229 protein-coding genes, 1 tRNA gene, 2 pseudogenes and 1 riboswitch (1 of these 233 only partly in view) are annotated in these 226140 nt (G+C 55.2%); of the genes and pseudogenes, 107 read left to right on the plus strand and 125 right to left on the minus strand.

Annotated features, from left to right (window positions below; all coding sequences use genetic code 11):
- Positions 1-915 precede the first annotated feature (915 nt).
- A complete protein-coding gene (gene xylB / locus ACR0NM_RS15725; RefSeq protein WP_480615583.1) occupies positions 916-2274 on the minus strand; it encodes a xylulokinase in 1359 nt (452 codons plus the stop codon).
- 121 nt (positions 2275-2395) lie between these two features.
- On the opposite strand from xylB, the gene ACR0NM_RS15730 reads away from it, so the two are divergent.
- The 8 genes from ACR0NM_RS15730 to ACR0NM_RS15765 all read left to right on the plus strand — a co-directional run bounded on the left by ACR0NM_RS15730 (position 2396) and on the right by ACR0NM_RS15765 (position 10951).
- The gene (locus ACR0NM_RS15730; protein WP_480615585.1) at positions 2396-3421 is read left to right on the plus strand and encodes a LacI family DNA-binding transcriptional regulator; all 1026 of its coding nucleotides are present in this window, start codon (positions 2396-2398) and stop codon (positions 3419-3421) included.
- Positions 3422-3516: 95 nt separating this feature from the next.
- Positions 3517-4821, plus strand: a complete 1305-nt coding sequence (locus ACR0NM_RS15735; protein ID WP_170392705.1) for an ABC transporter substrate-binding protein — start codon at positions 3517-3519, stop codon at positions 4819-4821.
- 109 nt (positions 4822-4930) lie between these two features.
- Positions 4931-5797, plus strand: a complete 867-nt coding sequence (locus ACR0NM_RS15740) for a carbohydrate ABC transporter permease (RefSeq protein ID WP_170392706.1) — start codon at positions 4931-4933, stop codon at positions 5795-5797.
- A 12-nt stretch (positions 5798-5809) separates the two neighbouring features.
- Positions 5810-6640: a carbohydrate ABC transporter permease gene (locus ACR0NM_RS15745; RefSeq protein WP_010443328.1), complete on the plus strand. Its 831-nt coding sequence runs from the start codon at positions 5810-5812 to the stop codon at positions 6638-6640.
- Positions 6641-6651: 11 nt separating this feature from the next.
- Entirely contained in the window at positions 6652-7656 is a 1005-nt protein-coding gene (locus ACR0NM_RS15750) for an ABC transporter ATP-binding protein (protein ID WP_170425039.1), read from the plus strand.
- The gene (locus ACR0NM_RS15755) at positions 7653-8426 is read left to right on the plus strand and encodes an L-iditol 2-dehydrogenase (RefSeq protein WP_170392708.1); all 774 of its coding nucleotides are present in this window, start codon (positions 7653-7655) and stop codon (positions 8424-8426) included. Before ACR0NM_RS15750 ends, ACR0NM_RS15755 begins: the two co-directional genes overlap by 4 nt.
- Positions 8426-9925: a mannitol dehydrogenase family protein gene (locus tag ACR0NM_RS15760; RefSeq protein WP_480615587.1), complete on the plus strand. Its 1500-nt coding sequence runs from the start codon at positions 8426-8428 to the stop codon at positions 9923-9925. Before ACR0NM_RS15755 ends, ACR0NM_RS15760 begins: the two co-directional genes overlap by 1 nt.
- A gap of 417 nt (positions 9926-10342) precedes the next feature.
- Positions 10343-10951, plus strand: a complete 609-nt coding sequence (locus tag ACR0NM_RS15765; protein WP_480615589.1) for a histidine phosphatase family protein — start codon at positions 10343-10345, stop codon at positions 10949-10951.
- Positions 10952-11382: 431 nt separating this feature from the next.
- Here ACR0NM_RS15765 and ACR0NM_RS15770 read toward each other — a convergent pair whose 3' ends face one another.
- The 5 genes from ACR0NM_RS15770 to ugpB all read right to left on the minus strand — a co-directional run bounded on the left by ACR0NM_RS15770 (position 11383) and on the right by ugpB (position 16499).
- Complete coding sequence (locus ACR0NM_RS15770) at positions 11383-12330, minus strand: glycerophosphodiester phosphodiesterase family protein (protein ID WP_480615591.1); 948 nt, start codon at positions 12328-12330, stop codon at positions 11383-11385.
- Positions 12330-13385, minus strand: coding sequence for a sn-glycerol-3-phosphate ABC transporter ATP-binding protein UgpC (gene ugpC / locus ACR0NM_RS15775; RefSeq protein ID WP_170392711.1), 1056 nt, complete (start codon positions 13383-13385; stop codon positions 12330-12332). Before ugpC ends, ACR0NM_RS15770 begins: the two co-directional genes overlap by 1 nt.
- Before the next feature lie 3 nt (positions 13386-13388).
- A complete protein-coding gene (gene ugpE, locus ACR0NM_RS15780) occupies positions 13389-14225 on the minus strand; it encodes a sn-glycerol-3-phosphate ABC transporter permease UgpE (protein WP_170392936.1) in 837 nt (278 codons plus the stop codon).
- Positions 14226-14245: 20 nt separating this feature from the next.
- Entirely contained in the window at positions 14246-15127 is an 882-nt protein-coding gene (gene ugpA / locus ACR0NM_RS15785; RefSeq protein ID WP_155150415.1) for a sn-glycerol-3-phosphate ABC transporter permease UgpA, read from the minus strand.
- 61 nt (positions 15128-15188) lie between these two features.
- On the minus strand, positions 15189-16499 hold the full coding sequence (gene ugpB / locus ACR0NM_RS15790) for a sn-glycerol-3-phosphate ABC transporter substrate-binding protein UgpB (RefSeq protein ID WP_170392713.1): 1311 nt from the start codon (positions 16497-16499) through the stop codon (positions 15189-15191).
- Positions 16500-16680: 181 nt separating this feature from the next.
- Between ugpB and ACR0NM_RS15795 the strand changes: the two genes are divergently transcribed.
- A complete protein-coding gene (locus tag ACR0NM_RS15795; RefSeq protein WP_480615593.1) occupies positions 16681-17583 on the plus strand; it encodes a LysR substrate-binding domain-containing protein in 903 nt (300 codons plus the stop codon).
- A 506-nt stretch (positions 17584-18089) separates the two neighbouring features.
- Entirely contained in the window at positions 18090-18926 is an 837-nt protein-coding gene (locus ACR0NM_RS15800; protein ID WP_170597514.1) for a TauD/TfdA family dioxygenase, read from the plus strand.
- 328 nt (positions 18927-19254) lie between these two features.
- Here the strand turns inward: ACR0NM_RS15800 and ACR0NM_RS15805 are convergent, their stop codons facing one another.
- A complete protein-coding gene (locus ACR0NM_RS15805) occupies positions 19255-20010 on the minus strand; it encodes an isochorismatase family protein (protein WP_480615595.1) in 756 nt (251 codons plus the stop codon).
- Positions 20011-20037: 27 nt separating this feature from the next.
- The gene (locus ACR0NM_RS15810; protein WP_170565241.1) at positions 20038-20469 is read right to left on the minus strand and encodes a VOC family protein; all 432 of its coding nucleotides are present in this window, start codon (positions 20467-20469) and stop codon (positions 20038-20040) included.
- A gap of 85 nt (positions 20470-20554) precedes the next feature.
- On the opposite strand from ACR0NM_RS15810, the gene ACR0NM_RS15815 reads away from it, so the two are divergent.
- Complete coding sequence (locus ACR0NM_RS15815) at positions 20555-21451, plus strand: LysR family transcriptional regulator (RefSeq protein WP_480615597.1); 897 nt, start codon at positions 20555-20557, stop codon at positions 21449-21451.
- A 231-nt stretch (positions 21452-21682) separates the two neighbouring features.
- On the opposite strand, the gene ACR0NM_RS15820 is transcribed toward ACR0NM_RS15815, so the two are convergent.
- Positions 21683-22600, minus strand: coding sequence for a LysR family transcriptional regulator (locus tag ACR0NM_RS15820; protein ID WP_480615599.1), 918 nt, complete (start codon positions 22598-22600; stop codon positions 21683-21685).
- Between the two features lie 103 nt (positions 22601-22703).
- Here ACR0NM_RS15820 and ACR0NM_RS15825 point away from each other — a divergent pair, with 103 nt between their 5' ends.
- The 5 genes from ACR0NM_RS15825 to ACR0NM_RS15845 all read left to right on the plus strand — a co-directional run bounded on the left by ACR0NM_RS15825 (position 22704) and on the right by ACR0NM_RS15845 (position 27764).
- Positions 22704-23663 (plus strand): tripartite tricarboxylate transporter substrate binding protein, encoded by a 960-nt coding sequence (locus ACR0NM_RS15825; protein WP_480615601.1) that lies wholly within the window; start codon positions 22704-22706, stop codon positions 23661-23663.
- A gap of 69 nt (positions 23664-23732) precedes the next feature.
- Positions 23733-24200: a tripartite tricarboxylate transporter TctB family protein gene (locus tag ACR0NM_RS15830; protein WP_480615603.1), complete on the plus strand. Its 468-nt coding sequence runs from the start codon at positions 23733-23735 to the stop codon at positions 24198-24200.
- A 6-nt stretch (positions 24201-24206) separates the two neighbouring features.
- A complete protein-coding gene (locus tag ACR0NM_RS15835; RefSeq protein ID WP_480615605.1) occupies positions 24207-25721 on the plus strand; it encodes a tripartite tricarboxylate transporter permease in 1515 nt (504 codons plus the stop codon).
- Positions 25714-26829 carry a lyase family protein gene (locus ACR0NM_RS15840; RefSeq protein ID WP_480615607.1) on the plus strand — a complete coding sequence of 372 codons (1116 nt, stop codon included), beginning with the start codon at positions 25714-25716 and terminating at the stop codon, positions 26827-26829. Before ACR0NM_RS15835 ends, ACR0NM_RS15840 begins: the two co-directional genes overlap by 8 nt.
- Positions 26830-26882: 53 nt before the next feature.
- Entirely contained in the window at positions 26883-27764 is an 882-nt protein-coding gene (locus tag ACR0NM_RS15845) for an SDR family oxidoreductase (protein WP_480615609.1), read from the plus strand.
- Here the strand turns inward: ACR0NM_RS15845 and ACR0NM_RS15850 are convergent.
- Positions 27761-28567 (minus strand): LysR family transcriptional regulator, encoded by an 807-nt coding sequence (locus tag ACR0NM_RS15850; RefSeq protein ID WP_170392725.1) that lies wholly within the window; start codon positions 28565-28567, stop codon positions 27761-27763. The two genes, ACR0NM_RS15845 and ACR0NM_RS15850, sit on opposite strands and share 4 nt — an antisense overlap.
- 312 nt (positions 28568-28879) lie before the next feature.
- On the opposite strand from ACR0NM_RS15850, the gene ACR0NM_RS15855 reads away from it, so the two are divergent.
- Positions 28880-29005: a hypothetical protein gene (locus ACR0NM_RS15855; RefSeq protein WP_480503640.1), complete on the plus strand. Its 126-nt coding sequence runs from the start codon at positions 28880-28882 to the stop codon at positions 29003-29005.
- Between the two features lie 58 nt (positions 29006-29063).
- On the opposite strand, the gene ACR0NM_RS15860 is transcribed toward ACR0NM_RS15855, so the two are convergent.
- A complete protein-coding gene (locus ACR0NM_RS15860) occupies positions 29064-30098 on the minus strand; it encodes a hypothetical protein (protein WP_480615611.1) in 1035 nt (344 codons plus the stop codon).
- Positions 30099-30768: 670 nt separating this feature from the next.
- Between ACR0NM_RS15860 and ACR0NM_RS15865 the strand changes: the two genes are divergently transcribed.
- Entirely contained in the window at positions 30769-33861 is a 3093-nt protein-coding gene (locus ACR0NM_RS15865) for a hypothetical protein (protein ID WP_480615613.1), read from the plus strand.
- Between the two features lie 226 nt (positions 33862-34087).
- Here the strand turns inward: ACR0NM_RS15865 and tcuB are convergent, their stop codons facing one another.
- The 3 genes from tcuB to ACR0NM_RS15880 are packed head-to-tail and all read right to left on the minus strand — an operon-like array spanning position 34088 to position 37234.
- The gene (tcuB, locus tag ACR0NM_RS15870) at positions 34088-35158 is read right to left on the minus strand and encodes a tricarballylate utilization 4Fe-4S protein TcuB (protein ID WP_480615615.1); all 1071 of its coding nucleotides are present in this window, start codon (positions 35156-35158) and stop codon (positions 34088-34090) included.
- On the minus strand, positions 35148-36542 hold the full coding sequence (gene tcuA / locus ACR0NM_RS15875) for an FAD-dependent tricarballylate dehydrogenase TcuA (protein ID WP_480615617.1): 1395 nt from the start codon (positions 36540-36542) through the stop codon (positions 35148-35150). Before tcuA ends, tcuB begins: the two co-directional genes overlap by 11 nt.
- Positions 36543-36553: 11 nt before the next feature.
- Positions 36554-37234, minus strand: coding sequence for a GntR family transcriptional regulator (locus tag ACR0NM_RS15880; protein ID WP_170392730.1), 681 nt, complete (start codon positions 37232-37234; stop codon positions 36554-36556).
- Positions 37235-37312: 78 nt separating this feature from the next.
- Here ACR0NM_RS15880 and ACR0NM_RS15885 point away from each other — a divergent pair, with 78 nt between their 5' ends.
- Complete coding sequence (locus tag ACR0NM_RS15885; RefSeq protein WP_170818921.1) at positions 37313-38377, plus strand: AbrB family transcriptional regulator; 1065 nt, start codon at positions 37313-37315, stop codon at positions 38375-38377.
- Here ACR0NM_RS15885 and ACR0NM_RS15890 read toward each other — a convergent pair.
- From ACR0NM_RS15890 to ACR0NM_RS15910, 5 genes are all read right to left on the minus strand, one after another.
- Positions 38346-39326, minus strand: a complete 981-nt coding sequence (locus ACR0NM_RS15890) for a D-2-hydroxyacid dehydrogenase family protein (protein ID WP_170392732.1) — start codon at positions 39324-39326, stop codon at positions 38346-38348. The two genes, ACR0NM_RS15885 and ACR0NM_RS15890, sit on opposite strands and share 32 nt — an antisense overlap.
- The gene (locus ACR0NM_RS15895) at positions 39323-39559 is read right to left on the minus strand and encodes a hypothetical protein (RefSeq protein ID WP_170391780.1); all 237 of its coding nucleotides are present in this window, start codon (positions 39557-39559) and stop codon (positions 39323-39325) included. The genes ACR0NM_RS15890 and ACR0NM_RS15895 overlap by 4 nt, the downstream gene beginning before the upstream one ends.
- Before the next feature lie 51 nt (positions 39560-39610).
- Positions 39611-40699, minus strand: coding sequence for a 4-oxalomesaconate tautomerase (locus ACR0NM_RS15900; protein WP_170597544.1), 1089 nt, complete (start codon positions 40697-40699; stop codon positions 39611-39613).
- A 92-nt stretch (positions 40700-40791) separates the two neighbouring features.
- Positions 40792-42822, minus strand: a complete 2031-nt coding sequence (locus tag ACR0NM_RS15905) for a tripartite tricarboxylate transporter permease (protein WP_170565303.1) — start codon at positions 42820-42822, stop codon at positions 40792-40794.
- Between the two features lie 79 nt (positions 42823-42901).
- The gene (locus ACR0NM_RS15910) at positions 42902-43990 is read right to left on the minus strand and encodes a type 2 periplasmic-binding domain-containing protein (protein ID WP_170818923.1); all 1089 of its coding nucleotides are present in this window, start codon (positions 43988-43990) and stop codon (positions 42902-42904) included.
- 139 nt (positions 43991-44129) lie between these two features.
- On the opposite strand from ACR0NM_RS15910, the gene ACR0NM_RS15915 reads away from it, so the two are divergent.
- The 10 genes from ACR0NM_RS15915 to ACR0NM_RS15960 all read left to right on the plus strand — a co-directional run bounded on the left by ACR0NM_RS15915 (position 44130) and on the right by ACR0NM_RS15960 (position 56937).
- Positions 44130-44798, plus strand: a complete 669-nt coding sequence (locus ACR0NM_RS15915; protein ID WP_170424968.1) for a response regulator transcription factor — start codon at positions 44130-44132, stop codon at positions 44796-44798.
- A 53-nt stretch (positions 44799-44851) separates the two neighbouring features.
- Complete coding sequence (locus ACR0NM_RS15920; protein ID WP_480615619.1) at positions 44852-46162, plus strand: sensor histidine kinase; 1311 nt, start codon at positions 44852-44854, stop codon at positions 46160-46162.
- A 370-nt stretch (positions 46163-46532) separates the two neighbouring features.
- Positions 46533-47771: a hydroxymethylglutaryl-CoA reductase gene (locus ACR0NM_RS15925; protein ID WP_480562557.1), complete on the plus strand. Its 1239-nt coding sequence runs from the start codon at positions 46533-46535 to the stop codon at positions 47769-47771.
- On the plus strand, positions 47768-48679 hold the full coding sequence (locus tag ACR0NM_RS15930; protein ID WP_480615621.1) for a UbiA family prenyltransferase: 912 nt from the start codon (positions 47768-47770) through the stop codon (positions 48677-48679). Before ACR0NM_RS15925 ends, ACR0NM_RS15930 begins: the two co-directional genes overlap by 4 nt.
- Positions 48676-51132 (plus strand): PEP/pyruvate-binding domain-containing protein, encoded by a 2457-nt coding sequence (locus tag ACR0NM_RS15935; RefSeq protein ID WP_480615623.1) that lies wholly within the window; start codon positions 48676-48678, stop codon positions 51130-51132. Before ACR0NM_RS15930 ends, ACR0NM_RS15935 begins: the two co-directional genes overlap by 4 nt.
- Entirely contained in the window at positions 51125-52225 is a 1101-nt protein-coding gene (locus ACR0NM_RS15940; RefSeq protein WP_480615625.1) for a BtaA family protein, read from the plus strand. Before ACR0NM_RS15935 ends, ACR0NM_RS15940 begins: the two co-directional genes overlap by 8 nt.
- Positions 52222-53553: a hypothetical protein gene (locus tag ACR0NM_RS15945; RefSeq protein WP_480615627.1), complete on the plus strand. Its 1332-nt coding sequence runs from the start codon at positions 52222-52224 to the stop codon at positions 53551-53553. Before ACR0NM_RS15940 ends, ACR0NM_RS15945 begins: the two co-directional genes overlap by 4 nt.
- A complete protein-coding gene (locus ACR0NM_RS15950; RefSeq protein WP_480615629.1) occupies positions 53550-54395 on the plus strand; it encodes a hypothetical protein in 846 nt (281 codons plus the stop codon). Before ACR0NM_RS15945 ends, ACR0NM_RS15950 begins: the two co-directional genes overlap by 4 nt.
- The gene (locus tag ACR0NM_RS15955) at positions 54388-55809 is read left to right on the plus strand and encodes an AMP-binding protein (RefSeq protein ID WP_480615631.1); all 1422 of its coding nucleotides are present in this window, start codon (positions 54388-54390) and stop codon (positions 55807-55809) included. The genes ACR0NM_RS15950 and ACR0NM_RS15955 overlap by 8 nt, the downstream gene beginning before the upstream one ends.
- Before the next feature lie 504 nt (positions 55810-56313).
- Entirely contained in the window at positions 56314-56937 is a 624-nt protein-coding gene (locus tag ACR0NM_RS15960; RefSeq protein ID WP_480615633.1) for a transglutaminase-like cysteine peptidase, read from the plus strand.
- Positions 56938-57042: 105 nt separating this feature from the next.
- On the opposite strand, the gene ACR0NM_RS15965 is transcribed toward ACR0NM_RS15960, so the two are convergent.
- Entirely contained in the window at positions 57043-57726 is a 684-nt protein-coding gene (locus ACR0NM_RS15965; protein WP_480615635.1) for an energy-coupling factor ABC transporter permease, read from the minus strand.
- Positions 57727-57802: 76 nt separating this feature from the next.
- Positions 57803-58015: riboswitch (cobalamin riboswitch) on the minus strand.
- A 215-nt stretch (positions 58016-58230) separates the two neighbouring features.
- Here ACR0NM_RS15965 and ACR0NM_RS15970 point away from each other — a divergent pair.
- Positions 58231-58893 carry a L,D-transpeptidase gene (locus ACR0NM_RS15970; protein ID WP_170402530.1) on the plus strand — a complete coding sequence of 221 codons (663 nt, stop codon included), beginning with the start codon at positions 58231-58233 and terminating at the stop codon, positions 58891-58893.
- Positions 58894-58934: 41 nt separating this feature from the next.
- Here the strand turns inward: ACR0NM_RS15970 and ACR0NM_RS15975 are convergent, their stop codons facing one another.
- A complete protein-coding gene (locus ACR0NM_RS15975; protein ID WP_480615637.1) occupies positions 58935-59207 on the minus strand; it encodes a hypothetical protein in 273 nt (90 codons plus the stop codon).
- A 186-nt stretch (positions 59208-59393) separates the two neighbouring features.
- Between ACR0NM_RS15975 and ACR0NM_RS15980 the strand changes: the two genes are divergently transcribed.
- The gene (locus ACR0NM_RS15980) at positions 59394-61736 is read left to right on the plus strand and encodes a heavy metal translocating P-type ATPase (protein ID WP_480615639.1); all 2343 of its coding nucleotides are present in this window, start codon (positions 59394-59396) and stop codon (positions 61734-61736) included.
- A 192-nt stretch (positions 61737-61928) separates the two neighbouring features.
- Here the strand turns inward: ACR0NM_RS15980 and ACR0NM_RS15985 are convergent, their stop codons facing one another.
- The 8 genes from ACR0NM_RS15985 to ACR0NM_RS16020 all read right to left on the minus strand — a co-directional run bounded on the left by ACR0NM_RS15985 (position 61929) and on the right by ACR0NM_RS16020 (position 68287).
- Complete coding sequence (locus ACR0NM_RS15985; protein WP_480615641.1) at positions 61929-63824, minus strand: penicillin acylase family protein; 1896 nt, start codon at positions 63822-63824, stop codon at positions 61929-61931.
- A gap of 23 nt (positions 63825-63847) precedes the next feature.
- The gene (locus ACR0NM_RS15990) at positions 63848-64015 is read right to left on the minus strand and encodes a hypothetical protein (RefSeq protein WP_170565334.1); all 168 of its coding nucleotides are present in this window, start codon (positions 64013-64015) and stop codon (positions 63848-63850) included.
- Between the two features lie 100 nt (positions 64016-64115).
- Positions 64116-65483, minus strand: a complete 1368-nt coding sequence (locus ACR0NM_RS15995; RefSeq protein ID WP_480615643.1) for a peptidoglycan DD-metalloendopeptidase family protein — start codon at positions 65481-65483, stop codon at positions 64116-64118.
- Positions 65480-66106 (minus strand): SCO family protein, encoded by a 627-nt coding sequence (locus tag ACR0NM_RS16000; RefSeq protein ID WP_480615645.1) that lies wholly within the window; start codon positions 66104-66106, stop codon positions 65480-65482. Before ACR0NM_RS16000 ends, ACR0NM_RS15995 begins: the two co-directional genes overlap by 4 nt.
- On the minus strand, positions 66106-66585 hold the full coding sequence (locus tag ACR0NM_RS16005; protein ID WP_170516108.1) for a copper chaperone PCu(A)C: 480 nt from the start codon (positions 66583-66585) through the stop codon (positions 66106-66108). The genes ACR0NM_RS16000 and ACR0NM_RS16005 overlap by 1 nt, the downstream gene beginning before the upstream one ends.
- A gap of 18 nt (positions 66586-66603) precedes the next feature.
- Positions 66604-67263 carry a DsbA family protein gene (locus ACR0NM_RS16010; protein WP_480615647.1) on the minus strand — a complete coding sequence of 220 codons (660 nt, stop codon included), beginning with the start codon at positions 67261-67263 and terminating at the stop codon, positions 66604-66606.
- Positions 67260-67682, minus strand: a complete 423-nt coding sequence (locus tag ACR0NM_RS16015; protein ID WP_170392751.1) for a disulfide bond formation protein B — start codon at positions 67680-67682, stop codon at positions 67260-67262. The genes ACR0NM_RS16010 and ACR0NM_RS16015 overlap by 4 nt, the downstream gene beginning before the upstream one ends.
- 5 nt (positions 67683-67687) lie before the next feature.
- A complete protein-coding gene (locus ACR0NM_RS16020; protein WP_480459756.1) occupies positions 67688-68287 on the minus strand; it encodes an SCO family protein in 600 nt (199 codons plus the stop codon).
- Positions 68288-68464: 177 nt separating this feature from the next.
- Here ACR0NM_RS16020 and ACR0NM_RS16025 point away from each other — a divergent pair, with 177 nt between their 5' ends.
- Both ACR0NM_RS16025 and ACR0NM_RS16030 read left to right on the plus strand, forming a co-directional pair.
- Complete coding sequence (locus tag ACR0NM_RS16025) at positions 68465-68893, plus strand: MerR family transcriptional regulator (RefSeq protein ID WP_170392752.1); 429 nt, start codon at positions 68465-68467, stop codon at positions 68891-68893.
- Positions 68894-68990: 97 nt separating this feature from the next.
- Positions 68991-69740, plus strand: a complete 750-nt coding sequence (locus ACR0NM_RS16030) for a transglutaminase-like domain-containing protein (RefSeq protein WP_223116997.1) — start codon at positions 68991-68993, stop codon at positions 69738-69740.
- 7 nt (positions 69741-69747) lie between these two features.
- Here the strand turns inward: ACR0NM_RS16030 and phnE are convergent, their stop codons facing one another.
- The 4 genes from phnE to ACR0NM_RS16050 are packed head-to-tail and all read right to left on the minus strand — an operon-like array spanning position 69748 to position 73971.
- Entirely contained in the window at positions 69748-70491 is a 744-nt protein-coding gene (phnE, locus tag ACR0NM_RS16035; RefSeq protein ID WP_480615649.1) for a phosphonate ABC transporter, permease protein PhnE, read from the minus strand.
- Positions 70491-71261, minus strand: a complete 771-nt coding sequence (locus ACR0NM_RS16040; RefSeq protein ID WP_480615651.1) for a phosphonate ABC transporter ATP-binding protein — start codon at positions 71259-71261, stop codon at positions 70491-70493. Before ACR0NM_RS16040 ends, phnE begins: the two co-directional genes overlap by 1 nt.
- Complete coding sequence (locus ACR0NM_RS16045; RefSeq protein ID WP_480615653.1) at positions 71258-72118, minus strand: phosphate/phosphite/phosphonate ABC transporter substrate-binding protein; 861 nt, start codon at positions 72116-72118, stop codon at positions 71258-71260. Before ACR0NM_RS16045 ends, ACR0NM_RS16040 begins: the two co-directional genes overlap by 4 nt.
- The gene (locus ACR0NM_RS16050; RefSeq protein WP_480615655.1) at positions 72118-73971 is read right to left on the minus strand and encodes a cytochrome c peroxidase; all 1854 of its coding nucleotides are present in this window, start codon (positions 73969-73971) and stop codon (positions 72118-72120) included. The genes ACR0NM_RS16045 and ACR0NM_RS16050 overlap by 1 nt, the downstream gene beginning before the upstream one ends.
- Positions 73972-74087: 116 nt before the next feature.
- On the opposite strand from ACR0NM_RS16050, the gene mntR reads away from it, so the two are divergent.
- Entirely contained in the window at positions 74088-74540 is a 453-nt protein-coding gene (gene mntR, locus ACR0NM_RS16055; protein ID WP_170801773.1) for a manganese-binding transcriptional regulator MntR, read from the plus strand.
- 199 nt (positions 74541-74739) lie between these two features.
- On the opposite strand, the gene ACR0NM_RS16060 is transcribed toward mntR, so the two are convergent.
- Positions 74740-74991: a GDCCVxC domain-containing (seleno)protein gene (locus ACR0NM_RS16060; RefSeq protein WP_255611837.1), complete on the minus strand. Its 252-nt coding sequence runs from the start codon at positions 74989-74991 to the stop codon at positions 74740-74742.
- A gap of 4 nt (positions 74992-74995) precedes the next feature.
- Positions 74996-75319, minus strand: coding sequence for a hypothetical protein (locus ACR0NM_RS16065; RefSeq protein ID WP_480615657.1), 324 nt, complete (start codon positions 75317-75319; stop codon positions 74996-74998).
- 99 nt (positions 75320-75418) lie between these two features.
- Here ACR0NM_RS16065 and ACR0NM_RS16070 point away from each other — a divergent pair, with 99 nt between their 5' ends.
- The 3 genes from ACR0NM_RS16070 (at position 75419) to ACR0NM_RS16080 (ending at position 77968) form a co-directional block, all read left to right on the plus strand.
- Positions 75419-75817: a MerR family transcriptional regulator gene (locus ACR0NM_RS16070; protein WP_170597574.1), complete on the plus strand. Its 399-nt coding sequence runs from the start codon at positions 75419-75421 to the stop codon at positions 75815-75817.
- 103 nt (positions 75818-75920) lie between these two features.
- The gene (locus ACR0NM_RS16075; RefSeq protein ID WP_480615659.1) at positions 75921-77324 is read left to right on the plus strand and encodes a sensor histidine kinase; all 1404 of its coding nucleotides are present in this window, start codon (positions 75921-75923) and stop codon (positions 77322-77324) included.
- Positions 77321-77968 carry a response regulator gene (locus ACR0NM_RS16080; protein WP_170392761.1) on the plus strand — a complete coding sequence of 216 codons (648 nt, stop codon included), beginning with the start codon at positions 77321-77323 and terminating at the stop codon, positions 77966-77968. Before ACR0NM_RS16075 ends, ACR0NM_RS16080 begins: the two co-directional genes overlap by 4 nt.
- Positions 77969-78044: 76 nt before the next feature.
- On the opposite strand, the gene ACR0NM_RS16085 is transcribed toward ACR0NM_RS16080, so the two are convergent.
- From ACR0NM_RS16085 to ACR0NM_RS16100, 4 genes are all read right to left on the minus strand, one after another.
- A complete protein-coding gene (locus ACR0NM_RS16085) occupies positions 78045-78908 on the minus strand; it encodes a hypothetical protein (protein WP_480615661.1) in 864 nt (287 codons plus the stop codon).
- A 159-nt stretch (positions 78909-79067) separates the two neighbouring features.
- Positions 79068-79949, minus strand: coding sequence for a cation diffusion facilitator family transporter (locus tag ACR0NM_RS16090; RefSeq protein WP_480615663.1), 882 nt, complete (start codon positions 79947-79949; stop codon positions 79068-79070).
- A 158-nt stretch (positions 79950-80107) separates the two neighbouring features.
- A complete protein-coding gene (locus tag ACR0NM_RS16095) occupies positions 80108-81016 on the minus strand; it encodes a cytochrome c (protein WP_480615665.1) in 909 nt (302 codons plus the stop codon).
- A gap of 13 nt (positions 81017-81029) precedes the next feature.
- Entirely contained in the window at positions 81030-81497 is a 468-nt protein-coding gene (locus ACR0NM_RS16100) for a c-type cytochrome (protein WP_480615667.1), read from the minus strand.
- Positions 81498-81583: 86 nt separating this feature from the next.
- Between ACR0NM_RS16100 and ACR0NM_RS16105 the strand changes: the two genes are divergently transcribed.
- The gene (locus ACR0NM_RS16105) at positions 81584-82432 is read left to right on the plus strand and encodes a LysR family transcriptional regulator (RefSeq protein WP_480615669.1); all 849 of its coding nucleotides are present in this window, start codon (positions 81584-81586) and stop codon (positions 82430-82432) included.
- A 737-nt stretch (positions 82433-83169) separates the two neighbouring features.
- Here the strand turns inward: ACR0NM_RS16105 and ACR0NM_RS16110 are convergent.
- Positions 83170-84180, minus strand: coding sequence for a LacI family DNA-binding transcriptional regulator (locus tag ACR0NM_RS16110; RefSeq protein WP_480615671.1), 1011 nt, complete (start codon positions 84178-84180; stop codon positions 83170-83172).
- Positions 84181-84383: 203 nt separating this feature from the next.
- Here ACR0NM_RS16110 and ACR0NM_RS16115 point away from each other — a divergent pair, with 203 nt between their 5' ends.
- Genes ACR0NM_RS16115 through ACR0NM_RS16130 form a run of 4 tightly spaced genes read left to right on the plus strand, consistent with a single transcriptional unit; the run spans position 84384 to position 90249 of the window.
- On the plus strand, positions 84384-86609 hold the full coding sequence (locus ACR0NM_RS16115; protein ID WP_480615673.1) for a DUF1989 domain-containing protein: 2226 nt from the start codon (positions 84384-84386) through the stop codon (positions 86607-86609).
- A 35-nt stretch (positions 86610-86644) separates the two neighbouring features.
- Positions 86645-87613: an ABC transporter substrate-binding protein gene (locus tag ACR0NM_RS16120; RefSeq protein ID WP_170392767.1), complete on the plus strand. Its 969-nt coding sequence runs from the start codon at positions 86645-86647 to the stop codon at positions 87611-87613.
- Positions 87614-87671: 58 nt separating this feature from the next.
- Positions 87672-88721: a quaternary amine ABC transporter ATP-binding protein gene (locus ACR0NM_RS16125; RefSeq protein WP_170392768.1), complete on the plus strand. Its 1050-nt coding sequence runs from the start codon at positions 87672-87674 to the stop codon at positions 88719-88721.
- Positions 88722-88731: 10 nt separating this feature from the next.
- A complete protein-coding gene (locus tag ACR0NM_RS16130; protein WP_480615675.1) occupies positions 88732-90249 on the plus strand; it encodes an ABC transporter permease in 1518 nt (505 codons plus the stop codon).
- A 171-nt stretch (positions 90250-90420) separates the two neighbouring features.
- Here ACR0NM_RS16130 and ACR0NM_RS16135 read toward each other — a convergent pair whose 3' ends face one another.
- The 3 genes from ACR0NM_RS16135 to ACR0NM_RS16145 all read right to left on the minus strand — a co-directional run bounded on the left by ACR0NM_RS16135 (position 90421) and on the right by ACR0NM_RS16145 (position 93335).
- Positions 90421-91122, minus strand: a complete 702-nt coding sequence (locus ACR0NM_RS16135; RefSeq protein WP_480615677.1) for a hypothetical protein — start codon at positions 91120-91122, stop codon at positions 90421-90423.
- A gap of 438 nt (positions 91123-91560) precedes the next feature.
- Entirely contained in the window at positions 91561-92334 is a 774-nt protein-coding gene (locus tag ACR0NM_RS16140; protein WP_480615796.1) for an amidohydrolase family protein, read from the minus strand.
- Positions 92331-93335, minus strand: a complete 1005-nt coding sequence (locus ACR0NM_RS16145; RefSeq protein WP_480615679.1) for an amidohydrolase family protein — start codon at positions 93333-93335, stop codon at positions 92331-92333. The genes ACR0NM_RS16140 and ACR0NM_RS16145 overlap by 4 nt, the downstream gene beginning before the upstream one ends.
- Before the next feature lie 711 nt (positions 93336-94046).
- Here ACR0NM_RS16145 and ACR0NM_RS16150 point away from each other — a divergent pair.
- The 3 genes from ACR0NM_RS16150 to ACR0NM_RS16160 all read left to right on the plus strand — a co-directional run bounded on the left by ACR0NM_RS16150 (position 94047) and on the right by ACR0NM_RS16160 (position 97944).
- Positions 94047-95969: a DUF3604 domain-containing protein gene (locus ACR0NM_RS16150; RefSeq protein WP_170392772.1), complete on the plus strand. Its 1923-nt coding sequence runs from the start codon at positions 94047-94049 to the stop codon at positions 95967-95969.
- 158 nt (positions 95970-96127) lie between these two features.
- The gene (locus tag ACR0NM_RS16155) at positions 96128-96958 is read left to right on the plus strand and encodes a peptidyl-prolyl cis-trans isomerase (protein ID WP_170597593.1); all 831 of its coding nucleotides are present in this window, start codon (positions 96128-96130) and stop codon (positions 96956-96958) included.
- Between the two features lie 329 nt (positions 96959-97287).
- Positions 97288-97944, plus strand: coding sequence for a HupE/UreJ family protein (locus tag ACR0NM_RS16160; RefSeq protein ID WP_480615798.1), 657 nt, complete (start codon positions 97288-97290; stop codon positions 97942-97944).
- A gap of 483 nt (positions 97945-98427) precedes the next feature.
- Here the strand turns inward: ACR0NM_RS16160 and ACR0NM_RS16165 are convergent, their stop codons facing one another.
- Positions 98428-99822 (minus strand): alpha/beta fold hydrolase, encoded by a 1395-nt coding sequence (locus ACR0NM_RS16165; RefSeq protein ID WP_480615681.1) that lies wholly within the window; start codon positions 99820-99822, stop codon positions 98428-98430.
- A gap of 450 nt (positions 99823-100272) precedes the next feature.
- Between ACR0NM_RS16165 and ACR0NM_RS16170 the strand changes: the two genes are divergently transcribed.
- Positions 100273-101919 carry a hypothetical protein gene (locus ACR0NM_RS16170; protein ID WP_170597602.1) on the plus strand — a complete coding sequence of 549 codons (1647 nt, stop codon included), beginning with the start codon at positions 100273-100275 and terminating at the stop codon, positions 101917-101919.
- 147 nt (positions 101920-102066) lie between these two features.
- The gene (locus ACR0NM_RS16175; protein ID WP_480615683.1) at positions 102067-102966 is read left to right on the plus strand and encodes a prephenate dehydrogenase/arogenate dehydrogenase family protein; all 900 of its coding nucleotides are present in this window, start codon (positions 102067-102069) and stop codon (positions 102964-102966) included.
- Between the two features lie 907 nt (positions 102967-103873).
- Here ACR0NM_RS16175 and urtE read toward each other — a convergent pair.
- The 5 genes from urtE to urtA form a co-directional block, all read right to left on the minus strand.
- Positions 103874-104569 (minus strand): urea ABC transporter ATP-binding subunit UrtE, encoded by a 696-nt coding sequence (urtE, locus tag ACR0NM_RS16180; RefSeq protein ID WP_480615685.1) that lies wholly within the window; start codon positions 104567-104569, stop codon positions 103874-103876.
- A gap of 3 nt (positions 104570-104572) precedes the next feature.
- Complete coding sequence (urtD, locus tag ACR0NM_RS16185; RefSeq protein ID WP_170597606.1) at positions 104573-105313, minus strand: urea ABC transporter ATP-binding protein UrtD; 741 nt, start codon at positions 105311-105313, stop codon at positions 104573-104575.
- Positions 105310-106539: an urea ABC transporter permease subunit UrtC gene (gene urtC / locus ACR0NM_RS16190; protein WP_480615687.1), complete on the minus strand. Its 1230-nt coding sequence runs from the start codon at positions 106537-106539 to the stop codon at positions 105310-105312. The genes urtD and urtC overlap by 4 nt, the downstream gene beginning before the upstream one ends.
- Before the next feature lie 3 nt (positions 106540-106542).
- Complete coding sequence (urtB, locus tag ACR0NM_RS16195) at positions 106543-108495, minus strand: urea ABC transporter permease subunit UrtB (protein WP_480615689.1); 1953 nt, start codon at positions 108493-108495, stop codon at positions 106543-106545.
- 62 nt (positions 108496-108557) lie between these two features.
- Positions 108558-109838 (minus strand): urea ABC transporter substrate-binding protein, encoded by a 1281-nt coding sequence (gene urtA / locus ACR0NM_RS16200; RefSeq protein WP_170392782.1) that lies wholly within the window; start codon positions 109836-109838, stop codon positions 108558-108560.
- Positions 109839-110281: 443 nt separating this feature from the next.
- Between urtA and ACR0NM_RS16205 the strand changes: the two genes are divergently transcribed.
- The 9 genes from ACR0NM_RS16205 (at position 110282) to ureG (ending at position 115630) form a co-directional block, all read left to right on the plus strand.
- Positions 110282-111049 (plus strand): urease accessory protein UreD, encoded by a 768-nt coding sequence (locus ACR0NM_RS16205; RefSeq protein WP_480615691.1) that lies wholly within the window; start codon positions 110282-110284, stop codon positions 111047-111049.
- 1 nt (position 111050) lies between these two features.
- On the plus strand, positions 111051-111353 hold the full coding sequence (locus tag ACR0NM_RS16210; protein WP_170392784.1) for an urease subunit gamma: 303 nt from the start codon (positions 111051-111053) through the stop codon (positions 111351-111353).
- Between the two features lie 14 nt (positions 111354-111367).
- Entirely contained in the window at positions 111368-111529 is a 162-nt protein-coding gene (locus ACR0NM_RS16215; RefSeq protein ID WP_170392785.1) for a peptidase M23, read from the plus strand.
- A complete protein-coding gene (locus tag ACR0NM_RS16220; protein ID WP_170402578.1) occupies positions 111526-111831 on the plus strand; it encodes an urease subunit beta in 306 nt (101 codons plus the stop codon). Before ACR0NM_RS16215 ends, ACR0NM_RS16220 begins: the two co-directional genes overlap by 4 nt.
- Positions 111831-113540, plus strand: a complete 1710-nt coding sequence (ureC, locus tag ACR0NM_RS16225; RefSeq protein ID WP_480615693.1) for an urease subunit alpha — start codon at positions 111831-111833, stop codon at positions 113538-113540. Before ACR0NM_RS16220 ends, ureC begins: the two co-directional genes overlap by 1 nt.
- 121 nt (positions 113541-113661) lie before the next feature.
- Complete coding sequence (locus ACR0NM_RS16230) at positions 113662-113886, plus strand: DUF1127 domain-containing protein (protein ID WP_170392788.1); 225 nt, start codon at positions 113662-113664, stop codon at positions 113884-113886.
- A gap of 28 nt (positions 113887-113914) precedes the next feature.
- On the plus strand, positions 113915-114367 hold the full coding sequence (ureE, locus tag ACR0NM_RS16235; protein ID WP_170402584.1) for an urease accessory protein UreE: 453 nt from the start codon (positions 113915-113917) through the stop codon (positions 114365-114367).
- Positions 114351-115004, plus strand: a complete 654-nt coding sequence (locus ACR0NM_RS16240) for an urease accessory UreF family protein (RefSeq protein WP_170402587.1) — start codon at positions 114351-114353, stop codon at positions 115002-115004. Before ureE ends, ACR0NM_RS16240 begins: the two co-directional genes overlap by 17 nt.
- On the plus strand, positions 115001-115630 hold the full coding sequence (ureG, locus tag ACR0NM_RS16245; protein WP_170392791.1) for an urease accessory protein UreG: 630 nt from the start codon (positions 115001-115003) through the stop codon (positions 115628-115630). Before ACR0NM_RS16240 ends, ureG begins: the two co-directional genes overlap by 4 nt.
- 70 nt (positions 115631-115700) lie before the next feature.
- Here the strand turns inward: ureG and ACR0NM_RS16250 are convergent, their stop codons facing one another.
- The 10 genes from ACR0NM_RS16250 to ACR0NM_RS16295 form a co-directional block, all read right to left on the minus strand.
- Positions 115701-116813: a cytochrome-c peroxidase gene (locus ACR0NM_RS16250; RefSeq protein ID WP_480615695.1), complete on the minus strand. Its 1113-nt coding sequence runs from the start codon at positions 116811-116813 to the stop codon at positions 115701-115703.
- 8 nt (positions 116814-116821) lie between these two features.
- Positions 116822-117127, minus strand: a complete 306-nt coding sequence (locus tag ACR0NM_RS16255; RefSeq protein ID WP_170733678.1) for a hypothetical protein — start codon at positions 117125-117127, stop codon at positions 116822-116824.
- A 68-nt stretch (positions 117128-117195) separates the two neighbouring features.
- Entirely contained in the window at positions 117196-118002 is an 807-nt protein-coding gene (locus tag ACR0NM_RS16260) for an amidohydrolase family protein (protein WP_480615697.1), read from the minus strand.
- A 21-nt stretch (positions 118003-118023) separates the two neighbouring features.
- On the minus strand, positions 118024-118890 hold the full coding sequence (locus ACR0NM_RS16265) for a dioxygenase family protein (RefSeq protein WP_170392795.1): 867 nt from the start codon (positions 118888-118890) through the stop codon (positions 118024-118026).
- Between the two features lie 10 nt (positions 118891-118900).
- Complete coding sequence (locus ACR0NM_RS16270) at positions 118901-120205, minus strand: TRAP transporter large permease (protein ID WP_480615699.1); 1305 nt, start codon at positions 120203-120205, stop codon at positions 118901-118903.
- The gene (locus ACR0NM_RS16275; protein ID WP_480615701.1) at positions 120202-120753 is read right to left on the minus strand and encodes a TRAP transporter small permease subunit; all 552 of its coding nucleotides are present in this window, start codon (positions 120751-120753) and stop codon (positions 120202-120204) included. The genes ACR0NM_RS16270 and ACR0NM_RS16275 overlap by 4 nt, the downstream gene beginning before the upstream one ends.
- 30 nt (positions 120754-120783) lie before the next feature.
- The gene (locus tag ACR0NM_RS16280) at positions 120784-121857 is read right to left on the minus strand and encodes a C4-dicarboxylate TRAP transporter substrate-binding protein (RefSeq protein ID WP_170392798.1); all 1074 of its coding nucleotides are present in this window, start codon (positions 121855-121857) and stop codon (positions 120784-120786) included.
- A 35-nt stretch (positions 121858-121892) separates the two neighbouring features.
- Positions 121893-122348 (minus strand): OsmC family protein, encoded by a 456-nt coding sequence (locus ACR0NM_RS16285; RefSeq protein WP_170597805.1) that lies wholly within the window; start codon positions 122346-122348, stop codon positions 121893-121895.
- Between the two features lie 18 nt (positions 122349-122366).
- The gene (locus tag ACR0NM_RS16290; protein WP_170565465.1) at positions 122367-123032 is read right to left on the minus strand and encodes a malonic semialdehyde reductase; all 666 of its coding nucleotides are present in this window, start codon (positions 123030-123032) and stop codon (positions 122367-122369) included.
- Positions 123029-123913, minus strand: coding sequence for a fumarylacetoacetate hydrolase family protein (locus ACR0NM_RS16295; RefSeq protein ID WP_170392801.1), 885 nt, complete (start codon positions 123911-123913; stop codon positions 123029-123031). Before ACR0NM_RS16295 ends, ACR0NM_RS16290 begins: the two co-directional genes overlap by 4 nt.
- Positions 123914-123997: 84 nt before the next feature.
- Here ACR0NM_RS16295 and ACR0NM_RS16300 point away from each other — a divergent pair, with 84 nt between their 5' ends.
- From ACR0NM_RS16300 to ACR0NM_RS16310, 3 genes are all read left to right on the plus strand, one after another.
- Complete coding sequence (locus ACR0NM_RS16300) at positions 123998-124384, plus strand: YciI family protein (RefSeq protein ID WP_480615703.1); 387 nt, start codon at positions 123998-124000, stop codon at positions 124382-124384.
- Positions 124385-124435: 51 nt separating this feature from the next.
- A complete protein-coding gene (locus tag ACR0NM_RS16305; protein ID WP_480615705.1) occupies positions 124436-125092 on the plus strand; it encodes a GntR family transcriptional regulator in 657 nt (218 codons plus the stop codon).
- Positions 125093-125430: 338 nt separating this feature from the next.
- The gene (locus tag ACR0NM_RS16310; RefSeq protein WP_370644314.1) at positions 125431-125772 is read left to right on the plus strand and encodes a dienelactone hydrolase family protein; all 342 of its coding nucleotides are present in this window, start codon (positions 125431-125433) and stop codon (positions 125770-125772) included.
- Between the two features lie 531 nt (positions 125773-126303).
- Here the strand turns inward: ACR0NM_RS16310 and ACR0NM_RS16315 are convergent.
- The gene (locus ACR0NM_RS16315; protein WP_480615707.1) at positions 126304-128952 is read right to left on the minus strand and encodes an AsmA family protein; all 2649 of its coding nucleotides are present in this window, start codon (positions 128950-128952) and stop codon (positions 126304-126306) included.
- 423 nt (positions 128953-129375) lie between these two features.
- Between ACR0NM_RS16315 and ACR0NM_RS16320 the strand changes: the two genes are divergently transcribed.
- The 4 genes from ACR0NM_RS16320 to ACR0NM_RS16335 all read left to right on the plus strand — a co-directional run bounded on the left by ACR0NM_RS16320 (position 129376) and on the right by ACR0NM_RS16335 (position 132966).
- A complete protein-coding gene (locus ACR0NM_RS16320) occupies positions 129376-129645 on the plus strand; it encodes a potassium channel family protein (RefSeq protein ID WP_480439390.1) in 270 nt (89 codons plus the stop codon).
- 180 nt (positions 129646-129825) lie between these two features.
- Complete coding sequence (locus ACR0NM_RS16325) at positions 129826-130905, plus strand: AI-2E family transporter (protein ID WP_170511664.1); 1080 nt, start codon at positions 129826-129828, stop codon at positions 130903-130905.
- Positions 130906-131009: 104 nt separating this feature from the next.
- A complete protein-coding gene (locus tag ACR0NM_RS16330) occupies positions 131010-131966 on the plus strand; it encodes an HlyD family secretion protein (protein ID WP_170392807.1) in 957 nt (318 codons plus the stop codon).
- Positions 131956-132966: a DUF2955 domain-containing protein gene (locus ACR0NM_RS16335; RefSeq protein ID WP_170424669.1), complete on the plus strand. Its 1011-nt coding sequence runs from the start codon at positions 131956-131958 to the stop codon at positions 132964-132966. The genes ACR0NM_RS16330 and ACR0NM_RS16335 overlap by 11 nt, the downstream gene beginning before the upstream one ends.
- A 242-nt stretch (positions 132967-133208) precedes the next feature.
- Here the strand turns inward: ACR0NM_RS16335 and ACR0NM_RS16340 are convergent, their stop codons facing one another.
- Positions 133209-134108 carry an AraC family transcriptional regulator gene (locus ACR0NM_RS16340; protein ID WP_480615709.1) on the minus strand — a complete coding sequence of 300 codons (900 nt, stop codon included), beginning with the start codon at positions 134106-134108 and terminating at the stop codon, positions 133209-133211.
- A 168-nt stretch (positions 134109-134276) separates the two neighbouring features.
- On the opposite strand from ACR0NM_RS16340, the gene ACR0NM_RS16345 reads away from it, so the two are divergent.
- Positions 134277-135230 carry an SDR family oxidoreductase gene (locus ACR0NM_RS16345; protein ID WP_170625003.1) on the plus strand — a complete coding sequence of 318 codons (954 nt, stop codon included), beginning with the start codon at positions 134277-134279 and terminating at the stop codon, positions 135228-135230.
- 103 nt (positions 135231-135333) lie between these two features.
- Here the strand turns inward: ACR0NM_RS16345 and ACR0NM_RS16350 are convergent, their stop codons facing one another.
- The 4 genes from ACR0NM_RS16350 to ACR0NM_RS16365 all read right to left on the minus strand — a co-directional run bounded on the left by ACR0NM_RS16350 (position 135334) and on the right by ACR0NM_RS16365 (position 137622).
- A complete protein-coding gene (locus ACR0NM_RS16350) occupies positions 135334-135723 on the minus strand; it encodes a VOC family protein (RefSeq protein ID WP_480615711.1) in 390 nt (129 codons plus the stop codon).
- Positions 135720-136034 carry a winged helix-turn-helix domain-containing protein gene (locus ACR0NM_RS16355; RefSeq protein WP_170567335.1) on the minus strand — a complete coding sequence of 105 codons (315 nt, stop codon included), beginning with the start codon at positions 136032-136034 and terminating at the stop codon, positions 135720-135722. Before ACR0NM_RS16355 ends, ACR0NM_RS16350 begins: the two co-directional genes overlap by 4 nt.
- A 272-nt stretch (positions 136035-136306) precedes the next feature.
- The gene (locus ACR0NM_RS16360) at positions 136307-136681 is read right to left on the minus strand and encodes a DUF4345 family protein (protein WP_170392813.1); all 375 of its coding nucleotides are present in this window, start codon (positions 136679-136681) and stop codon (positions 136307-136309) included.
- A 17-nt stretch (positions 136682-136698) separates the two neighbouring features.
- A complete protein-coding gene (locus tag ACR0NM_RS16365) occupies positions 136699-137622 on the minus strand; it encodes an SDR family NAD(P)-dependent oxidoreductase (RefSeq protein WP_480615713.1) in 924 nt (307 codons plus the stop codon).
- Positions 137623-137733: 111 nt separating this feature from the next.
- Between ACR0NM_RS16365 and ACR0NM_RS16370 the strand changes: the two genes are divergently transcribed.
- The 12 genes from ACR0NM_RS16370 to ACR0NM_RS16425 all read left to right on the plus strand — a co-directional run bounded on the left by ACR0NM_RS16370 (position 137734) and on the right by ACR0NM_RS16425 (position 155486).
- Positions 137734-138654, plus strand: coding sequence for a LysR family transcriptional regulator (locus ACR0NM_RS16370; RefSeq protein ID WP_480615715.1), 921 nt, complete (start codon positions 137734-137736; stop codon positions 138652-138654).
- A gap of 910 nt (positions 138655-139564) precedes the next feature.
- Entirely contained in the window at positions 139565-140149 is a 585-nt protein-coding gene (locus ACR0NM_RS16375) for an ANTAR domain-containing protein (protein WP_170513598.1), read from the plus strand.
- A complete protein-coding gene (locus ACR0NM_RS16380) occupies positions 140146-141315 on the plus strand; it encodes an ABC transporter substrate-binding protein (protein WP_480615717.1) in 1170 nt (389 codons plus the stop codon). The genes ACR0NM_RS16375 and ACR0NM_RS16380 overlap by 4 nt, the downstream gene beginning before the upstream one ends.
- Before the next feature lie 270 nt (positions 141316-141585).
- Positions 141586-142950 carry a CmpA/NrtA family ABC transporter substrate-binding protein gene (locus tag ACR0NM_RS16385; RefSeq protein WP_480615719.1) on the plus strand — a complete coding sequence of 455 codons (1365 nt, stop codon included), beginning with the start codon at positions 141586-141588 and terminating at the stop codon, positions 142948-142950.
- 73 nt (positions 142951-143023) lie between these two features.
- The gene (locus ACR0NM_RS16390) at positions 143024-144106 is read left to right on the plus strand and encodes an ABC transporter permease (RefSeq protein WP_480615721.1); all 1083 of its coding nucleotides are present in this window, start codon (positions 143024-143026) and stop codon (positions 144104-144106) included.
- 5 nt (positions 144107-144111) lie between these two features.
- Positions 144112-145791 carry an ABC transporter ATP-binding protein gene (locus ACR0NM_RS16395; protein WP_480615723.1) on the plus strand — a complete coding sequence of 560 codons (1680 nt, stop codon included), beginning with the start codon at positions 144112-144114 and terminating at the stop codon, positions 145789-145791.
- A gap of 4 nt (positions 145792-145795) precedes the next feature.
- Complete coding sequence (gene nirB, locus ACR0NM_RS16400; protein ID WP_480615725.1) at positions 145796-148231, plus strand: nitrite reductase large subunit NirB; 2436 nt, start codon at positions 145796-145798, stop codon at positions 148229-148231.
- A complete protein-coding gene (gene nirD, locus ACR0NM_RS16405; protein WP_170392822.1) occupies positions 148228-148560 on the plus strand; it encodes a nitrite reductase small subunit NirD in 333 nt (110 codons plus the stop codon). The genes nirB and nirD overlap by 4 nt, the downstream gene beginning before the upstream one ends.
- On the plus strand, positions 148560-151220 hold the full coding sequence (locus tag ACR0NM_RS16410) for a molybdopterin-dependent oxidoreductase (protein WP_480615727.1): 2661 nt from the start codon (positions 148560-148562) through the stop codon (positions 151218-151220). The genes nirD and ACR0NM_RS16410 overlap by 1 nt, the downstream gene beginning before the upstream one ends.
- A gap of 913 nt (positions 151221-152133) precedes the next feature.
- Positions 152134-152700, plus strand: coding sequence for a hemerythrin domain-containing protein (locus ACR0NM_RS16415; RefSeq protein WP_480615729.1), 567 nt, complete (start codon positions 152134-152136; stop codon positions 152698-152700).
- A gap of 10 nt (positions 152701-152710) precedes the next feature.
- Positions 152711-153748: a glutathione S-transferase C-terminal domain-containing protein gene (locus tag ACR0NM_RS16420; protein ID WP_170392825.1), complete on the plus strand. Its 1038-nt coding sequence runs from the start codon at positions 152711-152713 to the stop codon at positions 153746-153748.
- Positions 153749-154118: 370 nt separating this feature from the next.
- Positions 154119-155486 carry a dipeptidase gene (locus ACR0NM_RS16425; RefSeq protein WP_480615731.1) on the plus strand — a complete coding sequence of 456 codons (1368 nt, stop codon included), beginning with the start codon at positions 154119-154121 and terminating at the stop codon, positions 155484-155486.
- A gap of 20 nt (positions 155487-155506) precedes the next feature.
- Here ACR0NM_RS16425 and ACR0NM_RS16430 read toward each other — a convergent pair whose 3' ends face one another.
- Entirely contained in the window at positions 155507-156334 is an 828-nt protein-coding gene (locus ACR0NM_RS16430; RefSeq protein WP_170465191.1) for a LysR family transcriptional regulator, read from the minus strand.
- 81 nt (positions 156335-156415) lie between these two features.
- Between ACR0NM_RS16430 and ACR0NM_RS16435 the strand changes: the two genes are divergently transcribed.
- Positions 156416-157402, plus strand: coding sequence for an aldo/keto reductase (locus ACR0NM_RS16435; protein WP_170392828.1), 987 nt, complete (start codon positions 156416-156418; stop codon positions 157400-157402).
- A gap of 99 nt (positions 157403-157501) precedes the next feature.
- Here the strand turns inward: ACR0NM_RS16435 and ACR0NM_RS16440 are convergent, their stop codons facing one another.
- Positions 157502-158074, minus strand: a complete 573-nt coding sequence (locus ACR0NM_RS16440) for a TetR/AcrR family transcriptional regulator (protein WP_170392829.1) — start codon at positions 158072-158074, stop codon at positions 157502-157504.
- A gap of 78 nt (positions 158075-158152) precedes the next feature.
- On the opposite strand from ACR0NM_RS16440, the gene ACR0NM_RS16445 reads away from it, so the two are divergent.
- From ACR0NM_RS16445 to ACR0NM_RS16465, 5 genes are read left to right on the plus strand one after another with little or no spacing between them, the layout of a single operon-like run.
- Positions 158153-158359 carry an SDR family NAD(P)-dependent oxidoreductase gene (locus ACR0NM_RS16445; RefSeq protein ID WP_480615733.1) on the plus strand — a complete coding sequence of 69 codons (207 nt, stop codon included), beginning with the start codon at positions 158153-158155 and terminating at the stop codon, positions 158357-158359.
- Position 158360: 1 nt separating this feature from the next.
- Positions 158361-159038: an SDR family NAD(P)-dependent oxidoreductase gene (locus ACR0NM_RS16450; RefSeq protein WP_480615735.1), complete on the plus strand. Its 678-nt coding sequence runs from the start codon at positions 158361-158363 to the stop codon at positions 159036-159038.
- Between the two features lie 21 nt (positions 159039-159059).
- Complete coding sequence (locus tag ACR0NM_RS16455; RefSeq protein ID WP_480615737.1) at positions 159060-159503, plus strand: hypothetical protein; 444 nt, start codon at positions 159060-159062, stop codon at positions 159501-159503.
- 21 nt (positions 159504-159524) lie between these two features.
- Complete coding sequence (locus tag ACR0NM_RS16460; protein WP_480615739.1) at positions 159525-160004, plus strand: SRPBCC domain-containing protein; 480 nt, start codon at positions 159525-159527, stop codon at positions 160002-160004.
- A 28-nt stretch (positions 160005-160032) separates the two neighbouring features.
- A complete protein-coding gene (locus ACR0NM_RS16465) occupies positions 160033-160668 on the plus strand; it encodes an NAD-dependent epimerase/dehydratase family protein (protein ID WP_480615741.1) in 636 nt (211 codons plus the stop codon).
- A 115-nt stretch (positions 160669-160783) separates the two neighbouring features.
- Here ACR0NM_RS16465 and ACR0NM_RS16470 read toward each other — a convergent pair whose 3' ends face one another.
- From ACR0NM_RS16470 to ACR0NM_RS16495, 6 genes are all read right to left on the minus strand, one after another.
- Positions 160784-161929 (minus strand): ABC transporter permease, encoded by a 1146-nt coding sequence (locus ACR0NM_RS16470; protein WP_170567367.1) that lies wholly within the window; start codon positions 161927-161929, stop codon positions 160784-160786.
- Positions 161926-162852, minus strand: coding sequence for an ABC transporter ATP-binding protein (locus tag ACR0NM_RS16475; RefSeq protein WP_480615743.1), 927 nt, complete (start codon positions 162850-162852; stop codon positions 161926-161928). The genes ACR0NM_RS16470 and ACR0NM_RS16475 overlap by 4 nt, the downstream gene beginning before the upstream one ends.
- Entirely contained in the window at positions 162849-163808 is a 960-nt protein-coding gene (locus ACR0NM_RS16480) for an HlyD family secretion protein (RefSeq protein WP_480503697.1), read from the minus strand. The genes ACR0NM_RS16475 and ACR0NM_RS16480 overlap by 4 nt, the downstream gene beginning before the upstream one ends.
- Positions 163809-163921: 113 nt before the next feature.
- Entirely contained in the window at positions 163922-164812 is an 891-nt protein-coding gene (locus ACR0NM_RS16485) for a haloalkane dehalogenase (protein WP_170818983.1), read from the minus strand.
- The gene (locus ACR0NM_RS16490) at positions 164809-165234 is read right to left on the minus strand and encodes a GFA family protein (RefSeq protein WP_170392837.1); all 426 of its coding nucleotides are present in this window, start codon (positions 165232-165234) and stop codon (positions 164809-164811) included. The genes ACR0NM_RS16485 and ACR0NM_RS16490 overlap by 4 nt, the downstream gene beginning before the upstream one ends.
- Before the next feature lie 9 nt (positions 165235-165243).
- Positions 165244-165621 carry a hypothetical protein gene (locus tag ACR0NM_RS16495; protein ID WP_480615745.1) on the minus strand — a complete coding sequence of 126 codons (378 nt, stop codon included), beginning with the start codon at positions 165619-165621 and terminating at the stop codon, positions 165244-165246.
- Between the two features lie 118 nt (positions 165622-165739).
- On the opposite strand from ACR0NM_RS16495, the gene ACR0NM_RS16500 reads away from it, so the two are divergent.
- Entirely contained in the window at positions 165740-166333 is a 594-nt protein-coding gene (locus ACR0NM_RS16500; RefSeq protein WP_480615747.1) for a TetR/AcrR family transcriptional regulator, read from the plus strand.
- A 259-nt stretch (positions 166334-166592) separates the two neighbouring features.
- On the opposite strand, the gene ACR0NM_RS16505 is transcribed toward ACR0NM_RS16500, so the two are convergent.
- Positions 166593-167471, minus strand: coding sequence for a hypothetical protein (locus ACR0NM_RS16505; protein WP_170392840.1), 879 nt, complete (start codon positions 167469-167471; stop codon positions 166593-166595).
- Positions 167472-167578: 107 nt separating this feature from the next.
- Positions 167579-168427, minus strand: coding sequence for an alpha/beta hydrolase (locus ACR0NM_RS16510; protein ID WP_480562596.1), 849 nt, complete (start codon positions 168425-168427; stop codon positions 167579-167581).
- Between the two features lie 337 nt (positions 168428-168764).
- Here ACR0NM_RS16510 and ACR0NM_RS16515 point away from each other — a divergent pair, with 337 nt between their 5' ends.
- From ACR0NM_RS16515 to ACR0NM_RS16565, 11 genes and pseudogenes are all read left to right on the plus strand, one after another.
- Positions 168765-169682, plus strand: a complete 918-nt coding sequence (locus ACR0NM_RS16515; RefSeq protein ID WP_480615749.1) for a LysR family transcriptional regulator — start codon at positions 168765-168767, stop codon at positions 169680-169682.
- Positions 169683-170164: 482 nt separating this feature from the next.
- Complete coding sequence (locus ACR0NM_RS16520; RefSeq protein ID WP_170424638.1) at positions 170165-171904, plus strand: ABC transporter substrate-binding protein; 1740 nt, start codon at positions 170165-170167, stop codon at positions 171902-171904.
- An 81-nt stretch (positions 171905-171985) separates the two neighbouring features.
- Positions 171986-173035 carry an ABC transporter ATP-binding protein gene (locus ACR0NM_RS16525; protein ID WP_480562598.1) on the plus strand — a complete coding sequence of 350 codons (1050 nt, stop codon included), beginning with the start codon at positions 171986-171988 and terminating at the stop codon, positions 173033-173035.
- 1 nt (position 173036) lies between these two features.
- A complete protein-coding gene (locus ACR0NM_RS16530; RefSeq protein WP_170401961.1) occupies positions 173037-174113 on the plus strand; it encodes an ABC transporter ATP-binding protein in 1077 nt (358 codons plus the stop codon).
- Positions 174110-174973 carry a carbohydrate ABC transporter permease gene (locus tag ACR0NM_RS16535; RefSeq protein WP_170392846.1) on the plus strand — a complete coding sequence of 288 codons (864 nt, stop codon included), beginning with the start codon at positions 174110-174112 and terminating at the stop codon, positions 174971-174973. The genes ACR0NM_RS16530 and ACR0NM_RS16535 overlap by 4 nt, the downstream gene beginning before the upstream one ends.
- Positions 174970-175767: a carbohydrate ABC transporter permease gene (locus tag ACR0NM_RS16540; protein ID WP_058280831.1), complete on the plus strand. Its 798-nt coding sequence runs from the start codon at positions 174970-174972 to the stop codon at positions 175765-175767. The genes ACR0NM_RS16535 and ACR0NM_RS16540 overlap by 4 nt, the downstream gene beginning before the upstream one ends.
- 8 nt (positions 175768-175775) lie before the next feature.
- Positions 175776-176177, plus strand: a complete 402-nt coding sequence (locus tag ACR0NM_RS16545; RefSeq protein ID WP_170401966.1) for a DUF2160 domain-containing protein — start codon at positions 175776-175778, stop codon at positions 176175-176177.
- Between the two features lie 66 nt (positions 176178-176243).
- Complete coding sequence (locus tag ACR0NM_RS16550) at positions 176244-176639, plus strand: BlaI/MecI/CopY family transcriptional regulator (protein ID WP_170567382.1); 396 nt, start codon at positions 176244-176246, stop codon at positions 176637-176639.
- Positions 176626-177723: a M56 family metallopeptidase gene (locus ACR0NM_RS16555; RefSeq protein ID WP_480615751.1), complete on the plus strand. Its 1098-nt coding sequence runs from the start codon at positions 176626-176628 to the stop codon at positions 177721-177723. The genes ACR0NM_RS16550 and ACR0NM_RS16555 overlap by 14 nt, the downstream gene beginning before the upstream one ends.
- Positions 177724-177871: 148 nt before the next feature.
- Positions 177872-178252: a transposase gene (locus ACR0NM_RS16560; RefSeq protein WP_480615753.1), complete on the plus strand. Its 381-nt coding sequence runs from the start codon at positions 177872-177874 to the stop codon at positions 178250-178252.
- A 478-nt stretch (positions 178253-178730) separates the two neighbouring features.
- Positions 178731-178865, plus strand: a pseudogene (locus tag ACR0NM_RS16565) (IS3 family transposase); the annotation flags it as partial.
- Positions 178866-179404: 539 nt separating this feature from the next.
- Here ACR0NM_RS16565 and ACR0NM_RS16570 read toward each other — a convergent pair.
- The 4 genes from ACR0NM_RS16570 to ACR0NM_RS16585 form a co-directional block, all read right to left on the minus strand.
- Positions 179405-179481: transfer RNA gene (locus ACR0NM_RS16570), tRNA-Arg, on the minus strand.
- Between the two features lie 64 nt (positions 179482-179545).
- Entirely contained in the window at positions 179546-180928 is a 1383-nt protein-coding gene (locus ACR0NM_RS16575) for a sensor histidine kinase (RefSeq protein ID WP_480615755.1), read from the minus strand.
- 18 nt (positions 180929-180946) lie between these two features.
- Positions 180947-182365 (minus strand): dihydrolipoyl dehydrogenase family protein, encoded by a 1419-nt coding sequence (locus tag ACR0NM_RS16580; RefSeq protein ID WP_480615757.1) that lies wholly within the window; start codon positions 182363-182365, stop codon positions 180947-180949.
- Positions 182366-182368: 3 nt separating this feature from the next.
- Positions 182369-183127, minus strand: coding sequence for a TVP38/TMEM64 family protein (locus tag ACR0NM_RS16585; RefSeq protein ID WP_480503723.1), 759 nt, complete (start codon positions 183125-183127; stop codon positions 182369-182371).
- Between the two features lie 268 nt (positions 183128-183395).
- Between ACR0NM_RS16585 and rpmH the strand changes: the two genes are divergently transcribed.
- The 12 genes from rpmH (at position 183396) to ACR0NM_RS16645 (ending at position 193088) form a co-directional block, all read left to right on the plus strand.
- Positions 183396-183530, plus strand: a complete 135-nt coding sequence (gene rpmH / locus ACR0NM_RS16590; protein ID WP_005980833.1) for a 50S ribosomal protein L34 — start codon at positions 183396-183398, stop codon at positions 183528-183530.
- A gap of 26 nt (positions 183531-183556) precedes the next feature.
- Entirely contained in the window at positions 183557-183982 is a 426-nt protein-coding gene (gene rnpA, locus ACR0NM_RS16595; RefSeq protein WP_170392869.1) for a ribonuclease P protein component, read from the plus strand.
- Positions 183979-184212 carry a membrane protein insertion efficiency factor YidD gene (gene yidD, locus ACR0NM_RS16600; protein ID WP_170508727.1) on the plus strand — a complete coding sequence of 78 codons (234 nt, stop codon included), beginning with the start codon at positions 183979-183981 and terminating at the stop codon, positions 184210-184212. The genes rnpA and yidD overlap by 4 nt, the downstream gene beginning before the upstream one ends.
- Positions 184213-184250: 38 nt before the next feature.
- Positions 184251-185135 carry a tRNA 2-thiocytidine(32) synthetase TtcA gene (gene ttcA, locus ACR0NM_RS16605; protein ID WP_480615759.1) on the plus strand — a complete coding sequence of 295 codons (885 nt, stop codon included), beginning with the start codon at positions 184251-184253 and terminating at the stop codon, positions 185133-185135.
- Positions 185136-185205: 70 nt separating this feature from the next.
- On the plus strand, positions 185206-186747 hold the full coding sequence (locus ACR0NM_RS16610) for a putative bifunctional diguanylate cyclase/phosphodiesterase (RefSeq protein ID WP_480615761.1): 1542 nt from the start codon (positions 185206-185208) through the stop codon (positions 186745-186747).
- A gap of 126 nt (positions 186748-186873) precedes the next feature.
- Complete coding sequence (yidC, locus tag ACR0NM_RS16615; RefSeq protein ID WP_480615763.1) at positions 186874-188697, plus strand: membrane protein insertase YidC; 1824 nt, start codon at positions 186874-186876, stop codon at positions 188695-188697.
- Positions 188694-189431, plus strand: coding sequence for an MOSC domain-containing protein (locus ACR0NM_RS16620; RefSeq protein ID WP_170649112.1), 738 nt, complete (start codon positions 188694-188696; stop codon positions 189429-189431). The genes yidC and ACR0NM_RS16620 overlap by 4 nt, the downstream gene beginning before the upstream one ends.
- A complete protein-coding gene (yihA, locus tag ACR0NM_RS16625) occupies positions 189428-190081 on the plus strand; it encodes a ribosome biogenesis GTP-binding protein YihA/YsxC (protein ID WP_170392875.1) in 654 nt (217 codons plus the stop codon). The genes ACR0NM_RS16620 and yihA overlap by 4 nt, the downstream gene beginning before the upstream one ends.
- A gap of 147 nt (positions 190082-190228) precedes the next feature.
- The gene (argB, locus tag ACR0NM_RS16630) at positions 190229-191092 is read left to right on the plus strand and encodes an acetylglutamate kinase (RefSeq protein ID WP_170392876.1); all 864 of its coding nucleotides are present in this window, start codon (positions 190229-190231) and stop codon (positions 191090-191092) included.
- A gap of 57 nt (positions 191093-191149) precedes the next feature.
- Complete coding sequence (locus ACR0NM_RS16635; protein WP_170508739.1) at positions 191150-191941, plus strand: sterol desaturase family protein; 792 nt, start codon at positions 191150-191152, stop codon at positions 191939-191941.
- Positions 191941-192594 (plus strand): ferredoxin, encoded by a 654-nt coding sequence (locus ACR0NM_RS16640; protein WP_480615800.1) that lies wholly within the window; start codon positions 191941-191943, stop codon positions 192592-192594. Before ACR0NM_RS16635 ends, ACR0NM_RS16640 begins: the two co-directional genes overlap by 1 nt.
- The gene (locus ACR0NM_RS16645) at positions 192591-193088 is read left to right on the plus strand and encodes a SixA phosphatase family protein (protein WP_480615765.1); all 498 of its coding nucleotides are present in this window, start codon (positions 192591-192593) and stop codon (positions 193086-193088) included. The genes ACR0NM_RS16640 and ACR0NM_RS16645 overlap by 4 nt, the downstream gene beginning before the upstream one ends.
- Before the next feature lie 47 nt (positions 193089-193135).
- On the opposite strand, the gene ACR0NM_RS16650 is transcribed toward ACR0NM_RS16645, so the two are convergent.
- The 9 genes from ACR0NM_RS16650 to ACR0NM_RS16690 form a co-directional block, all read right to left on the minus strand.
- A complete protein-coding gene (locus ACR0NM_RS16650; protein ID WP_304621965.1) occupies positions 193136-193927 on the minus strand; it encodes an amino acid ABC transporter ATP-binding protein in 792 nt (263 codons plus the stop codon).
- A gap of 12 nt (positions 193928-193939) precedes the next feature.
- Positions 193940-195295: an amino acid ABC transporter permease gene (locus ACR0NM_RS16655; RefSeq protein ID WP_480615767.1), complete on the minus strand. Its 1356-nt coding sequence runs from the start codon at positions 195293-195295 to the stop codon at positions 193940-193942.
- 1 nt (position 195296) lies between these two features.
- Positions 195297-196565 carry an ABC transporter permease subunit gene (locus ACR0NM_RS16660; RefSeq protein ID WP_170392881.1) on the minus strand — a complete coding sequence of 423 codons (1269 nt, stop codon included), beginning with the start codon at positions 196563-196565 and terminating at the stop codon, positions 195297-195299.
- A gap of 124 nt (positions 196566-196689) precedes the next feature.
- Positions 196690-197709 (minus strand): amino acid ABC transporter substrate-binding protein, encoded by a 1020-nt coding sequence (locus ACR0NM_RS16665; RefSeq protein ID WP_170392882.1) that lies wholly within the window; start codon positions 197707-197709, stop codon positions 196690-196692.
- Positions 197710-197915: 206 nt separating this feature from the next.
- On the minus strand, positions 197916-198623 hold the full coding sequence (locus ACR0NM_RS16670) for an ATP12 family chaperone protein (RefSeq protein WP_480615769.1): 708 nt from the start codon (positions 198621-198623) through the stop codon (positions 197916-197918).
- Between the two features lie 4 nt (positions 198624-198627).
- A complete protein-coding gene (locus ACR0NM_RS16675; protein ID WP_480615771.1) occupies positions 198628-199299 on the minus strand; it encodes an HAD-IA family hydrolase in 672 nt (223 codons plus the stop codon).
- Positions 199296-200339, minus strand: coding sequence for an RluA family pseudouridine synthase (locus ACR0NM_RS16680; protein WP_480615773.1), 1044 nt, complete (start codon positions 200337-200339; stop codon positions 199296-199298). The genes ACR0NM_RS16675 and ACR0NM_RS16680 overlap by 4 nt, the downstream gene beginning before the upstream one ends.
- Positions 200340-200443: 104 nt before the next feature.
- Positions 200444-201757, minus strand: a complete 1314-nt coding sequence (locus tag ACR0NM_RS16685) for a replication-associated recombination protein A (RefSeq protein WP_480615775.1) — start codon at positions 201755-201757, stop codon at positions 200444-200446.
- A gap of 3 nt (positions 201758-201760) precedes the next feature.
- A complete protein-coding gene (locus ACR0NM_RS16690; RefSeq protein ID WP_480615777.1) occupies positions 201761-203146 on the minus strand; it encodes a trypsin-like peptidase domain-containing protein in 1386 nt (461 codons plus the stop codon).
- Positions 203147-203373: 227 nt separating this feature from the next.
- Between ACR0NM_RS16690 and budA the strand changes: the two genes are divergently transcribed.
- Positions 203374-204162, plus strand: a complete 789-nt coding sequence (gene budA / locus ACR0NM_RS16695; RefSeq protein ID WP_170424553.1) for an acetolactate decarboxylase — start codon at positions 203374-203376, stop codon at positions 204160-204162.
- An 87-nt stretch (positions 204163-204249) separates the two neighbouring features.
- Here the strand turns inward: budA and rplQ are convergent, their stop codons facing one another.
- The 37 genes and pseudogenes from rplQ to ACR0NM_RS16880 all read right to left on the minus strand — a co-directional run.
- The gene (rplQ, locus tag ACR0NM_RS16700) at positions 204250-204672 is read right to left on the minus strand and encodes a 50S ribosomal protein L17 (protein WP_170392888.1); all 423 of its coding nucleotides are present in this window, start codon (positions 204670-204672) and stop codon (positions 204250-204252) included.
- 118 nt (positions 204673-204790) lie between these two features.
- Positions 204791-205807 carry a DNA-directed RNA polymerase subunit alpha gene (locus ACR0NM_RS16705; RefSeq protein ID WP_010437127.1) on the minus strand — a complete coding sequence of 339 codons (1017 nt, stop codon included), beginning with the start codon at positions 205805-205807 and terminating at the stop codon, positions 204791-204793.
- Positions 205808-205921: 114 nt separating this feature from the next.
- Positions 205922-206311, minus strand: a complete 390-nt coding sequence (gene rpsK, locus ACR0NM_RS16710) for a 30S ribosomal protein S11 (protein WP_008757289.1) — start codon at positions 206309-206311, stop codon at positions 205922-205924.
- 15 nt (positions 206312-206326) lie between these two features.
- Positions 206327-206695, minus strand: coding sequence for a 30S ribosomal protein S13 (rpsM, locus tag ACR0NM_RS16715; protein ID WP_008757392.1), 369 nt, complete (start codon positions 206693-206695; stop codon positions 206327-206329).
- 200 nt (positions 206696-206895) lie between these two features.
- Positions 206896-207540 carry an adenylate kinase gene (locus ACR0NM_RS16720; RefSeq protein ID WP_170424551.1) on the minus strand — a complete coding sequence of 215 codons (645 nt, stop codon included), beginning with the start codon at positions 207538-207540 and terminating at the stop codon, positions 206896-206898.
- The gene (gene secY / locus ACR0NM_RS16725) at positions 207537-208901 is read right to left on the minus strand and encodes a preprotein translocase subunit SecY (protein ID WP_170392890.1); all 1365 of its coding nucleotides are present in this window, start codon (positions 208899-208901) and stop codon (positions 207537-207539) included. The genes ACR0NM_RS16720 and secY overlap by 4 nt, the downstream gene beginning before the upstream one ends.
- Positions 208902-209010: 109 nt before the next feature.
- The gene (gene rplO, locus ACR0NM_RS16730; RefSeq protein ID WP_170567425.1) at positions 209011-209484 is read right to left on the minus strand and encodes a 50S ribosomal protein L15; all 474 of its coding nucleotides are present in this window, start codon (positions 209482-209484) and stop codon (positions 209011-209013) included.
- A 201-nt stretch (positions 209485-209685) separates the two neighbouring features.
- Complete coding sequence (locus tag ACR0NM_RS16735; RefSeq protein WP_480615779.1) at positions 209686-209901, minus strand: DUF1127 domain-containing protein; 216 nt, start codon at positions 209899-209901, stop codon at positions 209686-209688.
- A 216-nt stretch (positions 209902-210117) separates the two neighbouring features.
- Entirely contained in the window at positions 210118-210987 is an 870-nt protein-coding gene (locus ACR0NM_RS16740) for a hypothetical protein (RefSeq protein ID WP_480615781.1), read from the minus strand.
- A 192-nt stretch (positions 210988-211179) separates the two neighbouring features.
- On the minus strand, positions 211180-211368 hold the full coding sequence (gene rpmD, locus ACR0NM_RS16745) for a 50S ribosomal protein L30 (RefSeq protein ID WP_039538297.1): 189 nt from the start codon (positions 211366-211368) through the stop codon (positions 211180-211182).
- A 12-nt stretch (positions 211369-211380) separates the two neighbouring features.
- Positions 211381-211950: a 30S ribosomal protein S5 gene (rpsE, locus tag ACR0NM_RS16750; protein ID WP_039538294.1), complete on the minus strand. Its 570-nt coding sequence runs from the start codon at positions 211948-211950 to the stop codon at positions 211381-211383.
- A gap of 116 nt (positions 211951-212066) precedes the next feature.
- Positions 212067-212426 (minus strand): 50S ribosomal protein L18, encoded by a 360-nt coding sequence (rplR, locus tag ACR0NM_RS16755; RefSeq protein WP_170392895.1) that lies wholly within the window; start codon positions 212424-212426, stop codon positions 212067-212069.
- Positions 212427-212437: 11 nt separating this feature from the next.
- The gene (gene rplF / locus ACR0NM_RS16760) at positions 212438-212971 is read right to left on the minus strand and encodes a 50S ribosomal protein L6 (RefSeq protein ID WP_480615783.1); all 534 of its coding nucleotides are present in this window, start codon (positions 212969-212971) and stop codon (positions 212438-212440) included.
- Between the two features lie 12 nt (positions 212972-212983).
- Positions 212984-213376 (minus strand): 30S ribosomal protein S8, encoded by a 393-nt coding sequence (gene rpsH, locus ACR0NM_RS16765; protein ID WP_010437099.1) that lies wholly within the window; start codon positions 213374-213376, stop codon positions 212984-212986.
- A gap of 13 nt (positions 213377-213389) precedes the next feature.
- Positions 213390-213695 (minus strand): 30S ribosomal protein S14, encoded by a 306-nt coding sequence (rpsN, locus tag ACR0NM_RS16770; protein WP_010437098.1) that lies wholly within the window; start codon positions 213693-213695, stop codon positions 213390-213392.
- Positions 213696-213714: 19 nt separating this feature from the next.
- Entirely contained in the window at positions 213715-214275 is a 561-nt protein-coding gene (rplE, locus tag ACR0NM_RS16775) for a 50S ribosomal protein L5 (protein ID WP_010437097.1), read from the minus strand.
- Entirely contained in the window at positions 214268-214579 is a 312-nt protein-coding gene (gene rplX / locus ACR0NM_RS16780; protein WP_480615786.1) for a 50S ribosomal protein L24, read from the minus strand. The genes rplE and rplX overlap by 8 nt, the downstream gene beginning before the upstream one ends.
- A 2-nt stretch (positions 214580-214581) precedes the next feature.
- Entirely contained in the window at positions 214582-214950 is a 369-nt protein-coding gene (gene rplN, locus ACR0NM_RS16785) for a 50S ribosomal protein L14 (protein ID WP_008757934.1), read from the minus strand.
- Between the two features lie 75 nt (positions 214951-215025).
- Positions 215026-215256 (minus strand): 30S ribosomal protein S17, encoded by a 231-nt coding sequence (gene rpsQ / locus ACR0NM_RS16790; protein ID WP_068340771.1) that lies wholly within the window; start codon positions 215254-215256, stop codon positions 215026-215028.
- 4 nt (positions 215257-215260) lie between these two features.
- Complete coding sequence (gene rpmC, locus ACR0NM_RS16795) at positions 215261-215467, minus strand: 50S ribosomal protein L29 (RefSeq protein ID WP_010437082.1); 207 nt, start codon at positions 215465-215467, stop codon at positions 215261-215263.
- A gap of 272 nt (positions 215468-215739) precedes the next feature.
- Entirely contained in the window at positions 215740-216522 is a 783-nt protein-coding gene (locus ACR0NM_RS16800; RefSeq protein WP_480615788.1) for an SDR family NAD(P)-dependent oxidoreductase, read from the minus strand.
- Between the two features lie 54 nt (positions 216523-216576).
- Complete coding sequence (locus ACR0NM_RS16805) at positions 216577-217197, minus strand: 2OG-Fe(II) oxygenase family protein (protein ID WP_480615790.1); 621 nt, start codon at positions 217195-217197, stop codon at positions 216577-216579.
- 40 nt (positions 217198-217237) lie between these two features.
- A complete protein-coding gene (locus tag ACR0NM_RS16810; protein ID WP_480615791.1) occupies positions 217238-217786 on the minus strand; it encodes an amino acid synthesis family protein in 549 nt (182 codons plus the stop codon).
- 160 nt (positions 217787-217946) lie between these two features.
- The gene (gene rplP, locus ACR0NM_RS16815) at positions 217947-218360 is read right to left on the minus strand and encodes a 50S ribosomal protein L16 (protein ID WP_039538270.1); all 414 of its coding nucleotides are present in this window, start codon (positions 218358-218360) and stop codon (positions 217947-217949) included.
- 12 nt (positions 218361-218372) lie between these two features.
- Positions 218373-219083, minus strand: a complete 711-nt coding sequence (gene rpsC / locus ACR0NM_RS16820; RefSeq protein WP_008758042.1) for a 30S ribosomal protein S3 — start codon at positions 219081-219083, stop codon at positions 218373-218375.
- Positions 219083-219463, minus strand: coding sequence for a 50S ribosomal protein L22 (rplV, locus tag ACR0NM_RS16825; RefSeq protein ID WP_039538267.1), 381 nt, complete (start codon positions 219461-219463; stop codon positions 219083-219085). Before rplV ends, rpsC begins: the two co-directional genes overlap by 1 nt.
- A gap of 3 nt (positions 219464-219466) precedes the next feature.
- Positions 219467-219745 carry a 30S ribosomal protein S19 gene (gene rpsS, locus ACR0NM_RS16830; RefSeq protein WP_010437056.1) on the minus strand — a complete coding sequence of 93 codons (279 nt, stop codon included), beginning with the start codon at positions 219743-219745 and terminating at the stop codon, positions 219467-219469.
- Positions 219746-219748: 3 nt separating this feature from the next.
- Entirely contained in the window at positions 219749-220591 is an 843-nt protein-coding gene (gene rplB, locus ACR0NM_RS16835) for a 50S ribosomal protein L2 (RefSeq protein WP_008757664.1), read from the minus strand.
- 307 nt (positions 220592-220898) lie between these two features.
- Positions 220899-221933 carry a fatty acid desaturase gene (locus tag ACR0NM_RS16840; protein WP_480615792.1) on the minus strand — a complete coding sequence of 345 codons (1035 nt, stop codon included), beginning with the start codon at positions 221931-221933 and terminating at the stop codon, positions 220899-220901.
- 251 nt (positions 221934-222184) lie between these two features.
- Positions 222185-222817 (minus strand): hypothetical protein, encoded by a 633-nt coding sequence (locus ACR0NM_RS16845; protein WP_170515965.1) that lies wholly within the window; start codon positions 222815-222817, stop codon positions 222185-222187.
- On the minus strand, positions 222814-223110 hold the full coding sequence (locus tag ACR0NM_RS16850; RefSeq protein ID WP_010437040.1) for a 50S ribosomal protein L23: 297 nt from the start codon (positions 223108-223110) through the stop codon (positions 222814-222816). Before ACR0NM_RS16850 ends, ACR0NM_RS16845 begins: the two co-directional genes overlap by 4 nt.
- A complete protein-coding gene (rplD, locus tag ACR0NM_RS16855; protein ID WP_170508772.1) occupies positions 223107-223724 on the minus strand; it encodes a 50S ribosomal protein L4 in 618 nt (205 codons plus the stop codon). Before rplD ends, ACR0NM_RS16850 begins: the two co-directional genes overlap by 4 nt.
- Positions 223721-224446, minus strand: coding sequence for a 50S ribosomal protein L3 (rplC, locus tag ACR0NM_RS16860; protein WP_170515968.1), 726 nt, complete (start codon positions 224444-224446; stop codon positions 223721-223723). Before rplC ends, rplD begins: the two co-directional genes overlap by 4 nt.
- Before the next feature lie 18 nt (positions 224447-224464).
- Positions 224465-224779, minus strand: coding sequence for a 30S ribosomal protein S10 (gene rpsJ, locus ACR0NM_RS16865; protein ID WP_008756422.1), 315 nt, complete (start codon positions 224777-224779; stop codon positions 224465-224467).
- Between the two features lie 150 nt (positions 224780-224929).
- Positions 224930-225409, minus strand: coding sequence for a hypothetical protein (locus ACR0NM_RS16870; protein WP_170515971.1), 480 nt, complete (start codon positions 225407-225409; stop codon positions 224930-224932).
- 147 nt (positions 225410-225556) lie between these two features.
- Positions 225557-225664, minus strand: a pseudogene (locus ACR0NM_RS16875) (EF-Tu C-terminal domain-related protein); the annotation flags it as partial.
- 55 nt (positions 225665-225719) lie between these two features.
- Positions 225720-226140, minus strand: partial view of an amidohydrolase gene (locus tag ACR0NM_RS16880; protein WP_480615794.1) — the end only. Its footprint extends 1292 nt past the window's final position; 421 of the gene's 1713 nt are visible here — the last part of the coding sequence; the start codon falls outside the window, past its right edge; it ends in the stop codon at positions 225720-225722.

Consider the following 226140-nt stretch of genomic DNA (forward strand, 5'->3'; position numbering starts at 1 on the left):
CCGGGCACCATTCCCAACAGGTAAGCTACTGTTTCCCTTCAGCTTTAACTGGAGCTGACCAAGGGCGTAGTACATGCTGGAGAACAAAACCGTTCCCTTCTCATTTGTGAATGCAGAGGTCTTCTACTTCACACGACGGGTCCCGAAAGACCTCGATCACCACTAGCTGCAGAGAAGTGTTGCTTTCCGGCGGTCTCCGAGCGACTCAATGCGATGGCTGAACTCGTGAGGCTGGGGATTCCCGTCTCGGCGAGGCTGCAGCCGCTTGTACCGGACAACGAAGAAGACGCGGCAAGACTAATTCGCGGATTCGCTGATTGTGGTGCGAAACACGTTTCGGTCGAGTAATTGAAACTGCCTATCGAAAAAATGCTTCGCAGTCAAAAGTGTTGGAAAGAGTTCTTCCGAGCGCCCGAAAAGACTACCAATCACGGCAAGCGGTTCGCGCAGCTAGGGAGTATGTGCTACCGCCTTAGCACAAGATTGAGGGCCACGAGTATCTATCAACAACCGCCAAGAAACATGGATTAATCCATGGCTATGCTGATAACGAGTTTTTGCTTCGCAACCCCTTTCGCTCTTGCTGTAATGGTGCAGATTTGTTCCTGAGGGGCTCTGGGTCGCTAACATCACGCATTTCATTGTGGTCAAGATAGCCATAGCTCAGCCCAAAACTCAGATCCTCAGCACCTATTCCTACCGAAAATTGAAGGCATGATCTGCACCTCTCAGACCTAGTTATCACCCATACGTCGATCCATGTCATGCCTATTGCTTCACCAACGCAGGTCCATCTAGCGCGGGGGACGATCTAAATACTGAAGATTATTAGTGCGATCAATTTACACCTTTAACCGCAGAATAAAGTCGGCGAAATTTCATCAACCGTTCGGAAAGTGCAGTCATTTCAGTGGGTTAAAACCTTTCGGTTGTGGGCGGCTGATATGCCAAATCAGCTTTCGTCAACGCGCCGAGACCACACGCCGCCAGCCGGGCTGCGCCATATGCCGGACCGGAATCCGCCCCATCAGATCGTACAATGGGTTTTCCAATCACCGTTGCGATCAAACCAAGCAACAATTCTGATCGGCTGCCGCCTCCTATGGCGGCCAATTCGGGCAGGTCGTCAATTGTGTCACCAAAACTGAGCGCTGCATCGGCAAAGCTAAACGCAATTGCCTCAACTACAGAGCGGCAGATGTCAGCACGTGTTGTTGAATCCTCCAGTCCAAAGAAACTGGCCCGAATACGTGGGTCTCCGTGCGGGCTGCGTTCACCCGTCAGATAGGGCAGAAAAATCGGAACGCGATCACCGTTGACCGTTTCAGCAAGCGCGACAACTTCGGTAGAAGTCAGCCCCAACTGATCCCCAATCCATGAAATGGGCCTTGCCCCGTTCAGCATCGCAGCCATTTGATACCAACGATCGGGCAGCGTGTGTGCAAAAGCATGAACATAGCTTTCAGGGTTAGGCTTATAACTTCGATTAGCCGCAAATAGCTGACCGGATGTCCCAAGTGAGATGAACCCACGCCCTGGCTCGGTAGCACCCAATGACACCGCCCCTGTTGCCGCGTCCCCTCCTCCGGTCACGACGGGAATACCGGGTTTCAGCCTTGTCTCTGCCGCAGCACGTGCGGTCACTTTCCCAACAACCGTTTGACCGTCGAATACTGGCGGTAACCAGTCGGGCTTTACAAATGTGGCTTCGGTGACAGCGGCATTCCATTTGCGCGACGCCTGATCAAGCCACATTGTTCCGGCCGCATCGGACGTATCGGTTGCCAATTCTCCATGCAGACATAAGCCGATATAGTCTTTGGGCAGCAGGATATGGGCAAGTCGACCGTAATGTTCGGGCTCATGTTGTCTAAGCCATGCAATCTTAGGTGCGGTAAAGCCTGGCAAGGGCAGGACACCCGCAATCTGTCCAATCTGTGGTTCGACCGCACGCAGTTCATCACACTCGCGTGCTGATCTGCTGTCATTCCAAAGGATCGCCGGGCGGATCGGACGCAGATCGCGGTCCAGCAAAACGGCACCATGCATTTGACCGGACAATCCGACGGCCTTGATTTCGGACAACTCAATTCGGCCCACAAGTTGGTTCAAAGCGTCTACTGTCGCCTTCCACCAAAGGTCCGGGTGCTGCTCAGACCAGCCGGGTTGGGGTGAAGATGTCTGTATCCCCACCGAAGATGTCGCGAGAATCCGGTCCCTATCCGCGTACGCAAGCTTGACAGTCGAAGTTCCGATATCGATCCCGAGATACATTCAAACCCCTCGCCCCGTTCAACTACTCGGAGACCGTCTGGCTATTGATTTTTTAGCGCGCGCAAAGAATATGTAAAGATACGATAAAATCAAGGCGGCTATGATCCGCAGGCAGACTAGCATGAACAAGATTAAGAATATGGAAGAGTTCGCGGCCCTCAGCGGCATTTCGCGGCCCACGGTATCCAAATATTTCCATGATCCCGAAAGTGTTCGCCCGACGACAAGGGCGCGCATCGAAGAAGCGCTCGAACGGTTTGATTACCGCCCTAACATTTATGCGGTGAACCAGAACCGAAAGCTGACCAAGAATATCGGCATCGTCGTACCCTATTTGTCTGACCCTTTCTTTGCAGAAATCGCACGGTATCTGGAACAATCCTGCATCGCGGCGGGCTATCGACCGTCTCTCTTCAGCTCACATGGCGAGCAAAAGCTCGAGAACGAAATTCTGGACGGCCTGCAATCCCTGAAACCCGCCGGGGTTTTGCTAGCCCCTTTGGGGCGTATCTCGGACCGATCCGCGATCGAGAAATTCTGTGCCAACGTGCCAACGGTCTTATTTGACAGCAACCTGGATGGTTTGGGGGCTGCCTTTGTTGGATCGGACAATTTCAGTTTTGTGTCACAAACCGTCGAATACATGACCCGCACGGGCGAACCGCCATCTTTCTTTGAAATGCGTACGCCTGCGAATCCGAACGCCAACAAACGTCGAAAAGCCTATGTTGAGGTGATGGAGCGTCTCGGGTTCGAGCCTCATATCATCAAAGTCGACGGCATAGGCTGGGCATTTGAAGAAATCGGTCACCGGGGCGCGTTGAAAGTTCTGGACGAGCGTCAATTGAGGACGAATTCAGTTCTATGCAGCAATGACCGACTGGCAATTGGCTTTCTTGCGGCCTGTTACGAACAGGGGATTCGGGTCGGACGCAAGAACGATTGCACGCTGCGCGTGGCCTCAAATGACGATCATCCGTTCGCAAAATTCACCTGCCCTTCTCTGACCACAGCTGCGCATGACTACGACAACGTGGCCGGAAGAAGTGTCGAAACGCTGTTCGAACTCATTGAAAACGGGGGAGAATTTGAGACACGAACAGAAACTCTTTTCCCTGCGCGGCTCGTATTAAGGAATTCGGCATAACTCAATAATTTTAACGCGCGTAAAGTTTTTATTGACGGCGCGACAATTTACACTTTACGCTCTCTGCACGACATCCAAGCTCAGGGAGGACAGGGATGTATCTGAAGCACGCACTTCGCGCGGCGACTGCATTGACATTCGTCGCTACGGCCGCAGCCCACGCGCAATCCATCACGATCGCCACCGTGAATAATGGCGACATGATCCGGATGCAGGGCTATACTGACAAATTCACCGAAGCGACCGGTATCGACGTCGAATGGGTAACGCTGGAAGAGAACGTGCTGCGTCAGCGCGTCACCACCGACATCACGACCAAGGGCGGTCAGTTCGACATCATGACCATCGGCATGTACGAGACGCCCATCTGGGGCGCGAATGGCTGGTTGGTTCCGCTGGATGGTTTGTCCGAAGACTACGATGTCGGGGACATTCTGCCCGCAATGGCGGGGGGCCTAAGCCATGAAGGGACGCTGTACGCAGCGCCATTCTATGGTGAAAGCTCGATGATCATGTACCGCACTGACCTGATGGAACAGGCCGGCCTTGAAATGCCCGACGCGCCGACCTGGCAATTCATCCGCGAAGCTGCCGCTGCGATGACGGATCGGGACAATGACATCAACGGCATCTGCCTACGTGGCAAGGCTGGTTGGGGTGAAGGCGGCGCCTTTATCACGGTGACAGGCAATTCCTTCGGCGCACGCTGGTTTGACGAGGATTGGAAGCCCCAGTTCGATCAGCCGGAATGGAAAGAAGCGCTCACTTTCTTCGTCGACATGATGAATGAATCTGGCCCGGCGGGCTTCGCCACCAATGGGTTCAATGAAAACCTGTCGCTGTTCCAGCAGGGCAAGTGTGGCATGTGGATCGACGCAACCGTCGCGGCGTCCTTCGTGACCAACCCTGACGACTCGACAGTGGCAGACAAGGTTGGTTTTGCACTGGCACCGAACTCGGAAGGCGTAGATAAACGCGCCAATTGGTTGTGGGCCTGGGCGCTAGCGATCCCAGCGGGCACGCAGCAAGAGGACGCGGCAAAGCAATTCATCGAATGGGCGACCTCGAAAGACTACATTGAGTTGGTGGCCGAAAATGAAGGCTGGGCCAATGTGCCGCCGGGCGCGCGAACCTCGCTCTATGAGAACCCGAACTACAAGGAAGTTCCCTTTGCGAACATGACCTTAGAGTCGATCCTGATGGCCGATCCACAGAATTGCTGCGCACAGCCGACGCCATACACGGGTATCCAGTTCGTCGCGATCCCCGAGTTTGCCGGCATCGCTACGCAAGTAAGTCAGGAGTTCTCGGCAGTTTATGCCGGACAGCAGTCAGTGGACGAAGCACTCGCCAAAGCGCAGGCCTTCACCACCGAAGAAATGGAAGCCGCAGGCTACTGAGGCATCCCTCCCCGGCGGGCGGGCAGAGGTCTGCCCCCCGCTCTACCCTTCCACAACTCGCGTTTTTCTCGCAGGCTTTGGTTATGCCTGAACAGAGAGGGTTTGCGTCATGGCAACTCAACATTCCCGATCCGTCGCGCGCCTGATGATGGCACCCGCAGTGGTCCTGCTACTTGGCTGGATGCTCGTGCCCCTGACGATGACGCTGTATTTTTCCTTCAAGAAATATCTGCCCCTTCGCGGTGGCGACTTGGGCTGGGTCGGGTTCGACAACTATGTCCGGTTCGTCTCGTCCAGCTCCTTCTGGCCCGCCGTGCAAGCGACGTTGATGATCGTAGGCGGCGTCTTGGTGATCACCGTAATTCTAGGCATTCTACTAGCGATGCTGCTGGATCAACCCATGTGGGGTCAGGGCGTTGTCCGTATCCTCGTGATCGCTCCCTTCTTTGTCATGCCCACGGTGTCTGCGTTGGTGTGGAAGAACATGTTCATGGATCCTGTGAATGGGTTGCTGGCCCATCTATGGCGCTTTTTCGGGGCCGAGCCGATCTCATGGCTATCCGAGGCCTCGATGACTTCGATCATCATGATCGTCTCATGGCAGTGGCTACCCTTCGCGACACTGATCCTGCTGACCGCAATTCAGTCACTGGACAGTGAACAGCTGGAAGCAGCCGAAATGGATGGTGCGCCAGTCCTGAAACGCTTTTATCACATCGTCCTGCCACATCTGAGCCGCGCGATAACCATCGTGATCCTGATCCAGACGATCTTTCTTCTGTCGATCTTCGCCGAAATCTTCGTGACCACCGGCGGCGCCTTCGGCACCCGCACCCTCACCTACCTGATCTTCCAGCGTGTGCTGGAAAGCCAGAATGTCGGCCTCGGATCAGCCGGAGGTGTCTACGCCATCATCCTTGCCAATATCGTTGCGATCTTCCTGATGCGCATCGTCGGCAAAAACCTGGACGCGTGAGGAGGAACGACCATGGCCCGCGCCGTCACATCCCGTCGTAAATCGCTGAACACCGCCCTTGCCTGGGCCGTTGGTCTGCTGATCTTTTTCCCGATCCTCTGGACGATCCTGACCAGCTTCAAAACCGAAGCTCAGGCGATCGCCAGCCCACCGCTGTTCCTGAACTTCGATTGGACGCTCGAGAACTATGCAATCGTACAGGAACGCTCGGATTACATGCGGTTCCTGTGGAATTCGGTGATCATCGCAGGTGGATCAACCATTCTGGGCGTGATCATCGCAGTGCCCGCTGCATGGGCCATGGCCTTCGTGCCGTCCAAGCGTACCAAGGACATCCTGCTGTGGATGCTGTCCACCAAGATGCTGCCCGCGGTGGGTGTTCTCTACCCGATCTATCTGCTGTTCATCCGGTTGGGTCTACTGGACACGCGCGGAGGGCTGGTCGTGGTGCTGATGCTGATCAACCTGCCGATCATCGTCTGGATGCTTTACACCTATTTCCGTGAAATCCCCGGTGAGATTCTGGAAGCCGCCCGGATGGATGGTGCCACGCTGAAAGAGGAAATCCTCTATGTGTTGACACCCATGGCCGTGCCCGGCATCGCCTCGACCGTGTTACTGAACTTCATTCTTGCCTGGAACGAGGCATTCTGGACGCTCAACCTGACCGCCGTTGACGCAGCGCCGCTTACCGCATTCATCGCCAGCTATTCCAGCCCCGAAGGCCTGTTCTTCGCCAAGCTCAGCGCGGCATCGACCATGGCGATCGCACCAATCCTCATCCTTGGCTGGTTCAGCCAGAAACAACTTGTCCGCGGCCTGACTTTCGGCGCTGTGAAATAAGGAAGACGACTATGGGACGTATCCAACTCAAGTCAGTGACCAAAAGCTTCGGTGATGTAGAGGTCATTCCACCACTAGATTTGACTATCGAGGACGGTGAATTCACCGTCTTCGTCGGGCCCTCTGGTTGTGGCAAGTCCACGCTGTTGCGGCTCATTGCGGGGCTAGAGGACATCACTTCGGGCTCCATCGACATTGATGGCGCGGATGCAACCGACGTACCGCCCGCCAAACGTGGTCTGGCAATGGTGTTCCAGTCTTATGCTCTGTACCCGCATATGAGTGTGCGCAAGAACATCGCCTTTCCCTTGCGTATGGCCAAGCTGGATCAGGCCGAAATCGACAAGCGGGTCGAAGGCGCGGCAAGCGTCCTGAACCTGAGCGATTATCTCGACCGCCGCCCAGGGCAGCTTTCAGGTGGGCAACGCCAGCGCGTTGCCATTGGTCGCGCCATTGTTCGTGAGCCCGCGGCATTCCTGTTCGACGAGCCCCTTTCAAACCTAGACGCGGCGCTGCGCGTTGGCATGCGGCTGGAGATCAGCGAACTGCACGAACGTCTGGCGACAACGATGATTTACGTGACGCACGATCAGGTTGAAGCCATGACAATGGCCGACAAGATCGTCGTGCTTCAGGCCGGTGTGATCGAACAGGTCGGCAGCCCGCTTGAATTATATCGGACGCCGCGCAACTTATTTGTTGCAGGGTTCATCGGCTCGCCCAAAATGAACTTCATCGAAGGACCAGAGGCGACGAAACACGGTGCACAAACAATCGGTATTCGCCCGGAACACATCGCGGTTTCGGAGACTGAAGGTGAATGGTCCGGGATCGTCAGCGTTTCAGAACACTTGGGATCGGACACCTTTTTTCACGTCCACGAGACCGGCCTGGCCGAAACCATTACCGTCCGCGCAGATGGTGAGGTCGGCTTCCGCCATGGGGATCGAATTCACCTGACCCCGCGTGCAGATGTCATCCATCGGTTTGACGCGAAAGGCTTGCGGATCGAATGACACGCTTGGCAGGCAAAACCGCCCTGATCACCGGGGCTGCGCGAGGCATCGGATTGGCCTTTGCCAAAGCTTATGTTGCAGAAGGCGCGCGTGTTGCCATCGCCGATATCGACATCCAGCGTGCGAAAGACGCCGCCGCAGAATTGGGTCAGGTTGCATTCGCCATCGAGATGGACGTGACAAACCAACAAAGCATAGATGAGGCCGTCGCAAGAGCCGCTACACATTTCGGCCCTATCGACATTCTGATCAACAATGCGGCAATCTTCACCGCCGCCCCAATCGTTGAGATCGAGCGGGAAGACTACAACCGCGTGTTTGACATCAACGTCTCGGGTGCTTTGTTCACGATGCAGGCGGTCGCCCGGCACATGATCGAGCACGGGACCAAAGGTCGGATCATCAACATGGCATCTCAGGCTGGGCGAAGGGGGGAACCTTTGGTCGCGGTTTACTGCGCCAGCAAGGCGGCGATCATATCGCTGACCCAATCGGCAGGGCTGAACCTGATCGCTCATGGAATCAACGTGAACGCAATTGCTCCGGGTGTTGTTGATGGCGAGCATTGGGACGGCGTTGATGCGTTCTTTGCAAAACATGAAGATAAACCGCTCGGCCAAAAGAAACGCGAAGTGGCGGCAGCTGTTCCCTATGGGCGGATGGGTCGCGCAGAGGATCTGACCGGGATGGCTGTGTTTCTGGCCTCTGACGAAGCCAGGTACATTGTCGCCCAGACATATAACGTCGATGGCGGAAACTGGATGAGCTGATGAATCCTGTGGCAAACGCAAATCCTGCAGTACATCTAAGGCGAGATAACCTTTCAAACCTGCCGACAACTGTCAGGACCCCATCTTACAGGTGCTCGGACCTGACGCCCGGCATTGTCCATATCGGTCTTGGGAATTTTCACCGCGCGCATCAGGCTTGGTATATCCATCAGTTGATGCAGCAAGGTCAGGCCCACGACTGGGCAATCATCGGAGCCGGTGTGCGAAGCTACGATTCCGAGATGCGAGGGCGTCTGCTGGCGCAGGACTGCTTGACGACATTGATCGAACTGGACCCGAAAGGGATGTCCGCCCAGGTAATTGGTCCGATGATCGACTATCTTCCGGTCGAGGCAGGCAATGCAGCGTTGATCCGCAAGATGTCCGAGCCTTCCATCAAGATTGTGTCTTTGACAGTGACCGAAGGTGGATATTACCGAGATGCCAACACGGGTGCCCTCGACACAGATCACCAAGAAATTCTTCATGATGCAGCAAATCCAAACCAGCCGCGCACGGCCTTCGGTGCGATCATTGCGGCGCTCAAGCAGCGCAGGGCGCAGGGCATCAAACCCTTCACCGCGCTGAGCTGCGATAACCTTAAGGATAATGGCGTGATCCTGAGGAACTGCGTTGTCGGTCTAGCACGCCTGTCTGACCCTGCTCTGGCCGACTGGATAGACCAGAACGGCGCATTCCCCAATTCAATGGTGGATTGCATCGTGCCCGCTACAACAGACCAAGTGATATCACAATGCCACGCACTTGGCGTCGATGACCAAGCACCCGTCTCGCACGAGAACTATCGCCAATGGGTGATCGAGGACGATTTCTGCGCCGGGCGCCCACCCCTGGAACAGGTTGGCGTCACGCTGACCCGTGATGTCCAAAGCTATGAGACGATGAAACTGCGCATCTTGAACGGCGGTCACCAGTTGCTTGCTAATGTCGGCGAAATACTGAATGTCCCGACAATTTCGGATTGCATGCAGGACCGGGATATCCTGGCGTTTTTCAGAAAGGTCCAAGAAGAAGAAATTCTGCCTCATGTCGCAGCCGTCCCCGGAGCGACTGCAAATGAATACCTTGAGCAGGTTGAGACGCGATTTGCAAATACGGCCATTCACGACACGACGCGCCGGGTTGCTTTCGATGGATCGGCGCGACACCCCGGGTTCCTGCTGCCGTCACTTCGTGATGCACTTGCGGCAGGCTCTTCCATAAGCGGGCTCGCGCTGGCCGAAGCTTTCTGGTGCCGGATGTGTGCAGGATACCGTGAAGATGGCTCCGAAATCGCCCCCAATGACCCCCAATGGGAGAGTCTACAGAAAGCTTCGCTGGCTTCCAAAGACGATCCAGAACTCTGGGTCGGCCAGCAACACTATAGCGATGCTTGCGCCCTCGGCGCAGACTTTCCCAGAGCTTTTACCTTCTGGCTAACTACGATCTGGAAACACGGCAGTCGGGCAGCCATCGCGGAATATATCAATCGCAGTTGAGCCCTTTTCTGAACGCGCTTTTCAGAGCAGGGTCAGTCGCCGATACGAATATCGAGCGACACAGTATTCAGCCATCCGGCCTTAGCGAAGCCGTTGATTTTGATACGACCCCAATACCCACTACGCGCAAGTTTTGCGATTTTCGCCTATAAGTTCTCCCATCATGTCCACGCATCCGAGAAGATGTCATCGAAGTTAAGCGCAAACCAAGTCGGCGGAGAGCCCTTAAAGGATCAAAATGAGCGACGCCTCATTTAACGCACAGGTCGTGTAGCGGCCCTTCATTCGTGTTATCAATTGTGTCAACCAGAGGATTGGTTGCTTTTTTCGACAATAGTTGCCCGCTTAGACGAGATACTGCTTAAACTAAAAATCAGAATTACTTCGCTTTGCGTCGATGAATAAAGTAGTCAACAAGTGCGAGACCAGAACATCAGCCCAACCTTCTATTTGCTTCGTCACGGCGAGACCGAATGGAACTCCCAAAAACGGAGGCAAGGACGTCGAGACTCGCCCCTGACCGAACGAGGCATTCGTCAAGCATTGGCAAACGCAAGTAAACTACGAAGCCGCCTTTCTTTCGATCATTCGCTGACAATATTTTCGAGCCCGCTTGGCCGAGCTGCACAGACAGCATCAATCGTGATCAAGGAACTAGGTCTGCCGCCAGAAATCATCGAGTACGAGACCAGTTTGGTGGAATGCAGTTTCGGGCAATGGGAAGGATTGACTGAAAAAGAGATCACTCGACAGTTTCCCAAGGAATGGGAAGCGCGATGCTCTGATCGCTGGAATTATCCACCCCCGGGTGGAGAGTCCTATGCTGACGTGCACAATCGTGTTTCCTCATGGTATTCGAGCAGCTCGTTCGAAGGAACAGTAATAATTGTTGGCCACGGACTAACATCCCGCGTGTTTCGAGGAATATTCCTGGGCCTATCCGCACAAGAGGTATTTGAATTGAACGAACCTCAAGACGGCTTCATCAGGTTGCAAGACGGACATTCAGCCTACATTGAACACTAAAGCTTCGTTGATTGGGCATTTGTCCCGAGTATCCGGTTTTCCGTTGGTTGCAGGTCCAAATTATTATCTCGATGAAGCGGGGGATATCGGCTCATTCACCGCAAATTCACTACGACACTGAGTTTTCACAAACTGCGCCCCTCTAATTGAATGCGCCACTTCACGGATAGCTTTGTTTTTTCTCGGTATGTTTTTTGTTAGTGTAACACACTGTTCACGCCGACCTCTCCAAGCGAAGTAATTTCTGCTGCACACGGATCTTAATCGCATCCATTGGCCAGCCTTTCGGCATGATCCAATGCGGCTACCTGACAATTGCACAGTACTTTAGACGATGGTTCTTTTGCAAATTTAGGCTAGTTGATGTGTCTGATCCTTCCCAACTGCAACTGAAAAGAACATGAACGGCGTCAGCTTTTGTGGCGCGGTGCTCACCGGCAATCGACACTCCACCTCATGCCCAAATCCGACAGATGCCTTTGAACCCGCCCAGGATAATCAGATACAATTGCATCCACGCGCAGGTCGATCATTCTGCCTATTTCTTCGTGCGAATTGACCGTCCACACGGCAACACATAGGCCCAGTTCTTTTGCGCGCGCCACATTTTCAGCCGTTACATCCGTGTAGTATGGGCACCAAAGCGAACCGCCAGCTTGCTTGACCAAATTTGGAATTTCATCACGACGACCACGAAAGTCAGGGCAAACCGCTTTCGAGGAATCCTCACCAACATCCGCCGCGTTTTCCGGAAGCTGCGTCAGGTAGGAAGACGGCATGTCAGGAGCCTGCCGCTGACACTCCTCCAACAGGTTCCAATCAAAACTGTGGAGCACCGCGCGCGAAGACAATCCTTTGTCGCGTACTTCTTGAAGAACCCGCTCGACAAATTTCCTCCTATAAAGCGCATCGTGAGCCAAATCCGGATCCGACTTCAGTTCGAGCATCAAATAGGCGTCGCCATATTTTGGATCATCAACCAAATCCAGCAAATCCTGCAACTTTGGAACACGGATGCCATCCAGTTGAGCTTGGTCCGGAAACCGTTGGCCATAAGCCGAGTGACCATCCAACCGCCCGATGTCAAATTGCTGGATTTGCTCGAACGTCAATGACGAGACCTTCGGCTCTTCTCCTGTTAGAAACAGGCCATTTGCGTCACGAAAGCTAGGAGCGTGCAGCCGATGGTTGTGGGTTATGACCGGTACGTCATCGGCCGTCAGGACAACATCAAACTCAAGCAGCGGGACGCCGATAGAGAGCGAAAAGTCAAAGCCAATCATACTGTTTTCGGGCAGCACACCCCGCGCACCTCGATGCCCCACAACCCGGATCAGGTTTTTGCCACCACGAAAGGCTTCAACCTGTGGAAAGACCATCAGCCTTCCAACCTCTTGCCGGATGAATGGTCAAACAGATGCATGTGCTCTGAGGCAACTGAGAACCGCATGCTCGGATGCCGGCCTTCGATTGGGTGGACACCCGGAAGACTTATCGTAATCGCGTCGCCTGCATCCGTGAGCTGGCCATGCAATAAGGTGTTTGCGCCTAGCGGTTCCGCCATCTGAATAGCGGCTTCCAACGGACCATTGTCGTCCAGAAACAGATGCTCTGGTCGGATTCCAAGCTTTAGTGGGGTATCAGGCCCCGTGGATGGGCCAATCTCTAAGCCCCCTATCTTAACCGTTCCGTTTTCACGCTGAGCATCAAAGATATTCATTGCAGGGCTACCAATAAACTGAGCCGCGAAAAGTGTTCCTGGTGTTTCATATACCTCCAATGGCGTCCCAATCTGCTCAGCGATGCCTCCGTTCATCACGATCATCCTGTCTGCCATCGTCATCGCTTCGACCTGATCGTGAGTCACGTAAAGCGATGTAATTCCTAACTTTTCCTGAAGCTCGCGGATTTCTAAACGCATCTGAACACGCAGCTTGGCATCAAGATTTGAGAGTGGTTCATCAAACAGGAAAACCGCCGGCTCGCGAACAATTGCCCGCCCCATTGCCACCCTTTGGCGTTGACCGCCTGAAAGCTGCCGGGGTTTGCGGTCCAACAAAGCTTCCAGCTGCAACAGTTTGGCGGCCTCGGTCACCTTCTGGTCAATCTGGTTCTTTGGAAGCCCCGCGATTTTCAGCCCATACCCCATGTTCTGGCGCACCGACATATGCGGGTAGAGCGCGTAATTCTGGAACACCATCGCGATATCGCGATCCATCGGCTCTTTGTCGTTGGCTCGTTCTTCTCCAATCCGGATTTCACCGGACGTTACGGTTTCAAGGCCCGCAACCATTCGCAAAAGCGTGGATTTTCCGCAGCCCGAAGGGCCAACAATCACGATGAATTCACCGTCCGCAATATCTATGTCGATGCCATGGATAACATCCGTCGGGCCAAAGCTCTTTTTGACATTCTCTAAGTTTACTGTTGCCATTTTTTATTTCTCGCTATCGACAAGGCCGCGGACAAAGAGCTTTTGCATAGACACCACTACGATGACCGGCGGGATCATTGCCAAAATCGAAGTGGCCATGATGACCGGCCATTCCGCTACGTCGTCGCCGGATGGGAACATCTGTTTGATACCCATCACGATGGTGTTCATTTCAGGATCGGTAGTGATGAGCAGCGGCCAGAGATATTGATTCCACCCGTAGATAAAAAGGATCACGAACAGCGCCGCGATATTCGTTCGGCTCATGGGGACCACGATATCAATGAAGAACCGCATCGGGCGGGCACCATCGACGCGTGCAGCTTCGGCCAGTTCATCCGGGATCGTCAGAAAGAACTGCCGGAACAGGAACGTTGCCGTGGCCGAGGCGATTAAGGGGAAGATCAGCCCATAGTAGCTGTTGAGCATGCCGAACCCGGCGACAACTTCGAACGTCGGCACAATACGAACCTCGACCGGAAGCATCAGCGTTAGGAAGATCAGCCAAAAGAACGTCGTTCGCCCGGGAAAACGGAAATAGACGATCGCAAAAGCTGACAGCAGCGAAATTATGATCTTGCCCACTGCGATTCCGATGGCCATCACAAGACTGTTGAACAACATTGTGGCGACCGGGACGTTCACGCCGGAGAACAGCGCGGCCTTATAGTTTTCCCAGAATTGATCGCCGGGAAGAATGGGCATGGGCGGCGACACGATTTCCGGCTGGGTCACAGTCGATGCCACGAACGCCAGCCAGATCGGGAAAAAGATGATTAAGACGCCAAGGATCATCATGGCATGGGTCAACCAGATCCCCATGCCACGTTTTTCGACCATTCCGTGTTGTTGGGCTGCCATCAGTAGTGCACCCTTTTTTCCACGTATTTGAATTGGATGACGGTCAGCAGACCAACGACAATAAGCAGGATGACGGACTGAGCGGAGGACGAACCGAGATCTTGTCCAACGAACCCATCCGAGAAGACTTTGTAGACTAGAATGGTCGTCGCCTGCTGTGGGCCACCGCCAGTGATCGTGTGGATGACGCCAAAGGTCTCAAAGAATGCATAGACAACATTCACCACCAACAGGAAGAACGCGGTTGGTGACAAAAGCGGCAGCACGATTGTGAAGAACCGGCGCCAGAAGCGCGCGCCGTCAATTGCCGCAGCCTCGATCACCGATCTTGGGACCGACTGCAGCGCTGCAAAGAAGAACAAGAAGTTATAGCTGATACGCCCCCAGGCTGAGGCTACAACCACCAGGCCCATGGCCTCGGTGCCGTTCAGAACGTGGTTCCAGTCATAACCAAGCTGGCCGAGGTACCACGACACGACACCAACACGTGTGTTGAACATGAACAGCCACAGCACGCCTGCAACCGCGGGAGCAACGGCATAGGGCCAGATCAGCAGCGTCCGGTAAACACCCGATCCTTTGATCAGGCGGTCCGCTATGACCGCCAGAAACAACGCCGGGATCATTGAACACAGTGTTACGAGCGTTGAAAACACCGCCGTCGTCACGAAAGAAGCACGGTAGAATTTATCGCTCAGCAGGAATTCAAAGTTACCCAATCCAACAAATTGGGACGACAGCCCAAATGGGTCAGGAATGAACAGGGACTGCCACACCGCCTGCCCGGCCGGATAGAAGAAGAAGACAGCGGAGATGATGACCTGCGGGGCGATCAGCGCCAATGGCAGAAGCCAGCCGCGAAAGGTGACGCGTTTTTCCATCCCGATAAACCACCGAATAAAGAAGATGCGGGCCCGAAACAGGCCCGCATCAAATTAGGACTTATTGATTGGCAGACTCGAACCGGCGCAGCAGGGCATCGCCGCGTTCTTTCGCACTGTCCATTGCTTCCTGAGCGGTCTTTTCACCGGACCAGACAGCCTCGAGCTCTTCGTCGATGATGCCGCGAATCTGGTCAAACGACCCCAGACGCAGACCCTTCGAATTCGCAGTCGGCTCTTTGGCGGTCATCTGTATGACAGCAATGTCAGTACCTGGGTTTTCTTCATAGAAACCAGCATTTCGGGTCGCGACGCCAGCTTCGGCGGTGATTGGAAGATACCCTGTGTTCTGATGCCAGTTCGCCTGAACGTCCGAAGACGAAAGGAAGCTCAGGAATTCACCGACACCTTTGTATTCTTCAGGATCGTGACCCTCCATCACCCAAAGCGAAGCGCCACCAATAATGGTGTTTTGCGGCTCGCTTACGACCGCCTCCCAATAGGGCAATGGGCGCACGTCGAATTCGAACTCAGCCTCAGAGCTAATGCCGGCATAACCTGCCGAACTTTCGGTGAATAGTGCGCATTCACCTGCCCGGAAGTTCGCGCCACCTTCGTTTCTGCGGCCGGTATAGATGAATTTACCATCTTTGGCCCAGTCACCCATCGCGGTCAGGTGTGCCACCTGCGTCGGTCCGTTCAACATCAGCTCGGTATCAAGACCGGCAAATCCATTGTCCTTCGATGCGAATGGGACGTCGTGATAGGCCGAAAGGTTCTCAAGGTGGATCCAGCTTTGCCAAGCAGTGACCAGCGGACAGTCTTCACCCCCAGCCTTAAGCTGGTCAAGAACGTCACCAACCTTTTCCCAGGTCGACAAATCCGTGTCAGGGTCAACACCCGCCGCTTCCATAGCATCGCGATTGACCCAGAGAACGGGTGTGGACGAGTTGAAGGGCAGCGACAGCATGTCCCCGTCAGTGGTCGTATAGTAGCCTTTGACGGCACCAATGTAGGCATCAGGATCGAATGATGCACCGCTTTCAGCCATCACTTCATACACGGGTTTGATAGCCCCTTCGGCCGACATCATCGTTGCCGTGCCTACTTCGAAAACCATCAGGATATGTGGTTGTTCACCTGCTCGGAAAGCAGCAATACCCGCATTCAAGGTTTCCGAATAGTTGCCTTTATGGCTTTCTACTACAGTGAACTCATCTTGGCTGGCATTGAACTCTTCAACCTGAGCCTTCACAAGATCGCCTAGTCGACCGGTGAAGGCATGCCAGAACTGAATTTCGGTTTGCGCCATAGCCGCCACCGGCGACAGAGCAGTTGTTAAGGCGAGAGCGCCTAGAAAATTCTTTTTCATGATTCCTCCCATGCATCAGGGGTTGATGCTTCGTTGAATACCGACCGCAACGCGTAATCAGCACACATGACGATTTCACGACGTTAACGTTACAATTTTATAATTCAAGCATTTAATTTTTGAGAAAAACATAACATTACATTATAAACCAACCAGGGAAACAACGAACCAGGTTCAAAATATGAGTCAAACTTTGCGGATCCGGCAATTGGAAGCGCTCATGGCCGTTTCCACCAATGGGTCGGTCACTGCTGCGGCAACGGATCTTGGGATAAGTCAGCCCGCAGTCAGTAGACTGCTTTCTGATTTGGAAAAATCACTTGGCTTTCAGCTTTTTGATCGCCGCGAAGGTCGCTTGGTGCCCTCGCAGGAGGTACGATATCTGCAACCCAGCGTAGAGCGCGTTCTGGAATTGATGAAGCAAATCTCGGATGTCAGTCAGGACATCACACAGCGCAAAGCGGGTCACATCCGCGTCGCTTGCTTACCGGGGTTCGCCACAAGTCATCTTCCCGATGTCGTCGCCAAGTTTTTGCAGGATCGGCCCGGCGTCACCCTGACGATTGAACCAGACCGACCGGAACGGATTCTCGAGTGGATGATAGGTGAGCAGTATGATTTCGGGATCACGGACAGTTTTAACGGTCACCCGGCCGTTGAAAGCAGAAACATCAATGTCCGCACAGTTTGCGTGTTTCCCACCGGGCATGAATTGGAAAGCCTCTCCGAGGTGACACCAGCGGATATTACAACGGCTAAAATTATCCATACACGACGCGACAGCGACTTTTTTGGGCGGCTTTCCAAAGCGTTTCAGAGCGCCAACGTAGAGTTGAATTCCCACATCGAAGTCAGGCAGTTCACCGCAGCTTGTGAGTTGGCACTAAAAGGTGTCGGAGTTTCCGTGGTAAGCGAGTTGGACGCCATCCAGTATTCAACGCGTGGATTGAGCTATAGGCCGTTCAAGCCATTGCTTCCACATACACTATCGCTTGTGCGCCCAATATTGAAACAACCGTCACTGGTGACACTCGAATTCATCGAACAGTTTCAAGAAAGCTTAAAACCGTTCAAAGCCCAATGAGCCCGTCAAAAAACCACGGCACATGAAAGAGCCTTTGCGCTGCCGACAAATCACCTACCCCTTTCTGCATAAGAAACATCAGAGTTTTGAGACCTCTGGGCATCATCCGGATCCAGCACCAAAGCGATCCACACCCATTCAGCCATGATCAGTGAAACAGCCATAAATTTCGCAAAGGAGCATCAATTGCAAGCTTCCTAATCCTTGCTCGCCAAAGTCCATTTGACCGCGCAAATAGCATTCGTCTGACCAACGTGCTAGCGCTGCAGTAAGAGGCAGGCTTATCCGTAGTGCAGGTTGATCGAAATGCGGGGACCGATGTTATCGAAGGTTAAGTTTGAACAACGTAAACGCACTTATGCTGAACCAGCGCACTGTACACGAAATGATCGAGCCAGTTCAGATGCAGGTTTTACGCAGCACCAACAAAACTGTGTCCAGATAGTTCAGTTTCTCCGATCATTGGCCACCCTTAAACTTCCGCCACTAGAGCAAGGAGCAGAATAATGGACATAAGACCACTGACAGGCGGTTTGGGAGCTGAGATCATGGATGCTGACATCCGCGACAGTACCCAGTTTGAAGATATTCACGCCGCGTTTGCAAAGTACTCTGTGATCGTCGTCAGAGATCAGCAGGTCAGCCCAGACGATCACCTGGAATTTGCCCGTCGCTTCGGTCCGATCAATGTCAATCGATTCTTCAGACCTGTCGATGGCCATCCTGAGATCGCCATGGTGCTTAAGGAAAAGGATCAAAGAGAAGCGGTCGGCGAAGGATGGCATACCGACCATTCGTACGATCAAGAACCCGCCATGGGTTCTATTCTCCATGCCATCGAAATGCCGCCATACGGCGGGGACACGCTTTTTGTTTCAATGGGCGCAGCCTATGACGCACTGTCCGTGCCGGTGCGCCAGTTTCTGCATGGGCTTACAGCCATTCATTCATCGCGGCATGTCTTTGGTGCAGCTGCGCAAGAAAGCGAGGCTGCAACGAGCGGGCGTCTGAGCAACGCAGAAAACGCCGTTCAAGACGCACGCCATCCAGTAGTCATCACGCATCCCTTGAGTGGGCGTCGCGGATTATTCGTGAACCCGGTGTTTACCACGCATATCGAGGGCCTCTCCCGTGAGGAGTCCGATGCAATCCTTGCCATGCTCTATGAACATTGCAAACAACCTGAATTCCAATGCCGCGTCCGATGGCGGACTGGAGACATCACCATGTGGGACAACCGAGCGACATGGCACAAGGCCATCAACGACTATCACGGATTTCGACGCCTGATGCATCGAGTAACTGTGGAAGGCTCAGCTGTTTCCGCCATTCAGCCAACATAGAATACAGCCCCGAGGGTGCGCAAAATTGCCTATGGTGTGAGTTCGGACCATTAAATTGCCAATGTCGCGAATGCCTGATTTGACGGACCCAACCGTTACAATGGCAACCTCAAGCAAATGGTGGGTTCGGGCTGTTCTCGATTTTGGTGTTTGTGCCCGGAAGGACAAGTTGTTGCTGAACCGCAATCAGCAGCGGGGAGCCGTCCCAATCAGGCTCCCCATAGTAACAGACGCCGGCTTTCTGTAAACTGCTCAAGTGCAAACAGGTAAAGCCTGATTTCAAGCAGAATTCGCCGCCAGGGACCGAAGCCCCTGACAGATGTTGAATTTACCAGGTTGAGTCCGGGTCAACTTTGAAAAGATGCTCCATAAACACGCGAGTGACGGCCTGCAGTTTATCGGTGCGCGCGTGGTCGCGTTGCAGTTCGGCTGGAACCACATTCCATGTTATAGGTTCAACACCAGCCTCGATCATGCGGCGCATGCCGTTTGCGTGGCTGGTCTGAGTGATCGATCCAACGGCGTCTTCCGGAACGTAGACGTCATATCCGGCCAACTCGGCCTCAATCGCGGGATAAGCCAGACACACATCCGTCCAAAGACCGCCCATTATCAGCTTCTTTCGGCCCGTTGCTTCAACTGCAGCTACAAATTCAGGCTCTTCCCAAGCGTTCACATTGGTCCGGTCAACAAATACCGCGTTCGGGGCCAGTTCGCGCAATTCTTCGATCATAGGATCATAGCCGTTCAATCCTACGGCTACATGGCTGAATATGATCGGGATGTCGTAGATCACGGCGGTCTTTATCAGACCAGTGGTGTTGTTGATCAGCTCTTCGTGGTTGATATTCTTAACCCCAGCCAAAATCGGCGGCTGGTAGTCGATAAGGATCAGCGCCGAGTTAGTCGGTGTCAGAAACGGGTCATTATCTGCGGCTCGGACAGGCGTGCCTTGATAGCCGTCTGGGTATGTTGCGACACCATCCACTGTTTTGATCATAGGTATTTCTGCGGTTGCAGGGAGTGCTACGGCGCTGATCGTCAAGCTCAGGGCAGTGGCGAACGGTTTGATGAAAGTGGTCATGGGAGCATCTCCATTAATGATGGGGGTTCAACCGTGCACATGCTCGGCGATCAGTTGCGCGACAGATGGTCCGGGACCAACAAGTTCCAGGACATTACGATCCGGATCGCGGATGAAAATTGTCTTGGTACCGCGAAATTCTCGACGGCCTGTTATGGCTATGCTGCGTTCGGTAACAAAGGCCTCGGTTGCTTCGGCGTCCCTTACCTTGACGGCTAGGTGCGTGATGCCGGGAAACTTCTCGACCTCATCCATCAAGACGTTTTCACCAGCTTTAGCTGTAGCGGGGCCTAACAGGTTGATGTTGATCCCGGACGGATGCAGCATCACCAACGGATGGCCATGGTCATAGCCGCCATCCGCGATCAACTCGAATCCCAGCAACTCATAGAAGGCGACTGATGTATCGCGGTCGCTGATGCGGATGCCAATGTGATCGAAGTTTCTTATATCCAACATGGTTTGGCCTTTCATTACACTGCAACCAATGTAACTATACTTGCTTTGATGCTTAATAGCTCATCTGGAAGGTAATTTATTCCAAATGGATCATAATAAGGATTTGTTCGACGGCATGGTTCTGTTCTGCACAGTAGTGGAACAGGAAGGCATGAGTGCCGCCGCAAAACTGCTGGGCCATACGCCTAGCCATGTCAGTAAAGAAATCGGACGGCTTGAGGCCCGGCTTGGCGCCCGGTTATTGAATCGGACCACGCGTCGGATCAGCCTGACGGAATCCGGGCGCATATACTATGAAAACGCCCGCCGGATTGTGGATGACGCCCGCGCCGTACAAAACAGGATGCATTCCATCGGCGACAGACCCTTTGGAGAGCTTCGGATGAGCGTTCCTGTGGTTTTTGCACATGGATGGCTGAACGATCGGTTGCCCGAATTTCTGCAGCGATACCCCGAAGTTGATCTGAACATTGACATATCCGAGCGCCGGGCCGACATGATCGGTGAAGGCATCGATCTGCTGGTGCGCATCGGTGATTTGCCTCCGTCCGATTTGATTGCACGCGAACTTTTTCGCACACAAGGTCTTACAGTGGCTTCCCCCGCCTATCTGAAACGAAACGGCACGCCCCGCCACCCCGATGACCTAAAGGGGCATCAACTAATTGATTTTTCGTTTCACGGGGCCACCCAAAACTGGACCTACCCAGGACCAGATGGTGAGGCAATCGCAGTTCCAATCGCTCCTCGTATTCGATGCAACGATGGTCATACCGAAAAGGTGCTGGCCCTTGCTGGTCGTGGGATTACACGTCTGCCTCAGCTTTCTTGTCAGGCAGAACTGGATGCCGGGGCATTGGTGGCGATCTTACCCGATTTCAGCCCGCCTTCTATCGGTGTCCATGTGATCTATGCCAGCCGCGACAACCTGCCCGCAAAGACCCGCGCTATGATCGATTTTCTGGTCGAAATGAGCGGCTGAAGTCAGGTGCTGCCGAAGTTTCAAAGTCCTTCGTTTGATGTGAGCAGTCTTCTTGCAGACAGTATAGCACCTTGCAGCAATGTCTGATTTGTTCAACCACGTCATAGTTTTAGTTACGCCACGATAGGCAGCAATGAGCTGATTGATGGGAAGTAATGGGTAGAAAACTGCAATCATTACATCTTTCCCGTAAGTCCCAATCTGTCGAAACATGGAATCCGGCAGACAGGGTCATTGAACACGTTCAAGCGTCGGGCTTAGTTGAGCCAACGCGTTGACCACGCCAAACAACTCCTTTTCGAATGAAAGCAAGGCATCGGACTTCGCATCCACGATCGGGTAAAGCAGGCCAAACGTCATCCAGCGTTCAGGCGTCACCGGTACAAGTGCTAGTTTGTCCGAATTGGTTTGGGCGACGACCAACTCGTCCGCAACAGTTACACCAGCACCCTCTGCAACAAGCGAGCACGCGAGTTGAGATGCTGCCACTTCGCAAGTTTGCTTTGGTGTGACACCAGCAGAGTGAAAAATATCGTCCAATTGGTCGCGCAACAACAGACCGTGCATCAAGCGTATGATAGTTTCTTCCGCGAGATCACTCGCCGTAATTTCTTCTCGGATGGAAAGAGGATGATCCAATGGTAAGACCGCTTGTGCTCTCACTCTCAACAAAGGTTTAGTGACAATGCCTGGATGATCGACGGGCAAAGCACCAATACCGATATCGTATTCTCGTCCGGCCAACCATTTCCCCGCTTCACGTCTTGCCCGGACATCAAGGTTGATATTGGTGCCGGGGCTGGTCTTCATGAATCGCGCTACGGCCGGGGCTGACAGCGACTGCGCAATTCGGGGCATGGTTACAATCCTCAGAGTTTCCGTGCGACCTGCCCGGATTTCGGCAGCGATCCGAGGAACTTCATCAAGGTTGTCCAGGATGCGGCCTGCCTCGCGGTAGAACGCCAACCCTTCGGGTGTCGGGGTCAGATTGCGGCCGCTGCGGTCAAACAGCGTCAGCTTGAGTTCGGCCTCGAGCCCCGAAATCAAGCGGCTGATCGCAGGCTGGCTAAGGTGCAGAATCTCGGATGCGGCAACTAGCGAGCCTTCGGACAATGTTGCGCGAAAGGCGCGTAGGGCCTTGATGTTCATCAATCCATACTTTCAATTTTTGCAAGAGTAGATAACATATTTGCATTTTTTACAATTGATGTTTTCGCGTAATTTGATCCCAAGCGAATTTGGGAGGTTACTCATGAAACGCAGAACGCTTCTTGGTGCTGTTATTGCCGCCATAGCCGTCACCACGACTGCCGCCGCAACCTTTGCAGCGGATTGGCCAAAACGACCAATCAACCTGGTTGTTCCCTACAAGGCCGGGGGCGGTACTGACGCCTATGCCCGCGCCATCTCGGCCGCGGCGGAAGGCACGCTGGATGTGCCCGTTGTTGTGGTCAACAAGCCGGGGTCGGGCGGCCTGAATGGGGCCAATGCGGTGGTTGGCGCCCGGTCCGACGGGTATACTCTGATGATGACATCCGGAGGATCGTTCCTTTTGTCGACGATGACCCGAGATACTGACATTGATGCATTGGAGAGCTTCGATTTTGTCGCTCAGGTAGGACAATTGCAGACGTCGCTTATGGTGCCAGTCAACAGTCCGTATCAGACCGTTCAGGATTTAATTGACGCGGCCAAGGCCAATCCCGGCGAGCTGCGTTGGGCACACTCGGGGCGCGGTGGATTCCACCACGTCGGTGGGTTGGGCTTTCTGGCCAGTAACGGGATTGACGCCCAGGATGTGCCGTTCAAAGGCGGCGGGCCGACCCGGGCTGCCCTGATCGGCGAGCAGGCTGATTTCGGGTTCCTTGGCGTTCAGCAACTTGCTGGTTTTCAAGAGCAGTTGAGGGCACTGGCGGTCAACAGTCAGGAGCGGGATGGGATCATGACTGATGTCCCCTCGTTTGGTGAGCTGGGCATTCCATTCGCTGCAGTATCATCCCCAGTGATCGTTTTTGCACCTAAGGGCACACCGGTAGAGGTGATTGCTGCGTTGGAGACCGCGCTGGAAGAAATTGCCGCCAAGCCAGAATTTGCGGAACTCCTTGCCTCACGCGGAACCGGCCCGGTCTATCAGAATGGAGCGGACGCAAAAACAACCCTATCCGCAATGAAAGAGGACGCCACACCCTTGGTCCAAAGCCTGACCAACTAATGTCCTCATGGTCGGGTGAACAATGGTCACCCGACCCCCTTGTACATGTTGATATCTCGGAGGAAAGACATGCGTGCCTATGCAGAAGGTCTGGTGCTTGCCCTCATCTCAATCTTTGCAATCTGGGGGGCCTGGCAAGTACCGGCCGCATCTCAGGGCGATACATGGGCCGGGATTGTGCCATTCTCCGCCGCTCTCGCTCTACTTGCTCTGTCCGGTGTTATGGTGTTGAGCGCAACGCGCCAGACGGCGGGTGACACAAGTGACGATCAAGACAGCAGCGCGACTTTACAGATCATAGGTCTGTTTATCGTCGCTATGCTGTACCAGCAGTCGTTCCGCTGGTTCGGCTACCTGCTGCCGACTGCGATCGTGACGCCGATCGTCCTCTACATTTTCGGCGTACGCAGTCGGATCGGACTGGTTTTGTCGATCGTTCTATGCCCGCTGGTCTTCCATCTCATCTTTTTTGTCCTGCTGGGTGTGTACCCGCCATATGGCGAAGTTTTCAACCTTCTCAGCTGGATTCAGGGGTAAAACATCATGGAGATCTTTCCTGCACTTCTGTCGGTGGTGACTGACCCTACATTGCTCTTTGCCATCGTACTTGCAGCGGCGGTTGGGATGGTGGTTGGTGCGACACCTGGTCTTACTGCCTCTGCGGCCATCGCGATGTTGCTTCCAATCACCTTTTATATGTCGCCGATCTTTGCGTTGGCATTTCTGTATGTGATCGGCAAGTCCGGTCGGTACGGCGGCTCGATCGCAGCAATCCTGTTCAACACACCCGGAACAGCGGCCAGTGCAGCGACCCAGATCGATGGCTATCCGTTGGCACGAGCGGGCAAAGCAGGAAAAGCTATGAAAGTTGCGACAATCTCGTCCGTCATCGGCGACCTGATGGGGGATGTCCTGCTGGTCATCGGTGTAGGTTTCATTGCGGCCGTCGCACTGAAACTCGGCCCGCCTGAGACTTTCGCCATCTACTTTGCCGCTTTTGTCGTAATCGGTTCTGTCATTGGCAATTCCATCTTCAAGGGTCTGGCATCGGCCTTGATGGGCATTCTGATCGCCATGGTCGGGCTGGACCCGATTTCAAGCGAAGAGCGCTATACATTCGGATCGTTCGATCTATCCAATGGCATCGGCTTGGTACCCCTGATGATAGGTGTTTTTGTATTGGGCGAAGTATTCGCGCAGCTAGAATCCCGCCGCAAGGCTACCGGAGAGACCAAAGAGAATGAAACCACAGCGGATGGCAACAGTCTGACCTGGGCGGAATACAAACCCTGTCTTCCGCACGCATTGCGTGGTGGGTTCATCGGCGCAGGCATCGGAGTATTGCCCGGCCTGGGATCGGCGATCGCGGCGTTCATCTCTTATGGAGAAGGCAAACGCCGCGCAAACAACTCCGAGATGTGGGGCAAGGGGGCACTAGAAGGCGTTGCCGCACCTGAGGCTGCCAATAATGCTGTGTCCGGTCCATCAATGGCTCCATTGCTGACGCTGGGCATTCCAGGTTCGACCATCGGGGCAATATTGCTGGGCGTTTTCCTGATCCACGGCATTCAGGTTGGTCCGACCTTATTCCTGACGGATAAGGAGCTGGTGTACAAACTTTTTGCATGCGGCATGCTGGGTATTCTGGCTTATGGCTTGATCGGTTACTTCGGCGCCACACGAGTTGCCCGCCTGATCCTGAAGATTCCGACCAATGTGCTGTATCCACTGATCTTCCTGACCGCGTTTGTGGCGGCCTATTCAGCCCGTGGATCGATGTTTGACGTAACCGTCATGACCGTAGCGGGGTTCGCCGGCTGGCTGATGCGGAAATACGACTTCAACGTTGCAGCGTTCGTAATTTCCTTCGTGCTGGCTAAGGGTGCCGAGGAAACCTTTCGCCAATCCCTACTGATGTCCGAAGGCGGCGCACTGATATTTGTCGAACGCCCCATAGCTCTTGCGTTCATCATCGTCGGCTTTGCTGCCATGGCGTTCCGAATCCGAGTTATCGTCAAGGAACGCCGCATCTCTCGTGGAGGGCTCGAAGATGCTTGAATACAGTATCTACCGAGATTGCTTTTCCAGCGCCGATATGCGGTCGATCTGGTCTGAACACGCCACGATATCCGCCTGGCTTAAGGTCGAACAGGTTCTTGCGGCGCATCAAGCTGCGGCTGGTCTAATCCCGATTGAGGCTGCTGAGGCAATTGAGGAGATTTTGATCTGCGATCTGAACCATGAGGAATTGCGGAAAGAGATGATGTTTGTTGGCCGCCCCATCGTAGGACTGGCCAAACAGTTGCGCCAACTATTGCCAGAACACTCGGCCCATGTGCACTATCGTACGACCACGCAGGATGTGATGGACACGGCGTTGGCGATGCAGATGAAACTGGGGCTTGAGCAAATACAAAGCACCCTCGGCGATGTCATGGCTGCGATCGCTCATCATGTTTCCGCCCATCCAGACACAATGATGATGGGAAGAACCAATGGTCAGCATGCTGTGCCCATTCGTCTTGCGACGAAGCTTGAAGTCTGGAGATCTGAACTGGGTCGGCGGTCTGAGGCACTTCAAGAGGCAGCAAAACGTGGATTGAATGTTCAGATTGGTGGCCCCGTCGGAGACTTGCGCGGATATGAAAATGGCATTGGTCGCCAGATTAAACAGCATGTTGCTCATTCACTCGGTCTGAACGTCGTCGAACCGCACTGGCAGAACGCTCGTGACGGTATCGCTGACATCGTCACCGCCCTTGGCTCGCTTTGCGGGACGCTGTGCAAAATCGCCCACAACGTCAATCAACTGTCATCATCCGACATCGGTGAATTCGCCGAAGTTCATGAACCTGGCAAAGGATCGTCTTCAGCGATGACCCACAAACGAAATCAACGCGCATCGGAATTTGGGGAGGCCGTCGCTCGGCTGGGACGCCAACGGGCCGGACAAATAGGTGAACTGACCCATCATGAGCATGAACGATCCGGTGGCGTCTGGATTGGGGAATGGATCGTTGTTCCCGAGGTCTTTCTTTTGACTTCCGGCGCGCTGCATTGGTCGGAACGGATGTTCAAGAGTTTAGTGACCGATACTAACGCGATGGCGCTGCTGGTTTCGTGTTATCGCCCTGTGAATAGTATCTATGATCTAGATAGATCATAACTAAACACATCGCATCCTGACTTGTAGAAGCGTGGCAGAACAGGGATGCCACTATGACCAAGAAGATCACAATCATCGGTGCCACAGGCCATTTGGGGCATCGCGTGACCGCGAAACTTGTTGAGAAAGGTGCAGAAGTAACCGCCATCGTGCGTGATCCTGAGGCGGCAAAATCAATGCTGCCCACGCGGGTTCGGCTTATCCAAGGTGACGTGTCGGACTTGGCCAGCCTGAGATCAGCCCTTCACGGCACTGAGACGCTGTACATTACGCTGAATACCGAATCTCTGGACACCACCGCACCATTCCACACAGAGCGGGAAGGCGTAATTAACATTATCGCGGCAGCAAAAGAGGTCGATGTTCAGCACATCATGCAAATTGCAGGGGTCGACTACGCTTATCCGCAGTTTTCGACCGAGGGCATGGCCTATGGCACCAACGCGATACGCACGGGCGGGATCAATGCCATCAAAGCATCTGGCATTCCTTATACTCTTTTCTTTTGCTCCTTCTTTTTGGATTCATTGCCCAAGCTATTGATGGACAATCAATTGGCCGTAATCGGAAATCACATTCATCCAATCTGGTTCACCAATTCCAGCGATCTTGCAGAACTCGTCCACAATGCCATCGGTAACGATGCTGCCAAAAACATGGAATTTGCCGTGCAGGGTCAACAGGCCGTCACGTATACCGAAGCGGCCAAAGAATTTCTCGCTTCTTTCGCCCCCGAGGCGGAGGTGTATGAGTTACCCATGGATGCTCTTGATGAAATGGGGCTGCCGGAAGAGCAGGCCGTTTTCATCGAACACGTTTTGACGTTTGTGCAACAGTTGCGGGAAGAGCAAGTGGACAGAGAAACCCGTGGGATTCTTGGAGCGCCAAAACACACCATTATCTCATTCGCCGAGGAGCTTCGAAATGAGGCTTAAGCCACGTTGGAATTTTGAATAACGGCTTTTTCAGCGAGCAACTCCTTAAGCCTTACCGTCGCTCGACCTATAGGCCTTTCGAAAGACCAGATCATATCCACCGAGCGTTCGGCGTAGTTCTTGGTCTCGAATTGCAGTGGCAGGATTTTTAACGCTCCGGTCTGAACAAAGACGTCCACCGCGTGCAATGGCAGCGCCGACCACCCTAGGCCGGCCTGCACAAGATCAATGGCTTCCGATGCAGTGCTGACCTGCCAAATAGACGACGATGCCTTAAGGATAGCGCTGTTGGGATTATCGGCTTCCTTCAATAATATCTGAAGATGTAGTCGCAATTCTTCCCAAGAGACTGACGACATTTGAGCAAGCGGACCTTCGGGATGGCTGACACACACCAGCCTGAGCGTGCCCAATGAGCAAAAGTCTAGTGCCTGGGGGATGCTCTCAGGTTCCAGAATAACCCCCAAATCCACCACACCATCGACGATCAATCGCTGAATCTCAGCGGCAGCAAAGGCACGTATCTCCACATCGACAGAAGGAAATTCTTCACTGAAGCTGCGAATGATCTCTCCCAGATTGGCCAGTTTGATGTGCGGCGCCATGGCGAGGGTAACGCGGTTTTCCAATGTCATGGATAAGGCATCTGCGACCGCTAGAAAACGGCTGCGCCGTTCCAACAGAATTTCGGCCGGCGAGATCAACGCCTCTCCTGCTTTGGTAAGCGAGGGATATCTTAAGCTGCGATCGAAAAGCTCGACATCCAGATCGACCTCCAGATTGGCGACCAAAGTGCTGATCACCGATTGTGCTTTGTTGCATTTTTCTGGCTGCGGCGGAAAAGGATCCTTCGTTGTGGGTGGTAACGAACGCCTCCGACTGCTCGAATGACGCGCGCATCAGAACCCTCTTTCCATCTATCTATTATCAGTATGGTAGGCATCTTTATGGATCGCAACAACAGTCCGTTACTTGCCCAACGATATGAATTGAGGAGAACTTTCATGAGCTTTGCCGGTCGGTTTGTGCACGCGGTGTTGTTCGAGATCGTTGCGCTTATAAGTATTGCCCTACTACTTCCGCTAATCACACATATCGACGCGTAGAAATCATTGATGCTTAGGGTGTTCTTTTCCTTGGCTGCGTTGCTTTGGAACGTTGTCTTTAATATCACTTTTGATTGGTCGCATTTCAAACTGGTCAATCAGGCCAAGTCTTCTGTTTCGAGCTATCGCAACTGACCAGTGATTATGCCCAATGCGTATGCCTCTATACTGATGATGGGATTCTCATCATCCGCTAAAGGAACAGATATGGCGACCCATTGGGCCAGTGATCTTCGATCCTGGTCCGTTGAGCGTCGTCAAAGTTCAGGTGTGCGACCTGAGCATTTGTGAACTCTTCTCGCATGGCATGGATTAATCCTGCGGGTTTTATGGCATCGGGAATCTCTGCCGCCTTTTCAACATGGGGCTCGACTGCTGTTTCGCCCAATTTGATCGCCGGTCCGAGCAGTGCGAAGGCAGGATTGATGGACAGAGCTGCGATCGCACCAATGAATTCAGCGATGCCCGCGCCCCATTTCAATCTGACTGGTATTTTGGTGGCTGCAACAGCCTTTGCGTAGGCCTTAACCAGCGTCTCCATGCGCTCGCTCGCCTCTTGTTTGCTCGTTCCTCTCAAAGCTTCGACCGATGTCCAGGCACGCAAGGCGTTGCGGTGTTCCTGCACCTCAGGCATTGCGCAAAGATCAAGCGCGGCCTTGATCTGATCTTGATGAGAGCGTGTCTTGCCCTCAGCAGTTTCGTGATGTGGAACCAGAAATTCCCAACCAAACGCGCGCAGCAAAGGTTCCTGCTCTGGAGTGTCATCAAGGAAAGCCTGAGGGCCATCATAGGCCGGGATAACTGCGACCTCGGTGAGAGGTATTCCCTTGATTAGCGCCCGGTTCCGTTTGGCATCCACGAAATCCTGAAGAACCCGACGGGTTAGGTGAAACGCAGGCGCATCGAAATCCTCTTCCTTTTGCGCTGCTTCGAATCCGGGCTGTTGCTGAAGATCGGCCACATCCATTTCGGCGTCCGTAGCGATCTTTCGTTTTTTCCACTCCATGTGGTGCGCGTTGTCCCAGGAAACCTCCATCAAACGATCTCTGGGAATCCAGCTTAGTATCTTGTCCTGGCGCACCGGGTTCCATTTTGCAGGCCAGGTCGCTCCTTGCGGTGGCCGGGGGATCACCAGTGTCTCGAAAAGCACCAACTCGGCGACGAAAGCGCTCGGTCGAAGGTGATCGCGCACTGACATGGTGCCCCAAAGCTGCGACGAATTGTTCATGGCATTTCTCCTGCAATCGTCTTGCAGATCAGGTTACCATCTTTGTGCACCAACCCAAGTTGGTTGCTTGGGTATGCCCAAACAAAGCTGATGTAGCTTATGCAACAGGAATGCGGAAAACTCATCTCGCCGCGCTCGCAATTCCGCGCCACCATTTCTAATAGCGCCCAAAATGCCAAGCGTTGTCGCGAACGACTGGTCAAGCAATGCAGCGGTGCGATAGGACGGTATTTCCCGAATATCCGGTCGCACCATTCTAGGCCATCAATGTGAATGTCCGCGTAGAGGATATTCATGGCTTCCTAGTCTGATGACCCTCTTCTTCAGCAACACAGTGATTACATCCGCGATGGCGTTGCAAATTCGATGCCAGTTGTACGGCGCTAACCGTTACATACCTACAGCTACAGCTCCGCCTTGACCGAGAGCCTCGGGTGAGCGGCGATAGCAAAACAAAGGTGATCGTGCCTTCAGGCTTAGCTGGCAGATTTTTGCGGGAATCGGCAATAAATGCTACGATAGCTTTGTTGGCAGGATCGCCGCTGGGTCTCTCCGGCCATCGCGCTTCGTTATTCTTTTTTATTACAACAAGTTCTTTTTTCTGCCGTTCGGCCGGGCGATCCAGGGCTTCTGGCCCAGCGTTTTAGAATGATTTTGAACGGAGGCAGACATGCCCGAAACAGTATTTGAACGCGCGCCAGACGGCGCGATCATTGGACTTCAGCATCATGGCGACCCTCTTCGAGGGCGTTCTAAAGGAACCAGTGCGCTGGATGTGGCGCAGGCTTATGCCGCCGAAGTGGCGGGGCTTTACCGGATAAAGCCTGATTTTCTTGACAGGCTCGGCGAGAGTGTTTCAGGCAAGTACAATCGCGAGGAGGGCAGCAAGCTACGGCTGGAAGAAGCCAAGGCAGTACAGTCCTTTCTGGTCTACACCTTTCGTCAGACCCATCACGGTGTTCCGGTCTGGGAGCGCGGTCTGACACTACGCATGGCCGGCCCAGACAATGTGGTCACCGGTTCGTCCTCAAGTGTTGCTGCCGATATCGAACTCAGCAACGCCCCTACTCCGCCTGCTGGCCGCGACAAACAAGCTGGCACGGTTCTGCGCGAAGCTGTGAAAGGGGCCAAGTTCACAAAATTTAAGGTTAATGACACCCGGGACTTTGTCTATCGCTACGACGCAGAGCATCGCCTGCCACACAAAGAACCGGGCGAGATCGAAGGGGCCGAGTTGACACCGCTGCCAGAGATTGGTCGTGTACCAAAGGGCATCAAGGACGGCGAATGGCGTTTCGTAAGCCTTGTGCATTTTGGCTGCAAAATTCCCGACTACGGAGAGCTGAACTGGCGAGCGCTGGTCGATTGGGAGACCGGCGCGGTGCTTTACATCCGGCCATTGGTGGGGTGTGTTTCGGGCTACGTCTTCACAGACGACCCGATATCACTTTCAGGAGATTCAGAGCTTGATCCGACGGCCCCGGTTGCGCTTTTGGATGCGCAACGCGAACTGGTGGCGCTGGAACGGTTGATATTACCGGGCGGAGGCGCACCGGTGGAACTAAGCGGCGAATTGGTGGCGGTACGTGATCTCGACACACCGAACATCGCCCCACCGACTGAAAACGCCGGTGCCGCATCGATCTTTGATTATCCCGCCGACAGCGACGATTTCGCGGCGGTCTGTGCGTACTACAACCATGATTTCCTGTATCGCTTCGTCCAGTCTTTGGGCTTCGATCTGCCCAGCTATTTCGACGGGGTGACCTTCCCAGTGGATGTTGATCACCGCTGGTTCAATCCCATTGCAGGACCGGTGAATGCTCAGGCGCCAGGCAATGCCATAGGCAATGGTGTGCTACGCTTTCGTTATGCGCTTGCGGCAAATGGCTCCACAGTCGGCATGGCCACAGACTCGCGCGTATCGGCGCATGAATTCGGGCACGCGGTGCTATGGGATCATCTCAATTGGCCCAATTTCGGCTTTTGTCATGGCTTTGGTGACGCGCTGGCGGCAATACTTTACGATCCGCAGGGTATCGCACCGGATCGTTTCCGCACCTTCCCCTTCAGTAACCTGATCACCCGGCGATGGGATCGGTCGGTCGCCTCGGGTTGGGGCTGGGGTGGCACGATGGACGTGGGCGGATATCGGTCGACCGAGATCAATGCCACTACTTTGGGCCGAATCTATCGATCTCTCGGAGGTGATTCCACAGAACTAGACGACAGGCTGCATGCCAGCCGCTACACGATCTATCTGATCCTGCAGGCGGTGCCGCTTTTGGCCGGGATCGTGCCCAACACGGTCGAAGGTTTTTCCCGCGCCTTGCAGGAATCAGACGAGAACACCGCTCAATTCGACGGTGCAGCCGGAGGCTGGGCACACAAAGTGGTACGCTGGGGCTTTGAGAAACAGGCGCTCTACAACGGATCCCCGCCTGATGTTGACGTCTTCATTGATGACGGACGACAGGGTGAATACCCTTGGCACCAACCGGGCAACAATGCTCCCGGCATCTGGAATCGGCACCGTCCTGACGGCGGCACCGACCACGAGACTCCGCGCCGCTGCGTCGAGAATTATCTGTATTTCCGGATCGGCAATCGCGGCAACTACCCAGCCCAATCAGTGACTTTGTCATTAGCCCGCGCAACCGAAGGCAAGGGCACCACATGGCCGGATGACTGGGATCCGCTGATCGTAGGCGAGCCCATCGGCCAGTCAGTGCATTGTGGCGACGAAGTGATCGTCGGCCCGATCCCATGGTGCCCCGAGGACCTGTGTGAGGAATACATTCTTGCCAGCGTGGATACGCCAGAAGACCGCAGCAATGTCGAAACGATCGCAGGCAGTCTGCCTGTCGATCGACTGGCGCTTGGTGACAACAACGTCGCCCTTCGCCGAATGGAGGTGAACCGCGCCGAAGATGACACCCCTTGCTGCGAGGAGGAAGAACCGAAGATGACGTATCGTTACGCTGTCAAGTTCGTCTGCGGCTGTTCCAAGGGCCGCATTTTGTCCCAGGGCCGCTATCACACAGCAATCAACATCGGAAACGGCAGCGGCGATGCTGTGCGTTTTCGTAAACGGGTGTCGTCGGCCTTGCCAAACGAAAAACCGGGCAATGTCTCGGCCAGAACGAAAAACAAACTCGGTCCCTGGGAATCGATGGAGATCGATTGCGAGGATGTGGCACGACACCTGCGGGTGGCCGAATGCTGTTTCCTGAAAGGGTTTGTCTTTATCGACAGCGAAACACCGCTGGACGTGGTCGCGGTATACACCGCTGCCCATGGTGAAGGCGAAGTGGAAACCATCGATGTCGAACCAGTCGTGCCTCGGCTGATCAAAAAGGTACCGCCCCCGCCACCGCCACCTCCGCCGCCGCCTCCACCCGAGGACAAGCCGGACCTGATCCCGGTGCAGCCCTTCCCTCCCGGCCCGCCACCCTTCCCGGCTTGGTATTGTGAGGAGCCGCGCAAGTTGAGGATCATCGTGCGTAACATTGGTGCAGGGGCTGCCGGGCCTTCGACCACGCGGGTCGATTTCTTCCAGAGCGGCGTGGTGGTCGATCTGCCGACACCGGCACTGGGGCCAAACGGGGATGAGACCACGCTATCGCTCGAATTCCCGGACGAGGTCAAAGGTGGCGAGCAGATCCCCTTCAAGATCACCGTCAATGCCAATCCGGCCGATGGTGTGACGGAGACAGACACTACCAACAACAGCGACTCTTCCTCCTGCGGCCTGGCCAGCTAAAGCAAACTGGGGGTGGCCCGGGCCATTATCGGCCCGGGCTGCGCGATCTAGAGGTGCCGGTCGCTAGGCTGAATCATGATCGTGATTGCGCTCTACATACAGGAGGACAATTTGCTTCAACGACACCAAGATGGGACCGCCCTGTCTGATCCCAAAGTCAGACCTCAAGCTGCGATTTAACTTTACTTTTCCACCGCTTCCCAAGGGGCGACAGGGTCGCCGCAGCCTAGTAACTATCCCTTCTCCGTTGCGCATCCTTGATAAGAGCAGCAAGCCGATAGAAACCGTGGGCCATCTTGGTGTAGGGCGTCAGCAGGAAGAATGTCAGGACCGATCCAAGATGAATAGCAAGCAACGCGGGCATCAAAGCCGATGATCCGAAAGCGTAAAGAGCAAGTCCGCTAAAACCGACGAATCCCAGCAACAGGATGAAACCGATATCGCCGCCCCATGCCGAAGCATCACCTAGATTACGATCAGACCTTTGCTTGAGAATTACCATGGCGCAGCAACCCACTGTCAACATCACACCGCCGGAAATTCCGAATAGTTTGGGCAAAGACCAGAACCCGTACGGCGCATGAATTCCAAAGCCATAATGCATAACCGTTGCAATCGAGGTCGACGCGAAGCAAAGCAGGAAGCCATACATGATCGCGTGGTGAATATGACGTCGCGCCTGACTGAACCGGTCTTCGTCTTCAAAATTACAGCCTTCACCATGACCTGCGGCAAGATCCTGCATTTTACCCGCTCGTTTGAAGGCGGCCAGCAGGTCCGCCATTTTGATGGGTTTTCCCCCCACCTCGGCCCAATAGCGCCTTAGGCTGATGGCAATGCTAAAGAGTGGCAGCAAGAATGCCGGAGCAAAAATCGCAACCATCGCATTATGCGACAGAACGGCATAAAACCCGTCCCCTCCGCTGGAACCTATCGCGCGAATTGCCCAGAACAACAGGGCAAATCCGACCACAAGTGCCAGCGCAATCGCCCCGCCATGGGTGTGAAATCGGCGCGCCAGCGGCTGCGGCCATGCGAAGCTTTCCCAGCTGTCCCTCCGTACCTCGGCCAGAGCCTTCGGCAAATTCAGGTCGAACTCGTGCGGGGCTGTGTACTGGCAGGCGTAGTAGCAGCCGCGGCAGTTGTGGCACAGGTTGGCCAGTTGCGTGATGTCCCCATCCGAGAACGCGCGTTCCGCATGAAGCGACGGAAAGACCGAGCAATAGCCCTCGCAATAGCGGCAGGCGTTGCAAATTTCAGCCTGACGGCGGGCTTCCTGTATCAATTCAATTTGCATAAGCGGCGGCCTCACGTCCTGCGATGCGTCCAAAGACGGTTCCGATGGTCATGCCGAAACCGGCTAGATAACCTTGCCCAAGGATCGAGCCCGCCATGGTTTCGCCAGCCGCCCACATGTTTTTGATCTTGCCGTCGGCGCTCGAACATTGCGCGGCATCGTCGACTTTGAGGCCCAAATAGGTGAAGGTTACGCCCGTACGCAGCGAATAACCGTAAAATGGCGGCTTGGTGATCGGACGCGCCCAGTTGGTCTTGGGCGGGTTCAATCCAGATGTTGAAACGCCGTCCAGCTCTGTCGGATGAAAGGCGCTTGTATCTCCGCAGGCGGCGTTGAATTCAGCGATTGTTGCGGTCAACTTTCCGGCAGGCAGGCCCATCATCCCGGCCAGTTCTTCCAACGTATCTGCCTTCAGCGGTGGAAACACCGACGGCATGAACAGATTCAACGAATTGGCGTCGATGATCACATAGCCAACTTGATCCGGTTGGGCTGCCACCAAGCGTCCCCAGATTGCATAGCGCTTGGGCCAGACATCCTCGCCCTCATCGTAGAAGCGCTCGGCATCCTTGTTCACGACGATCGAAAACGGCACGCAATCCAGACGGGTGACAATACCACCGTCAAATTTCGGTGCACGCCCATCGATAGCAACGGCGTGGCATTGGGTCGGGTCGCCAACACTCTCGACGCCTTGATCCAGAAGATCAGCCAGGACCACGCCTCGGTTATAAGGGGTGCCTCGGATCAGAAAGTTTTTTGCAGGCTCACCCCATGCACGGGTCAGCCAATCCGTATCGGCCTGAAACCCGCCCGAGGCGACGATGACTGCTTTTGGCATTATCCGGTGGTTTTGACCTTCATAGGTGTAGTCGACCCATTCGATCCGATCCCCGTTCAGCTCCAAATGCGTGACGGCGGCTTCATACAAAACATCGATACCCAAGCCCGCCGCAGTTCGGTAATAAGCATTCACCAGAGACTTCCCGCCTCCCATAAAAAAGGCATTTGTCCGTGCCAAAGAAAGTGTTCCGGAAAGAGAGGGTTGAAACCTGACACCGTGCTCTTCCATCCATGGCAGGCATTCCTCGGAAGTGCGGATCGCAAGGCGGGCCAGATGCTCGTCAGTTTTGCCGCCGGTGACCTTCATCAAGTCCGCGAGATATTCGTCTTCGCTATACTCTTCGATCAACGGGCCCAAAGGGCCACCATGCATGCAGCGAAAATTGCGCGTATGGCGCGAGTTTCCTCCGCGATAGGGTTTTGGCGCGGTTTCCAGTATCAGAACGCGGGCACCGGCTTCGGCGGCGGTCATCGCGGCGCATAGAGCAGCGTTCCCGCCACCGATCACAGCGATATCGTAAGCTTCCTTTTGGGTGGCCATATCCTGTCTACCTAGTGATTTTCGTCGGTTGTCCGATCGCGTTCCTGCAACGCCCGGATACGCATTCGTTGTGCGGCCTGAATATGCCCGCGCATTTCTGTCTCGGCCGCCGCGCCATCACGTGCCTTCAGCGCGGCCATGATACGCCGATGTTCAGCGACTGCCGCTTCGGCCCGATCCCCGTCCAACAATTGCGACGGCCCAAGGATCAGCAGCGCCTTCTGCAAGGACAACATGGATTTCGCGAGAAATCGGTTCTTGGCTGCATCCAAAAGTGTGGCATGAAATATCCGGTTGATCCGAGCCGCGTCTGGACCTGTGCCAGCCTCGGCCAAACGATCATTCAAAACGTCCAACTCGTCCAATTCGACATCCGACGCCGCACGCGCTGCTAGACGGGCCGCAGTGCCCTCGAGCACTGCGCGCATCTCATAGAGTTCCATCACCTCGGCGTAATCCAGACTGCGGACGGTCGCGCCCTGCCGCGGTACATGCGTGACCAGGCCGTCGGTCTCCAGCTGCCGGATCGCCTCGCGCACCGGTGTTCGGCTGACACCCAACCGTTCAGACAGCTCAATCTCGCGCAGGCGCTCGCCGGGCAGAAGGGTGCCCTCGCGAATCTCATCCAACAGGCGTTGATACGCCGAATTGCCTTGCGGGCCAGGCTGTAAGGGGTCGTCCTGAATGGTCATCGCGTGCTCACTTGTCTTCTTGCGTCCATTTGTATACATTTGGATACATTGTGAGTCAATATTGTCGGAAGCTGCACTTTGCCCACCCAGAACAAAACACCTTCTCTCCTCGCAAAGCGGGCCCTAACACTGGGCTTGGCACTTCTTGGCACAGGGCTATTCTGGGCGTTGGATCTGCCATTGCCTTTTCTGTTCGGCCCGATGAGCGCGTGTCTGGTCGCGGCTCTGGCTCATGCTCCAATGGAAGGCTTTGGTCAGGTCTCGATTGCGGCGCGCACCATACTCGGCGTGGCCGTAGGGGCTTCGATTACCCCAGCCCTATTTGCAGAACTGCCGAAGATGGCAGCGTCGATTGCACTGATCCCGTTCTTTATCCTGCTGATCGCGCTGGTCGGAGTGCCATTCTTCCGCAAGGTCTGGGGCTTTGATACCACGACCGCGTTTTACGCGGCCATGCCCGGCGGATTGCAGGATATGATCATCTTCGGGGCCGAGGCGGGCGCTAACCCGCGAACGCTGTCCCTGATCCACGGAACCCGCGTTCTGATTATTGTAACGCTGGCCCCTCTGTTTCTTACGGTGTTTTACGACGCCCAACTCACCAACCCAATCGGAGAGCCCGCGCGCAACCTGCCGATACATGAATTGGCGCTGATGGTTCTTGCTGCCTTTGTCGGCTGGAAAGGCGGTGAGCGGATCGGCTTGTTCGGGGCGTCGATTCTAGGGCCAATGATCCTGACGGCTGCGTTGTCACTGGGCGACTTCATTCACACCCGACCGCCTCGCGAGGCCATCCTTGCAGCTCAGTTCTTTATCGGCTGCGGTATCGGCGTGAAATTCGTAGGTGTCACATGGGTCGAACTACGCCGTGTGGTAGCGGCGGGATTCGCCTATGTCATTGTCCTCGCCGTTCTGGCAGCCGCTTTCACCGCCGTTGTCACCACCTTGGGGCTGGGGCAACCGGTCGAGGCATTTTTGGCCTTTGCCCCCGGCGGGCAGGCAGAAATGACAGTTCTGGCCATCGTCTCAGGCGCGGATCTGGGCTTTGTGATCACGCATCATCTGACAAGGATCGTGTTGGTAATCATCGGTGCGCCGATAGCGGCCAACCTTATCCTGCGCTGGTCCAAACCTCGGGGTTGATCATGTGAACCGGGGCGCCTGCAGCGTAGGCGTTCACTTGATCGAAAATGTCCGAAAATTGCAGATCGAACTCATCCTCGGTCACAAAGCCGATATGCGGCGTCGCAATCAGATTTGGATGCGAAAGCAAGGGGTCTTTCGGATCATTGAGGGGTTCGGAATCGAAGACATCGATTGCGGCCTTCCCGGGATGGCCGGCATTCAGCGCCCCAAGCAATGCCCCTTTTGCAATAAGGCCGGCACGGGATGTATTCACAAACAGTGATCCCGGCTTCATGTGCGCGAAGTCCGACGCAGTAATGATGCCGTTTGTGCCTGGCTTCAGGCGAACATGGATCGAGACAACATCGCTGTTGGCAAAGAAAGCTTCGCGGTTCGCGGCGACCTGAACACCATCTGCCTGCGCCCGAACCCGACCTTCATCTGAGGACCACCAGACTACATTCATTCCAAATGCCTCGGCGTAGCCCGCGACAGCGCGTGCGATACGGCCATAGCCGTACAGTCCCAGCTGCCGCCCTCTCAGCGTCTTGCCAACTCCTGCCTGCCACCGCCCCGCTTTGACCGAGGCCATCTGCGCCGGTAAATCGCGCATCCCAGCCATGATCAGCGCCCAAGTGAGTTCGGCTGCAGCATACGAAGGCGTTCCACCATGCATGTTTGAACACAGCAGAACACCATTGTCCGAACATGCCTGCACATCAACGTGCGGATACACGCTGCGCTGACTTATCAATCTCAGGTTCGGCAGCTTTTCGATTAAGTCGCGGGTTACCTTGGTGCGTTCGCGAAACAGAACCAACGCCTCTGCCTCCTGCAACCGTGCCGCCAATTCATCGGTATCCTCGACATGATCTGTCCAGATCTTCACTTCGTGGTCGGATAGCTTTCCAAAACAAGGCAAGCCCTGCAGGGTATCAAACCAATCATCCAGAATGTGAACCTTCATCGACTTTCCACACCCTGCCCGGTGTTCAGTTTTCTTGGCGTCGGCACAAAATGCAGCGTATCGAGTGCTGCAAGCGCATTGCGGACCCGCTCGCTTTGATCCAGCAAATGGTTGAACTGCTCATCGCACCCGGCGATCGGTGTCGGGTATTCCGCAATGTCCCGCCGCAGGACCGACTGCGCCAGCCTTAATTCCTGACGCGCAATATCGAGGCATTCAGAATAATTGTTCATCGTGGCACCTTCATATTGTATACCTTAGTATACATAACAGAGATCCCAGTTTCAACTGCCACTCCACACAGATCCGGGTATATAGACATGCCCATCTGCAAGCTTTCGCGCAGTCCGCACCAGACCAGCAGAGTTTACGTTGAAGTCCCCGTCATTCGAGAAGTCCACCAGCACATCAATCTTTCCAGAAGCGTGTTCCAGCACAACTTCAGCTGGGCTTGCCTTAGGTCGGTCCAACAACCCATCAGCGACGGTTCCGGGCGTCAAAGCACAAGACGCCATGCACTGCGCACCCGTAACGGCCATTGTCGGGTGAGTTTTCCATGGCATGAAATACCGAACTGCAAGGGTTCCGCCCTCTTTGGCTGGTGCCAACAGCCCGAATTTGGGGGTTACCGATTTCGATACATCCCCCATACCCATCAGTTCCCCGGCTTCGATCCGAACTGCCTCCATCCGGGCAAAGAAAGAGCGGTTGGCGTCCAGTTCTTCCGCGCTTTCATACCCAGTTAGTCCAAAATCGGTGGCGCGGGCCATAGCCATAGGCATGGCAACATCCATACAGGTTAGCTCGACCCCTTGCACCGTATCGCGCAGATTTCCGGTGGGCAGAAATGCACCCGTTGCCGAACCCACAACTCCCATAAAACTCAGTTGTACCGGTGCAGATTGCCCAGGAACTCCGGCAATCTCGGCATCGCCCTCATAGGCCAGTTCACCACCCGGGGTCTGCACTTTGGCAACCACTCGCGCACCCGTATTAACTGCGCGTATCCGAACCACGGTCTCATCGCCTTGAGGCTGAAACAAACCCATTTCAATTGCGGCCGGAGCGACGCCGGAAAGAATGTTTCCACAAGTTGGCTTGAAGTCGACCAGCTTTTCCTCAACCGAAACCTGCGCGAAGAAATAATCGATATCGGCCCATTCATCATCGCTGACAGATAACATGGCTACCTTGGTCGTCACAGCAGTACCGCCACCGATTCCGTCAATGTTAAACGCCTGCCCAGCCCCTAGGGCAGCGACCAGCACATCAGCCAATGTGTCCATATCCACGGGCAGGTCAGAGCGACGAAAATAGGGCCCCCGCGAAGTGCCGCCACGCATAAAAATATACGGGATTGCTGTCTGGGTCATCTCGAACCCCTCCTCTACAAACCGTCAAAAACTGTTGTGTTTTCAGCTTTGTCCGACCTGTCTGCTTCGCAGGCCGGACCTCTGTGGAGCATTCATTTCAGTGGCCATGGCAGGCTCACCATGTCTTGCAACAGTCCCGGTGGGAAATCCCGGTTCAGAGCGCCTGCCATGACGCACATGAAACCGATGCCGCAGGCTGTCAGGATCAGCGTCATCTGCCAGCTTGAACCGGCTCGAATGCGGAAGAAGGCAATCAGAAACCCGATCAGGGCTAGGATGAAACCAACAACCCACGTTGCCGCGATAAGACCTGCAAACCACGCCAACGTCGACCAAAGCCCATGCGGAGCGCTCGCATCTTCACCGGCAATTTCCTTATCGGCAAAGATTGCATCACCCTCGGGTCTCCGCATCATCTGGATCAGCAGGATCACGCAGCAGAACAAGGACACACTGCCGATCACCAACGGGATGATCTTGTCGGTCATGTTGTAGTCTGGGATCATGTTGGCGTTGATCAATGCCGCGATTAGGTAGGCCATGATCACCAGCAGGAAGATCAACGGCGCGCGCTTGCTGCCAGACTGGACTTCACCTTCGGCCATGATCATCTTAGCCTGCCGAATTCCTAAAATGACCGAAGCCACGGTGACCAAGATCAGAACAATCACGATCGGGCTGAAGACATACTCCATGCCCTCACCAAAGCTTTTGCGGAACCGGAATGAGGCAATCTGGAATGCCTGATTGGTAAACTTCTCAACCGGGTTCGACAGCACGAACCCAATAAGAAAGGCCGGGCGCGACCAATCGAACCGGCGCAGGAAGATCCCGATCAGGCCGATCACGAACAGCGCCAGAAGGTCTTCGAAGTTCTGACCGGACTGGAAGGCTGCAAAGCTGATCAGCATGAACAGGAAAGGTGCCAGATAGGTGAAGCGGATCGTTGTCAGCTTGGCGATGCCTCCGGAAGCCGCGATGCACAGGATGGTGCCCACGACGTTGGCAAGCGCCAAAAGCCAAACGATCGAATAGGTGATGTCGAGATTGTCCTTGAGCATGCTCGGACCGACCTCGATGTCACCAGATCCCAACAGAGCCACTGCACCGATGAAGATCGCCATCGAGCCCGAGCCGGGAATGCCGAACAGTAGCGTAGGCACCAGCCCGCCGCCTTCCTTGGCGTTGTTTGAGCTTTCCGGCCCGATGACGCCACGCACTTCGCCCTTGCCGAAGTTGCTTTTATCTTTGGTCGATTGAACCGAATGGCCGTAAGCGATCCAGTCGACGACCGAACCGCCTAGGCCGGGAATGACGCCAACGACCACCCCGATGATCGAGCAGCGAACAGACAGCCAGATATTCGCGGCCCAGTCTTTGACGCCGTCCAGCCAACCCGCCCCCAGCGAAGCCCCTTTGGCAATCGATCGATCCTGCCGCAGCAGCGAGACGATTTCGGGAACGGCAAAGATGCCCAATCCAACGATGACCAGCTTCAAACCATCTGTCAGATACGGAATGTCATAGGTTGCCATACGGAGCGAACCGCCAGCGTCCGCCTCACCAATTGTGCCAACCATCAACCCAAGCCCAGCAGCTGCGACGCCCTTTAAGGGGATGCGCCCAGCCAGAATGGCAACCATGGAAAGGCCGAGGATGGTGATCATCAACATCTCTGGTAGACCAAACGCCAGAACGATGGGCCGCGCGACCAGAATGAACATTGTTAGGAAGGTTGCGCCGACCAAACCGCCAAACAGCGATGAAGCGAACGCGGCAGATAGTGCCCGCGCGGCCTCACCCTTCTTCGCCATTGGGAAGCCGTCTAGGACAGTTGCCTGAGAGGCGGAGCTGCCGGGGATCCCCATAAGAACAGAAGCAAAGGTGTCAGAGGTCGGAACAACGGCGACCATCCCGATCATCAGCGCCAAACCAAGGATTGGGTCCATCCCGAACATGAAAGGAAGCAACAAGGACAAACCGGCAATACCGCCAAGTCCCGGGAAAACACCTACGGCCAGTCCCATAACGACACCGAGAACAAGATACCCCAGTACGATAGGTTGCAGGATCAAACCCCACGCATCATTGAGCGCAGGAAGAGCGGTGGCGAAAACCTCCATAGCGGCCGCCTTTCATATACTGTCTTGTGTTTGAAAAAGCGCGCACCCGACATTGGGGTGCGCGCTGTGGTGTGTGGGCTTAGTTCAGCTCGACACCATAGGCTTCTTTGAGCCAGTTCAGAACGTAGCCTTTGGCATTGTCGTCGACGTTTGTCGCGGTTTGCAGCGCCGCCTTGGAACCGTCGCCCACAAATACCGGGTACTTACCGACGCGTTTGGACGAAATATCAGCAAAGTCGCCGCGCTCGGTCACAGCCTGAAAAGCTGCGGTGTAGGCATCGACCACTTCCTGTGGTGTATCGCCAGGCAGAAAAGCCAACTTCTGAACCGGGAAACCTGCGACAAAGAACGCTTTCCAAGCGTCCCACGCCTCGCCACTGGTTTCACAGCCATCCGTTGCCTCGCAAACCTCTTTGAAGGTTGGAATATCAGGGAAGGTCGGGTCGCGGACGATGTTTCCATCGGCATCCAGCGCCCCCCAGGTCATCATCGGCACAGCCTGACCGGCCTCAACCAGCGGGGCCGATCCACCCAAATAGCCGGATGAGGTCTGATAGTCGATGTTAGCTTCGCCACGTTCGAACATCAGACGACCATCGCCACGGCCTTTGATGCCAAAGACTGGCTCAACGTTCATACCCAGCATTTGCCAGGCCAACAGCGGCACGAGATCCAGTCGGGTCGCGCCCTGCGAGCCGTAGATGAAGTTCGTGTCTTTCAACGCATTTGCGGAGCCATCAAACTTGGCACCATCTTCTGCGTTCAGATAGGCGACACCTCCCGTCCCGGACGCCATAACCGGGATCCAGTCGTTGTATTCATAACGCACGCGCGGATCGCTCAGCAGATAAGGGAATTGAGTTGAACCGGAAGTGCCGAACAACAAGGTTCCATCATCGTGGCTTTGGTCCTGGAACCAGTTTGCGCCTTTGGTCGAACCGGCACCCGGCATGAATTTCACGACCACGGTCGGCTGCCCTGGAAGAGCTTCGGACAGAAGCGGCGCAAAGAAGTTGGCCCATTTCGCCGAACCACCCGTTTCCGAGAACGGGATGACCCATTCGATGGTCTTACCAGAGAAATCAACCTCGGCAGCGGCAGGTGCAGCGATACCGGCGGCGGCGATCAGCCCCACGACGGCGCGACGGGTGAAGTTGGAAATGGTCATTGGTTCCTCCCTGTTGACCAGACAATCACGTCATCGCCCCCGGCGCTACCGTGATCGCAAATAGAACTGTGGGGTTGATTCCCCCTCCCATCTGGCAATCATGGAGCGCCAACCTTGCGCGAAACTTGCGGGAGACCTAATGCGGATCGTCATAGTCGAGGACAATGAGCCACTCGCCAATGCCATTGCTTATCGCCTTCGTGACCGAGGTCATGCGGCAGATATACTGACTGACGGAGATGCGGCTGACCTGTATCTTCAACAAGAAGGCGCGGATTTGATCGTTCTGGATATCAACCTACCCGGCCGGTCAGGGTTGGACATCCTGAGATCGCTTCGCGAACGTGGTGACAGTGCGCCCGTGATCCTGCTAACAGCGCGCACCGAAACAAGCGACCGGGTGACCGGTTTGGATATGGGCGCAGATGACTATCTGGTCAAACCCTTCGAAATGGACGAGTTAGAAGCACGCGTCCGAGCGCTTTCTCGGCGCAAAGAGCTTGACTACGGAGCGCGGGAGAGCATTGGTAGCCTGGAATTCGACCGTGCATCGCGTCAGGTTAGTGTTCAGGGCGAAGTCATGGATATACCACGGCGGGAAATAGCGGTGCTTGAATGCCTGTTGGAGCGTCGGGGCAGAATTGTTCCTAAAAGCCAACTCACAGATTATGTCTATGGCGTTGGGGCCGATGTCGATGACTCAGCTGTTGAACCTCATGTGTCGCGGTTACGAAAACGCCTTCAGAATCTCGGCATTAAGATCAAGACAGCGCGCGGTCTGGGGTACCTTCTTGAGGTGCAGAAGTGATCAGGCACGGCTCCCTCAGGCTACGACTCTTCATTCTTATCCTGACGCCCTTGGTGTTGCTTGCGATCCTTCTTGGGCTTTGGCGCTTCATGATTGCCCAGGAAACGGCTCAGGAGCTGTTTGACGACAGCCTGCTATCTGCCGGTCTTGCAATTTCACGAGATGTCGCGATTTCAGGAGGTGACGCACTTTCGCCCACCACGCGCAGCTTGATCCGCGACGCGTCGGGCGGAGAGATCTTTTATCATGTTACGGGCCCGGGTGGCATCTACGTGACTGGCTATGCATACCCTCCGGCACCCGCGAACCCGTCTGCACAAGAGGCGAACAGGCCGCAGTTTTTCGAAGCACTCTATCGCGACGAGCCGGTGCGAGTTCTTAAGCTGACAGAACGTGTGACCATAGAAAATCTCATAGGAGATGCGACGGTCACAGTTTGGCAACGTATGGCGGATCGCAACGCGTTTGCAAATGAGCTGTCAATCCGCGCAGGAATTCTCATGGGAATCCTACTTGCCACTCTGGCATTTGTGGTATGGTTCGGAGTTGCTCGCGGGCTGCGGCCCCTCCTGGATTTACAGGACGCAATCGACCTGCGCTCACCAGATGACCTGAGTGAGATCAAACGCCCGGTACCGATCGAGGTTCAAGGTGTCGTCAAAACCTTGAATCGACTCTTTGGACAGGTGGAAAAAAGTATCAATGCCCATCAGGTGTTCATATCCGAAGCGGCACATCAGCTACGTAACCCTGCGGCCGCCGTTCAGTCGATGGCCGAAGCGCTTCGAGATGCGAAAACCGATGAAGACCGCGATAAACGCATCATCGAGCTTGTCGCAGCGGCAAAGAACTCAGCAACAGTCGCTGAACAACTGCTATCACTTGAACGGCTCAGGCAACCGACGCACCAAGATCAAATGGTTGAAATTGATTTCCGCTCGGTTGTCGAAGAAGCCTGCGCAGAAATGGGAGTTCACATTCTTGCAAAAGGCATCGAGTTTGATGTCACGATGCCCGAGACGGCGGTCATAGTATCAGGTGATCAGGTGTTTCTAACTGAAGCTCTAAAGAACCTGTTAGACAATGCTGTTAAGCACGGTGGCGCTAAACTAAGCCGCATTTCAGTCGTCCTGCGTTCTGACGGCGGAAACGTTAGGCTTACTGTCGCTGATGACGGCGCTGGCCTTTCGCCCGACCAAAGCGAAGCTGCATTTAGTCGGTTCTCCCAGTTGGAATATTCCGAAGGCAGTGGCCTGGGTTTGTCAATCGTCTCTGCGGTGGCGCAGCGCCACGACGGATCAGTCTTAATCAACCAGGTCGAAAGAGGAGCGAGCGTTACGCTTGAGCTTCCGATAATCCTTTGAATTGTTTCGTTTTTGACAAATCCGGCCCCTATCAGGATTGAAATACATTATTTAAAATTGCTGCGAATGTAGGTTTTCCGCATCCTTTTTGCTGCGACTGAGATGTTCACTAAACGTGCCGGCCCCGCGTGAGTTGGGGGCCCGCATTGGCGATGCGTGTCGTGCCAAGATCATCGTCCTCAGGCCTACCGGTAAATTCAACTGCGACAAATGCGAGACCCTTTAGGATCAAACACTTGATCGATGAACATTTGACTGGATTTCGATCAAACGACTGATAACTTGCCTCGCAGCGGTTTTTGGTTGCAACAGCGTTGCACAGAAAATCTATTGGAGCGCGCTATTGGTAATTCCGTTTCATGTCCGGGAAATGCTTCAACGCATAAAAGCACGATTTGATGCTGACCAGATACCTCAGCAGATGGCGCCAAGCGATGCAGAGTTTTCAACCTTACGCCCATCTCGCAAGCCGACCAAGGAGATGGTCGCACGATTCTGGGAAAAGTTGAAACCAACGGCCAGCGACAAGGATCAGGCACAAATTGCAGATTTGGCGGCTATCGAAGATGCCGAAACCTATGGCGCCAATATCGAGAATTTCATCGGGACGGTTAAGCTTCCAGTCGGGGTTATTGGCCCCTTACGCCTGAACGGAATGAACGCCAACGGCGACTTTCATGTCCCCCTCGCAACAACCGAGGCAGCGCTGGTCGCATCTTATGCCCGGGGCGCCTACGCCGCCACTCGGTCGGGCGGTATCAGTACCGCTGTTTTATACGAAGGCGTGCTGCGGACCCCGGCCTTTGTGTTCGATAGCCTGCTAAGAGCGGGGCAATTTGTGGATTGGGTGGTGACCAATGTTGACAGGCTCAAATCTGCGGCCGAAGCGACGACCCGTCATGGCAAGCTTGTATCGCTGGAGCCATTCATTGACACCAACGTCGTTTTCCTGATTTGCCGCTATACCACTGGTGATGCTGCAGGTCAGAACATGGTGACCATCGCCACCGACGCCCTTTGCCATGCAATCGCGGATAGCTGTCCTGTTGCGATTGAGAACTGGTATGTCGAAGGTAATTTCTCGGGCGACAAAAAGGCCTCGGCGCTGGGGTTGGTGACGGGGCGCGGGCGTAAGGTCAGCGCCTCGGTTACGCTGCCGGCTGAGATTGTCGAAAAGACGCTGGGCACGACGGTCGAGGCGATGCTGGACTATGGCCGTGTCGCCAATCTGGGCGCACATTTGTCTGGCCAGTTTGGCGCACAGGCGCATTATGCCAACGGGCTGGCTGCGTTCTATATCGCAACCGGACAGGACGCGGCCTGCGTTGCCGAAAGTGCAATGGGCGTCACGCGTATGGAACCTAGGGGCGGCGATCTATTCTGCTCGGTTACGCTTCCGAATATCCTTGTCGGCTCGGTTGGCGGCGGAACCGGTTTGCCAAGCCAGGCAGCAGCGCTGAACATACTCGGTCTACGGGGCAGCGGGTGTGGCACGGCTTTGGCCGAAGTTGCTGCGGCCACGTGCTTATGCGGCGAAATCTCCATTGTCGCCGCGATTGCTGCCGGTCATTTCACCCGCGCCCATGAAAGTCTGGCCCGCCACAGATGAGCTTTCAGAACCGATTTTGGATTTACCAATCCGAGCGCTTTCCGCTTAAGAAAACCGTCCCCCTGTTGCTGGTGTTTTCCATGGCCAGCATTTGTGTGTCTGCCCGTCTGGCAGACCGCCCGTTGCCCGAGTGGCCTGCCTTTGCCGCCGGTTTTGTGCTGGCCATGGCGCTGTTCTTCCAGATGCGGGTCTGTGACGAGTTCAAGGACGCCGAGGATGACCGACGTTACCGACCCAACAGGCCAATCCCACGCGGATTGGTCTCACCAGGCGAAGTTTTGAGCTTGGGCTTACTGACCATTCCACTTGCACTTGCGGCTTCCTGGTTCTGGCACCCGTCGGTTTTGTGGCTGTTGGGCGCGGTTTGGATCTGGCTCGCTGCGATGACAGTTGAATTCGGTGTCCCGGCCTGGCTGAAGGCCCGGCCGGTTCTGTACCTGCTAAGCCACATGGCAATCATGCCCTTGATCGATCTATTGCTGACTGGCCTCGAATGGCTGCCGGCAGGCGGCGCAGCACCCTCACTATGGCTGTTCCTGGCGTTGTCCTTTGTGAATGGCTGCGTCCTTGAGATCGGGCGGAAATTGTGGGCGCCCGAAAACGAGATTGAAGGGGTCGACACCTATTCCTCCAAATGGGGTCCGCGTATGGCGGGACGTATCTGGTTCGGCTGCGTTCTGTTATCCTACGCGCTTCTCGCCGGCACAGGAAGCGCCACCGGAGTTGGCTGGCCAAGCGCCCTGATCGGCGCACTAGCGCTGGTTCCCTGCGGGGTTGCTGTATTCCACTACGGTCAGACACCCACTGTGAAAGCACAAAACAGGATGGACACTGTTTCCGGTCTGTGGGTATTTTTCTGCTATGCCACGGCTGGTTTCCTACCCTACCTGATCGGAGCCGTAGCATGACTTTCATCGTCGACCAAATGGATGCCAACGACATCTCTGTGGTTGGAGGCAAAGCGGCAGCCCTGTCGCATCTGTCACAGCACGGGTTTTCCCCGCCCGCATTCTTTGTCATCACAAATGACGCGTTTCGTATGGGGCAATCGGGCCCGATCGCGCAAAAAGGCCTGCGACTGGCTGTGTCCACCGCGCTTGAAACACTCGGGTCCGGGCCGTACGCGGTACGCAGTTCTGGCCAGTCCGAAGATGGCGTGGACCACAGCCATGCAGGACAGTTCGCAACGGTCCTGAATGTTCCCGGCAGGAGTGTAATCGCGGCGGCCAAGCAGGTTTGGCAATCCGGTTTCTCATCAACGGTCGAAACCTACCGCGCGGTCAAATCCGGTGGCGAGGCCGAGGCCCCCGCAATCATCGTGCAACGCATGATCGATGCCAAAGCGGCCGGGGTAGCCTTTTCCGCCGATCCGGTCAGTGGCCGGCGCAATGTGGTCGTGATCTCAGCGATTGACGGGCTTGCAGAGCAGCTTGTGTCGGGGGAAGCGGACGGAGAAGACTGGGTCATCGATGCAGATGGCGTACCGGAAAGCGCTCCCGACGCCCCTGCACATTTGACCGTCACGGAGGCGCGATCCATCGCAGCCCTAGCCCGAAAGGCCGAGGTGCTATTCGTTTCTCCTCAGGACATCGAATGGGCCATTGATGCGCAAGGGCTGCATATTCTGCAGGCCCGCCCGATCACCACGACCCTGCGCCCTGCCCCGCTCGAAGATCAGACGCTTACCATTTTCGACAATTCCAATATCGTCGAAAGCTATCCGGGCATCGTCAGCCCGCTGACTTATTCCTTTGCCCTGCACGTGTATTCTCAGGTATATCGCGCTTTCGTTAGGCTGCTGGGCGTGTCCCGGCACACGGTCGCGCTGAACCCCACTGTGTTTGACAATTTACTGGGGCGGGTGGACGGGCGCGCCTATTACAATCTGATCAACTGGTATCGCGCGCTGGCGCTTTTGCCCGGGTTTTCGCTGAACCGCGACTATATGGAAACGATGATGGGCGTTTCTGTACCGATGCCGCCTGAGGTCACGGATGCTCTTGCCCCGCCCCCCACTACCGGTTGGCGCAAGGTCGTGGAGTACGCGAAACTGGCCAAGGTTGCGGGCGGTCTGATCTGGCAGGCCATCCGACTACCGCAGACCCGGCGTGATTTTTACCGTAGGCTGAACGACATATTACAGACGGGGCTGAACGTGAACGCCTCTAACGCGACCCAACTGGCCGCGGAATACCGGCGCATTGAAAGCACTCTGCTGGATCGGTGGGATGCCCCGCTGATCAACGATTTCCTGTGCATGATTGCCTTTGGCGGCTCGCGCAACCTGCTGCAAAAGTGGCTGGGCGAGGCCGGGTTGACCCTGCACAACGACCTCATGATCGGGCAAGGTGATATCGTTTCGGCGGAACCCGCGCAACGCATCGCCCGGATGGGAGAGTTGGTTCGGCAGGCAGGGCTTGCCGCTCCTTTGAAGGCCAATGCACATCTGTCGGTTTTGTCAGAACACCGGCAAATCGAAGCTGAGGTTGATGCGTATCTTGAGAAGTTCGGCGACCGGTGTACGGAAGAGCTCAAGCTGGAAAGCGTTCCGTTACGCGATGACCCGACCAGTCTGTTGCTGGCCATTGCAGCCAGCGCTGAACGTCCACCTTCCGGGCGTCAGGACGGCGATGAACCGGACTGGAAGGCTCTGTTTCCGTCAAACCCACTCAAACGGCACTTCGCCAAATGGATTTTGGGCTGGACCAAGGCGCGGGTGCGCGACCGAGAAAACCTGCGCTTTGAACGCACGCGCATATTTGGTTATGCGCGGCGCGTGTTTCTGGGCATCGGCCGCGAATTCGCTGCGCGTGACCTGCTTTCATCGCCAAAGGATGTATTCTTCCTGACAACACATGAAGTTCTCGGAGCAGTCGAAGGTCATAGCTTGTCACCTGATCTGAAAGGCATCGTTGCGCGGCGCAAACTGGAAGACGAAGCCTCGTCCCGACGCCCCGACCCGCCGGAACGCATCGAAATCCGTGGCCCCGCCATCGCGCCGGTCTGGTCCGAGAGCGCAGTCGCCGAGGTGGACCCTGCACGGATGAAGCAGGGCACGGGCTGTTCCGCAGGTCAGATCAAGGCGCGCGCGCGCGTGATCCGCGACCCGCGCACCGAGGCCTTGAACCCCGGAGATATACTTGTGGCGCGCCACACCGATCCGGGCTGGATCGCAGTATTCTCGAACGCATCCGCCATCGTCGTCGAACGGGGGTCTCTGTTGTCACATTCTGCGATTGTCGCGCGCGAACTGGGTATCCCCTGCGTGGTTGGCCTGAAAGGCGCCACAAACTGGATCGAAGATGGCGAGATGATCCGGGTCGACGGGGCAAGCGGTGCGGTGGAACGCTGCGATGGGTAGCAGTGAGATTGAGAAAAAAGCGGATTTCGACCATATCCGCTATGCCCAACTGTGGGAAGACGCGGATGTTCTTACCTCCGCCTTGGGCGATTGTGCGGGCAAGACATTGGTCTCCATCTGCTCTGCCGGGGATAATGCGCTGGCAATGCTGACACTCGATCCCGCGCGCATTGTCGTTCTGGATCTTTCACCGGCCCAGCTGGCCTGCCTTAAGCTCAGGATCGCGGCCTATAAGGTGCTGACCCATCCCGAATTCATTGAACTCACCGGCTCGCGGCGAAGTAGCCGACGGGGCGCATTGCTGAACCAGGTTTTGGAAGCCACAGATGCCGAAACGCGCGCTTTCTGGCGGACTCTGATCACGGAAGTCGAAAAACACGGCATCGGTGGCGTCGGCAAGTTCGAGCGCTATTTTCGCATCTTTCGAACTTGGCTACTGCCTCTTGTGCATTCACGCCGAACGATTGACGCAGTGTTTGTACCCCGCTCGCCCGCAGAGCGACAGTCGTTCTTCGACACACGGTTCAACACGGTGCGATGGCGTCTTATGCTGAACATCTTCTTCTCTCGCCTCGTCATGGGTCGCATGGGCCGGGACAGTGCGTTTTTCGACCATGTCGAGGGTAGCCCGGCCCAACATGTCGCCCGCCGCATACGTCATGCGGGGGTCACCACCGATCCCTCGCAAAATCCCTATCTGCACTGGATTCTCAAAGGCGATCATGGCGACGCGCTGCCAATGGCGTGGCGTTCCGAGCATTATGAGACAATCCGATCTCGGTTGGATCGTCTCGACATCCGCCTTGGATCGCTTGAGGCTTTTGTGTCGACCGACGAAAAAGCCAGAGGATTCAACCTGTCCGACATCTTCGAGTACATGTCGCCCGAGACCTTCCATCAGGTTTACGGGTCTATCCTGACCGCTGCAGAGCCAAATGCCCGACTAGTCTATTGGAACATGATGGCACCCCGGAGGGTTCCGCCAGAATTCAGAAACAAGGTTGAAACCCTGACCGACATCGAAACACAGCAGAAGGCCCGCGACATGGCATTCTTCTATTCGGATTTCGTCGTCGAAGAGTTTCAACCGTGACTGTTATTGGGCAGATTCTGCTGGCGGCGGGGTCGGTGCTGGCTCTGGTCGGCGTAATGATGATTATACGCAATCTGGCCAATACAGCGGGCCTGAAACCCGAAGTGCAGCGCAAGCTTATGCATGTCAGCACCGGCCTCTTTGCGTTGCTACTGCCCTGGTTGTTTCCCGATCGCTGGCCGGTTTACATGCTGATTGCGGCCACAATCCTGGTGATGCTGGTGCTGCGCCTGCCTCGTTTTTCGTCGGGTCTGGGTGCAACTTTGCATGGTGTGGATCGTACGTCCTACGGCGACTTTCTGCTCGCCCTGTCAGTTGGGCTTTGCTTTCTGCTAGCCGGGGAAAACACGCTGTTCTACATACTGCCAATCGCCGTTCTGACACTCGCGGATGCAGCCGCTGCGCTTGCCGGGACCACGTATGGAACCAAACGCTACGTGGTAGAAGATGGCGACAAGAGCTTAGAAGGGTCCGTGGTGTTTTTTGTCGTAACGCTATTGGTTGCGATCATCTGCTTCTTGTTCTTATCGAAACTCCCGCCATCTAACATCATGATGTTGTGCCTTATGGTTGCGGCTTTTGGTACATTAGTCGAGGCACAAAGCTGGCGCGGGTTTGACAACCTGTTCCTGCCGCTTGGCTTGTTGATTTTCCTAAACGGCCACTATTTCAGCTCTTTGGCAGAGCTCGCGCTGTTGGCCGCCATGTTCTTTGCCGCCCTTGCCAGTTTCGGCGTAGTGGGAACCAAACTGGGCCTGACCAAACATGCGACCCGTGTCTATGTTGTCGCGGTTTTTTTGCTGCTGGCCGCCGCAAAGCTGCAGAACACAGTACTGCCGATCATGGTTCTTGCCACACATGGCTGGGCGCGTACCGCTTCTCCTTGTGACAGTAAGTACCCCGATCTGGATATCATAGCCGCCTTGGGGCTTTTGGGATTTGGTTGGCTTGCGGTGGGAAATGCAACGGGATGGGATGCAGTTTCCTTTTTTGGGCTCAGTGCGATGGGGCTGGCTATGGGCCTCGCTGCTGTGGCGCTGCGTCCCATTCCTATTGTGATACCACTTGCTGCGGCTGTCCTGTTTCTTATTCGGACATGGGCTGTTTCCCAGAATTCTGAACAGTCGAACTGGGCCGAGCCGCTGACTGTACTGGCCCTGTTCTCATTAGCTTGTTCAGCCGCAGCGCCGTTGCTCCGACCACATTGGTTCGAAAAAGATCGGGTGCTCAAGCTGACGCTGTTGGCCCTCGCGCCGCCGTTGCTTTACTACGTTTGGATCGTTGCTGGATCGCTAAGTACTGGGTTCTTTGCCGGAGTTTTTTCATGACCAATGAGATCATCAGAACGGCGGATGCAAAGCTGACCGTTTATCTGAACGGTCCGATCTGGGAGGGCGCGCGCGCCGCGACCTTCGGAGATTTTTCCTGCAAAACGCCCGAAGCCGGTGCCGAAATCCTGTGCAAAGGGATCGAGAGGGTGAAAGACGCCGGCCTCAACCGCATTATTGGGCCAATGTCGGGCGACACCTGGCACAGTTACCGGTTCGTCTCGGATAGCGACGGGTCCGCTCCGTTCCTGATGGAGCCTACCAACAAACTTCATGAGCCCAGGGTTTTCCAGTCGGCGGGATTTACAGAGATCAGCCGGTATTTTTCGGCCCGGGTGTCGTTGCGGACCGCCGCTGGATCAGCACCGCCAGTAACCGATGGTTTTGTCGTGGAAGAATGGGATGGAACAGACCCCGAGGCCCTGTTTCGTCAGGTCTTCAAACTTTCAACCCGTGCGTTCTCAAACAACGCGTTCTACAAGCCGATTGCCGAGGCAGATTTTCTGGCCATGTATATGCCAGTTGTGCCGATGATGAAGCGCGAGCTGATCCTTTTTGCGCGCCGCCATGACGGGACATTGGCCGGGTTTCTGTTTGGCATTCCCAATTATGCCGAAGGCCCCAATCCGGCATCCGCAATCCTCAAGACCTATGCAAGTCTCGAACCGGGCGCCGGACGGCATCTGGCTCACCGGTTTCACAAGGCGGCGTTCAGGATGGGGTACGAAACCGCCATTCATGCGCTGATCCATGATGACAACACCTCCGCCGAGCGCAGTGCAGCGGAAGGCGCGACAATATTCCGGCGCTATACTTTGCTTGGACGGAAGCTGAATGGCTGACCTGCTGTCCCAATTCGCCGCGGCGGTTAAACGGGTTCCTGACCGGACAGCCATAGTGGACGGCAAGGGCCGCGAGATCACCTTTCAAACCCTGCACACGCGCGTTCAGCACTTGGCAGGTCGGTGGCAGGACAAGGGTATCCAGTCAGGTGATCGCGTGTTGTTGGCCATGCCTGTCAACGCGGACCTATATGCGAGTCTGGCTGCGCTTTGGACCCTTGGCGCAACCGTTGTCTTACCAGAGCCAGCCTTAGGGCTGGCCGGTCTGCGCCACGCCGCCCGAACAACGAAGCCAAAAGCGTTCTGTGCAGCGGGTGCGTATTCTTTGCTGAAGTTTCTGGTTCCGGATCTCTGGGCCCTGCCCCTGCTGACGCCTGGTAAAAGCCGTAGCAACCCGGTGGCGCAAAAGGTACAACCGGACGATATCGCCCTTATTTCCTTTACCTCTGGTACAACTGGCCAGCCCAAAGCCATTCCGCGCTCGCACGCGTTTTTGATGGCGCAGTACGATGCCATCGCACCCCTCCTCGACAGCCGCAAGGCCGAGCGCGATCTGGTGGCCTTTCCGGTGTTCACCCTGATCAATCTGGCGGCCGGGCGCACAAGTGTTCTACCCAACTGGAGGTTAAGCAAGCCGGACCGCCTGTCGACTGTACAGTTGGAAAGCTGGCTCCAAACGCAACAGATCACCCGGGCCCTCATCCCACCATCGCTATGTGAAAAACTGGTTCAATCCGACGATACCGGTCCGTTGCACACGGTGTTTACCGGCGGCGGTCCGGTGTTTCCGAGTCTTGTCGAGGCGTTGAGAACCCGGCACAGCCTGTCAGTTGTGTGCGTCTATGGGTCGACCGAGGCTGAACCGATTGCCCATCTTGACGCCGCGGATATCACGGTGAAGGATCACCGCGACATGGCTGTTGGAAGGGGTCTCCTTGTGGGATACCCGGTGCCCGAAATCACGCTCCGCATCCGCGACAATGAAATTCAGGTCGCCGGCGCACATGTGAATGACGGGTATTTGGACCCGACCCACTCGAAGAACAATAAAATCGAAGAAGGTGGTGTCATATGGCACCGGACCGGTGACGCTGGCGCGCTGGATGATGACGGGCGTTTATGGTTATGGGGGCACGTCGGGTCCGAAATTGAAGTCTTTTCAGGTACGCTCTTCCCCTTTGCTATCGAAGTCGCGGCACAGCGATGGCCAGGCGTAGATCGATGCGCGCTCGTCAATACCAAAGCAGGCCCCACACTTTGCGTCCAAGGTTCCGCGGATCACATCGACGATTGGACTAAATCTGCGCTTGGTTTTGACGTTCCAAATGTGATTTCGATTAAGAACATCCCTATGGACAAGCGGCATGCCTCCAAAGTCGATCGTACGAAACTTACACGCATAATAGAAACCTGACGCAATATGGCTCGTAGGCCACTGAGCCTGCCCACCTCATCGCTCACTTCGCTATGCGCGTTAACAGAGGACTGAGTGTAGCGACGAAGTCCTCCGTTTAGAATTTCCCATCAAATCCTGCACACCTTGGTCAGGGGAAATCTGCATTTGCCAGTTACAACTGGTCGCATGAAACATTTGACCACAGATACATTGGTATGGTGCGCCCCGGCGAACGGTAGATACCCATTTCATTGCACAAAGATGTTCAGCTTGACGCGTCATCCAAATCCGTCCCAAACCTCAAGCGTTTCTAACCCAGAACTACTAGCCGGCTTTCTTCTATGCCGCTGCAAGAATCTCAATTAAGCTCACGCACACAATCACGACTAAAAACTGCGCGCTCGCGAACTTTGCTGCTCTGCATTTTAAATTGAATAAGCTGTTGTAATGCGTCGATGAACATAAAAGATTGAAATAGAGTTCTCTTGGCTTGGTAGCTTCAGATACCCAGGAGAAACGAGTATGGGGAAAGCAGATATGACAAAACCTACTTCCGCTCAGAAAAAACTTTCGGAACGGTTACCAGTTTATCTATCGTTGGCCTGTATCATATGCAGCTACCTTGTCTCCGCCGCTTCATTGCAAGCTTCTGAGCTTCCCTGGATCAAACTAGATAGAGAGGTTCAGGCGCCATCTGGCGCCAAATCACTCTGCAAAGATTATTCGTGGGCGTGCGCGAATACTCGTACTTCTGGTCTGCCAGAAGCGCAGGAGAAACAGATCGTTAAAGCGATTAACTTGCGCGTCAATCGGAGGATCCGCGCCGTTTCGGATCAAAACCAATACGGGACAAAGGAATACTGGACGCTACCAATGCAGGGGTCAGGGGATTGCGAAGATTTCGCTTTGCAAAAGAAGTTTGAACTAATTCAGAACGGCTTGGATCCTACGAAGCTACTTATTGCAACTGTCTTAGACACCAATCGCAGTGGCCATGCAGTTTTAGTTTATCGCTCGAGTGAAGGCGATTTGATTCTGGACAATGTCACCAACAGGATCAAATCGTGGAAGGAAACGAGGTATCTTTTCCTACGAATACAGGACCCAAATCACCCTGATCGTTGGGTACAGGTTTCTAGCGGCTAAAAACAATGTGGCGCGCCCTCGAGACGCGCCACAATAAAATTTTGGTCCTGCGACTATTGGTTGTTTCGCGGCAACCCAAGTTTAGGACACCGCTTCAAACTTTGGTCAAGCTTTCGCAGCGTTGTACAAACGCGGAGTCACCAGACCTGTACTGTTCAAACCGCGCATCGCCTTGGCTGCCGCAAGCACTGCCAGATCAGCAATCGGCTCAATGACGATTACCAGCATATAAGCGCCGCCAAAGGACAGAACCGACGCCATGGTTTCTGCGCCGAAACCCTGGCCGTAGAAGGCCCAGAACCCAACCCATGCGACTACTCCTCCCTGATACGTCGCACTCAGCGCAAGAGCTTGGCCATATTTGAGATCAACATATGCTGTGCCGGGTGCGATGATGCGGCTGGCCAGTGCTTTTAGCGCAAATAGCGGCACCAGCAGAGTGGTCAGGTTGATGAAGTACTGCGGAAGATCGAACGGGGCAAAAAACACACCCTGAATCAGGAGACCAGCTGCCAATCCAAAAGCCGCGGGTGCAGCACCGAGAAGCAGAAACAGCGTCGACCCCAGGATGAAGTGGACTTCAGAGACACCAACCGGGAAATGCGGCAGGACTTCGAAGAAAAGGAAAACACCAACGGTGGCGAGCACCGAGCGCATAACAAAAGATGCAGGTCCATTCGCTCGCAATGTGGAAAACGTTTCTTTCGCTGCGTAAGTAGCCGCACCTGCGGCGGTAACATAGGAAAGCGCGATTTTGGCACCATTCACGATGCCCGGTTCGATATGCATGTTCTTTCTCCCTACCGCCTCACCCGGCGGCTTGTCAGGTTGAATCGACCGCAAGGCCGACAGGTTCAGTCTGGGCATAGCCCGGCGCTTTACGGCAGGTCTCCTGACTCGCGGGTGCTCGCTCCGCCAACCTTCCCGGTTCCATTACAAACCAGTGGTGTCTTGGCATCGCTCTCCGCTCACAGTTGCGGGGGCAGTTACGGAATTGGCGCCATTGAAAACACCGAACCGTATTCCCTTTTAATCCTTTTGGCTTCCGCCATCAGGAACCGAAAGCAATTCACCGCTACAATGGCGGCTTCGCCTGTGTCAATTGTCTTTGCGACCTATTCCAATGTAAACTCGACCGAAGCAGGATTCACGCAACCGGTCACTTGATCGACAGGGTAAACCAAGCGTTACCTGAAACCTCTTGAAGCTCTAGCTGCTAGAGGCTTTAAGATTCGGATTAATTCGCGATAGTGCGATCCAAATACGTTAAACTTGTGAACCAGGACGAGACCTATGCTTACAAGGCGCCATTTCATTCAATCCACCACAGCGCTGTTCTCGGCGTCTGCGGCCAGTCCATTGATCGCCAAAACCTGGCCAACCGCATCGCAGAAGACCTATTGGGACAGTCAAGTCACGCCAATTGGTTACGATCCAATGACCTCAAATCCGTGGGGTGTTCATGACCGTTTTTTACCAAGACGCGTCGCGGCAAATGATGGTTTGGTTCCAGGTGACATCCATGTGGATGCCGTCGCGCGCTATCTCTATCATATCGAAGAAGGCGGGACCGCAATGCGCTATGGCGTAGCGATCGCGCGTGGGAATCTTTACGAGCCCGGCACCTATGTTATCCGCCGAAAGGTCGAATGGCCACACTGGACACCAACCGCTTCAATGATCGAGCGCAACCCCGAATACGCGGAATTCCGGAATGGCATGGAGCCCGGGCCGAATAATGCTCTCGGCTCTCGTGCCCTTTATCTATACGTTGGAGACCGAGACACATATCTCAGAATTCACGGCACGCCTGAGCCAAGAAGCATCGGCGGTCGCGCAAGTTCTGGATGTGTGCGAATGATCATGGCTCATATCAATGACCTCTACCCAAACGTGAAAACCGGCTCGACCGCTTTCCTATACTCGGCCGAAGATAGCGTCACAGCCCGCTCATAAATTTTGGGCAGCGTAGGTGGACGTCGCTGCCCTCATTTCGATCAGGCGTCGCGCGCAATGCAGATCGGAGCGCCATTCGTCGCGCGCAATGGTACCAATGTCGTCTCGACAGGTCCGCTGTGCTCATACCAAAAGCAATTATCTTCTGGCAAAAGGCGTGCCGTGGTCAAATCCTGCGCCGGCCCTGCCAGCGCTACCACCGAATCTGGCACGTTGCCTGGTTCAAGTGCTTTGCTTTTGGCCCCAGTGAACTGGGCTGAGCAACCAGCCGTAATCGAGACTAACGTGATGGTCATGGCGATCCGTTTCTGCATTGATCTGTTCCAAATTTTTTGCGTCATCTGCAATTAGATTGCATCCACACGGCCGGCCCGCAAGACGAAATGAACTAACAATATCGCAGGCAAAGAACCCGGATGAAAAAAATATAAAAGGTATTGAAGCTCTAGTTACTGTAGGAACTATTTACAAAGGACCATAGAGATTCTTGAGGTCCAATCATGTCATCCGATACCCATAGCCACGACCATGGCCACGAAAACAAACATGGTCACCACGCATGCGGTAGTGGCGGGTGTGGCGACATCGCCCCCGCCGGTCCAATTCCTGAAGGTGGTAGAAGCTTTCAGGTCTCTGGCCTTGATTGCGCCGAAGAGGTGGCGATCCTGAACCGTGTCGTCGGCCCGAAAGCAGGTGGTGAAGAGTATCTTGCATTTGATGTGATCAACGGTCGGATGACACTTCTTGATAGTGCTTCCAAGTTATCTGACGAAGATGTCATGCTGCTGGTTGCGAGTACTGGTATGACCGCCAAACCATGGGATGACGGAAATGCCGCCCAGGACCAGGCGGCGCATATTGCACGTCAGCGGCGGTTCACCACTCTTAGCGGAGGGTTTTGGGCAGCAGGTTTTGGCTGGCACATTTTCGAAACCGGCATGGGCGGTGCGCTCGGGCTGTTCTCGGGACATGGTGAGGTTCCGATGCCTTTAGCCGAGGCAGCTTTGTTCGCGGTCGCGATCTTGTTTGGCGTCTGGCTGGTGGCCCCTAAGGCCTGGTCTTCGGCGCGTCGACTTTCGCCGGATATGAACCTTTTGATGGTTGTTGCCGTCGCTGGTGCCATCGCTCTGGGTGAGTTTTTTGAAGCGGCAACTGTAGCATTTTTCTTTTCGCTCTCTCTTTATCTGGAAAGCTGGAGTGTCGGACGTGCTCGGAACGCGGTATCCGCACTGCTTGATCTGGCCCCCCCGACGGTTCGGCTGGTTCGTGCTGACGGTTCTGAGGCAACGGTCCCGGCGGCGGATGTCTTTGTCGGTGACAGCTTCATCGTTCGGGGTGGGGATCGCATTCCACTTGACGGGGAAGTCATCGAAGGGGCTGGTGCCGTTGACCAGGCTCCAATCACAGGTGAAAGCGCGCTGATTCCTAAAGAGCTGGGTGATGAGGTCTATGCCGGCACAATCAATGGTGAAGGCACCCTCAAAATACGTGCGACGAAAACAGCGTCCGATACCGTGCTTGCCAAGATCATCCGGATGGTCGGTGATGCTCATGCTCGCCGTGCGCCGGTTGAGCAGTGGGTTACAAAATTTGCGCGGATCTATACGCCCATCGTTATGGTCGTCGCAGTGGCTATCGCCCTGATCCCACCGCTTGCATTTGGCGCATCGTGGGGCTTCTGGTTTTACAATGCACTTGTTCTGCTGGTTATCGCCTGCCCCTGTGCGCTCGTCATTTCCACACCGGTTTCAATCGTTGCGGCTTTGACCGCTTCGGCCCGGGCTGGGGTTCTGATTAAGGGCGGCGCATATATCGAAGCCCCCGGGCGTACCACCGCACTGGCCATGGACAAGACAGGCACGATCACCATGGGCGAGCCTGAAGTGGCCAATGTCTATCCGCTGGGCGCCGCATCCGAGCAGGAGCTGTTGGCGAACGCTGCCAGCCTTGAGGTTCGGTCTTCACACCCGCTGGCCCGCGCCATTTTGACCCGGGCAGAACAGACCGACATTTCGATATCGGCGGCTGAAGACATCCGAACCGTTCCCGGTCGTGGTCTGGAAGGCCGTACCGAGCGTGGAGATATCTGGCTTGGCTCTGACCGCTTCGCTGTCGAGAAAGGCTTTGGCGCGTCCATCCCTGCCGAGTTGCGCAACCAAATCGAGAGCGCGGGAAGCACAATTGTTGTTGTCGGGGATGAGAACGGGTTAACCGGTTTGCTTGAGCTGCGGGACCGCATTCGACCCGAAGCCCGAAGCATCGTAGCCCGGCTTCATGCGCAGGGCGTGAAGTCAATCATCATGCTGACTGGTGACAACGAACAAACAGCGAGAGCGGTAGCAGCCGAAGTCGGCATCGACGAAGTCCGGGCCCAACTTCTGCCGGAGGACAAAGTCGCTGCGATTGAGGAACTGGCAGAACAGCACGAGATGGTTGCGATGATCGGCGATGGCGTCAACGACGCGCCTGCGATGGCTCGGGCACATTATGCAGTTGCGATGGGTGCAGTTGGATCTGATGCTGCTATTGAGACTGCAGACATTGCTCTGATGACTGATGACATCGGCAAAGTACCCTGGCTGATCGATCATTCACGTCGAACCATGTCGATCATCCGTCAGAACATCGGCTTCTCACTTACGACCAAAGCACTGTTTGTGACCCTTACCGGTTTTGGATTGGCATCAATGTGGGGTGCAATCGCCGCAGATGTCGGAGTGTCCTTGCTGGTCGTGGCTAACGCCTTGCGGCTTCTGAAAGCCTCGGAGGGTAACATACACTCAACAGGAACAGAAACCGTTGGAACGCCAGGTGAAAATGCTGAATTGGCGCATGCGCAGTAATCAGGCGCGCGGAACCTAAGATCGCGTGTGCTGTGGGATGCCCATTGAAATCAGCATCCCACAGCCGATTTTCGCAATTTATCACTGTGGCGTGGTGCCCGATATATCAATCAGTCCTGGGCTTTGAGTGGCATTTCATCCTGAAGATGAGGGACATTGACACTGATCAGGTTTCCCGGCGCCGCACTTTAATCAGTCAGCTTCATCCTGAATGTGGGGGGTTAGTTTGGATCGCCCCACTGCCCCACCCTCTGCTACTGCCAGATCCATTGCCATCATCCTGTAATCACCGCGCATCCATGAAGAAAACAAGTTCTTGTAGAACCGCGAAAGCGGGTGTCCCGACTGCCCGGATGGTGTCAGAAAAAAGAAGCCTTTGTCTTCTGAAACAGACATGACGGCCTGAAAATTCGTGCCGATATTTGTTGCAAACGGTTTTTCGTCAGACATCCCGAATTGAAACGAGAGCAATGAATAAGGTCCTCCGGACTTCGGTTCCCGCACAGATAACAACCCATTGAGGAATCCGGCTGGGCTAACCGCAGACCAATCCAGATTCACAATGTGTTCAGCTCCCCAGCTCCACGAAGAAAGGTCGGGACCGTAGCGCTCGGTTATCCAGACGAGCGCATCGTCGAGTGCGAGAACGATCCACTCGTCGCAGGTTTCGACACGAGTTGAGGTGCGATTGTCACACCACATCGCGGCCTCGTCTCTATTTGAAAGAACCGCGGCAAGAAAATATGGATTCGGATTGGTCCACAAATCACGCGCCGCAGGAAATTCATCCTGTAGAAATCGGCGTTGCAAAGCACGCGTCCATGCCCAGAATATCAATGGCTCCGGCGAAAAACGATCCATTTCACCGTTCCATTCAGCCAAGCGGTTCAAGGCATCCTGTCGGATTCCATCGAGCGGGTCGTCGGTTGCGGGGATCATGGGTGCAGAACGCCACAAGTCCGCTGCCATCAGAGGCAACAAGCTACGCGCTGCTGAACTAACGGTATCTTGTTGTACCGCCATAACACCATCAACTGAAAAAACGCGTTGGCGCGCATCAAGTTCTTTGAGCCTTTGCTGCCGAAGCAGGATTGCATCTTCATCGGAGATGCCCGGCCAGGTCATGACGTCTTCTTTGTCAATAACGACGGTCTCCAACCCGAACAGAGGCATTTCAGAGATCAACTTCACGGCGTCTTTTGCGGTGACTACCTGTGTCAGTCGGTAAAGAGTTCTCAAAAAGATATCGCTATCTACCCGTTCGGATGTGCCGTTTTGCAATTCAGGTTGCCCGGCATTTGAGTCCAAGGCCCAAGCAACGTCATTTGAACGACCCAGAACAACGAACGGAACGCCGGGCAAAGTCGCCCCTGCTACTGCCCCCGAGGGAAATTGAAGATCAGCCATGTACAAGGTTGATGGGAGCGAAAGCGGCCCGCTAGTCTCGATCGCGAGAATTGGGGAATTGGAAACCGTTCGTTCACTGGTCAATGCCCAGGCACCCAGCCGAGCTTTTGGCGTGCTCTTGAGCAATCCGGGTGTTTTCGGTCTGTCGCCTGGAATTGACGCGCCGCCACTCTCGGCCTGCCGCAGATTACCTAAGAACTGTTGAGTTATTCTGAGACTATCCTCTGGCCGCCAGGCCATGATTGTCTTTTCATCGTACAACAACAGTTCTGGTGCCCCCCGGCCACGCCGGTCTTTTGACACCTCCCCGATCCAGGCATTGACACCGGCTGCATAGGCGATCAGCATTTCAGACAAAACTGGATCTATATCGCGATATCGCGGAACTGGTACTTTACCCGAAGCGGACCGTCGTTCCCTTAACATCTGACCCAATCTATCCTGCGCATGAACGAAACCAAGTGCGAAATAGGCATCGGACGGGGATGAAGCCGAGATATGTGGGATCGCCATAGAGTCCCTCAGGACGTCCACAGAATCTTTCAAACCCTCTAACCTAAAATCTTCCTCATAGTCCGGAAGAGAAGCCAGCATGAGATATGTAGCCGTGCCGAAACAGACGATAGCGATGAACAGGGCTGCAAGAACCAACCCAAGCATAATCCTGAGCAGCGCTTTCAATTTCAACCACCATTCGGATCAGCCTAGGAAATCAGACGCACAACTGCGATCGACAGAAAGAACGCAATCAGGCCACAAACGATGGCGTATCCTGCAGCATACTGAAGAATATCAAGGCTGTTGCCATTCCGGCGCTTTGCCAGGACCCCACCCCAAACGGCGCCTACCAAGGCACCCGCGATTGCCATCATTTTATATCCTCTGATTTTGTTCATTTGCGGTACAGTTCACTTCAGGCGTTCAAACCGTCATACTGATAGCCGCGCGCCTGAAGGCGTTCCGAATAAACTCTCACGAGTTAGCTTCGCGTTTCTTGGCAGTGAGATCGCCCAGCTGCTTCTCAAGCTGTGCCCGTGCACTACTTAATCGCTTTTGCGCTGCTTCGTTTTCTACCTTGTCATTCGCAGCGGCAGCAAGTCGATCGTCAGAAAGCGGGTCTGTCGGGCGCCCGTCGACCAATACTTCATAATGAAGATTTGGGCCGGTCGCGGTGCCGGTCGACCCGACACGACCAACCACCTGGCCCGCCTCCACGCGCTGACCTTTGGTCAGACCATCGGCGGTTGCGCTAAGATGCGTGTATCGCGTGACCGTGTCCGATCCATGAGCGATTTCGACCACACGCCCATACCCCCCGCGCCAACCAATATAAGACACGCGGCCCGGGGCCGTCGCATGCACCGGAGTACCACGTGCGGCAGCAAAATCGACACCTGTATGCATCCGAACATTTCCGTAGACCGGGTGCTTCCGCCGACCAAAGACAGAACTCAGGCGCGCGCCCTCGACTGGCTGCGAGAAGACGCGAAGAAGCTCACCATCTACATAGATTGTGGCGCGGCCATTTTCGGCATCTGGCCATGCTATTTCATAAAGTTGGTCATCAACCTCCAGCGCCGCAAAAATGAGTTCTGGCTGGCCTGTTCTCTCGCCATCGATGCTCTTTTCGCGCCAGAGAAGACGGAGAGCTTCACCACCTGTCAGATCCCTCCGAAAATCCACTGTCCCGCTCAGCATCTGCGCCAGATCCACCGCAAAACGAACCGGGATCTTTGCGCTACTCAGCGCATTTGAAATCGAAGTTTCGATCTCTGTTTTGCGGGCAAGAATGACGGTGTCGGGTTCTGGCGAGACCACGCGCGTGGACAACGTTTCGCTGAGTAGCACCTCGATTCTTACACCATCTTCCACCGCAAGCTCCACGCTCTGCGGTTGATCCGCTGCGGTGGTAACGACTGTTATCGAGTGACCCGGGCGCAAACGCTGCAAATCATATTCAGCGCCAAGCGCAAGTGCGATTTCGGCCCGATCGGTTGCGTTGATCCCGGCTTTAGACAGCAAACTGTCGAGCGTGTCGCCCAACGCAAGTTCGCGCGTCCATGTCCGTGAAGGCGGTTCAACAGGTGGCAAAGGTTCCTCTGCCTGAATGGGTTCCGGTTGAGCAGGTCGAAACGAAACGGGGCTTGGAGCGAGTTCTGCTGATGGTACGTTCAGCAACGGAGCCGATGTGATCTGCGGTTCCACAGGAAGCTTGGGCACCGGAAAGACCGTGGGCGCAGGCGCCGTCACTTCAGACCTGTTCGAGGCAATGAACACGATCGAAGCAATTGAGACGCTGCTGATCGCGATTGCCGAGGTTGCTAGAAACCGTGCGTTCATGATGTTTTATCCGCTCCACTTTTCAAAGCACGACGGATCTTGGGCACAGCGAATTCTCTCTGCTCATGATAGTCGATGGTGCTGACAAATTCGCCTGTGGGGCTAAACAGAAATACACTTGCAGTGTGGTTCATTGTGTAGTCGCCATCTTCCATTGGAACTTTTTCATAAGTGGCGCGAAAATCGTCTGCGGCCTGAGCGATTTGGTCCGAAACGCCGACCCACCCACGGACAGCCGGATGAAAGTAGCTGACATAGTCGGCCATAGATTCGACTGTGTCTCTTTCAGGGTCTACGGTTATGAACACGACGTTCAATTCATCCGCGTCATTGCCCAGATCATCCAGCCAGAGGGAAATATCCGAAAGAGTCGTCGGGCAAACATCCGTACAGTAGGTAAAGCCGAAGAACACCATTGTTGCACATCCGACGAGCGATTGCGGGGTGACGGTGGTCCCTTCGTGATCAACCATGCGAAAGTTCATGTCTGACAACGCAAGGGGACGAAGGCGATCAGATTGAGCCGCTCCCGGCCCATCCACTTGCCACCATCCGGCAAAGAGTGTCAGGCCGATTACACCAAGTCCAGCAGCCCCGAATGTGAGAATGCGTCGCCGCTGCATCAGTTCCCAGGGCCTCGCGCAGCAATACCAAATATCGGCACGTTGACGGTCTTTTCTGTGTCATCGGCAAAGATCAGAGTCAGCGTAAAGCTCTCGCCTTCGGTCATAGGGCGTTGCAGCCGCATGAGCATTGCGTGGAGCCCGCCCGGCTCAAGCGCTACGGAACCACCCGGCGCAATTTCCAGCTCGCCAGCTGGTGCCATGGAACTGACGCCCTCTGCATTGGTCGATGTCTGATGGATCTCGGGCATCATCGCAAGATCGGTGCGGATAGACGTCAGCGTGACGGCCTCATTGCCGGTGTTGCTGATCGTCATGTAAGCGACGCCAGGTCGGTTGGTGCCAATTGAAGCGCGCGACCAGGCATCTTCAACGACAACATCGTCGCCCCCTGCCAGAACCGGTGCCGAGAGAATGGCAGTGGTGCCGAATGCGGCAAGCACACCTGCCAGAAGTGTATTTTTTGCAGTGAGTCTCATAGTACCTCTCGCTACTACTCAGCTTTGCAGTGCTGCAACTTCTGCAGCGACCAGGCGTCTCAATTCAGCCTCACCAAACGGATCCAGAGATTTGCCATTGACGAAGAATGTCGGAGTTTGCCTTATACCGACCGCTTCGACATCAGCGCGATCCTGATTGAGAACACCGACTGTCTGGGGCGCAAGCATTTGTGCCTGCGCTGCCTCGGCATCCAGTCCCGCCGCTGCTGCAATTCGAATAATAAGACCAGGCTCAGGCGCACCATGCGCGGCCCATTTGGGCTGCTCTCGCAACACGGCTTCCAGTACCGGTTCAAAGACCCCCTGCATGCGTGCTGCTTCAAGCACGCGGATCGCCTCCTCTGAGCCCTCGCCATGGAAAGGGGTGTACCGGATCACAACGCGCACCGCGTCTCCATGCTGTGCCATGATGTCCTTCACGACCGGATGAAAGGCGCGGCAGGCTTCACAAGCCGGATCGAAAAATTCGACGATTGTAACCGGTGCGTCCTTTGGGCCGAGAACAGGCGAGTAGGAACGGATAAGTGTTTCAGCGATTTCGGGTGCGACAGGCTCGGTGTTGCCTGAAGCAGCCGGACGGTTCACGTACCAGGAAGCGGCTCCGAATCCGGCAACACCGAATGCGAGAACGGACAAAATCAGGCCACGTCTGTTCATACTTGTTTCTCCTTGAGTGAAAGGGCGCACAGAACGCCGATTAGCGCGAATGAAACGAGCGCCATCAGTGGAATCGGGATGCCCAAAACAGTTTGATTTGCATCCGTGCAGGACGGACCGCTGGCCGAGCATGGTTGGATTTTTTCGGGGATTAGACCAGCATACAGGCCCATGTGCCACAAGGCGACAGCAGCGCCCCCCAATGCCAGTGCTATTCCGTAGCGGCCCACGTTCTGGTCCTGCCACCACAGGCCAAGCCCCAGTACGATCGCCAATGGGAACATGAACGCACGCTGGAACCAGCAAAGCACACAGGGCTTCTGCCCCAAGATCTCTCCAATGAACAGAACAGAAAGAGACGCAACCAGGGCAATCGTCCAGGCCAGGGCAAGAAGTGTATCTTTGGAAAACCGGGACATGGTGCTCAGAGTCTTTGTTTCAGATCCGCAAGAATTTCTTCGGCTGGCGTGCCATATGACCAGGACTGAACGAATCCAGCGTTCTTGTTGAACAGAAACAGATGAGAGGTATGCCCCATCGTATACCCGTCCGGTGCGGTAGCTTGTTCGATCCGTTCGTAGAAAATCGGAAAGGTCTTGGACGTCTCCGCAATCTGTTCCGGCGTGCCTGTAAGCCCAATGATCCCCGCATCGAAAAGTGGCACATACTCGGCCAGCACGGCCGGAGTGTCGCGCTCGGGGTCGATGGATATGAAGATAGGTTGCACTTGGGTTGATTGATTTCCCAGACCTTCCTGCACTGCTGCCACCTCGGACAGTGTTGTAGGGCAAACGTCGGGGCAGTTGGTGAAACCGAAAAACACCAACATCCACTTGCCTGCAAAGTCGTTCTGGGTGCGGACAACACCAGAGTGATCTGTCAGTTCGAACCTGGCTTCGAACGGAACAGACCCCTCCTCAATCCGCGCAGGTCTATATTCTGACCACAGCATCAGATAGGCAAATGCCGCCGTTGCGACACCAGCCAGTACCCATAAGATTTTTTGAAATACGGTCAGTTTCAAAGTTAGCCGTCCGCCTGTGATTCTTGGTTCAGAACGGCATGTACACCCTCTACCTGCTAGAGGTTCAAAGGGGATTTTGAGCCTGCGGCTGGGTGTCACAGGTCCACCGTCTAGAAGGTGCTATTGTGCGGCGTCAACCCGAGCCTACATAAGCTGTAGCTTTGTAAGGAGACCCAGATGCTGACGATCGGAACGCTTGGAAAAAAGACCGGAACCAAGGTTCAGACGATCCGCTACTACGAGCAGATCGGACTTATGCCGGAACCGGGGCGCACCGAAGGTGGCCAGCGGCGTTATGGCCATACCGAACTGGATCGCCTGGCTTTTATCCGTCACGCCCGCCAATTGGGGTTTTCGCTTGAGGCGATACGCGAACTGCTTGATTTGTCCGACGATCCGGATCGCCCATGTCATGAAGCCGACAGTATCGCGCGCCGGCAACTCAAACAGATTGAGCAAAGAATGGCGCGGCTGGAAGCGTTACGGACCGAGCTGGAGCGCATGGTGCATGAATGCAGTGGCGGCAACACCTCGGATTGTCGTGTACTCGAAGTTCTACGCGATCATTCCGAATGTCTTACTGATCACGAAGACATCGGCGCGTAACCCTGGGCAGCGTTGTTGCGAACTGGAAATAGCCTCTTGAAGCTACAGTCACTGTAGCAATTACAAGTCTTTCTGAGTTGATTCGACGAGAGACCAAATGCTGAACCGAGACCCGTTGTTAACCGCCACACCTCTGCTTGATTTTGAAACACCCGCAATTTCTGGGCTCATAACGGAACGGCGCTGGCCCGATCTGCCTATCGGGGATCGAATTGGCGCTATTTATGATTTCGTTCGTAACGAGATTGCCTTTGGTTACAACCGTGCAGACGATATCCTGGCTTCAGAGGTGCTCGCTAACGGCTTTGGGCAATGCAATACCAAGGGCACTCTTTTGATGGCACTGTTTCGCGGCAGCGGTATTCGATGCCGTTTGCATGGCTTTACGATCCACAAAGAGTTGCAGAGGGGTGTGGTCCCCGAATTGATTTATCCGCTGGCGCCAGAAGAAATCTTGCATTCGTGGGTCGAAGTCGAAGTAGACGGTCGTTGGGTCAACCTCGAAGGATTTATTCTGGATCAGCCATACTTGGAGGCCTTGCAGCATAACTTTGCAGAAACAGAAAGCCTGTGCGGTTATGGGGCGGGTACCCGTTGTTTGAGCACCCCTCAGGTCGAATGGGAAGGTCGTGACACGTACATTCAGAAAACCGGAATCGTGAAGGATTTTGGCGTTTTTGATAGTCCGGATGCGTTCTATGCTGACCATGCGCAAAGTTTCGGGAGCATTCGTGGTTGGCTCTATCGCTTCATATTCCGTCACTGGATGAACGCGCGCGTACGTTCCCTGCGCAATGGGAAGCTGAAGGCTCGAATGGCCGCCACGCATACACACGGAAATGCATAGCGGGGCTTCAACTGAAGCGCTTTTGCAAGGCCGTATTCAGTGCCTCTGACAATAAAACCAAAACGATGATTGCCAACGTCACGGTCGCAGCCTTTTCATACTGAAACGACCGTACGTAGGTTTGTACATACAACCCGATGCCACCGGCACCGACAATGCCCAGTATCAGGCTTTCGCGCAGATTTAGCTCAAACCGAAATACGGTATCGCGCACGATCACAGGCGCCATCTGCGGCCAGATTGCCCAACGCAACTGTTGAATTCTGTTGGCCCCTGCGCTTTCAAGCGCCGCCACAGGAGCGGTGGCAACATTGTCGATGGCTTCCGCATAGAACTTTGCCAACATGCCGGTCGCGTGAAATGTGATTGCCAGAATACCGGGAAGTGGACCCAACCCAACAGCGCCCACCATTAGCATAGCGACCAGGATCAGCGGGATCGACCGGATAACCGCCAGCAAGGCGCGGACGGGGCGCCAGATCGCTGGTGGTACCATAGTTTCAGAGGCCAAAACGGCCAGTCCCGAGGACAGGATCACGGCGAACAATGTTCCCAGAATGGCGATCCTCAGTGTCTCCGCCAGCCCGGTCAGAACCTCGCGCCAAACGGACAGGTCAGGTGGGATCATACGCCCCAAAAACTCTGCCAGACGGGGCCCCGCGCCTGGCAGCTTGCCTAATCCCATATCGCCGCTGGTCAGCGACCACAGGATCGCCAGTGCCAGCATGATCCAAATGACAGACCGCCCCATCAACTGACCACACGCAGCCCCGATTTGACACTGGCGCCGTGATACAGTTCATCGATGTCCGCGTTGGTCAATTGAGCCGACGGTTTGTCGAACAATATCACGCCATTTCGCAAGCCTATGATACGCTCAGAAAAGCGGCGCGACAGGTCTGGCTGATGCGAACTGAAAATGACGCCGATTCCACGGCTACGTGCAGAGCTTGTGATCAGGCTCAGAATGCGTTCGGCGTGAGCAGGGTCCAAATTGCTGACGGGCTCATCCGCAAGGATCAACTCGGGTTCTTGTGCCAGACATCTGGCAATCGCAACGCGTTGCCGTTGCCCACCCGACAACTGATCGGCACGGCGGCTTGCCAGGTCGGACAGCCCCGTATCCTGAAGAGCCCGTGTCACGCACATGTGGTCCTCTTCTCGGAACCGCCCCCAAAGCGAAGACCAGATACTCATCCGGCCCATCCGACCGTTCATTACATTCTGATAAACACTCTGCCGATCAACCAGTGCGAATTCCTGGAAGACAAAGCCAGTATTGGCACGGTCCTCGCGGGATGGAATCCCAGTTGCCAAAAGTGGCTTGCCCAGTACCTGAGCCTCGCCCTGCCAACCGCTCAGACGACCGTCCAACAAAGCCAGCATCGTTGATTTGCCCGCACCCGAAGGACCGAGTAGCGCGACGCTTTCACCCGGCTGCACCGACAGTGAAACATCTGTAAGAGCTGCCGCACTGGCAAAGTGCTGCGATACCGCGTTGAGTGATATCACAGGGTTCATTTCAGAAACCCATAGCGCCGCGCAGTCTCGCGCACGCCTTCGTAAACCGACGGATCAGCAGGAAGATACCCGTCCGGGCCATAGAGGTAAGCCAGCAGATGACGGTTCTCACTCTCGTTGAGGCGCAGCATGGTTTTAATGAACTTCGCCTGCAGCCCGGCGTCCAGATCAGGGCGGGCAATGATTGCGTGGCTGGGAATTTGTTCTGATTCCGCCAGCACCTTGACCTCAGCCTGCTGATCCGGAGTCAGATAGAGATCGGCATACTGGCTCGCACCCGCCGCATCGACCAGCCCATTGGCCATGGCCTGCATCGCTTGCTGATATCCGCCAGCAAAGAATTTTTGCCCGAAAAAGCTGTCGGCATCGCCCGTGCCCGAGAACAGCCCGGCGCGCACAAACAGATCAAGGGGATAGATGTAACCGGATTCCGAGACCGGATCGGAAAAGGCGATGTCACGTCCCCGGAGATCTGCCAGCGTTTCGATTCCGCTGTCACGCCGCACGAAGACCCGGCCCGAATAGCTGGGTTGCCCGCGATAAACCTCGGACAATAGCGGTACGGCGCCGATCTGGTCTTCGGCCAACACAAAGGGCAACGCTCCCATGAACGAGATATCGGCATCACCGTTGCGCAACGCCTCGACGGCAGCAGCGTGGTCGAAGGTAACAAACCCCGTGACCGGGACGCCCATCTGCTCTGAAAGCCAGCCGGTGATGACGTTGATGTCACCCAATAGCTTTTCGGGGTTCTCCTGCGGGATGAAGGCCAGCTTCAGCCCCCGGTCAGTTGCAGCCATTACGGGCAGGGCTGCAGATGCGGCTGCAGCGACCAGAAAATTGCGGCGCGACAACATCAGAACATCCTCTCGTCAATTTCGGCCTGCATGGCCTTGAACAGTTCCCACTGGCGGGTGGCTTCGGTCCAGTTTCCTTCGGCGCTGGCATCGCCAACCGCTCGCAGGATCGCGGCGAATTCGTAGATTTCGGGCTTGGCGTTCTGATTGACCATGACACTGGCATCCGCCGCCAGATCAGGAGCTACCGTGTCGATCAGAACCGCTATGTTTTCGGCATCCTGCATCGGCAGCAGGGTATCGAGCGTGCTGGCGAATGTCGTCAGCTCTTCCCAGGACAAGCGGAATACGCTGTTGCGACCCTCGAATACTTGATAGGGTTCTTCACCGTCTCCAACAGCTTCGACGTAGGCCGTCAGATCTGCGCGCTGTGCTTCGTCCAAACCCAAATTTTTGGTATCATTGAACCAGTCAACAACGCTGGCCAGCGTCGGCAGCGATCCGTCATGCATGTAAGGTGCAGTGAAATTGACGTTGCGCAGCGTCGGGGTTTCGAACGCAGAAGCCGTGCCGCCTGGGAATGGTGGTTCAGCGCTGCCGATGTCGTAGGTCAGACCATCGCGGAACTGACGGTCAGGCGTGTGACACGAAGCGCAGGACTTGTCACCAAGTCCTGCAAATTTGGTGTTGAATAGCACCTCCCCGCGCTTGGCGTCATCTGACGCCAGATCGGTCAGCTTACCGGACCGATCGATCTTTGGGTTGGGAAGAAAGTCGAACTGTTTGACATAGGCTTCCAGCGCGTCCAGTTGGAACGGCGTTGGTTCCTTTCCCGCGAATTCGGTCACAATCACATTTCGGATGAACCGGCGCAGGCTGGGTTCGCGCCCGTCGCGGCCATAAGGTGCGGTAAAGCGGATGCCGCGCATGGAAGGCGTATCCAAGTGATCATCGGTCCGATCATTGAACATTGGATTGAAGAACGAACCGTCCACATCCATCCCACCGGGATGGGATGACAGGCCGGGAATGAAGAAATCCCGGTTCACGTCGGAGCGGTTGTGGCAGGTCGAGCAGGCGATGCCTAACTCGCGTGCCGGGCCGCCGAAGATTTCAGGGCTGTCGAACAGCATGTCGCCATAGGCCACCAGCGGTAGATTGGCTTCATCCTCACCCGCCTCCTCAAACTGAAGAACCAGCCGTGGCAGCTGCGCCTGATCTCCGATGTTTGATCCTGGCGGCAGCGTGGCGGGCATTGTGATTTGTTCGCCGGAAAGCACAACTGTTTCAGGCAGCGGTGTTAACTTGTCGCGTTGGGCATACTCGGATGGCAGATAGTTGGCACGAATATAGGCAGCGACAATGGCCTGAGCCTCCGCAAATTGGTCGGCATCCACCGTTTGTGCACCATTGCCCAGTACTCCTGCGCTGCCAAGGGTGGAGTTCAGAACCAGCCATGCCCGGCCCAGATCGCGAGCCGCCGACGCATCCGCAGCCTTGATACCATCTTCGAATGCGCGGAACAGAGCTGCCGCTTGTGCAACCTCGCGTGCCGCTTCAGGCTGACCCAACGCGGTCTTTGCGACATCCAGATGGCGCAGGATTCCCTCAGCAATGGCAATTGTGCTTGCTTCGAACAGCGCCTGGAGATCTTCGGCTTGCATAGCTTGGTTGATCGCAAGCGCCTCTTTGTCGGAAACGCGTGACAATGGAGCGACCTGAATGTCACTGCCAGGTGCGGGCGAGGTCCAACTCCTCTCAATTTCATCCCAGGGAACCGGGGTTAGATTTCCCATGAACAAGGTCAGTCGATACGCGGCAGCGCGCGGAGCCCAAGGAGATTCTTCAATCGCCGTGGCATCGGCGATCACTGGCAATGCGCAAAGAAGTGTGGACGCTACTAGATATTTCATAGCTCTGTCTATTAAAGTTAGCCTTGTCTAATTTATTGATGAAGGCATGCTCATTGTCAAGTTCGGCTTTCAGGTGCATACACTAGTGACTGGATTAACGACCTAATCGTGAGCCGATGACTGAAACGACACCGCAAGATTCAGATCGTAGTATTGACACTCAGGCGAGTGGATTTGAGGCTGTGCGACAGGCCCACCAAAGCGAAATGGTTGAAGACTACGTTGAACTTATTGCGGAGTTGATCCATCAGAATGGCTCGGCGCGCCCGGTCGAAATAGCCGAGCGGTTGGGCGTAACCCAACCTACGGTTTCGAAGAATTTGGCCCGTTTGAAACGAGAAGGTTTCATAGAACAAATTCCCTACCGCTCACTTCAACTGACCGATGCCGGGCGTCAATTGGCGGAAGCTTGTAGAAGGCGTCACCGAATTGTCGTGGATTTCCTGATCGCCTTGGGTGTTTCAAAGGAAGTCGCAGAGCATGATGCTGAAGGTATTGAGCATCATGTAAGCGAAGAGACTCTTGCAGTTTTCAAAGGGTTCGTTGGGCGGACTGAGGAAACAAAGTAGAAACTAAAAACCTAAGTTGTGCTGGCGAATTCTGGCACTCTTAGTTTTAGAAAGACTAAGACCACTTAAACCTTTGTTGGGCCGTTGCACTAGCCCCGCACGAACCCTTGTCGCATCTGAAAAGCGAAAATTGAGCGGATTTAATGATTGAATCTTTTCCCAAGCGGCCAAGGTAAAAATCGGTCTAGCTCATTTATTTTCATTGGGGATCGAAACCTTTAGCCGCAGTGGCCTTACTACAGCAGCTATCCCCCAACTGAATTGGCGGACACGGTACAGTTGCGTAGGAACAAAAGACACAGCAATCGCCTTCTAACGGTTTCAAAACTGCCTCGCATGATTTGCATTCATAAAACCACTGACACGAGTCAGTTGGCATTTTCTCGGTTTCAACGTGCCCACACCGAGGGCAGGTCAAAATGCTATCGAGCACCACAGTTTGATTTGTCATTGTCTCACATCTGCATGATTAGATAGTCGTTGATTTGAGCCTCATTGAACACGATGACCCATGCCAACGCTGTAGTCGCCGTGCTTCCGACAAGCCACCATTTCAGATTTGCCAACGTCCCGTTTAGATGCGCTAAGAACCACGAAACCGCGGCCAGCGCTGTTGAGACGGCGAGAACATAGTAGCTTGCCGCCGCTATTTTTCCGAATACTGCCAACCAACTGCCGCCCAAGCCTAACAACATCATGGCTATTGGAAGAACACAGCATGTTGCGACGCCCAGAGCTGAAACCGTTCCCAAGTAGCTGAGGTTCACGTATTTCTTCATCTTTTGCTCCCGAGGTGCTCGATTTGATTGTGTTGAAGCACCGGTATTCAAAGCGTATAACTCCTGTAGTAACTACAGGATCAAGTGGAGGCACTTCACATGATTGCGATAGGTGAGGCTTCCCGGCAATCCGGGGTTGGCATAGAAACCATCCGCTACTACGAACGCGAAGGTATCGTACCAAGACCTGTGCGAGCTCTGAACAATCGTCGCCTCTATGCAGCAAGCGATGTGGGAAGACTTCGATTTTTGAAGAGGTGCCGCGACCTGGGATTTCCTCTCCCAGACGCAAAGGCGCTTTTAGAGCTGTCAGAAGGAAGTGCCGAAGACTGCCGGTCGGTGAAAGAGCTGGCCGAGGCGCATATTTCTAGCGTTCGAAGCAAGATTGATGAGCTCAGACGTCTGGAGCACGCCTTGAGTGAGCTTACTGCCAATTGTGATAGTGGTAACGTTCACTGCCCGATGCTGCAAAGTCTGCGAACGATGGATGATATCTGACTCTGGACACTGGGCGGAAACTCAGGGTCTGAGATTTAGCCAGATCACCTCAGACCAAGGTCTGTGGTGCGGTAACAGATTGTAGTTCATAGTCGATTTCACGATGAGAGCGAAAGTAACTGACCTGACGATTGGCAATTGGTCGTTGTCGCGAGTCTTTCTTGCGGCAAGTATCTTCGTGATGGGTACTGCTACCGCAATCGTTGGGGTCTGGGTGTCTAATCGAATTCAGAACGCAGTCGTGCAAAACTCCGCCAACTCCGCAGCGCTGTATATGGAAAGCGTAGTTTCCCCGCTCAGCCAGGAATTGGCACATGGCGACCGCCTTTCTGAGCAGGCGAGCCTGGCGCTGGATGAGATTTTCATGACCCAGCCAATGCGTGACCGTATCGTTTCCTACAAATTCTGGAAGCAAGGCGGTGTGATTGCGCATGCCTCGGATACAGACATCATAGGAAACCGTTTCAATCCAACGGATGATTTAAGGCGAGCGTGGAGCGGAGATATCTCCGGCTCTTTCGAAGAGCTTGATCATGCCGAGAGCGCCGCCGAGGCGGCATTGGGGATACCACTGCTTGAAGTTTACAGCCCCATCCGCGAACTCTGGTCCGGCGAAATCATCGCAGTTGCGGAGTTCTACGAAAGAGCTGACCAGCTTGAGTTAGACTTAGCCAAGGCTAGGCGAACAAGTTGGTTGGTCGTCGGCTCCGCATTTCTGGCAAGTACTATTGTTCTGTATTCCATTGTCGCAATTGGCGACAAAACAATTCGACGACAGGGGTCTCTTCTTAAACAGCGGTTGAAAGAAAGTGAGAAGATGGCTGAGCAGAATGCGCTGCTGCGGTCGCGTGTGGTCGAGGCGTCGGAAAGATATACCACGCAAACAGATCGGTTCCTCAAGAATCTTGGAGCTGAGCTACATGATGGCCCTGCGCAATACCTGTCGCTCGCCGCCCTTAGGCTGGAGGCGGCGTTTTCCAAAGAGTCGGAAAGGCCTAAAGAGGCAGTGGAAATTCAGCAGTCTTTGCAAAAATCGCTGGCTGAAATTCGTGCAATTTCGCGAGGGCTGTCCGCGCCAGATATCGATAGCCTGTCACTCGTCGATGTTGTGAAGAGAGCCGTAGAGGATCACGCCGAACACAGCCCGTTGCGACCGGATATTTCATTCCTGGGCAGCCAGGCCCCGGAGTTGTCATTGTCCGACAAACTGTGCGTTTTTCGGTTCCTCCAGGAAACGCTTTCCAATGCCGCTAGATATGCTCCAGCTTCCAAGTGCACTGTTATCGCTGAGGCGCAGAACGACCGCATAGTTGTAAAGATCACAGACGACGGACCAGGATTTGACAGGTCAGAAGAAACCGCGTTGCGAGACGATGGTGGCCAGGGGCTTATGGGCTTGCGAGATCGGGTCGAGAGTATTGGTGGCAGGTTCGACGTCGCATCGAGACCGGGCGAAGGCACCACCATAGCTATGACACTATTTCCCAGAAAGTTAGGCACATCATGACTACATCTGTCGTAATAGCCGATGATCACCCGATATTCAGGGATGGTTTGCAACGCACGTTGGATGAAGCAGATGGCTTCGAAGTTTTAGCCGCTGGGTCCAGTGCTGAAGAGGCAGTATCGCTGGTCGGCACGCATCAGCCGGACATAGCTATTCTTGACCTCTCGATGCCCGGTGGCGGGATAAGCGCGACACGTAAAATCGCGGCAATGGCAAATCCACCCGTCATTGCAATCTTGACGGTCTCAGAGAACAGCGGTGATGTCGCGGACGCCTTGGAGGCGGGTGCGATTGGGTACATTGTGAAGGGAGTAACCGCAAGCGAACTAACCGCTTCTTTACGCAGCATCGCCGCGGGTGAAGGGTTCGTTTCTCCTGGCTTGGCCTCGCGGGTACTTCTTCAAATCAACGCTGACACCGGCATGTCTGTTAACAGCAGCATTCTAGATGACCTTACACATCGTGAGGAAGAAATACTGAGACGTGTGGCCAAAGGACTGAGTAATCGTGAAATCGCTGACGAGTTAGACCTCCAGGAAAAGACCGTGAAGCACTACATGACCGCAGTTCTGTCCAAGCTTCATGCGCGAAATCGGGTAGAGGCCGCGCTCATTGCACATGATGTTTGGAACAAGGGAGAATAGCTGCGGTCTCTTTGACGACGGTGGCGGCCCCTCACCAGAAAGAAGCCGCCAACGGATTATCGACTGGAATTGCAGCTCAGTTGGCGACCGACTGTAACCTCCGGCGATCAGAGGCCGTTGCGTTTCTTTCAACAACAGTCCGGTTGTAAGGGTCTTTCAACTCGTAACGCCCAAACTCGATCTCCTCTTTCCAACCATTGGCATAATTTACTTCGATATTGTTGCCTTGGCGTTCGATTTTCGTGGGTCGACTTCCAGCAGTGCCGCCTTGCCCAGATGAGCGTACATTGTCGATTGAGATACCATTCGCCAAGGACCGAAGCCTTGAAACGTCAGCGCCGGTCGCGGCGCGCTCCTCAACAGTTCGGTTCTGAGCATTCTTTCTCTCATACCGCCCGTTTTCGATCTCTTCCTTGGTTCCGTCGGCGTAACGCACTTCAATGCCGTTGGCGTTTGTTTCGACCTTTGTTATCCCAGCCGAACCCGACGATTTACCCCCTGATTGAGACCGATCCTTCTTTCCGCTGCCCTTATTGGAGCGTTTGGAGTCATCGTCGTCATTATCGTCATCGTCGTCGCGACCACTTTTTCCTGATCCCGAATTGTCGTCCCGGCCATCATCTCTGTCGTCGTCTCGATCATCGTCTCTATCGTCATCACGATCATCATCTCGGTCGCCACCACGGCCGCTATTACCCGACCCCGAGTTATCATCCCGATCGTCGTCGCGATCATCATCCCGGTCATCGTCACGATCATCATCCCGGTCATCGTCACGATCATCCCCGTCTTTCCCTTTGCCGCTTTTGGCAAAGGCATATGACGGTTCAAAATGTAGGCGGCCATCGTCATCAAAGGTTGGCACATAAGGCGTCGCGGCAATCAACGAAGCCAACGCCGCGGTACTTAGAAGTTGACCCAGCTTTCTTTGAATTTTCATTTTCGCCTCCAATTTTGATCGTCACGCTTCATGACATTGGAGACAGGCTACTACCGGTCCGACTTTCCCACATCGGGCTTAAGTCTGACGAATTTCAAGCCGAACGTCTTAATCAGATCAGTCAAACCAATAGATTTTTTGCAGAACCAAATGAGCAGTTTAGTGGGGATTAACCCCGTCGCCTTTCAACTCGTCATCAGGTTCGAGGTGAATGACAAAGACGGAACCCGGGTACAGACACTCTAGTTCTTCCTCTATGTCGTTACATATATCGTGCGCTGCGCTGACTGGCATTGTGCCGTCCACAACAAGGTGAAACTCTACAAAGATAACATTCGCGGATCTGCGCCCTTTTAGGTCATGATACTCTAAGGCTGTGCCGAGGTTTGCTTCGATTGCATTAGAAACAGTCTGCAAGTCATGTTTCGACAGGCTCACATCCATCAGGCCATCGACGGATGCCCGAATAACTTTCCAGCCCTCCCACAAGATGTTCAGCGCAACAAGAATTGCCAGGATCGGGTCAAGGATCAACCAGCCGGTGACAAGCGCTAGTATCAGTCCAGCGACGACACCAACAGAAGTCATAACATCCGTAAAAATGTGGCGGGAGCTCGCTTTCAAGGCGGGCGATCCCTCGCGCCTACCTGTCCTAAGCAAGAGGTAGGCCCATGCACCGTTCACACCCGTTGCAACGATATTGACGGCAATTCCAAGCAGCGGCGCATCCTCAAGATGCGGGTTCGGGAGCACCAGTACAGCTTCTCTGATGATCAAGAACGCCGCCAACACAATCAGCGCGCCCTCAACCACGGCTGAAAGATACTCCGCTTTTTTATGACCAAAGGGGTGGTTTTGGTCAGGGGGCTTATTGGCAACCCGAACTGCGAAATACGCCAACAAAGCCGCGACAACATTCACGGTTGATTCCATTGCGTCTGACAACAAAGCCACCGAACCTGTCAGCCACCAAGCCAACAGTTTCAGGGCCAGTACCGCAATGGATATCGGGATAGACCAAAGAGCGATTTTTTGTGTCATTTGGTCGCGACCCTCAGTCAATTATGAACAGAAACTCGGGTGATTGGTGAGCTCCGATGTTCAAAACGTAAAACAGGTGTTTGGCGAAAAGGGAATAGGTCTTACGGCATCCTATTGGCGACAGCATCTGGTCGCCGCTGCGTGGCGCTAAACGACTGTTATTCGGATGAAAGCCCGGTCGACGAAACAGGAACAGCCTTGAGATAGGCTGCAATCGCCAAACGGTCCTCATCCGTCAGCCGTGAGGTGTTCTCGATGACGTCCACCATCTCACCACCCGCACTGTCATAGTCTGGTGTAAAGCCAGATTTTAGGTATTCGGCAATGTCTGCCTCTGACCAATCAAGCTGGTCTGAGGTTAAGCCGGGGATACGACCTTTCCCGTTTGGATTTGGTGCACCCGTCAGCCAAAGGTCTCGTTTCAGGCCCCCTAAACCATTTCGCGGGGTATGGCATTCAGCGCAATGACCCAGCGCCTCGACCAAATACCTGCCATGTTTTTGTTGGTCGGTCAGATCACCTTCAACCACCCAGCCTGATGACATGAACAAGAGCTTCCATCCCCCCAATCCGCGCCGAACGTTGAAGGGAAAACCTACTTCATGCGCAACACTTTCGGTTGCGGCCGCTGGCAGCGTGCCGAGGAATGCGTGTAGCGAAACCACGTCTTCGGCCGACATGTTGGCGTAAGAGGTATAGGGAAACGCTGGGAAATAGTGCTGCCCTTCGGGTCCGGTTCCATGGATCAAGGCATTGGCCAGATCCAGGGCAGACCAGGATCCGACACCAGTTTCCGGGTCACTGGAAATGTTGGGGGCAATGAACGTGCCGAATTCCGTCTCAAACCGGCGACCACCAGCGAGCACGAGCTTGTCTTCACCGACCGCATCCGGCGCTGAATGACAGGATGCGCATCCTGCCGCGTGGAACACGATTTCACCTCTGGCAAGATCTGGGTTCAAACCGTCGAGTCGTGATTGTTCCATTCGTTGAGGTCGGTTCAGCACCAAACCGGCCAACCCGACCAACACAATGACGATTGCGACAAAGAAAAGAAAGCGCCGCACCGTCAGTGCCCAATCAGTTCTTTGGAGCTCTGTATGCTTTGTGACATGCCGAACAGCTTCCGCCCAGATCGCCCATCGCTGCTTTCAGGGCATCAACATCTTGACCTACCGCAGCCTGCATCGCAACAGCGGCGTCTGCCATGGCCTGCCCTTTTGCACCCACGTCAGGGAAGTTCTCCCAGATCGCAGGCAATGCACGGGAGGTCTGATCGGACACATTGTCAGATCCCTGGGGCCACATCGCGGATTGGTCGATTTGTGTCAGAACAACAAGATTATTCGCGGCCCGAGTTGCGGCCTCGGCATCATAATCGACCTCTCCCTTAGCCATTCCGCCAAGTGTACCAAGATTGAAGGCATAGAGTTGCATGATTGAGGTACGAGCTTTCACAGCCGGGTTTTCACTTTCTTGGGCGATGGCTGTGCCAATGGCGGCCAATGACAAAAGACCTGCCGCGAATACTGAGAACTTCTTCTTCATGATGTGTCTCCCTGTTTAATGCTCCGAATGTTAACTTGAACGATTTTTCTTGTAATTGTTTGTTATTGGTCGTCACTTGTTAATTTATGAACAACGAAAACTGGGATGATATTCGGTACGCGCTCGCCGTAAGCAAATACGGCTCACTCAATGCAGCGGCAGCGGCACTGGGCGTCACGCATGCGACCGTGTTGCGAAGGGTGGCCGCATTCGAAGAGCGCAATAGCTGTGTGATTTTCCAGAAAAACCCTTCGGGATACTCCGCCCTGCCCGAGGCCAGAGCAGTTCTGTCGGCTATGGAAAGCGTCGAAGATGCGGTGCTATCGGTCGAACGTGCGCTTGTAGGAGCAAACCGGTCTCCGGTAGGTCACGTACGTATCGCGTCAACTGACAGCCTTTGCCAGCTTGTTTTGCCCCAAATACTTAAAGAGATATCCCAGTTGTACCCTGGCTTGGAGCTTACTTTATTGAGCGGCAACAGCCATCATGATTTATCGAGATTAACTGCGGACATCGCCGTAAGACCCTCCATAAAACTTGAAGAAGGGCTTGTTGGGGAACGCGCAGGTACGCTGTCATTTGGAGTTTTCGACGACGGCGGCACCAATCGAAAATGGTTGCGGCTTGATGGGGCATTGAGTCGTTCTCTTCCAGCAAAATGGCTTGCCGATCATGTCAGTGCGGATGAAATGACCAACGGAGCAGATAGCTTCTTAGTGCTTCAGCAGATGGCTGCATCTGGGGTGGGCAGAGCGTTTCTGCCTTTGTTCATCGGGAACGCGGACCCTCGGCTTCAGCTATCGAGCGAGATGGATCCTGGAATTGATGTTCCACTTTGGGTCGCGACACTTGATGAAATAGCACACACTCCGAGATTTGCCATTGTACAACGAGCTTTGGTTGATCGCATAGCCAACAAAACACTCTGCCGCTGAGAACAACGGGAAGTCGCGCCCTCGCTCAGGCGGACTGTACGCTTTCAGGCCTTCAAGGGTTTCGTCCGGTGGCAGGAAGCGCGCGATCATTACGGTTACGAACGTCGCAAAAGGCGCGGCTGACCTCTAAGGCAACTCCATTGGATAAAACCGTGTCCTCAGCTTGCGTCTGCGGGCTGCAGCACTATTGCCGAATAGCATTACCTCGTCCCCAAGACAGCTTCGCTGCCTGACCTACAAATCAGCCCTGATTTTCCGAAAGGGAAGTCAGATCAAACCAAACAGTCCGTCGGAGCATGAACTGGGGGCGGTGGGTTAGTTTATGAAGCAAATGTCAAATTCAACTAATTTCTAACATTGGGGGCGTCTTCTGATGACGAACGTCCACCGCTTTTCTGGTCCAACCATGACGGTTAGATCGGGTTCGTTTGACTTTAAACAACAGGAGTGTGGTGAGACACACAGCTTCGCCATTTGATAGATATTAGCTTACTGATTTTATATGTTATTTTTCCTCAGAGGAGCGCAGACATAAACATTCGCAAGTCAAGGCATTTCCGGTTAGTCAGCGCCCTTCTTAGAATTTCTCAGGTATTCGCTGCGCCTCGACTAATGAGCAAACGCGCTTCTCGCTGACATCCACCGTGGTTTGCGCCGACTGGCGATCAGAGCCCGCACTAGGCCTTCGGCATCATCCATAGCGTTGTTCGTTTCGCAAATCGTGATGTCCAGGTCGTCTAAATTCGTTTTGTAGAGCTCCGAACAACGAGTCGTGTGGCGAGCTCTTCGGATTTAGGTGCCTGATCAGAAGCGATCCAATCGGCTAGCGCGTCTGCTGCTCGTTCACCCATCTTAGAAACAGGTAGATGCACGCTTGTCAGAGGCGGAACGGTCACGGACGAAATTGGAAGGTCGTCAACGCCCATCATAGAAATCTGGTCCGGGACCCTGATGTTTTGCGCTTGAAGACCAAGCAAAACCCCAAGCGCAACGACGTCAGATAGGCATAAAATTGCATCTGGCTTGGTGTTTAGACCGCCGAGGTGTTTTGCAACGTTTACTCCGCCCTGATGGCTGATCTCGGTTTCGAAGGTTGAAAGATTTCCAGCGAAGGGAAAGGTTGTAATGCCTGCAAGGCGAGCTCGTGTGCGATCATTGTCGTGAACCGGGCCATGTACGACAGCAATGTCCCGATGTCCGAGATCTGCAAGGTGCTGCAATGCAAGTTGCGCCGCGGCTGCGTTATCATACCCGATGGTCGGCAACGGGTTTTCGGGGTCAAAGAAAGACGTAATGATTGTTGGCAACATAGTGCGCTCGATCAGATCGAGCAGCGCGGCATTGTGTGTGGCTCCGGTGATAATCAGCCCCTCAGCTCCGATATCCAGCAGGCTTTTGGCTTTCTTGGCTTCGATATCCAGATTTGCCTCGGTGGTTGCTACGATCAGTGACAATTGGTGGTCCGACAGCTTGCGCTCTAGCGCCGCAAGAAAGCGGGCAAAGATCGCGTTGTCCAGAGTTGGGACCAATGCGCCGACAAATCTAGTGCGCCCGGAGTTGATCGCGCGTGCGGCCGCACTTGGGACAAATTTGAGGTCAGCGATGGTGGCTTGAACTTTTTCCAGAGTATCTTTCTTAACCACACTCGGTTCATTCAACACGCGCGACACCGTCGCGACAGACACCCCCGCAGCCTTTGCTACATCTCTGAGATTTGCGCGTTTTTTAGGCTCTGGGGCTTTTTGCATCGTAGGATTTGGTGTCCATTTCGCGGATTTCTGAGTAAAGAGTTGACATATGTAACTAGTTTCATCAACCTCTGTAACTAGTTACATTTTGGGAATTCAGCAGCGATATGCAGTGGTCATCCGTCTTACACGCGTTTACCAACTCGGGGTTTGACAGCCCTGGCCGCCTGTTTCCTGGGTTTCAGAACGCTTCTGACACCCGCATGCACATCCTTACCCCACGTGAGGCTGTTCGACTGGTCGTAAAGCACGGTGATTTGCTTTCGATAGAAGGGGTTGGTCCAAAGCAAGCACTGGATGTTGTGGCGTTCACCAATGATGGAAAGTCGGGACTGGCGGCGCTGAGTTTGACAGCAACCGGGCACGTCAAATGGGACGATTTTGATAGTACACAGCTCCTGACTTGGGTTACGGCGCATGGCGGCAGTCGGCAGGTTCCCTGTCACAGGCTGGACCATATACCCGAGCCGCTGATTCTCCGCGCAGACCACACGGTTACTGTCTGGGTGATCCGTACAACCGCGGTCACAGGGTTGATTGAAGGCAGTGCGACCGGGAACATCACAGTCTTGCACAAACCAGCAATGGTCAAAGGGCCGCCTTTGCCACCTTTGCTGGGTGATACACGGGACGAATTTACCGTGCAACGCGGCAGCGCTCTGGCCTATGAACTGAAGGCTGGAGAATTTGTCCAAATCATCGACATTGAAGGCCAGCAGTGTTCTGATTTCATGGCGCTGCGAACTGATGGGCTGGATCGTGGCCAGGAATGGATGATCGATTCAACTGCCACTCGGTCGATGGTGCGCCGTGCCTATCCCGGCCCCGGCTTGCTGGACAAATTCTTTGATCGTGAGATGCGCCCGCTGTTGAATGTGGTTCAGGATACCTGCGGTCGGCATGACACATTCGGGCTAGCCTGTACCGCTCGCGGGTATGAAGAGCGAGGGTTCCCCGGCCATCTGAACTGTTCGGATAATATGTCAAACGCCTTGGCCCCTTACGGCGTTTCACAGCGGGCTGCGTGGCCTGCAATCAACTTCTTCTGGAATACATGGATCGACCCGACGAACCATCACATTCTAACCGAGGAATCCCACTCGCGTCCCGGTGACTATGTCGCCATGCGCGCGCTTGAGGATCTGGTTTGCGTCTCGACCGCCTGCCCGGACGACATTGATCCCATCAATGGCTGGAACCCGACCGATGTGCATGTACGCATCTACCGCCCCGAAACGCCCATCCGCCGTGCGGTTGCCTATCGTGAAAAGGAAGACGCGCCCATGTCGATCAGTCAGGAGTCGGCCTTTCACGACCGTCTGGCCCCGTTAACCCAGCATTTCGCACCTGCGCGCGACCTATGGGCGCCCGTCAGTTACCCTGCCCACGGCACGTTGGGTGAATACTGGGCGTGTCGCGAGGCGGTGACTGTTCAGGACATGAGCGGACTTCGCAAATTTGATATTGTCGGCCCGGATGCCGAGGCTCTGATGCAATTGGCCACCACGCGCAATGTGGCGAAGCTACCGGTCTGGCGCGGGTCTTATACATTGATGTGTGACGAGAGCGGCTCGGTGATCGACGATGGCACCCTGTTCCGACTTGCGCCCGAAATCTTCCGTTGGTGTTGCGGCACCGAGGAAAGCGGGCGCGCGTTGCAAGAACTGGCCGATGCGCGTGGCCTGCAAGTGCGGATCCATGCGTTGCGTGGAGCAATGCCCAACCTGGCCATTCAAGGGCCAAAGTCGCGCGAACTGCTACGCAAGATCGCCTTTACGCAACCGCATGTGCCAGGCTTGGATCATCTGAAATGGTTCGGCGTCACCGTCGCGCGGCTACGTGACCGCGAGGGTGCGCCGTTTATGCTGTCACGCTCGGGGTATACCGGTGAGTTGGGGTATGAGGTCTTCTGTTCCAAATCCGACGCCGTTGCGATCTGGGATGCGGTGATGGCGGCTGGGGAAGAGTTTGGGATCACGCCAATGGGCTCGGCCGCCCTGGACATCATCCGGATAGAGGCAGGGCTGGCCGCGGCCAATGCCGAGTTTGCGCCGGGTGTCGATGCCTTTGAGGCTGGTCTTGGCTTCGCCGTCGATCTGACAAAAACCGAATTCACTGGAAAAGCCGCACTGGAACGCAACCTGCGCGAGCCACGTCGGGTGCTCAAAGGGCTTTTAATCGGATGCGATGATGTGCCAGCGCACGGTGCACCCGTCTATACAGGTGAACGGCAAGTAGGAGTGGTAACGTCTGCCACCCGATCACCGACGCTGGAACACGCAATCGCAATGGCACGGTTATCCATCGAACACGCGGAAAACGGCGCTCAACTTGAGATCGGTCAACTCGACGGGCGGATGAAACGCCTGCGTGCCACCGTCTCGGATATTCCATTCATAGACCCGCAACGTAAGCGGGCGCGCGCCTGAAGGCGCATGCAACTCAACGCAACGGGAGAAAGTACATGAAAAAACTGAAACTTATTGCAACCTTGACCTTTGCTTTCGGCGCAACAACGGCGATGGCACAAGAAAAGGTTATGGTGGGCGAGCCCAGCTGGCCCGGTGCCAAAATTATGAGCCGTGTGATCGGCCAGATCATTGAGACGCGCTTGGGTGGAGAAGCTGGCTATGCCCCCGGAGCAAACGCGGTGATCTTTGCCGCCATGGATGGCGGTCGTGGTGACATCGACGTACACCCGGATGTTTGGCTGCCGAACCAGTCGTCCTTTACGGATGAATATGTCGATCAGAAAGGCACCGTAGGTTTGTCCTCAGGCAGTTACGAAGGCCGCGCTGGGATTTGCGTGCCAAACTACATGGTCGAAGATCACAACATCCGTTCGATCTACGACCTGGCGACACCCGTCGCGCAAGAGCTGTTTGACTCCGATGGCGACGGCATGGGTGAGGTCTGGGTTGGTGCCTCGGGCTGGGCCTCGACTAACACGTTCAAGGTGCGGGTGCGGGATTATGGGATCGAGACATTTCTGACGCCGACCACCGAAGACGAAACCGTGTTCTATTCCCGTCTGAAAGATCAGATCGACCAGAAGAAAGGCGCGGCCTTCTACTGCTACGCACCACACTACGTGCACGCCTTATATGATGTGACCATTCTGGAAGAGCCCGAGCACGACGCGGCCACCTACAAGATGGTTCAGCCCGATCAGGATGCCGATTGGTATAACAAATCCCATGTCAGCACGGGTGAACCGGTCAAAACCGTGACAGTAGCGCATTCGAAATCGCTGGAACAGCGCAACCCGGCAGCGGCCTCTTTCCTTGCCAATATCGACATGGATGCGGGAGAGCTAAGCGGTCTGACTTATGAAGTCGTAGTCAAGGGCCGTGACACGGATGAAGTCGTAGCCGAATGGATCGCCGCCAACGGCGATATCGTCGACGGTTGGCTGGGACTGACGACCAACTAAAGCCCATGCGCCCCTGACTATCGGGGGCGCGAACCAACACAATTCCAATGGGGCCAATATGACAGCGGAAATAGCAATCGACGCAAAAGGCGTGTGGAAAGTTTTCGGTACACGCTCGCAGGAGGCTTTGAACGCTATCCACAGCGAGGGCCTGAGCAAGGCTGAGGTGCTGGAACGCTTCAACTGCGTTGTCGGCGTGGCTGATGCCAGCTTTGAGATCGAACGAGGTGAACTGTTCTGCGTCATGGGCCTGTCGGGTTCGGGTAAATCGACCCTTGTGCGTCATGTGAACCGTCTGCTGGAGCCCACTGACGGCCATATCTATCTGGATGGCGAGGATGTGATGGGCCTGAACGATGAAGGTCTGCGCGATCTGCGTAACCGGCGCGTTGCGATGGTGTTCCAGAACTTTGGCCTGATGCCTCACCGCACAGTCCGCGACAATGTAGCAATGCCGCTGGAAATTCGCGGAACCGGAAAAGCACGCCGCTGGGAAGAAGCAGACCGTGTGCTGGAACTGGTTGAACTGAACGGTTGGGAAGACAAATACGCACATGAACTGTCAGGCGGTATGCAACAACGCGTGGGACTGGCCCGTGCGATCGCTGCAGACCCTGAAATCCTTTTGATGGATGAGCCGTTCTCGGCCCTAGACCCGCTAATCCGCAAGCAGTTGCAGGATCAGTTCATGGACCTCAGTCACAAGCTGAACAAAACCACGATGTTTATCACCCACGACCTGGATGAAGCAATCCGCATCGGCCACCGCATCGCGATCATGAAGGACGGGCGCATCGTGCAGATCGGCACGCCGGAAGAGATCATACTCAACCCCGCTGACGACTATGTGGCCGACTTTGTGGCGGGAATTTCGAAACTCAATATGATCTTCGCCCATGCGGTCATGAAACCGGTCGATGAGTTCGAGGCGCATCACGGCGAACTCCCGGAGGATGCCAAAGAGGCTCACCCAGATATGGATCTGTCCGACCTGATGAACCTCTGCGTGGACGGACATGGAGTCGTAGCTGTGACGCAGGATGGCAAGACGGTAGGTGTTATTAACCGTGCGGGTTTGATCCGCGCTATTCAGGACAGTCAGGCGTAAGGGCAACGATATGAAACATGTTGATACGCAACAGATCCAACCGGAAACCGCCGACCGCCTGAATGGGCTAATAGGAGACTTTGTCGGTCAGGGGAACGCCTATTACCAGAAGACCTTCGCCTATATGATGCAGGCCCCAGGCTATCGCTTTACATTAAACACAGCTGCAGCAATCCTCGGGCCGATCTGGTTTGGTGCACGCGGGCTGTGGTCGTGGTTTCTCGGGTTTTTGGTTTTGGAAACGCTGGCCTACATCCAGATCGGTCTGGGTTTGTTTGGTGATCTTGGGCGCGAGTTCCGCGAGCGGGCGATACAGATCGAGCAGACACTGGAGCTGCGCCGACAGCAGATTGCAGCGGCGGAGCAATCCGGGTCGACCACGTTGGAGTCGTTGAAACGCGCGGCGGAATCACTTGAAGGAGCTCTGGCTGGCGCGCAGGAGGCCGCACGCACAGCGGACTCTACCGGTGTCACGTATCTGATCATTGGGATCGCCCTTCTGCTGGCAGTCAAGTTTTTAGCTGCTTCGCTGGCCAACTGGACGCTTGAAGGTCAATTCGCGCGCTGGCGTTCAGACCCAAGTGTAGCCCACGGCTGGTCTATCTCTCGGCTGATTGTGGCGACGGCGTTGACCGCTGTGGTCGTGATCCTGTCTATGATCAAATTTGCACAACCGGACGCGGTGGCTGTGCTCAAGACCTTCCCAACCAACCGGGACTGGCGTCTGAACGTAGGCGATGGTGTGCAAGCGGTGTTCGAGTGGACCAAGACTGCCGGGCGCGGCTTCTTTGATGGGCTGACCTATGGGATGCGCACCCTGCTGGACTGGATCGAGGTTGTGCTGGTCGATACCCCCTGGCCGGTCGTAGCTTTGGTGATCATGATGCTGGCTTACCTGTCGGCTGGTCCCCGTGTGGCGATCTTCACCGGAGCCGCGCTGGCCTATCTAGGCCTGCTGGATTTTTGGGAAAAGGCGATGACTACAATCGCCCTGTTGGGCGCCGCGGCGCTGATTTCGATCACGCTGGGCATTCCATTGGGTATCTACTGCGCCCGTCGCCCACGTGCTTTTGCCATCGTGCGGCCCATTCTAGATTTCATGCAGTCAATGCCCTCCTTCGTCTACTTGATCCCGGTGGTGGCTTTTATTGGATCTGGAAAGCCTGCAGGCGTAGTTGCAACCATGATTTTCGGTAGCCCTCCGGTAATCCGCTTTACCGTACTTGGCCTGCAACAAGTCCCTGAAACTGTGCGGGAAGCCGCGTTGGCCTTTGGAGCAACGCCTCGTTACCTGCTATGGCGGGTAGACCTGCCCTTGGCGCACAAAACCATCATGGCAGGTGTGAACCAGACTATCCTGATGTCTCTGGCAATGGTTGTTGTCGCCTCGCTGATCGGTGCCAAGGGTTTGGGCGAGGACGTGCTAGAGGCACTGCAATACGCAGCGGCGGGACAAGGAATTCTGGCCGGTTTGGCAATCTTGTTCTGCGCGTTAATCTTGGATCGGATTGTGGCCGGAAGAAAATAGCAATTGTGGCAAACGCACGATCATCCGACTGAAGTTCTAAGTGTGTTTTCAAAGCCAATTGGTAGAGGGCGCTGCCTGAAGAGCAATCCGATGCTTTGCCCATACCTCTCAAAAAAGGCTGAGAAACATCCGGTGCATTAATAAAAAGAAAAGTCCAATAGTGTCCTCGGATCAGTACCGGGTTACAACGACTGCGACCGCAGCGAACACCACACCAATCAAAAGAGCCTTTGTATTCATTGAAGAACGATCGGGCAGTTTAACCCGAAGAGATAGAGCTATAATCACGCCCCCCGTTAACCCGGTCGCGATTGAATAGAGCATGCTACTTTTGTCCGCGTTGAGACCGATCAATATGCCGACCGTAAGTGAAGCGACAAAGTATGCACGTAGCCATCCAGACATATGCCCGGGGTGGGTTTTATAGAGATAAATATTCACTCCAAATAAATGCAGCGAATAGGCCAACGTTCCTATGACGTACAGTTCAGGCGAAGTTGCGGTTGCTTGCATGACTGTAATGGCAAGCAAGCAGTTATAGGTTCCGAGTGCCACAGTATCCAAGCCAAGAGACAACCTGTTGTCGACCCCTATCTCGCGACCGGCTTCCAATAAGTAGTAAGCGAGAAATCCTAGCAGAGAGTAACCATACAGCGAGTGTTCCCATTTCCCGGTTGCAGCTAAACCGGCTGACAATTCACCGATTTTTGGCAGCAAGAAAAGGAAAGCATAGCCAAGTCCGATCCCTGATGAAAAATCAGATAGCCAGCTTGCCTGGGCCGGGAATCTGCGGAAAAAAGACACGCAGAAGACGTGAACAGTACCGATGACTGCAATCGATGTTATCGCGAGGTATGTCGGCGCTTCGAACACGGCTAAGATCCAACGAACACATTACAAGCTGATGAGACACTCGTTGAGATCAAAAGCACAACCCAGAAAGTGAAGAAGGTGCGATAGCGGCTTTCTCAGAATGCCCACCGAATAGTTTTTTGAGTACCGATCGTACTGAACGATCAACGGCAGCTTTTGTCTGCTTAACAGCCAATTATTCAAGTTTGCCAAACACGTGCCTCGAGCCCATCGCGCCCAATGACGCAAGGTTTGCCAATGAAAAAGAAGCACGGAAAGCGAGAATTACATGGTTGAAGGCGTGCCTTGAAACAAACACTTGTACAGGCGTTCGGCCTTGCCGAATTGAACCCGGTGCGTTCACAAGCGCATAGCCTTGTAACCCCCAAGAGAGCCTGGACCATGCGTCTCTTTCGGAAGCCTTGGTGCCAGTGAGTTAAATAAACTCGGATCAAAACGTTATTTGGCCTCAAAAACCATCTCGCCCTCGACGAACGTCTTTAATATCTGCGCCTCACTGACCTCCGAGATCGGAATTTCAAATAGGTTGCGGTCAAGCACGATGAAATCGGCAAGCTTGCCTGTTTCGATTGAGCCAAGCTCTTCTTCCGCAAAATCCAAGTATGCAGAGTTGATTGTGCGGGCATCAATTGCCTGCTTCAGCGTGATCGCTTGGCTCACCGCAGGATCGGGTGGACTCGTGTCAGCCACAGGATCGATACGGGTCACGGCCGCCTCGATCGATGCCAATGGGGTCTGCATGAACAACGGACCATCAGAAGCGATAACGACCCGTCCTCCGGCGTCAGCCACAGAGCGCATTGGGAAAACCCTCTGCGCGCGTTCCGGGCCAACCACGCGGTTGACGACATCGTTGTGGGGGTTCGAAAACCATAGTACTGGCGAAAATTCCGGTGTCAGATCGAGTTCTACCAGTCTTGGCATGTCATCTTCCGATATGAAAAACGAATGGGCAAGCTGGTAGCGGCCTTTCAGCTCGCCCAGTTGGTTTCGTGCGATTTCCATTGCGTCCAGAACAAGCCTAGCACCGCGATCACCCACAGTGTGGAAAACCATGCCTTTCATACCTTGTTCTTCAAACCGGATAATGTCGGCCACAAGTTCCTCTTCGGTGAAAAAGATTAGCCCATAGTCGCCCTGACCAGAAGCAAGAGGATCATACTTTGAAACCGCGTCAGATTGGGACTGTTCCGCTTTTGAGGCGTTCGTCAGGAAGGTTCCAGCATCGCTCCGGTTTCAGTCGGAATGCCATCGATATTGACCTTAATAAAGGTTGGGTCCAGCCGTGGCGCGATCAAGTCTTGAAACGTGTCGATTGCAGCACGTTGGTCTTCCACGGATTGATATGCCCGCGTCGGAGAATCGTAGGTCCACGCCACACTAACCCTGATCGGAAGCCCCTCGGTCGTTGCAAGCCGATGTAGCGCCTGCACATTTATCAATTCGCTATGCATGTTTCTGGCAGATGTCACACCCATTGAGGCAAGCAAGTGTAGCACGTCCCTTGCGCCATCAACGTGGGTTTCGATATCCAGCCCGCGTAGAAATGGCATCGCGTAAAGACCCATCGCGGCCTCTTTCATGTAGCCTGTTGCTTCTCCTGTTTCTGGATCCCGCACAATGATCCCGTTCCGTGGGTCCGGTGTATCGACATCAATACCGCTATCGATCATCGCCGGTGTATTCAGCACTGCCTCGTGCCCGGTTGCAGTGATAATATAGGCCGGAATATCAGAGACTGCCTCATCAAGCCAAGTAGTGTTCGGTTCTCCATCAAACAGCTCGTTGGCCAATCCAGATCCAAAAAGGTATTCGAGATCTGGGCGCGCAGCTACAAATTCGCGAATCAACTCCGTTGCCGCTTCCGGGTCGGCATCGCCCGGGAGTAGGATCACCTCGTCAGACAATGCCGCAGCAACGTACCAATTGCGGAAATGAACATGGATGTCATAAAGGCCCGGCAATACCATCGCACCCGCAAGGTCGATCGTTTCAGTCTCGCTCCCAGCCAGCGCAACGACTTCTTCTGCTGAACCGACAGCAATGAAACGTCCATCCTCAATCGCAAACGCCTGGGCCCATTCTTGTTCAGGGTCGACCGTATAGACCTGCGCATTGGTGTATATGGTGTCGGCGGTTTGAGCGTGTACTGCCGTCGTCGCAAGGGCGATTAATGCAACGGGCGCTAACAGGAAGCGAAATGAGAAGGCCATGGGGCTATCCAATCATTGTGCAAACATTGATCCTCGCCAACGCAGGGATTGGCTGAACGGGACCCTCAAGCAAGCTTCCGAGCAATGCGCGCGCGCCCATCTGATGCACAGCGTTGAATATCTTGATACTATTAGCAACTTAAATTACCGCGATTCAGTTCTGAAATTTACCCTTGCTTTGTCCGCAAGCGGGGCCTTCAGCTCCGGGTCGTCGAAGGTCAGCTTTCCTTAGCCTGACCGCTTTTTTTGCTTTCTTCTTTGATCTGAGAGCGGACATTAAAACAGTTAATCGCTAATAGCGGCAAAGTCTGCAAAGCTAGAATTGCAAGGCGCAGGTTTGAAGGCCTGGTTTGGGCTGCGGCGAGTTGCTGATCTTAAATCATCCCAAGATCCATCTCAGGCCTTCATCTTAAAGTTAGATGGCTGCTGCAATGGAGGGCGGCCGAGCATTTGCCAATCCTAACGGTGCTGAGTCGCAATTTCTCTAAAGCTTCCGTTATCGATGTTGAGCACAACAATCTAGGAGATGGCTTATGGAGTTATTGTTAGACCAACTTCTTCAGACAAACTCCTAAGTGTACCACCGTGACAATGCCAAAAGCGGAATATCCCCACAAACGGAAAATTGATGTTATATAGAGAAATAGGAATATTAATTCTTGAGTTGCAGATCATCGGCACCACCGCGCTATCTTGATTTAGGAGTTCCACATGCTTCGAGCTTTTGTTTGTTCTATCTCACTAGGGCTGGCATCATCGACTGTCCTTGCAGATGCTGTTCCAAGTGAAGAAGCCGCGGCAGGCTTGTTCTCAGATCAACCGTATTCCCCGTATGCCGAACGCACTTTCCCCGAGCGACCGCTGTGGGGAGACACGCATCTTCACACCGGGCTTTCGCTGGACGCAGGTGCTTTTGGGAACACTCTGTTGCCTGATGAAGCATGGCGTTTTGCAAAAGGTGAACAGGTTACTTCTTCAACGGGTCAACCAGTAAGACTGGCCCGGCCTTTGGACTGGATGGTTCTCACGGATCACACTGACCTAATGGGATTCGCCCCTGACCTTCAGGCTGGCAAGCCAGGCGTTCTTGCCGATCCGAAAGGTTTGGAATGGTACGAAGGTTACAAGGCAGGCGGCGAAGAGGCCGGCAAAGCGGCGTTCGATATCATTACCAATTTCTCGCAAATGACCCTGCCAGAAGTCCTTCTGGACTCCTACAGCCCGGGTGCTGACGCTTTTGCTTTTACATGGGAGCAAATCGTTCTGGCTGCGGAAGAACATAACGACCCCGGCAATTTCACGGCGTTCATAGGGTTCGAGTGGACTTCCGTACCCAAGGGCTTCAACCTGCACCGGAATGTTATGCTGCGCGATGGGCCCATCAGGGCGCTTCAGATGGTGCCGCCAGTCACGCAACCGCCCTTTGGTGATACCGACCCAAGAACGCTGTATTCATGGCTAGATGACTATCAAGAAAAAACGGGTGGTCGCGCGGTAGCTTTCGCCCATAATGGCAACCTGTCGAACGGATGGATGTTCCCGACCGAAGACACCTATCACGGTGGCAAGGTCGACGAGGAATATGTGGCTGCCCGCGCAAAATGGGAACCCCATTACGAAGTCACTCAGATCAAGGGCGATGGCGAAGCGCACCCCTATCTGAGCCCCGACGACGAATTCGCGGATTACGAAAACTGGGACGTTGGCAACCTCGACATAACCGAGCTGAAAACTGATGACATGCTGGCCGGCGAGTACGCCCGAGAAGCCTTGAAGCGCGGTTTGTTGTTGGAAGATAAGTTCGGCGTGAACCCATATAAGTTTGGCATGGGTGGCGCGACGGACAGCCATACGTCTCTGGCAACTGCTGAGGAAGACAACTTCTTCGGAAAATCCGTCAGCGTTGAACCTTCGGCCACGAGAATAAAGCATCCTTTCATCGCCAACGATCTTGGCGAAATTCCTGGCGACCTCCTTGTAGCTTCCGGGTACACGGCCGTTTGGGCGACCGACAATACTCGCGCTGCGATCTTCGATGCGTTCAAGCGGCGCGAAACCTACGCGAGCACTGGACCGCGGATTGGTCTACGGTTCTTTGGCGGATGGGATTTCCTCGACGCTGATGTTGAAACTCGCTTCCTTGCGGATGTGGGCTACACAAAAGGTGTTCCAATGGGTTCGGATCTGCGACCTCGCGAGGGTGAAGGTCCGCCCACATTCCTGATCGCTGCTCTGCGCGACCCGGTCGGGGCCAACCTGGATCGCGTGCAGGTGATAAAGGGATGGCTCGATTCCGAAGGTGCTTTGCAGGAAAACGTCTATGACGTGGCATGGTCGGACAACCGTGTTGCCGATCAAAACGGCAAGATCCCTGCGGTTGGGAATACCGTGGATCTGGAAACCGCCAGCTGGACCAATACAATTGGAACCGCCGAACTGGTAACTGTTTGGTCTGATCCTGATTTCGATCCAAATGCGCGGGCATTCTATTACGTACGTGCGCTCGAAATCCCAACCCCACGCTGGGTGTTGTACGACAAACTGAGGTTTGGTGCGGAGCTGCCAGAAGATGCGGTACTTACGCATCAGGAGCGCGCGTATTCCTCGCCGATTTGGTACACGCCGGCAGAGTGACCTTACTTCGTGCAGATTTGGGGACCCAGGTCGCAATCACTAACTCGGGACGCTCTTATGATAAGCGGCGCACCTTGAGTTGCAATTCCTTGTGTTATTCAACTGCCTGATGCCAGCATAAAACATAATGCCGTATCGCGTTTCACGCAGGAGCCTTCATGCGAATAGTGAAAGAACCTCTGTTCCATTTCTTCTTGATCGGAGCTGCCATATTCATTTGGTTCCACATAATATCACCAGATAACGACGCCGCTGCAGATCCGGAGACGATAACTATAAGCGAAAGTGATGCCGCGCTGTTAGCTTCACAGTTCGAAGCAAGGTGGAAACGCCAGCCAAGCGGTTCTGAGCTACAAGCGTTGGTCGACGCTTCAATTCGCGAAGAAGTATTAGTTAGGGAAGCAAGAAAACTTGGTTTAGAACGCGGAGATAGCGTGATCAGGTCGCGGCTGAGCCAAAAGATGGATTTTCTGACCGAAGCCATCGCCGCTTCAGTTATTCCAGAAGACGAAGATCTAGAGGCTTTCCTCCAACAAAACACGGACCGCTACGCGACACCCAACAAGGTCGCGTTCACTCAAGTTTTTCTTGGTGAAGGACCAAGTGAGACCGAGATTGAAAGGGCACTGGCCGCCTTGCGTGCGGAACAAGAGACTTCCGGCTTGGAAAGCGCGACACTACTGCCTGCATCAATGCCCCTAACCGCGACACGGGTAATCGACTCGGTCTTTGGAACCGGATTTTCCAATGGTCTCGCCAATCTCGAAAAAGGCCAGTGGATGGGGCCGGTCCAATCGGGTTACGGCATCCATCTGGTGAAAGTGCTTGCCATTGAACCAAGCCGGATACCTCGCTTGCAAGAGATCCACAGTGTGGTGCTTCGTGATTGGCGTCGCGCCATGAGCGAAGATTTGGCGCAGGCGCAATACGAGGCTCTTGCCGACAATTATGAGATCACAGCACCCGATCTCACAGGTCAGGTCAAATGAACTTCATCTTCAGCTTGATGTTTGCTCTGCTGTTCACGTGGCCCACGGGGTACGCCAACGCGCATGCGCTTGATCCGGGATACTTGGAAATTCGACAAATCACTACGGACACTTGGAGTGTTCATTGGCGAAAACCAGATGTGTATGGTCAACCAATGGCGATTGATGCGGTGTTACCGGATGGCTGTACACCCTCACACGGCCCTGACCCAATCTCCGATGGGCGAGCGTGGGTTTCTTCCTGGATTGTCGAATGCCGTGCTGAGATCGCGGGCCAATCCATCGAGATCGACGGACTGGCGGCACAAAAGAACGACGTTTTGGTCCGTGTGCATCCTCTGCACTCCGAGCCTGCCACGCTTCGTTTCACCCCGGATGCTGCCATCCAAAATATACCTTTTGAACAGACAACATGGTCTGTTTTCATAGCCTATTTTCAGTTGGGTTATGAACACATACTAGAAGGCTGGGATCATCTGCTCTTCGTCTTCGCCCTATTTATTTTGGTCCCTGATCCGTGGAGACTGGCGGGAGCAATCACGGCATTCACCTTGGCACATTCAATAACACTGGCACTGGCAACGCTGGGATTTCTGAATGTCCCCGGCCCGCCGGTCGAGGCCGTCATTGCGCTTTCTATCGTTTTTTTGGCAATGGAAATTGTTAAGGGCGGTGACGGGCGTTTTCGACTTTCAAAACAAAAGCCCTGGATCGTTTGTTTCGGATTTGGGCTTTTGCACGGCCTTGGTTTTGCAGGCGCTTTGGCCGAGATAGGACTTCCCTCCAACGATATTCCTGCAGCCTTGTTTGCCTTCAACCTAGGCGTCGAAGCTGGGCAGTTGAGCTTTGTCGGAGCTTTGGCACTTCTTGTCGCGATCTGGCGATTGATGGCACGTCCAGTTAGCCAAAGGGCGACTGTGATTGCCGCTTATGGCATCGGGTCAGTATCGATGTACTGGCTCATAGAACGCATAAGTGGGTTCTAAAGCGCTAAACCTCGATGTCGTTGAGGTGGTAGATCGGCTCAAGGCACTAGTCGATTGCGAAGCGCGCAAATTGACCGGATGCAGGTGCAACCGCGCAGAATAGGCTGCGAACAAAAGCCCACTTCATCGCATGCCCAACGTTTGTTTACCTAAGCGGCCATAGTTGCTCCCTGTACAAACTGCGGATCGGGTACGCATACTTCAGCCAGCACCTTCAAACCCGCTCGCCATAAATGGGATAAAACAAACGACAAGCGATGTTTAACGGGTTTAATATGAAGCGATCTTTGGTTGAGTGATCAGTTCCCCTGCGGACCAAGCAAACCACTACTTCAATCGCCGGATAGCGGTCGATGCCTACCAGGATCACGATTGGGCGAATGACCTCGGGAATGCTTTTGAAGTACTTGACGGAGTTTGGTCTGGTCATTCCCAAACGCCATCCCGTGCCACGGTGAAGCCTAGTTAATCTGAGATAACCTTTCACTTGTGTTCTGTTAAGAAAGCCAATGCGTCTCTCTCGAAACGCGGCCACTCTGGGTCGTTGTCCGGCATGGCATGATTAGAGCTTTCGTAGGCGATGAACTTCGCGTTGGGTAATCCCTTAGCGAACAGTCGCCCCTGATCGACCGGTTGCATCCTGTCTCCCGTCGCATGACAAACCAGGCACGGCACCTCAACCTTTGACAATGTTTGCCGGATATCAATTTGGTCGATCACATCGCGATACCGTCCCATGTTTTCGGGCGAGATCATTTGGCTCATGTCTTTTGCATATTGCCGCCGGGCTTCTTGGCTCGCGCCTGGCACAATGATCTGCGCCATCAAATCGCGTAGAGACGGATACTCGTCGTCCCACCCTGCAGTCATCATGTGTTTCATAGCCAGAGCCCGCGCCACATCCTTCGGAGACTTCCGTTTTGCTCGTCCTACTGGGAAACCACCGATCATAACAATTGCCGAGACCCGGTCTGGTCGACGGGCTGCAAAGGCGGCGGCTACAGCAGACCCCTGTGAAATCGCAAGGATTGGCGCGCGCTTTAAACCAGCCGCGTCGTAAACGGTTTCCAAGTCATCAACGAACCTATCGAACGTGCAAGTTTCTGCATCCCAGTCGGAAAGACCGTTGAGCCGTGCATCAAATCGAATTAGTCGGTGATGTTGCGCAACCGAAGTGCAAATTGGAGCCACCGCAGGATTGCGCCAGTCCAGTTCTAGATGTCCAATCCAACTTGGTGCTTTAACAACCGGGGATCCGTCACCCACTACGCTCCAAGCCAGATTAATGCCGTCATCAGTTTGACAGTAGCAGATTTCTTGTGTTTTGGCGAAATCAACTCGTGACTTTGATACACCTTCATCAGTGAAATTAATCGACAATACCTCAATCGGCTGTGCAATACCTTTGAGTGTCCGCAGTCCCTCTCTGTGCAATCGGTTGGCATAATCCGATCCGGCAAGATCGCAGAGTACTTTTGAGACCAGAATGCCACCGGGTTCAGCTGCCGCTTGGAGACGTGCCGCAATGTTTACGCCGTCTCCGAAGATATCTTCACCGTCCACAGCGACATCGCCTACATGCAAGCCTGCTCTAAGCTGAATGCGTTCTGGAACCAAATATGGATGGTCTGGCTCTCTAAGGTGGGATTGAATCGCGATTGCCCCTTCGAGTGCGTGACTCGCTGACGGAAATTCTATTAGTGCCCCATCGCCAAGAAGTTTGACCACCCGGCCATGGTGCTGGCCGACGATTGGTGTCACCAAATCGCGGTACAGCGTGTTCAGTGTTTTGAGCAGTGCCTTTGAGCCACCCTGCATCATCCGACTGAAGCCGACGACGTCGAGAGACAGGATTGCAGCAAGGCGACGTTGGCTCATGGTTATTTCCCGCAAGATTGCTCGAAAACTCTACCACGCCCATAAGATGTTAGAATCGATAACTTGTCAGAAGGCGTGTTTTTTGCTTCGAGATTACCGTTCGCAAGGTCTCTAAAAGTCGGAAAATCGGAGATACAGTCACGTAAAGTGCCTGCAGATACGTCTTTTTGCGAAAGGCCGTTTTGTCCGAGTCTCTGTCCTTGCCTCGATCTTGATGAGCTTACGCAGACGGAAGAACCGGACCTGAAAGACTGAAACCTCGAACCGGAGACAGCCAAGAACCGCATAGCGAAGACAGGCGTCCTCAGACAGAAGCGCCCACATGACAACAGTGAGCGCAAATCAGCTAAAAGAATGAGCAGGTACTCCATTTCTCGCCAAATTGCGGCGTCGCTATCGACTCAAGGCGTTCCATGATAAACTTAGCGAATTTAGTGGGGGAAAATCCCGATGGAGTACTACGACCTCGGCGACTACACTCGTAAGATTTCAACGTCGTCAGATAACGCTCAGAGATGGTTTGATCGGGGCTTGGCGTGGACATATGCCTATAATCACGAAGAGGCGATAGTTTGCTTTCAAAAGGCTCTTGCCGCCGACCCCGATTGTGCGATGGCGCATTGGGGCATCGCGTATTGCATCGGACCTAACTACAACAAGCCTTGGGAAACTTTTGAGGACGACGAGAAGCCCGACTGCATCGCATTGGCAAGTGCATCAATCGAAGCCGCTACCGCGCTTTTAGATCGATTGACACCAATTGAACGTGCCTTGATCGAGGCGATCCCATCCCGCTATCCGAGTTCGCCAGACGTAGAGGATTTCAGACCCTGGAATGATGCCTTTGCTACCGCAATGCGCAAAGTCCATGCCGAATTCAGCAATGATCTGGACGTGTGCGCCGTCCTTGCCGAGGCTATCATGAACCGGACGCCTTGGCAGCTTTGGGATTTACGGACCGGGAAGCCAGCCGAAGGCGCAGACACGCTTGAGGCAATTGGCGTGCTCGACACAGCGTTCTCCTCTCTTCCTGGCGCATGGGAACATGCTGGGCTTCTACACATGTATATCCATCTGATGGAAATGTCCCCACACCCCGAAAGGGCGCTGCGCCATGGCGATGCGCTCAGCACACTGATTCCGGACGCCGGGCACCTACTGCATATGCCTACTCATGTCGACGTTTTGTGCGGTGACTACATGAACGTGGTGCTTCGCAATCAAGCGGCCATCGTTGCCGACAGGAAGTTTCTGAAGCACGAAGGCCCCGACAACTTCTACTCCGTTTATCGCTGCCACAATTACCACTTCAAGATCTACGGGGCGATGTTCCTCGGACAACCGAGTGCAGCGATAGAAGCGGCGGAAGAATTGATTGCGACATTACCTGCGGAGACCCTTCGCCCCATGGCCGACTGGTTCGAAGGTTTCATCCCTATGAAGCAACATGTTCTGATCCGGTTCGGACGCTGGCAAGAGATACTCGATCAGGACCTGCCAGTGGATGAAGAGCTTTTCTGCGTCACTACCGCCATGATGCGGTACGCGCGAACCGTTGCCTTGGCGAACCAGCACAAGATCACTGAAGCCGATGGTGAAAAGGTAAAGTTTTATGAAGCTTTGGATCGGGTGCCTGAAACCAGAATGCTGTTCAACAACACGTGCCTCGACATCTTGAAGGTTGCTGAGCAAATGATGCTAGGTGAGCTAGCCTATCACAAGGGAGAGCACGAGAGCGCTTTCGAGCATCTTCGCAGATCGGTCGAGATTGATGATGCGCTGCCCTATGACGAACCCTGGGGTTGGATGCAGCCCACTCGGCATGCGCTCGGCGCTTTATTATTGGAGCAAGGCCATATGGTGGAAGCGGAAAGCGTCTATCGCGCCGACCTTGGTCTGGATGCAACGCTTAGCCGGGCCTGCCAGCACCCAGGCAATGTCTGGAGCTTGCACGGCTTGTACGAATGCCTGACTCGGCGCGGTGAAACGGTTGAAGCGCCCCAAATAAAACTACAACTGGACAAGGCCGCTGCCCGAGCCGAAGTGCCAATCAAAGCATCATGTTATTGCCGGCACAAGGCTTTGGCAGCCGAGTAATCGGCTGCCAGAAGGACAGTCTGAGTCAAAAGCAACATCTACTTTACCCGCAATGCGGGCTTCAAATCGAGTTGGCCGAACGGCCGCATAGAATCCAAAACTCTAAAACGCAGCGCCCTAGCCGATTGCCGCTATGCAGCAATATCGTTGACTCTGCTCTCTCGGGTGTCTTATCGCTGTTGTCATGATGAAATCGTTCTTTGCACTCCAGGACTATTATCCTCAGCTTCGATAGCTGCGGGTGCTTCATCATTAGTTTCCGCTGCCCCTGACAGCGGTCAACAAACAATCGACCTTGTGCCGGGCGGCAAATTTAAAGGTCGAAAAATGAACAACAACAGAAGAAATCAAAACACTTCACTAGGTATCGTGGGGTTTGGTGCGTTCGGACAGCTTGCAGCCCTTCATCTTAGCCAGCACTTCGAAATATCTGCTTACGATCCGTCCCCAGGCGTTGCCAAGGCCGCAAAGCAACTCGGAGTACGTCTGTCATCATTATACTCAGTATCGCAGGCTGACGTGGTCCTCATTGCTGCACCAGTGTCCTCATTTGAGCAAGTTGTCAGCGAGATCGCGGCTGCTTGTAAGCCCAGCGCGCTGATTGTTGATGTAGGCTCAGTAAAGGTAGTTCCCTCGGAAATCATGCGGCGGCGGCTACCGAACGATGTAGACATAATCGCGACCCACCCGTTGTTTGGTCCTCAGAGTGCTGCGACAGGTATTAAGGGTTTGAAAATTGCCGTCTGCCCCATTCAGGGAAGGCAACATGCCAGACTTGCTGCGTTTTTGCGCAAGACACTGGGTCTGACTGTCATCATGACAACTCCAGAAGATCACGACCAAGAAGCGGCAGTAGTCCAAGGGCTCACGCACCTCATCGCCAAAGTGCTTCTGCGAATGGGACCGCTGCCAACGCGCATGACCACGAAGAGTTTTGACTTGCTGTCTGAGGCGATTTCCATGGTTCAGCACGATGCGCCAGAGGTATTCGAAGCGATTGAGAAGGCCAATCCCTACGCCGAGACCGTCCGACGACGGTTTTTTTGATTTGGCCGCAAGTCTGAGTGTAGAGCTGGAGGCAGCATTTGATTACACCGCCAACAACAAAAACGGACGTTGAATACCTGTCGGATCTCGAACAACGCGTAGTGAAAGCGTCGGGCGAACTGGCCTTTTTCTTTAAGGCCTTTCCAAAATGCATCCCGAAGGGTGACGGGTCCGCAATGCAAAACGGTTTTTCTACCATGTCTCTCGCGAAACCGAAAAAGGCCGATGCGTCGAGGCGGTCCACTTTGGATGTTTCGCGCAGGACAAAGGTTAGATTGTTGTAACGCGATGCGGCTTCTTACAGTTCATCAAGATGCACTGCTTTGCTCCTGCCTCGGACGGAGTAGATTCGCGTAACCGGGCCGCCCTCCGGCTGCAGCGCCCCCGCTATTGCGGAAAGCTTAGGACGCAAAGGTCAAATTCAACTGATGCCCAACGTTGGCAGCGCCTTCCGATGTCGAAAGTACCCTGCTTTTCTGGTCTGACTGTGACGGTTGGATCAGGTTTGTGTGACATTCAACAGGAAAGTTGTGCGATACATAGTTTTATCCTCCAATGACACTTAAGTCATTGACTATTAGTCATTCGGTAATTCTTCGGCGTACAGGTTTTGCCGTTTGCGGCTCAAAAGCCTTCCACAACAAAGGTGCGTCTAGAAAGCCGTCACTACGTTAATTGCGGTGCAAGTTCGAGGAGCGTCCACGTCGAGCCATAGGACGAAATGAAGTCCGTCATCTGATCAAAAAATATTTACTCTTCAAGCCAGAAGACACCACGCGATGGGGTTTCAGAAGAAAATACAGTTTCAATTGAACCTGTTCAGATCATCAAACCATGTCCCGAGCTTAGATTGCGCCAAATTTTGGATTTCATCCTTCAATTCCGAAACCAATTTCAAGTATCAGCACTAGACTGTTACAGCCTGCAGCAACTCATCGCGTGTCACGTCTTCCCTGGTGCCGTTGCTTATGACTTCTCCTCGTCGCAACGCGATAAATCTGTCGGCAAGTTCATAGGCAAAGTCAAAGTATTGCTCCACTAGAATGATTGCCATTCCACTCGTGGTTCTGAGGTGTCGGATGACTTCGCCTATCTGTTGGATGATGTTGGGCTGAATACCTTCGGTCGGCTCGTCCAACAGAAGCAGGCGTGGTCGTGTTATCAATGCCCGTGCAATCGCCAGCTGTTGCTGCTGACCGCCAGAAAGGTCACCTCCGCGACGGTTTTGCATCTGTTTGAGGACCGGGAACATATCAAATATATCACCTGGAATGAAATGTTCGCTGGCAGGCAGACAGGCATACCCCGTTTCAAGATTTTCGCGAACTGTGAGCAAAGGAAATATCTCACGACCTTGTGGGACATAGGCCACACCTTTCCACGCCATTTGATGAGCAGGCAGGACGCCCAGAATTTCCCCGTCCAGTTCCAGACTGCCGCCCGATCGCGGATGCGTACCTGATATTGCTTTCATAAGGCTGGTTTTCCCGACACCATTGGTCCCCATGACGCAAGTCACTTCACCTTGTCTGGCTTCCATGGAAATCCCGTTGAGGATTTGCGAATGCCCATAATGCAAAGTCAGTTCTGTTAGCTTCAGCATTGTTTAGCGCCCTAGATATACGTCGATGACGTCCTGGTTAGATGTCACGTGATCAAGACTGCCTTCAGCCAAGGCGGACCCTTCGTGTAGAACCGTGACTTTGCAATTCAGGCGTCGTACAAATTCCATATCGTGTTCCACCACTACAACGGCACGGGTTCTGGCGGCTTGTACTAGCAAGTCGGTCGTGTGTTCGCGCTCCTGCGGTGTCATGCCAGCGGCAGGCTCGTCCACCAGCAAAAGTCGTGGCTCCTGAGCCAGCAGCATGCCAATTTCCAGCCACTGCTTTTGACCGTGGCTCAGTTCACCAGCTTTGCGGCTTAAACTCTGATTCAGACCGATTTCGACAGCCAGACCTTCAACTTTTTGCAAATCGTCAGTGGAGGTTCGATAGAAAAGCACGTGAAGCCAGCCACGTTTGTTCTGAAGCGCCATCAACAGGTTTTCCTGCACGGTCTGGTCTTCGAAAACCGTAGGTTTCTGGAACTTCCTTCCGATCCCAGCCTGCGCGATCTTTGCCTCGGACAGCCCCAACAAAGATACCGATTTCTCCCCCCAGATGACACGTCCTTCATCGGGCCGGGTTTTACCTGTAATGATGTCCATGAACGTGGTCTTGCCTGCCCCGTTTGGGCCGATCACGGCGCGAAGCTCGGCCTCGCCGATCTGAAACGACAAGTTGTTGATAGCACGGAAACCATCGAAAGTGACCGAAACGCCGCTAACCTCAAGCAAAGTGCTCATTCGATGGCCTCCTTCTCGCGCAGAGCGCCGTCATCCGGTCCCAGATTTGCCCCATGCCTGTCTGGGTGGCGGCTGTCGGTCCACAAGTCGAACAATCCTCCGATGCCCTGCGGGGCGAACAACGTAACCAACACAAAAGTTATGCCCAATAGCACCTGCCACCAGTCGACCCATTTGATCGTGTAAAATCCAAGCGGAATATCCGGGGCCTGTCCGCCCGTGAACCACGTGCTCAGAAGACTGACAAAAGCTGCACCAATTACCGCGCCGTACAATCGGCCTCGTCCACCGATGGCGACCCAGACGGCCAAATAGATCGAGGCGATAGGGGCCATTTCCTCGGGATTGATGATGCCTGCTTGCGGGTAATAAAGCGCGCCGGCAATGGCTGCGATACAAGCAGTCAGGGTGAAGACAGCCAGCTTGAATACCTCGACTGAATAGCCAAGGAAGCGCACCCGTGCCTCGTTATCGCGAATGCCACGGATGACCGATCCGAACTTGCCTGACACGATCCACGCCGCCAGCATATAGCCCAGACCCAAGGCCAGCGCCGAGGCCCAGAGGAACCAGATCGACACCAAGTCCTGCGAGGCGGTAACACCTGGCAGGTTCTGCAGGCCGGACAAGCCGTTGTTCCCACGCAGCCCGCTGTCGTTCTGAAACAGATACAGGGCCAGTGCCAACGTCATCGCCTGTGTCAGGATCGATAGGTACACACCGGTGACACGGCTCCGGAAAGCCAACCATCCGAAGACCAGCGCCAACAGACCCGGGACCAGCACAACCAGGATCAGTTGCAGGGTCAGGCTGTGGGAGAACGCCCAGATCAACGGAAACTCCGACGATCCGACAACGCCAAAGACTTGTGTTCCAATCGCGTCCACCACTTCGGACGACGTCGGTGGAATTTCGGCCTGTGCCAGCGAGTCGACCACGATCAGGCGCGTGCGTTCGTACATCAGCCACATGCCGATCATGTAGCCCCCCAGCCCGAAGAAGGCGAAGTGGCCCAGTGACAGGATGCCGGTGAAGCCCCAGACCAGATCCATCGCCACTGCGATCAGGCAAAGGCACAGGGTTTTGCCCAGCGTTTTGACGAAACTAGTCGAGATTACACCGATCCCGAAACCCTCGGACAGGATGGTTACGCTCAGGGTGAACAGGGACAGGATGGCAAGAAAGACCAACACGGATGGGTTCTTGGCGATAAAGCTGCGTTCCATGGCTCAATCCCCCGCCGCGCGACCCTTGAGGGCGATAATGCCCCGCGGCCGAAACTGGATGAAAATGATGATGAAGATGATCATGTAGGTTTGGGCCGCGAGGGTGTTCGACGGGTTCATCCACTCGATCCCCTTCTGCAGGAAGCCGATCATGCCCGCACCTGCAAGCGCGCCCCAGATGTTACCAACACCACCCACAACCACTGTCATGAAACTTTGCACGATATAGTCGCTGCCCAGATCGGACGTGACCTTGGCGAATAGGCCAATCGCGACCCCGGCGATGCCGGCAATGCCGGAGCCAAGCCCAAAGGTCAGCATATTCACTCGCCCGGGATTAATCCCCATTGACGCCGCCATGCGCGAGTTCTGCGTTACTGCACGCATCTCAAGCCCTAGCCTCGTCCGTTTGATGATGTAGAGGAAAAGTCCCAGAAAAATAAGCGCCAGAACGAAGATCGCAATGCGGATGTAGCTGATTGAAACCACGTCATTCAGCATCCACGAACCATCCAACCAATCGGGAGCAGTCAGCGGGCGCGCCTGCGTGCCAAAGATATTCTTGGCCAGCTGCTGTAGGGCAATTGAGATGCCGAACGTCGCCAGCAACGTCTCCAACGGGCGAGCGTAAAGCCAGCGGATCACCAACCGCTCCATAGCGACGCCCATCGCGAAGGTGACAGCAAAAGCCATTGGAATAGCGACCATGATCGAAAGCGTATGATCAGGGATAATCTGCTGCACCACGTAGCCGGTATAAGCACCCATCATGATGAACTCGCCATGGGCCATGTTGATCACGCCCATCACGCCGAAGGTGATGGCCAGACCGATGGCGGCGAGGAAATAGATCGACGCCAGTGAGATCGCGTCCAGCGTCAGGTCGAGTGTTTGGTTCAGGCCGACCTTCAGTTCGATCTGTTGCAGGGCTTTCTCTGCTGCTTCAGTGACCTCGGCAGATGGCTCACTGTAGGTTTCGAAGAATACATGCGTGTTAACTGCAGCGTTGACATCCGCGTTCGTGACTAAGGCTGGCACAGCCCCCGCCTCTGCCAGAGAGGTATACGCACGCGCGCGCATTGTATCTGAATTCAACTGTGCGACGGGAGTACCTCCTACACGACCACCTTCTATATTGGCCGCCAGTGCCGATCTGATATCTTCCGCCGAAACACGCGGTGCGGCCAGGTTTCCTGCAACGAGCAAGTCATATGCTTCGTCAAACGTTAAGGCGTCTGACCCCGCTTCAAGAATAACGGCGACGTTCAGGTCCTGGGGCAATTGGGTAGCGGCTTGGCGGGCAGTGACGACCAACGGGTTCAGAGCCGCACGAACGTCTACGCCCAGATCGCCGGACATTTCTTTGATCGCCGCCACGCGGGCTGCGGTATCTTCGTCAAAACCAATCGTCAGCAACCGTTCCAGCCGCTGCTTTTGCGCCTTCAATTCTGCTTCGGGTTCATCCCCTATCGAAGCGCGAAGTGGCTCCAAGAGTGCACTTTCGGGATCACGTTGGATGGATTGCAATGCGGCCAGACGTTTTGCGCGATCCGGATCGGTCAGTTGGAACCGGACCAGAGCGGTCCCGATCATCGCGCGGATACCGCTGTTGGGCTTCAGCTGCCTAAGCTCGGATCTCTCAAACGTACCGACGACTTCTCCGGTATCGAAGTCGGTCAATTCATACGACCGCCCCTCTCCTTTCTGGCCAGAAAAGAACAGACCGTCCGACTTGCGCATCCACATGTTCTTGGCTGCCCATGTCTCAAGCATCACTTGTGCCTGAGGCAAGCCGCTTGACGCAATCGCATCAATCGCCGGTTTGATCGTCTTGCGCGAGCTTTTGGCGATGATCTCCTGATGCTCTTGCAGGATCGGTTGTAGACCGACCTCTTGAGCGTTGGCAGTCAGGCAGGCGCACAGGATTGCGAGGCCCGCAAGGAAAAGTCGTACCATGTGGTGAAACCCGAATGTCTTTTTTGGCAAGGCGGGCAAACAAACCCGCCTTGCGTGGTCTGTTAGTAGTTCGACAGGGTCTGAACGCAGGTCTTGGTCTCGGTGTTGTACATACCGCAACCCAGCTCTTTCCAATCCGAGACGAGCACAGCCGACTCCGGCAGGAAGTCGGTCCAGGCGTCACCCGGCACGACATCAGTCTCACTGATGATATCGAACTGGCCGTCTTCCTGAATCTCGCCGATCAGAACCGGTTTCGCGAGGTGATGGTTCGGCAGCATCACAGCGGTGCCTCCGGTCAGGTTCGGGAATTCCTGCCCATACATCGCGGCGCGCACGGCATCGACCTCGGTCGAACCGGCCTCGGTCGCGGCGTTTACCCACATGTTGAAGCCGATGTAATGCGCCTCCATCGGGTCATTGGTCACACGTTCATCACCCATGGTGGCTTTCCAGGTGTCCACAAATTCCGCGTTGGCCTCAGTATCCGCCGACTGGAAGTAGTTCCAAGCGGCGAGGTGACCGACGAGGTTGGTGGTGTCCAAACCGGACAGTTCTTCCTCACCGACCGAGAAGGCCACGACCGGAATGTCATCTGCCGAAACACCAGCCGCTGCCAATTCCTTGTAAAAACCAATATTGGCGTCACCATTGATGGTCGAGATCACACCGACTTTTTTACCATCCGCGCCCAGCGCGACCACGTCCGCCACGATCTTGGACCAGTCGGAATGGCCGAAAGGCGTGTAATTGACGAAGATATCTGCTTCCGCGATACCTTTTTGCTTCAAATAGCTTTCCAAGATATTGTTGGTGGTCCTGGGGTAGACATAGTCTGTGCCGAGCAGAGCGAATTTCTCGACCCCCAGTTCCTCCAGGAAATAGTCCGTGGCGGGGATGGCCTGTTGGTTCGGAGCGGCACCGGTATAAAAGACGTTTTTAGAGCTTTCTTCGCCCTCATACTGGACCGGATAGAACAGAAGACCGTTTAGTTCCTCGATCACTGGCAGAACCGACTTGCGGCTCACCGAAGTCCAATTGCCAAAGATTACATCCACCTCGTGGACGGTTAGCAGCTCACGCGCTTTTTCGGCAAACAGAGGCCAGTCAGAGGCCGGGTCGACCACGACAGCTTCAAGCTGTTTACCCAACAGACCGCCCTTGGCGTTTTGCTGGTCAATCAGCATCAGCATGGTGTCTTTCAACGTCGTTTCCGAGATCGCCATCGTACCGGAAAGCGAATGCAGCACTCCAACCTTGATCGTGTCTTCGGTCGACAAGGCGGCGGTGGCCATGACAGCAAATACTGCCGATCCGGCGAGTGTGGATTTGAGCGATTTCATGTGATCCTCCTGGCGGGGCCGGGAGAGAGGGCTTGCACAAAGGCACACTCTTCTTCTACCTGATCCCCGCAACTGTTGTTGCGTTCCGTGTGGCGGTTGTGTTCGAGGTCCAATTCGCGCAGCCGTCACACACCCCCGGGTCATCTCCGCGGTGGCACCCATACGGTTTCTGCATCGCAGCAAGCTTGGCAACTTACCTTTAACCCAATTCGGAAAATCGGCGCGATCCGCCTATTTTTTCATCCAAGACCGAGGTCGCTGTCTAAAATTTAGCCGCGCGATGTCGAATTAAGCAGATTTCGACTCTGTAGATTAGTGTTCCGCCCCTTCAACAGAGAAACAAGTGGCACCAATCAAAGCTCCAAAGGTGCCCTATTACCCACGTTGCAGCCATATTGCCTATGCACAGTGCTATTCCACCGCGCGCTGCAGGCGCCGTCAGTTTGAGTACCAAGCAATTGGGTGACAGGACGGTGCTGAACAAGTTTCGCCAGTCCGGGTCTTATAAATGTCTGTTCCCCAGAACCAACACACCTGATCTTGACGCGGTTCTTCTTAACACGGCAGGCGGCGTAACCGGAGGCGACTCATTTCGACTTTCCGGTAAGGCAGCAAAAGGAACGGCGCTGACTTTGACAACACAAGCCTGCGAGCGCGCCTACAAGGCCAAGCCGCAAGAACGTGGCCAGATTACCAATCATCTGACTGTTGAGACTGAAGCCCGGCTGAACTGGTTGCCGCAAGAGACTATTCTGTTCAATGGCAGCGCTCTGGAGCGACGCCTGAAAATAGAGATGGCGCCAGATGCCGAGATGCTGATGGTAGAGCCGCTGGTCTTCGGCCGTATTGCGATGGGCGAGACGCTGACCGATATCCGTCTAAACGATCGGATCGAGATACGGTACCAAGGAAAAAAGGTGTTCCTTGACGCGATCCAGTTCTCGGGTGATTGGCACAAACATCTGTCCAAACCGCATATTGCAAACGGCGCGGGTGCGATGGCGTTGATCGTCTTTGTATCGGAGTCAGCCGAAGGTCATCTGAATGCCATTCGTCAGATGCTGCCCGACACCGCAGGTGCAACTATGATCCGCAATGACCTGTTGGTTGCTCGTGTTCTTGCCGAAAACAGCTTTGCCCTCCGTCGCACATTGATGCCGATCTTGCGACGGTTGAACAAAGACACGCTGCCTCGATGCTGGATGCTTTGACATGAACCTGACCCCTCGCGAAAAAGACAAACTGTTAGTCGCCATGGCCGCCGAAGTCGCCCGCAAACGCCTGGACCGCGGCGTCAAACTGAACCACCCCGAGGCGATCGCCCTGATCACCGATGCCGTGGTCGAAGGTGCACGCGATGGGCGTTCAGTTGCTGACATGATGCAAGCCGGGGCCGAGGTGATCACTCGAGAGCAATGCATGGAAGGTGTGCCCGAAATGATCCACGAAGTTCAGGTCGAAGCCACCTTTCCAGATGGCACCAAGCTGGTGACCGTCCACAACCCCATTCGCTGAAAAAGGAAACCAATATGACACGCATGCTTTTCCCCGCCCTGATCTTCGCTGGCCCGGCAGCCGCCCATAACGGAACGCATATCCACGCGCACGGCACCGATTATGCGGCGATGGGCGTTGGGCTGGCGGTTGTTGCGCTGGCCGCTGTCGCGCTGATCACAAAGCTGAACAAATGATCCCCGGGGAGCTGTTCCCGGCTGATGGTGAAATTACCCTGAACCCCGACACTGATGCGATCACTTTGATGGTCGCCAATACCGGCGACCGCCCGGTTCAGGTCGGCTCACACTACCATTTCGCCGAAACCAACCCGGCGCTCGACTTTGACCGAACTGCCGCGCGTGGCCTGCGCCTGGACATTGCGCCAGGCACCGCTGTGCGGTTCGAACCGGGGCAGGCCCGCGAAGTTTCGCTGATCCCGATCAGTGGTGCGCGCAGGGTCTACGGCTTCAATCAAAAGGTCATGGGGGCACTCTGATGCCAGCAAAAATCAAGCGCTCAGACTACGCCGCGATGTTCGGCCCGACCGCAGGGGACAAGCTGCGGTTGGCCGACACCGATCTTGTGATCGAGGTCGAACATGATCTGACCAGCTATGGCGAAGAGGTCAAGTTTGGTGGCGGAAAGGTAATCCGCGACGGGATGGGGCAATCTCAGACCACGCGCGCCGAAGGCGCTGTGGATACGGTCATCACCAATGCTCTGATCGTTGATCACTCGGGCATCTACAAGGCCGACGTTGGCCTGAAAGACGGGCGGATCGCCAAGATCGGCAAGGCGGGAAACCCCGATACACAACCCGGTGTCGACATCATCATAGGACCCGGAACCGAGGCCATTGCTGGCGAGGGTCGTATCCTGACGGCAGGTGGGTTCGACAGTCATATCCACTTCATCTGCCCGCAACAGATCGAAGACGCGCTGCATTCCGGCCTGACCACCATGCTGGGCGGTGGCACCGGTCCTGCGCATGGGACATTGGCCACCACTTGCACCCCCGGTCCATGGCATATCGGGCGGATGTTGCAAGCGGCGGATGCTTTCCCGATGAATCTGGCCTTTGCGGGTAAGGGCAACGCTTCGCTGCCTGCCGCGCTCGAAGAACAGGTCAAAGCCGGAGCCTGCGCCCTGAAACTGCACGAGGACTGGGGAACCACCCCGGCCGCCATTGATTGCTGCCTGTCGGTGGGCGACGCGATGGACGTGCAGGTGATGATTCACACCGACACGCTCAATGAATCAGGCTTTGTTGAAAATACCGTGGCGGCCATGAAGGGTCGCACTATTCACGCTTTCCACACCGAAGGCGCAGGCGGAGGCCATGCTCCGGATATCATCAAGATCTGCGGCGAGAACCACGTTCTGCCGTCCTCGACCAATCCCACGCGGCCCTTCACCGTGAACACGGTTGAGGAACATTTGGATATGCTGATGGTCTGTCACCACCTCGACAAATCCATCCCCGAGGACGTGGCCTTTGCCGAAAGCCGCATCCGGCGTGAGACAATCGCAGCCGAGGATATACTGCACGACATGGGCGCATTCAGCATCATTGCGTCTGACAGTCAGGCCATGGGTCGGGTCGGAGAGGTTTTGATCCGCACCTGGCAAACCGCTGACAAAATGAAAAAACAGCGCGGACGTCTACCCGAAGAAACCGGTGAGAACGACAACTTTCGCGTCCGCCGCTATATTGCCAAATACACGATCAACCCTGCTATTGCCCATGGGCTCAGCCACGAGATCGGGAGCATCGAGGAAGGCAAACGCGCCGACCTCGTCCTTTGGAACCCGGCCTTTTTCGGGGTGAAGCCCGAGATGGTTCTGCTGGGCGGCACCATAGCCTGCGCGCAAATGGGCGATCCCAACGCGTCGATCCCTACACCGCAGCCGGTTTATAGTCGGCCGATGTTTGGCGCTTACGGACGGTCAGTGGAAAACTCGGCGATCACATTTGTCTCGCAGGCGGCCCATGCGGATGGGATCGGTGATACACTGGGATTGGCAAAGCAAACCGTCGCCGTCCAAAACACACGAGAAATTGGCAAGCAGGATCTTCTGCTGAACAACGCGACACCGCATGTCGAGGTCGACCCGGAAACCTACGAGGTGCGTGCGGATGGCGAATTGCTGACTTGCCAACCCGCCGAAACGCTGCCGATGGCGCAACGATATTTTTTATTCTGATCAAAAAATGTGCTGCGTTGCGGCGCGTGCAAGGCAGCAATGACCAAATACGCACTTCTAAGTGAGGCCAATATGACAGATATAAAAACCCATGGGAGGACCAACGTTTACGAGGGTCCAAATGGCACACTCAGCAACACATACAAACACGCGCTTTTCGCTGGCCGGTTTAATCGTATCCATCGGGTCGTCAATTTACTCGGCCCTGATCAGCGTAGCCGAAGCTCAATCTCGCGTCCGGCAAGTCGAATTCCTGCAATCGCTCAGCGACGAAGAGTTGAAAAACCGCGGTCTGACGCGCGAACGGATCGTGCACCGAGTGTTCTCGGACTCAATCTGGCTCTGAATATTCCCGCTGCAGAGGAGGTGATGGTATGACCGCCCTGCTCTGCACTGCGCGCCAGTATTCGGATCACACGCATGGCGATCCGGCAGACTGTCTCTCGTTGACCTACGACAACCGTTTTTTGCGGCGTAAGGTTCTTACCTGCGAAAGCGGCGAACAGATTCTCATCGATCTCGCGCAAACGACCTCACTGAACCACGGTGGCGCGTTGGTTTTGGACGACGGTCGCGAAGTGGAAATACAGGCAGCACCGGAAGTGTTGCTGGAGGTAAAAGCACCGGACCTGACACGTATCGCCTGGCATATCGGCAATCGGCACACGCCTTGTCAGATTGAAAAGACTCGCCTGTTGATCCAAGTCGATCACGTCATCCGTGATATGCTTCTTAAAATCGGAGCAAAAGTGCGAGAGGTGAATGAACCATTCACCCCCGAAGGCGGGGCCTATGGCCACGGCAGGACCCATGGCCACACCCACTGACGCCGACATCCTGACGCTGACACAATGGTTGTCCCCTGCCTATCCTGTTGGGGGGTTTGCCTACTCTCACGGGCTTGAAGCTGCGATTGACGGGGGAACTGTCGCGAATTCTCGGGATACTGAAGCCTGGATTTCAGATGTGCTGGAACATGGCTCTGGGTGGAATGATGCCGTGTTCGTTGTGGCGGCCTTCAACGCGCATGACAAAGAAGAACTGATCAACGTCGATATCGCGGCGCGCGCCTTTTGTGCGACATCCGAAAGGCTCATGGAAACCGAATTGCTGGGACAGGCCTTCGGAAATGTCACCAAAGGTGTCTGGGAATTGGACCTTGGGCAATTCACCTACCCCGTCTCAATTGGACGGGCTGCAAGACTTCAAAACCTTCCCTTGCTGCTGACGACCAAGATGTTTCTGCAAGCATTCGCAAGCAACCTTGTCGCCTGTGCGACGCGCCTTGTACCACTGGGACAGACCGATGCGCAGCGGTTGATCCGCCAGCTGACACCGTTGTGCGCCCAGATTGCTGAAAGGGCAAAAAAGGCGAGCCTGGATGAGTTAAGCTCTACCGCGTTCTTGGGGGACATTGCGGCCATGAAGCACGAAACACAATATTCGAGGATTTTCCGCACATGACCAGTATGAACGGCCCGCTTCGCGTAGGTATTGGAGGCCCAGTAGGAGCCGGAAAAACCACTTTGACCGCCGCCTTGTCTGAAGCGCTGCGCGATGTCTGTTCGGTGGGAGTTATTACTAACGACATATATACGCAGGAAGATGCCGAAGCGCTGATGCGCATGCAGGTCCTGCCGCGGGACAGGATCATCGGCGTCGAAACTGGCGGTTGCCCGCATACAGCAATTCGCGAAGACGCCTCGATCAATTTGGCCGCCGTCGCCGAGATGCAGACACGTCATCCGGATCTCGATATTGTTTTGATTGAAAGCGGAGGCGACAATCTATCAGCCACATTCAGCCCGGAACTGGCGGATCTGACCATCTACGTGATCGATGTCGCTGCAGGCGAAGAAATACCCAGGAAAGGCGGGCCGGCGATTACGAAATCAGACATCCTCGTAATCAACAAGACCGACCTTGCACCGCATGTTGGCGCTTCGCTGCAGGTTATGGAACGTGATGCGAAAATGATGCGTAAAGGAAGGCCATTCTTGTTTTCGTCACTTCGTCACAGAAGCGGGGTCGACGCAATTGTGGATCTGCTTGTGAAAGGCGGAGGTTTAAGAATTTCGGAAGCGAATTAGTCCCAGAGACGAAGAGGCTAAGATAGCTCGCCAATTAGCCCATTCCCAAGCCCTTTACACCAGTGCTTTATTAAGAATCCTTGGAGAGCGTGACCAAAAACGCAACTAAGTCTGCAATCTCCTGCTCAGACAAATTCAATTCCGAAAGAATGGCTTCACCGTCGGCGTGCAGCCTTTCAGTATGCATTTTGCTGTAATGCCGTATCACAGATTTCAGATCATCTAAGCTGCCGTCATGCATGTAAGGAGCGGTTTCAACCACTCCCCGCAGGCTGGGCGTCCGAAAGGTCCCAAAATCAGAATGGCTCCTGCGTACATTTCGAACGGCCCAGGCACCTTTCTTTTCTGGATCGTCGTTCCAGTCGCCGTCCAATGTGTAGGGGCTTGAGAGTAAAATGTTCAATCCTCCGAACCGACCTTGGTCAACCTCGGTTTCATTCAGAAAATATGGCACACCAGCGTCATGGAACTCGTTGTTGGAAAACCTCGGACCGTTGTGGCAAAATACGCATTTCCCGCGCCCTAAAAAGAGCTGAAGACCTCGCTGAGCTGCTTCGGGGTATTCCTTAGCCGCTGCAATATCTCGGCGCTCCAAAGCATCGCGAAAATCGTCAAATATCGTCCGGTCGGTGGCTAAGGTCTCTAAGTAAGCAGAAAGAGCTTTTGCAGTATTCACCAGAAAAAGTTCAGGGCTTTGATCCTGGAGGTGACCAAATATGGCTTCAAAATCATCAATGTAGGTACTTTCAGAGATAGCTATCTTTAGGCTTTCGGCACTATGCGCCATCTCTTGTTCTTCGATGATCGGATGCAGGCTGGCTGCCCAAAGATTATCGCTTTTGCCGCCCCAACCATACCAGCGCAGCCCGGCAAGGTTTCGCAGTGATGGTGTGTTTCGATTTAACAAATCACGACCGAGTGCCCGCGCCTCCGGCGTCGTAAATGCCTGTTCAGGATCATGACAACTTGCACAGGAAAATGCACCATCGACCGACAACACCGGATCGTTGAATAAAGCCTGTCCGAGCTTGATTGCCGTGGCGTCTTTGGAAAATCTATTGCTTGGATCCGGCTGGAAGGATGGTGGCCACGGCCCAAAGGACAACGTTTGTTCAATTTCGTCTTCGGTCAACAAGACATCTGCACGTACCGCCCCGGTCAGAAAAATTAGCGCAGCTGTCATCCGCAGCTTCATTTCAGCGCAATTTCTGACGTGTAGAACACCGATTGGCCACTGACGTCGACATCGATTTGCAGCTCCCACAAACCCGGCATGTGAAACAACATATCATCAATTCGGAACACTCCGCCGTCCAATGCAGTAACCTTGGGAGTATAGTTCATACCATGTTGATGAGCAGGCATGATTGCATCCACACGCATTTGGCCCACAGCAGTTTCACTACAAACTGAAACCAACACCGAAAACGGTTGGGCCAACGGAATTTCGTCGACCGCCAGATAAACCTTGGGTGCGTTTTGAACTTCCGAATTCATGCGTTGCCCCGTCGCTTCACAAGCAACCGCCGCGCTGGACCATATAAGAAACCAAGCAGCGCAGTGGGTCATTCTGATGCCAGCAAACGTTCTGCGTTAGCATAGGCAATGTTGTCTGCGATCTGGTCCGACAGCAAATCCAACCATTCACGCGAAAAATCGGCATGAGGGCCTACGTAGTACCAACGTTCAGGTGCGAACGTATCCGTACCGACCATGAACCTATCGGGATGGGCTTGGAACGCAGCCCTCCAATCCGGGTCGACACGGCCTCGCGAAACCATGTCCGAACGAAATGCCAGATCGGCCCATAGCCCGGGATAGATGTCTAGCGCATCGACCACACTGGCTGGATCGTCAAACCCAGAATGGGCCCACAATACCCGAGCTTCCGGCCATGTTTCGAAGATTAAGTCAACGGCCTCGCGATCACCATGGTGGTGCAGGATTAGGTTCCGCTCTTTCGCCAGTGCAATCATACGCTGGATGACCGGCGTCTTGATGTCATCTCCGTAAGCGTGAAACTCGCCGATGGCCTCGTAGTTGTTTTTTGCCAGGTTTGTTTCCAGATACTCGATTACAGTTTCATCGTGCATCCAGGTGTTGATCTCACCGCGACGACGATAAGGGCGAAGCGCCGGAACAACGATGTCCGGTGCCACGGCCAACAATAGCTGAGTGCCATTATCATCCGAGCTGGAAATCAGCGCTTTACGCACGCCTGCATCTCGAAGGATTTCGGCCACCTGTTCAGGCGGAACCAGTTTGACGGCATCGTGGCTGTAGTGAATATGTGCGTCAAAGATCGGTCGCTGTTCTGCGACGGCGGTACTGCAAAATAACGCTGCACTTAAAATGGAGATATGTTTCAGCACCTCAAGCCTCCTCAATATCATTCAGACCCTGGCAAGCGTCACGTCGAAATTCACGTGCAAGAAAGGTTCGGCAATCTTACCAGAAAGCTCCATTCCATCGGGAAATTCTGATGCAGGTCGTTCAACATATGTCATTACCAGATCGTCCCGAACGCCAAAGACAGTATCCTGATCTAAATAGGGATCATTGTCCGGAAAAATCTCCGTCACGAGTGAGCGATACCCGGGGGCTTTGACGATAAAGTGCAAGTGTGAGGGCCTCCATGGATGGCGACCACAAGCGCGCAGAATATCACCGACTGGCCCGTCAGACGGCACGGTGTATTCAACTGGTTTAACTGTGGTGAACGCATATCTGCCATCATCGCCAACTGACATCAGCCCGTGGAAAGAATAGGTGTCCTGTTCTTCATCCTGACTGGCGTAGAGGCCGTTGGGTGCCGTTTGCCAGATATCCAGTTCTGCCCCGGCAATAGGGTTACCTTCGGTATCGCGGATCACGCCCTCTGCAAGTAGAACCGGCCCGCCGTAGTGACGCTTCATATCGCCACCGATTGGCAGCGGGGGGGCGCCCGAGACGTGAAATGGACCTAAAACGGACGAACTGGTCGCATCGGCACTGGAATGCAGCATATCAACCAATGACGACAGGCCCAACACGTCCGAGGCTAGCACGAATTCATGCCTATCCTCGGTTTCCACCGCAGCGCAGCCTTCCAGAAACGCAATCCCGGCCCGCCATTCGTCATGCGTCAGGTTGGTTTCCCGCGCAAAGTCGTGGAGGTGTTTGACCAGGGAGCCCATGATTTCACGCATCCGTGGATCAGTATCTTTGGACAGGTACCCCATGAAGACGTCGGTGATATTGTCTTTGGTGACAGAGCGCATCTTGTCCTCCTTAAATCAGGGCAAGGCTGAGGATCGGGAACTCGATCAGAATGAACAGAACGATCAGCATCACGAACGCAAAGGGAAGCGCGCCCATGAACACGTCCTTAAGTGATATGCGGTCATCGTTAATCGTGGATTTGATAACGAAGCAGGATATACCCAAAGGTGGTGTCAAAAGACCGATTTCAGCCCCGACCACGGTGATAATGCCAAACCAGATCAGCGACATATCAAGCGCTTCGGCCATGGGTAAGAACAGCGGTACTACAATCAGAATGATCGACGCGGTGTCGAGCAATGTTCCCAGAAATAGCATCAACAGAACATAGAGCAGCATGATCGACCAGAAAGATGCGGAATTCCCCGCAAGCAGATCCTGCAGTTGATTGGGTAGCCCGGCCAGTCCCAGCATGCGGCTGTAGATTGAAGCGGCCGTGATCAGGAACAGGATCGCCGCTGTGATGTGACCGGTTTCCAGCAACGCGTCCCAGAATGCGCGTGGAGACATCGACTTGCGGGCAACCGCGATGATTAGCGCAACGAGAGCTCCGGCGGCCCCTGCTTCTACGGCAGTCAACCAACCTGTGTAGATACCACCAAGGACGATGGTAATGATGAAAAGTGTCGGCAGTGTTTTGGAAGCTATCTCGCGCCCTGACATCCACTCGGTGTCTTCGACAACGCGGCCACCGACGAATGCAGGGGTGAAACGACCCATAACCCAAATCGCGCCTACATAAGCGATCGCCAGCATGATCCCCGGAATAACCCCCGCAAGGAACATGTCCCCTACAGATTGCTCGGCGACAAAGGAATAGATGATCAGCATCGCCGAGGGCGGGATGATCATCCCCAAAACCGAAGACCCGGCGACCACGCCAACAGCAAAGCGTGGGTTATAAGCCTGCGCCATCATCTGCGGGACCGAGACCTTGGTGAACACGGATGCGGAGGCTATTGACGACCCAGTCACTGCGGCAAAGACGGCGTTGGCTCCAACGGTTGCCATACCGATACCGCCTTTGACCTTGCGAAATCGCATGGTCATGACTTCGTAGATTTCCCTGCCCAACCCGGCTTTTGAGACAATGAGCCCCATGAAAGTAAACAATGGGATTGTTGCAAAGCTGTATTCCATCGCGCTGTCGCCGACCGCCACTTTCAGCAGGTTGAGCGCAAGCGTGAAATTGTCCCGCATCAGCCAGATCGACACGAACGAGACCACGCCCAATGCGATGGGAATGTAAACGCCTGCGTAAATCAGAAAGACGATGGCTATGACCGAGATCAGGCCAATCTCAATCGGCGTCATTCTGCGGCCTCGTCATGTTCAGGTGCACGAATTAGATGCGGGCGGTCCTGCGCCGTGACAACCTTGAGAAGGAAGATCACGCAGGCAAGCGCAGTACCGCACGCGATGACCAGTTTGACCGGCCACCATGGCAGAGTGAAAAGACCCGGAACTCCGAAGTAGTCCTGTGTCTCCCACATATGCATGAACTCGGGAAAGGTTACATAAGCAATCAGACCCATGAAGATTGCGGAGATGGCATTGATAATGCGCCTCAGGTTGGCCGTTAGCCCAGGACGGCGGTGGTGTAGCAGGTTCAGAAACCCGTCCGAGCGCGTCAGCCGATCCACTCTGACTACGTCGGCCAGCTGCAAAAAAACGATCATCACGACCGAAAACTGCACCATTTCATAGGTGCCACGCAGAGGTGCCGAAAACAGACCGCGCGCAATGACGTCGACATTTAGAATGACCACCAACGCAAGGACGACAAGCGTACCCAATGCGTTGGCGGCGATAGCAAGCGAATTGGCGACCCGCGACAAGCCAGCAACTGCGGTCTTCAGCATGAAAGGCCCCTTTCGTGGATCGCCAGACTGTTACTCGGCCGTCCAGTCACGCACTCCGGTAAAACCGGCGTCCTGCAGCTTGCCGAGATAAGCGGCCAGTATCGCGTCGCCTTGTTCACCGTTCTCATTCAGTGTGGCTGCCCATTCCTGTGCTACATTTGGCATTGCGTTGGCCCAGGCCGCTCGGTCTTCGTCCGAAACTTCGACAATCGTCCCGCCGGCTTCGGTGTATGCGTCCCTTGAGGCCGCAGCCCGGTCCATAGCGATGCCAGCCACATGATCACGGTAGTCAATTGCGACGGCCTGCAGAACGCCTTTGACTTCATCCGGCAACTTTGCCCAATAGTCAGAATTCACTGTGATCGTCTTGGAGTTCACGGCACCCAAGTCAGCTTTGAGCATGTAAGGAGCTACTTCGGCGATCTTGAAGGTCTTGGCTGCTTCAGGCCACAGCATCGCACAATCAACAAGGCCGGTTTGCAGCATATTGTAGAAATCGGTCAGGCCACCACGAACCCCCGCTGCATCTTTGATACCTTCGAGATATCGGAGGTTCAGTCCCGCCCCTGCCACTTTTCGGCCTTCCAGATCAGAAACAGCCGAGACCGGCTCTGTACAAAAAACCTGATACGTATCGAGTACTACACCGGTCGCCAGATAGACTTGGTTCTGCGCAGCGAACTCATTTTGCATCGCTGGGTATTCGCGCGCGATCTCATCCACGGCTTTCGCTACAGCGCGAGAGTCCGATGACACGAAGGGGGTCGACCCCGATATCCCCTGACTGGGCAACTTGGACGAATGGAAGATAGTTGTGACAATGCCGATGTCGCCAAGGCCAAGCTGGATCCCTTCCAGCACGCCCTTCGGCTTTACGATCGAACCGCCATAGTTCTCTTGCCAGTTCATCTTGTAGTTGCCGGAGTCGGCCAGCCGCTTATCCACTTCTGGAATGAAGAAATTGGTGAATTCTTTCACCCACAAGGCCCGATCGGGATAGCCATCAATCACGACGGCGGAAATGGTCTCTTCTGCTGCAAGAGGCAACGCCATGGTGCCTGCCAGAGCAAATCCCATTAGGCTGCGTTTAGTCCAGTTTTTCATTTCTCTCCTCCCAGAAAGTCGGGTCCTGTCGATTTTTATTGGTTGGTTTTGACCCAGTTGACGGTCAGGTCCGTGCCTGCCGCTTGAAACAGTTTTGCGATGGCGCAATACTTGGCTGTCTCCTCGCCCACGCGTGTCAGATCCTCCTGACTGGCGGGCGTATCGCACTTCACAGTGAGTTCGATTTCGGGAAACGGAACATCGATCTCCTCTTCCATCAGGACACCGCGCCGGTCCAGCCTGCATTTCGCGTCGATTGTCACAGTGCCCAGGTCAACTCCCAACCGATGTGCGTTCTTGTGCCCGATGACATTCGTACAGGCGATCAGGGCTGCCATTGCGGTTTCGGTCGGAGACGGACCAAGATTTGTCCCGCCGCGTTCGACGGGTTCATCGACAACAACATCAAGATCGCGAATTGGTATCTCAGTCCGCGCATGAGTCGGGCATTGAGCTGTCGTACGGTAGGTTACGACAGGTTTGACTTTCATCGCCACAGCGTCACCTCCTCATGCATAAGAGCAAACCTTTTCGAATGAGAAGCGAGGCAACTTGTGAAACAATCCTGTTTCGTCTGCGTAGCCCAGATTGCAAAGAAAGTTCGACTTGAGCGTTGTGCCCGCGAAGAATTCCTCGTCGACGATCTTGTTTGAAAAGCCAGACATGGCGCCGACGTCCAACCCAACCGCACGCGCGGCGATCATGAAGTAAGCGCCCTGAAGCGTTCCATTGCGAAACGCTGTATCGGCTACATATTCGGGATTGTTTTCGAAAAGTGGCCGTCGATCTTCGTGCGGGAAAAGAAAAGGTAATTCCTTCCAGAAGTCCATGTCATAGGCAATGATCGCGGTGACCGGCGCATCCATCATCTTTGGCACGTTCTTCGGCTTTAACGACTTGGCTAGGCGCTGTTTACCTTCCGCACTTTTAACGAAGACGAAGCGGGCGGGCAGCGTGTTCATGCTGGTCGCGCCGTTGATCGTGATGTCGTAGATTTCTTCAAGCAATTCGTTAGAAACAGCCTTGTCGGTCCAGGCGTAATGAGATCTGGATTCGCGGAGGATCAGAGCAATTGCGTCGTCTGAAAGACGTGGAATGCGCTCGCGCAGATCGCGATGATCTTGCTGCGCCTTTGCGCGAAGTGCCTCCAGCTCTGCCCCTGTTGGTGCGCTCATGCTGCGGCCACCTTAGTCTCGGCGTCCTTTTCGTCAATGACGGGGCTGGCGCATATGCCGATGCCCTCAATTTCGACCTCGACGGTTTCACCCGGCTTCAACCAACGTGGATTGGGCTTTTTGGCGTGACCAACACCCGGCGGCGTACCCAACGCAATCAGATCACCGGGTTCGAGCGTGGTATATTCCGAGATCGTGGCGATGACCTGAGGGACCCCCCAGATCATGTTGGCGGTGTTCGAGCTTTGCAGGATTTCGTCCCCCACGCGGCTTTCGATTTTCAGGCCGGATGCTCCTTCCGGCAAGTCTTCCGGCGTTACAGTGAAAGGGCCGATCGCGCCTGTGTCATCGAAGTTTTTGCCGGGCGTCCATTGAACGGTTTTACGCTGATAATCCCGCAGCGACCCGTCGTTAAACACGGTGTAGCCGAAGACATAATCCAATGCGTCCTCTTCCGAGATATGACGGCCGCGTTTTCCAACGATCAGCATAAGCTCGGCTTCGTAGTCGAGTTTCTCGGAACAGGTAGGCCGCACCATAGGTTGCCCTGCCGCCATGATCGAATTCTTCCCACGCATAAACAGCGTCGGATACTCCGGGATATCATACCCGCCTTCCTTGATGTGGTCCGTGTAGTTCAACCCCATGCAAATGATCGTTCCGGGAGCGGCAACGGGCAATGCCGGGGTGATGGAAGACACGGGCACACTGTCTGCCGCGTCAATTTTGGGGGCAAGTGAGTCGGCCAGTTCAGGCTTGGCTATCAAACCCATCAAATCCGAACCGACGACAGGGTTCAAAGCCGTTAGATTCACTGCGTTTTCACCGTTTACAGCAAAAACCGCTGTGCCATCCAAAGTCTCTCCCACCAGGTATTTCATTTTCACCATCCATGTCAGTTCACTTGATTTTTGCCGACTATTTTGCAATATGTCAAATAATATCGATATTTTTGGAGGACGCAAATGGTTGCCTGGGCGAACTACAAATCAGAAGCAAAAAGCCGTGGTGCACTTGCTTTGGAACTCTACGTAGTACTCAGCACTCCTGCCAAAAAACCCGAAGATGTAAAGGCGTCGCTACCTGACCACCTGGCCTATCAGGCACAGCTTGAACGCGCGGGACAGCTGGCTTTTGCAGGGCCAATGTCGGATGAGACTGGTGAGCACATGCAAGGAATGGGCCTGATTATCTATCGTGCTGACAGTCTTGAGGCTGCCCGAAAACTGGCCGAGGACGATCCGATGCACCAAAGCGGTGCGCGCGAATTTGAACTTCGGCGCTGGATGATCAACGAAGGCTCGCTGAGCCTTTCAGTTGGCCTATCGACTGGAACGAGTGCCCTCAGTTAAGAGCAATCAAAAGTTTTGCCTCGAACAAAGGAACGGTCGGATATGGACGCCATGCTTGATACTGAGGGTAAAGAGACATCAGCCACGCATGGCGCGTATCGAAGGCTCCGCGACATGATCTTGACCGGAGAATTACCTCCGGGACAAAAACTCAAGATCGAGCAGCTTCGGGGGCTTTTGGACACCGGCGCTAGTCCGGTTCGCGAAGCGCTTAGCCTTTTGACTTCGGACATGTTGGTCGAGCGGATTGATCAGCGCGGATTTCGGGCAGCACCAGTCAGCAAGTGTAACTTCGAAGAAATACTCCTGTTGCGATGCAACCTCGAGGAAACAGCGCTGCGCGCTTCCATCGTCAATGCAGACGGAGCTTGGGAGGACAGGCTAGTCTTGCGTCACCATCATATGAAAAAGGCCAGTCAAAAAGGCGCGCCTGACTTCGAAGACGCCCACAAAGCGTTTCATATGGCCTTGTTGGAAAATGCAAAACTGCCATTGCTGCTACGGTATTGCTCGCAGCTATACGACCTGAACATTCGCTATCGCTATCTGGCGGCTGGCGGTTCGAGCTACAAGAAGCGGGACATTGCCGCTGAGCATCAGCAAATCTTGGACGCCGCACTAAATCACGACGCGGACAGCGCAACTCGGCACCTAGTTGATCACTATCGTCGAACAGGCGAATACCTGAGTAGTCAGATGGAGCCCTGAAATGCAGCGGAATTGGTTTCTGGGTGATCTATTGAACCAATTTCTGGAGCGTACTGAAATAGGCGTGGCAAAGATGACAAACGGTCCATTGCCGAACTATGTGAAGCGCTATTGTCTGCCGAAGGTGAAGTATCAGGTTTCACGCTCGCGTCTACGATCCTTGAGCGCTACCACACCCTGAATGATGCGGAAAAACTAGACTTTTTTGTCTATTTGAATGACCAACTTGAGTTGGATGCGGCTCAACTTTCTGCGACAGCCCGCATCTACGCCAGTGATCAAAGTGTCATTTTTTATCAAAGGCTTAGTGAAGTTTCAGAGCCAGGGCGGGATGAGTTGTGGGTTTCTTCTATGGCAGTGGTGTGGTCAGCGCAATTGCCGTGGCCTCCCCAAAATTGGCGGCGGGCGTGCCATTCTATGGTCGCCAGCCAGCAGTTGAGGATGTGGCCAAAATTCAGGCACCGTTGCAGATTCAGATGGGAGAGCTTGATGAGCGCAGCAACGCAGGTTGGCCGGATTTTGAAGCCGCCCTGCAATCCAACGAAAAGGTTTACCAAGCCTACATCTACGATAATGCCAACCATGGTTTTCATAACGACAGCACGCCTCGTTATGACGAGGAAATGGCAAACCTAGCCTGGTACCGCACCATTGATTGGCTCAACACTTATCTGAAGTAACTACAGTGTACGGCGAAGCGCGCATTGTGTTTTAATCGCTTCGTCGTAACCCTCAGTCTACCGGTGCCGATTCATTTTAAGCTCCAGTAATCTATCTTCCATGATCAGATAGGTCGAAAGGAACGCTTGGCTACAAGGCTTGGGAAAAAAAAGACATCATCGCTAAAAGAAGCCTTCATTGGCGGGGTACAAAACCATTGGTTGTTTACTAAAAACGTCGAAACACGAGCGTCCTGTGGGAGTTATGTGAGGCGTTCTCTGGTTGAGTGGTCGACTCGTCAGAGTATAGCCTGCACAGTCACCTAAGCCTGAATGCTTGCTACTTAAGTTCGCCGGATATCCCTCTCACCTGCTGCGAATTTCCGCATTCCGCCCGAAGTAATCCCAAAAGATGAAGTTGAATTGGATACCAGATGAAAGAAGTGAGGCGAAAATGGCAAAGTTTTGTCACTGGTGGCAGAACTATGTGTCGGTCACGCTTAACTAAGCTTTTGAACTTTATTTGTGTTCTTTTGTCGACTGCCTTCGCCACTACTGCAGTTGTAAAATATCCGGAACGCAAAGTTTTCTTTTTGCCGGCATTTTGTCCGCACCATCCGATCGTTTCAGTCGCTTGGGACCGTCTTTTACCTTGATCTTCGGCTTTGCTAGTGGGCCCTTCAAGGTCACGGGCCAGGGACTCTTCGAAAGCGGTTCGCCAATCTTGCGGGGCTGCAGGTTTAGGTCCAAAACCTTGCCCGCTACATTAACACCGCCAAAGACGACGACTTGGACATGATCTGTCTCCAATGTGGTTTGTTTCGTCGAAATATTTCCATTCGAAATACTAATCGGTGCACGCAAACATATGATCGGAGCAACCTTTTGTTTCTCTTTGGTAAACACCCAAGGTAGTATCCCTAGCCCTGCCAGATCCAAAAGCTGGGTCTCGATCGAGCCGTCACGCATTGAGACCGTGGCATTGCCGTTCATGCTGTTGGCAAAATGCTTAGGTGAATCGGTTCCGCCGGTCACCGAAAAATCTGCATAGATGGTACCGCTTGCGCCCTTTTTGAAGTTCAGGTTGTGAAGAATTTCATCCAGCTGCCAGCCGCCTGCTGTGCCGGTCAGCGTGAGCAGATGCGCGTCGTTCGATAGATCCATTTGTCCGCTGACATCGAAATGAGCACCTCCGTATTCAAAATTCAAAGGTCCGGCCTTGAGTTCATTTTCGTTGAGCGTCAGTTCACTCTGCAAACTGCTGATGCCTTTGGCGCCCTCTATGTGCCGAAGATCAACGTCGACATCCATATCCATACCGGACAAGAGAATTGAACGCCCAATAGGTTTAAGTGTTACGTCTCTTAGAGGACTAGTGTCGCCGGATTCCTCAATGACGTCTTCCTCGTCGGGCTCTGGACCGCCAATTTTCCTCAATTGTGCAGCGGCCTGAACGATGGTTCGGATCTGATCTATCTTTATCAAGTCACTCTCTATGGAACCCTGCAGTACAGGATCACTCGTTGCATCATCAAGATCGGCCATAATTTGCAGGACAGAGTCGGCAACCTTGACTTTGGCATTCGCATCCCAATCGGTTCCTTCGCTGGCAAGGCCAATTTCAAAGATAGCCTGTCCAGTTTCCACCCGTTCAAGCGATAGGGCTTCTAACAGGTCCGCTCCGGAGGGGACTTCTACTTGAATTGCCAAGTCCAGGTTCTCGAATTTGAGCACATTTTTGACAGAGCCATGCACCTCAAGGTTCCAAAGTTCCGTTTCGCTTGTCTGGCCATCCAAATTTGTCAGCGAAAGCTGATTGATGTCGCCGTTCAAATGAAAGTTACCAGAAAATCGACCAAGTTGATCATCCGGTCCCAGAAGCTCTGATGAGATCAAGCTGCTTGCGGGTATATCCATTAACCCGTCGGCCGATATGCCTTGTAATTGCAACGCGTCTTCGACCGAACCGTCCAAAATGATAAATGGATCAGCAGGGTTCCCAATTCTCAAATTGATGTTTCCAACACTCAAGGCGCCTTCGGGTGTTCTGGAAAGCTCGGAAAACTTAATCGGGGGCGGCCCTTCACCAGAGGTATCCAATGTGAACCCGTTGGTTTCAATGACCATTTGCCGCTGCGGGACCTGCCCGGGTACGCTATCGATAACCATGTCAACTGCTATTAGTTTTAGATCATACCGCGACGCGGCTGGGGCGGGTTCAGCATCTTCAGGGTACAACCGAATGCGGGTTGTCAGGGATACGTCTTCTGGGTTTCCCAACTCTCCGATTTGTCCCGTCAGCGAAAGGCTTTGCCCACCATCCAATTCAGTCAATACAGCCAGGTCATCAATCCGGGCTACGCCGTCGACTGATTTGAATGTTGCACCAATGCTTCCTGAACCCTCCAGAACGCGATTGAGTTTCAGGATATCAAGAAGCTGACCAAGTTCGGCAACCTCTATGGTCGTATTCACTTGTAGCCCGTTCTCTTCAGGGACTTCTTCGGCGGCAATCGCAATCTGTTCGAAGTTCACTGCGACCTGAAACGGGTCGTCCGCGGGAATGCTCGCGTTCAGATCAAACTTCTCTCCATTTAGTGAACCAGCCCCAACCGCGGTCGCAACGTCGGTTTCCGTATCACGCTTTAAAAACAGCTCAGGAAGCTGCAGATCCAGCACAAGCCCGTTTAGATCGTTCTGGTAAAGAACGGCAACATCGGTCAGGTCAATTTTTTGGTCCGTTAGAATTCCAGCCACAGACAGGTTTGCAGGTTTGGCCGGATCCCCGGCTTTAGCGCCCGTTTGGGAAGCGGACTGCCAGTTTCCGACACCGTCTTTGTCCGTGATCAAGTTGAGGTGAACACCCGAGATAGAAAGCTCACTCAGCGACAATTTGCTGTTCCAAAGGTCGCGGGCAGAAATATTGAACTCAAGTTTGTCGATTGCCGCCAGATTCGCTTTGGTCTTGATCGCGCCGGGTAGTACCAATCCCGCTGCGGATACCTGCAGTTTCCGACCAAGGCCTAGACGCACTTCATCTTCTATTAACACGTCCTGACCAAGTTTCTTCGAGATCAGGTTTTCAACAAAAGTGGTTCTGACAGAAGAAAACAACGCAGAGGACAGGAAAAGCCATGCCACAACAACCGCGACGAACGCGACAGCGCAACAAACCATTACACCTCTTGTGATGAACCGCACGCTTTTCTCCTAAGGTTCTGATTCCTTTCTTGGGCAGACTAGACCATTAAAGCATCATGTTAATGGAATATGTGGCTTCTTATTTTGCTGAACCCTAAATGACCTTGACCATTTAGCCGACTTCTCTGGCGGAATTGGTCGGGCGGCCAAGAAACGGTTAAAGGACCAAATTTAGGATGTGCTGCCGACCCAGTTTCAAAAAAGCTGGCTTGAAACGCGTTTAACGATTCATAAACGGGCACATTGCAATAGCTTTGACTACTGCGCCTGGACGCCCCAATTAAACTAGACGCGGATAAAATACTTCAATTTCCCACATCCATCTAATTACTGCTATATGTGAATTCTTCAAACGACGGGGACACAATGAATTCGCTAACTAGAATAACACGTGGGATAGGCGTCGCTTTCAAGGACGGTAGAGTGAAAGGCCTTCTTGCCTTCACAGTCGGAATGATTTTATGGGCCTCGGTCTTCTACCACTTTGTCGAAGGTTGGAGTTGGCTAGACTCGATCTACTTTTCCGTAGTGACAATTTCGACCGTAGGGTTCGGTGACTTCTCACCTGAAACTGCGGCGGGGAAAATCTTCACAATGGTATATATCATTGTAGGCTTGGGTGTTTTCGTGACTGCGGCGACCACAGTGGCAGATACAATCTTGTCCCAAGACGACGAAAAAACGGACAAATAGATTATCCCCAATTGAGGCAGTTTGAGTTCATGCGCAGGTATCAGTGCGACCGCGCATCTGAAACCGTGCCTCGGATTCACTCGTACCTTCAAACTGATAGATGATCGCCGAAAACTCAAAAAATATACATATTACGTTTTTTGAGTGTATTGTTTGGAAAACAGATAGTGGAGGGATGGAATGGAAAAGACCCAGGACGCGAAGATTGTCGACCTCGCGATACGATTGCTCTTTCTCGGATTATTCCTCTACAGCGCCCTGGTCATGGTGGCTCCGCTTGCAAGTGTGGTTATCTGGGCAACGATACTCTGCGTCGCGCTCTACCCGGCATTTGATTGGCTGCAATCCAAGCTGGGAGGACGTAAGAAGCTTGCCACAACAATTATCGTTCTGTTGGGCCTTGTTCTGACCCTGGGGCCAGTCGCAACTGCGGTGTCTGGTGCTGCAGAACTAGGGTCTGAATTCGCGGAACAAGCAGACAAGGGTGAATTGAAAATCCCCCCTGCGCCCGAGGGCCTCAAGGAATTGCCGTTGGTTGGAAATAAAATCTCCGATGTCTGGGGAATGTTTGAGCGCAATCTTGACGGCGCGCTTGCAAAATACGGCGCGCAAATCCTTGAGATAACCAAATCGCTCTTCGGAAAGGTGCTGGGCATTGGTATCGGGCTTCTTGGCTTAGCTCTGTCCGTGTTGATTATGGGGGCATTGTTCAGCCCGGGGCCAAATTTGGTCCAGGGTCTTCAGCGCTTTGCCAATCGTGTCTTTGCACCACGCGGCGGTGAATTCGTGACACTGGCAGGTGCAACGATCCGGAACGTTACAAAAGGCGTGATTGGCGTAGCAGCCATTCAGGCTGTTTTCGTTTGGATACTGCTGGCTTTGTTCGGGATTTCTTCGGCCGCCACACTGGCATTTGTCTGCCTCATACTCTCAATTATCCAAATCGGGCCCGGATTGGTTCTTATACCGGTAATTATCTACGCATGGAGCTCCATGTCTGGCGGAACTGCTTTGATCTTCACCATACTGGCCGTTCCAGTCATGATAATGGACAGTTTCCTAAGACCTGTGTTCATCTCAAAAGGCCTTGAGACTCCCATGTTGGTCATCCTCATCGGTGTTCTCGGAGGTATGATGGCGTACGGGTTGATCGGCGTTTTTATGGGGCCGGTTCTCTTTGCTGTCTTCTATGAGCTGTTCAAGGTTTGGATTGATGCATCGCCCGAAGCCGATGACGCTGCTGAAGGTGCGTTGAAATGAGAAAGACAATATGGACAACCCTCGCTGTCATTCTGTTTTTTCTTGTTTGGTACTTGGTCGCTGATCGAAAAACGCCATTTACCGGGAACGCCAGAGTAAAAGCTGTGGCCACCCAAATCGTGCCTCAGGTAACCGGAACGGTAACGGAAGTTTTGGTAGAAAACGGCCAAGTCGTTTCGGCAGGTGATGTTCTGGTTCGAATAGATTCCAGACCCTACGAAATCGAGCGTTCAAAGGCGGAAGCTGATCTTGAAGCGGCGACCCAAGAAGTGGGTGCGTCTTCGGCAGAGGTAAGTGCGGCACAAGCCAAACTCGCAAGGGCGCAGAGCGATCTGGATACGATGCGCATTCAGACGGAACGTGTATTTGCGCTCGAAAAGAAAGGTTTGATTGCCGTCTCAAAGGCCGATGATGCACGAGGACAACTGGCAGAATCTGAGGCAAACTTTGAGAACGCAAAAGCTGATCTGGAAAAAGCGAAGCAAAGGCTTGGTGACGATGGGATTGAAAACCCGAAAATCCAGCGCGCACTGGCGGCCTTGGCGGATGCGGAACTGAACCTTGAATGGACCGAACTGCGTGCTCCGGCGACAGGTGTCATTTCTAATCTGCTGATTGCCCCCGGAACGTATGCGCGATCCGGCCAGGATCTTTTGACGTTTCTGGATGCAACCGACGTCTGGATCGAGGCGTATTTTACCGAAAACAATCTGGGAAGAGCTTCAATAGGGTCTCCGGTTGATGTGGTGTTGGATATGCATCCAGGTAAGATTGTTCCGGGCGTCATTGAGAGCTTTAGTGCTGCTGTTTCTTTGAGTGGCGGTGATGAGCCGGGGCAATTGGCGAGCCCGCCAAGCACCAAGGGATTTTTGCGGGAGCCTGAAAGGTTTCCGGTCAGGATTGTTTTACCCGGCTATGAAGCTGGAAGTGCCGAAGACGATCTTCGCTTTCAACTGAACGGGCAGGCCGATGTGATCATGTATCTAAGCGACAACTCGTTGCTGAACCTCGTGGGCCGCGCCTACATCCGCGTAGTTTCAATCTTCTCCTATGCGTACTGAGGATCAAAGCTCTGTCACCCGGCTTGCGCTGGGTGTTACGGGTGTCTTTGCATTGGGCCTATTTCTTGGATGGCCCCTTGCCGTTGTTGGGGCGGTGTTTACTGCCCTTTTCCTTCAAGCACCTGCAGCACTACCTTTGGCAGCATTTGGTAAGCTGTTTGTCTTCTCGATTGGATTGATGTTCATTTCATTCCTTTTGTCGTCAATCTTCTCACCTTATCCTCTTGTGTTTCTCATTCTGGTGGCCATTGGAATAATCCTGTCTTTCATTTGGTCAGTTTCCGGTGCCGGAGTATTGCCGGGTGTCATCGCTCTCATGGGGGCGTTGATGATTCCGAATTTGGTGCTGCAATCACAGGATCTGGCTTTGGTGCTTGTGTATTGGATCCCGTTGAACCTGCTGTTTGCTGGCTTCGTATCGACGCTGATGTTCGTGTTGATACCCGCTGCACCTCAAACGGCACCTCAAAAGAAAGCTGCAGCATCGCCGGACTTCGACTCACATCGCCGAATAGTCAGGATGTCTCTTGTCACAGTGCCCTTTGCTATGGCGTTCTTTATTTCCGGCGCTTCTGCTTTGTTGGTTCTGTTTTTTGTCGCCCTGCTGAGCCAGCAACTTGCGGCAATGCCTGCTGCAGGCAAAGCAGTTGCAAAAGCAATGCTGACGGCAAATCTACTTGGGGCGGCAGTCTCCATCATATGCTATGAAATAAACGTAATAGCTCCGGTTATTCTAACCCCCATTCTGCTGTGTTTTTTCTTTTGCCTAACACTCGGAGCACTTGGAAAGTCAAAAGTCCCGCTCGCCGCCGCCGCCGGTTCCGCTATTACAACAGCTCTGATTGTATATGGCGGTTCGGTTGCGCCGTTTTCAGACGAAGCTGACGTCAAGAGCATCACTCGTGTATTGCAAGTCGCCAGCGCCGCTTTCTTTGTAATTATCGCATATGTCGTGGTGGATGAATTCTGGCCAGAAAAAGAGCGCCAGGCGACTCCATGAAGTTAGTTGCGATAAAGCTTGGCGCTGAAACCAGCAGAGTTGCCAGTTTGACCGATTTTTTGCAACCAGCGCATTAATTGCAGCGCCATGGCAAACCGCGAACATCGCTGAAGCGGTTTTATGTCGAGCGATCTCTGGTTGAGTGATGGCCGTTCGGTGGAACAAGTACGAAAGGCTGCCTCCTCGCGGGACGAATGAAGCTTTCGCCGAAGCTGCGCCAACGTCTGCCTTCCCTTCGAAAGTCAGCGTTGAGCAACACTGACCGGAAGTTTCTGTGCGTTACCCCATTGCCTCGGCGATTGCCCATACATGCGCCTGAACTCGCGACTGAACTGGGACGGGCTGACGTAACCAACGTCCATTGCGGCTTCGTTCACAGGCATCCCGCCCGCGATCTTCATGGCGGCGTTGTTGAGGCGCATCGACTTAACGAATTGGATTGGTGCCATCGTCGTGACTTGCTTGAATTTACGATGGAAGACGGCCCGGCTCATGCCCGCTCGGCTTGCCATATCGTCAATCGAGACCGGCGCATCCAAGTGTGACGACACATGCGCAATTGAACGTGCGATGGCGTTGCCAGCACCGAATGCCTGCCGGGCGAAGGTGCCAGCTTCTCCCCTCAGGATCGCATAGAGCACCTCACGTAATCGCGCCTCGCCAAGAACTGCTGTATCCGTCTCGCTGTTTCCGAGCTGCAGTAGCCGCAGCAGAGCTTCAGTGAATCCATCGTCCCATCGTGCAAACCTAATTCCTGGCTCCCGCAGATCTCCTTTGACCGAAGGCAGAACGCCCCCGGCATTTTCCATCTCCATTGCCAACTCGGCCATGGCGCGTTGCTCAAGAGAGATCATAACCCCGTAGAGAGGGTTGTCATGCGAGGCCAAAGGCGTCCCCGCCTTGACCGGCATCGACATTGGGCAGCAGAGGTATTGACTGTTGTCATATTCGTATCTTCGGCCACCCAGAACGGCTTCCTTCACACCACTCACAATGGCCACGATGCAGGGCTCGTAAACGGCTGGAACACAGGGGATTGATTGCGTGGCGCGAAATAGCCGCACGCCCTTGATGCCTGTCTCGGTCAGGCCGTCTGTTTCGGTTCGGTTAGCGATGATTTGTTTAATCTGATCCTTGCTCATAACAGAGATGTAATGGCTCCAGATCGATGCTGGCAACTACCTTGATGTAATCGGGCAAGTATTCGCGATGATCTCGCCTGTTTCTGTGCTTTGGTGAGAGTTATATGCATTTCCAAGTTAACACACTCTTCACTCGATCCCTGCGCTGACGCAGTTAGGAGACAAAAGATGCCCGATACCACCTTTGGACCCAAAGGCTGGATGCCTGAGCGCCTCGGCGACCTCTCCGGCAAGACCTACCTCATCACGGGTGCCAACGCCGGTGCCGGGTTCCAGGCCGCGCGGACGCTCCTAAAAAAGAACGCCAAGGTCGTAATGTTGAACCGCTCGGTTGAGAAGTCTCAGGCAGCTGTTGAGGACCTGAAAACTGAGTTCGGCAGCGAGGCGGAAGTGAGCTTCATTCGCATGGATCTGGCCTCGCTGACAAGCGTACGCGAAGCTGCGGAAGAAGTTCTGAATTCTGTTCCCCGGATTGATGCGCTCATCTGCAATGCTGCCATCGCGCAGGTGCCAACCCGCAAGCTGACAGAGGATGGGTTCGAGAGTCAGCTCGGTACCAACCATTACGGTCACTTCCTGCTCTGTGGTCTACTGTTTGAGCGGATCGAAGCCTCGAAAGGTCGGATCGTTGTTGTCGCCAGTCTTGGCTACAACATGGGCCTGAAGACGATCAAGTTCGACGACATGAACTGGGAAGAGGGTTACGGGCCGAATACCGCCTACTCGCAAAGCAAGCTGGCGCAAATGATGTTCGCTTATGAATTACAGGACAGGCTTGCCGCCGCAGGGCGCACCGAGGTCGAAGTCTATGTTTGCCATCCCGGCTCTTCGGCAACGTCACTGATCAGCACAAGTGGCAGCCGGACGATGCGGTTCATCTGGTGGCTGATGACCAAGACTCCTATGGTTCAAACAGCCGAGCAAGGGTCCTATCCCGAAGTCATGTGCGCCATCGAAGAGACTTTGACCGAACAACGCGCACTCTACGGACCAACAGGCCGCTTAGAAGCTGTTGGCCCGGTCGGCAAGGGTACATTGAACCCGCATGCATATGAGAAGGATGTGATGGTTCAGCTATGGAACGTATCCGAAAAGGCGACTGGTTTCAGCTGGGAGGTCTGAGTTGATGGGTTGTGTGACGTGCCCCAGTGTTCCATCACTAAAGCTGACATCGATGTCTTGCATACCCACGTCGTCTAACTGACGGGATTGCTATTCTTGACGGTCAGACATGCAACTCAACTAGCTGAATAAGGTTTCCAGAGGTGTCGTAGAACACTGCCATTGTCGCGCCACCTGCCTTCACTGGGGGTTGAATAAATTCCACCCCTGCCGCCTCGAGCTTGGCAACCTCTGCGTCAATGTCGTCAACACTGAATGCCGAAACGGGAATGCCATCAGCCACAAGTGCTTCCTGATAGGCACGGCTCGCCGGATGCACATTCGGCTCTAAGCCTAACTCCACTCCTTCGGCTTCCTCCGCTGATACCAGTGTTAACCAGCGGTGCTGGCCGGGTGGAATATCGTGCTTCACAACAAACCCAAGTTTGTTGGTGTAAAAATCCAGAGCCTTAGATTGATCGTCCACAGAAATACTCTTCATGTACATTTTCATAGTGCGTCTCCTTGGGAATATAGGTCCACCCAGGGATTGATCGCACCCGCGATCGGCGCGGCCACCAGGGTGTGAATTTTTGTGCGCCCCCGCCAAGTCGTTGTGATCAGACCTGCCTGCTCAAGCGTATTCAGATGTCGAGTTATGCCTTGTCTGGAAATTGTGACTGAATGCTCTTCCAACAAACGAGCACAAAGTTCGAAAAGCGTCTGGTCGTGACGCTTTCTCAGCTCTTCAAGGATCAACAACCGCGTGGTGTCGCCAAGGGCGTTGAAAAGAATGCTTAGTTGCGGATCAAAATGAACGCTCATGCTTCATCATGCAACAATAATGTTGCATATCAAATCGAACTATCAGTTCGAGCAGTTCACGGCATTCATTTCTTAGGGCTCGTCGCTGACATTCTTTGTGCCCCTCACGAATGACAGATTTGGATATCCGGAATATTCGGTCCCGTGATCTGATCCGGTCGCTATACGGGACAAAGCGGAAACTGTTCGAATGCTAGCTGGTGCGAATAATGATGGGCTGATTGGACGGCGGCCACTTCACTCTCGCCACCATCCATCTATTTCGAAGGCGATTAGTAGGAGAGCTGGTAGTAGGCTGACAGCAAAACCGCGATGATCACAAGTTCAACGACCAACGGTGGCAGAACTGCCTTGTCAAACCCATCCGCAAGAATTCCCACAATACGTCCGACAGCAACAACCGCCATCAGGATTGCAACAGCCACATATCCCAGTGTCTGCCCAGTGGTCAGACCGATCACCAGCAAAGCCACTGAGGCCAGAAACAGCCCGCCGATCACCGAACGGATCGTGCTGAGTCCAGTGGTGCCGACCGGCTCGATAGCAAAGTTGGCTATCATGCGCCGGGGTGCAAACATTGACATGAGGCCGAGACTAGACAGCATAAGAGTTGCAAGGATGACCAAGATGTTCAGTATGGTTTCCATTTCATTTCTCCTTTGCTTCAGGCGAACTGACGTAGTGCCTGGTTCGCGTTATCCTGAGTGGTGACGTCTGACAGAGCCCCGTCGATGCTAGCTTGATCCACGACTGCTCCGGTGGGATAGCCGGTTTGACTGGCGTAGAAGTGGCCGGTCTTGAATTCCGGGTTCAGCAAACCGTCCAGATACCGTTTTGCCCCAGCCTCAACGCCGTGCATCATCCCGAATATGGGCATCAGAACGCCGCCAATATGTTTGAAGACAATACGTTTTATAAACGGCAGGTCGTCAAAGCCAGCGGTACCTGCGGTACCACCCGGGCTCATTGTGACAAAGCGAATATGGGGGTGCTGACGTGCCATCGCTCCCATCCACAGGGTCGCGGTGAGCTTGGCGTAGCCGTAGGTCTGCATCGGATCGCCCTTGGGGCCGAACTTGCTGCCATCAGCGATTGATTTGAATTCGTCGACTGTTCCATCGGACAAGTCCGGGCGGCGCATACCCATTTTGGGAATGCCGCGTGCGGCTTCGGATCCGGCATACAGAATTGTGGACGTTACCAACTGACGCTCCAATAATGCGTCTACCAACACCACGTGGCCGAGAACATTGGTGGCGAAGATGTTGGTCACGCCATCGCTGGTGAGGCTGTTCGGATGCCGTCCACCCGTACCGCCTGCATTCAGGATTACGGCGTCGATTGGGGTGGAAAGTTCGGCTACAGCGGCGCGAACCGAAGCCGGATCGGTCACGTCCATCAGGACGATTTCAAAGATTTTGCGCCTGGTCTCACGTTCCAACGCTGCAATTGCGGCTTCCGCCTTCGTTGGGTTGCGGCAAGCCAGATAAACTTTGGATATGCCCTTTTGCAGTGCAAGCTGTCGGGCCGCCTCGCGGCCCAGTCCGGCATTTGCGCCTGTGATCAATACAGATTGTATTTGGTTCATGGGGTATGGTCCTTGGGTTTGCGATTGATGCGCCCAAGGTAGGATGGCCAATAAATGATCTGTAGATAGGTATTTCTGGACACAGTGCTTCAAAAATGAAACACAAGATGTATGTCGATCAAGGAAAGCCATTCCCTGAACTGGGACGATCTGAAGTACTTTCTGGCGGTTGCCCGAACCGGAACTCTTCGGGGGGCAGCTGACAGTATTCAGGTGAACCACACCACGCTGACGCGCAGGATTTCAGTCATGGAAGAACGCGTCGGCAGCCGGTTGTTTGATCGCTCAAAAACCGGCCTCGCCCTGACTCAGCTCGGCGAAGATCTGATGCCTCACGCCGAACGGGTAGAAGCTGAAATGACCGCTGCGTCTCGCGTCATTGTTGGCAGAGATGCGCAACCCTCGGGCACGGTCTACGTTACTCTTCCCCATGGATTGGCAATGACATCGTTGATGGATGATTTTGCCGCCTTCGCAGATTTTTACCCAGACATCATCCTGAGCTTGAACTTCACCAACGACATCCGAGACCTGATGCGACGAGAGGCTGACATCTCCCTGCGTATCGCGGATGAGGTGACGGACGATGTGGTCGGGCGAAAGTTGGTCCAGATGTCTCAAGCAGCCTATTGCACGCGAGACTACGCCGAACGGGTCTGCGACAATGGCGGCGAGGGGTTGCATTTCATCGGTTGGCATGAGCCAGAAGAGGCCATTACAGCCAAATGGATCAAAGACAGTTACTATCCGAAAGCCCGGCTCAAGCATCGTGTTTCAGAACTTGTGCCTTTGATCACATTGGCGGCGTCCGGTCTCGGCATGGCCTATCTTGCGTGCAATCTTGGCGACCGCCATCCCGATCTGATCCGTGCGCCCTTCCAAAAGCCAATACCGTACCGAAACATTTGGCTATTGCTGCATCGTGATCTTAGAAACACCACGCGTGTCCGGCTCTTCGTCGATTTTATGTCCGAGCGGGTCAGGTCTAGGCGAAACGAGTTCTGGGTTTCGGGAACCTCAAAGCGGGAGTAGCGGTTATTCTATTCGGAAAGATGGACGGTAAACTGTACTCTTTTGAGACACTAACAGCAGCGTCGATGAATGGCGGTTACTCGTAGTGGGTCAGAAATGCTTGACGTTTGGGTCAGAATTGAATGACGTGATCGACCGCTTTGTTGAGGTTTTGGTTGTCGATTGAGTCCACGATCAGTGAAGTTCCACATTTCCTTGTTGTAAGGCGACACATAGTTCTGCCAGCAGCGACAGAGCCTTGCCATTTTTTCGCGTCGCTTCCTTCATCCAGAACCCAGACCGATTTAGTTGATCCTGACTTCCTTTCGAGAAAACCAGGGCTGATTTGCAGATCAGACGCCGGAGGCGCCTGTTCCTGCTGCTCTGCCATGTGGCGAACACGCTTGGGGGCGACGCAATGCTATTCGACAACAGTGGTGCGGCCCGCAAGCGCAGCCGAAGACCCGGTTTTGTCTAATAGGGTTGCCCGAGGGGGAAGGCAGCGTCTTACCCCTGATCGCCAGAGGCGTTTGGTTTGTCCAAATCCCACTAGCCCCAAAAACAAGTGCGGCTGAGTTGGCTGTGCCGTTACTTCTGCTCCAGAACACGTTGCTTTTCTAAAGAATCGGCGGAAAGCGGTCATTTGCTGCAGGCGCGGGAACACATTGTTTTAGTTGTCAAAGCGGACCTTCGGTTTTGATCTGCAAATGGAAGTGGAATCTGGTGCCTCAAGCAAACTAGTAGCGTAACTGAAAAACCAAAAAATGATGCGATGTGCTATCACGGATTTCTTTGATGGCATGTAGAAAAACTGTGCAGGTATTCCGCTAAGTGTGAAATCAAGCTGAAAAATTGGGCGAACGGCAGCCTGATGAAGCATTAAATGGCGCTGGAATTGCTACCAATGCGCCTTGGCCTCACTTGTGACCCTATGAACCAACATCTAACTGTCGTTGTAGTCGAGCAGAACCAAGAACGAGCCTTTGCGATTGTAGATGCTCTTAAAGAGGCCGGAGACGTAGACGTTTCTGTAATCGGCAATGTCTCCGGGCTGGCAAGGAAAATTGCTACTCATAGCCCAGATATTGTCCTGATTGATATCGACAACCCCTCTCGAGATATGTTGGAAGAACTTACCGTTGCTTCGGGCCCATTGGAACGACCCGTGGCTATGTTCGTCTCAGGCGCCGCAGGCGGATTGGCAAAAGCTGCTGTTGAGGCCGGTGTATCGGCCTATGTTGTCGATGGATTGCAAGCTGAGCGAATTAAACCTGTTATCGATACCGCCATCGCTCGGTTTCAGGTGCTGCGCCAGATGCGGACTGAACTTGCAGAAACCCGCCGTGCGCTTGAAGAGCGTAAAGTGATCGACCGCGCAAAAGGTTTGCTGATGAAAGCCAAGGGCATTTCGGAAGATGAAGCCTATGCGCTACTCCGAAAAACCGCGATGAACCAAAACCGCCGCGTCGCCGAGGTGGCCGAAGCCTTGGTCACTGCTTCGGGGTTGTTGTCATGAGAACCGTAACACTGCCCGTCGCGTATATGCCGCTTGTCGACGCGGCCCCGTTGATCGTTGCGCGCGAAATGGGGTTCGACCATGCTGAAGGCATCTCGCTGGACCTGCGTCCGGCGCCATCGTGGTCCTCTTTGCGCGATATGCTGGCCTTTGGGCATGTGGACGCGGCGCATCTACTATCGCCTGTCCCCGTTGCGATGGCTTTGGGTCTTGGTGGAATCGCGACACCGCTATCTGCGGTATCTGTCCTGTCTTTGAACGGCAATGTTATAGGTGTTGGAACGCAATTGGCCGAGCGACTGATCGACCAGGGCTATGGTTTTGATTTCACCGATGCCGCTGCGGCTGGGGCTGCACTGGCAAAAGCTGCCGATGAAGTCTTGGTGTTTGGCGTGCCTTTCCCATTTTCAATGCATGTCGAGCTGCTGCGCTATTGGATTGCGGGAACCAAACTGGCCTCAAAACAGGTCGAAATCCGCACCGTCCCGCCGCCACTCATGGCGCAGGCGCTTGCGGGAGGCGAGATCGATGCCTTTTGCGTGGGCGAGCCTTGGGGCTCCTTCGCAGTGGACGACAGTGTTGGCGCACTGCTGTTGCCCGGAAAGGCGATCTGGACTTGTGCACCTGAAAAGGTGTTGGCAGTCAGAAACGACTGGGCCGAGACGGAACCGCATTTGCTGGGAAGTCTCATGCGGACCGTATGGCGTGCGGGACGCTGGCTGTCAAACACGGACAGCCGAACAACCGCGTCCGAGATGCTGTCACGCAAAAGCTACCTCAATGTCTCACCCGAGCTGATCGACCGAGCGTTAATGGGTGAGTTCGCCATATCTGCACGCGGCGAGCAACGCAGTGTGGAAGGGTTTGTCGAGTTTTTTGACGGTGCTGCCACCTTCCCGTGGCGTAGTCAGGCAAAATGGGTCGCGCATCAATTGGCGCTAAGAAACGGGCTGGACGTCGGGACAGCGGAACGACAAGCAGCCAAGGTCTTTCGAAGTGATCTCTATCGTCGCGAGTTGCAAGGGCTTGGTGTGGAAACACCCGGCGCATCCGAGAAACTTGAAGGAGCTTTGTCTGAGTCGACGGCAGTTGCCTCAGCCAATGGCAGCCTGATTCTGTCTCGGAACGTCTTCTTCGACCGGCGCATTTTCGAGCCCGCAGGGTAAGATTGCACAATTTTTTTGCAGCGCAGCATCTCTTCTTGCTGCGCTGCAGTATTCTCGAAGAGAAGATGTCAAAAAATGATGACGTCGCACTGCGCGTCTGACTTAATCGGGACATCGGAAGGCAACGACGCCCACCGACGGAATTCGCCCACAATCCAGGGCACCTTAGAAGAGCAAAGCCGCTCGACCATCCGCCACCTCCTCCCGGCGGACTGTGTCGGCGGCTTTTTTGTTTGCCCATGGGGTTGGGCTGAACCGAAAGGGATCGAGATGAAAAAGCTTCTTTTAGGCCTCGCCGCGACGACGGCGCTTGTGTCTCCAGCACTGGCCGAATTGGAACTGGAAAAAGACGAACTGACCTTTGGCTTTATCAAACTGACCGACATGGCGCCGCTGGCTGTCGCCTATGAGAATGGGTACTTTCTGGACGAAGGCCTGTTCGTGACGCTGGAAGCACAAGCAAACTGGAAGGTGCTGTTGGATGGCGTGATTGACGGACAGCTTGACGGCGCACATATGCTGGCCGGACAACCATTGGCCGCAACCATCGGGTATGGGACCGAAGCCCATATCATCACGCCATTTTCGATGGACCTGAACGGCAACGGCATCACCGTGTCCAATGAGATTTGGGAAGAGATGAAGCCGAACATCCCGGTGATGGACGACGGCCGTCCCCAGCATCCGATCAGCGCCGAGGCTCTGGCCCCGGTCGTCGAGAAGTACAAATCAGAAGGCAAGCCATTTAACATGGGCATGGTCTTCCCGGTTTCGACCCATAACTACGAGCTGCGCTATTGGCTGGCCGCCGGTGGTCTGCATCCGGGTTACTACAGCCCTGAAAACGTGACCGGTCAGATTGGTGCGGATGTGTTCCTGTCGGTGACCCCTCCACCGCAGATGCCTGCCACGTTAGAGGCCGGTACGATCTATGGCTATTGCGTGGGTGAGCCGTGGAATCAGCAGGCTGTGTTCAAGGGTATCGGCGTTCCGGTTATTACCGACTACGAGCTGTGGAAGAACAACCCCGAAAAGGTCTTTGGTCTCAATGCCGAGTTCGCAGAACAGTACCCCAACACCACTCTTGCCGTGACCAAGGCCCTGATCCGCGCGGCGATGTGGCTGGACGAGAACGAAAATGCCAACCGCCCTGAAGCCGTCGAGATTCTGAGCCGGGCTGAATATGTGGGTGCGGACTATGAGGTGATCGCCAACTCGATGACCGGCACGTTTGAGTATGAGAAGGGCGACAAGCGTGAGGTCCCCGATTTCAACGTGTTTTTCCGCTACAACGCGACCTATCCGTTCTACTCGGACGCCGTTTGGTACCTGACGCAGATGCGCCGCTGGGGGCAGATTGCCGAGTCCAAGCCCGACAGCTGGTATGACGAGGTCGCCAAGTCCGTCTACAAACCCGAGATCTATTTGCAAGCCGCCCGCTTGCTGGTCGACGAAGGTCTGGCGAATGAAGCCGACTTCCCCTGGGACAGCGATGGTTACAAAGCGCCGACCCCGGCCGAGGATATCATTGACGGCATCGCTTACGACGGACGCACACCCAACGCCTATCTCGAAAGCCTGTCCATAGGCCTGAAGGGCGAGCAGAAGATCATCGGCTCGGACGTGCAAGGCTAATTCCCCAAACCCCGCGCCCGGCCCGCGCCGGGCGCAGCCCCCAAAGTGCCCCGCCATCGCAAGGACACATTAGATGACAACGGTCGATCCCGAATTCAACGAAGACGCTGCCCGAGAGGAACGTCGCGCTCGCCTTTTCACCCGCATCAATGCAGCCGACAAATGGTTCCAGGTTCTGGGTCTCAGCTGGGCGACCCCGGTCCTGAAAGCCGCCGCCGGGGACAACCCGCGCGCACAGATGACCGAGATCTGGCGGTTGCTGATCGTGCCTCTGTTGTCGATCTGCGCCTTCTTGTTGCTGTGGGGAACGCTGGCCCCCAAGGTGCAGACCTCTCTCGGCGCGGTTCCGGGGCCGGCGCAGGTTTGGGAAGAGATGGTCAGCCTGAACCAGGATGCCAAGGCCAAAGCGGCCAAACGCGCGAAGTTCGAGGCCATGGTCGAGAAGCGCAATCAGAAATTCATTGACGCTGGCCAGCCGGAGAAAGTGAAAGAGGTCGCTTTCACGGGTGCTCCGACCTATTACCAGCAAATCTGGACTTCGATCAAAACAGTGTTTTTTGGGTTTCTGATCGCCACCGTTATCGCGGTCCCACTTGGTATCGCGGCCGGCCTGTCTCCGACTGCAAATGCAGCCCTAAACCCGCTAATCCAGATCTTCAAACCGGTCTCGCCTCTGGCCTGGTTGCCGATCGTCACGATGATCGTTTCGGCCGTTTACGTCACCAATGACGGCTGGTTCGCGAAATCCTTCCTGATCTCGGCCATTACCGTGACCCTGTGTTCGCTATGGCCCACATTGATCAATACATCTTTGGGTGTAGCCTCCATCGATAAGGACCTGGTGAATGTCTCCAAAGTCCTGAAAATGAACACCTATACCAAGATCACCAAACTGGTGCTGCCCTCTGCTCTGCCTCTGATCTTCACCGGCCTGCGCCTGTCACTGGGCGTCGGCTGGATGGTTCTGATTGCGGCGGAAATGCTAGCGCAGAACCCCGGTCTGGGCAAATTCGTCTGGGATGAGTTCCAGAACGGTTCCTCCAGTTCGCTCGCCAAGATCATGGTTGCGGTCTTCACCATCGGTATCATCGGCTTCCTGCTGGACCGGGTGATGTACGCGCTGCAATCCCTGTTTACCTTCACAAACAACCGGTGAATGCGATGAGCATCCTAAGTTTCAAGAACGCCTCGAAATCCTTCGGTGAAGGCACCGCGCGCACGGATGTGCTGAAAGGCATCGATCTTAACGTGCAAGAGGGTGAGTTTCTGGTGATCCTCGGTTTTTCCGGCACCGGCAAAACCACCCTTATCAATCTGATGGCTGGGCTGGACACCCCAACCGGCGGAGAGGTCACCTTCAAAGGCACTACGATCAAAGGGCCGGGCCCTGAGCGTGGCGTGATCTTCCAGAACTACTCGCTGATGCCCTGGCTGACGGTCAGTGGCAATGTGGGGTTGGCGGTGGATACGGTATTTCCGGGTCTCAGCAAGACCGAGAAGGCCGAAAAAGTCGCGCATTACGTCAAGATGGTCGGCCTCAGTCACGCCGCGACGCGCCGACCGGCAGAGCTGTCGGGTGGGATGCGCCAGCGGGTCAACGTGGCGCGTGCGTTGTCGATGAACCCCGAAGTTTTGTTGCTGGATGAGCCTCTGTCGGCGCTCGACGCGCTGACCCGCGCCAATCTGGCCGATGAGATCGAACATATTTGGGAAGCTGACAAGAAAACTTGTGTCCTCATCACCAATGACGTTGATGAGGCGATCATTCTGGCCGACCGTATCATTGCCCTGAACCCGGATGGCACGCTGGGGCAGGAATTCCCTGTCTCAATCCCGCGCCCTCGGGATCGTGGAGCCATGAACAATGACGAGACTTTCAAACGCCTGCGCGCGGACGTCACCAAATACCTGATGGATGTGGGGATCGAGGCCAAGGTCGAAGGCTCGCGTATCCTCCCGGATGTCACCCCAATCCACGGTGTTCCAACGGCGGTGGCCGAGGCGCAAAAGGGGCTGATCGAGAACCGCTTCCTCGACTTCTCGCAGCTTCACAAGGTGTATCCGACGCCCAAAGGCCCTCTGACCGTGGTCGAGGATTTCGAACTGAAGATCGACAAGGGCGAGTTCATCTCGCTGATCGGCCATTCGGGTTGTGGCAAGTCCACGGTTTTGACCATGGCGGCGGGGCTGAACGACATCTCGAAGGGTGCGATCAAGCTGGATGGCCGTCACGTCGAAGGGGCCGATCCCGAACGCGCGGTGGTGTTCCAATCCCCCAACCTGTTCCCATGGTTAACCGCCAAGGAGAACGTCGCGATTGGGGTGGACAAGGTCTATCCAAAGGCCAGCATGGCCGAGCGTCAGGATGTTGTTGAATACTATCTGGAACGCGTCGGTTTGGCTGACGCGATGGACAAATCCGCAAGCGACCTATCGAACGGCATGAAGCAACGCGTCGGCATCGCCCGTGCTTTTGCTTTGTCCCCCAAACTGCTGTTGCTCGATGAGCCCTTCGGCATGCTCGACAGCCTGACCCGATGGGAATTACAGGAAGTCCTGATGGAGGTCTGGTCCCGCACCAAGGTCACTGCGATCTGCGTTACCCACGACGTGGATGAGGCGATCTTACTGGCCGATCGCGTGGTGATGATGACCAACGGTCCGCAGGCAACGATCGGCAAGATCACCAAGGTTGAGCTGCCGCGTCCGCGCACGCGCAAAGCGCTGCTGGAGCACCCGGATTACTATGCTTACCGGCAGGAAGTCCTCGATTTCCTCGAAGAATATGAACATGGCGCCAAGCCAAAAACACCCGCCCCCAAGGCGATTGCAGCGGAGTGAAATCATGAAGCAAAGACTTGTTGTCATAGGCGCGGGTATGGCCTCAGGCCGGGTGTTGGAACACCTGACCGAAGCCGCGCCGGATACGTTCGAAATCACCCTGTTCAATGCCGAGCCGCGCGGGAACTACAACCGCATCATGCTCAGCCCAGTGCTGTCGGGCGAGAAAACCTATGACGAGATCGTCACCCATGACGACGCGTGGTATGCCGCGCGGGGCATTGCCTGCCGCTTTGGTGAAAAGGTCGCGAAGATCGACCGCGAGATGAAGGTGGTCGAAGGTCAGAACGGCCACGTTCCCTATGACAAGCTGGTGATTGCGACCGGATCTAACCCGTTCATGATCCCTCTGCCAGGGCATGATCTGGAGGGCGTGATTGCCTACCGCGATCTGGAAGACACCGAGCAGATGATACGCATGGGCCCTGACAACAAGGTGGTCGTGATCGGCGGCGGCTTGCTGGGGCTCGAGGCCGCCGCGGGTATGGCTGCCCATGGCGTTGACGTGACGGTGGTGCATATCATGGGTCACCTGATGGAGCGACAGCTGGACGAGGCCGCAGGCTACCTGCTGAAGAAATCGCTGGAAGACAAAGGCATCAGGATTTGCCTGCAGGCGAACTCTAAAGAAATCCTCGGACAGGACGGAAAGGTCCGCGCGCTGCTTCTGGACGACGGGACCGAATTGCCCTGTGATCTGCTTGTCATGGCCGTGGGTATCCGCCCCAACACAGCTCTGGCGCAAGAGGCTGGGCTGGCCACCGGGCGCGGTATCCATGTGGATGACCAGATGCTGACTTCGGATTCGGATGTCTTTGCGGTAGGTGAATGCGTCGAACATGACGGCGCAGTCTTCGGTCTTGTCGCGCCGCTTTACGATCAGGCGAAAGTGGCTGCGCAGGCTTTGTTGGGTGAAGAGGCTGCGTTTGCTCAGAAAACCCTATCGACCAAGTTGAAGGTCACCGGCTGCGATCTGTTCAGTGCGGGGGATTTTGCGGATGGGCCGGGGCGCGAGGATATCGTGTTCCGCGACCCCTCGCGCGGGGTCTACAAACGGCTTGTGATTGAAGAGGATCGGCTGGTCGGCGCGGTCATGTTTGGTGACACCACTGATGGCAGCTGGTTCTTTGGCCTCATCAAAGACGGCGCCAGCGTAGAAGAAATGCGCGAGACGCTGATCTTCGGACCCGCATATCAGGGGGGCGACACTGCGGACCCTCTCTCAGCCGTTGCAGCATTGCCGCATGAGGCGGAGATTTGCGGCTGCAACGGCGTATGCAAAGGTGACATCGTCGAGGCGATCAATGCGGGGGCGGGTGATCTGGGCGCGGTGCGCACGACCACAAAGGCTAGCGCATCCTGCGGAACTTGCACAGGATTGGTTGAGCAATTGTTGCAGGTCACTCTGGGCGACGCGTTCCAGATGCCTGCCGCGCAGCCGGTCTGCGGATGCACCGACCTGACTCATGAGGATGTGCGACGCCTGATCAAAGGGCAGGAGTTAAAAAGTCAGGCTGCCGTCTGGCAGGAACTGGGTTGGACGACGCCCAATGGCTGCCATGTCTGTCGGCCCGCGATCAACTACTACCTGCTGGCCGACTGGCCGCTGGAATACCAAGACGACCCACAAAGCCGTTTCGTCAATGAACGCAAACACGCCAACATCCAGAAGGATGGCACGTTCAGCGTTGTACCGCGTATGTGGGGCGGGATCACCACGCCCGACGAACTGCGCGCGATTGCAGATGCGGCGGATAAATACGATGTTCCCACCGTCAAGGTCACGGGCGGTCAGCGGATCGATCTGCTGGGCGTCAAAGGCGAAGATCTGCCCGCCATGTGGTCAGACCTGAACAAAGCCGGGCTGGTCTCTGGCCACGCCTATTCCAAAGGTCTGCGCACGGTCAAAACCTGCGTCGGCACCGATCATTGCCGGTTTGGTGCTCAGGACAGCACCGGGCTTGGCATAAAGCTTGAAAGAATCCTGTGGGGGTCGTGGACGCCGCACAAGCTGAAGCTGGCCGTATCTGGCTGCCCTCGAAACTGTGCCGAGGCGACCTGCAAGGACATCGGCGTGGTCTGCGTCGAATCTGGCTATCAGATCAGCATCGGCGGGGCCGCAGGGATGGATGTCAAAGAGACCGAGCTACTCTGTCAGATTCCTACCGAAGAAGAAGCGATCGAGATCGTGATGGCCGTCACGCAGGCCTATCGCGAAGGCGGCAAGTATCTGGACCGTTTATATAAATGGCTGGGTAAGGTGGGCATGGACTGGGTCAAGGTGCAGGTCGTGGACGACCTTGAAAATCGCGCGGCCCTCGTCGCGCGGTTTGAACTGTCGCAAAACATCTACCGCAAAGACCCGTGGGCCGAACATGTCAAAGAAAAAGCGCAAACCTACGCGCCAATTGCAGATTTCACACTGGAGGCCGCAGAATGAGCTGGATCGACATCGGACATATCGACGAGGTTCCCTTGCGTGGGGCGCGTCTGGTCAAGACGCATATCGGCTGCATCGCTGTCTTCCGTACTGCCGAGGTGGAGGTCTATGCCGCGACCAACAGCTGTCCGCACAAGGGCGGTCCTTTGTCTGAGGGTATCGTGCACGGGCAGTCGGTGACCTGTCCATTGCACAATTGGGTATTTGACCTGAATACGGGCGAGGCGCAAGGCGCGGATGATGGCCGCATCACCATCTATCCCGTGCGCATTGAAGACGACCGTATCCTGTTAGACGACAGCGCAGTTACCCGGCGGAGCGCCGCCTGATGGACGGAAGTGGCCTGCCCGAAGTTCGCTCGACTTGCGCCTATTGCGGGGTCGGCTGCGGTGTGCTTTTGCGGCCCGATGGGGCCGGAGGCTTGTCCGTTCGCGGCGATCCGGATCATCCAGCGAATTTTGGGCGTTTGTGCTCGAAAGGATTGGCTTTGGGCGAAACAGTTGGGCTGGAACATCGGTTGCTGGCTCCTCGCGCCTTCGGCCGAGACACAAACTGGGACAACGCGCTGCAACTGGTCGCAGATCGGTTTTCTGCCGCAATCAAGAACCATGGACCGGACAGCGTGGCATTTTACGTCTCGGGGCAGTTGCTGACAGAGGATTATTACGTCGCCAACAAGCTGATGAAGGGTTTTATGGGGTCGGCCAACATCGACACCAATTCTCGACTGTGTATGGCGTCAACTGTGGCAGGACACAAACGCGCCTTTGGTACAGATACCGTGCCCGGGACTTATGAGGATCTGGACGAGGCTGATTTGGTTGTCTTGGTTGGCTCAAACCTCGCATGGTGCCATCCCGTTCTCTATCAACGCGTCATAGCTGCGCGTCAGGCGCGCGGTACGAAGATTGTGGTTGTCGACCCGCGTCGAACTGCAAGCTGCGATCAGGCCGATCTCCATCTGGCGTTGCAACCCGGCAGTGACGTGGCATTGTTCAACCGCTTGCTGAGCAGAATTCACCAATCTGGGCATGTGGCACCGGATTTTCTGGATCGCAGCGTAGGGTACACTGAAGCCCTCGAACTCGCACAGCTTGATGATCCGGATGAGACCGGACTTACCCTAGGTGAAATCGAAGCGTTTTGCGATCTGTGGATTGGAACCGAGCGGGTTGTTACGATTTTCAGTCAAGGCGTAAACCAATCCTCCAGCGGAACAGACAAAGTCAACGCGATCCTGAACTGCCATCTGGCTACGGGGCGCATCGGACGCGCAGGGATGGGCCCGTTCTCGGTTACCGGCCAACCGAACGCCATGGGTGGTCGAGAGGTCGGCGGTCTGGCCAACATGCTTGCGTGTCACCTGGATATCGAAAACGAGGCCCACAGAGCAGCCGTCCGGGACTTTTGGAAAGCGCCCATCCTGCCAGAAAAGCAGGGGCTCAAAGCTGTCGACATGTTTCGCGCCGTTAAAGATGGCCAGATCAAAGCACTTTGGATCATCCACACCAATCCAGCGGCCACGATGCCGGACGCCGATCGAGTCAAGGCGGCGATCAAAAACTGCCCATTCACCGTTGTAAGCGACCTGACTGCCCAAACAGACACCGCGCGTCTCGCAGACGTATTGCTTCCAGCAGCAGGATGGGGCGAAAAAAGCGGCACAGTAACCAATTCCGACCGCATGATCAGCAGGCAACGCGCCGTTCTGACCCCTCCGGAACAGGCACGTGCGGATTGGGATATCTTGGCCGAGGTTGGCCGCCGCATGGGTTGGGCCGAGGCCTTCAGCTATGAGTCTGCGGCGCAGATTTTTAGGGAATATGCGAACATGTCCTCGCTTGCCGTCTCATTTGGCAAAGATTTTGAGATTGCTGGCTTTTCGGACATCAACGACGAAGATTATGATGCGATGTGCCCGACACGATGGCCCACGGCATCGCGGAAAACTGACGGTCGTTTCTTCGGAGACGGGCAGTTTTTTCATCCTGATGGCAAGGCGCGGTTTGTGCCGGTCACCCATCGAACGCCCAAGGCAGAGCCATCAGAACGCTACCCTTTCCTGTTGAACACAGGGAGAAATCGGGATCAGTGGCACACCATGACCCGATCCGGATTGTCGCCTCGTTTATCGGCCCACCTTGCCGAGCCCTATTTGGAAATGAACCCAAAGGACGTTGATCAACTGGGGCTTGGTCCTGCCGATTTGGTCGAAGTTAGTAGTTCAGTCGGAAGCGGCATATTTCGGCTTCGCATTACGGAATCTATTGCGCGTGGCAATGTGTTTGCGCCCATTCATTGGACCGGAGAAACGGCACCGTCGGCCCGTGTAAACGAGATAATTCCTAGTGTAACTGACCCGATTTCTGGTCAGCCGGAAAGCAAATCAACAGCAGTATCTGTTCGACGTATGAGAGCAGCATGGTACGGTTTCGCCGTTTCAGCCGATGCAGCGTTCCCTGAAGCAGAGTATTCGGCGACAGCCAGAACAACCAACGGCTACAGGATGGAGTTGGCAGGGAACCAGATTATTGAAGACTGGGAAAAGACCGCTCGCGTTTGGTTTAGTTTACCGGATGCAACGGCTACTTCAGTAGAAGATCCCAAACGCGGCTCTTATAGAATTGCGCTGTCAGACGGTCAGCGCATTCTGGCAGTGCTCTTCGTCTCGCGCCGACCTATCACCCTGATGCGAGACTATTTGGCAACTTTGCCTGAGGTAACGCCTCAGCAGATTCTGTCTGGCCATTCATCTGTTGATTCTGAGGACTGCGGCCCAATCGTCTGTTCGTGTTTCGAAGTCGGGCTAAAAACCCTTATCCGCGCCATTCACGACAAGCGTTTGATCAATGTGGACGATATCGGAGACGCCCTTAGTGCGGGAACGAACTGCGGTTCATGCCGGCCAGAGTTGGCTGACTTGATCGCCGAGCATTCGAAATTGATCAGCAATAAGCCTAAGAAATGCCCGCATGAACAATTGGGGTAGTCTCAAGGTTCTTGATGCAGGACTGCAGTCTGTTTTGGTTGAGCAGAAATTTTCTTCTCTGACGCCACGCGCAATTGCAATGATACCGATCGACCAACCGCAGTTCAGGGCCGCGCTCGGAAGCGAGGCGACAAATGTCGCTGTTCGTTGAACAGGTTTGACAAATACTCGGTTGTCTGAGACGCTCCCAACACTCGCAAAGGATATTCTGACAATGGACCAGCATACTTTCTGATCCCGCCGCGCGCTGACCTAAATGGCAGAATGCGCACCGAAACACTCCTGCGGAGGACTCTGACAATGGACACACGACGCTAGCCCCTTGTGGGCATTCGTAGTCGTGCATCTGCGCGACTTAAGCTTCTTTTTGTCATGAGGTGCAATATGCCCTTTAAGCCACCAAAAATCGCCCTTGTGCGAACCCTTCCTGCTGCGGAGGACACATCGAAATCTGCGAATCGTGTGAAGACCAAAGCCAAACCGCCGCGTGACCTGCGCATGAAAATGCCACGACGAACGGCCAAGCGGATGAACATGCCCGGGAAAGCGGGCGGTCGTTAGAAGCTGGTGCGGGGTACGTTTTTTTTGCCCCGCACTTCTAATCTGAATGGCCAACGGAGAAGCGCGCACTAGAGCGTGCATTACAACCCAGTGTTTGAATTGAAGGTCGGTGCGGAACGGTTCGCGCGAAACTCTGGTATAACCGCTCAATTTATGCAGGTCTACGCTGGCGTTTGCGGCCAAGACAGCCTGTCTGACTTCACGCAACGTGACATCACCAACTTAAATACGCGATCGCTGATCAAGGCGGCATGCACTTTGCGGGGGTTCGCTGACGCATAGTCACTGTGCGTTTTGCGCTACTGGTGAGACTGATCCGATTTCCCACCTATGTCACGAAAGGAGACGACCGATGCTCGATAAATACACTATCCGCCAAGACGATATGCCGAAAGAGATGCGGTTTCTCTTGGAAAAATACCCGCGCGACAGCTGGGATGCGCACCCTGGGTTCAAAGAAAAAACCAAGCATTGGCTCGGCGCACACCTGATGTTCCACCACTTGGCGGAACGTATTCGATTGGACATGGAAAATGTGTTGAACAACGATTTGGGGTTGGACGATTATGCTGGGCGGCTGTCCCACTATGGCGGCAACCTGGTCGGGAGCCTGCATGGTCATCACGGCTGGGAAGATCGTAGCTATTTCCCTGAATTGTCGACTGCAGACCCGCGATTTGATGCGGGGCTTGAGCTTCTGGAACAGGATCACGCCGATCTGAACAAGGTGTTGGATGATTTCACCCGCGCAGCGAACCGTGTGATCAAACTGTCTGCTCTGGATGAGGCCCAAGCCTATGATGAGACCGGGCAGCTCCATGCGACAAGCGAAGCGATCAAAGCGTTTCTGGAACGCCACTTGAGTGATGAAGAAGAATTGGCCGTACCAATTATCTTGCATCACAGACTCAGAGGATGATGCTGACGTCATGACCGACACATCTACTGAAGAAGACCAGACTGCCATCACTGAGCGCCGCGCACGGGGTGAATTTGTGCGCGGCGTCAGCGGCTTTCGCCACTCCGTTGGCGATCCGGATTTTCCTGCAGAACCCAACCGATATCACCTGTTTGTGGCGCTGAATTGCCCGTGGTGTCATCGCGTGACCTTGGCGCGCAGTGTTCTGGGGTTGCAGGACGGCGTCACGATGGATGTGGCATTTCCCAACCGCACTGGCAAAGACGATCCAGAAGGACCGAACCTGTGGGAGTTCGCACCCAACCGCATTGCTTCGCTCACAAGCGAGACCTTGCCAGAGTGCACCGGAGAGACCGGAACTGGCAGAGGACTGCGCCTTGCCAAAGATATTTACCGTGCCGAAGGCTCCGAAGAACAATCCCTGCCGATCCTTTATGATAAGAAATCAGGCCAAATCGTGAGCAACGAAAGCGCCGAAATTATCCGCATGTTGGATGCCTCTGCAGAGTCCCTTGGCGGCACCATCCCAGCAAAGAGGCGCGTGAGGCTTTACCCGGACGACGAAGCACTGCGCCAACACATCCATAACTTGAATGACTTGATCTACACTGCGATCAACAACGGCGCCTACAAGGCCGGATTTTCGTCCGATCAAACGATCTATACGGCAGCATTTGACGCCTATTTCGAGGCACTTGAACAATTGGAGCAGCTCCTTTCTGATGGCAGGCCTTTTTTAACCGGCATTCACTTCACAGAGGCCGATCTGCGCCTGTTCCCTACGCTTTATCGCCATGATCCCGTCTACTATGTGCGGATGAAGCTTAACGGAGCGCGGATATTGGACTACCCATACTTATGGCGTTGGCTATGCCGTGTGTATGCACTGCCTGGCGTTGCAAACTCCGGATCCCTTGTGCATTGCCGCCAGGGATATTTCGGGCGCAGTTGGAATGGCGTTGTTCCCCGAGGGCCATCTAAACCAATGTCTTACCCTGAGGCCTATCTACGCCCTGATCTCGCAGTGCTGAAGGCATCGTCAGTTTAGTTTTTCATAATCTCGACCTTGAAACTGACATTGCTGCAAATGCAGCAGACTTGTTTTGCAAACGCAGACGAAGCGCGACCGTCTTCAAATGTTACTATTTTAGGGTCAGGATGCCTTGATTATCGCTTGCTGTATGGTTCACGGCTCCTAAAGCGGTGCGGTGACATAAGAGACCTCTATCAGCTAACCGACGAGTAGATGGCGAAGCTCGCCCCCTTCTCCACTAAGTCGCACGGCAAGCCTCGGGTTGATATCAAACGGGTGTTGAGCAAGAGCGCTGGCTATGATCCTGACCCCAATTTATCTTCCGCAGGCTTGCGGGCTACGGCCAGTTTCGTAAGTTGAGCGCCAGCATCAGAGAGGGTATGGAATGAGCTGGACCGAATATCTCGACACACACCAATCGCGCTTTGTTGAAGAGCTGTGCGACTTCATTCGTATTCCATCGGTATCAGCCAAACCCGAAAACGCGGGCGATGTTCGAAAGGCCGGGCAGTGGGTGGTTGATCGGTTGGTTATGGCGGGAATGGAAAACGTTCAGATGATGGAGACAGCAGGTCATCCGGTGGTCTGTGCCGATTGGCTGCATGCCGGGCCGGATGCGCCTACAATCCTGATCTATGGCCATTTTGACGTGCAACCAGCCGAACCATTTGAGCTCTGGTCCTCGCCTCCGTTCGAGCCGACGATCCGCGGCGATCGGATTTACGGGCGTGGGGCGACCGACGACAAGGGTGCAATGTTAATACCGATCCTCGCGGCTGAGGCATTGCTGGCGAAGACTGGGAAGCTGCCTGTGAACGTGCGGTTTTTCTTTGAGGGCCAAGAAGAGATCGGATCGCCCGACCTTCCGCCCTTTATCGAGGCGAATCTCGACCGACTTCAGGCCGATATGATCTTTTCAGCCGATGGAAGTCAGTGGGATACCGAGACGCCGCAACTGGTTCTGGGTCTGAAAGGGCTCACCTCACTTGAGATCTCGGTTCAGAGCGCGAAATCCGATCTGCATTCTGGCATGCATGGCGGCGGCGTCGCAAATCCCGCGATGGCGCTTGCCCAGTTGCTGGCCAGTATGAAATCGACCAATGGTCGGATCACGGTGAATGGCTTCTACGATGATGTCATCGAGCTGACCGATGAAGATCGCACGGCAATTGCGCGGGTGCCTTGGGATGAAGCGGCCTATCTTGCCCAGACTGGAGCACCAGAGACCTTGGGCGAGCCAGGCTATTCCACACGTGAAAATCTGTGGGCACGTCCGACGCTTGAGGTCAACGGGTTGACCAGTGGTTGGCAAGGGCAAGGCACAAAGACCGTTTTGCCCGCGGTTGCTTCGGCCAAGATCACGTGTCGCTTGGTGGCCAATCAGAATCCCGAAAAGATCTTTGATCTGATCTCGGCCCATGTTGAGGCTCATTGCCCGCCGGGTGTCACTGCTGAGGTATCGCGCAACCCCGGGCGCGCGGATCCGTTTCTTGTACCGGCCGGCCACAACGCAACTGCCATCGCGGGACAGGTTCTCGAAGAGGTTTATGGCAAACCCGCTTACAAAACCCGCGTTGGCGGATCGATCCCGGTGATGTCGACCTTACTGGACGAGCTGGGTCTGCATGCCGTCATGTTTGCCTTTGGACATGAGGATGAAAACCAACACGCCCCGGACGAGTTCTTCCGTCTGCCAACCTTCAGACGTGGCCAAACGGCTTACGCCCGGTTGATGGAACGGTTGGGCGAATAGTGCTAACAGCCAACATCGGTTCAACCGTTTTCACAAGCTTCCGACATCACTGCATGGGCGCGATCTATGACATGCCGCACCTCAGCAAGAAACCGATCTTCATGATGCGTGACGAGCCATTGATCATGTTCCAGATCGTCAATCAAAGGTGACACTGGTATCAGGCCCGGCTGCGTGTTTCCAATGAAAGTTGGCAGAACCGCTCGGGCAAGACCTGCATTTGCAAGCTCAAGCGCATTTTGTGGCGCCGTAACTTCGATGGCGTCGTCCTCTTGCGAATGCTCTCTCACCCATCTGGCCGAGGGTGTTTTGGACATCACGCGAACCCAGGTCGAAATGCTTTCATCCGCAGCATAGACTCCAAACCGAACTCGCCCGATCTTGCGACCGGCCAAGCCTATCTCTTCTGGCCGGTGATTTCGAATACCAATCGCGGCTTCCCTGTGCCCGATGTTCAGTAGGTCTTCTGACGAGATGAAACGCAGCCGAACTGACATTGATCCCGTAAGTCTTCCGACAGCGCTGATCAAAATCCTTGTCACCCAGGTCCCGGCCGAAATTTTGACCAACGGTGGTGAGGTGGCAAGGCCGCTTTCCGTGACAGGTAGGACACGCGCTTCGATGCTTTCGACTTTTTTCAACAGCGCTTGTCCGTCCTCAGTCAGATCGTACCCACGCGGTTTACGGTGAAACAACTCAGTTCCCAGATTGCGTTCCAACTCGATCATGCGCCGACCCAGTGTGGGTGCGCTCTTGCTGGTCTGTTCAGCTGCTGGCCCAAGCCCGCCCGCTCTGGCAACCGCAAGAAAAAGCCGCAGGTTGTCCCAGTCAAAGTAACTTTCATACATGAAATGAAACTTACATTTTGTATTGTTGATGAAAAGACTGTGATGGCGTTTCTTCTGAAGGATCAGTCAGGAGGCTCACACATGAACTTTCTCGAAACCGAAATCTCACCCCTTGGCATGGGGTGCTGGCCGATTGGCGGCAAAATGTATTGTGGCGAGCAGTCGTTGGGTTACACCCGATCGGACGACGGTGTCTCCATTCGTACAATCCACGCCGCATTGGATGGTGGAATCACACTTTTTGACACCGCTGCCGCCTATGGCGCGGGGCATTCGGAACGTTTGTTAGGCAAAGCGCTCAAGCATCGACCCGACACCCTGATTGTCACAAAGATTGGGGTTGGGATCGATGAAGCGAGCAGGCAGATTTCATTTGACCCCTTCACCCCAGCTCAGGTTGGCCCTGCCCTAGATGGGTGTCTGTCGCGGCTGGAACGGGATCGGATTGATCTCTTGCTGTTGCATGTGAACGATATGCCAATAGACCAGGCCGAGGCCGTGTTTGACGAACTGGACCGTTTAAAAGAGGCGGGGAAGTTGCGCGCCTATGGTTGGAGCACTGACTATTCCCAAAACGCCAGGGCGGCCTCGTCCAGGGATGGTTTCAAGGCGGTCGAATACGTGATGAACGTCTTTTTCGATGCGCCTCGCATGCAACAGGTTGTCCAAGAGGAAGGACTGTTGTCCCTTATCCGCTCACCACTTGCGATGGGGCTGCTTTCAGGGAAGTACCATCAGAATACCGTTATCGCATCGGATGATGTGCGCGCATCCGGCGAAAGCTGGATGGAGTACTATACGGATGGCAGGGCAAATCCAGATTTCATGCGACAACTCGATTCGGTTCGCGATTTACTGACCACAAATGGCCGAACGCTTGTGCAGGGGGCTCTCGGGTGGATTTGGGGCCAATCTGAAACATACATTCCGATTCCAGGCGCTCGGACAGAAGAACAAATTGAGGGTATTTCAGCGGCATTGACCTTCGGTGCCTTGCCGGTTGCAGCAATAAACGAAATAGAAAGCTTGATTGCGCGTAACCCCCACGCCCCAGACCGCCCTAGGTAGCTTTCAGAACTGTATCGATACTGTGCGCTTGCCGCCAATGTCGGCAACGCGGGCTGCCAACGCAGCATTTCAATTTTCTGTTCAAGGTCTGCTATGGGCCTAGCCCGTCTGAACGCTGCTGGTGACTTTCAACGCCGACATTCGCAAAGCGGACAGCAATCCGATCAAGTGTTTCTTGTTCTTTGCGCTGTACTTGGCCGCTGTTGAAGTGCGCTGGATAAAATCCGCGTACTGATCAACAGTCAGGTCACAGCTTTCAATCGCACTCGAATACGGCTCCAGGACACGCGCGATGATCTCGGTGTTTCGCTTTGCGCCGGCCTCCAGCTCATTCTGACTTGTCGAAGTTACGCCAGCGATGATGTCCTCGGCATTGGGCGAAGACTGCAAGAAATCATAGTGCTCAATGACGGCATATTTGAAGACGATATCAAGTTGTGCTCCAAGTCCGTCAGCTTTTTTAAGACCGGCCTCGATATCCAGAACGACTCTGTCTGCCAGCGACCGGATCGTAGCCTGCAGCACCTCATCCTTGTTTGCGAATGCTTTGTATAGTGTTTGCCGCGAGATGCCCGCTTCATGGGCGATGTCGTTCATGCCCGTTCGCTTCACGCCGTAGCGAAGAAAAAGCTGCTTCGCGGCTTCGAGGATATAGTCGTAGCGATCTTCCATGATTTACATATTGACAAATGAGCACTTAGTGTCAACATTGACAATCACTCACAATATGTCAATTTGTCAGGATGCTAGATGTCTAAACAATCTGGAAAAGTCGCGATCGTCACCGGTGCAAACAATGGAATCGGGTTTGAAACGACAGTCGGTATGGCCGAAGCAGGTTTTCACGTCGTCATGGCGTGCCGCAGCCTTGAAAAGGCCGCAGCCGCCAAAGCAAACGTTCTCGCGCGGATTCATTCCTTCCGCATCAATCGACATCCTCGTACTGGACTTAAGTGATTTGACTTCGGTTCGCGCGTTCGCTGAGGCTTTCCGCGCCCGGTACTCCAAGCTGGATGTGCTGATAAACAACGCGGGTATTCTGCTTTACTCAGCTCAAACAAATGCTGATGGTGTCGAGTTGCAATTCGCAATCAACCACCTGGGACATTTTCTGCTGACCGCACTGCTGATCGACATGTTCCTGGACGACCCCGCATCGCGGATCGTCTCGCTTTCCAGTATCGCCCACAAGAACGCGAACATTCACTTTGACGATCTTACATGCGACCGGGACGGTGGTGTCGCTTACGGTCAATCAAAGCTCGCCTGCCTTCTGTTCGGCGACGAACTGGACCGTCAACTCAAGGCTTCGGGCAAGTTGCTGAAGTCGCTAACTGTGCATCCGGGCGGGTCGGATTCCAGTCTGTTCAACGATTTGGACGAAGAAACGCGCGCTAACATGAAGGCACAAGTCGAACAACTTCTGCACTCCAATGAAGACGCTGCGAGGCCATCTCTGTTCGCCGCTTTGTCTGATCAGGTCAAAGGCGGCGAGTACTACGGCCCTACAGGCCCCGAAGAAATGAGTGGCAAGACCGGGATCGCGATCCGCAATCCAATTTGCGAAGACTACGGTTTGACCGAACGTTTGTGGCGTCTCTCGGAAGAGATGACCGACCAGACATTCACGATCTGAGGGACGGGGATGAACAGGTTCATGCAGCGACTCTCGCGGGGTTTCGAGTATCTGATCGTGCTCGCCTCAGCTATCATGTTGGGCTGGGGACTTCTCGGGTTTCTTGAATACTTCACCGGGCTGGCGCCGCTTATGCCTTTGCAAAACGCGACCTTTCCGCCGGGCATGCAAACTCTCCATTGGATTTTGATCACCGCTTCGGGTGCCACTTATCTGGCCGGATACGTCCTGCGCTGGAGCGTCACTCCGATTGCCATGCTGGTCATGTTCACCGCGCTTGCCACGATGTGTGCTGTGCAATCCTTAGACATGTTGGAAAATCCGGATCGCTACCGGAACTTCGCCCAGGAATGGGTCAATTACATCATCATCTCGATCTACCTTTTTCGATCCAAGCGCATGCGGGATCGTTTTGGGCAGATCACAATTCAGGGCGGGGATCGCGTATCACCACAGAACGCCTGAGACCTCAAAGGAAGGATTGTCATGGAAACCGGATCATCGGAAAAAGTGAGCCTCTCACATTACAAAATCCACACCGATATTGTGATCGATGCGCCGCCGGACGTGGTCTGGTCGGTGTTGACCGACACGCCAAACTACAAGGACTGGGCGGCGTTCCTTGTGGGCATCCACGGAGAGATCAAGGATGGATCGACAATCACCGTAGACTTTCAGCTTGATTCATCAAAGGAGAAACTGACCACCTTGGATCATACCATCTCGGTCGTGCAGGGGACGGAGTTTTTCTGGGCTGAGAAGGGGCTGGGTGGCATTCGCGATCACCACCACTTTTGTGTTGAGCCGTTGGAGGGTGGCAAAACTCGCTTCTTACAATCCGATGAAATCATGGGGGGCATCACTTTCCTGATGGGCGGACGATTGGCAAAGATGTATGTGGAAGGTTACCAAGCTTTCAATCGCGGCTTGAAAGCCGAGGCAGAGCGCCGTGCCCAATCCACCTGACAAGACAACACGACCACTTGGACGCGTCTTGCTGACCGGTGCGACGGGGATGGTGGGTTCCTCGGTACTTGCGGCATTGCTGAACGAAAAAACTGCGCGCGAAATCGTGTCACTTGGGCGTAGGCCATGCAATATGAATCAACCAAAGCTGACCGATGTGAGGTTTGCAGCATTCGGCGATACCCAAGCCATCGAAGCCTATCTTGATGGCATCGACACCGTCTTCCATTGCCTTGCCACTTATTCCGCGCGCGTCAGTCGAACAGAATACGAGGAAATCACAGTCGATTGGATGCGCGCTTTGCTGGTGGCTTGCGAGAGGTCTGCGCCCGGTGTGACGTTCTGCTTGTTTTCCGCTCAAGGCGCTGGGTCTGTTGGCGGCGGCATGTCCTTTGCTTTGAAGATTAAGGGCGAAGCGGAGAGCAAGCTATTTGCATCTGACCTCGAAAGGAAATTCGCCTTTCGTCCAGGCTATATTGCGCCGTTGGGGCCGAGGAACACGTGGAAGAAGGGTGATTATCTTCTCAAACCGCTCCAAAGGCTGATGCCGTCCATCGGTGTAACTTCCGATGAATTGGCTCATGCCATGCTTCAAACTGCGATGCACGATCCTCGTCGTACTGCTGTTCTTGAAAACGGTGAGATGCGTACGTTGCTCGGATGAGGCTGCGGTTGCGCCCCGAGTTGTTTAGTTTTCAACAGAGGTCTTTCAATTCCCGATTCTGGGAAGCCTCAATGCAGCATTCAAATCCCGCACGGACGGCGGCTCTGGGCCGCCTTCAACCCAACCGTTTCTTGAACCTTAAAGTGGCCGCCAACAATCCGAATGCCGCAAATCCAATCATCCAGAGAATTCCCCAGCGCAACTCGTATAGCGACGCGTCACGCAGGACCACGCCGCGGATCATGTCCATAAAATGAGTGGCGGGCAGAACCTGAGCAATCATCTGGACTGGTCGCGGCATGCCGTCGAAGGGGAACATAAAGCCCGACATCAGGATCGATGGCAGCAGAACAAAGATAGTCATCTGCATTGATTGCAATTGGTTCTGCGCAAGCGTGGAAATCACCAGCCCAAGCGACAGGCTGGCGATGATGAACAACAAAGTCACCACAAGCAAAGTGCCCAATCCGCCGTTTATCGGGACATCGAAAAGGACATGCCCGAGGCCGAGGATGATTGCGACCTGTATCAGGCCCAGAAAGATATAGGGGATGATCTTCCCGATCATCAGTTCGATCGATTTGATCGGGGTGTTGATCAGCATCTCCATATTGCCCCGTTCGCGTTCGCGGACGATGGCGGCTGAAGTGAACAGGATCATCGTCATGGTCAGGATCACGCCGACAAGACCTGGCACGATATTGACTGCTGATCGCTGTTCAGGGTTGAAGTAAAGCGTCACCTCGAAGGTAGGCACCTGCCGGTTTGGTGGTTGTTTCAGCAGTTCTGTCAAAGGCATCGTGCGCAGGGATTTGATTGCGCTGGCCACCATCGTGTCCGAGCCATCGACGATCCAATGGGCAACCGGTCGGCTGCTGGTCTTGTCCGTTGCGTTGGGCAGGCCCAGCCCGACAGACGGGCTTCGGGCAAGGCGTTGGCTGACGTCTGATGGGATGATAAGCGCGGCGCGCACGCGGGATTCAGTGATCGCGCGCTCGGCTTCTTGTGGGGTTGTTAGATGTTCGGTGATGGTTACGACCTGCGTGGCCTGAACGATCTGCGCCAATGTTCGGGACAACTCGGTTCCGGACTTGTCCACCAGTGCGACAGGCACATGGCGCAGGTTGGTGTTGATCGCATAGCCAAACAGCAGCAGTTGGATCAGGGGGATCATAATCACCATGGCAAAGGTCATCCGATCCCGCCGAAGTTGTAGCAGCTCTTTCTTCAATACAGCAGCGATGCGGCGTGGCGAGATCACTGTTTTGGCCCCCGTGTGGCGCTGACGAACACGTCTTCCAGATTTGGTCGCTGCGGGGTCAGGGACAGGTCGGGAAACGCAGCAAGTTGGCCGCGCAACATGTCCACCGGCTGAGGTTCGGATTTGTCCACCAGCACACGCAGCCGCGATCCGACTTGCGCGGTCGACAGGATCATGGGCTGGACGTCCAACGCGTGTTTGACCTTGCGCAGGTCCGGGCCTTCAACTTCGACAACATCGGCCTGCAGATCATCCATCAACTCACGCGGAGAGCCGTCCGCCTTCTTCACCCCGTGTTGCAAGATCGCCAACCGGTGGCAGCGTTCGGCCTCGTCCATGAAATGGGTCGAGACGATCATCGTCGCGCCCTGATCGACCAGATCGAACAGCTGTTCCCAGAAAGTGCGTCGGGTTTCTGGGTCAACGGCCGAGGTCGGTTCATCCAGAAACAACAGTTTTGGTCGGTGCATGACGGTCGCTGCAAGGGCGAGTTTTTGTCTTTGCCCGCCGCTCATGCTGCCGCTGAGCTGATCAATGTTGGTTGTCAGGTCATAGGTGTGCAGCAGTTCTTCAATTCGGTCCTTGGCCGACTTCACTGGAATGCCATAAACTTCTGCCGCGAACCGAAGGTTCTCCAGCACTGTCAGGTCGCGGTAATACGAGAAGATCTGGGTCATGTACCCGATCTCATTTTTTAACGGCTCAGCCGCTTCGGGCATTGATCGGCCCAAAACCGAAATTGCCCCGCTGCTGGGGGTCAGTAGGCCGGTCAGCATGCGCATGGTAGTTGTCTTGCCGCAGCCGTTGGGGCCGAGAAACCCGTATATCTGGCCCGTTCGGATTTCGAGGTCCAGATTGTTGACTGCGGTGTTTTCCCCAAACCGACGGGTCAGCCCCTGCGTCGAGACGACGATTTCACTCATGGCATGGGGACCTGCACTGGCACTCCGGCGGGCAGGTCGGGTGTCGCAGTGGGCAAGTCAATCTCGGCCAAATACACAAGGCGCGTGCGGTCGTCCTTGTTCAATCCGTAATAGGGGGTGAAGGACGCGTCGTCGCTGATCCAGCGGATCACGCCGTCCAGCGGATCGGCCAGCCCGTCAATGCGTACTTCCAGCGTGTCGCCGGGTTTCAGATTGACGCGATGCGGCTCGGGCACATAGACGCGCGCGTAAGGCGTCTGGCCCGTGACCATCACGGCAACCGGGCTGCCGGATGTTACCCGCTCGCCCAAATTCCACGGTAGGGAATCCAGCACGCCGTCGCGGGTGGCCGTAACCGTCAAGTCGTCCAGAACTGTTTGCTCGGCGGAAACCAACGCTTCGGCGGCCCGTACGTTGGCTTCGGCAACCGCCAGGTCTTCGGGTCTGGTCCCGTTCTGCAACTCTTTAAGCGATTCCTGAGCGCTGGCCAGTTCAGCTCGCGCGGAATCGCGCAGGGCCAGATCATTTGCTACCTGCGCTTCGGTCACGACCGAGTTTTCGACCAGTCTGGCGTTTCGGTCATAGATGGCTTCGGCATCGGCAAGGCGTGCAACAGCGCCCGCGACTTTGGCCTCGGCTATCGCAATCTCCTCCTCTCGCGGCCCCACCTGCAGCTTCAGAAGCGTGGCCTGCGCCTTTTCCAGTTCAGCCTGCGCCAGTGCCAGTTTTGAGCTTTGCAATGTTGGATCAAGCTGAACCAGCGTGTCGCCTGCCTTGACCACGGCACCTTCGGCAATAGGCAAATCGACGACGATTTCGCTGGCTGTCGCGGTCAAGGCCACCCGGTCGCGCGCCAATACGCCCAAAGCGACGCTGGTATCAGACCCGGAGCACCGGTCCAGAAAGGCGGGCAGTACAGCCGCTAGAATCAAAGGGATGGGGGTCGTCAGATTCAACAGGGTTTCCCTCCGGTGTTTGGCCTTTGAACGTATTGGGTGATAGTTAAAGCATAAAATCAGGAAATCTGATTTATGTATACGGCTCAGCCGCTACACGTGGCAGCACGGGGTCATGCGGGCAATCGCGCCAACCACTCCTCCAGCTTTTCTCCGATCAGATGGGGGTTATCTTCCTGTAGGAAATGAATGCCTTTGCCGATATCCACCGCTTCGAGGTTCTGGATGGTCTGATGGCACCAGGCGACCTCTTTTGTCCCGATGGTGCCTCCGGGCGTGGCGTGGAACATCAGCATCGGGGTTTGCGTTTCTCCCAACCAACGGCTGTAGGCGCTGACGATCTCATGAACGTCAGAAGGCGTGCCATCGATCGGAATCTCGCAAGGCCACACACGAACCGGCTTGCGACTTCGTGCTGTGGGAAAGGGCGCACGGTACTGCGACATTTCTTGCGGTGCCAGATCACGTACTATGGCGCTTGGCAGGATTTTCTCGACGAACATATTCAGGCCCGAGATCATCATCCATCCCAGACCCGGCGTCCGCATCAAGCGAAACCCGGTGCGGAAATCGGGCGGAAATCCCGCCCAACTCATCGGGCGGACCACGCCCTCCATGAACACGATGCCGCGGATGTTCTCGGGATGTCGGTGCGCATAGTGAAACCCCAATGCCGAGCCCCAGTCATGAATGACGAGCGTTACGTCCTCTAACCCCAGCGCCTCGATGAATCCGTCAACGTAGGGAACGTGGTCGACAAAGCGGTAGGGAATATCCGGCTTATCCGATTTGCCCATACCGATCAGATCCATCGCGATAGCGCGGCCCTGCCCGGCGGCATAGGGAATGATGTTGCGCCACAGATAAGACGAGGTGGGATTGCCGTGCAGAAACAGAACCGGCGAGCCGTCGCCTTCCTCGACATAGTGAATGCGCTGCCCATTCACCTCGACATATTTCGAGTCAAACGGGAAGTCGGCTGAGATCTCTTGTTCGGTACTCATTGAGCCACTCTTTCTGCATTGCAAGTCTCTTCGATCAGGCCCAGCGCCTCACCATACCACGCAGGTCGGGACGACCAGCCAACGATCGCGTTGACGGGTTGGGACGGCGGGCAGGACAAGCTGCCAACGGGGACAATCAGAATCTTGCCGTTTTGAGTCTCGAATGGCAGCGTCGTCCCGCAGTTCCGGCAGAACACCCGGCGTACTTGGGAATTGGGCACGTCGAAGGTGGTCAGCATGTTTTTGCCTTCCAGCCATTCGATCTGATCGGGCGTGGTGAACGCATTCGCAACATGGGCCGAGCCCGAGGCCTTCTGGCAGAAGCTGCAATAGCAGAGTTTGAAGGCGGCCATGTTTTCCCGCACCCGATAGCGCACCGAGCCACAGATACATTGGCCGTCGATCGTGTTTGGGTGACTCATCTGAACACCTCAGCCGCGATAGGCGAAATAGGAGCGGACAGAGGCCGTAAAAGTCAGGCCCAAGCTGATGATCGCGATGATAAAGCCGATGACCGCCGTTGCCGGGATCGAGACCAGAAAATCAACGGCAATCGCTGCGCGGATACCGACCAGGCTGCGCCTGAGAATGGATGCGATGATGCAGGCAAAAGTCACCATATATCCCAGCATCGTATAGAGCATCAGGTTGGCGGCTTGGGGGCCTGCCAGTTCTCCGACCTGCAGCACGTAGAATTTGAACGCGGCGAAGAAGCCAAGGGCCTGCAGGATTTTCAGCGCGTTCAGAATGAAGATGGCGCGCAGTGTTACGGGCTTTGAGGCCCCGGTTGTCGGGTCGATGGCGGTCATGTCAGGTCTCCGTTTGACGTGGGGCCACGCGGCATTTGCAGCCGCGCGCCCGCAATGCTATCCAAGTGGATAGGAATTTATTACTATCCATGCGGATAGAAAAAGCAAGGAGAAATCTGTGGCGCGCAAACGCAAGACGGATCACGACAGTGCTGTGGCAGGCGCTTTGGACCTGTTTTGGCGGCGGGGATACCATGGTGCCAGCACGCGGGAACTGGAGCAGGAGACCGGGCTAACTCGGTTCACACTGCAAACCACCTATGGCGGAAAAGAGAAGTTCTTCCTAAAGACACTTGATACTTATCTGGACAATGCCGAGGCTCGGCACTTCCCCGACCCCGACACCTATTCGCTGAATGACCTCAGCGATTGGTTCCAGGGTATCGCCTCGGCAGAAAGTATGCCGAAGATCGAGGATGCGGGGTGCCTTGCCTTCAATTCGATCAGTTCGTTTCACCGCACTGACCCCGAGGTGAATGCCCGAATCGAGAGATACCTCACCGCCTTGGAAAGAAGGTTTGCTGCGATCCTCAGCCGCGCCAAAATTGAAGGGACCGTGCACATCGATGTTGACCCGGATGAGGCGGCAAAGCTGCTGATCGGCCTGTTGCTGGGACTTCATACGATCATGAAAGCCCGGACATCCGACCAGTTCCCAAGGAGCTATGCAGACGCGGCGGTTGGGTTGATCAATGGGTGGAGAAATTTGTAAGCGATGAAATATGCAGGCGTGATCGGCTGCCATAATCTGACATCAAAAGACTAACACTCGAACGAACGTGATATCTAAAGCACGCAATGGGAAACAATTAACGTGACCACCTGCAGCGTGAGCATTACGCGTCTGTAGCGAATGTCTGGAAGTGCGCTGCCATTGCAGCATGTCCAGTGGCCGCTTTGGACCGCTAGTTAGCTCCCCGACCATATGCTACTGCGGAAGCCAGGCGCCATGAAAACCGGAGTGCGTGCGTCTATTGGTCGAGACTTTTCACCGTCTGAGACGGCAACTCCGCATAGGATGCGTCATAGAAATAGCTCAGCCAAATCGACCACCCATCGAAGAGTATATCGGAAATCCCACGCGAATGAGACCCGACGCTCAGTGGATCTACGGACCCATCAGTTTCAACGCGCAAGAGCCTCGCATTCGGGTATTTCTCGTGGCCTCGGTAACCCCCGACAACAACTGTGCCGTGCACGACTTCAACGGATTCCAAGCTACCAAAGCCGGTTGAAACAGCTACCGCAGTATCTCCGTTGCCTGAATGCGGAACCCAATACAAAGCGCTGTCCCAGGCGTCGTCGCTACCCCAGGACACAGCGTAAATACCTGTCTCTGCGATTGCAAAGCGGGCGAGACCACTGATGCGCAAATCGCCGAGGTGAGGTTGAATTTGTCCGGTTTGGGCTGCGACCGATAGGAATGCGCCGCGCCCAAAATCACTCACAAGAAGGGTGTCGTCGTCGAGGGCTTCGATATCGTAGAGAAAAACACCATCGTCATCGAGAGCCTGACGCCAGTTTACCGTGCCATCCGAAGCGGTAGAAATGACCTCATTGCCATCCACAATGACAATCTGGTTGCCGGAACGCACCATTCCTGTTGGGTTACGAAGACCTTGCCCATCTGAGAGTTTGATTTCTTCGGACACGCCATCAGGAGTGAGCTTGTAGAGCCCGCCGTTAGTGGCGTCTGAGCTGAACTCTTCATCTGGCCCACCCGGTCCAATCGATACGGCATAGACATCATTTCCCATCGGCAAAACGGCTTCGGTAAAGGGCGGCAGCTCCTGTTCGGCGACAACAGGGAAGGCCGTGGTGCAAGTGACCAATAACGAAAGAACTTTCATCTCAAATAATTCTCCGGTGTATCTATGCTTTGATGTTGCCGCCCGTTTTTCCGGCAATGATTGTTCCGGGGCGGCGTCAATGAACCGAGCGGTTTGCATCAAAGGGTTCAATTGGAGGCAAGAAAGTGCGGAGCCAGAGCATTGACGGCGGCATCAATGATCAACGGGTCTTCGTAAAACTGAAGCTGGTTGGCGCCGTCGATCCAATACAGCGTCTTCTTTTCTGACGCGATTTCTTCAAAAATGCGGCGGGGAATGACCTGACCGCTTGCAGCTCTGTCGCCATGGATCATCAATACAGGCAGGTTCAGTTGAGGGGCTGTTTCGTCGATCCGCCAGCCCCAAATGCCAGCTTCGCTCATCGCGGTGATGCGGTTTTCCCAACCCCCTTTGAAAGTCAGCCAAGGGGCCCTGTTATCCCATGGTAGGTACCAGTCTGCGATGGCAGTTGCGGTCAGAAGGGCATCCTCAGAGCCGACGATCGGGATGTAGCTTGCTTCCCCCGTTTTTTCGAATTCGGTGGCTGCTTTGGCCGCGCGATCTATGCGTGCTTCAACCTCGGCATCACTGCCAAGGTACATTCTGGCAGTTTCCTCAGTTAGATAGTGGCCCGCGACAACCCCGAGAGAGGCCACGCGACCGTCTGTCACCGCTGTTTCAATCGCCCAGTTGACGCCCTGACAAATCCCGAGAAGATGAAGCCGGTTTGCGTCGATGCCTTCTTGGTTTGCGAGAAAACCAAGGGCAGCTTGGCAGTCTTCAACCTTGGCTTCACCAGACTCGTAGCGTCGGGGTGTGCCCGAGCTTTCTCCGTGATAGCGTGGATCGAATATCAGAACGGCCAGCCCGCGCGATGCCAGGCGGGTTGCATATTGCACCGGTGACTGTTCCTTGACGAATGCAACAGGGCCGATGATCACAGCTGCCGGGTGAAGTCCTTCCGAAGCAGGTCTCAACAACTTTCCAACAAGGGTTTCCCCAGAGCTGTCAAAGGACACTGTTTCAACATCATAAGAGCCAAATGCCGATTGATCTAGGTCACCGGATGCCTCCGCTGTGCTAGCGCGGGAGGTGAAAGCTCCGCTCATGGATGTTGCAATCGCGATTGAGTTGAACATGCGTCGTGTAATCACAGCTGCTGCCCTTTCGAATACAGTTTGATGGTCTCGACAACCAAACGATCTTGGATCGAGCGCCCCGATCTGGGGGGGCGCCCGGTTAAGCTTCACTTGTCAGTTAACTCGCGACGGGCATAATTGGGATGACGCAAATAGCATGATTAGCATGCAAAAAATGAATGACATTTTAACTTCTCTGGATGTTAGGACTCTACGGTTCCTACAGCTCCTGCTTCGCACAAGCAGCGTGACACGCACGGCAATACATCTGGGGATCAGCCAGCCCGCCGCCAGTCGAATACTCGCCCGGGTACGCGACCTTATTGGAGATCCGGTGCTGATCCGAACGCAGTCCGGATACCAATTAACGGATCATGCTCTGGGCTTGAATGAACCGGTCGATGCTGCCCTGTCAGCGATAGCTGACGTCTTCCAGCCTTCCGCCTTTGATCCAGCACAGTCCAACTATTGCTACCGCATCGCTTCGACAGATTACGGCGTCGCGGCTGTCCTGGGACCCATGATGGAGGTCTTTGCCGTTACCGCACCAGCAATAAGGTTCGATGTCTCGCCACTGGTGCCGCAAAGCTTTACCGATTTGGAAAAAGGAGCAATTGATCTGCTGCTATACGCGGATTTGGATGCCAGGAACGATTTGCTTGTTCAGAAGCTATTTGATGAAACCTACGAAATCCTGTTCCGACAAGGCCATCCGCTTGAAGAACATGCGTCATCAAAACGGGCACTTACTCCGCAAGACGTTTCGGCTTACCGGTTAATCGAGTTCAGTTTTCCGGGCACTTTGGGTCTGAAACCCGATACGATCATGAGGGAAAAAGGAGATGGTTCGAATGCTGTGTTCCAGCAGCCTTACTTCACCACATTACCTTTTTTGGTAGGACAGACGGATGCAGTTGCAGCTGTCCCCAAGCGGCTGGCAAAGCAAGTCCAGAAATTGACCTCTCTTTGTTCAGCTCCGTTTCGGCCGAGTTGTGGCTTCCCTTATTTTCTTGTCCGCCACGAGCGCAGCCGCTTCAATCCAGCGATCAATTGGCTAAGGGAACAAGCATTGGAGATCACCAAGTCCGACTGATCAGATGTTCGAGCTGGTATGATAGTTTGCACGTGAGATATTCGAAGTACACAAAGGCCATCCAAATCAGCACCCGCCCTTGGGTCCTGACGAAACCACAATCCATAGATGGCAGGTCTGTTGGGTTAAGCTGCAACATCGTCCGTTAAAGTTACATCTCCGCTCAGAGCCGTTCCCCAGACCATCGTCTACTTTCCAGCTTCGCGATTGCAGCGAACGACAGCTTTGACGGTCAGCACCGCGAGAAGGTGACCAGGGTCGAACGGAAGGAATGGGCCGTTTGCAGCGCACGTATTTGATGCTAATTGGCGTGATCCATGAAGTTCACCCTCCAACGTAAACGGTAATAATAGATGTAAAACAATGGGTTGATATACTTCTTCCTTTCTACTAAAAAATTAGTTTGACAGCAGCGCCGAATATCATCGATGCTGTTTGCCATCCGGTCTGCACCGGATCACATAATCTTTGGGAGGAGACAGATGCGGAGACATCTACTTTCCGCCGTGGCGGCAGCGGCCGTCATTGCGGGGCATGGTCCTGCTTGGGCCGACGAAGCCGCAGCACAACGTTGGATCGACGACGAATTCCAGCCATCGACCTTGTCGAAGGACGAACAGTTGTCCGAAATGAAGTGGTTCATTGATGCTGCACAACCGTACTCGGGAATGGAAATCAATGTCCTGTCCGAGGGTATCCCGACGCATTCCTATGAATCCGAGGTTCTGACCAAGGCGTTCGAGGAAATAACCGGGATCAAGGTCAATCACCAGATTCTCGGCGAAGGCGAAGTGGTTCAGGCCGTACAGACTCAGCTACAAACCGGACGGAATCTGTATGATGGCTATGTCAACGACAGCGACCTGATCGGGACACATTCGCGCCTGCAGTTGGCCTATCCGCTGACCGATATGATGGAAGGTGATTGGGCGGCGACAACCTCGCCAACGCTGGATCTGGATGACTTCATGGGCATTCAGTTCACCACCGGCCCTGATGGCAAGCTGTATCAATTGCCCGACCAGCAGTTTGCGAACCTATATTGGTTCCGCAAGGACTGGTTCGATGACGAAGCCAACAAAGCCGCGTTCAAAGAGAAATACGGCTATGATCTAGGCGTTCCGGTCAACTGGTCAGCCTACGAAGACATCGCCGAGTTCTTCACCAATGACGTGAAAGAAGTCGATGGCACCACGATCTATGGCCACATGGATTATGGTAAGCGCGCGCCTGACCTCGGCTGGCGCATGACTGACGCCTGGCTGTCGATGGCCGGCGCCGGTGACGTGGGTGAACCGAACGGCGTTCCCGTCGACGAATGGGGCATCCGCATGGAAGCGGGCACCTGTAACCCGGTCGGTGCGTCCGTTTCACGCGGCGGTGCCGCAAACGGTCCCGCTGCGGTCTATGCGATCCGCAAGTGGGATGAATGGCTACGAGCGTATGCGCCTCCAGGTGCGGCGTCTTACGACTTCTACCAGTCGTTGCCAGCGCTTAGCCAAGGCAACGTGGCTCAGCAGATCTTCTGGTACACCGCCTTCACCGCAGACATGGTGAAGCCGAAGTCCGAAGGCAACAACACCGTGGATGACGAAGGCACGCCGCTGTGGCGGATGGCGCCCAGCCCGCACGGCCCCTATTGGGAAGAAGGCCAGAAGGTTGGTTATCAGGACGTGGGGTCGTGGACCTTCCTGAAGTCGACGCCTGCGGATCGTGCTCAGGCGGCTTGGCTCTATGCCCAATTCGTGACGTCCAAGACTGTCGACGTGAAGAAATCCCATGTGGGCCTAACCTTCATCCGCGACAGCTCGGTCAACCACGAGTCGTTCACCGAGCGCGCACCCAAGCTGGGTGGTCTGGTCGAGTTCTACCGCTCACCCGACCGTGTGGCATGGTCACCGACCGGCATCAACGTGCCGGACTATCCGAAGCTGGCCCAGATCTGGTGGCAGCAGATCGGTGACGTGAACTCGGGCGCCTTCACCCCGCAAGAGGCGATGGACCGTCTGGCAGAAGAGATGGACATCACTATGGCCCGAATGCAGGCCGCTGACGAAAGCGCCGGTGTCTACGGTGGCTGTGGTCCGCGTCTGAACGAGCCGCAGGATGCCGCCTTCTGGTTGGAAAAGCCGGGCTCGCCCAAGGCCAAGCTTGAGAACGAAAAGCCGCAGGGCCAGACCGTCAACTATGACGAATTGGTTCAGCGCTGGCAGTCTCAGTAAGCAAACGAAACCGGGGGTGCCGTGTGCGGCATCCCCACCCCAAGGCCAGTGCGACGCACTGAAGGACCGGAACCCACGGACATGATCGAACTTAGAGACGCCACCAAACGGGTTGGCAATGTCATCCATATCAAGCCTACGAACCTGACGCTCAAGACTGGCCATTTCAATGTGCTGTTGGGCGCTACGGGGTCGGGCAAAACCTCGCTGATCAAGATGATGGCCGGGCTGGACCCGATCGCCTCGGGCAAAGTTCTGATGGACGGGCAGGACGTCACCAAGCTGAACACGCAAAAGCGGCAGATCAGTTTGGTACACCAGTTCTTCGTGAACTACCCGCATATGACCGTTTTCGACAACATCGCCTCGCCCTTACGCGTGGCGGGGATGGCAAAATCCGAAATCGAAGGCCGTGTCGAAGAGGCCGCCGACTTGCTGCAGTTACGCCCAATGCTGCAGCGCCGTCCGCATGAGTTGTCAGGCGGCCAACAGCAGCGTACAGCACTGGCCCGCGCGATTGCAAAGGAAAGCCGCGCGGTGTTTCTTGACGAACCACTGGCCAACCTCGATTACAAGCTGCGTGAAGAACTGCGTGAACAATTGCCCGACCTGTTCGCTGGGCGCGGGGCAGTGGTCGTCTATGCCACGTCGGAACCGGAAGAGGCGTTGATGCTTGGCGGCTACACCGCCTTGATGGAGGACGGGCGCGTCACCCAATTTGGCCCCACCTCAGATATCTATCGCAACCCCGAGAACATCTCTGCAGCTCGTGTGTTCTCTGACCCGCCCATCAATGTGGCGCGCATCACTGTGTCTGAAGCGCAGGCGCAATTGGTCGGCGGTGGTGGCTGGAAAGTCACCGATATAGCCGATGGTGACTACTTGGTCGCCGTGCGTCCGCACCGGGTGACCCCGTTCCGCTCTTCCGACGCCGACGTGGAACTGACCGGGCGTGTCATCGTGACCGAGCTTTCGGGCTCGGATTCCAGCGCGCACTTCCAACATGGGGATGAGGCGTGGGTATCCCTGGCCTCGGGTGTCCATCCCTATCAGGTGGGTGAAGACCACAGCTTCTACATGAACCCGGCCCATTGCCGGTATTTCGGCCAAGACGGCAAAAGGATAGCCTGACATGGCACAGATCAAGCTTGCAAACCTGCGACACAGCTATTTCCCCAATCCCAAGGGGCCACAGGATTACGCCCTGAAGGAAATCGACGTCACCTGGCGCGACGGCGGGGCCTATGCGCTGCTGGGACCATCAGGATGCGGCAAGTCAACGCTGCTGAACATCATCTCGGGGTTGCTGACGCCTTCCGAAGGACAGATTCTGTTCGATGGTCAGAACGTTACTGCCTTGCCCCCAGATCAACGCAACATTGCGCAAGTGTTCCAGTTCCCGGTGATCTACGACACGATGACTGTGGGCGAAAATCTGGCCTTCCCGTTGAAGAACCGGGGGGTTGACCCGGCAACGATCAAACGTCGCGTCGATGAGATTGCAGAAATGCTGGACGTTACGGATATGTTGAATACCCGGGCCTCAGGTCTGAGCCCGGACAACAAACAGAAAATCTCGATGGGTCGTGGGTTGGTGCGCGACGACGTGAACGCGGTGATGTTCGATGAGCCGCTGACTGTTATCGACCCACATCTGAAATGGAAACTGCGGTCCAAGCTGAAAGAGCTGCACCAGCGCGTCAAAGCCACGATGATCTACGTCACGCACGACCAGACCGAGGCGCTGACCTTCGCGGACGAAGTTGTCGTGATGCAGGAGGGCGAAGTCGTGCAGATCGGCACCCCTGTGGAACTGTTTGAGCGCCCTCAGCACACATTTGTCGGCCATTTCATCGGCTCACCCGGCATGAATGTGCTGCCATGCGAAGCGAAGGGCGATCGGGCCCTGTTCGAAGGCCATGAAGTGATGCTGGAGGGCCAGACCCACGGTGACGGAGGCCGCACCGATCTGGGTATCCGGCCTGAATATATAAGCTTTGGCGAAACCGGCATCCCTGCCCATGTCACCAAGGTCGCAGATATCGGACGACACTATGTGGTCAGTGCCATGGTCGGTGATACGCCGGTGAAAGCCGTAGCAGAACACAATGCGCCCAACCCTGGCTCACATGTGTACCTGCAATTCAAACCCGAACAATCTCGCGTCTACCGCGACGGCTGGATCGCAACCGAGGAGCGGACGCAATGAGAACTGAAAACCAAAAAGCATGGTTCTTTGTCCTGCCGGTGCTGGCGCTGGTCGCGTTTAATGCGCTGGTGCCGATGATGACTGTGGTCAACTATTCGGTGCAGGAGACCTTCGGTAACAATCAGTTCTTCTGGGAAGGACTGGGCTGGTTCGAACAGATCCTGCGTTCCGACCGGTTTCAGGCGGCCCTCGGTCGGCAGTTCCTCTTTACCTTCCTGATCCTGCTGATCGAGGTGCCCTTGGGCATCATCGTCGCCCTGTCGATGCCACGCAAAGGGTTCTGGGTGCCGGTCTGTCTGGTCCTGATGGCCCTGCCGATGCTGATCCCGTGGAATGTGGTCGGCTCGATGTGGAATATCTTCACTCTGCCCAAGATCGGCCTGCTGGGCTACTTCCTGAATGACGTCCTGGGCATCAACTATGATATGACACAACAGCCACTGTCGGCCTGGATCACCGTGATCGTCATGGATGTCTGGCACTGGACGTCGCTGGTTGTGCTGCTGTGTTATGCGGGCCTCGTGTCGATCCCGGATGCCTATTATCAGGCCGCTAAGATAGACGGTGCCAGCCCCTGGTCAGTGTTTCGCTATATCCAGCTGCCCAAGATGAAGACTGTACTAACCATCGCCGTTCTGCTGCGCTTTATGGACAGTTTCAACATCTATACCGAGCCTTTCGTTCTGACCGGCGGCGGTCCCGGCAACTCAACCACCTTACTGTCGATCGACCTTGTGAAGATCGCGCTGGGACAGTTCGACCTTGGCCCTGCGGCCGCGATGAGCCTGATCTACTTCGCCATCACGCTGCTGGTCAGCTGGGTCTTCTACACTCTGATGACAAAGGATGACGCGCAATGAAGAAGCGGTCCCTTATCCCGATCCTCTATATCGCGTTCCTGATGCTGCCGATCTATTGGCTGGTGGCGATGTCCTTCAAGACCACGAACGAGATCCTGTCGGGCTTTTCCCTGTTCCCCCAGACCTTCACGCTGGAGAACTACATTACCATCTTCACCGATCCGACGTGGTATTGGGGCTATATCAACTCGATAATCTACGTGACGATCAACACGGTGCTGTCGGTCTGTGTAGCGCTGCCAGCGGCCTATGCGTTCTCGCGCTATCGGTTTCTGGGCGACAAGCAGTTATTCTTCTGGCTGCTGACCAACCGGATGGCGCCAGCGGCGGTGTTCGCGCTGCCCTTCTTCCAGCTCTATTCGTCAATCCACCTGTTCGACACCTATCTGGCCGTGGCGCTCGCGCACACGCTGTTCAACGTGCCGCTGGCGGTCTGGATTCTCGAAGGCTTCATGCGCGGCATCCCGAAAGAATTGGATGAGACAGCCTATGTCGACGGTTACTCTTTCCCGCGCTTCTTCGTGACGATCTTCCTGCCCAACATCAAAGCGGGTGTCGGCGTCGCGGCCTTCTTCTGCTTCATGTTTTCATGGGTCGAGATGTTGCTGGCCAAGACCCTCACCGCGGTCGAGGCCAAGCCCATCGCCGCCGTGATGACCCGCACCGCCTCCAGCGCGGGGTATGAGTTGGGTCTGCTGGCAGCAGCCGGAACACTGACCATTATCCCTGGTGCCATTGTCATCTGGTTTGTCCGCAACTACATCGCGCGCGGTTTCGCGATGGGCCGTGTGTGAGGTTCGATATGCGTAGACTTCTTCTCACCCTCCCCTTCCTGCCTTCGATGGCATTCGCCCAGCAAGCCGGATGGGGCAATGTTGGCCAGCAAGAGGAAAAGGGATTCTCTTGGACCGCCCCTCTTTGGCCTGATTTCTGGATGGCCTGGACCCCGGCGACGTTGGCGGTATTCGTGGGTATCTTCGCGGCCATCGCGCTAATTGGACTATTGGAAGGGTTCAAGTTCCGCGACGGCCTTGAACGTCGCGGTGTACTTGGTCTGACAACCACGTTGGGCGATCGGTTGTTCATAACACTGCTCGGCTCGACCTATATCTTCCTGGCCTGGCTTGGGCTGGTAGGCCAACCTGTATGGACGCCTCTTTTCCTGTCCATCGGTTGGGGCGTCTTCGTCTTCTGGAAAGTTTAAGCTTTGAGAAACAGCGAAAGGATGCTTGTCTGTCAGGCATACTAAGAAATGGCGACTCCGAGATCGATGCGAAAAAAAAAGACAACAAATCTACTGACCGAAGTGGAGCTTGAGTTTATGAATGAGCTCTGGGCGCTGGGTCAGGGTTCGGTCCGTGATGTCCTTGATCGCCTGCCTTCTGATCGTAATTTGGCCTATACATCCGGCGCGACTATTCTGCGTATCCTTGATGAAAAAGGGTTCGTCGAAAGCGAGAAGAACGGCAAGTCGCTGATCTACAGACCCCTGCTGGAAAAGGACAGGTACCAGTCGCGGTCGCTGCAGAATCTTTCTCGGACCCTGTTTGACGACACACCCGCAACGCTGGTTGCAAGGCTGGTCGACGATGAGGGGCTGACAGAAGATGATTTGGAGGAAATTCGAGCACTGGTAGAGAGGAGACTGCAAAATGACAGCGGTTAAACCGGTTCTCGATACGTTTCTTGATCTGAATGTCGTGCTTGGATTGTCGGCCTTTATCTGGTTGGCAGTGCGCGCGGCGCTGGATAGGACATCGATGCGATATGGATTTGTGGCTCAGCTTCGCTTGCTCAAGGCACTTTGTATCTGCGTTCTTGTCAGCCCCATTTTGGCTACAGGGGTCTCGAGCCTTGCAGGACTGGTCTGGCCGGGGCAACCTGTTGCACTGGGGGATATTGCCGTGGCCGCTTTTCTGCGCGGCGACATTGCCATGCCAGCAGCACAGTTTGAAACCCTACTGAACACGCGCGAGCGGTGGCTGGACCACGTACTGGCAGGCGCAAGCATGGCCGCAAACTGCGCCTTGATCGCATTTGCTCTTATTGCAGCGGTGCTGACAGTTCGTGTGATGCGCGATGCATGGGCCATCCGCAGCGCGATCACGACCAGTTTTCTGTGGCGGCAATCCGCCAAGGTGGACATTCGCCTGTCGGATCGGATTACCGTACCGTTCGCTGTGCGTGGCCTTCGCCGCCGGCACGTCGTGCTGCCCAGTCATCTGTTGAACACACCAAATGAGTTGCGATTTGCCCTGGCGCACGAGTTTCAGCACATCCGCGCCAATGACGTGGAATGGGAGCTTGGGTTCGAGCTTTTGCGACCTTTGCTGTTCTGGAACCCGGCCTATCTGGTGCTCAAACACCAATTCGACCGGCTACGCGAATTGGCCTGTGACCAATCCGTCGTGTCTCGTAAGGGCATAGATTCAAAGGAGTATACGACCTGTTTGCTGGAATTCTGCGCGCGATCGATTACGTTGAACAATCCACGTGTTCTTAATGTGGCACTGGTTTACGGAACAAAGGCAAAGCACGTACTGCGGCAGCGCGTGTTAGCGTTGACCGAAGCGCCGATGGCAGACACCCGACTGCCTGCCGTATTTCTTGGACTGATACTTTCATTTGCATTAGTTCTCGCCATCGGATCAGCATCAGTTCGCCAAACACAGGACTGGAGCCACGATCGGCTGATGCTGTCTACAGTCATCAATCTGGAACGGCTGGAGGCTCGCAATCGAGGGAACTGACGGTGTTAATAATGTGCCGTCTCGGATCAGGCATGCAGACGTGTCTGACGTCGGCGCCAATGGATTAGTTTAGGTTGATTTGATAAGGGAGATGCGGTCATCGGGCCGGTTCATCATAATTGTGGTAGTGATTTGAAGCTCAAAGGAGATGACCAAGACTTATTTCGTGGGTCTTGATGTTTCAGTCAAGAGCGCGGCAATTTGCGTGATCGCAGGTAACCCGGTCCTGGTGGCGGCAATCTTCCCGCTCCCGTCAGCGCGTGATGCGATGGCAGAAGAATTTGCTGAATTGGACAAGCAGGTTCGAGATCAGTCTCGCAAAGATAATGTCTGTCGTCGCCTTATGACAACTCCCGGTGTCGGCGCCATAGTTGCAATGAGCTTCCGTGTTGCCATTGAGGGACCCAAACGTTTCCGTTCATCTAAGTCGGTGGAAGCCTGCTTTGGCATGACGCCATGGCGAAACCAATCCAGACAAACGGATCGAGTCACATCAAATACCAAGGCCGGCGATGCCAGTGTGGGATAGACGCTTTACGAAGCAGCGCATGTGATGCTTGTGAGAACCACCTGATGGACTCCGTTGAAGGCATGGCCGATGCGTGTTGCCGCCCGATGTGGTGCAAAGCGCGCCAAAATTGCCCTCGCGAGGAAACTGGCAGTCATCATGCATCGGATGTGGATAGACGGCACGGAATTCAGAACCGTCTTAAAGACAACGAGTACCAACTCTTCCGCGAGGAAGGCGCCCCTGAAAGGACGCAGCGCGGGAAATGCCGACAAAAACCCTGATAAAAATATATGCCGCAAGGGAAATAGGCTTTCCCCGTCAGAGCCAACCGCATCATTTGAGTGCACTACGCAGATCACGGACAGAAGCAAGCACTTTCGGGCGCAATATCCTTGCAATACCGGGCCCGATTACAGAAGGGTTTCGGACTCACCATAACCGCCAAGGAGTAGCGAGGAGAAAGAAACCCGGAACCAAGCATAGCCACGGTGAGAAGGTGGTAAAGGACACTCGCGGTGTGACCCGATAGAAATTTTCGGCAGAAGAGCAAATCAGGATCGTGCTGGACGGCCTGAATGGTGAGGACAGCATTGCGGAGCTGCACCGCTGTGAAGGCACTGCCCAGAGCCTAGTCAGGTTTTTCAAGCGCAGCGAAAGTCTGCTGTGTTGCCCCAATTATTTTTTGAAGTTTGACAGACGGGTTCAATAGCAAACAGCAGCAAGCCCTCTTTCCCATCACCGTCCTTTCGTGGGCCAGCGGGATTTGGACAAGCCAATCTCCCCTAGCCGTCAGGGTGAGGGCCCGGCCCTCCCCCTCGGGCAACCCTTTTAGACAGGGCCGTGTCCTCGGCTGCGTCTGCGGGCCGCACCACCCCTGTCGAATAGCATTGCCTCGCCCCCTCCCGCGTTCGCCACGTGGCAGATTGGCAGGAACAGGCAGCTTCGCTGTCTGACCTACAAATCAGCTCTGATTTTCCGAAAGAGAAGTCAGAACAAACCAAACTATCTGCAGGAGTATGAAATGGCAGCGGCGTGTTAGCTGATGACGCAAAGGTCGAATTCAACTGATGTCCAACATTGGGGTCGCCTTCTGATGTCAAACGTTCACTGCTTTTCTGGTCCAACTATGACGGTTGGGTCAGGTTCATGTGACGTTCAACAGGAAACCAGTGGCGGACCGAGGAGGATTCGAACCCCCGACCCCTTGATTCGTAGTCAAGTACTCTATCCAGCTGAGCTATCGGTCCGCGTTGGTGAGGCGGTATTTAGACCTGAGGCCGAGGGCGCGCAAGTCGATTCTTCAAAAAAACTTCAAAAAGTCATATCGCCGCGTGGAAGCCTTATTTCAAAGGTGGTTCCATCAGGCCCTGTGTCTTTCAGAAACAGGTCTCCGCCGTGACCCCGCACCAATTCTTGCGAAATCGCAAGCCCAAGTCCCGAGCCGCCTTTGCGAACACCACCCTGAAATGGTGTAAACAGATTCTCTCGGGCCTTAGGGGGCAGGCCTGGACCCGTATCGCTGATTTCGATGCACCAGTCGGCTTCAAGCTCAGATGCAGACACCGTTACGCGCCCCGCCTTACCCGAGACCAGAAGTGCTTGCCGGGCATTGCGCACAAGATTCATGACAACCCTGAAAATCTGTTCCGGGTCGGCACGGATAACAAGATCTTCGGGTACGTCGTTCACAATCTCAACGCAGGCATCGGCAATGGCGAGTTGCTCGCTGGCGACAACATCTGCGGTAACGTCCCGCAAGCGCACCATGGTCAGGGTTGGGGCTGGTTCTTCGGCGCGTCCGAACGCCAAGGTGCTTTCGCACAAAGAAACCGCCCGCGTGATCGAATTGACAAGTTTGGGTGCCATTCGCGCCACCAGGGGGTCATTGCTTGCTTCAATTCGATCGGTAAACAGCTGAGCAGAGGTCAGAATGTTGCGCAGATCGTGGCTGACCTTGGCCACCGCCCCGCCCAACTGGGCCAGACGTTCACGTTGTTTCAGGGCCTGGGTCAGATCGGTTTGAAGCATCTGCAGGGCCTCTTCGGCCTCGCGCAGTTCGGTCACCTTTGAATTGGGGGAGATGATGCCGCGCGCATCCTCAGGTGCGCTGGCATAGCGCTGCATGTAGCCAACAACGCTTTTGATCGGACGCACCAGTACCACGCGCACAGCCAGAAACAGGAACGAGGCCGTCATGATTGAGATCACAAAGGACAGCCCAAGGATGCGGAGCCCATAATCCGTCATGGCCATGCGCAAGGGCTCACTGTCCATTGTCACCTCGATCAACAGTCCTGCGTCTTTGACCGGCGCGCCAATCACACGAATGACCTCGTTTTCGGGGGTAAACAGCCTCGAGACAGCATCACGGATTAGCACCCAAGCGCTGGCATTACGCAAATCAAAGGTCTTGGTGATCTGGGTCGGGATCGGCGAAGACAGCATGAGCTGACGCACCTCGTCGCGGCGCAATACGACGTTATAGACCCCCGCATTTGACAGCAATTCCGCTTCAAGCTCATCAGCCAGCATATCGTCGGCCAACAAAGCAAGCGAGGCGATCTGGGCGCGTTCCAGCCGGTTCAGCAGAAAATCTTCACGGAAACGCGCGATCGATGGCACAAAGATCAGTACTTCGGCCAACATGACGAAGACCGTCGTCAGGATCAGAAATCGGCCCGACAGCGAGTTCACTTTGCGCTCCTCCTTGGGTCAGGGAATCCAGCGCTGGACGAACCTGACCACTCGTTTAACCATTTGATTCTCAAACAGCCTTGGAGAGAAATAGGCTCCTGCCACACGTTTGTTAAGCTCTCCGACCGTTGGGTAAGGCGAAACCATCGCTGCGATCTGACCCATCTTGAGATTATTGGCCAGCGCCAGCGACCACAAGTTGATCAATTCTCCGGCCTGATATCCGACGATTGTCGCGCCCACAGGTCGGCCCTTTACGACCATCACCTTGATGAACCCCTTGGTCTTGCGCTCGGAAACTGCGCGGTCATTGTGGTGATAGTCGAACCGGGCAACCTCCACCGCGTCGCCATGCTGTTCACGGACTTGTGCCTCGGTCAGGCCGACCTGTGCCAGTTCGGGATCTGTATAGGTGGCCCATGGGATATGAGCGGTCTTCGCTTTCGACGGAAGCCCAAATAAGGCAGAGCGGATGATGATCCCCGCATGATATCCGGCGACATGGGTAAATTGCAGCCCACCTGCAACATCACCAATGGCATAGACCTTGCGATTGCTCGTGCGTAAAGAGTCGTCCACCTTGATGCCTGCCCGCGTGCTGTCGATCCCGGCAGCGCCGAGGTTCAGACGGTCGATATTGGCCTTGCGTCCGACGGCCAGCAACAGATGAGAGCCCGCGTAGACCTCATCATTCTCAGTGACCACCTCAATGGTGCCTGCATTTTCTCGGATCTGGGACACCATGGCGTTTTCATGGATTTCGACACCTTCAGTCCGAAGACTATCCAGCACGACGGCTGCAGCTTCAGGGTCGTCTTTGCCCAGCGCACTAAGGCCCTCGATCACGGTCACTTTGCAGCCCAGCCGGATATGCGCCTGCGCCATTTCCATGCCGATGGGACCTCCGCCGATGATCAGCAGGTGCTCGGGCTTATCGCGCAGGTCGAATATGGTCTCGTTGGTGTAATACGGCACTTGATCCAGCCCGGGCAGCGGCGGCACCAAGGGCGATGAACCTGTGGCCACCACGACGCGTCGGGCGGTGATCAGGTGATCTCCGGCCTGTACCTGCGTGGGTGAGATGAATCGGCCGTACTCCCGGATTACCTTGACGCCAAAGCCTTCAAAACGCTCCTGACTGTCCATGGGTTCGATCTGGGCGATAACACTCTGCACATGATCCTTGGCAGCTGCGTAATCCACTTGTGGCATCGCATCCGCGACGCCAAAAGCCGACGCGTGGGCCTGAGCATATGCAGCCTTGCCGCTGGCGATCAGAGCTTTGGATGGGACACAGCCGAAGTTCAGGCAATCCCCACCCATCTTGTGGCCTTCCAGCAGGATGACATCCGCACCCATCTGGCTGGCCCCGGCGGCTACAGACAACCCGCCTGACCCGGCCCCGATCACCAGGATATCGGTTTTCAACTCTTGCATGGATCAGGAGCCCTTTCGACCACGGAGGGATTTGATGACAATCGGCAGCGCTGCCAGCGCGCACAAGCCAATAATTGGCCCGATCACGAAGGGTTCCCATAACAGCGAGACATCCGGGGTTTCGCCGCGATCAAAGACACCACCCAGCCCAACACCGATCCAGGTATAGACAATCCCACCAGGGATGATGCCCAGCGCCGTCGTAATCAGGAAGTTTCGGAACTTTACCCCAACCAATGCGGGCACCAGATTGGCAACGAAGAAGGGCACCACAGGTACAAGACGCAGCAGGAACAAAACCGAGATTTCATTCTCACGCAGCCCGTCCTTCAGTTTCTTGACCGTCCCTTCCGAGGCTTCAAGCTTGGCGGTCAGAGATTCACCCAAACCCCAGCGTGCGGCCAGAAAGATCGTCGAAGCGCCTATGGTTGCGGCAAAAACATTAAAAGCCGTTCCTGCAAGCAACCCGAACAGGAACCCACCGGTCATCGAAGCGACCGCAGCACCGGGTAACGAGAAGGCAACAATAATGATGTAAATCCCTACGAAAGCTGCCGCCATCGCCCAGTAGTTTGAATCGCGCCAGGCCAGCAGAGCCTCGCGATTGTCACGCAGGGTTTCAAAGGTCAGATAGTCGCCCAGCGCAAAGAACCCCACGGCGGCAACGGCAAGAATCACCGCCAATGGGATATGACGCGCCAGCCCGTTGCGCGGGATCTTGGTGGTTTCGTTCATCTGGGTAGCAGGTTCTTGTTCATTCATCTTGCCCACAACATGCGCCGCCCGCGCGCGCTGCAACAGAGGCCTCACGGGGCCTTGATGTTTATGGCACTTAATGTGAGGGATACGCGCTCTGAACCCGGTTTTTGAAATCTTTTGCCCGGGCAGATTACAGATTTGTTGCAAAACGCACCAAAACCCCCACCTAGGGGTTTGACTTACCCCCCGCTACCCAGTAGAGGACGGGCTTCGAACACTAGGGCTAGGCGAATCCGCGCCGCACCCACCGCTATAGATTGGAGACGGAGCGATGAAACGCACCTATCAGCCTTCGAACCTGGTTCGCAAACGCCGCCACGGTTTCCGCGCGCGCATGGCCACCAAAGCCGGCCGCAAAATCCTGAACGCACGTCGCGCACGCGGCCGTAAGTCGCTGAGCGCATAAACCGCTCGACCTTTCAGGTTATGAACATGACGCCGCCGGAGGCCCCTGAGGATGGTAACAACCAGCCGAGGGTGATGCCCCCGGCGGCGTCCGTTTGCGCATCTGAATCATTGACCGTACTGCAGAATCGCTCGGACTTTCTGAAAGCCGCGCGGGCCAAACGGCAAGGCACTGCATCGATGATGGTGCAGGCGCGTAAACGTGGCGCTGATGAGGCTGCGGGCATTCGCATCGGGTTCACCTGCTCAAAGAAGGTCGGCAATGCCGTCGCCCGCAACCGCGCCAAACGCCGCCTGCGTGAAGCCGCGCGGGCCGTATTACCTATTCATGGGCATGCGGGCTGGGACTACGTGTTGATCGGCCGCGCCGAGGTTACCGCTGCACGGCCCTTTGATGCGCTGAAAGACGATTTGCGCTATGCGCTGCGCAAAATACACGGGGGTGGCAAATGACCCTCTTTGCCCATCTCCTCGCCCTGCCCGTCCGGGCCTACCGGTTGATCTTCAGCCCCTGGGTTGGATTTAACTGCCGCTATCAGCCGACTTGTTCCGCCTATGCACTGGAAGCGCTTGATAAACACGGCGCCATCAAGGGCGCATGGCTGGCGGCGCGCCGGATCGGGCGCTGCCATCCGTGGGGTGGCGATGGCTATGACCCTGTGCCCGACGACGAACGACCCTGACCCTTGCCCGGTTCACCCAACTGCGATAGGCCCCGCCCATGTTTGATGAAGCCGACGATATCCATCCGCTTTTTGCCGGTGCGCCTTCAACCACCGAGTTCAAGAAGCTGCGCAAGCGCATCGTGCGCCAGACGCGCGAGGCCATTGAGCAGTACGGCATGGTGGACCGCACCGCCGAAGGTGAAACACCCCGCTGGTTGGTCTGCCTATCGGGCGGCAAGGACAGCTATACCCTTCTGGCGGTGCTCTACGAACTGAAATGGCGCGGTCTGCTGCCCGTGGATCTTCTGGCCTGCAATCTGGATCAGGGGCAACCGGGGTTCCCGGCAACAGTCCTGCCAGAATTCCTAGACCGTATGGGGGTGCCACATCGGATTGAGTATCAGGACACCTATTCCGTTGTGATGGACAAAGTTCCGCAGGGCCGCACCTATTGTGCGCTGTGTTCACGCCTGCGTCGGGGCAACCTCTATCGTATCGCGCGCGAGGAAGGTTGTTCCGCAGTTGTGCTTGGCCATCACCGCGATGACATCCTTGAAACCTTTTTCATGAACCTGTTCCATGGCGGTCGTCTTGCAACCATGCCACCAAAACTGGTGAATGAAGAAGGTGATCTGTTCGTCTATCGCCCGCTGGCCCATGTGGCCGAGGCGGATTGCGAGAAATTCGCCAAGGCGATGAACTATCCCATCATACCCTGCGATCTGTGTGGCAGTCAGGACGGGCTGCAGCGTCAGCAGGTCAAGCAGATCCTCGATCAGTGGGAAAAGAACAGCCCCGGTCGGCGGCAAGTGATGTTTCGGGCATTGACCAATGCGCGGCCTTCGCATCTTCTGGACCCAAAACTGTTTGATTTCGCAAATCTTTCGATCGATCCGATTCAAAAAGACGAAAATTCAGACGATATTCCCCAGTTACGTTAACGCCTGACTCAGATTGACTTCCTACGGTTGGCTTGCGCGATCCTAGCCCAAGCTGAAGGCCGTAAAACCTATGCGGAAATTCCTCTTTGTCGACCGTTGTTCCGAAACGCTGCGGATATTTCTCACCGGACCGCAGGTTCTGGCATTTATTCCCGCGGCATGTTTAGCCGCCTTCTGGTTGGGCGGTGAACGTGCGCTTGTTACCACGGCTTTGGGTTTGCCCCTTGCTTTTGCCGTCATCGGAAATTGGGGAAGCCGTTCTTATACAGCCCGCAGTTCAGGTATGCGCCCCAGCGGCCTGGTTCCATATGACGTATTCCAATCAGAGTTGGAGGCGTTGAGTGAATCGGTCAGCAAATCAGGTGAGAATGCCGCCTGTATCGCAATTGCTTTGGACGGCTATGCCGATCTTCAGGATCTGCACGGTCAGGCTGCCGCCACTCATGTAAAGCAGCAATTCAGTGATCGTATCTTGTCGATCATCCGAAATCAGGACATCTTTTCGCAGATCGATCAGAACCGGTTTCTCATTGGCCTGCATCCCTCCCCACATCTTGATCTGGAAGCCTGCATTCAAATGTCTGGCCGCATCCAAAGCGCAGTCGAAGAGCCGCTTTTGTTGAATGGCACAGGAGTTTACCAATCCTGCTCGATCGGGTTCTGCCTGCATTCAGACCTGCGACAGGTCGAGGCTGATGAGTGGATTGGCGCCGCCACCGCTGCACTGTCCGAGGCGCAAAGAAGCGGTCCCTCCACCATACGCGCCTATTCAACCGCGACCCGTCGGCGATCCCTGGTCCGAGCCAATTTGAGAAAAGAGTTCGAGGCGGCATTGGACAATGGAGAGTTTCGGCCCTGGTTTCAGCCTCAGGTTTCAACGGATAATGGGAACATCACAGGGTTCGAGGCTTTGGCAAGGTGGGAGCATCCAATAAAAGGTGTTCTCAGCCCGCAGGTATTCCTGCCCTTCGCCGAGCAAGCCGAACTGATGGAGCGGCTAGGCCAAATCATGCGTCACCATGCTTTTAAAGCGATGCAAGCTTGGGATCGTGCAGCATGCGTTGTGCCCCGGATCGGTATCAATTTCTCATCCGATGAGTTGCGCAATCCGGGTCTGATCGACCGCCTGAAATGGGAGTTGGATCAGTTTGATCTGACACCGGATCGGCTGGCGGTTGAGATTCTGGAAACCGTGTTCTCGCGCAGGCCGGATGACGTGATCACGCGGAATGTAACCGGCATGGCTGCGCTTGGATGCTGTATCGACCTGGATGACTTTGGCACCGGACATGCTTCAATCGCCTCTATCAAGCGGTTTGACGTCTCGCGGATTAAAATTGATCGGACGTTTGTCACCAAATCCGATCAGGATCCCAGCCAGCAGCAACTGGTCAGCGCCATTCTGACCATGGCTGAACGCCTGAACCTCGAGACGCTCGCCGAAGGCGTGGAAACGCCCGGCGAGCACGCGTTGATGGCGCAATTGGGCAGTAACCACGTTCAGGGGTTCGGAATTGCAAAGCCAATGCCATTTGAGCAGACCCTGGATTGGATCGCGGCGCATCGTGCCAAGATCAGGGGTGCATCCAAGATCGGTCGCAAAATGGGATGAAATCTGCAATTACGGTGCGCCAAATCCAGCGCCGGAGCGATTTGATGGGCGATTCCGCTTGACCTTTGGGGCTGCACTCTGTTGAACCCACCGGGTGTGTTTCACTGCTCAAGGTGGCTGTCCCCGATGGACGATCAGAACAAAAATCTCATCCTTGCAACCGCGCTCAGCTTTCTGGTGATCCTTGTCTGGTTCGTGCTGTTCCCACCGCCGGAATCAACCACGACGCAGGACGCTGCAGAAATTGCAGCTCTGGAAGGCGACGAGGTGCAAACACCCAGCGCGACCAGCACCGTGGGTGAAGCCACAGCGACCGCCGAGGAAACACTGCCAGAGGAACAAGCCCCTCGCGTCAACATCGACACCCCCCGTCTGAAAGGCAGCCTGTCCCTGTCCGGCGGGCGGATCGATGAGCTGTTTCTGAAAGATTATAAAGTCTCGATCGAAGAAGGCGCGCCTATTGTTGAGCTGCTGTCTCCGGTTGGTTCGGAATCGGCTTATTATGCCCTTTACGGCTGGGCACCGAGTACAGGAGTTGCAGGTGCGGATGTCCCGGGCCCCAACACGCTCTGGACATTGGAAGAGGGTGAGACGCTTGGCGTAGACAACCCCATCACGCTGGCCTGGGACAATGGCAATGGCCTGACTTTCCGCCGCACCATCGCGGTCGATCAGGACTACATGTTCACAGTTACCCAATCGGTTGAAAACGCGACCCAAACCGAGGTGGGCATGGCACCCTATGGCATTCTTGCGCGCCACGGTATTGGTGAAGATGGCGACCTACCGGGCCTGAAAAACTTCTTCATCCTGCATGAGGGTGTGATCGGCATGGCGGACGGCACGCTGTCCGAAGTTGACTATGGTGATGTCCGCGATTTTGACATCGACCCGAACGAACGGGCGCAGGCCGAGGTCTATCAGGTCAAGGAAGATGGCTGGATCGGCTTCACGGATCACTACTGGATGACCACGCTGATCCCAGAGCCGGGCTCGACCTTCAAAGCAGCCGCAAAATATGACTCGCGCCGCAAAATCTATCAAACCGAAACGGTGCTGCCGACGCTGACTGTAGCGCCGGGTGGGACTGCCGAAGTGACCACACGCCTGTTCGCTGGTGCCAAGGAATGGGAAGCCATTCGGGAATACCAGGCGGAAGGCGTACAGAAATTCATCGACAGCATCGACTGGGGCTGGTTCTTCTTCCTGACCAAGCCGATCTTCTGGCTGCTGCACAACATCAATCTGCTGATCGGCAATATGGGCTGGTCGATCATCGGCCTGACCCTGATCATCAAGGCGATTCTGTTCCCGCTGGCTTTCAAATCCTACGTCTCGATGGCCAAGATGAAGGAACTGCAGCCCCAGATGGAAGCCTTGAAAGAGGCCGCAGGGGATGACCGCCAGAAGATGCAGCAAGGCATGATGGAGCTGTACAAGAAGGAAAAGGTTAACCCGGCCGCAGGCTGTTTGCCGATCCTGATGCAGATCCCCATCTTCTTCTCGCTGTACAAGGTGATTTTTGTCACCATCGAACTGCGTCAAGCCCCATGGTTTGGCCCGTTCCAGGACCTCAGCGCTCCGGATCCTACCTCAATCTTCAACTTCTTTGGTTGGCTGCCTTGGGCGGCACCGCAGCCTGAAAGCTTCATGGCGCTGATCTTTATCGGTATCCTGCCACTGCTGCTGGGTATCTCGATGTGGCTGCAGCAGAAACTGAACCCGGCACCGACCGATGCAACACAGGCGATGATCTTTGCCTGGATGCCATGGGTGTTCATGTTCATGCTGGGCGGATTTGCCAGCGGTTTGGTGGTCTACTGGATCGCGAACAACACGATCACATTTACCCAGCAATACCTGATCATGCGGAGCCAGGGCTATACGCCCGATGTATTTGGCAACATCAAATCAGGCTTCAAACGCACGCCAAAGACGGACGACAAATGAGCGGTTCGGTCACCAGCATTTGGCGGCACCCGATCAAAAGTCACGGGCGTGAACGCCTTGATCGCATTACCATGATCCCCGGGCATACCATGCCCGGGGATCGTGTTTGGGCGGTTGCACATGAGGCGTCGAAAGCGGATGGATCGGAATGGGCACCCTGCGCCAATTTCAGCCGAGGCGCGAAGGCCCCTCAGTTGATGGCAATCTCGGCGCAGCTGCAAGGCGACTCGGTCACGCTGAGACATCCCAATCGCCCCGATCTAAGCTTTGAGCCCGACACGCATCAGGATACCTTTCTGGACTGGGTCAAACCGCTGATGCCTGCAGATCGCGCTGCGTCTGCCCGCATTATCCGCGCCGCTAATCGCGGCATGACGGACAGCGATTTTCCTTCGATCAGTTTGTGCAATATGTCGTCGCATCGGGCGGTCGAGCAGAAGCTAGGCAGGGATCTTTCTATCGCTCGCTGGCGCGGAAATATCTGGTTCGATGGCCTGCCGCTGTGGAATGAGTTCGACTGGATTGGCCGCGACATCCGGATCGGCGAGGCCGTTTTTCATGTGCGCGAACGCATCACGCGGTGTTTGGCGACAACCGCCAACCCTGAAACGGGTGAGCGGGATGCCGACACACTGGGTGCGCTGAGCAGCTGGGATCATCAGGATTTTGGCGTTTATGCCGAAGTTCTGGAAGGCGGCACCATTCACACCGGTGACGAGGTTCAGGTTCTATGACCACACTTCCCTTTCCACTAGCTGAAACTCCAGATGAATTCGCAACGGAAACCGGTCGAAAGCTGTTTGCCGGGCCATCCGAATTCGTCAAAGGCGTCGTTGCCATGGATGGCCTGCCTGCCCCCGATCGGCTGGAGGTATGTTTCGCCGGGCGTTCGAATGTCGGTAAATCCAGCTTGATCAACGCGCTAACGGGCACCAAGGGGTTAGCACGTGCCTCGAACACGCCGGGGCGTACACAAGAGATCAACTTTTTCACGCAAGGGCCTGAACTCTATTTGGTCGACCTGCCAGGGTACGGCTATGCGAACGCGCCGGTGAAGGTCGTGGAAAAATGGCAACGTCTGCTGAAACAGTATCTGAGTGGACGTCAGACCCTGCGCCGTGCCTTCGTCCTGATCGACTCGCGCCACGGGGTGAAACCTGTGGACGCCGAGATCATGAAGCTGCTGGATACCAGCGCAGTGACCTTTCAATGCGTTCTGACAAAGGCCGACAAGGTCAAAGCAAAAGACCGGGAAAAGGTGCTGGACCAGGTACGCGCCGCGCTTTCAAAACATCCTGCGGCATTCCCGGAGATCGTGTTGACCTCATCCGAGAAGGGCGACGGCATTCCGACCCTGCGTTCGATCATTGCGCATCTGGAGTGACGCTGTTCAGCAATATACAAGTCATGAGCTAAGGAAGCCGGGTCGCGCCCATCGGGTACGGCCCGTTCAGATTGGCTGTTTCCGCGATCCGGTCTTGGCACCATCCTCCAAACGCCCTAACACAGGGTCCCAGAGGGACAATCAGCCATGAAGACACGAGATATGAACCGGGATTGGATCGCCACCGCCGCCACATTGAACAGCGCCCTGCCCTATCTGCAGCGATACGACGGTGCGATTGTCGTCATCAAGCTAGGTGGCCACGCCATGGGCAGCGACGAAGCCATGGAAAGCTTTGCGCGCGATGTGGTGCTTATGCGTCAGGTTGGCGTAAACCCGGTCGTCGTGCACGGCGGTGGCCCAATGATCAATGCGATGCTCGACAAACTGGATATCCAGTCCGAGTTTGTGGGTGGTAAACGCGTGACGGACAAAGCCACAGTCGAAGTGGTCGAAATGGTCCTGTCGGGCCTTGTGAACAAGCGGATCGTGCAGGCGATCAATGCGCAGGGTGGCATGGCTGTGGGTCTGTCGGGCAAGGATGCCCATTTGATGATGTGCGAACAGACCGACGCCTCGCTCGGGTTTGTCGGCACACCGTCCGAGATGAACCCCAAAATCCTGCATGACCTGTTTGCGCATGATGTTATCCCTGTGATCGCGCCGCTGGGCGCAGGTCGGAATGGCGAAACCTTCAATGTGAATGGCGACACTGCAGCCGGGGCGATCGCCTCAGCTCTTAAGGCAGACCGCCTGCTGCTGCTGACCGATGTAGCGGGCGTCAAGAACGCAGCGGGCGATGTCGTGACCGAGCTCAAAGCCGGCCAGATTCGTGAGATGACGCGTGAAGGCACTATTGCGGGTGGGATGATTCCAAAAACCGAAACTGCGCTGGACGCGCTGCATAATGGCGTTCGGGCGGTCGTTATTCTGGACGGGCGCGCGCCAAATGCGGTGTTGCTCGAACTGTTTACGGAACACGGTGCCGGATCCTTGATCCGTCCTGATTAACGCCATAGTGATCTTCAACATCTTGCACCGGGCATTAACATGCTCGATTGTGAATGTATGGAGAACGAGCCCCTATTTCGCCTAAGCGTGTTTTTGATCCTGTTTGTTGTGTTTGCGGCGGCAGAGACAATTGCGCCAAAACGCTTACGAACCTGTCCGCGAAAAAATCGGTGGCTAACCAATCTATCAATCACTGTTTTGAACACACTGATGCTCAGGACTATGGCGATTGGGTTGCCCTTATTGGCAGTTGGCGCTGCCATTGATGCCGGGAAAAATGGATTGGGCGTTTTTAATTGGCTCGCCTGGCCAGGGTGGGTTGAGCTTATTCTATGTGTGCTGATTCTGGACTTTGCAATCTGGCTACAGCATCTGATTACCCACAAGGTGCCAATCCTTTGGCGGCTACATCGTGTGCATCACGCCGACCGAGACATGGACGTCACTACTGCAGTCCGCTTTCACCCTGTTGAAATCGCGTTGTCCATGATCCTGAAAATCGGGCTAATCTATCTGCTCGGCGCCAGCGCCCTGGCTGTGATCCTGTTCGAGATCCTTCTTAATGGCACAGCGTTGTTCAATCATTCAAACTTGAAGCTCCCCCTTGCCGTTGACGCTGTGGTACGTAGGATTCTTGTGACACCCGATATGCATCGCGTACATCATTCGGTATTCCGAACAGAGCATGACAGCAATTATGGCTTTGCACTGTCTATCTGGGACCGAATGCTGGGGACTTACATTGCACAACCTCGGGACGGGCACGAACAAATGAGCGTGGGATTGGAATGGCAGGACGATCGACCAACAAAACTGGGCTGGAGCCTGGCTCTGCCCTTCCGCCGTTGATGACCTACGCCAATGTCGAACGAGCAGCCACTCAGGTTGGGCTGATAGTTATGGGTGCACTTCATCCAAGGCCCAGTGAAGCAAAGCAACTTGATGACGGAACCCTAATCCTTCTGGGGGCTGCGGGGGCATTCTGGCCTGCTCTGAAGGCCTCGGCTGAGTGGCAGGATCGCCAACCCGACCCGGTTGATCGCTGGTCCAGACGGGTGATCGGCCAGCTTGCGCAGGACTTGAGGGGCACCGCCTACTATCCGTTCGGCGGCCCACCATACGCACCCTTCATTGACTGGGCACTTAAGTCCGGTCGCACCTTCAGCAGTCCGGTCGGGGCTCTGGTGCACGATACGGTAGGGATGATGATGTCATTCCGTGGTGCGTTGCATTTTGCGGATGAGTTCTCAATTCCATCCGTTTCTCAATCGTCACCCTGCACAGAATGCCCCGCGCCTTGTGCAACAACCTGTCCGGTTGGGGCATTGAACACCCACAGCTTCTATGACGTGGCAGCCTGTCATGATCATCTCGATACCAAAGCGGGACACAGCTGCGTGAACAAAGGCTGCCTCGCCCGGCTCGCCTGCCCTCTCAGCGCCGGCGCAGAGCGCCAGCCAGAGCAATCTGCGTATCACATGAAAGCATTTCACCGATCATGACCCGCACACTGATCCTAATGCGCCATGCCAAGTCCAGTTGGAGCGATCCCTTTGCCGAAGATCACGACCGCCCGTTGAACAATCGAGGACGCAAATCGGCCCCCGCGATTGGGGCGTGGCTGCAAAGCAATAGCTGGCTGCCGGATGACGTTATCTGCTCAAGCGCCAAGCGCACCCGGGAAACGTGGGACAGGCTGGGGCTGAGCACCCCGGAAATCCGCTTTACCCCCGCCTTGTATCTGACAGGCCCCGATGAGATGTTCGCCGAATTGGCCACAGCCACCGGCAATACCGTACTAATGCTGGGGCATAATCCCGGCATCGCTGCATTTGCAAATCGGCTGGTACGCAACCAGCCCGATCATTCGAGATTCTACGACTATCCGACTTGTGCAACGACTGTAATCCGGTTCGATATCCCCGACTGGAATGCGCTCGAATGGCATCAGGGTGAGGTTCTGGGCTTCACGATCCCACGCGAGCTGCTGGAATAGAAAAAGGCGAGGTCGACACCCCGCCTTCTTGGTTTTCTGATCCGAATTTAGTGTCCCAGAATCTGGCTGAGGAACAACTTGGTCCGTTCGCTCTGCGGGTTGTTGAAGAACTCTTCCGGTTCGTTCTGCTCCACAATCTGACCGGCATCCATAAAGATCACGCGGTTGGCGACCTGGCGGGCAAAGCCCATCTCGTGGGTCACACACAGCATGGTCATGCCTTCCTCGGCCAGTTCGATCATGGTGTCGAGCACCTCTTTGATCATCTCAGGGTCCAGCGCCGATGTAGGTTCATCGAACAACATGATCCGCGGCATCATGCACAGCGAGCGGGCAATCGCCACACGCTGCTGCTGACCACCCGATAGCTGACCGGGATACTTGTCGGCCTGCTCAGGGATCTTCACCTTTTCCAGGAAATGCATCGCGCGCTCTTCGGCCTCTTTCTTGGGCGTCTTGCGCACCCAGATCGGGGCCAGCGTGCAGTTTTCCAGAATGGTCAGGTGCGGGAACAGGTTGAAGTGCTGGAACACCATGCCAACCTCGGACCGGATTTTGTCGATGTTTTTCAGGTCATTCGACAGCTCGGTCCCATCCACAATGATCGTGCCCTGCTGGTGTTCCTCCAGCGCGTTCAGGCAGCGGATCAGGGTAGACTTGCCCGACCCCGACGGCCCCGCGATCACGATCCGCTCGCCCTGATTGACGGTCAGATTGATATCGCGCAGCACGTGGAAGGCCCCGTACCACTTGTTCATGTTGGTGATTTCGATGGCGATTTCGTCGCTCACCTGCATTTTGGAGCGGTCGATTTCGCGTTCAATTGCAAGTTCAGACATGTGTTGAACTCCTTAACGGTGGCCAGTCTGAAGCTTGCGCTCCAGGTACATGGAATAACGGGACATGGAGAAGCAAACCACGAAGAACAGAACGCCGATAAAGGCAAACAGTTCCCAGTAGACGCCGTTCCAGGCGGTATCGGCGCGGATGCCGTTGGTCAGGCCAATCACGTCGAACAGACCGATGATCGAGACCAAAGTCGTATCCTTGAAGATACCGATGAACGTGCTCACGATGCCCGGGATCGAGATTTTCAACGCCTGTGGCATGATGATCAGCCGCTGCGCCTGCCAGTAGTTCAGGCCCAGGCTGTCTGCGCCTTCGTACTGACCACGCGGCAGGGCGGCCAGACCACCCCGGATCACCTCGGCCATATAGGCGGCCGAGAACAGGGTCATCATGATCATCACCCGCAGGATGATGTCAAAATTAGTGCCCGGCGGCAGGAACAGGTTCAGCAACAGCGATGCCACAAACAGCAGGGTAATCAGCGGCACGCCCCGAATGAACTCGATAAAGCCCACGCACAGGTATTTGACGATCATCAGATCGGACTGACGACCCAGCGCCAGCACGATACCGATAGGCAGCGAAACACCAATGGCCACAACACCCAACAGGATCGCTAGCATAAAGCCACCAAAGTCGCGGCTTTCCACCGGCGCGATACCGACCGGAATGATTGCATTGATTGCGTCAGCCACGGAACCGGCAGCAAACAGCCACCATAGTATGGGCAGCGCAATCGCAAGGATAATCGCGGCAAGAGATCCGGCAACCGGAAGCGCAAACTTGTACGCGAAATACCCGATGGCAAACCCGGCGGCGACCATGAGCGGCCCCCAGATCGAGCCACCCCACATCAGCCAAGGCAGCAGGAACGGATAAGCCGCCGTTACGATCAACAGCTTACGCGGCACCTTGGTGAACAACACCGGCGCAATAGCAACCAACAACAGGATGAAGGTCAGGTTCGGACGGAAATAGGCCGGCCAGCCGCCAGTTTCGGGCGGGTTAGACCACGTCGCGTCCGGATGGGCCGGATACGGCGGATAGAACCCATAGAGCAGCTGTAGCCACCGGTCCTTGATCACGCCCCAGCAGGCATGACCATGCGTATCGCCCCAGGTCGCCATCATGATCTCACGACATTCCGACAGCGAATTGGCGTTCCAAACGGATTCGAACGTCCAGGACAGGATGTTGGAGAGCACATAGTAGATGAACACCAGCGAGACGATCGTCAGGATGGCGTTCAGCCAGCTTGAAAACAGGTTATGCTTGATCCAGCCAAGTACACCGACCTCGGAGGCGGGTGGTGCCTGTTCCGGCAACATTTCCGTGCGGACAAATGAAACATCACTCATATTACCGCTCCACCAGTTTGACACGGTTGTTGTACCAGTTCATCACCGCCGAAATGCTCAGCGAGATGGACAGGTAGACCAGCATCAGCAGCAGAACGCATTCCAGCTCGCGACCGGTCTGGTTCATGGTGATGCCACCCAGCGTACCCGTGATGTCCATATATCCGACCGCGATCGCCAGCGACGAGTTCTTGGTCAGGTTCAGATAGTTCGAGATCATTGGCGGGATGATCACTCGCAACGCCTGCGGCAAGATCACCAGACGCATGGTCCGGCCCGGGCGCAGGCCCAGTGCGGATGCGGCCTCGGTCTGACCCTTGGAAATGGCCAGAATACCGGCGCGCACGATCTCGGCGATGAATGCCGCAGTGTACAGCGACAGGGCCAGCCACAAGGCAATCAGCGAGTTACGAAGGTGGGTACCGCCGCTGAAGTTGAAGCCTTTCAGCTCAGGGTAGCCCAGGTGAAAACCCAGAACGCCCAGCAGGATGGCTGATGGCACGAACAAAAGGCCCAGTTGGATGTGCCAGATGGTCGGGCGATCGCCAGTCTTTTCTTGCGTTGAATTGGCCCAGGCCGAAACCTTGCGCATCGCAAAGATGCTGCCGCCAAACACGATCAGGAAGGCGATCAGGTCAAGCGAAACATCAAAGCGCAGGCTTGATGTACCGAAAAGGTGGATATCGCCCAATCCGCGCGAGAACAGAAACTCGGGGATATAGACACCGCGATTTGTGACCGCGACCGTGCCAAAAAGATCCATCGTGGCTTCTGGGTTTTCACCTCGGAAGGCGCGCGGTGCTGGCAGGCTTTCAATCAGGATCGCCATGGCGAACACGATCCAAAGCAGCACTGGAACGTTACGGAACATCTCGACATAGACTGTCATGATCCGCGCGATCAGCCAGTTATTCGACAGGCGCAAAACACCGACCATGACACCGATGATCGTTGCTGTGATACAGCCCAGAACTGCAACAACCAGAGTGTTTAGCAGGCCTATAAACGCCGCGCGCAGATGTGTATCGCGCGAGTCGTATTCCAGCAGGCGTTGGTTGATGTCATAGCTGGCCGGTTCGGCAAAAAAGTCGAACCCGACTGTTCTGCCCAGCGTTTCAAGGTTCTGAATGGTGTTGTTGATAATCCAGGCTGCCAGAAGCATGAAACCGATCATCGCTATGACCTGAATGGTCGCAGATCGGTACCGCGTATCATAAAGGAGCATGGACAGCCGGAAGTGCTCCTTCGGCGGGTCAGTGAGTGTCGTCATGACCTATGTATATCCCCGTGCATCCCGGATGTTGGCAGAGTTTGCCTCTGCTCAGATCGTTCCGGGCGTGTTTCTTATGGAAGGAAAAAGGGCGCGGGTTCCCCCGCGCCCTTTTCCGTGGATCTTAGCGGAAAGGCGGTGCGTACAGCAGGCCACCATCGGTCCACTGTGCGTTCAGGCCGCGTGCCAGACCGATCGGGGTTTCCTCGCCGATGTTCTTGGCAAACACTTCGCCGTAGTTACCGCCGACTTTGATCGCGCGCTGTGCCCAGTTCGCGTCCAGACCCAGCATCTCACCCAGCGTACCTTCGGTACCCAACAGGCGGTTTACCTCTGGGTTGTCGGTGGCACCGCTGGACATCTCGTCGATGTTCGCCGAGGTTACACCCAGCTCTTCCGCTGCGATCAGTGCGTTCAGGGTCCAGCGGACCACATCGCCCCACTCGTGATCGCCATGACGGACCAGCGGGCCCAGCGGCTCTTTCGAGATGATTTCGGGCAGGATCACGTGGTCGCCTGCGTTTTCAAAGGTGGCGCGCGTAGCAGCCAGACCCGATGCGTCGGTGGTGTAAACGTCACAGGCACCAGCCAGATACTGCTGCTGCGCTTCGGCGTTGGTTTCGATCGGAACCGGCTCGTAGCTCATGTTGTTGATGCGGAAGAAATCCGCCAGGTTAAGCTCAGTTGTGGTGCCGGTCTGGATGCAAACGGTTGCACCGTCCAGTTCCTTGGCCGAGCTGACGCCCAGTGCCTTGGGAACCATGAAGCCCTGACCATCGTAGTAGTTGATGCCGACGAATTCGAACTTCAGGTCGACGTCGCGGCTGAAGGTCCACGTAGTGTTACGGGCCAGCATGTCAATCTCGCCCGAAGCCAGCGCGGTGAAACGTGTTTTACCGGTGGTCGGGATGAACTCAACGGCGCTTGGGTCGTCCAGAACGGCAGCGGCTACCGCGCGGCATACGGCCACGTCAAAACCCTGCCACTCACCATTGGCATCGGGGCTGGCAAAGCCGGGTACGCCGGTTGCAACGCCGCAGTTCAGCTTGCCGCGGGCTTTCACGTCGTCAACGGTACCCGCTGCAGCTGCGCCAGCAGCCAGGCCGGCAATGGTTGCCACGCCCAAAATTACGGATTTTTTCATTTTTACCTCTTCCTGATTTTCCATCCCTGAATGGAACGGTTCGATCCGGCGCATAGGCGCCAGAAAGGTTACCCAAAAGGTGTCTCCCCTTTAGTGGCCCGAGTTTGGGCGTATTCATCAACAAACGTCAAGGGCTGGATCAGGGAAAACGATAGGTCTTTTCTGCCAGAATCGGACACAAATTCACGATTTGACGAGAATCCGTCTCAGAACGAGAGGTTAAAGAACTGCTTTGCGTGCAGAAAGGCGGCCCGTTTCACTTCGGCGGCAGCATGTGCCTCATCGTCGTGGCCCCATTGTTCGATCTGCCAAAGCTCGTCCAGCCGAGAAATGCGCCAGATCTCGTCCGGTTTGCGCCAATTCTGGGCTGCCGCAAAACCAAGAATCAATGATCCCGACAGACTGACGAGGTCATGAAACGCTGCCAGTTGGAACGCATTCAGTCCATGCACCCGGTCACGCAGGCCTTGCAGCACCTCGGCAGCTTGCGGTTGATGCACCACCCCTGCACGCGGGATCAACCGTGCGCCCAGCGCGTCCGCAGCCCAATCCAATGCAGGATCCCAGGCCTCGGACTGCCGCTGCTGCAACGTTTCGGGATGGGTCGCCCGATAACACAGCAGATCCGAGTCGCCGTAATCGGCCAGCATATCGGCAACCTCACCATGCTGGTGCCGCACCTTGTCGATCGCCGCATTGGCCGAACGGGTGAATGGCATCGTGGTCGGATCGATTTTCTTTTCCTGCGCATCCCATTCCCGTGCAACGGCCTCGGCCATGGCACGCGTGGGCAGGTCCAGCGCAGCCTTGGCGGGCGTTTTGACCCGCCGACCATCCAGTTCAACCGTATAGCCCACGTCGGTCTCAACGACCGTGCTTGTCGTCCAGAAGCGTTTGGGTTTCCAGTCGCTCATCTCTTTAGCCCCAGATCTTGGCCAGTGCGCCTGGCAATTCTTCGAATGTTTCGATCACATGTGTCGCAGCCGTCAGTACCCGACGATCGTGATAACCCCAGCTGACACCGATCCCGGCAACCCGCGCGGCTGCGGCCATATCCATGTCAAAGCTGGTGTCGCCCACCATGACGGCTTGCGCAGCCGGCACGCCCGTTTCAGCCAAAGCTGTTTCTATCATCGACGGGTGCGGCTTGGACGGGTGGTGATCTGCAACCTGACGAGTAATAAAATGCTGCTGCAACCCATGCCCTTCAAGCAGCGCATCAAGCCCACGCTGAGACTTGCCTGTGGCCACTCCCAAAAGTACCTCGGGCTGAGCGTGAAGAGCGTCAATCACTTGGCGCGCACCGGGATAAAGCGGCGAGCTTGCGGCGCCCTGCTCCAACCTTTGCGCGTGATAGGCCTGCTTATAACCGTCAACCAATGCGTCTTGTATCCGTTCGGACTGATCTGCTGCCAGACGCGCCATTGCATGGGGCAGAGATAAACCGACGATGGACAGGATCGCGTCACGATCCGGGACCGGCAGTGACTGCGCCTGAAAACAGGCGGTCATTGCCGAAACAATGGCACCCTGACTATCGACCAGAGTGCCATCCACATCAAACAGGACCAGCCGCAATGGGGCGTTCATCGCAACTCCTCAAACGGATCATCTGCAGCGAGGTCTTCGGTCCAGCCCAGCGTATCCCAGCTGTGTTTCATATGATCCGGTAAAGGCGCCGTAAGCGAGATGGGTTTGCGGGTCATCGGGTGTTCAAAGGACAGGCTGCGGGCGTGGAGGTGCAGCTTTTTGCTGATGATACCTCCCAACTGCGCGCCCCAGCCATCGCCGAGGTTTTCCTGACCCGAGCCACCGTATTTTCCATCGCCTATTATCGGATGGCCGATCGCAGCCATATGCGCACGCAGCTGATGAGTTCGCCCAGTCACCGGCTCCATCGCAACCCAGGCGGCTCGCCCTGCAACGCGATAGAGCGTTGCATAGAGCGTATGCGCGCGTTTTGCGCCGGGCGTATCGTTCACCTCGCTCGGATGAACAGCGATCATCTTCTCGCCTTCGCCATGCTTACCATGCCCCGGTGCCTTGACCAGCCCGGTCTTGATTTCGCCCAGGTACGGAGTTGGAACACCAGCTACCAGCGCCCAATAGATCTTTTGGGTGTTTCGGTGCCGGAAGGCTGCCGTCAGCCCTTTGGCGGCCTCGCGCGTACGGGCCATCAGCAGAACGCCAGATGTGTCCTTATCCAAACGATGCACAAGGCGCGGGTTCTCGTCATACCCAAAGCGCAACGCTTCGGACAGGCTGTCCACATGGCGGGTTTGACCGCTGCCACCCTGAACTGGCAAGCCATGCGGCTTGTGCAGCGCGAGCACGTGATCGTCTTTATAAATCACGCAAGACTGGATCATCTTTGCGTCAGCGTCCGAAACACGATGCTTTACGACAGCGGGCTTATGGTCGGCGTCTGGCAGCGGCGGCACGCGCACAGACTGCCCGGCCTCTAGCCGCGTCGAAGCTTTGACCCGACTGCCATCTACGCGCAGTTCACCCTTGCGGCACATCTTCTCGATCCGGCCCTGGCTGACATGAGGAAACAGGCGGCGCAGCCAACGATCCAGCCGCTGGTCGCCATCGCCCTCTGCTACGGTGATCATCTGTACGCCGCTCATGCCATTGCCCCTTGTTCCGCACGGCCGATCCGCCCGGATTGTGCTTGTTTCAGTGCCTTAGAAATCATGCGCGTCTGTCGCGCGCATAAGGTGCAGAGTCAAGCCTACCCCGGATTGCGCTGCGTCCTCAGCTTGGCAAAATACTCCAGCCGTTTTTTCAGCTCGCGCTCGAACCCACGCTCGACCGGCTGATAGAGAACCGGGCGCTTCATATCATCGGGGAAATAGTTCTGACCCGAAAACCCATCCTCGGCATCGTGGTCATAGGCGTAACCTGCGCCATACCCCTGATCTTTCATCAGTGATGTCGGCGCGTTCAGGATATGTTTGGGTGGCGGTTCGCTGCCTGATTGCTTGGCCAGACGCATCGCCGCTTTATAGCCCACATAAGCCCCGTTCGATTTCGGAGCGAGCGCGAGGTAGACCACCGCCTGTGCCAGCGCCAACTCGCCCTCGGGCGAGCCCAGCCGTTCGTAGGTCTCCCAACTGTGCAGACAGATCGACTGTGCCTGAGGATCGGCCAAACCGATATCCTCGACCGCCATCCGCGTGATCCTGCGCGCCAGATAGCGCGGGTCTTCGCCGCCGGTCAGCATCCGCGCAAACCAATAGAGCGCCGCGTCGGGATCCGATCCGCGCACCGATTTGTGCAGGGCCGAGATCAGATTGTAATGCTCATCCCCCGATTTGTCGTATTTCGCAGCCCGGCGCATCAGGCGCGTCGACAATGCATCCGGGTCCAAAGCGGTATCCACTTTCCAGGCGGCAACCTGCTCGACCAGGTTCAGCAGCGCCCGGCCGTCACCATCCGCCATCTCCTGCAACGCTTCTCGGGCAGCAGGCGTCAGGGGCAGAGCCCGGTCCAGCTCTTTCTCGGCGCGTTGTGTCAGTCGCTCAAGATCGGCGAGGCTAAGGCGCTCCAGTACCAGCACCTGAGACCGGCTGAGAACAGCAGCATTCAGTTCGAATGAGGGGTTTTCTGTGGTTGCGCCAACCAGCAGGATCGTACCGTCCTCCATATGCGGCAAGAACCCGTCCTGCTGCGCCTTGTTGAAGCGGTGGATCTCGTCAACGAACAGCAAAGTGCCCTGTCCGTTTTGTCGCCGGATTTTAGCAGCCTCGAACACCTTCTTCAGATCCGGGATACCGGTGAAGATCGCGCTGATCTGTACGAAATGCAGATCGGTTTCCTGCGCCAGCAACCGGGCAATGGTTGTCTTTCCTACGCCAGGCGGGCCCCAGAAGATCAGGCTGGACAAGCTACCCGAGGCCAGCATGACCCCCAGCGGCGCATCCGGCCCCAACACCTGCTCTTGCCCGATCACCTCAGACAGGGATTGTGGGCGCAAGCGATCCGCAAGCGGCCGGTGCGGCGACGCGGTTGGTTCCGCAGAACCGGTATCGAACAAATCACTCACGGATCACAACCGAAACCGCAATGAGATTAACCGGCTTCCCCGCTCAATCTCCATCTGTACCCGGCGACCTGGATCGGTCAGGGCCTGAACGATATCCTCCGGTGTCTCGGTTCTGGTTCCGTTGATACCTTTTACGACATCGCCCACACGCAATCCTGCGCGGCCGCCATAGCGGCTCGGATCAACCACCACGACGCCGGTCTGAGACAGCGACAAGCCAAGCTTTACGATCACCGCCGGATTTACGCCCGAAACGATCAGACCTGGCATGACCGTATCCTCGTCCAGCGTAGTCTCATCCGCCGCAGGCGTTTCAGGCGGTTTGATCAGCGCCACTTCAATATCCGAGCGGTCTCCGCCCCGCAGCCGAGTCAGGACCGACTTTCCACCTACCCCGGCAACAGCCATGCGAAATTTCATCTCGGCCGGAGAATTCACCTCGTCTCCGTCGACATGAGTGACAACGTCCCCGACCCGCAGACCCGCTTCTGCCAGCGGACTCAGTTCATGTAAGTCAGAAATCACCACACCGAGAGGGATGGCCATACCCAGAGACTCGGCTATATCCGCGCTCATGTGTTGACCGGCCATTCCTGCCCAAGGACTTACGAAGCTTTCGTTGCCAGACTGCGCCTGCCGCAGGAATTCGGCCACCAAATTGGCCGGAATGGCAAAGCCGATACCGTTCGACCCGCCTGAGCGGGTCAGGATTGAAGTATTGATACCAATCAGATCACCATTTACGTCGATCAGTGCGCCACCGGAATTGCCCGGGTTGATCGCCGCATCGGTTTGAATGAAGTACCCTCTTGCGTTTCCGGTTGCGGTTCCTGTGCGCGCCAGCCCTGAAATAATACCTGACGAAACAGTTTGGCCAACGCCGAAGGGGTTGCCAATCGCCAGCGTCAGCTCTCCTACTTCAACCTGATCGGAATCGCGCATCTGCAGGAACGGCAGATCGCTTGCCTCATTCAGCCGCAAGATTGCAATGTCGCTTTCTTTGTCACCCAGAACGACTTCGGCAGTGAATTCACGACGGTCGGTAGTCACGACCTGAATTTCCGATGCCATCCCCACAACGTGGTAGTTTGACACCACATACCCATCACCAGTGAGGATCACGCCAGAGCCCAGCGAATTCTGCACACGGGGGCGTGGCGTCCCAAATCCACCGCCAAAGAAGTCCTGAAAGAACGGGTCAGAAAACAGCGGATTTGCCCGCCCTTCGCGCACAATCTTGGCGTAGATGTTCACAACCGCCGGGGCAGCCTGCTTTACGACAGGGGCGAACCCGAGGCCGATTTCGGTCTGGCTTTTTGGTACCTGCGTCTCTGCGGCTGCCGGTATTGCGCCCATCAGCAATACTAGGGAACACAATAGTCTTAGCATCATCGGCCTCCGGCAATATCGCCAACCGGATATGCGGGGCCGATGCAAAGATTGCAAGCGACATAACCCGCTGCCTTCGACAATGCTGAGGACCTAGTGCTTTCTTTTGCGCTATTCGCACAAATACACAGCTTCAGCATTATGGCTTCGCAAAGCGTTGCAAAAGTTTCACAGGGAATTGTGCTATGTGTTGGACTTGGCGCTGAATCCAATCAGAGGGAACGACCATGCACAAAGACCGGGAATTGACCTTTGCAACGGCCCTTGCCTCTCATCATCAAAATAAGAGCTTTGTGCGGGAAGAGCACGCCCACGAGTATTACCAGGCCTCACTACTGAGTGCAGTCATGCAGGGAGTCTATGACGGGACTGTTTCCATCGGTCAGCTGCTGGAACACGGAGATTTCGGTCTCGGTACCTTCAACGCCCTGGACGGAGAAATGGTGGTGCTGGATGGTGTCGCTTATCGCCTGGATGGGGAAGGCAAAGCGACAATTGCGGATAACGGCGCGCTGACACCATACGCAGCCGTCATTGACTTTGAACCAACGATTTCGCTCGCGTTGGATTCTCCGATTAACAAATCCGGTTTCGAGGAGGGTTTGGATGACATGGCCGATGCAAAGAACCTGTTTTATGCGGTTCGTTTCACCGGATTGATCAAACACATTAGGTATCGAAACGTGTTGAAACAGGAACGGCCATACAAACCTTTGCTGGAAGTGGTCAAAACGCAGGCCGAGTTTGAATTGGAAAACGTGGAGGGAACTATTCTCGGGTTCCGCTGCCCTGACTACGCAGTCGGGATCGGCGTACCGGGTTACCACTTGCATTTCATCTCTGACGACCGGACCACCGGTGGGCACGTACTTGATTACACATTGACCCGGGGAAAGATCGAAATCGATCACACGTCGTCTCTTCATCTGGAACTGCCAGAGACAGAGGATTTCTCTGACGCCAATTTGTCCGCGGGAGCGTCGGCGGATGGTATTTTGAAAGCCGAAAGCAATTAAATTTAGACCGCCTTGGATTGTCACACGGAGCAAAAGAAAACCCCCGCGTCTGCGACGCGGGGGCTGAAACTCAGATATAGCCAAGGCTTATTCTTCGTCTGCGGCCTCTTCAGCGGCAACACGAGCTTTGTCAGCTGCGCCTTTGGCGTCGATGTCGCGGTCAACGAATTCGATGATCGCCATCGGTGCCATGTCGCCATAGCGGAAGCCAGCTTTTAGGATACGGACATAACCGCCCTGACGCTCGGCGTAACGAGGGCCCAGAACTTCGAACAGCTTGGCGACGTCTTTGTCTTCTTTCAGCTGTGCTGCGGCCTGACGGCGGGCGTGCAGGTCGCCGCGCTTGCCCAGAGTGATCAGTTTTTCAACGATCGGGCGCAGTTCTTTTGCCTTGGGCAGAGTTGTTTTGATTTGCTCATGCTCGATGAGCGAGCCAGCCATGTTCGCAAACAGAGCTTTGCGGTGCTCATGAGTACGGTTCAGGCGGCGATAACCACGTGCGTGACGCATTTTCTAGTTCCTTCTTTCGCGTTTTGCTTTGTCTGGCCGGCGATGCGTGTCACCGGCTCTCCTTGGGGCGGAAGTGCCCATATGGTCCCCGGCAGCCCGGGCATTTGTGAAGACGCGCTTAGAACGCGTCTTCGAATTTCTTGGCCAGATCTTCGATGTTGTCAGGCGGCCAGTCCTCGACATCCATGCCGAGGTGCAGACCCATGCCGGACAGCACTTCCTTGATCTCGTTCAGCGACTTGCGGCCGAAGTTCGGAGTGCGCAGCATCTCGGCTTCGGTCTTCTGAATCAGATCGCCGATGTAAACGATGTTGTCGTTCTTCAGGCAGTTTGCCGAACGGACCGACAGTTCCAGCTCGTCCACTTTCTTCAGCAGCAGCGGGTTGAACTCCAGACCATCGTCTTCGTCCTGGCGGCCAGCCGATTCCGGCTCGTCGAAATTGACGAAGATTGACAGCTGATCCTGCAGGATGCGTGCGGCAAATGCCAGCGCGTCTTCCGGCGTGATCGAACCGTCGGTGTCGATCTTCAGGGTCAGCTTGTCATAGTCCAGAACCTGACCTTCACGGGTCGGCTGAACGTCATAGGCAACCTTTTTGACCGGCGAATAGATCGCGTCGATCGGGATCAGGCCGATGGGTGCGTCTTCGGGCTTGTTCTTCTCAGCCGAAACGTAACCTTTGCCGGTGTTGACGGTCAGTTCCATGAACAGGTCAGCGCCATCATCCAGGTGGCAGATGACGTGATCGCGGTTCAGAACCTCGATGCCAGCGCTTTCGCTGATGTCGCCAGCGGTGACAACTGCGGGGCCTTTGGCATTGATCGACAGGCGCTTGGGCCCTTCGACTTCCATGCGCAGTGAAACGCCTTTGAGGTTCAGGATGATGTCGGTGACGTCTTCACGTACGCCCGCGACCGAGGAGAACTCGTGCAGGACGTTATCGATCTGAACGCTGGTGATGGCCGCGCCTTGCAGCGAGCTCATCAGAACGCGGCGCAGCGCGTTGCCCAGGGTCAGACCAAAGCCACGTTCCAGCGGTTCTGCAACCAGGGTTGCCTGACGTGCGGGATCGTTGCCCGGCTTGCCGTCAAGCTGGGTCGGCTTGATCAATTCTGCCCAATTCTTATGGATCATGTAATCCCTCCATTCCTGTCCGCGCCCCATGACCAACAAGGTGCAGACGCCCGAGGTTCAAAATGACGTGCTGGGGCCGTGCAAAAACACAGCCCCAGCCTAATTCAAAATCGCTTAGACGCGACGACGCTTCGGCGGACGGCAGCCGTTGTGAGCAATCGGGGTCACGTCGCGGATCGACGTGATGTTGAAGCCCACTGCAGCCAGCGCACGCAGAGCCGATTCACGACCCGAACCGGGGCCCTGAACTTCGACTTCCAGCGTCTTGACGCCATGTTCCTGCGCCTTCTTGCCTGCATCTTCTGCAGCCATCTGTGCGGCGTAGGGTGTCGATTTCCGCGATCCTTTGAAGCCCATGGTACCGGCAGACGACCACGAAATGGCGTTGCCCTGTACGTCCGATATCAGGATCTTGGTGTTGTTGAAGGTCGAGTTCACATGGGCAACGCCCGATGCGATGTTCTTACGCTCTTTGCGCTTAACGCGAGTCTTATCACGTGCCATCGGTCAGACCCTCCCTTATTTCTTCTTACCGGCAATGGCCTTTGCGGGGCCTTTGCGGGTACGAGCATTGGTGTGGGTACGCTGACCGCGAACCGGCAGGTTGCGGCGGTGACGCAGACCGCGATAGCAGCCAAGGTCCATCAGGCGCTTGACGTTCATCTGAACTTCACGACGCAGGTCACCTTCGACGGTGAAGTTTGCATCGATGTGCTCGCGGATGGCCAGAACTTCGGCGTCGGACAGTTCATTGACGCGACGGTGCGCTTCAATGCCTACGGCTTCGCAGATCGCTTTGGCCGAGGTGTTTCCGATACCGGTGATATATGTGAGGGCGATTGGTACCCGCTTTGCAGTCGGGATGTTTACGCCGGCAATACGTGCCACGTGTCACTTTCCTTTTTGTTGCGGTTCCGTAACTCCGGAACCTTTTTTCACAACACTTGACCGTGGCAGTGACGCCAGAGGGTCCAGTATTATTCTAGGTGGTCGGGGCAATTGGGACGAATCCCGCATGCGATCTTGATTCCCTATAGGGATGGGGGTCGATATGGGCTTTTGGCGGTGCCGTCAAGCCCATATTGATATCAGCCTAGAACCGCCTCGATCGACGCGGTGACTTCCTTGATATCCGCCAGCCCGTTCACCGGACGCAGATCGCCTTTGGCGTAGTAATAGCCAATCAGCGGCGAGGTCTTCTTGTAGTATTCCATCAGGCGCGTACGAAGGCTGTCTTCGTTATCGTCGGCGCGACGGACGAAGTCATTTTCCTTGCCACAATTGGTGCATTTGCCATCCGCAGGAATCGGCTTTGTGTTGTCGTTGTAGACCTCACCACATCCGCCGCAGGTTGACCGCGCCGTGATCCGGTCCACCAGCGCGTCATCGTCCACTCGCATCTCGATCACCGTATGCAGCGACTGGCCCAGCTTGGTCAGCAGAGCCGACAACGCGTCGGCCTGCGCCAGCGTCCGGGGGAAGCCGTCAAAGATGAAACCGGCACCTTTTTCGGTGGTCAGTTTCTCTTCGATCAAGCCGATCACGATCTCATCGGTGACCAGCTTGCCCGCGTCCATGATCGCAGCAACCTTCTGGCCCATTTCCGTGCCCGAGGTTTTCGCCTCGCGCAGCATGTCTCCGGTGCTGAGTTGCACCATACCGCGGGTTTCAACCAGGTGACGCGCCTGCGTTCCTTTGCCTGCCCCCGGGGGGCCGAGAAGAATGATGTTCATCGACGAGCAGCTCCCTTTCTGCCGCGTTTCTTGCCTTTGCCGCGCAGCTGGGACTTTTCAATCAGCCCTTCGTATTGATGCGCCAGCAGGTGGCTCTGGACCTGTTGGATCGTGTCCATGGTCACAGAGACGATAATCAGAACCGAGGTACCACCGAAATAGAACGGGATAGCAAACTGGCCCCGCAGGATTTCAGGCAGCAGACAAACGGCCGCCAGATAGGCCGAACCCAGAACCAGCACGCGGTTGACCACGTATTCCAGATACTCGGCGGTTTTCTTGCCCGGACGGATACCCGGTACAAAACCGTTCTGCTTTTTCAGGTTGTCCGCCACATCGTCCGGCTTGAACGACACGTTGAACGTGTAGAAATAGGCGAAGAACACGATCATCGAAGCGAAGAACAGCAGATAAAGCGGCTGTCCGGGGCCGAAGTTGGCCAGCAGCCACGACATCACCGGGCCATTTGTGGCGCCCGACGAGAAGGTTGAGATCGTTACCGGCAGCAACAGCAGCGAGCTTGCAAAGATCGCAGGGATCACACCCGCCGGGTTCACTTTGACCGGCAGGTGGCTGGAGCCGCCTTCGTAGACTTTCATACCAGCCTGACGGCGCGGGTATTGGATATGGATCTTGCGCAGGGCCCGCTCCATGAAAACCACAAAGGTGATCACGGCGATGACCATGATGATCACACCCACGATCACGGCGGGGCTGATTGCACCGCTGCGGCCCGAAGCGAAGAACTGCGCCAGAGCGGCGGGAACCTCGGCGATAATGCCAACGAAGATGATCAGAGAGATACCATTGCCGATGCCGCGTGCGGTGATCTGCTCGCCCAGCCACATCAGGAACATGGTGCCGCCGACCAAAGTGATCATGGTCGACATACGGAAGAACATGCCCGGATCGGTCGCAAGATCGCCCGATTCCAACGAAACCGCCAGACCATAAGCCTGAACGGTGGCCAGAGCCACAGTTCCGAAACGGGTGTATTGGTTGATCTTCTTGCGCCCTTGCTCGCCCTCTTTCTTGAGCTGTTCGAGCGCGGGAACCATCGATGTCAGCAGCTGCACGATGATCGAGGCCGAGATATAGGGCATGATGCCGAGGGCAAAGATACCCATCCGCCCCAGCGCCCCGCCGGTGAACATCGAAACCATGCCGCCGATGCCCTGCCCCGCTTGCTCCATGAACTCACGCAGGGCTTGCCCGTCGATACCTGGGACCGGAATGAAGGTGCCCAGACGATAGACGATCAACAAACCCAGCGTGAACAGGATGCGGTTGCGCAGATCGGTGGCTTTGCCCAAAGCAGCCCAGCTTGTGTTGGCTGCCATTTGTTCTGCTGCTGATACCATAAATCGGTCTCTCTTATGAAAACACCGCCCGGAACCGTTTTCCGGCTCGGGCGGCGTCTTGGAAAACTCTGAGGTCTATGTAAGCGGGTCTTGGCCCGCTCACAAGCGCTTACTCTGCCGCAGCAGCTTTTGTGACCGTCAGTGAGCCGCCCGCTTTCTCAACCGCTTCAACAGCAGATTTCGAAGCACCGGTGACTTCCAGGTTCACTTTGGCCGTGATTTCACCTTTGGCCAGAACGCGGACACCGTCCAGCTTGCGGCGGACCAGACCCGACGCAACCAGAGCGTCCTCGGTGATCGCAGCCTTGGCGTCCAGCTTGCCAGCGTCGACGAATTTCTGGATCAGGCCCAGATTGATAACGGCGAATGCCTTGCGGTTCGGCTTGTTGAAGCCACGCTTGGGCAGGCGCTGGTACAGCGGCATCTGGCCGCCTTCGTAGCCATTGATGGCCACACCCGAACGGGATTTCTGGCCTTTGATACCACGGCCACCCATTTTACCTTTGCCAGAACCGGGACCACGGCCAACGCGGGTGCGTTTAGGTGCGGCGCCAGGATTGTCGCGCAATTCGTTCAGTTTCATTTCGCTTCTCCTAAGCCGGATGTGACCCCCGAAGCGTGATGGGCCAAACACGGCATTTCTTGATTTTGATTCTCGTGGACGGAAATCCACCGGAGCGCTCTACAGCGTTGCGGCTTTGGTTGCAAGGTTTGTTGTGTCTTGGCGACAAAAACCAAAAGAGGCGCCGAAATGGCGCCTCTTCAACGGTGAGTGGTTGGGGTGTTACACGCAATATGCGTGGTCGCGTGCAATATCTGCGATATCACAACGGCGAACGCCGATATCGTCCAGCTCGCGATTGCTCAGGCTTTGCAGTTCGCGATAGGTGCGGCTGTATTCTGCAGCCCGAGCGCGGTTTTCTTTTACGCGCTCAACAAAGCTCGCAATACGAGCGCTCAGGTTGAATCCGCCATGTGTCAGTGTTGCTGTATGTGCCATATCTAATTTCCTTTCTGTTCCGAGGCGTATTCCCCGGGCGTTTCCATTTGTTCCTTTGTGGACAAGGCTCAGATAGGAGTGTTCGATATCGCTAACAACGCGCGTTTTGGTCTAGCCGATATGCGGTGGGGGAATGGCAAGCGGGAGTACGCAGGCTACTCTGAATGCAACGTATGTCCACTTTGCGGACAAAACCGACCTTGACTCCGTCGGATTTCACACGTCTTGATTTTTTAGGCACCTAATCACTGAGGCTTCAAGTAGTTCGCGATTCAACGGCATACTTTCGGCAGATGTGCCTAAGAGGACAAAAGCCGTCTTCCAAGTCGCATCGCAAAACCCGGGTGCATTCATCCATGCAACAAAGGCAGCGAACCGCATTCCATTGAGTTGTATCTCGTCAGGTTCATAGCTCGTTTCAATCGGAAACAATTCCAAGTTCGGCGGTTGGCCTTGGGCGACGTCCAGAGCAAGCTGTAGCCCAACGCCATCAATCGTATCGTTGATATCACCATCTTTCGTTTCCGAAATCAGATATTCCAAAAACTCTTGAAGTGTTTCCTCTTTGGATTCTGGGCTCTCAAGCAGCTTTGCAAAAGTAAGCAGTCTTCTTTGTTGGTATCCGTCCGGCTCAAGACGTTGTGCGAAGGTGTGAAGTAGTTCGGAATCTCCGACTGCAATCGGCATATAGTATTGGCTTATTAGTGAGTTAGGTGTTGCGGCAAGTAATTCCAGCGCTTTCTCGACGCACCCGTTCAGCCAGTAAGCTGCGATGATCCTGCTTTGGTCTCTGGGGTTTGAGCGGGAAAAATCAATGAGTTGAATGACATCGTAAAGCGACCCGTCTTGTAGTTTCTTTCTTAGTGCCCCTTTATCGCCATCGAACTGCAATAAAGCCGTACGCATCAAAAGACGCTGTAACTCATCCCGCTGTTCGTGGGCGGGTTCTTTAGACATAAGCAACATATTCAAGCTGGCCCGCCTAACGTCTTGCTCCGTGCCATCGCCCAAACCGTCCAAAAATGACTGTGTAAGAGGTTCGTCATGCCATGTTGGCGTATCAAAGCATTCCGCAAACGCGGGCATGGTGGAGCACGTTGTTCCTAGAGCCACCAATAGGGTTCGAAAATTCAAAGCGGTATCATCCCGAATAAGTTTACCCCTATTACCAATGCGGAGGTTGGTACGCTATGGGCTCAAAGCGGACAAACACAATCGCAAACACGAAAAAAGCCCCCGAATCTTCGGGGGCCTTTCAATTCGCGAAAGAGACTGCGCTTAGCCGCGCTCTTCGATGATCTCAACCAGATGCGGGATCTTGTTGACCATGCCGCGGACCGAAGGAGTGTCCTCCAGCTCGCGGGTGCGGTTCATCTTGTTCAGGCCCAGGCCGATCAGGGTTGCGCGCTGTTCGGCGGGGCGGCGGATCGGGGAGCCGATCTGCTTGACGACGATGGTTTTTGCCATGGGTCGCTCTCCTTATGCTTCTGCTTCAGCAGCAGCCGGTGCTTCGTCCCGCTTGGGCAGGATGTCAGCAACCTTTTTGCCACGACGTGCGGCAACCGAACGCGGGCTCTGCTCTTTTTGCAGGCCGTTGATGGTGGCACGGATCATGTTGTACGGGTTCTGCGAGCCCAGCGACTTGGAAACAACGTCCTTAACGCCCAGCATTTCGAACACAGCACGCATCGGACCACCGGCGATGATACCGGTACCTTCAGGTGCGGTGCGCATAACCACTTTACCGGCGCCGTGACGGCCTTCGATGTCGTGGTGCAGAGTACGACCTTCACGCAGTTGCACGCGGATCATCTGACGCTTGGCTTGCTCAGTTGCCTTACGGATGGCCTCAGGTACTTCTTTCGCCTTACCCTTGCCAAAGCCGACGCGGCCTTTCTGATCGCCGACAACCACCAGAGCGGCGAAGCCAAAGCGCTTACCACCTTTTACGGTTTTCGACACACGGTTGATCGCAACCAGACGATCTGCGAATTCCGGTGCTTCGTCGCGGTCACGACCACGGCCCCGGCGGTTTTCACGTTCTGCCATTTGGCATCCCTTTCCTCATGTGGCGCTTCTCGGCGCCGTTTGTTCAATCCAAGTGAGCCCCGACTGCTGCCGAGGCCCCCGGATCATCGGGGCGGATCGAAACCCGCCCGCAAGTCTTAGATCTTCAGACCACCTTCACGCGCAGCGTCGGCCAGAGCCTTCACTTTGCCGTGGAACAGGAAGCCGCCACGATCGAAATAGGCCTCTTCGACGCCTGCCTTCTTGGCACGCTCGGCGATGGCCGCGCCCACTTTGGTGGCCGCTTCGACGTTGTTCTTGCCCACAACACCCAAATCCTTTTCCAGGGTCGATGCTGCGGCCAGGGTCACGCCACGTACGTCGTCGATCAGCTGAACAGAGATGTTCTTGTTCGAACGGTGTACGGACAGACGCGGACGACCCGCGTTGACCTTGCGAAGTTTGTTCCGAACGCGCAGGCGGCGCTTCAGAAACAGGGTTCTTTTGCTGTTTGCCATTGTTTGCGTCCTTACTTCTTCTTGCCTTCTTTGCGGAAGATGAACTCACCCTTGTAGCGGATGCCCTTGCCTTTGTACGGCTCGGGACGGCGCCATTCACGGATCTTGGCCGCGACTTCGCCCACCTGCTGCTGGTCGATACCTTCCACAACGATCTCGGTCTGCTTCGGCGCGGTGATGGTGACACCTTCCGGAGCAGTGAAATCAACATCGTGGCTGTAGCCCAGGTTCAGCTTCAGGGTGTTGCCCTGCATCTGAGCCCGGTAACCAACACCCTGGATCTCCAGCTCTTTTTTGAAGCCGTTTGTTACGCCTTCAACAAGATTGGCAACCATGGTGCGGCTCATGCCCCACTGCTGGCGCGCACGCTTGGACATGCCACGGGGGTCGATCTTGACCACGTTACCTTCAACCGACAGCGTGACGTCGTCGGTGGCGGTGAAGCTGCGGGTGCCTTTCGGACCTTTCACTTCGATGGTCTGACCCGACACAGAGGCGGAAACGCCGCTGGGCAGCTCGACCGGTTTTTTACCAATACGAGACATTGACAGACCTCCTTAGAAGACGGTGCAGAGCACTTCGCCGCCAACATTGTTGGAGCGAGCGTTTGCGTCCGACATCACACCTTTCGGAGTGCTGACAATCGACACGCCCAGACCCTGACGGACCTGCGGGATGTCATTGACGCCCATGTATACGCGGCGACCGGGTTTCGAGACCCGCTTCAGTTCGCGAATAACAGGGGTGCCTTCGTAGTATTTCAGGCTGATTTCGATGGCCGGATGACCGTTTTCACCGGTCGTCGCTTCGTAGCCACGGATGTAACCTTCGTCCGCCAGCACGTCCAGAACCCAACCGCGCAGCTTGGAAGCCGGGGTGGAAACGGTGGACTTGCCGCGCATTTGCGCGTTGCGGATACGGGTGAGCATATCGCCGATAGGATCATTCATATCTATGTCTCCCTTACCAGCTCGATTTCACCATGCCGGGGATCTGACCAGCAGAACCCAGCTCGCGCAGCGCGATACGGCTGACCTTCAGCTTACGGTAGTAAGCGTGGGGACGACCGGTCAGCTGACAACGGTTGTGCAGACGGGTAGCCGAGCTGTTGCGCGGCAGTTTCGCCAGTTTCAGACGCGCTTTGAAACGCTCTTCCATCGGCTTGCTCTCGTCATTCGCGATTTCTTTCAGCTCGGCACGCTTTGCGGCATATTTGGCCACCAGGCGTTCGCGCTTCTTCTCGCGTTCGATCATTGCTTTTTTAGCCATGTCTCAATCCTCCCGGCGCTTACGCGTTGAACGGCATGTTGAACGCTTTCAACAATGCCTTTGCTTCAGCGTCGGTTTTCGCTGTGGTGGCAATTACGATATCCAGGCCCCAGACCTCGTCGACCTTGTCGAAGTCGATTTCCGGGAACACGATGTGCTCTTTCATGCCCATGGCAAAGTTGCCACGACCATCGAAAGACGGCTTCACACCGCGGAAGTCACGAACGCGAGGCATCGCGATGGTGATCAGACGATCCAGGAATTCGTACATCCGGTCGCCGCGCAGGGTCACTTTCGCACCCAGCGGCATGTCTTCACGGACGCGGAAACCCGCGATCGACTTCTTCGCCTTGGTTGCAACGGCCTTCTGGCCAGCAATCGCAGTCAGATCCTCGACAGCAGCTTTCGCTTTTTTCGAGTCTTTGACGGCCTCAGCACCACAACCGATGTTCAGAACGATTTTTTCCAGCTTGGGCAGCTGCATGTCGTTCTTGTAGCCGAACTCTTCTTTCAGAGCGGCACGGATGGTTTCAGCGTACTGAGCTTTCAGACGCGGGGTGTAGTTTGCGGTATCAAGCATCGATCACGTCCCCCGTGGTCTTGGCGAAGCGCACTTTCTTGTCGCCTTCCATGCGGAAGCCAACGCGGGTTGCTTTGCCGTTTTTGTCCAGCAGTGCCAGGTTCGACAAATCGATCGGGTTTGCCTGAGGCAGGCGACCACCTTGCGAGCTCTGGGTCTGGCGGGTGTGGCGGATGGCGATGTTGATGCCGTCGACAACAGCTTTACCGGCTTTCGGGTCAACCGAGGTGATAGTTCCCTCTTTGCCCTTGTCCTTGCCGGCCAGCACGACGACCTTGTCGCCTTTGCGGAGTTTAGCAGCCATGATTACAGCACCTCCGGAGCCAGCGAGATGATTTTCATGAAGTTCTTGCCGCGCAGTTCACGAACAACGGGGCCAAAGATACGGGTACCTACGGGCTCGTTGTTGTTGTTCAGGATGACGGCGGCGTTGCGATCGAAACGGATCGCGGTGCCGTCTTCACGACGGACTTCCTTGGCGGTGCGTACGACGACGGCCTTGCGGACGTCACCTTTCTTCACGCGGCCGCGCGGGATGGCTTCCTTCACCGAGACGACAATGATGTCGCCCACGGAGGCGTATTTACGCTTGGAACCACCCAGGACCTTGATGCACTGAACTCGGCGTGCGCCGGAGTTGTCAGCGACATCCAGATTGGTCTGCATCTGGATCATGTGGTTTCTCCCGACCTGTGGGGGCTGGTCTCGTTAAATCCCCCAGGGTTTCGACAAATGAAAAGTCCTGGGGGCTTACGCCTCCAGAACCTCCCAACGTTTCGTCTTCGATTTCGGCGCGCATTCGATGATGCGTACGGTGTCACCGACCTTGAAGGCGTTCTTTTCATCGTGAGCCCGGTATTTCTTGGACTTACGGATGGTTTTCTTCAGAACCGGATGCGTAAAGCGGCGCTCGACGGATACGGTTACGGTCTGTTCGTTGGCGTCGCTGGTCACGGTGCCTTGCAGGATACGCTTGGGCATCTGATTACTCCTCGGATGCCGCAGCAGCGGCCTTTTCGTTCAGAATGGTTTTGACACGGGCAGCGTTGCGGCGGGCCGCTTTGATGCCGGCTGTGTTTTCCAGCTGACCGGTTGCCTGTTGAAAGCGCAGGTTAAAGCTTTCTTTCTTCAGGTTGGCCAGTTCCTCGCGGAGCTGGTCCGGGGTCTTGTCACGCAGTTCTTGGGCGTTCATCGCCTTTATCCTTTGCTCAAAACACCAGAAGGCCCCCTTACAGGGTCACCTTTGACCTGGTGGATTAATGATAGAAATGCGAATCGCCCGGCAACGCCGGGAGATCGCAGGATGCCGCCGTATAAGGGTTTAGAGGGTGGGTGGCAAGGGAAAGTTTCAAACCGTTTTCGGGCAGATGAAACTACCTGATTCCAAATTACCGCCGCCTTCTGAAACCGGGCAGCAGATCACTACCGCGACCTTTCTCGATCCCAACAAACGCGGCCAAGTGCTCAGGCACCTTTCTCCTGCATTTTTCGAACCATTTTCAGGCGCGCGCGTCGCGGCAGCAACGGCATGACCCAACCCAGCACAAACGCGAGCGACTTATCGTTGATCACCGTGAGCTTCCCATCGATCATGGCGTCATAGCCGACTTTGGCCACGGCCTCAGCGGTCGCCCCTTTTTGAGCAACAAGCTTCGTGCCCTCAAGATTTGCCGCAGCAGCAAATTCGGTCACGACATAGCCCGGCTCCAGCGCCGTCACAGTGACGCCCTTACCTTTCAGCTCCTCCGCGAGCGCCTGACTGAAACTCGAAACATAGGCCTTGGTGGCAAAATAGGTCGCCTGCAATGGACCCGGCATATGCGCCGCAGTCGAACTGACATTCAGTATCTTTCCGCCGCCGCCACTGATCATATCCGTGCCGAACAGATGGCACAAAGATACAAGGGCTTCGACGTTCAGCCGGATCATATCCAGATCGTCCGAAAGGCGGCGATCCAAAAAAGCCCCATGCCCTCCGAATCCAGCATTGTTGATCAGGTAGTCGACCGTCAGGTCTTTGCACTTGACGGCCTCATAAAGTTTTTCCGCGCCTCCAACAGCACCCAGATCAAGCGGAATGGCAGTGACAGTAACATTGTGGGCTGCCTCAAGCTCTGATCTGAGGGCATCTAACGCATCTCCGCGTCGCGCACTGATGATCAGATTACCGCCTCGCGACGCATGATAACGTGCCAATTCCCGGCCAATTCCGGATGATGCGCCTGTGACGAGAGCTGTTTTGGTCATAGTATCCTCCGACGAAGTAACTGGAGCGCTTTCACCTTGACGCTTTAAGACGCTTCACTCCCATTTATAGTTGAAGCTAACAGAAATCCGCTCGTCCTCGGCCATATTCATCGGCACCTCGTGGCGCAGCCAGCTTTCCCACAGCAGGACGTCGCCCACCTGCGGCTTCATATAGATGAAAGGCTGCAATTCCCGACGCCCGCCTTTCAGCCTCGTCGGGGCGGCCATCATACGGCCCGAACGTGGGTCTTCCAGTTTCAGTGCACTGGCCCCTTCCGGCATGGACACATAGGTCGTGCCCGAAATGACACTGTGAGGGTGCAGGTGACTGGCATGCATTCCGCCCTCGGGCAGGATATTGATCCACAGATCCTCAAGCTTCAACGCGCGGTCGTCCAGATCAAACTCCAAATCCTTGGCAAAAGCAGCGACGTGCTGATCCAGCACTTTGACAAGATCGGCAAATATCGGAAATCGCCAAGGCAAATCGGTCAGCGAAGCATAACTGGTGTAGCCGGGATATGCGTTCGCTTCACACCAGTCCTGCCCGGCCTCATCATCTTCTGCAATGACGAAGCATGAACTTTCTAATTCCTCCGCGTCGATCCTGGGATCGAATTCGGACAAGTTTGCGCGATAGAGACGGGTGACGAAGAGTGATTCAATCTGTGCCATGGGCCGGGCATACCCCAGCCCTCTCAGCAAGACCAGCCGCTTAGGTCTTGATGGGCCCTTTGCCACAGCGCGGTATCGGGCGACCTCCGTCGGCATAGGCGAGGCACAGCACGATCTCATCCGGTTTCGGCGCATCTGGGATATTCAGCGTCATAGTGTCGAAATGATCGAACGACCACGGATTGTCCTTGTGCCCCAGCGGAAGATCAATCGCGCAACCTGGCGCGCCCAGCTTGGCGTTGGACGGTATCACCGCCTCACCTCCGCCCACCGCAGCGCGCATGGGCGCACCGAGTTTGGGGTGGATCACCGCCCCGCCCTGCTCAAGATCGCCGTTCATGCCGACAATCGCGGCTTTGCCGTACGAAACCGGCGGCCCATCAAGCTGAGAAACTGCCTCAGCGGCGAGTTCCGAACCCAGAATGGCGCCGATCTCGAACAACTCTGAAAGATCGTCCGAGAAGTGCCCGGCCAAAGGATTCTGCATCACCACCATCGCTGCGACTCGACTGATCGGATCACAAGGTTGGCCCAATTGGTCGGTGGTTATGACTTCCTTAATGAGCATCTTTTTGCGTAGCTGAACCATAGGACCCTCCCATTCCTGCAAGCTAGCCTAGGGGTGCGGCGGAGGGAGGTCGACGTTTTTCACGATCCACGATACACGGGCTGCCGAACCAAAAGAAAACCCCCGCCGGTTTCCCGACGAGGGTCATTCTTGTAACGAGTGGGGTCAAAGCCCCAATCGCTTACCAGTCTTCGCGGACCACAACGCGGGTCTTGATCGGCAGCTTCATCGCAGCCAGGCGCAGGGCCTCGCGGGCGATGTCGTCATTGACGCCGTCAATTTCGAACATCACACGACCGGGCTTTACTTTCGCTGCCCAGAAGTCAACGGAGCCTTTACCTTTACCCATACGGACTTCGGTTGGCTTCGAGGTCACGGGGGTATCCGGGAAGATCCGGATCCAGACGCGGCCTTGACGTTTCATGTGACGGGTCATGGCACGACGTGCAGCTTCGATCTGACGCGCGGTGACGCGCTCGGGCTGCAGTGCTTTCAGACCGTAGGTGCCAAAGTTCAGATCGGAACCGCCTTTGGCGAGCCCCTTGATCCGGCCTTTGTGCATCTTGCGGAATTTAGTACGCTTTGGTTGAAGCATATCTTTCCCTCCTTAGCGACGACCGCCACCAGCACCACGAGGTGCAGGGCCGTCCTGGAGTTCCTGTGCTTTACGGTCACGTGCCTGCGGATCGTGCTCCATGATCTCACCTTTGAAGATCCAGACCTTGATCCCGATGATCCCGTAGGGAGTCATCGCTTCGGCATGTGCGTAATCGATGTCGGCACGCAGGGTGTGCAGAGGCACGCGGCCTTCGCGGTACCACTCGGTCCGCGCGATTTCGGCGCCGCCCAGACGACCAGCGACGTTTACCCGGATACCCAGGGCGCCCATGCGCATGGCATTCTGAACCGAGCGCTTCATTGCGCGACGGAACGAAACACGACGTTCCAGCTGCTGAGCGATCGACTCGGCAACCAGCTGCGCGTCAAGCTCGGGCTTGCGCACTTCGACGATGTTCAGGTGCAGTTCGCTGTCGGTCATACGAGCAAGCTTTTTGCGCAGAACTTCGATGTCTGCACCTTTCTTGCCGATGATGACACCGGGACGTGCGGTGTGGATCGTAACGCGGCACTTCTTGTGCGGACGTTCGATGATCACACGGGCAACACCGGCCTGCTTGCACTCTTTGTTGATGAACTCACGGATCTTGAGGTCTTCCAGCAGAAGATCACCGTAGTCCTTGGTGTCGGCGTACCAGCGGCTGTCCCAGGTGCGGTTGACCTGAAGGCGCATGCCGATCGGATTGACTTTATGTCCCATTAGGCTTGCTCCTCAACTTGACGCACCTTGATGGTGATCTCCGAGAACGGCTTCATGATCTTGCCGAAACGGCCACGGGCACGCGGACGACCGCGCTTCATGACCAGGTTCTTGCCAACCCATGCTTCGGCGACGATCAGTTCGTCAACGTCCAGGTTGTGGTTGTTTTCGGCATTCGCGATTGCGGACTGCAGGCACTTCTTGACGTCCTGCGCGACACGCTTGTTGCTGAAAGTCAGGTCGGTCAGAGCCTTCTCAACTTTCTTGCCGCGGATCATCTGCGCAACCAGGTTCAGTTTCTGCGGGCTGGTGCGAAGCATGCGGGTTTTCGCCATTGCTTCGTTTTCAGCCACGCGGCGGGGGTTCTTTTCCTTGCCCATGACTTACTTCCGCTTCGCTTTTTTGTCAGCGGCGTGACCGTAATAGGTACGAGTCGGCGAGTATTCACCGAACTTCTGACCGATCATGTCTTCCGAGACGTTGACGGGGATATGCTTATGGCCGTTGTACACACCAAAGGTCAGACCCACGAACTGGGGCAGAATGGTGGAACGACGCGACCAAATCTTGATGACTTCGTTGCGGCCCGACTCGCGCGCTGCTTCGGCTTTTTTCAGCACGTAAGCATCGACGAAAGGACCCTTCCAAACAGAGCGAGACATAGATTAACGTCCCTTCTTCTTGGCGTGCCGCGAGCGGATGATCAGCTTCTGGGACGCTTTGTTCTTGTTGCGGGTACGCTTACCCTTGGTGTCCTTACCCCACGGTGTAACCGGTGTACGGCCACCCGAGGTACGACCTTCACCACCACCGTGCGGGTGATCGATCGGGTTCATTGCAACACCACGAACCGACGGACGAACGCCCTTGTGGCGCATACGGCCGGCTTTACCGAGGTTCTGGTTCGAGTTGTCGGGGTTGGACACGGCACCGACGGTGGCCATGCATTCCTGACGGACCATGCGAAGCTCGCCCGAGCTCAGACGGATCTGAGCGTAGCCGCCATCGCGACCAACGAACTGAGCGTAAGTACCGGCCGCACGTGCGATCTGACCGCCTTTGCCAGGCTTCATCTCGATGTTGTGGACGATGGTACCAATGGGCATACCCGAGAACGGCATTGCGTTGCCCGGCTTGATGTCGGCCTTGGCGGATGCCACGACTTTGTCACCAACAGCCAGACGCTGCGGAGCCAGGATGTATGCCTGCTCGCCGTCTTCGTATTTTACCAGTGCGATGAATGCGGTCCGGTTCGGGTCATATTCGATCCGCTCGACGGTTGCCGCGACATCAAATTTGTTCCGTTTGAAGTCAACGATCCGGTAGAGACGCTTTGCGCCACCGCCGCGGCGGCGTGAAGTGATCCGTCCGGTGTTGTTCCGGCCGCCCGATTTGGTCAAACCCTCTGTGAGAGACTTGACCGGACGTCCTTTCCAAAGCTCCGAACGGTCGATCAGCACCAGCCCGCGCTGGCCCGGCGTCGTCGGCTTGTACGACTTGAGTGCCATGCTTTCTGTCTTCCGTTTAGCAAGTGCAGGGATTTCCCCGCTATGTGATAGGCCCCCGTAGGTGCCAAGGGTATAGGGCCCCGAAGGTCCCCGGTTACAAATATCAGAGGCCCCGGAACGAATCCGAGGCCGCAAGATTGGGAGCGTGTAGCAGTGTTGGGGATGGGTGTCTATAGGGTGCGGCCCAAGATTCTTATGGAGACCAAAGAAAAAGTCACCGCAACATTTGCCCCAGGTTTCAATTTCGCAAGTCGCGCGATCAGTGAGTATTACTTATTCGGCCGGAAGAACTCAGGTAACTTGCCACTCACTGATACAATGAGCGAACCTCGGCGAAGGACAACAGGCGGCGGTGTTCTTCGTCCCACAGGTGCAACCGCGCGTTGGCAAGGCTCTCACGAATGGTCATCTTGTTGCTGTTTGCCAACTCGTCGTGATCGCGCAGCACTTCGGTCAGGCGGTAGAACGGAATGCGGCTGTACAGATGGTGCACGTGGTGGATGCCGATATTGGCACTGAACCACTGTAGCACCGGCGGCAGAACATAATGCGAGCTTCCGTGCAGGGCCGCCTCGTGCAACTGCCAATCCTTGTCCGAATCCCAATGCGTTTCTTCGAATTGGTGCTGAACATAAAACAGCCATACTCCTGCAGTTGCCGCAATCAGGGTTGAAGGCAGAAAAATCAGTAGGACCGGCATCAAGCCGCCATAGTAGTAGACAGCAAAAAGTACGGTCAGAATAGCTATATTGGTACACATCGCGCTGACCCAGAACCGAGCGCTACCAGTTAAACCCAAGGGCAGACGGTTTTGGAGCAGGAACAAATAGCCGGGACCAAGTACGAACAGTGTGACCGGATTGCGGTAAACGCGATACCAGAACCGGTTCATGGGAGACTTGGATTGGTACTCAGCCACTGTCAGCGTGTGGATATCCCCCATTCCCCGCTTGTCCAAGTTACCCGAACTGTTGTGATGGTAAGAATGAGTGCGGCGCCAGACATCATAGGGTGTAAGGGTCAGCACCCCGATCACCCGTCCAACCCAGTCGCTGACTGTCCGGTTCTTGAAGAACGCCCCGTGCCCGCAATCGTGTTGGATCGCAAACAGGCGCAGCAGGAAGGCCGCATTCAGGACCGCAATGGCAAATGCCAGCCAGTAGCTGATGGATAATGCCATCAAGGACAGCGCCCAAAGCACAAAGAATGGGATAATGCTGACACCCAGCTCAAAGGAACTGCGCCATTGATTAGGTTCGCGGTATTTGGCAAGCGTCGAAACCCAATCCCGCGCGGCAGTTCTATCCGGGTTTTCCCGGGTCGAGAGAGAGGTTTCGGTCATGCGCCTGCCATGTCTTTTGCTTGTTGGAAGCCGGATAGACTACCCGCGCGACATAGCAAGCGAATTGTGCAAAATATGAGAGTTTAGTGCTCAAATTTTTGTGTCGCCGCGTAAGAACAACCCCCATGAGCACGCCACTTACCTCTCCCCAAAGACGCGTCCAATCACGGACCGCCGGATATATCGATGTGTGGTCTCTCTTCCAGGGTTGCACGTGCTTATGACGCGTTTCTGATGAGTCAACGCAACTCTTACCCCAACGACCGCCTTCTGCAGAGCGGCTCAGACTCTACCGCGATACGTTGCTTGAGTTTGATATGACCCAAAACCTCGCGAAATGCGCGGTGCTTGGGTTTCCCTTCCAGATAATCCGCCAGTTTGAGTAGGTTGATCGGGTGCTTCGTAATTAACGCCTCGATCCGCTGCACCGCTTCGTCCAGCACGTAGTGATCCACGTACTGGCAGGCCACCTGTGTGGGCGTAAGGAGACAGTAATCCTGCGGGCGTTTCTCAGTATAGCGCGTGATGTCGAAGGGCGACGCACCGAGGGCGTGGAACTTGGGGATGTGCACACGCATCTCGGCCTCGACGTGTTCCAGCACCGTACCCGAGGTCTGGCGAAACCCCAGCGGACCAAGCTTATCGACCACATGATTGCGCATCGCCGGAGAGATCATGTCCACATCCGCCCGGTCGTATTTCAGATCGTCGAAAACCGACAAAAGCCCCAGCTTTTCATCGGCGATCTGAAAATAGGGCTCGGCGCTGAAAGCCCGCATCTTCTCCAACACCTGCGCACGCGCAGTTTCAGGGTCTGAAACGAAATCGGCCCCGGCGGGTTGAACCGCCGGGGCCGTGAATAGTCGCAGTAAGCGTCGGATCAAAGACCGGTGCTCACGTCGATGGTGTTCCCCTCTTCCAGGGTCACATATGCTTTTTTGACGTCTTTGCGACGGCCCAGCTGGCCGCGGAACCGCTTGACCTTGCCTTTGGTCACGGTGGTGTTCACCGCTTTGACCTTCACACCAAACAGAGCCTCAACGGCCTCTTTGATTTGCGGCTTGTTGCTATCGATCGCCACTTCAAAGACAACCGCGCCGTTTTCGGACGCCATGGTCGACTTTTCGGTGATGACCGGCTTGCGGATCACGTCGTAGTGTTCTGCCTTCGCGCTCATTTCAGACGAGCCTCCAGTGCTTCGACAGCCGCTTTGGTGAGCACCAGAGTGTCACGCTTGAGGATGTCATAGACGTTTGCGCCCATCGACGGCAGGATATCCAGACCTTCGATGTTCTTGGACGCTTTCAGGAACCCTTCGTTCACGGTCGCGCCGTCGATGACCAGAGCACGTTTCCAGCCCAGGTTTGCAACCTGTTTGGCCAGAGCGGCGGTCTTGCCTTCGGCTTCGGCACTCTCGATCACAACCAGCTCACCTGCCTTGGCTTTTGCCGACAGAGCGTGGCGCAGGCCAAGCTTGCGGAACTTCTTAGGCAGGTCGTGGCCGTGCGAACGCACGACGGGGCCTTTGTAGATGCCACCACCACGGAAGATCGGCGCGTTACGGTCACCATGGCGTGCGCCACCGGTGCCCTTCTGGCGATAGATCTTCTTGGTCGAGTAGCTGGTTTCCGAGCGGGTCTTGACCTTGTGGGTGCCAGCTTGCGCGTTGTTGCGCTGCCAACGGACCACACGGTGCAGGATGTCCGCGCGCGGCTCGAGACCGAACAGGTCTGCATCCAGCTCGATGTTGCCGGCCTTGCCGCCGTCCAGTTTGATTACATCAAGTTTCATGCTTCACCACCTTCCGCGGGAGCTTCTTCCGCAGGTGCTTCGGTTGCAGCCGATTTCACAGCAGCCGGGAAAGGCAGGCCTTCCGGTGCTTTCTTCTTGACGGCGTCCTTGACAGTGACCCAGCCCGATTTCGGTCCGGGAACGGCGCCTTTGATGAAGACCAGACCACGGTCGGCGTCGGTTTTGACAACCTCCAGGTTCTGAGTGGTAACACGGGCAGCACCCATGTGACCGGCCATCTTCTTGCCTTTGAACACCTTGCCCGGATCCTGACACTGACCGGTCGAACCGTGCGAACGGTGGCTGATCGAAACACCGTGCGAGGCGCGCAGACCACCGAAGTTCCAACGCTTCATCGCACCGGCAAAGCCTTTACCGATCGAAGTACCCGAAACGTCAACTTTCTGACCTTCCAGGAAGTGTTCTGCCGAAATCTCGGCGCCCACATCAATCAGGCCATCTTCGGAGACGCGGAACTCGGCCAGCTTACGCTTGGGCTCGACCTTTGCAGCGGCGTAGTGACCGCGCATGGCCTTCGAGGTGCGTTTTGCCTTGGCGGCACCGGCACCCAGCTGAACGGCAGTGTAGCCGTCTTTGTCAGCGGTGCGCTGTGCAACGACCTGCAGGTTGTCCAGGTGGAGAACGGTCACAGGGATCTGCTTGCCGTCTTCCATGAACAGGCGGGTCATGCCAACTTTTTTTGCGATAATACCAGAGCGCATAATCTATACCCTCCGATCTTACGACTGCAGCTTGATCTCGACGTCCACACCAGCAGCGAGGTCGAGCTTCATCAGCGCGTCAACGGTCTGGGGGGTCGGATCAACGATGTCCAAGAGACGCTTGTGCGTACGGATCTCGAACTGGTCGCGGGATTTCTTGTCAACGTGAGGGCCACGGAGAACCGTGAACTTCTCAATCTTGTTCGGCAGCGGGATCGGGCCGCGCACGTTCGCGCCGGTCCGCTTGGCAGTGTTGACGATCTCTTGCGTGCTGGCATCCAGAACGCGATAGTCAAATGCCTTCAGCCGAATACGGATGTTTTGGCTTTGCATATTAACAGCCTTTTTTAGGCGTTGAGGTTGAGAGGAGGACAGACGCGCATCGCCAACCCTCTTCGAACCCAAAAGGCGGGAATCATCCCGCCTTGATGTTCTTGATGAGAACTCGCGCGTATTAGTGGGGTTGGTGGGATTTGGCAAGGCCTATTTGATTGGACTTTCACCTGAAGTGTGCTTCTTAATCTGCTCTTCAGTGATGAGTTCTTCCGCAAGCGCACTCGCGAGACTATCAGCCACCCTCCAGCACTGAAAAAGCTCTTCATGCAACTCTTCTAAGTCAGCGACCATATCATCCCGCCCCACTTCGGACTGAATCTTATAGTTATGACGCTCAAAAAACCCGTGAAAAAGTTTGTTTCTTGCGACCAAGCCTCGTTTGAACTGTTTGATGATTAGATCGTCTTCAAACCGCAATTCTTGTTTTAGCATTTCCAGGACTCTGCCCAACGTGCTGCATTCAATAACTTCTAGAGCCCTTGCGGCCGCATTTGGGTCCTGTTCGCTGTACCAATTGTTGTTATGTCCCTTGCTCGCCAACACAACAGTTCCGAGCGCAGTCTCGAATAGCTGTGCCGTTTCCGCAGTAATTCCGAACTTTGCATAAAGCTGATCTCTACTCGCCATACAAAAGTCTATTTCAACTTCAGAAGCTGATTACAAGAAAAAGGCCGCCCCGAGGGACGGCCTTCTTGATTTCCTCACTGAGTTGCTCTCGGCAGATTTTTCCATGGAAAATCGCCTGCCGCAACCAGGTGCGACAAGCGCGCCTTTCTCGATGATTTTCGATACCACACCGGCGCCGACGGTGCCGCCGCCTTCGCGGATCGCGAAGCGCAGACCGTTTTCCATCGCGATCGGTGCCATTAGCTCAACGCCGAACCATATGCATGTCCACCTCGGCTCCATTTTCGGTCTGTTTCAATCAAAACTTAACCTAATTCCTCGCTAACCAAGGATCTTCTACCTTCATGCCTTGATAAACCGCGTGCAGGAAAAGATGAGCAATCACAGGGTCATTTGAAAATGGCGAGAATTGCAAATTGCCCTCTCTGACGCCCTCCTCAGCTTCATAGACAACCTCATCCCCTTTGACAGTCACCAGCACCTCAAGTTCAGCCAGAGTCTCCGGATCGACTGCCGTGGGATCATCCGACAGGATCACAAAATCCGCCACTTTGCCGACCTCAATCGAGCCCTTCTCATCTTCCTCAAAATGCTGCCATGCAGGCCAGATCGTCATTGCCTTCAATGCCGTCATGACATCGACCCTCTGATGCGGCCCCAGAATGTCACCTGACCGCGTGCGACGCGTGACCGTAGCCGCAAGTACACGCATGCTATCTGGAAAGGCCACC

This window comes from Ruegeria sp. AF2 (genome assembly GCF_056542025.1).

What these genes read in the sequence shown, in the direction of transcription:
- mntR (WP_170801773.1), top strand. Translation starts at nt 74,088, where the DNA reads ATGACTGAAACGACACCGCAAGATTCAGATCGTAGTATTGACACTCAG.
- urtE (WP_480615685.1), bottom strand. Translation starts at nt 104,569, where the DNA reads ATGCTGAAGCTAACAGAACTGACTTTGCATTATGGGCATTCGCAAATC.
- ACR0NM_RS16355 (WP_170567335.1), bottom strand. Translation starts at nt 136,034, where the DNA reads ATGAGCGTTCATTTTGATCCGCAACTAAGCATTCTTTTCAACGCCCTT.
- ACR0NM_RS16430 (WP_170465191.1), bottom strand. Translation starts at nt 156,334, where the DNA reads ATGTATGAAAGTTACTTTGACTGGGACAACCTGCGGCTTTTTCTTGCG.
- ACR0NM_RS16075 (WP_480615659.1), top strand. Translation starts at nt 75,921, where the DNA reads ATGAGAGCGAAAGTAACTGACCTGACGATTGGCAATTGGTCGTTGTCG.
- ACR0NM_RS16425 (WP_480615731.1), top strand. Translation starts at nt 154,119, where the DNA reads ATGAGCTGGACCGAATATCTCGACACACACCAATCGCGCTTTGTTGAA.
- secY (WP_170392890.1), bottom strand. Translation starts at nt 208,901, where the DNA reads ATGGTATCAGCAGCAGAACAAATGGCAGCCAACACAAGCTGGGCTGCT.
- urtD (WP_170597606.1), bottom strand. Translation starts at nt 105,313, where the DNA reads ATGAGCACTTTGCTTGAGGTTAGCGGCGTTTCGGTCACTTTCGATGGT.
- ACR0NM_RS16525 (WP_480562598.1), top strand. Translation starts at nt 171,986, where the DNA reads ATGATCGAACTTAGAGACGCCACCAAACGGGTTGGCAATGTCATCCAT.
- ttcA (WP_480615759.1), top strand. Translation starts at nt 184,251, where the DNA reads ATGTTTGATGAAGCCGACGATATCCATCCGCTTTTTGCCGGTGCGCCT.
- ACR0NM_RS16105 (WP_480615669.1), top strand. Translation starts at nt 81,584, where the DNA reads ATGAACAACGAAAACTGGGATGATATTCGGTACGCGCTCGCCGTAAGC.
- ACR0NM_RS15810 (WP_170565241.1), bottom strand. Translation starts at nt 20,469, where the DNA reads ATGTTGGATATAAGAAACTTCGATCACATTGGCATCCGCATCAGCGAC.
- ACR0NM_RS16305 (WP_480615705.1), top strand. Translation starts at nt 124,436, where the DNA reads ATGCTTGATACTGAGGGTAAAGAGACATCAGCCACGCATGGCGCGTAT.
- ACR0NM_RS16460 (WP_480615739.1), top strand. Translation starts at nt 159,525, where the DNA reads ATGGAAACCGGATCATCGGAAAAAGTGAGCCTCTCACATTACAAAATC.
- ACR0NM_RS16325 (WP_170511664.1), top strand. Translation starts at nt 129,826, where the DNA reads ATGGAAAAGACCCAGGACGCGAAGATTGTCGACCTCGCGATACGATTG.
- ACR0NM_RS16115 (WP_480615673.1), top strand. Translation starts at nt 84,384, where the DNA reads ATGCACATCCTTACCCCACGTGAGGCTGTTCGACTGGTCGTAAAGCAC.
- ACR0NM_RS15835 (WP_480615605.1), top strand. Translation starts at nt 24,207, where the DNA reads ATGGAGATCTTTCCTGCACTTCTGTCGGTGGTGACTGACCCTACATTG.
- ACR0NM_RS16345 (WP_170625003.1), top strand. Translation starts at nt 134,277, where the DNA reads ATGCCCGATACCACCTTTGGACCCAAAGGCTGGATGCCTGAGCGCCTC.
- ACR0NM_RS16155 (WP_170597593.1), top strand. Translation starts at nt 96,128, where the DNA reads ATGCGAATAGTGAAAGAACCTCTGTTCCATTTCTTCTTGATCGGAGCT.
- ACR0NM_RS16165 (WP_480615681.1), bottom strand. Translation starts at nt 99,822, where the DNA reads ATGAGCCAACGTCGCCTTGCTGCAATCCTGTCTCTCGACGTCGTCGGC.
- ACR0NM_RS16505 (WP_170392840.1), bottom strand. Translation starts at nt 167,471, where the DNA reads ATGAAAGTTCTTTCGTTATTGGTCACTTGCACCACGGCCTTCCCTGTT.
- ACR0NM_RS15755 (WP_170392708.1), top strand. Translation starts at nt 7,653, where the DNA reads ATGACACGCTTGGCAGGCAAAACCGCCCTGATCACCGGGGCTGCGCGA.
- ACR0NM_RS16560 (WP_480615753.1), top strand. Translation starts at nt 177,872, where the DNA reads ATGACCAAGACTTATTTCGTGGGTCTTGATGTTTCAGTCAAGAGCGCG.
- ACR0NM_RS16210 (WP_170392784.1), top strand. Translation starts at nt 111,051, where the DNA reads ATGAACCTGACCCCTCGCGAAAAAGACAAACTGTTAGTCGCCATGGCC.
- ACR0NM_RS16655 (WP_480615767.1), bottom strand. Translation starts at nt 195,295, where the DNA reads ATGAGTGATGTTTCATTTGTCCGCACGGAAATGTTGCCGGAACAGGCA.
- ACR0NM_RS16280 (WP_170392798.1), bottom strand. Translation starts at nt 121,857, where the DNA reads ATGAAAAACTGGACTAAACGCAGCCTAATGGGATTTGCTCTGGCAGGC.
- tcuA (WP_480615617.1), bottom strand. Translation starts at nt 36,542, where the DNA reads ATGGCCACCCAAAAGGAAGCTTACGATATCGCTGTGATCGGTGGCGGG.
- rplV (WP_039538267.1), bottom strand. Translation starts at nt 219,463, where the DNA reads ATGGGCAAGGAAAAGAACCCCCGCCGCGTGGCTGAAAACGAAGCAATG.
- ACR0NM_RS15960 (WP_480615633.1), top strand. Translation starts at nt 56,314, where the DNA reads ATGGGGAAAGCAGATATGACAAAACCTACTTCCGCTCAGAAAAAACTT.
- ACR0NM_RS15860 (WP_480615611.1), bottom strand. Translation starts at nt 30,098, where the DNA reads ATGAACAATTCGTCGCAGCTTTGGGGCACCATGTCAGTGCGCGATCAC.
- ACR0NM_RS16300 (WP_480615703.1), top strand. Translation starts at nt 123,998, where the DNA reads ATGGTTGCCTGGGCGAACTACAAATCAGAAGCAAAAAGCCGTGGTGCA.
- tcuB (WP_480615615.1), bottom strand. Translation starts at nt 35,158, where the DNA reads ATGCAAATTGAATTGATACAGGAAGCCCGCCGTCAGGCTGAAATTTGC.
- ACR0NM_RS16635 (WP_170508739.1), top strand. Translation starts at nt 191,150, where the DNA reads ATGGAGAACGAGCCCCTATTTCGCCTAAGCGTGTTTTTGATCCTGTTT.
- ACR0NM_RS16390 (WP_480615721.1), top strand. Translation starts at nt 143,024, where the DNA reads ATGACAACGGTCGATCCCGAATTCAACGAAGACGCTGCCCGAGAGGAA.
- ACR0NM_RS15840 (WP_480615607.1), top strand. Translation starts at nt 25,714, where the DNA reads ATGCTTGAATACAGTATCTACCGAGATTGCTTTTCCAGCGCCGATATG.
- ugpE (WP_170392936.1), bottom strand. Translation starts at nt 14,225, where the DNA reads ATGGTCGAAAAACGTGGCATGGGGATCTGGTTGACCCATGCCATGATG.
- ACR0NM_RS16645 (WP_480615765.1), top strand. Translation starts at nt 192,591, where the DNA reads ATGACCCGCACACTGATCCTAATGCGCCATGCCAAGTCCAGTTGGAGC.
- ACR0NM_RS16810 (WP_480615791.1), bottom strand. Translation starts at nt 217,786, where the DNA reads ATGGTTCAGCTACGCAAAAAGATGCTCATTAAGGAAGTCATAACCACC.
- ACR0NM_RS16580 (WP_480615757.1), bottom strand. Translation starts at nt 182,365, where the DNA reads ATGCAAGAGTTGAAAACCGATATCCTGGTGATCGGGGCCGGGTCAGGC.
- ACR0NM_RS16070 (WP_170597574.1), top strand. Translation starts at nt 75,419, where the DNA reads ATGATTGCGATAGGTGAGGCTTCCCGGCAATCCGGGGTTGGCATAGAA.
- ACR0NM_RS15980 (WP_480615639.1), top strand. Translation starts at nt 59,394, where the DNA reads ATGTCATCCGATACCCATAGCCACGACCATGGCCACGAAAACAAACAT.
- ACR0NM_RS16290 (WP_170565465.1), bottom strand. Translation starts at nt 123,032, where the DNA reads ATGAGCGCACCAACAGGGGCAGAGCTGGAGGCACTTCGCGCAAAGGCG.
- rplX (WP_480615786.1), bottom strand. Translation starts at nt 214,579, where the DNA reads ATGGCTGCTAAACTCCGCAAAGGCGACAAGGTCGTCGTGCTGGCCGGC.
- ACR0NM_RS15730 (WP_480615585.1), top strand. Translation starts at nt 2,396, where the DNA reads ATGAACAAGATTAAGAATATGGAAGAGTTCGCGGCCCTCAGCGGCATT.
- urtB (WP_480615689.1), bottom strand. Translation starts at nt 108,495, where the DNA reads ATGGTACGACTTTTCCTTGCGGGCCTCGCAATCCTGTGCGCCTGCCTG.
- rpsS (WP_010437056.1), bottom strand. Translation starts at nt 219,745, where the DNA reads ATGTCTCGCTCTGTTTGGAAGGGTCCTTTCGTCGATGCTTACGTGCTG.
- ACR0NM_RS16090 (WP_480615663.1), bottom strand. Translation starts at nt 79,949, where the DNA reads ATGACACAAAAAATCGCTCTTTGGTCTATCCCGATATCCATTGCGGTA.
- ACR0NM_RS16080 (WP_170392761.1), top strand. Translation starts at nt 77,321, where the DNA reads ATGACTACATCTGTCGTAATAGCCGATGATCACCCGATATTCAGGGAT.
- ACR0NM_RS16495 (WP_480615745.1), bottom strand. Translation starts at nt 165,621, where the DNA reads ATGACCGCCATCGACCCGACAACCGGGGCCTCAAAGCCCGTAACACTG.
- argB (WP_170392876.1), top strand. Translation starts at nt 190,229, where the DNA reads ATGAAGACACGAGATATGAACCGGGATTGGATCGCCACCGCCGCCACA.
- ACR0NM_RS15735 (WP_170392705.1), top strand. Translation starts at nt 3,517, where the DNA reads ATGTATCTGAAGCACGCACTTCGCGCGGCGACTGCATTGACATTCGTC.
- urtC (WP_480615687.1), bottom strand. Translation starts at nt 106,539, where the DNA reads ATGGAACGCAGCTTTATCGCCAAGAACCCATCCGTGTTGGTCTTTCTT.
- ACR0NM_RS16545 (WP_170401966.1), top strand. Translation starts at nt 175,776, where the DNA reads ATGCGTAGACTTCTTCTCACCCTCCCCTTCCTGCCTTCGATGGCATTC.
- ACR0NM_RS16395 (WP_480615723.1), top strand. Translation starts at nt 144,112, where the DNA reads ATGAGCATCCTAAGTTTCAAGAACGCCTCGAAATCCTTCGGTGAAGGC.
- yihA (WP_170392875.1), top strand. Translation starts at nt 189,428, where the DNA reads ATGACCACACTTCCCTTTCCACTAGCTGAAACTCCAGATGAATTCGCA.
- ACR0NM_RS15740 (WP_170392706.1), top strand. Translation starts at nt 4,931, where the DNA reads ATGGCAACTCAACATTCCCGATCCGTCGCGCGCCTGATGATGGCACCC.
- ACR0NM_RS16335 (WP_170424669.1), top strand. Translation starts at nt 131,956, where the DNA reads ATGCGTACTGAGGATCAAAGCTCTGTCACCCGGCTTGCGCTGGGTGTT.
- ACR0NM_RS15865 (WP_480615613.1), top strand. Translation starts at nt 30,769, where the DNA reads ATGCCCGAAACAGTATTTGAACGCGCGCCAGACGGCGCGATCATTGGA.
- ureG (WP_170392791.1), top strand. Translation starts at nt 115,001, where the DNA reads ATGACCAGTATGAACGGCCCGCTTCGCGTAGGTATTGGAGGCCCAGTA.
- rplB (WP_008757664.1), bottom strand. Translation starts at nt 220,591, where the DNA reads ATGGCACTCAAGTCGTACAAGCCGACGACGCCGGGCCAGCGCGGGCTG.
- ACR0NM_RS16100 (WP_480615667.1), bottom strand. Translation starts at nt 81,497, where the DNA reads ATGAAGAAGAAGTTCTCAGTATTCGCGGCAGGTCTTTTGTCATTGGCC.
- ACR0NM_RS15975 (WP_480615637.1), bottom strand. Translation starts at nt 59,207, where the DNA reads ATGCAGAAACGGATCGCCATGACCATCACGTTAGTCTCGATTACGGCT.
- ACR0NM_RS16620 (WP_170649112.1), top strand. Translation starts at nt 188,694, where the DNA reads ATGAGCGGTTCGGTCACCAGCATTTGGCGGCACCCGATCAAAAGTCAC.
- rplC (WP_170515968.1), bottom strand. Translation starts at nt 224,446, where the DNA reads ATGCGCTCTGGTATTATCGCAAAAAAAGTTGGCATGACCCGCCTGTTC.
- rpsJ (WP_008756422.1), bottom strand. Translation starts at nt 224,779, where the DNA reads ATGCAAAGCCAAAACATCCGTATTCGGCTGAAGGCATTTGACTATCGC.
- ACR0NM_RS16485 (WP_170818983.1), bottom strand. Translation starts at nt 164,812, where the DNA reads ATGAGTACCGAACAAGAGATCTCAGCCGACTTCCCGTTTGACTCGAAA.
- ACR0NM_RS16010 (WP_480615647.1), bottom strand. Translation starts at nt 67,263, where the DNA reads ATGAACAGACGTGGCCTGATTTTGTCCGTTCTCGCATTCGGTGTTGCC.
- ACR0NM_RS16440 (WP_170392829.1), bottom strand. Translation starts at nt 158,074, where the DNA reads ATGGAAGATCGCTACGACTATATCCTCGAAGCCGCGAAGCAGCTTTTT.
- ACR0NM_RS16130 (WP_480615675.1), top strand. Translation starts at nt 88,732, where the DNA reads ATGAAACATGTTGATACGCAACAGATCCAACCGGAAACCGCCGACCGC.
- ACR0NM_RS15880 (WP_170392730.1), bottom strand. Translation starts at nt 37,234, where the DNA reads ATGACCATTCAGGACGACCCCTTACAGCCTGGCCCGCAAGGCAATTCG.
- rpsK (WP_008757289.1), bottom strand. Translation starts at nt 206,311, where the DNA reads ATGGCACGTGATAAGACTCGCGTTAAGCGCAAAGAGCGTAAGAACATC.
- ACR0NM_RS16060 (WP_255611837.1), bottom strand. Translation starts at nt 74,991, where the DNA reads ATGACAAATCAAACTGTGGTGCTCGATAGCATTTTGACCTGCCCTCGG.
- ACR0NM_RS15815 (WP_480615597.1), top strand. Translation starts at nt 20,555, where the DNA reads ATGGATCATAATAAGGATTTGTTCGACGGCATGGTTCTGTTCTGCACA.
- ACR0NM_RS16420 (WP_170392825.1), top strand. Translation starts at nt 152,711, where the DNA reads ATGACCGACACATCTACTGAAGAAGACCAGACTGCCATCACTGAGCGC.
- ACR0NM_RS15995 (WP_480615643.1), bottom strand. Translation starts at nt 65,483, where the DNA reads ATGAACGCACGGTTTCTAGCAACCTCGGCAATCGCGATCAGCAGCGTC.
- ACR0NM_RS15800 (WP_170597514.1), top strand. Translation starts at nt 18,090, where the DNA reads ATGGACATAAGACCACTGACAGGCGGTTTGGGAGCTGAGATCATGGAT.
- ACR0NM_RS16275 (WP_480615701.1), bottom strand. Translation starts at nt 120,753, where the DNA reads ATGCTGAAGACCGCAGTTGCTGGCTTGTCGCGGGTCGCCAATTCGCTT.
- ACR0NM_RS15760 (WP_480615587.1), top strand. Translation starts at nt 8,426, where the DNA reads ATGAATCCTGTGGCAAACGCAAATCCTGCAGTACATCTAAGGCGAGAT.
- ACR0NM_RS16270 (WP_480615699.1), bottom strand. Translation starts at nt 120,205, where the DNA reads ATGACGCCGATTGAGATTGGCCTGATCTCGGTCATAGCCATCGTCTTT.
- ACR0NM_RS16385 (WP_480615719.1), top strand. Translation starts at nt 141,586, where the DNA reads ATGAAAAAGCTTCTTTTAGGCCTCGCCGCGACGACGGCGCTTGTGTCT.
- ACR0NM_RS16145 (WP_480615679.1), bottom strand. Translation starts at nt 93,335, where the DNA reads ATGGCCTTCTCATTTCGCTTCCTGTTAGCGCCCGTTGCATTAATCGCC.
- ACR0NM_RS16110 (WP_480615671.1), bottom strand. Translation starts at nt 84,180, where the DNA reads ATGCAAAAAGCCCCAGAGCCTAAAAAACGCGCAAATCTCAGAGATGTA.
- rplO (WP_170567425.1), bottom strand. Translation starts at nt 209,484, where the DNA reads ATGAAACTGAACGAATTGCGCGACAATCCTGGCGCCGCACCTAAACGC.
- ACR0NM_RS16015 (WP_170392751.1), bottom strand. Translation starts at nt 67,682, where the DNA reads ATGTCCCGGTTTTCCAAAGATACACTTCTTGCCCTGGCCTGGACGATT.
- ACR0NM_RS15965 (WP_480615635.1), bottom strand. Translation starts at nt 57,726, where the DNA reads ATGCATATCGAACCGGGCATCGTGAATGGTGCCAAAATCGCGCTTTCC.
- ACR0NM_RS16535 (WP_170392846.1), top strand. Translation starts at nt 174,110, where the DNA reads ATGAGAACTGAAAACCAAAAAGCATGGTTCTTTGTCCTGCCGGTGCTG.
- ACR0NM_RS16800 (WP_480615788.1), bottom strand. Translation starts at nt 216,522, where the DNA reads ATGACCAAAACAGCTCTCGTCACAGGCGCATCATCCGGAATTGGCCGG.
- ACR0NM_RS16030 (WP_223116997.1), top strand. Translation starts at nt 68,991, where the DNA reads ATGCTGAACCGAGACCCGTTGTTAACCGCCACACCTCTGCTTGATTTT.
- ACR0NM_RS15855 (WP_480503640.1), top strand. Translation starts at nt 28,880, where the DNA reads ATGCTTAGGGTGTTCTTTTCCTTGGCTGCGTTGCTTTGGAACGTTGTC.
- ACR0NM_RS16740 (WP_480615781.1), bottom strand. Translation starts at nt 210,987, where the DNA reads ATGCCCGCGTTTGCGGAATGCTTTGATACGCCAACATGGCATGACGAA.
- ACR0NM_RS16220 (WP_170402578.1), top strand. Translation starts at nt 111,526, where the DNA reads ATGATCCCCGGGGAGCTGTTCCCGGCTGATGGTGAAATTACCCTGAAC.
- phnE (WP_480615649.1), bottom strand. Translation starts at nt 70,491, where the DNA reads ATGGGGCGGTCTGTCATTTGGATCATGCTGGCACTGGCGATCCTGTGG.
- ACR0NM_RS16550 (WP_170567382.1), top strand. Translation starts at nt 176,244, where the DNA reads ATGCGAAAAAAAAAGACAACAAATCTACTGACCGAAGTGGAGCTTGAG.
- ACR0NM_RS16000 (WP_480615645.1), bottom strand. Translation starts at nt 66,106, where the DNA reads ATGCAGCGGCGACGCATTCTCACATTCGGGGCTGCTGGACTTGGTGTA.
- rpsQ (WP_068340771.1), bottom strand. Translation starts at nt 215,256, where the DNA reads ATGCCCAAGCGTATCCTGCAAGGCACCGTGACCAGCGACGCCAACGAA.
- ACR0NM_RS16720 (WP_170424551.1), bottom strand. Translation starts at nt 207,540, where the DNA reads ATGAACATCATTCTTCTCGGCCCCCCGGGGGCAGGCAAAGGAACGCAG.
- ugpA (WP_155150415.1), bottom strand. Translation starts at nt 15,127, where the DNA reads ATGGAAAAACGCGTCACCTTTCGCGGCTGGCTTCTGCCATTGGCGCTG.
- ACR0NM_RS16045 (WP_480615653.1), bottom strand. Translation starts at nt 72,118, where the DNA reads ATGTTGTCGCGCCGCAATTTTCTGGTCGCTGCAGCCGCATCTGCAGCC.
- ACR0NM_RS16255 (WP_170733678.1), bottom strand. Translation starts at nt 117,127, where the DNA reads ATGAATTCGGAAGTTCAAAACGCACCCAAGGTTTATCTGGCGGTCGAC.
- ACR0NM_RS15935 (WP_480615623.1), top strand. Translation starts at nt 48,676, where the DNA reads ATGACTTTCATCGTCGACCAAATGGATGCCAACGACATCTCTGTGGTT.
- ACR0NM_RS16150 (WP_170392772.1), top strand. Translation starts at nt 94,047, where the DNA reads ATGCTTCGAGCTTTTGTTTGTTCTATCTCACTAGGGCTGGCATCATCG.
- ACR0NM_RS16610 (WP_480615761.1), top strand. Translation starts at nt 185,206, where the DNA reads ATGCGGAAATTCCTCTTTGTCGACCGTTGTTCCGAAACGCTGCGGATA.
- rplP (WP_039538270.1), bottom strand. Translation starts at nt 218,360, where the DNA reads ATGCTTCAACCAAAGCGTACTAAATTCCGCAAGATGCACAAAGGCCGG.
- rnpA (WP_170392869.1), top strand. Translation starts at nt 183,557, where the DNA reads ATGACGCCGCCGGAGGCCCCTGAGGATGGTAACAACCAGCCGAGGGTG.
- ACR0NM_RS16370 (WP_480615715.1), top strand. Translation starts at nt 137,734, where the DNA reads ATGTCGATCAAGGAAAGCCATTCCCTGAACTGGGACGATCTGAAGTAC.
- ACR0NM_RS16475 (WP_480615743.1), bottom strand. Translation starts at nt 162,852, where the DNA reads ATGAGTGAAATCGTCGTCTCGACGCAGGGGCTGACCCGTCGGTTTGGG.
- rpmC (WP_010437082.1), bottom strand. Translation starts at nt 215,467, where the DNA reads ATGAACGCCCAAGAACTGCGTGACAAGACCCCGGACCAGCTCCGCGAG.
- ACR0NM_RS16660 (WP_170392881.1), bottom strand. Translation starts at nt 196,565, where the DNA reads ATGACGACACTCACTGACCCGCCGAAGGAGCACTTCCGGCTGTCCATG.
- ACR0NM_RS16805 (WP_480615790.1), bottom strand. Translation starts at nt 217,197, where the DNA reads ATGGCACAGATTGAATCACTCTTCGTCACCCGTCTCTATCGCGCAAAC.
- ACR0NM_RS16240 (WP_170402587.1), top strand. Translation starts at nt 114,351, where the DNA reads ATGGCCACACCCACTGACGCCGACATCCTGACGCTGACACAATGGTTG.
- rpsN (WP_010437098.1), bottom strand. Translation starts at nt 213,695, where the DNA reads ATGGCTAAAAAAGCAATGATCGAACGCGAGAAGAAGCGCGAACGCCTG.
- nirB (WP_480615725.1), top strand. Translation starts at nt 145,796, where the DNA reads ATGAAGCAAAGACTTGTTGTCATAGGCGCGGGTATGGCCTCAGGCCGG.
- budA (WP_170424553.1), top strand. Translation starts at nt 203,374, where the DNA reads ATGCACAAAGACCGGGAATTGACCTTTGCAACGGCCCTTGCCTCTCAT.
- ACR0NM_RS16520 (WP_170424638.1), top strand. Translation starts at nt 170,165, where the DNA reads ATGCGGAGACATCTACTTTCCGCCGTGGCGGCAGCGGCCGTCATTGCG.
- ACR0NM_RS16705 (WP_010437127.1), bottom strand. Translation starts at nt 205,807, where the DNA reads ATGATCCATAAGAATTGGGCAGAATTGATCAAGCCGACCCAGCTTGAC.
- ACR0NM_RS15925 (WP_480562557.1), top strand. Translation starts at nt 46,533, where the DNA reads ATGCTTCAACGCATAAAAGCACGATTTGATGCTGACCAGATACCTCAG.
- ACR0NM_RS16410 (WP_480615727.1), top strand. Translation starts at nt 148,560, where the DNA reads ATGGACGGAAGTGGCCTGCCCGAAGTTCGCTCGACTTGCGCCTATTGC.
- ACR0NM_RS16840 (WP_480615792.1), bottom strand. Translation starts at nt 221,933, where the DNA reads ATGACCGAAACCTCTCTCTCGACCCGGGAAAACCCGGATAGAACTGCC.
- ACR0NM_RS16515 (WP_480615749.1), top strand. Translation starts at nt 168,765, where the DNA reads ATGAATGACATTTTAACTTCTCTGGATGTTAGGACTCTACGGTTCCTA.
- ACR0NM_RS15830 (WP_480615603.1), top strand. Translation starts at nt 23,733, where the DNA reads ATGCGTGCCTATGCAGAAGGTCTGGTGCTTGCCCTCATCTCAATCTTT.
- xylB (WP_480615583.1), bottom strand. Translation starts at nt 2,274, where the DNA reads ATGTATCTCGGGATCGATATCGGAACTTCGACTGTCAAGCTTGCGTAC.
- ACR0NM_RS16585 (WP_480503723.1), bottom strand. Translation starts at nt 183,127, where the DNA reads ATGAATGAACAAGAACCTGCTACCCAGATGAACGAAACCACCAAGATC.
- ACR0NM_RS16250 (WP_480615695.1), bottom strand. Translation starts at nt 116,813, where the DNA reads ATGACAGCTGCGCTAATTTTTCTGACCGGGGCGGTACGTGCAGATGTC.
- ACR0NM_RS16375 (WP_170513598.1), top strand. Translation starts at nt 139,565, where the DNA reads ATGAACCAACATCTAACTGTCGTTGTAGTCGAGCAGAACCAAGAACGA.
- rplD (WP_170508772.1), bottom strand. Translation starts at nt 223,724, where the DNA reads ATGAAACTTGATGTAATCAAACTGGACGGCGGCAAGGCCGGCAACATC.
- ACR0NM_RS16365 (WP_480615713.1), bottom strand. Translation starts at nt 137,622, where the DNA reads ATGAACCAAATACAATCTGTATTGATCACAGGCGCAAATGCCGGACTG.
- rpmH (WP_005980833.1), top strand. Translation starts at nt 183,396, where the DNA reads ATGAAACGCACCTATCAGCCTTCGAACCTGGTTCGCAAACGCCGCCAC.
- ACR0NM_RS16555 (WP_480615751.1), top strand. Translation starts at nt 176,626, where the DNA reads ATGACAGCGGTTAAACCGGTTCTCGATACGTTTCTTGATCTGAATGTC.
- ugpB (WP_170392713.1), bottom strand. Translation starts at nt 16,499, where the DNA reads ATGAAAAAGAATTTTCTAGGCGCTCTCGCCTTAACAACTGCTCTGTCG.
- ACR0NM_RS15795 (WP_480615593.1), top strand. Translation starts at nt 16,681, where the DNA reads ATGAGTCAAACTTTGCGGATCCGGCAATTGGAAGCGCTCATGGCCGTT.
- ureC (WP_480615693.1), top strand. Translation starts at nt 111,831, where the DNA reads ATGCCAGCAAAAATCAAGCGCTCAGACTACGCCGCGATGTTCGGCCCG.
- ACR0NM_RS15845 (WP_480615609.1), top strand. Translation starts at nt 26,883, where the DNA reads ATGACCAAGAAGATCACAATCATCGGTGCCACAGGCCATTTGGGGCAT.
- ACR0NM_RS15805 (WP_480615595.1), bottom strand. Translation starts at nt 20,010, where the DNA reads ATGACCACTTTCATCAAACCGTTCGCCACTGCCCTGAGCTTGACGATC.
- rplE (WP_010437097.1), bottom strand. Translation starts at nt 214,275, where the DNA reads ATGCTTGATACCGCAAACTACACCCCGCGTCTGAAAGCTCAGTACGCT.
- nirD (WP_170392822.1), top strand. Translation starts at nt 148,228, where the DNA reads ATGAGCTGGATCGACATCGGACATATCGACGAGGTTCCCTTGCGTGGG.
- urtA (WP_170392782.1), bottom strand. Translation starts at nt 109,838, where the DNA reads ATGAAATCGCTCAAATCCACACTCGCCGGATCGGCAGTATTTGCTGTC.
- ACR0NM_RS15750 (WP_170425039.1), top strand. Translation starts at nt 6,652, where the DNA reads ATGGGACGTATCCAACTCAAGTCAGTGACCAAAAGCTTCGGTGATGTA.
- yidD (WP_170508727.1), top strand. Translation starts at nt 183,979, where the DNA reads ATGACCCTCTTTGCCCATCTCCTCGCCCTGCCCGTCCGGGCCTACCGG.
- ACR0NM_RS16530 (WP_170401961.1), top strand. Translation starts at nt 173,037, where the DNA reads ATGGCACAGATCAAGCTTGCAAACCTGCGACACAGCTATTTCCCCAAT.
- ACR0NM_RS16085 (WP_480615661.1), bottom strand. Translation starts at nt 78,908, where the DNA reads ATGAAAATTCAAAGAAAGCTGGGTCAACTTCTAAGTACCGCGGCGTTG.
- ACR0NM_RS15770 (WP_480615591.1), bottom strand. Translation starts at nt 12,330, where the DNA reads ATGGTCTTTCCACAGGTTGAAGCCTTTCGTGGTGGCAAAAACCTGATC.
- ACR0NM_RS15940 (WP_480615625.1), top strand. Translation starts at nt 51,125, where the DNA reads ATGGGTAGCAGTGAGATTGAGAAAAAAGCGGATTTCGACCATATCCGC.
- ACR0NM_RS16120 (WP_170392767.1), top strand. Translation starts at nt 86,645, where the DNA reads ATGAAAAAACTGAAACTTATTGCAACCTTGACCTTTGCTTTCGGCGCA.
- rplQ (WP_170392888.1), bottom strand. Translation starts at nt 204,672, where the DNA reads ATGCGTCACGCACGTGGTTATCGCCGCCTGAACCGTACTCATGAGCAC.
- ACR0NM_RS16490 (WP_170392837.1), bottom strand. Translation starts at nt 165,234, where the DNA reads ATGAGTCACCCAAACACGATCGACGGCCAATGTATCTGTGGCTCGGTG.
- ACR0NM_RS16025 (WP_170392752.1), top strand. Translation starts at nt 68,465, where the DNA reads ATGCTGACGATCGGAACGCTTGGAAAAAAGACCGGAACCAAGGTTCAG.
- ACR0NM_RS15970 (WP_170402530.1), top strand. Translation starts at nt 58,231, where the DNA reads ATGCTTACAAGGCGCCATTTCATTCAATCCACCACAGCGCTGTTCTCG.
- rpmD (WP_039538297.1), bottom strand. Translation starts at nt 211,368, where the DNA reads ATGGCAAAAACCATCGTCGTCAAGCAGATCGGCTCCCCGATCCGCCGC.
- rplR (WP_170392895.1), bottom strand. Translation starts at nt 212,426, where the DNA reads ATGGCAAACAGCAAAAGAACCCTGTTTCTGAAGCGCCGCCTGCGCGTT.
- ACR0NM_RS16675 (WP_480615771.1), bottom strand. Translation starts at nt 199,299, where the DNA reads ATGAACGCCCCATTGCGGCTGGTCCTGTTTGATGTGGATGGCACTCTG.
- ACR0NM_RS16850 (WP_010437040.1), bottom strand. Translation starts at nt 223,110, where the DNA reads ATGAGCGCGAAGGCAGAACACTACGACGTGATCCGCAAGCCGGTCATC.
- ACR0NM_RS16870 (WP_170515971.1), bottom strand. Translation starts at nt 225,409, where the DNA reads ATGGCGAGTAGAGATCAGCTTTATGCAAAGTTCGGAATTACTGCGGAA.
- ACR0NM_RS15890 (WP_170392732.1), bottom strand. Translation starts at nt 39,326, where the DNA reads ATGAAGGTTCACATTCTGGATGATTGGTTTGATACCCTGCAGGGCTTG.
- rpsE (WP_039538294.1), bottom strand. Translation starts at nt 211,950, where the DNA reads ATGGCAGAACGTGAAAACCGCCGGGGCCGTGGTCGTGACCGCGACGAA.
- ACR0NM_RS16640 (WP_480615800.1), top strand. Translation starts at nt 191,941, where the DNA reads ATGACCTACGCCAATGTCGAACGAGCAGCCACTCAGGTTGGGCTGATA.
- ACR0NM_RS16065 (WP_480615657.1), bottom strand. Translation starts at nt 75,319, where the DNA reads ATGAAGAAATACGTGAACCTCAGCTACTTGGGAACGGTTTCAGCTCTG.
- ACR0NM_RS16040 (WP_480615651.1), bottom strand. Translation starts at nt 71,261, where the DNA reads ATGAACCCTGTGATATCACTCAACGCGGTATCGCAGCACTTTGCCAGT.
- ACR0NM_RS15930 (WP_480615621.1), top strand. Translation starts at nt 47,768, where the DNA reads ATGAGCTTTCAGAACCGATTTTGGATTTACCAATCCGAGCGCTTTCCG.
- ACR0NM_RS16125 (WP_170392768.1), top strand. Translation starts at nt 87,672, where the DNA reads ATGACAGCGGAAATAGCAATCGACGCAAAAGGCGTGTGGAAAGTTTTC.
- rpsC (WP_008758042.1), bottom strand. Translation starts at nt 219,083, where the DNA reads ATGGGACATAAAGTCAATCCGATCGGCATGCGCCTTCAGGTCAACCGC.
- ACR0NM_RS15825 (WP_480615601.1), top strand. Translation starts at nt 22,704, where the DNA reads ATGAAACGCAGAACGCTTCTTGGTGCTGTTATTGCCGCCATAGCCGTC.
- ACR0NM_RS16380 (WP_480615717.1), top strand. Translation starts at nt 140,146, where the DNA reads ATGAGAACCGTAACACTGCCCGTCGCGTATATGCCGCTTGTCGACGCG.
- rplN (WP_008757934.1), bottom strand. Translation starts at nt 214,950, where the DNA reads ATGATCCAGATGCAGACCAATCTGGATGTCGCTGACAACTCCGGCGCA.
- ugpC (WP_170392711.1), bottom strand. Translation starts at nt 13,385, where the DNA reads ATGGCAACAGTAAACTTAGAGAATGTCAAAAAGAGCTTTGGCCCGACG.
- ACR0NM_RS15745 (WP_010443328.1), top strand. Translation starts at nt 5,810, where the DNA reads ATGGCCCGCGCCGTCACATCCCGTCGTAAATCGCTGAACACCGCCCTT.
- ACR0NM_RS16050 (WP_480615655.1), bottom strand. Translation starts at nt 73,971, where the DNA reads ATGAAATATCTAGTAGCGTCCACACTTCTTTGCGCATTGCCAGTGATC.
- ACR0NM_RS15950 (WP_480615629.1), top strand. Translation starts at nt 53,550, where the DNA reads ATGACCAATGAGATCATCAGAACGGCGGATGCAAAGCTGACCGTTTAT.
- ACR0NM_RS16670 (WP_480615769.1), bottom strand. Translation starts at nt 198,623, where the DNA reads ATGAGCGACTGGAAACCCAAACGCTTCTGGACGACAAGCACGGTCGTT.
- ACR0NM_RS15905 (WP_170565303.1), bottom strand. Translation starts at nt 42,822, where the DNA reads ATGGAGGTTTTCGCCACCGCTCTTCCTGCGCTCAATGATGCGTGGGGT.
- ACR0NM_RS16360 (WP_170392813.1), bottom strand. Translation starts at nt 136,681, where the DNA reads ATGGAAACCATACTGAACATCTTGGTCATCCTTGCAACTCTTATGCTG.
- ACR0NM_RS16455 (WP_480615737.1), top strand. Translation starts at nt 159,060, where the DNA reads ATGCAGCGACTCTCGCGGGGTTTCGAGTATCTGATCGTGCTCGCCTCA.
- ACR0NM_RS16735 (WP_480615779.1), bottom strand. Translation starts at nt 209,901, where the DNA reads ATGGCACATACAGCAACACTGACACATGGCGGATTCAACCTGAGCGCT.
- ACR0NM_RS15895 (WP_170391780.1), bottom strand. Translation starts at nt 39,559, where the DNA reads ATGAACAATTATTCTGAATGCCTCGATATTGCGCGTCAGGAATTAAGG.
- ACR0NM_RS16650 (WP_304621965.1), bottom strand. Translation starts at nt 193,927, where the DNA reads ATGTCTGAACTTGCAATTGAACGCGAAATCGACCGCTCCAAAATGCAG.
- ACR0NM_RS15900 (WP_170597544.1), bottom strand. Translation starts at nt 40,699, where the DNA reads ATGACCCAGACAGCAATCCCGTATATTTTTATGCGTGGCGGCACTTCG.
- ACR0NM_RS15820 (WP_480615599.1), bottom strand. Translation starts at nt 22,600, where the DNA reads ATGAACATCAAGGCCCTACGCGCCTTTCGCGCAACATTGTCCGAAGGC.
- ACR0NM_RS16435 (WP_170392828.1), top strand. Translation starts at nt 156,416, where the DNA reads ATGAACTTTCTCGAAACCGAAATCTCACCCCTTGGCATGGGGTGCTGG.
- ACR0NM_RS15990 (WP_170565334.1), bottom strand. Translation starts at nt 64,015, where the DNA reads ATGATGGCAATCGCGGGTGCCTTGGTAGGCGCCGTTTGGGGTGGGGTC.
- ACR0NM_RS16665 (WP_170392882.1), bottom strand. Translation starts at nt 197,709, where the DNA reads ATGAAAAAATCCGTAATTTTGGGCGTGGCAACCATTGCCGGCCTGGCT.
- ACR0NM_RS16445 (WP_480615733.1), top strand. Translation starts at nt 158,153, where the DNA reads ATGTCTAAACAATCTGGAAAAGTCGCGATCGTCACCGGTGCAAACAAT.
- ACR0NM_RS16265 (WP_170392795.1), bottom strand. Translation starts at nt 118,890, where the DNA reads ATGCGCTCTGTCACCAAAGACAATATCACCGACGTCTTCATGGGGTAC.
- ACR0NM_RS16680 (WP_480615773.1), bottom strand. Translation starts at nt 200,339, where the DNA reads ATGAGCGGCGTACAGATGATCACCGTAGCAGAGGGCGATGGCGACCAG.
- ACR0NM_RS15910 (WP_170818923.1), bottom strand. Translation starts at nt 43,990, where the DNA reads ATGACCATTTCCAACTTCACCCGTCGCGCCGTCGTGGGGCTGATCGCC.
- ACR0NM_RS16690 (WP_480615777.1), bottom strand. Translation starts at nt 203,146, where the DNA reads ATGCTAAGACTATTGTGTTCCCTAGTATTGCTGATGGGCGCAATACCG.
- rplF (WP_480615783.1), bottom strand. Translation starts at nt 212,971, where the DNA reads ATGTCTCGTATTGGTAAAAAACCGGTCGAGCTGCCCAGCGGCGTTTCC.
- ACR0NM_RS15915 (WP_170424968.1), top strand. Translation starts at nt 44,130, where the DNA reads ATGCGGATCGTCATAGTCGAGGACAATGAGCCACTCGCCAATGCCATT.
- ureE (WP_170402584.1), top strand. Translation starts at nt 113,915, where the DNA reads ATGACCGCCCTGCTCTGCACTGCGCGCCAGTATTCGGATCACACGCAT.
- yidC (WP_480615763.1), top strand. Translation starts at nt 186,874, where the DNA reads ATGGACGATCAGAACAAAAATCTCATCCTTGCAACCGCGCTCAGCTTT.
- ACR0NM_RS15955 (WP_480615631.1), top strand. Translation starts at nt 54,388, where the DNA reads ATGGCTGACCTGCTGTCCCAATTCGCCGCGGCGGTTAAACGGGTTCCT.
- ACR0NM_RS16230 (WP_170392788.1), top strand. Translation starts at nt 113,662, where the DNA reads ATGGCACACTCAGCAACACATACAAACACGCGCTTTTCGCTGGCCGGT.
- ACR0NM_RS16350 (WP_480615711.1), bottom strand. Translation starts at nt 135,723, where the DNA reads ATGAAAATGTACATGAAGAGTATTTCTGTGGACGATCAATCTAAGGCT.
- ACR0NM_RS16170 (WP_170597602.1), top strand. Translation starts at nt 100,273, where the DNA reads ATGGAGTACTACGACCTCGGCGACTACACTCGTAAGATTTCAACGTCG.
- ACR0NM_RS16215 (WP_170392785.1), top strand. Translation starts at nt 111,368, where the DNA reads ATGACACGCATGCTTTTCCCCGCCCTGATCTTCGCTGGCCCGGCAGCC.
- ACR0NM_RS16415 (WP_480615729.1), top strand. Translation starts at nt 152,134, where the DNA reads ATGCTCGATAAATACACTATCCGCCAAGACGATATGCCGAAAGAGATG.
- rpsH (WP_010437099.1), bottom strand. Translation starts at nt 213,376, where the DNA reads ATGAATGATCCTATCGGCGATATGCTCACCCGTATCCGCAACGCGCAA.
- ACR0NM_RS16540 (WP_058280831.1), top strand. Translation starts at nt 174,970, where the DNA reads ATGAAGAAGCGGTCCCTTATCCCGATCCTCTATATCGCGTTCCTGATG.
- ACR0NM_RS16295 (WP_170392801.1), bottom strand. Translation starts at nt 123,913, where the DNA reads ATGAAATACCTGGTGGGAGAGACTTTGGATGGCACAGCGGTTTTTGCT.
- ACR0NM_RS16005 (WP_170516108.1), bottom strand. Translation starts at nt 66,585, where the DNA reads ATGAGACTCACTGCAAAAAATACACTTCTGGCAGGTGTGCTTGCCGCA.
- ACR0NM_RS16340 (WP_480615709.1), bottom strand. Translation starts at nt 134,108, where the DNA reads ATGAGCAAGGATCAGATTAAACAAATCATCGCTAACCGAACCGAAACA.
- ACR0NM_RS16285 (WP_170597805.1), bottom strand. Translation starts at nt 122,348, where the DNA reads ATGAAAGTCAAACCTGTCGTAACCTACCGTACGACAGCTCAATGCCCG.